Annotated in this window: 201 protein-coding genes, 1 tRNA gene and 29 pseudogenes (2 of these 231 only partly in view); 159 read left to right on the forward strand and 72 right to left on the reverse strand. The window is 39.3% G+C overall.

Annotated features, from left to right (window positions below; genetic code table 11):
- Nucleotides 1–155: the final stretch of an LpxL/LpxP family Kdo(2)-lipid IV(A) lauroyl/palmitoleoyl acyltransferase gene (lpxL, locus tag ACZ1G6_RS03795; protein ID WP_472618134.1), read on the forward strand. It extends 784 nt beyond the left edge of the window; only the last 155 of its 939 coding nucleotides appear in the window; its start codon lies beyond the left edge, outside the window; the stop codon is at nucleotides 153–155.
- Between the two features lie 32 nt (nucleotides 156–187).
- Nucleotides 188–814, forward strand: coding sequence for a TcpQ domain-containing protein (locus ACZ1G6_RS03800; RefSeq protein ID WP_472618135.1), 627 nt, complete (start codon nucleotides 188–190; stop codon nucleotides 812–814).
- Nucleotides 815–831: 17 nt separating this feature from the next.
- On the opposite strand, the gene glnE is transcribed toward ACZ1G6_RS03800, so the two are convergent.
- From glnE to ACZ1G6_RS03815, 3 genes are all read right to left on the reverse strand, one after another.
- Nucleotides 832–3,174: a bifunctional [glutamate--ammonia ligase]-adenylyl-L-tyrosine phosphorylase/[glutamate--ammonia-ligase] adenylyltransferase gene (gene glnE, locus ACZ1G6_RS03805; RefSeq protein ID WP_472618136.1), complete on the reverse strand. Its 2,343-nt coding sequence runs from the start codon at nucleotides 3,172–3,174 to the stop codon at nucleotides 832–834.
- Nucleotides 3,146–3,793: a hypothetical protein gene (locus tag ACZ1G6_RS03810; protein ID WP_472618137.1), complete on the reverse strand. Its 648-nt coding sequence runs from the start codon at nucleotides 3,791–3,793 to the stop codon at nucleotides 3,146–3,148. Before ACZ1G6_RS03810 ends, glnE begins: the two co-directional genes overlap by 29 nt.
- 177 nt (nucleotides 3,794–3,970) lie before the next feature.
- The gene (locus ACZ1G6_RS03815; protein ID WP_472618138.1) at nucleotides 3,971–4,306 is read right to left on the reverse strand and encodes a GIY-YIG nuclease family protein; all 336 of its coding nucleotides are present in this window, start codon (nucleotides 4,304–4,306) and stop codon (nucleotides 3,971–3,973) included.
- Between the two features lie 39 nt (nucleotides 4,307–4,345).
- Here ACZ1G6_RS03815 and hldE point away from each other — a divergent pair, with 39 nt between their 5' ends.
- Nucleotides 4,346–5,779 (forward strand): bifunctional D-glycero-beta-D-manno-heptose-7-phosphate kinase/D-glycero-beta-D-manno-heptose 1-phosphate adenylyltransferase HldE, encoded by a 1,434-nt coding sequence (gene hldE, locus ACZ1G6_RS03820; RefSeq protein ID WP_472618139.1) that lies wholly within the window; start codon nucleotides 4,346–4,348, stop codon nucleotides 5,777–5,779.
- 34 nt (nucleotides 5,780–5,813) lie between these two features.
- Nucleotides 5,814–6,879, forward strand: a pseudogene (locus tag ACZ1G6_RS03825) (XrtA/PEP-CTERM system-associated ATPase).
- A gap of 104 nt (nucleotides 6,880–6,983) precedes the next feature.
- On the opposite strand, the gene ACZ1G6_RS03830 reads toward ACZ1G6_RS03825, so the two are convergent.
- Nucleotides 6,984–8,579 (reverse strand): hypothetical protein, encoded by a 1,596-nt coding sequence (locus ACZ1G6_RS03830; protein WP_472618140.1) that lies wholly within the window; start codon nucleotides 8,577–8,579, stop codon nucleotides 6,984–6,986.
- A 231-nt stretch (nucleotides 8,580–8,810) separates the two neighbouring features.
- On the opposite strand from ACZ1G6_RS03830, the gene ACZ1G6_RS03835 reads away from it, so the two are divergent.
- Together ACZ1G6_RS03835 and ACZ1G6_RS03840 are read left to right on the forward strand one after the other, a co-directional pair.
- A complete protein-coding gene (locus tag ACZ1G6_RS03835) occupies nucleotides 8,811–10,223 on the forward strand; it encodes a TIGR03013 family XrtA/PEP-CTERM system glycosyltransferase (RefSeq protein ID WP_472618141.1) in 1,413 nt (470 codons plus the stop codon).
- Nucleotides 10,223–11,076 (forward strand): annotated as a pseudogene (locus ACZ1G6_RS03840) (XrtA system polysaccharide deacetylase). Before ACZ1G6_RS03835 ends, ACZ1G6_RS03840 begins: the two are co-directional and overlap by 1 nt.
- Here the strand turns inward: ACZ1G6_RS03840 and ACZ1G6_RS03845 are convergent.
- From ACZ1G6_RS03845 to tviB, 4 genes are read right to left on the reverse strand one after another with little or no spacing between them, the layout of a single operon-like run.
- On the reverse strand, nucleotides 11,073–12,248 hold the full coding sequence (locus ACZ1G6_RS03845; RefSeq protein ID WP_472618142.1) for a glycosyltransferase family 2 protein: 1,176 nt from the start codon (nucleotides 12,246–12,248) through the stop codon (nucleotides 11,073–11,075). The pseudogene ACZ1G6_RS03840 and the gene ACZ1G6_RS03845 sit on opposite strands and share 4 nt — an antisense overlap.
- A 9-nt stretch (nucleotides 12,249–12,257) precedes the next feature.
- Complete coding sequence (locus tag ACZ1G6_RS03850; protein ID WP_472618143.1) at nucleotides 12,258–13,229, reverse strand: exosortase/archaeosortase family protein; 972 nt, start codon at nucleotides 13,227–13,229, stop codon at nucleotides 12,258–12,260.
- Between the two features lie 9 nt (nucleotides 13,230–13,238).
- Nucleotides 13,239–14,267 carry an NAD-dependent epimerase/dehydratase family protein gene (locus ACZ1G6_RS03855; RefSeq protein WP_472618144.1) on the reverse strand — a complete coding sequence of 343 codons (1,029 nt, stop codon included), beginning with the start codon at nucleotides 14,265–14,267 and terminating at the stop codon, nucleotides 13,239–13,241.
- 3 nt (nucleotides 14,268–14,270) lie between these two features.
- Nucleotides 14,271–15,530: a Vi polysaccharide biosynthesis UDP-N-acetylglucosamine C-6 dehydrogenase TviB gene (gene tviB, locus ACZ1G6_RS03860; RefSeq protein ID WP_472618145.1), complete on the reverse strand. Its 1,260-nt coding sequence runs from the start codon at nucleotides 15,528–15,530 to the stop codon at nucleotides 14,271–14,273.
- A gap of 103 nt (nucleotides 15,531–15,633) precedes the next feature.
- Here tviB and ACZ1G6_RS03865 point away from each other — a divergent pair, with 103 nt between their 5' ends.
- Nucleotides 15,634–16,710, forward strand: coding sequence for a glycosyltransferase (locus ACZ1G6_RS03865; RefSeq protein WP_472618146.1), 1,077 nt, complete (start codon nucleotides 15,634–15,636; stop codon nucleotides 16,708–16,710).
- A gap of 11 nt (nucleotides 16,711–16,721) precedes the next feature.
- On the opposite strand, the gene ACZ1G6_RS03870 is transcribed toward ACZ1G6_RS03865, so the two are convergent.
- The 4 genes and pseudogenes from ACZ1G6_RS03870 to ACZ1G6_RS03885 all read right to left on the reverse strand — a co-directional run bounded on the left by ACZ1G6_RS03870 (nucleotide 16,722) and on the right by ACZ1G6_RS03885 (nucleotide 21,344).
- A complete protein-coding gene (locus ACZ1G6_RS03870) occupies nucleotides 16,722–18,032 on the reverse strand; it encodes an O-antigen ligase family protein (protein ID WP_472618147.1) in 1,311 nt (436 codons plus the stop codon).
- 88 nt (nucleotides 18,033–18,120) lie between these two features.
- Nucleotides 18,121–19,005: a polysaccharide deacetylase family protein gene (locus ACZ1G6_RS03875; RefSeq protein ID WP_472618148.1), complete on the reverse strand. Its 885-nt coding sequence runs from the start codon at nucleotides 19,003–19,005 to the stop codon at nucleotides 18,121–18,123.
- Nucleotides 19,002–20,120 carry a glycosyltransferase gene (locus ACZ1G6_RS03880; RefSeq protein ID WP_472618149.1) on the reverse strand — a complete coding sequence of 373 codons (1,119 nt, stop codon included), beginning with the start codon at nucleotides 20,118–20,120 and terminating at the stop codon, nucleotides 19,002–19,004. Before ACZ1G6_RS03880 ends, ACZ1G6_RS03875 begins: the two co-directional genes overlap by 4 nt.
- Nucleotides 20,121–20,226: 106 nt before the next feature.
- Nucleotides 20,227–21,344: pseudogene (locus ACZ1G6_RS03885) on the reverse strand (glycosyltransferase).
- 142 nt (nucleotides 21,345–21,486) lie between these two features.
- Here ACZ1G6_RS03885 and asnB point away from each other — a divergent pair.
- Nucleotides 21,487–23,433 carry an asparagine synthase (glutamine-hydrolyzing) gene (gene asnB, locus ACZ1G6_RS03890; protein WP_472618150.1) on the forward strand — a complete coding sequence of 649 codons (1,947 nt, stop codon included), beginning with the start codon at nucleotides 21,487–21,489 and terminating at the stop codon, nucleotides 23,431–23,433.
- The gene (locus ACZ1G6_RS03895; protein WP_472618151.1) at nucleotides 23,430–24,950 is read left to right on the forward strand and encodes an oligosaccharide flippase family protein; all 1,521 of its coding nucleotides are present in this window, start codon (nucleotides 23,430–23,432) and stop codon (nucleotides 24,948–24,950) included. Before asnB ends, ACZ1G6_RS03895 begins: the two co-directional genes overlap by 4 nt.
- Here ACZ1G6_RS03895 and ACZ1G6_RS03900 read toward each other — a convergent pair.
- Nucleotides 24,943–25,581, reverse strand: a complete 639-nt coding sequence (locus ACZ1G6_RS03900) for a glycosyltransferase (RefSeq protein ID WP_472618152.1) — start codon at nucleotides 25,579–25,581, stop codon at nucleotides 24,943–24,945. The genes ACZ1G6_RS03895 and ACZ1G6_RS03900 overlap by 8 nt on opposite strands.
- A gap of 540 nt (nucleotides 25,582–26,121) precedes the next feature.
- On the opposite strand from ACZ1G6_RS03900, the gene ACZ1G6_RS03905 reads away from it, so the two are divergent.
- The gene (locus ACZ1G6_RS03905) at nucleotides 26,122–27,255 is read left to right on the forward strand and encodes a GNAT family N-acetyltransferase (protein ID WP_472618153.1); all 1,134 of its coding nucleotides are present in this window, start codon (nucleotides 26,122–26,124) and stop codon (nucleotides 27,253–27,255) included.
- Between the two features lie 52 nt (nucleotides 27,256–27,307).
- Here ACZ1G6_RS03905 and ACZ1G6_RS03910 read toward each other — a convergent pair whose 3' ends face one another.
- The gene (locus ACZ1G6_RS03910) at nucleotides 27,308–30,880 is read right to left on the reverse strand and encodes a hypothetical protein (protein ID WP_472618154.1); all 3,573 of its coding nucleotides are present in this window, start codon (nucleotides 30,878–30,880) and stop codon (nucleotides 27,308–27,310) included.
- A 327-nt stretch (nucleotides 30,881–31,207) separates the two neighbouring features.
- Between ACZ1G6_RS03910 and ACZ1G6_RS03915 the strand changes: the two genes are divergently transcribed.
- From ACZ1G6_RS03915 to ACZ1G6_RS03925, 3 genes are read left to right on the forward strand one after another with little or no spacing between them, the layout of a single operon-like run.
- The gene (locus ACZ1G6_RS03915) at nucleotides 31,208–31,813 is read left to right on the forward strand and encodes a polysaccharide biosynthesis/export family protein (protein ID WP_472618155.1); all 606 of its coding nucleotides are present in this window, start codon (nucleotides 31,208–31,210) and stop codon (nucleotides 31,811–31,813) included.
- Between the two features lie 43 nt (nucleotides 31,814–31,856).
- Nucleotides 31,857–33,416: an XrtA system polysaccharide chain length determinant gene (locus ACZ1G6_RS03920; RefSeq protein WP_472618156.1), complete on the forward strand. Its 1,560-nt coding sequence runs from the start codon at nucleotides 31,857–31,859 to the stop codon at nucleotides 33,414–33,416.
- Nucleotides 33,413–34,396 (forward strand): polysaccharide biosynthesis tyrosine autokinase, encoded by a 984-nt coding sequence (locus ACZ1G6_RS03925; protein WP_472618157.1) that lies wholly within the window; start codon nucleotides 33,413–33,415, stop codon nucleotides 34,394–34,396. The genes ACZ1G6_RS03920 and ACZ1G6_RS03925 overlap by 4 nt, the downstream gene beginning before the upstream one ends.
- A gap of 8 nt (nucleotides 34,397–34,404) precedes the next feature.
- On the opposite strand, the pseudogene ACZ1G6_RS03930 reads toward ACZ1G6_RS03925, so the two are convergent.
- Both ACZ1G6_RS03930 and ACZ1G6_RS03935 read right to left on the reverse strand, forming a co-directional pair.
- Nucleotides 34,405–35,167: pseudogene (locus ACZ1G6_RS03930) on the reverse strand (S1 family peptidase).
- A 49-nt stretch (nucleotides 35,168–35,216) separates the two neighbouring features.
- Nucleotides 35,217–36,128, reverse strand: coding sequence for a VanZ family protein (locus ACZ1G6_RS03935; protein WP_472618158.1), 912 nt, complete (start codon nucleotides 36,126–36,128; stop codon nucleotides 35,217–35,219).
- 140 nt (nucleotides 36,129–36,268) lie between these two features.
- Between ACZ1G6_RS03935 and ACZ1G6_RS03940 the strand changes: the two genes are divergently transcribed.
- On the forward strand, nucleotides 36,269–37,405 hold the full coding sequence (locus ACZ1G6_RS03940; RefSeq protein WP_472618159.1) for a glycosyltransferase family 4 protein: 1,137 nt from the start codon (nucleotides 36,269–36,271) through the stop codon (nucleotides 37,403–37,405).
- Between the two features lie 2 nt (nucleotides 37,406–37,407).
- Entirely contained in the window at nucleotides 37,408–38,430 is a 1,023-nt protein-coding gene (locus ACZ1G6_RS03945; RefSeq protein WP_472618160.1) for a hypothetical protein, read from the forward strand.
- Between the two features lie 3 nt (nucleotides 38,431–38,433).
- On the opposite strand, the gene ACZ1G6_RS03950 is transcribed toward ACZ1G6_RS03945, so the two are convergent.
- From ACZ1G6_RS03950 to mutS, 8 genes are all read right to left on the reverse strand, one after another.
- A complete protein-coding gene (locus ACZ1G6_RS03950) occupies nucleotides 38,434–38,640 on the reverse strand; it encodes an HAD hydrolase-like protein (RefSeq protein ID WP_472618161.1) in 207 nt (68 codons plus the stop codon).
- Nucleotides 38,612–38,977, reverse strand: a complete 366-nt coding sequence (locus tag ACZ1G6_RS03955) for a D-glycero-alpha-D-manno-heptose-1,7-bisphosphate 7-phosphatase (protein WP_472618162.1) — start codon at nucleotides 38,975–38,977, stop codon at nucleotides 38,612–38,614. Before ACZ1G6_RS03955 ends, ACZ1G6_RS03950 begins: the two co-directional genes overlap by 29 nt.
- A 31-nt stretch (nucleotides 38,978–39,008) precedes the next feature.
- The gene (locus ACZ1G6_RS03960; RefSeq protein ID WP_472618919.1) at nucleotides 39,009–39,635 is read right to left on the reverse strand and encodes an ABC transporter ATP-binding protein; all 627 of its coding nucleotides are present in this window, start codon (nucleotides 39,633–39,635) and stop codon (nucleotides 39,009–39,011) included.
- On the reverse strand, nucleotides 39,529–40,683 hold the full coding sequence (locus tag ACZ1G6_RS03965; RefSeq protein ID WP_472618163.1) for an ABC transporter transmembrane domain-containing protein: 1,155 nt from the start codon (nucleotides 40,681–40,683) through the stop codon (nucleotides 39,529–39,531). Before ACZ1G6_RS03965 ends, ACZ1G6_RS03960 begins: the two co-directional genes overlap by 107 nt.
- 185 nt (nucleotides 40,684–40,868) lie before the next feature.
- The gene (locus ACZ1G6_RS03970) at nucleotides 40,869–41,501 is read right to left on the reverse strand and encodes a hypothetical protein (protein WP_472618164.1); all 633 of its coding nucleotides are present in this window, start codon (nucleotides 41,499–41,501) and stop codon (nucleotides 40,869–40,871) included.
- 31 nt (nucleotides 41,502–41,532) lie between these two features.
- Nucleotides 41,533–42,825 (reverse strand): phosphopyruvate hydratase, encoded by a 1,293-nt coding sequence (gene eno / locus ACZ1G6_RS03975; RefSeq protein ID WP_472618165.1) that lies wholly within the window; start codon nucleotides 42,823–42,825, stop codon nucleotides 41,533–41,535.
- Between the two features lie 47 nt (nucleotides 42,826–42,872).
- Complete coding sequence (locus ACZ1G6_RS03980) at nucleotides 42,873–44,504, reverse strand: CTP synthase (protein WP_472618166.1); 1,632 nt, start codon at nucleotides 44,502–44,504, stop codon at nucleotides 42,873–42,875.
- A gap of 192 nt (nucleotides 44,505–44,696) precedes the next feature.
- Nucleotides 44,697–47,318 carry a DNA mismatch repair protein MutS gene (mutS, locus tag ACZ1G6_RS03985; protein ID WP_472618167.1) on the reverse strand — a complete coding sequence of 874 codons (2,622 nt, stop codon included), beginning with the start codon at nucleotides 47,316–47,318 and terminating at the stop codon, nucleotides 44,697–44,699.
- Nucleotides 47,319–47,405: 87 nt separating this feature from the next.
- Here mutS and ACZ1G6_RS03990 point away from each other — a divergent pair, with 87 nt between their 5' ends.
- From ACZ1G6_RS03990 to ACZ1G6_RS04000, 3 genes are all read left to right on the forward strand, one after another.
- On the forward strand, nucleotides 47,406–47,921 hold the full coding sequence (locus tag ACZ1G6_RS03990) for a nicotinamide-nucleotide amidohydrolase family protein (protein ID WP_472618920.1): 516 nt from the start codon (nucleotides 47,406–47,408) through the stop codon (nucleotides 47,919–47,921).
- A gap of 332 nt (nucleotides 47,922–48,253) precedes the next feature.
- Nucleotides 48,254–49,285: a recombinase RecA gene (recA, locus tag ACZ1G6_RS03995; RefSeq protein ID WP_472618168.1), complete on the forward strand. Its 1,032-nt coding sequence runs from the start codon at nucleotides 48,254–48,256 to the stop codon at nucleotides 49,283–49,285.
- Nucleotides 49,286–49,614: 329 nt separating this feature from the next.
- Nucleotides 49,615–50,649 (forward strand): alpha-hydroxy acid oxidase, encoded by a 1,035-nt coding sequence (locus ACZ1G6_RS04000; protein ID WP_472618169.1) that lies wholly within the window; start codon nucleotides 49,615–49,617, stop codon nucleotides 50,647–50,649.
- 7 nt (nucleotides 50,650–50,656) lie between these two features.
- Here ACZ1G6_RS04000 and ACZ1G6_RS04005 read toward each other — a convergent pair whose 3' ends face one another.
- Nucleotides 50,657–50,974, reverse strand: coding sequence for an EscU/YscU/HrcU family type III secretion system export apparatus switch protein (locus ACZ1G6_RS04005; RefSeq protein WP_472618170.1), 318 nt, complete (start codon nucleotides 50,972–50,974; stop codon nucleotides 50,657–50,659).
- An 18-nt stretch (nucleotides 50,975–50,992) separates the two neighbouring features.
- Complete coding sequence (locus ACZ1G6_RS04010) at nucleotides 50,993–53,386, reverse strand: hypothetical protein (RefSeq protein ID WP_472618171.1); 2,394 nt, start codon at nucleotides 53,384–53,386, stop codon at nucleotides 50,993–50,995.
- 167 nt (nucleotides 53,387–53,553) lie between these two features.
- Between ACZ1G6_RS04010 and ccmA the strand changes: the two genes are divergently transcribed.
- The 10 genes and pseudogenes from ccmA to ACZ1G6_RS04060 all read left to right on the forward strand — a co-directional run bounded on the left by ccmA (nucleotide 53,554) and on the right by ACZ1G6_RS04060 (nucleotide 61,837).
- On the forward strand, nucleotides 53,554–54,255 hold the full coding sequence (gene ccmA / locus ACZ1G6_RS04015; protein WP_472618172.1) for a cytochrome c biogenesis heme-transporting ATPase CcmA: 702 nt from the start codon (nucleotides 53,554–53,556) through the stop codon (nucleotides 54,253–54,255).
- Nucleotides 54,249–54,926: a heme exporter protein CcmB gene (ccmB, locus tag ACZ1G6_RS04020; RefSeq protein ID WP_472618173.1), complete on the forward strand. Its 678-nt coding sequence runs from the start codon at nucleotides 54,249–54,251 to the stop codon at nucleotides 54,924–54,926. Before ccmA ends, ccmB begins: the two co-directional genes overlap by 7 nt.
- A pseudogene (ccmC, locus tag ACZ1G6_RS04025) lies at nucleotides 54,926–55,639 on the forward strand (heme ABC transporter permease CcmC); the annotation flags it as partial. The gene ccmB and the pseudogene ccmC, both read left to right, overlap by 1 nt.
- Before the next feature lie 147 nt (nucleotides 55,640–55,786).
- Nucleotides 55,787–55,969, forward strand: a complete 183-nt coding sequence (gene ccmD / locus ACZ1G6_RS04030; protein WP_472618921.1) for a heme exporter protein CcmD — start codon at nucleotides 55,787–55,789, stop codon at nucleotides 55,967–55,969.
- 19 nt (nucleotides 55,970–55,988) lie between these two features.
- The gene (ccmE, locus tag ACZ1G6_RS04035; protein ID WP_472618174.1) at nucleotides 55,989–56,459 is read left to right on the forward strand and encodes a cytochrome c maturation protein CcmE; all 471 of its coding nucleotides are present in this window, start codon (nucleotides 55,989–55,991) and stop codon (nucleotides 56,457–56,459) included.
- A pseudogene (locus ACZ1G6_RS04040) lies at nucleotides 56,459–58,481 on the forward strand (heme lyase CcmF/NrfE family subunit). Before ccmE ends, ACZ1G6_RS04040 begins: the two are co-directional and overlap by 1 nt.
- Nucleotides 58,482–59,132: a redoxin family protein gene (locus ACZ1G6_RS04045; RefSeq protein WP_472618175.1), complete on the forward strand. Its 651-nt coding sequence runs from the start codon at nucleotides 58,482–58,484 to the stop codon at nucleotides 59,130–59,132.
- Entirely contained in the window at nucleotides 59,125–59,655 is a 531-nt protein-coding gene (locus ACZ1G6_RS04050; RefSeq protein WP_472618176.1) for a cytochrome c-type biogenesis protein, read from the forward strand. The genes ACZ1G6_RS04045 and ACZ1G6_RS04050 overlap by 8 nt, the downstream gene beginning before the upstream one ends.
- Nucleotides 59,652–60,938 carry a c-type cytochrome biogenesis protein CcmI gene (gene ccmI, locus ACZ1G6_RS04055; protein ID WP_472618177.1) on the forward strand — a complete coding sequence of 429 codons (1,287 nt, stop codon included), beginning with the start codon at nucleotides 59,652–59,654 and terminating at the stop codon, nucleotides 60,936–60,938. Before ACZ1G6_RS04050 ends, ccmI begins: the two co-directional genes overlap by 4 nt.
- Nucleotides 60,935–61,837, forward strand: coding sequence for an MlaA family lipoprotein (locus tag ACZ1G6_RS04060; protein ID WP_472618178.1), 903 nt, complete (start codon nucleotides 60,935–60,937; stop codon nucleotides 61,835–61,837). The genes ccmI and ACZ1G6_RS04060 overlap by 4 nt, the downstream gene beginning before the upstream one ends.
- 58 nt (nucleotides 61,838–61,895) lie before the next feature.
- Here the strand turns inward: ACZ1G6_RS04060 and ACZ1G6_RS04065 are convergent, their stop codons facing one another.
- The 4 genes and pseudogenes from ACZ1G6_RS04065 to ACZ1G6_RS04080 form a co-directional block, all read right to left on the reverse strand.
- The gene (locus ACZ1G6_RS04065) at nucleotides 61,896–63,299 is read right to left on the reverse strand and encodes a mannose-1-phosphate guanylyltransferase/mannose-6-phosphate isomerase (RefSeq protein WP_472618922.1); all 1,404 of its coding nucleotides are present in this window, start codon (nucleotides 63,297–63,299) and stop codon (nucleotides 61,896–61,898) included.
- A 29-nt stretch (nucleotides 63,300–63,328) separates the two neighbouring features.
- Nucleotides 63,329–64,348: a UDP-glucose 4-epimerase GalE gene (gene galE / locus ACZ1G6_RS04070; protein WP_472618179.1), complete on the reverse strand. Its 1,020-nt coding sequence runs from the start codon at nucleotides 64,346–64,348 to the stop codon at nucleotides 63,329–63,331.
- Nucleotides 64,345–64,645: pseudogene (locus ACZ1G6_RS04075) on the reverse strand (DUF6170 family protein). Before ACZ1G6_RS04075 ends, galE begins: the two are co-directional and overlap by 4 nt.
- 226 nt (nucleotides 64,646–64,871) lie before the next feature.
- Entirely contained in the window at nucleotides 64,872–66,293 is a 1,422-nt protein-coding gene (locus ACZ1G6_RS04080) for a peptide MFS transporter (protein WP_472618180.1), read from the reverse strand.
- A gap of 219 nt (nucleotides 66,294–66,512) precedes the next feature.
- Between ACZ1G6_RS04080 and wecB the strand changes: the two genes are divergently transcribed.
- The 15 genes and pseudogenes from wecB to ACZ1G6_RS04155 all read left to right on the forward strand — a co-directional run bounded on the left by wecB (nucleotide 66,513) and on the right by ACZ1G6_RS04155 (nucleotide 81,558).
- A complete protein-coding gene (gene wecB, locus ACZ1G6_RS04085; protein WP_472618181.1) occupies nucleotides 66,513–67,640 on the forward strand; it encodes a non-hydrolyzing UDP-N-acetylglucosamine 2-epimerase in 1,128 nt (375 codons plus the stop codon).
- Nucleotides 67,640–68,906 (forward strand): annotated as a pseudogene (gene wecC, locus ACZ1G6_RS04090) (UDP-N-acetyl-D-mannosamine dehydrogenase). Before wecB ends, wecC begins: the two are co-directional and overlap by 1 nt.
- A gap of 16 nt (nucleotides 68,907–68,922) precedes the next feature.
- Entirely contained in the window at nucleotides 68,923–69,423 is a 501-nt protein-coding gene (locus tag ACZ1G6_RS04095; protein WP_472618182.1) for a polysaccharide biosynthesis/export family protein, read from the forward strand.
- Between the two features lie 25 nt (nucleotides 69,424–69,448).
- Nucleotides 69,449–69,817, forward strand: coding sequence for a polysaccharide biosynthesis/export family protein (locus ACZ1G6_RS04100; protein WP_472618183.1), 369 nt, complete (start codon nucleotides 69,449–69,451; stop codon nucleotides 69,815–69,817).
- Between the two features lie 66 nt (nucleotides 69,818–69,883).
- Nucleotides 69,884–71,521 carry an SLBB domain-containing protein gene (locus tag ACZ1G6_RS04105; RefSeq protein WP_472618184.1) on the forward strand — a complete coding sequence of 546 codons (1,638 nt, stop codon included), beginning with the start codon at nucleotides 69,884–69,886 and terminating at the stop codon, nucleotides 71,519–71,521.
- 55 nt (nucleotides 71,522–71,576) lie between these two features.
- Complete coding sequence (locus ACZ1G6_RS04110; protein WP_472618185.1) at nucleotides 71,577–71,912, forward strand: Wzz/FepE/Etk N-terminal domain-containing protein; 336 nt, start codon at nucleotides 71,577–71,579, stop codon at nucleotides 71,910–71,912.
- Nucleotides 71,913–71,937: 25 nt separating this feature from the next.
- Nucleotides 71,938–72,519, forward strand: a complete 582-nt coding sequence (locus ACZ1G6_RS04115) for a hypothetical protein (RefSeq protein WP_472618186.1) — start codon at nucleotides 71,938–71,940, stop codon at nucleotides 72,517–72,519.
- A 124-nt stretch (nucleotides 72,520–72,643) separates the two neighbouring features.
- Complete coding sequence (locus ACZ1G6_RS04120) at nucleotides 72,644–73,978, forward strand: oligosaccharide flippase family protein (protein ID WP_472618187.1); 1,335 nt, start codon at nucleotides 72,644–72,646, stop codon at nucleotides 73,976–73,978.
- 83 nt (nucleotides 73,979–74,061) lie between these two features.
- Nucleotides 74,062–74,952 (forward strand): glycosyltransferase family 2 protein, encoded by an 891-nt coding sequence (locus ACZ1G6_RS04125; protein ID WP_472618188.1) that lies wholly within the window; start codon nucleotides 74,062–74,064, stop codon nucleotides 74,950–74,952.
- Nucleotides 74,933–76,594, forward strand: coding sequence for a hypothetical protein (locus ACZ1G6_RS04130; RefSeq protein ID WP_472618189.1), 1,662 nt, complete (start codon nucleotides 74,933–74,935; stop codon nucleotides 76,592–76,594). Before ACZ1G6_RS04125 ends, ACZ1G6_RS04130 begins: the two co-directional genes overlap by 20 nt.
- Nucleotides 76,594–77,454: a nitroreductase family protein gene (locus tag ACZ1G6_RS04135; protein ID WP_472618190.1), complete on the forward strand. Its 861-nt coding sequence runs from the start codon at nucleotides 76,594–76,596 to the stop codon at nucleotides 77,452–77,454. The genes ACZ1G6_RS04130 and ACZ1G6_RS04135 overlap by 1 nt, the downstream gene beginning before the upstream one ends.
- Before the next feature lie 53 nt (nucleotides 77,455–77,507).
- Complete coding sequence (locus ACZ1G6_RS04140) at nucleotides 77,508–78,635, forward strand: glycosyltransferase family protein (RefSeq protein ID WP_472618191.1); 1,128 nt, start codon at nucleotides 77,508–77,510, stop codon at nucleotides 78,633–78,635.
- Between the two features lie 564 nt (nucleotides 78,636–79,199).
- Entirely contained in the window at nucleotides 79,200–79,697 is a 498-nt protein-coding gene (locus ACZ1G6_RS04145) for a hypothetical protein (RefSeq protein WP_472618192.1), read from the forward strand.
- A gap of 2 nt (nucleotides 79,698–79,699) precedes the next feature.
- Entirely contained in the window at nucleotides 79,700–80,809 is a 1,110-nt protein-coding gene (locus ACZ1G6_RS04150; protein WP_472618193.1) for an EpsG family protein, read from the forward strand.
- A gap of 14 nt (nucleotides 80,810–80,823) precedes the next feature.
- Entirely contained in the window at nucleotides 80,824–81,558 is a 735-nt protein-coding gene (locus tag ACZ1G6_RS04155) for a WecB/TagA/CpsF family glycosyltransferase (protein ID WP_472618194.1), read from the forward strand.
- Nucleotides 81,559–81,593: 35 nt separating this feature from the next.
- Here ACZ1G6_RS04155 and ACZ1G6_RS04160 read toward each other — a convergent pair whose 3' ends face one another.
- Together ACZ1G6_RS04160 and wecA are read right to left on the reverse strand one after the other, a co-directional pair.
- Nucleotides 81,594–82,592, reverse strand: a complete 999-nt coding sequence (locus ACZ1G6_RS04160) for a hypothetical protein (protein ID WP_472618195.1) — start codon at nucleotides 82,590–82,592, stop codon at nucleotides 81,594–81,596.
- A 281-nt stretch (nucleotides 82,593–82,873) separates the two neighbouring features.
- Nucleotides 82,874–83,842: a UDP-N-acetylglucosamine--undecaprenyl-phosphate N-acetylglucosaminephosphotransferase gene (wecA, locus tag ACZ1G6_RS04165; protein ID WP_472618196.1), complete on the reverse strand. Its 969-nt coding sequence runs from the start codon at nucleotides 83,840–83,842 to the stop codon at nucleotides 82,874–82,876.
- 370 nt (nucleotides 83,843–84,212) lie between these two features.
- Here wecA and ACZ1G6_RS04170 point away from each other — a divergent pair.
- Nucleotides 84,213–85,555: pseudogene (locus tag ACZ1G6_RS04170) on the forward strand (UDP-glucose dehydrogenase family protein).
- Between the two features lie 26 nt (nucleotides 85,556–85,581).
- Nucleotides 85,582–86,475: a UTP--glucose-1-phosphate uridylyltransferase GalU gene (gene galU, locus ACZ1G6_RS04175; protein WP_472618197.1), complete on the forward strand. Its 894-nt coding sequence runs from the start codon at nucleotides 85,582–85,584 to the stop codon at nucleotides 86,473–86,475.
- A 53-nt stretch (nucleotides 86,476–86,528) separates the two neighbouring features.
- Here the strand turns inward: galU and ACZ1G6_RS04180 are convergent, their stop codons facing one another.
- From ACZ1G6_RS04180 to queF, 7 genes and pseudogenes are all read right to left on the reverse strand, one after another.
- The gene (locus tag ACZ1G6_RS04180; protein ID WP_472618198.1) at nucleotides 86,529–86,900 is read right to left on the reverse strand and encodes a ComEA family DNA-binding protein; all 372 of its coding nucleotides are present in this window, start codon (nucleotides 86,898–86,900) and stop codon (nucleotides 86,529–86,531) included.
- Nucleotides 86,901–87,000: 100 nt separating this feature from the next.
- The gene (locus ACZ1G6_RS04185; protein WP_472618199.1) at nucleotides 87,001–88,005 is read right to left on the reverse strand and encodes an isocitrate dehydrogenase; all 1,005 of its coding nucleotides are present in this window, start codon (nucleotides 88,003–88,005) and stop codon (nucleotides 87,001–87,003) included.
- Between the two features lie 96 nt (nucleotides 88,006–88,101).
- Nucleotides 88,102–89,487, reverse strand: a pseudogene (gene ppnN, locus ACZ1G6_RS04190) (nucleotide 5'-monophosphate nucleosidase PpnN).
- Nucleotides 89,484–90,053: a GGDEF domain-containing protein gene (locus ACZ1G6_RS04195; protein WP_472618923.1), complete on the reverse strand. Its 570-nt coding sequence runs from the start codon at nucleotides 90,051–90,053 to the stop codon at nucleotides 89,484–89,486. The pseudogene ppnN and the gene ACZ1G6_RS04195 overlap by 4 nt, the downstream one beginning before the upstream one ends.
- A pseudogene (locus ACZ1G6_RS04200) lies at nucleotides 90,045–90,776 on the reverse strand (GGDEF domain-containing protein); the annotation flags it as partial. The pseudogene ACZ1G6_RS04200 and the gene ACZ1G6_RS04195, both read right to left, overlap by 9 nt.
- Nucleotides 90,777–90,894: 118 nt before the next feature.
- Nucleotides 90,895–91,044: a hypothetical protein gene (locus tag ACZ1G6_RS04205; RefSeq protein WP_472618200.1), complete on the reverse strand. Its 150-nt coding sequence runs from the start codon at nucleotides 91,042–91,044 to the stop codon at nucleotides 90,895–90,897.
- A gap of 28 nt (nucleotides 91,045–91,072) precedes the next feature.
- Nucleotides 91,073–91,882, reverse strand: a complete 810-nt coding sequence (queF, locus tag ACZ1G6_RS04210; protein ID WP_472618201.1) for an NADPH-dependent 7-cyano-7-deazaguanine reductase QueF — start codon at nucleotides 91,880–91,882, stop codon at nucleotides 91,073–91,075.
- A 158-nt stretch (nucleotides 91,883–92,040) separates the two neighbouring features.
- Between queF and syd the strand changes: the two genes are divergently transcribed.
- Nucleotides 92,041–92,622: a SecY-interacting protein gene (gene syd, locus ACZ1G6_RS04215; protein ID WP_472618202.1), complete on the forward strand. Its 582-nt coding sequence runs from the start codon at nucleotides 92,041–92,043 to the stop codon at nucleotides 92,620–92,622.
- A gap of 134 nt (nucleotides 92,623–92,756) precedes the next feature.
- Complete coding sequence (locus ACZ1G6_RS04220; RefSeq protein ID WP_472618203.1) at nucleotides 92,757–93,392, forward strand: GNAT family N-acetyltransferase; 636 nt, start codon at nucleotides 92,757–92,759, stop codon at nucleotides 93,390–93,392.
- 546 nt (nucleotides 93,393–93,938) lie between these two features.
- Here the strand turns inward: ACZ1G6_RS04220 and ACZ1G6_RS04225 are convergent.
- Genes ACZ1G6_RS04225 through ACZ1G6_RS04235 form a run of 3 tightly spaced genes read right to left on the reverse strand, consistent with a single transcriptional unit; the run spans nucleotide 93,939 to nucleotide 95,297 of the window.
- A complete protein-coding gene (locus tag ACZ1G6_RS04225) occupies nucleotides 93,939–94,241 on the reverse strand; it encodes a DUF3301 domain-containing protein (RefSeq protein ID WP_472618204.1) in 303 nt (100 codons plus the stop codon).
- 35 nt (nucleotides 94,242–94,276) lie between these two features.
- Entirely contained in the window at nucleotides 94,277–94,642 is a 366-nt protein-coding gene (locus ACZ1G6_RS04230) for a DUF3549 family protein (protein ID WP_472618205.1), read from the reverse strand.
- Entirely contained in the window at nucleotides 94,626–95,297 is a 672-nt protein-coding gene (locus ACZ1G6_RS04235) for a DUF3549 family protein (RefSeq protein WP_472618206.1), read from the reverse strand. The genes ACZ1G6_RS04230 and ACZ1G6_RS04235 overlap by 17 nt, the downstream gene beginning before the upstream one ends.
- 106 nt (nucleotides 95,298–95,403) lie before the next feature.
- Here ACZ1G6_RS04235 and ACZ1G6_RS04240 point away from each other — a divergent pair, with 106 nt between their 5' ends.
- Both ACZ1G6_RS04240 and ACZ1G6_RS04245 read left to right on the forward strand, forming a co-directional pair.
- The gene (locus ACZ1G6_RS04240) at nucleotides 95,404–96,123 is read left to right on the forward strand and encodes a pseudouridine synthase (RefSeq protein ID WP_472618207.1); all 720 of its coding nucleotides are present in this window, start codon (nucleotides 95,404–95,406) and stop codon (nucleotides 96,121–96,123) included.
- Nucleotides 96,124–96,227: 104 nt separating this feature from the next.
- The gene (locus ACZ1G6_RS04245) at nucleotides 96,228–96,680 is read left to right on the forward strand and encodes a flavodoxin (RefSeq protein WP_472618208.1); all 453 of its coding nucleotides are present in this window, start codon (nucleotides 96,228–96,230) and stop codon (nucleotides 96,678–96,680) included.
- A 22-nt stretch (nucleotides 96,681–96,702) separates the two neighbouring features.
- Here ACZ1G6_RS04245 and ACZ1G6_RS04250 read toward each other — a convergent pair whose 3' ends face one another.
- The 4 genes and pseudogenes from ACZ1G6_RS04250 to map form a co-directional block, all read right to left on the reverse strand.
- Nucleotides 96,703–97,170, reverse strand: a complete 468-nt coding sequence (locus ACZ1G6_RS04250) for an acyl-CoA thioesterase (RefSeq protein WP_472618209.1) — start codon at nucleotides 97,168–97,170, stop codon at nucleotides 96,703–96,705.
- A 14-nt stretch (nucleotides 97,171–97,184) separates the two neighbouring features.
- A pseudogene (gene dapD / locus ACZ1G6_RS04255) lies at nucleotides 97,185–98,019 on the reverse strand (2,3,4,5-tetrahydropyridine-2,6-dicarboxylate N-succinyltransferase).
- Nucleotides 98,016–100,623, reverse strand: a pseudogene (glnD, locus tag ACZ1G6_RS04260) ([protein-PII] uridylyltransferase). The pseudogenes dapD and glnD overlap by 4 nt, the downstream one beginning before the upstream one ends.
- Nucleotides 100,624–100,710: 87 nt before the next feature.
- The gene (gene map / locus ACZ1G6_RS04265) at nucleotides 100,711–101,502 is read right to left on the reverse strand and encodes a type I methionyl aminopeptidase (protein WP_472618210.1); all 792 of its coding nucleotides are present in this window, start codon (nucleotides 101,500–101,502) and stop codon (nucleotides 100,711–100,713) included.
- A gap of 332 nt (nucleotides 101,503–101,834) precedes the next feature.
- On the opposite strand from map, the gene ACZ1G6_RS04270 reads away from it, so the two are divergent.
- The 18 genes and pseudogenes from ACZ1G6_RS04270 to tilS all read left to right on the forward strand — a co-directional run bounded on the left by ACZ1G6_RS04270 (nucleotide 101,835) and on the right by tilS (nucleotide 123,160).
- A complete protein-coding gene (locus tag ACZ1G6_RS04270) occupies nucleotides 101,835–103,031 on the forward strand; it encodes an HDOD domain-containing protein (RefSeq protein ID WP_472618211.1) in 1,197 nt (398 codons plus the stop codon).
- A gap of 219 nt (nucleotides 103,032–103,250) precedes the next feature.
- The gene (gene rpsB / locus ACZ1G6_RS04275; protein ID WP_472618212.1) at nucleotides 103,251–103,976 is read left to right on the forward strand and encodes a 30S ribosomal protein S2; all 726 of its coding nucleotides are present in this window, start codon (nucleotides 103,251–103,253) and stop codon (nucleotides 103,974–103,976) included.
- A gap of 133 nt (nucleotides 103,977–104,109) precedes the next feature.
- Nucleotides 104,110–104,982: a translation elongation factor Ts gene (gene tsf, locus ACZ1G6_RS04280; RefSeq protein WP_472618213.1), complete on the forward strand. Its 873-nt coding sequence runs from the start codon at nucleotides 104,110–104,112 to the stop codon at nucleotides 104,980–104,982.
- Between the two features lie 118 nt (nucleotides 104,983–105,100).
- A complete protein-coding gene (pyrH, locus tag ACZ1G6_RS04285) occupies nucleotides 105,101–105,853 on the forward strand; it encodes a UMP kinase (protein ID WP_472618214.1) in 753 nt (250 codons plus the stop codon).
- A gap of 106 nt (nucleotides 105,854–105,959) precedes the next feature.
- Nucleotides 105,960–106,517 carry a ribosome recycling factor gene (gene frr, locus ACZ1G6_RS04290; protein ID WP_472618215.1) on the forward strand — a complete coding sequence of 186 codons (558 nt, stop codon included), beginning with the start codon at nucleotides 105,960–105,962 and terminating at the stop codon, nucleotides 106,515–106,517.
- 4 nt (nucleotides 106,518–106,521) lie between these two features.
- On the forward strand, nucleotides 106,522–107,304 hold the full coding sequence (gene uppS / locus ACZ1G6_RS04295) for a polyprenyl diphosphate synthase (protein ID WP_472618216.1): 783 nt from the start codon (nucleotides 106,522–106,524) through the stop codon (nucleotides 107,302–107,304).
- Nucleotides 107,298–108,161, forward strand: coding sequence for a phosphatidate cytidylyltransferase (locus ACZ1G6_RS04300; protein ID WP_472618217.1), 864 nt, complete (start codon nucleotides 107,298–107,300; stop codon nucleotides 108,159–108,161). Before uppS ends, ACZ1G6_RS04300 begins: the two co-directional genes overlap by 7 nt.
- A gap of 5 nt (nucleotides 108,162–108,166) precedes the next feature.
- Nucleotides 108,167–109,384 (forward strand): 1-deoxy-D-xylulose-5-phosphate reductoisomerase, encoded by a 1,218-nt coding sequence (gene ispC / locus ACZ1G6_RS04305; protein WP_472618218.1) that lies wholly within the window; start codon nucleotides 108,167–108,169, stop codon nucleotides 109,382–109,384.
- Nucleotides 109,381–110,760, forward strand: coding sequence for an RIP metalloprotease RseP (gene rseP / locus ACZ1G6_RS04310; RefSeq protein WP_472618219.1), 1,380 nt, complete (start codon nucleotides 109,381–109,383; stop codon nucleotides 110,758–110,760). The genes ispC and rseP overlap by 4 nt, the downstream gene beginning before the upstream one ends.
- A 42-nt stretch (nucleotides 110,761–110,802) precedes the next feature.
- Nucleotides 110,803–113,277, forward strand: coding sequence for an outer membrane protein assembly factor BamA (gene bamA / locus ACZ1G6_RS04315; RefSeq protein ID WP_472618220.1), 2,475 nt, complete (start codon nucleotides 110,803–110,805; stop codon nucleotides 113,275–113,277).
- Nucleotides 113,278–113,344: 67 nt separating this feature from the next.
- A complete protein-coding gene (locus ACZ1G6_RS04320) occupies nucleotides 113,345–113,860 on the forward strand; it encodes an OmpH/Skp family outer membrane protein (protein ID WP_472618221.1) in 516 nt (171 codons plus the stop codon).
- Nucleotides 113,861–114,067: 207 nt separating this feature from the next.
- Nucleotides 114,068–114,514, forward strand: a complete 447-nt coding sequence (fabZ, locus tag ACZ1G6_RS04325; RefSeq protein ID WP_472618222.1) for a 3-hydroxyacyl-ACP dehydratase FabZ — start codon at nucleotides 114,068–114,070, stop codon at nucleotides 114,512–114,514.
- Nucleotide 114,515: 1 nt separating this feature from the next.
- The gene (gene lpxA / locus ACZ1G6_RS04330; protein ID WP_472618223.1) at nucleotides 114,516–115,286 is read left to right on the forward strand and encodes an acyl-ACP--UDP-N-acetylglucosamine O-acyltransferase; all 771 of its coding nucleotides are present in this window, start codon (nucleotides 114,516–114,518) and stop codon (nucleotides 115,284–115,286) included.
- A 41-nt stretch (nucleotides 115,287–115,327) separates the two neighbouring features.
- A pseudogene (gene lpxB, locus ACZ1G6_RS04335) lies at nucleotides 115,328–116,477 on the forward strand (lipid-A-disaccharide synthase).
- Nucleotides 116,470–117,051 carry a ribonuclease HII gene (gene rnhB, locus ACZ1G6_RS04340; RefSeq protein ID WP_472618224.1) on the forward strand — a complete coding sequence of 194 codons (582 nt, stop codon included), beginning with the start codon at nucleotides 116,470–116,472 and terminating at the stop codon, nucleotides 117,049–117,051. The pseudogene lpxB and the gene rnhB overlap by 8 nt, the downstream one beginning before the upstream one ends.
- Nucleotides 117,052–117,183: 132 nt before the next feature.
- Nucleotides 117,184–120,663: pseudogene (gene dnaE / locus ACZ1G6_RS04345) on the forward strand (DNA polymerase III subunit alpha).
- A gap of 54 nt (nucleotides 120,664–120,717) precedes the next feature.
- Nucleotides 120,718–121,674: an acetyl-CoA carboxylase carboxyl transferase subunit alpha gene (gene accA, locus ACZ1G6_RS04350; protein ID WP_472618225.1), complete on the forward strand. Its 957-nt coding sequence runs from the start codon at nucleotides 120,718–120,720 to the stop codon at nucleotides 121,672–121,674.
- A 43-nt stretch (nucleotides 121,675–121,717) separates the two neighbouring features.
- Nucleotides 121,718–123,160, forward strand: a complete 1,443-nt coding sequence (tilS, locus tag ACZ1G6_RS04355) for a tRNA lysidine(34) synthetase TilS (protein ID WP_472618226.1) — start codon at nucleotides 121,718–121,720, stop codon at nucleotides 123,158–123,160.
- Here the strand turns inward: tilS and ACZ1G6_RS04360 are convergent, their stop codons facing one another.
- Entirely contained in the window at nucleotides 123,161–124,063 is a 903-nt protein-coding gene (locus tag ACZ1G6_RS04360; RefSeq protein WP_472618227.1) for a GGDEF domain-containing protein, read from the reverse strand.
- 255 nt (nucleotides 124,064–124,318) lie between these two features.
- Between ACZ1G6_RS04360 and ACZ1G6_RS04365 the strand changes: the two genes are divergently transcribed.
- A complete protein-coding gene (locus ACZ1G6_RS04365; RefSeq protein ID WP_472618228.1) occupies nucleotides 124,319–126,283 on the forward strand; it encodes a monovalent cation:proton antiporter family protein in 1,965 nt (654 codons plus the stop codon).
- Between the two features lie 118 nt (nucleotides 126,284–126,401).
- On the forward strand, nucleotides 126,402–127,319 hold the full coding sequence (locus ACZ1G6_RS04370) for a glycosyltransferase (RefSeq protein WP_472618229.1): 918 nt from the start codon (nucleotides 126,402–126,404) through the stop codon (nucleotides 127,317–127,319).
- Between the two features lie 22 nt (nucleotides 127,320–127,341).
- On the opposite strand, the gene ACZ1G6_RS04375 is transcribed toward ACZ1G6_RS04370, so the two are convergent.
- On the reverse strand, nucleotides 127,342–128,292 hold the full coding sequence (locus ACZ1G6_RS04375; RefSeq protein WP_472618230.1) for an integron integrase: 951 nt from the start codon (nucleotides 128,290–128,292) through the stop codon (nucleotides 127,342–127,344).
- 408 nt (nucleotides 128,293–128,700) lie between these two features.
- On the opposite strand from ACZ1G6_RS04375, the gene ACZ1G6_RS04380 reads away from it, so the two are divergent.
- The 9 genes and pseudogenes from ACZ1G6_RS04380 (at nucleotide 128,701) to ACZ1G6_RS04420 (ending at nucleotide 134,120) form a co-directional block, all read left to right on the forward strand.
- Entirely contained in the window at nucleotides 128,701–128,952 is a 252-nt protein-coding gene (locus ACZ1G6_RS04380) for a type II toxin-antitoxin system Phd/YefM family antitoxin (RefSeq protein ID WP_472618924.1), read from the forward strand.
- Nucleotides 128,942–129,229, forward strand: coding sequence for a type II toxin-antitoxin system RelE family toxin (locus ACZ1G6_RS04385; protein WP_472618231.1), 288 nt, complete (start codon nucleotides 128,942–128,944; stop codon nucleotides 129,227–129,229). Before ACZ1G6_RS04380 ends, ACZ1G6_RS04385 begins: the two co-directional genes overlap by 11 nt.
- A gap of 121 nt (nucleotides 129,230–129,350) precedes the next feature.
- A complete protein-coding gene (locus ACZ1G6_RS04390) occupies nucleotides 129,351–129,596 on the forward strand; it encodes a hypothetical protein (RefSeq protein ID WP_472618232.1) in 246 nt (81 codons plus the stop codon).
- Between the two features lie 85 nt (nucleotides 129,597–129,681).
- Nucleotides 129,682–129,978 carry a hypothetical protein gene (locus tag ACZ1G6_RS04395; RefSeq protein WP_472618233.1) on the forward strand — a complete coding sequence of 99 codons (297 nt, stop codon included), beginning with the start codon at nucleotides 129,682–129,684 and terminating at the stop codon, nucleotides 129,976–129,978.
- A gap of 82 nt (nucleotides 129,979–130,060) precedes the next feature.
- Nucleotides 130,061–131,251, forward strand: a pseudogene (locus ACZ1G6_RS04400) (IS3 family transposase).
- Between the two features lie 155 nt (nucleotides 131,252–131,406).
- Nucleotides 131,407–131,658: a type II toxin-antitoxin system Phd/YefM family antitoxin gene (locus ACZ1G6_RS04405; RefSeq protein ID WP_472618924.1), complete on the forward strand. Its 252-nt coding sequence runs from the start codon at nucleotides 131,407–131,409 to the stop codon at nucleotides 131,656–131,658.
- Nucleotides 131,648–131,935, forward strand: a complete 288-nt coding sequence (locus tag ACZ1G6_RS04410; protein ID WP_472618231.1) for a type II toxin-antitoxin system RelE family toxin — start codon at nucleotides 131,648–131,650, stop codon at nucleotides 131,933–131,935. The genes ACZ1G6_RS04405 and ACZ1G6_RS04410 overlap by 11 nt, the downstream gene beginning before the upstream one ends.
- Nucleotides 131,936–132,411: 476 nt before the next feature.
- Nucleotides 132,412–132,921 carry a hypothetical protein gene (locus ACZ1G6_RS04415; protein ID WP_472618234.1) on the forward strand — a complete coding sequence of 170 codons (510 nt, stop codon included), beginning with the start codon at nucleotides 132,412–132,414 and terminating at the stop codon, nucleotides 132,919–132,921.
- Between the two features lie 908 nt (nucleotides 132,922–133,829).
- Nucleotides 133,830–134,120 carry a hypothetical protein gene (locus ACZ1G6_RS04420; protein WP_472618235.1) on the forward strand — a complete coding sequence of 97 codons (291 nt, stop codon included), beginning with the start codon at nucleotides 133,830–133,832 and terminating at the stop codon, nucleotides 134,118–134,120.
- 67 nt (nucleotides 134,121–134,187) lie between these two features.
- On the opposite strand, the gene ACZ1G6_RS04425 is transcribed toward ACZ1G6_RS04420, so the two are convergent.
- Both ACZ1G6_RS04425 and ACZ1G6_RS04430 read right to left on the reverse strand, forming a co-directional pair.
- Nucleotides 134,188–134,448, reverse strand: a complete 261-nt coding sequence (locus tag ACZ1G6_RS04425) for a Txe/YoeB family addiction module toxin (RefSeq protein ID WP_472618236.1) — start codon at nucleotides 134,446–134,448, stop codon at nucleotides 134,188–134,190.
- Nucleotides 134,445–134,696 (reverse strand): type II toxin-antitoxin system Phd/YefM family antitoxin, encoded by a 252-nt coding sequence (locus ACZ1G6_RS04430; protein WP_472618237.1) that lies wholly within the window; start codon nucleotides 134,694–134,696, stop codon nucleotides 134,445–134,447. The genes ACZ1G6_RS04425 and ACZ1G6_RS04430 overlap by 4 nt, the downstream gene beginning before the upstream one ends.
- A gap of 151 nt (nucleotides 134,697–134,847) precedes the next feature.
- Here ACZ1G6_RS04430 and ACZ1G6_RS04435 point away from each other — a divergent pair, with 151 nt between their 5' ends.
- The 25 genes from ACZ1G6_RS04435 to ACZ1G6_RS04555 all read left to right on the forward strand — a co-directional run bounded on the left by ACZ1G6_RS04435 (nucleotide 134,848) and on the right by ACZ1G6_RS04555 (nucleotide 150,469).
- The gene (locus ACZ1G6_RS04435) at nucleotides 134,848–135,138 is read left to right on the forward strand and encodes a low molecular weight protein tyrosine phosphatase family protein (protein WP_472618238.1); all 291 of its coding nucleotides are present in this window, start codon (nucleotides 134,848–134,850) and stop codon (nucleotides 135,136–135,138) included.
- A gap of 546 nt (nucleotides 135,139–135,684) precedes the next feature.
- The gene (locus ACZ1G6_RS04440) at nucleotides 135,685–136,119 is read left to right on the forward strand and encodes a hypothetical protein (RefSeq protein ID WP_472618239.1); all 435 of its coding nucleotides are present in this window, start codon (nucleotides 135,685–135,687) and stop codon (nucleotides 136,117–136,119) included.
- A 101-nt stretch (nucleotides 136,120–136,220) separates the two neighbouring features.
- Entirely contained in the window at nucleotides 136,221–136,367 is a 147-nt protein-coding gene (locus tag ACZ1G6_RS04445) for a hypothetical protein (protein ID WP_472618240.1), read from the forward strand.
- A gap of 306 nt (nucleotides 136,368–136,673) precedes the next feature.
- Nucleotides 136,674–136,841 carry a hypothetical protein gene (locus ACZ1G6_RS04450; RefSeq protein ID WP_472618241.1) on the forward strand — a complete coding sequence of 56 codons (168 nt, stop codon included), beginning with the start codon at nucleotides 136,674–136,676 and terminating at the stop codon, nucleotides 136,839–136,841.
- A gap of 523 nt (nucleotides 136,842–137,364) precedes the next feature.
- Nucleotides 137,365–137,745, forward strand: coding sequence for a hypothetical protein (locus tag ACZ1G6_RS04455; protein ID WP_472618242.1), 381 nt, complete (start codon nucleotides 137,365–137,367; stop codon nucleotides 137,743–137,745).
- A gap of 87 nt (nucleotides 137,746–137,832) precedes the next feature.
- Nucleotides 137,833–138,189 (forward strand): hypothetical protein, encoded by a 357-nt coding sequence (locus ACZ1G6_RS04460; RefSeq protein ID WP_472618243.1) that lies wholly within the window; start codon nucleotides 137,833–137,835, stop codon nucleotides 138,187–138,189.
- Nucleotides 138,190–138,278: 89 nt separating this feature from the next.
- Nucleotides 138,279–138,596, forward strand: coding sequence for a hypothetical protein (locus ACZ1G6_RS04465; RefSeq protein WP_472618244.1), 318 nt, complete (start codon nucleotides 138,279–138,281; stop codon nucleotides 138,594–138,596).
- 594 nt (nucleotides 138,597–139,190) lie between these two features.
- Nucleotides 139,191–139,433, forward strand: coding sequence for a hypothetical protein (locus tag ACZ1G6_RS04470; RefSeq protein ID WP_472618245.1), 243 nt, complete (start codon nucleotides 139,191–139,193; stop codon nucleotides 139,431–139,433).
- An 88-nt stretch (nucleotides 139,434–139,521) separates the two neighbouring features.
- Nucleotides 139,522–139,887: a hypothetical protein gene (locus ACZ1G6_RS04475; protein ID WP_472618246.1), complete on the forward strand. Its 366-nt coding sequence runs from the start codon at nucleotides 139,522–139,524 to the stop codon at nucleotides 139,885–139,887.
- A gap of 453 nt (nucleotides 139,888–140,340) precedes the next feature.
- Nucleotides 140,341–140,637, forward strand: a complete 297-nt coding sequence (locus tag ACZ1G6_RS04480) for a hypothetical protein (protein ID WP_472618247.1) — start codon at nucleotides 140,341–140,343, stop codon at nucleotides 140,635–140,637.
- 85 nt (nucleotides 140,638–140,722) lie between these two features.
- Nucleotides 140,723–141,136: a hypothetical protein gene (locus tag ACZ1G6_RS04485; RefSeq protein WP_472617759.1), complete on the forward strand. Its 414-nt coding sequence runs from the start codon at nucleotides 140,723–140,725 to the stop codon at nucleotides 141,134–141,136.
- 144 nt (nucleotides 141,137–141,280) lie between these two features.
- Nucleotides 141,281–141,592 (forward strand): hypothetical protein, encoded by a 312-nt coding sequence (locus tag ACZ1G6_RS04490; protein WP_472618248.1) that lies wholly within the window; start codon nucleotides 141,281–141,283, stop codon nucleotides 141,590–141,592.
- A 141-nt stretch (nucleotides 141,593–141,733) separates the two neighbouring features.
- Nucleotides 141,734–142,042, forward strand: coding sequence for a hypothetical protein (locus tag ACZ1G6_RS04495; RefSeq protein ID WP_472618249.1), 309 nt, complete (start codon nucleotides 141,734–141,736; stop codon nucleotides 142,040–142,042).
- A gap of 84 nt (nucleotides 142,043–142,126) precedes the next feature.
- Complete coding sequence (locus tag ACZ1G6_RS04500; RefSeq protein WP_472618250.1) at nucleotides 142,127–142,459, forward strand: hypothetical protein; 333 nt, start codon at nucleotides 142,127–142,129, stop codon at nucleotides 142,457–142,459.
- A 113-nt stretch (nucleotides 142,460–142,572) separates the two neighbouring features.
- Complete coding sequence (locus tag ACZ1G6_RS04505) at nucleotides 142,573–143,025, forward strand: hypothetical protein (RefSeq protein WP_472618251.1); 453 nt, start codon at nucleotides 142,573–142,575, stop codon at nucleotides 143,023–143,025.
- 698 nt (nucleotides 143,026–143,723) lie between these two features.
- Entirely contained in the window at nucleotides 143,724–144,191 is a 468-nt protein-coding gene (locus ACZ1G6_RS04510) for a hypothetical protein (protein WP_472618252.1), read from the forward strand.
- Between the two features lie 838 nt (nucleotides 144,192–145,029).
- Nucleotides 145,030–145,416, forward strand: a complete 387-nt coding sequence (locus ACZ1G6_RS04515; RefSeq protein WP_472618253.1) for a DUF6174 domain-containing protein — start codon at nucleotides 145,030–145,032, stop codon at nucleotides 145,414–145,416.
- A 77-nt stretch (nucleotides 145,417–145,493) separates the two neighbouring features.
- A complete protein-coding gene (locus ACZ1G6_RS04520) occupies nucleotides 145,494–145,865 on the forward strand; it encodes a hypothetical protein (protein WP_472618254.1) in 372 nt (123 codons plus the stop codon).
- Nucleotides 145,866–146,211: 346 nt separating this feature from the next.
- The gene (locus ACZ1G6_RS04525) at nucleotides 146,212–146,610 is read left to right on the forward strand and encodes a hypothetical protein (RefSeq protein WP_472618255.1); all 399 of its coding nucleotides are present in this window, start codon (nucleotides 146,212–146,214) and stop codon (nucleotides 146,608–146,610) included.
- Between the two features lie 85 nt (nucleotides 146,611–146,695).
- Nucleotides 146,696–147,070 carry a hypothetical protein gene (locus tag ACZ1G6_RS04530; protein WP_472618256.1) on the forward strand — a complete coding sequence of 125 codons (375 nt, stop codon included), beginning with the start codon at nucleotides 146,696–146,698 and terminating at the stop codon, nucleotides 147,068–147,070.
- Nucleotides 147,071–147,175: 105 nt separating this feature from the next.
- Nucleotides 147,176–147,538, forward strand: a complete 363-nt coding sequence (locus ACZ1G6_RS04535; protein WP_472618257.1) for a hypothetical protein — start codon at nucleotides 147,176–147,178, stop codon at nucleotides 147,536–147,538.
- A gap of 662 nt (nucleotides 147,539–148,200) precedes the next feature.
- On the forward strand, nucleotides 148,201–148,599 hold the full coding sequence (locus ACZ1G6_RS04540) for a hypothetical protein (RefSeq protein WP_472618258.1): 399 nt from the start codon (nucleotides 148,201–148,203) through the stop codon (nucleotides 148,597–148,599).
- A 647-nt stretch (nucleotides 148,600–149,246) separates the two neighbouring features.
- Nucleotides 149,247–149,372 (forward strand): hypothetical protein, encoded by a 126-nt coding sequence (locus ACZ1G6_RS04545; protein WP_472618259.1) that lies wholly within the window; start codon nucleotides 149,247–149,249, stop codon nucleotides 149,370–149,372.
- Nucleotides 149,373–149,419: 47 nt separating this feature from the next.
- Entirely contained in the window at nucleotides 149,420–149,851 is a 432-nt protein-coding gene (locus ACZ1G6_RS04550; RefSeq protein WP_472618260.1) for a CopD family protein, read from the forward strand.
- A gap of 81 nt (nucleotides 149,852–149,932) precedes the next feature.
- Nucleotides 149,933–150,469 (forward strand): GNAT family N-acetyltransferase, encoded by a 537-nt coding sequence (locus ACZ1G6_RS04555; RefSeq protein WP_472618261.1) that lies wholly within the window; start codon nucleotides 149,933–149,935, stop codon nucleotides 150,467–150,469.
- Here ACZ1G6_RS04555 and ACZ1G6_RS04560 read toward each other — a convergent pair.
- Entirely contained in the window at nucleotides 150,466–150,705 is a 240-nt protein-coding gene (locus tag ACZ1G6_RS04560) for a hypothetical protein (protein WP_472618262.1), read from the reverse strand. The genes ACZ1G6_RS04555 and ACZ1G6_RS04560 overlap by 4 nt on opposite strands.
- Nucleotides 150,706–151,018: 313 nt before the next feature.
- Between ACZ1G6_RS04560 and tadA the strand changes: the two genes are divergently transcribed.
- Complete coding sequence (tadA, locus tag ACZ1G6_RS04565; protein WP_472618263.1) at nucleotides 151,019–151,531, forward strand: tRNA adenosine(34) deaminase TadA; 513 nt, start codon at nucleotides 151,019–151,021, stop codon at nucleotides 151,529–151,531.
- Between the two features lie 431 nt (nucleotides 151,532–151,962).
- On the opposite strand, the gene mltF is transcribed toward tadA, so the two are convergent.
- The gene (gene mltF / locus ACZ1G6_RS04570; RefSeq protein ID WP_472618264.1) at nucleotides 151,963–153,486 is read right to left on the reverse strand and encodes a membrane-bound lytic murein transglycosylase MltF; all 1,524 of its coding nucleotides are present in this window, start codon (nucleotides 153,484–153,486) and stop codon (nucleotides 151,963–151,965) included.
- A gap of 234 nt (nucleotides 153,487–153,720) precedes the next feature.
- On the opposite strand from mltF, the gene purL reads away from it, so the two are divergent.
- Nucleotides 153,721–157,617: a phosphoribosylformylglycinamidine synthase gene (purL, locus tag ACZ1G6_RS04575; protein ID WP_472618265.1), complete on the forward strand. Its 3,897-nt coding sequence runs from the start codon at nucleotides 153,721–153,723 to the stop codon at nucleotides 157,615–157,617.
- Here purL and smrA read toward each other — a convergent pair.
- Entirely contained in the window at nucleotides 157,614–158,198 is a 585-nt protein-coding gene (smrA, locus tag ACZ1G6_RS04580) for a DNA endonuclease SmrA (RefSeq protein ID WP_472618266.1), read from the reverse strand. The genes purL and smrA overlap by 4 nt on opposite strands.
- 132 nt (nucleotides 158,199–158,330) lie before the next feature.
- On the opposite strand from smrA, the gene ACZ1G6_RS04585 reads away from it, so the two are divergent.
- Nucleotides 158,331–158,876, forward strand: a complete 546-nt coding sequence (locus ACZ1G6_RS04585; RefSeq protein ID WP_472618267.1) for an AAA family ATPase — start codon at nucleotides 158,331–158,333, stop codon at nucleotides 158,874–158,876.
- 177 nt (nucleotides 158,877–159,053) lie between these two features.
- Here ACZ1G6_RS04585 and ACZ1G6_RS04590 read toward each other — a convergent pair whose 3' ends face one another.
- Nucleotides 159,054–161,123, reverse strand: coding sequence for a putative bifunctional diguanylate cyclase/phosphodiesterase (locus ACZ1G6_RS04590; RefSeq protein WP_472618268.1), 2,070 nt, complete (start codon nucleotides 161,121–161,123; stop codon nucleotides 159,054–159,056).
- A gap of 272 nt (nucleotides 161,124–161,395) precedes the next feature.
- Here ACZ1G6_RS04590 and ACZ1G6_RS04595 point away from each other — a divergent pair, with 272 nt between their 5' ends.
- On the forward strand, nucleotides 161,396–161,917 hold the full coding sequence (locus ACZ1G6_RS04595; RefSeq protein WP_472618269.1) for a prepilin-type N-terminal cleavage/methylation domain-containing protein: 522 nt from the start codon (nucleotides 161,396–161,398) through the stop codon (nucleotides 161,915–161,917).
- A gap of 308 nt (nucleotides 161,918–162,225) precedes the next feature.
- Here the strand turns inward: ACZ1G6_RS04595 and ACZ1G6_RS04600 are convergent, their stop codons facing one another.
- From ACZ1G6_RS04600 to tnpA, 4 genes are all read right to left on the reverse strand, one after another.
- Nucleotides 162,226–162,438, reverse strand: a complete 213-nt coding sequence (locus ACZ1G6_RS04600) for a hypothetical protein (protein ID WP_472618270.1) — start codon at nucleotides 162,436–162,438, stop codon at nucleotides 162,226–162,228.
- 219 nt (nucleotides 162,439–162,657) lie between these two features.
- The gene (gene tnpC, locus ACZ1G6_RS04605) at nucleotides 162,658–164,202 is read right to left on the reverse strand and encodes an IS66 family transposase (RefSeq protein WP_472617506.1); all 1,545 of its coding nucleotides are present in this window, start codon (nucleotides 164,200–164,202) and stop codon (nucleotides 162,658–162,660) included.
- Nucleotides 164,203–164,289: 87 nt separating this feature from the next.
- Complete coding sequence (gene tnpB, locus ACZ1G6_RS04610; RefSeq protein WP_472617505.1) at nucleotides 164,290–164,640, reverse strand: IS66 family insertion sequence element accessory protein TnpB; 351 nt, start codon at nucleotides 164,638–164,640, stop codon at nucleotides 164,290–164,292.
- Nucleotides 164,637–164,951, reverse strand: a complete 315-nt coding sequence (gene tnpA, locus ACZ1G6_RS04615) for an IS66 family insertion sequence element accessory protein TnpA (protein ID WP_472617504.1) — start codon at nucleotides 164,949–164,951, stop codon at nucleotides 164,637–164,639. The genes tnpB and tnpA overlap by 4 nt, the downstream gene beginning before the upstream one ends.
- A gap of 10 nt (nucleotides 164,952–164,961) precedes the next feature.
- Here tnpA and ACZ1G6_RS04620 point away from each other — a divergent pair, with 10 nt between their 5' ends.
- On the forward strand, nucleotides 164,962–165,120 hold the full coding sequence (locus ACZ1G6_RS04620; protein ID WP_472618271.1) for a hypothetical protein: 159 nt from the start codon (nucleotides 164,962–164,964) through the stop codon (nucleotides 165,118–165,120).
- 155 nt (nucleotides 165,121–165,275) lie between these two features.
- On the opposite strand, the gene ACZ1G6_RS04625 is transcribed toward ACZ1G6_RS04620, so the two are convergent.
- The 10 genes and pseudogenes from ACZ1G6_RS04625 to ACZ1G6_RS04670 form a co-directional block, all read right to left on the reverse strand.
- Nucleotides 165,276–167,888: an Ig-like domain-containing protein gene (locus tag ACZ1G6_RS04625; protein WP_472618272.1), complete on the reverse strand. Its 2,613-nt coding sequence runs from the start codon at nucleotides 167,886–167,888 to the stop codon at nucleotides 165,276–165,278.
- A 68-nt stretch (nucleotides 167,889–167,956) separates the two neighbouring features.
- On the reverse strand, nucleotides 167,957–168,697 hold the full coding sequence (locus ACZ1G6_RS04630; RefSeq protein ID WP_472618273.1) for a hypothetical protein: 741 nt from the start codon (nucleotides 168,695–168,697) through the stop codon (nucleotides 167,957–167,959).
- Nucleotides 168,698–168,746: 49 nt separating this feature from the next.
- Nucleotides 168,747–170,306 carry a hypothetical protein gene (locus ACZ1G6_RS04635; protein WP_472618274.1) on the reverse strand — a complete coding sequence of 520 codons (1,560 nt, stop codon included), beginning with the start codon at nucleotides 170,304–170,306 and terminating at the stop codon, nucleotides 168,747–168,749.
- A gap of 452 nt (nucleotides 170,307–170,758) precedes the next feature.
- On the reverse strand, nucleotides 170,759–171,280 hold the full coding sequence (locus ACZ1G6_RS04640) for a prepilin-type N-terminal cleavage/methylation domain-containing protein (RefSeq protein WP_472618275.1): 522 nt from the start codon (nucleotides 171,278–171,280) through the stop codon (nucleotides 170,759–170,761).
- A gap of 353 nt (nucleotides 171,281–171,633) precedes the next feature.
- Nucleotides 171,634–172,002 carry a hypothetical protein gene (locus ACZ1G6_RS04645; RefSeq protein ID WP_472618276.1) on the reverse strand — a complete coding sequence of 123 codons (369 nt, stop codon included), beginning with the start codon at nucleotides 172,000–172,002 and terminating at the stop codon, nucleotides 171,634–171,636.
- 267 nt (nucleotides 172,003–172,269) lie between these two features.
- A pseudogene (locus ACZ1G6_RS04650) lies at nucleotides 172,270–172,380 on the reverse strand (DUF3010 family protein); the annotation flags it as partial.
- A gap of 228 nt (nucleotides 172,381–172,608) precedes the next feature.
- A pseudogene (locus ACZ1G6_RS04655) lies at nucleotides 172,609–174,127 on the reverse strand (transposase).
- 345 nt (nucleotides 174,128–174,472) lie between these two features.
- The gene (locus ACZ1G6_RS04660; RefSeq protein WP_472618277.1) at nucleotides 174,473–176,008 is read right to left on the reverse strand and encodes an ISNCY family transposase; all 1,536 of its coding nucleotides are present in this window, start codon (nucleotides 176,006–176,008) and stop codon (nucleotides 174,473–174,475) included.
- A gap of 210 nt (nucleotides 176,009–176,218) precedes the next feature.
- Nucleotides 176,219–176,482: pseudogene (locus ACZ1G6_RS04665) on the reverse strand (transposase); the annotation flags it as partial.
- 197 nt (nucleotides 176,483–176,679) lie between these two features.
- Nucleotides 176,680–176,755: transfer RNA gene (locus ACZ1G6_RS04670), tRNA-Arg, on the reverse strand.
- 322 nt (nucleotides 176,756–177,077) lie between these two features.
- Between ACZ1G6_RS04670 and ACZ1G6_RS04675 the strand changes: the two genes are divergently transcribed.
- Nucleotides 177,078–177,962, forward strand: a complete 885-nt coding sequence (locus tag ACZ1G6_RS04675; RefSeq protein ID WP_472618278.1) for a DNA ligase — start codon at nucleotides 177,078–177,080, stop codon at nucleotides 177,960–177,962.
- Here ACZ1G6_RS04675 and ACZ1G6_RS04680 read toward each other — a convergent pair whose 3' ends face one another.
- Nucleotides 177,963–179,129, reverse strand: a complete 1,167-nt coding sequence (locus ACZ1G6_RS04680; protein ID WP_472618279.1) for a flagellar assembly protein T N-terminal domain-containing protein — start codon at nucleotides 179,127–179,129, stop codon at nucleotides 177,963–177,965.
- Between the two features lie 222 nt (nucleotides 179,130–179,351).
- On the opposite strand from ACZ1G6_RS04680, the gene ACZ1G6_RS04685 reads away from it, so the two are divergent.
- The gene (locus ACZ1G6_RS04685; RefSeq protein ID WP_472618280.1) at nucleotides 179,352–179,891 is read left to right on the forward strand and encodes an LPP20 family lipoprotein; all 540 of its coding nucleotides are present in this window, start codon (nucleotides 179,352–179,354) and stop codon (nucleotides 179,889–179,891) included.
- Between the two features lie 77 nt (nucleotides 179,892–179,968).
- Here ACZ1G6_RS04685 and flgN read toward each other — a convergent pair whose 3' ends face one another.
- The 3 genes from flgN to flgA all read right to left on the reverse strand — a co-directional run bounded on the left by flgN (nucleotide 179,969) and on the right by flgA (nucleotide 181,626).
- Complete coding sequence (gene flgN, locus ACZ1G6_RS04690) at nucleotides 179,969–180,400, reverse strand: flagellar export chaperone FlgN (protein WP_472618281.1); 432 nt, start codon at nucleotides 180,398–180,400, stop codon at nucleotides 179,969–179,971.
- A 6-nt stretch (nucleotides 180,401–180,406) separates the two neighbouring features.
- Nucleotides 180,407–180,745, reverse strand: coding sequence for a flagellar biosynthesis anti-sigma factor FlgM (gene flgM, locus ACZ1G6_RS04695; RefSeq protein ID WP_472618282.1), 339 nt, complete (start codon nucleotides 180,743–180,745; stop codon nucleotides 180,407–180,409).
- Nucleotides 180,746–180,906: 161 nt separating this feature from the next.
- Nucleotides 180,907–181,626 (reverse strand): flagellar basal body P-ring formation chaperone FlgA, encoded by a 720-nt coding sequence (flgA, locus tag ACZ1G6_RS04700; protein ID WP_472618283.1) that lies wholly within the window; start codon nucleotides 181,624–181,626, stop codon nucleotides 180,907–180,909.
- Nucleotides 181,627–181,777: 151 nt separating this feature from the next.
- Between flgA and ACZ1G6_RS04705 the strand changes: the two genes are divergently transcribed.
- The 49 genes and pseudogenes from ACZ1G6_RS04705 to flhF all read left to right on the forward strand — a co-directional run.
- Complete coding sequence (locus tag ACZ1G6_RS04705; protein ID WP_472618284.1) at nucleotides 181,778–182,713, forward strand: chemotaxis protein CheV; 936 nt, start codon at nucleotides 181,778–181,780, stop codon at nucleotides 182,711–182,713.
- Nucleotides 182,714–183,559, forward strand: a complete 846-nt coding sequence (locus tag ACZ1G6_RS04710) for a CheR family methyltransferase (protein WP_472618285.1) — start codon at nucleotides 182,714–182,716, stop codon at nucleotides 183,557–183,559.
- 158 nt (nucleotides 183,560–183,717) lie between these two features.
- Nucleotides 183,718–184,126: pseudogene (flgB, locus tag ACZ1G6_RS04715) on the forward strand (flagellar basal body rod protein FlgB).
- A 2-nt stretch (nucleotides 184,127–184,128) separates the two neighbouring features.
- A pseudogene (gene flgC, locus ACZ1G6_RS04720) lies at nucleotides 184,129–184,552 on the forward strand (flagellar basal body rod protein FlgC).
- A gap of 27 nt (nucleotides 184,553–184,579) precedes the next feature.
- Nucleotides 184,580–185,273 (forward strand): annotated as a pseudogene (gene flgD / locus ACZ1G6_RS04725) (flagellar hook assembly protein FlgD).
- Between the two features lie 9 nt (nucleotides 185,274–185,282).
- Nucleotides 185,283–186,671, forward strand: coding sequence for a flagellar hook protein FlgE (gene flgE / locus ACZ1G6_RS04730; RefSeq protein WP_472618286.1), 1,389 nt, complete (start codon nucleotides 185,283–185,285; stop codon nucleotides 186,669–186,671).
- A 231-nt stretch (nucleotides 186,672–186,902) separates the two neighbouring features.
- Nucleotides 186,903–187,646 (forward strand): flagellar basal-body rod protein FlgF, encoded by a 744-nt coding sequence (gene flgF, locus ACZ1G6_RS04735; RefSeq protein ID WP_472618287.1) that lies wholly within the window; start codon nucleotides 186,903–186,905, stop codon nucleotides 187,644–187,646.
- Nucleotides 187,647–187,738: 92 nt separating this feature from the next.
- Nucleotides 187,739–188,527: pseudogene (gene flgG, locus ACZ1G6_RS04740) on the forward strand (flagellar basal-body rod protein FlgG).
- Between the two features lie 28 nt (nucleotides 188,528–188,555).
- A complete protein-coding gene (gene flgH, locus ACZ1G6_RS04745; protein WP_472618288.1) occupies nucleotides 188,556–189,260 on the forward strand; it encodes a flagellar basal body L-ring protein FlgH in 705 nt (234 codons plus the stop codon).
- Complete coding sequence (locus tag ACZ1G6_RS04750; RefSeq protein ID WP_472618289.1) at nucleotides 189,257–190,390, forward strand: flagellar basal body P-ring protein FlgI; 1,134 nt, start codon at nucleotides 189,257–189,259, stop codon at nucleotides 190,388–190,390. The genes flgH and ACZ1G6_RS04750 overlap by 4 nt, the downstream gene beginning before the upstream one ends.
- A 25-nt stretch (nucleotides 190,391–190,415) precedes the next feature.
- Nucleotides 190,416–191,366 (forward strand): flagellar assembly peptidoglycan hydrolase FlgJ, encoded by a 951-nt coding sequence (gene flgJ / locus ACZ1G6_RS04755; RefSeq protein ID WP_472618290.1) that lies wholly within the window; start codon nucleotides 190,416–190,418, stop codon nucleotides 191,364–191,366.
- Complete coding sequence (gene flgK, locus ACZ1G6_RS04760; protein ID WP_472618291.1) at nucleotides 191,363–193,516, forward strand: flagellar hook-associated protein FlgK; 2,154 nt, start codon at nucleotides 191,363–191,365, stop codon at nucleotides 193,514–193,516. Before flgJ ends, flgK begins: the two co-directional genes overlap by 4 nt.
- Nucleotides 193,517–193,531: 15 nt before the next feature.
- A complete protein-coding gene (flgL, locus tag ACZ1G6_RS04765; RefSeq protein WP_472618292.1) occupies nucleotides 193,532–194,755 on the forward strand; it encodes a flagellar hook-associated protein FlgL in 1,224 nt (407 codons plus the stop codon).
- A 316-nt stretch (nucleotides 194,756–195,071) separates the two neighbouring features.
- On the forward strand, nucleotides 195,072–195,905 hold the full coding sequence (locus tag ACZ1G6_RS04770; protein WP_472618293.1) for a flagellin N-terminal helical domain-containing protein: 834 nt from the start codon (nucleotides 195,072–195,074) through the stop codon (nucleotides 195,903–195,905).
- A 704-nt stretch (nucleotides 195,906–196,609) separates the two neighbouring features.
- Nucleotides 196,610–197,441, forward strand: a pseudogene (locus ACZ1G6_RS04775) (flagellin N-terminal helical domain-containing protein).
- Between the two features lie 725 nt (nucleotides 197,442–198,166).
- A complete protein-coding gene (locus ACZ1G6_RS04780) occupies nucleotides 198,167–199,003 on the forward strand; it encodes a flagellin N-terminal helical domain-containing protein (RefSeq protein WP_472618294.1) in 837 nt (278 codons plus the stop codon).
- A 93-nt stretch (nucleotides 199,004–199,096) separates the two neighbouring features.
- Nucleotides 199,097–199,600: a flagellar protein FlaG gene (locus ACZ1G6_RS04785; protein ID WP_472618295.1), complete on the forward strand. Its 504-nt coding sequence runs from the start codon at nucleotides 199,097–199,099 to the stop codon at nucleotides 199,598–199,600.
- 16 nt (nucleotides 199,601–199,616) lie between these two features.
- Entirely contained in the window at nucleotides 199,617–201,071 is a 1,455-nt protein-coding gene (fliD, locus tag ACZ1G6_RS04790; protein ID WP_472618296.1) for a flagellar filament capping protein FliD, read from the forward strand.
- A gap of 4 nt (nucleotides 201,072–201,075) precedes the next feature.
- Nucleotides 201,076–201,498 (forward strand): flagellar export chaperone FliS, encoded by a 423-nt coding sequence (gene fliS / locus ACZ1G6_RS04795; RefSeq protein WP_472618297.1) that lies wholly within the window; start codon nucleotides 201,076–201,078, stop codon nucleotides 201,496–201,498.
- 32 nt (nucleotides 201,499–201,530) lie between these two features.
- Nucleotides 201,531–201,794 (forward strand): hypothetical protein, encoded by a 264-nt coding sequence (locus ACZ1G6_RS04800; protein ID WP_472618298.1) that lies wholly within the window; start codon nucleotides 201,531–201,533, stop codon nucleotides 201,792–201,794.
- A 52-nt stretch (nucleotides 201,795–201,846) separates the two neighbouring features.
- The gene (locus ACZ1G6_RS04805; RefSeq protein WP_472618299.1) at nucleotides 201,847–203,790 is read left to right on the forward strand and encodes a 6-hydroxymethylpterin diphosphokinase MptE-like protein; all 1,944 of its coding nucleotides are present in this window, start codon (nucleotides 201,847–201,849) and stop codon (nucleotides 203,788–203,790) included.
- 56 nt (nucleotides 203,791–203,846) lie between these two features.
- The gene (locus tag ACZ1G6_RS04810) at nucleotides 203,847–205,610 is read left to right on the forward strand and encodes a hypothetical protein (protein ID WP_472618300.1); all 1,764 of its coding nucleotides are present in this window, start codon (nucleotides 203,847–203,849) and stop codon (nucleotides 205,608–205,610) included.
- A gap of 86 nt (nucleotides 205,611–205,696) precedes the next feature.
- Nucleotides 205,697–206,692 (forward strand): UDP-N-acetylglucosamine 4,6-dehydratase (inverting), encoded by a 996-nt coding sequence (gene pseB / locus ACZ1G6_RS04815; protein WP_472618301.1) that lies wholly within the window; start codon nucleotides 205,697–205,699, stop codon nucleotides 206,690–206,692.
- Entirely contained in the window at nucleotides 206,689–207,834 is a 1,146-nt protein-coding gene (pseC, locus tag ACZ1G6_RS04820; RefSeq protein ID WP_472618302.1) for a UDP-4-amino-4,6-dideoxy-N-acetyl-beta-L-altrosamine transaminase, read from the forward strand. The genes pseB and pseC overlap by 4 nt, the downstream gene beginning before the upstream one ends.
- Before the next feature lie 2 nt (nucleotides 207,835–207,836).
- Nucleotides 207,837–208,523 (forward strand): pseudaminic acid cytidylyltransferase, encoded by a 687-nt coding sequence (pseF, locus tag ACZ1G6_RS04825; RefSeq protein WP_472618303.1) that lies wholly within the window; start codon nucleotides 207,837–207,839, stop codon nucleotides 208,521–208,523.
- A gap of 93 nt (nucleotides 208,524–208,616) precedes the next feature.
- Nucleotides 208,617–208,874, forward strand: a complete 258-nt coding sequence (locus ACZ1G6_RS04830; protein WP_472618304.1) for a pirin family protein — start codon at nucleotides 208,617–208,619, stop codon at nucleotides 208,872–208,874.
- Between the two features lie 10 nt (nucleotides 208,875–208,884).
- On the forward strand, nucleotides 208,885–209,355 hold the full coding sequence (locus ACZ1G6_RS04835; protein WP_472618305.1) for a pirin family protein: 471 nt from the start codon (nucleotides 208,885–208,887) through the stop codon (nucleotides 209,353–209,355).
- Between the two features lie 29 nt (nucleotides 209,356–209,384).
- Nucleotides 209,385–209,468 (forward strand): annotated as a pseudogene (locus tag ACZ1G6_RS04840) (hypothetical protein); the annotation flags it as partial.
- A 156-nt stretch (nucleotides 209,469–209,624) separates the two neighbouring features.
- A pseudogene (locus ACZ1G6_RS04845) lies at nucleotides 209,625–211,086 on the forward strand (sigma-54 dependent transcriptional regulator).
- 123 nt (nucleotides 211,087–211,209) lie between these two features.
- Complete coding sequence (locus ACZ1G6_RS04850; RefSeq protein ID WP_472618306.1) at nucleotides 211,210–212,355, forward strand: sensor histidine kinase; 1,146 nt, start codon at nucleotides 211,210–211,212, stop codon at nucleotides 212,353–212,355.
- On the forward strand, nucleotides 212,348–213,721 hold the full coding sequence (locus tag ACZ1G6_RS04855; RefSeq protein WP_472618307.1) for a sigma-54-dependent transcriptional regulator: 1,374 nt from the start codon (nucleotides 212,348–212,350) through the stop codon (nucleotides 213,719–213,721). Before ACZ1G6_RS04850 ends, ACZ1G6_RS04855 begins: the two co-directional genes overlap by 8 nt.
- A gap of 274 nt (nucleotides 213,722–213,995) precedes the next feature.
- Complete coding sequence (fliE, locus tag ACZ1G6_RS04860) at nucleotides 213,996–214,319, forward strand: flagellar hook-basal body complex protein FliE (protein WP_472618308.1); 324 nt, start codon at nucleotides 213,996–213,998, stop codon at nucleotides 214,317–214,319.
- A gap of 15 nt (nucleotides 214,320–214,334) precedes the next feature.
- Nucleotides 214,335–216,031 (forward strand): annotated as a pseudogene (gene fliF / locus ACZ1G6_RS04865) (flagellar basal-body MS-ring/collar protein FliF).
- Nucleotides 216,032–216,043: 12 nt separating this feature from the next.
- Nucleotides 216,044–217,081: a flagellar motor switch protein FliG gene (gene fliG / locus ACZ1G6_RS04870; RefSeq protein ID WP_472618309.1), complete on the forward strand. Its 1,038-nt coding sequence runs from the start codon at nucleotides 216,044–216,046 to the stop codon at nucleotides 217,079–217,081.
- Between the two features lie 2 nt (nucleotides 217,082–217,083).
- On the forward strand, nucleotides 217,084–217,872 hold the full coding sequence (gene fliH, locus ACZ1G6_RS04875; RefSeq protein WP_472618310.1) for a flagellar assembly protein FliH: 789 nt from the start codon (nucleotides 217,084–217,086) through the stop codon (nucleotides 217,870–217,872).
- Nucleotides 217,853–219,202: a flagellar protein export ATPase FliI gene (fliI, locus tag ACZ1G6_RS04880; RefSeq protein ID WP_472618311.1), complete on the forward strand. Its 1,350-nt coding sequence runs from the start codon at nucleotides 217,853–217,855 to the stop codon at nucleotides 219,200–219,202. The genes fliH and fliI overlap by 20 nt, the downstream gene beginning before the upstream one ends.
- Nucleotides 219,199–219,339 (forward strand): hypothetical protein, encoded by a 141-nt coding sequence (locus tag ACZ1G6_RS04885; protein ID WP_472618312.1) that lies wholly within the window; start codon nucleotides 219,199–219,201, stop codon nucleotides 219,337–219,339. The genes fliI and ACZ1G6_RS04885 overlap by 4 nt, the downstream gene beginning before the upstream one ends.
- A complete protein-coding gene (gene fliJ, locus ACZ1G6_RS04890; RefSeq protein ID WP_472618925.1) occupies nucleotides 219,291–219,644 on the forward strand; it encodes a flagellar export protein FliJ in 354 nt (117 codons plus the stop codon). Before ACZ1G6_RS04885 ends, fliJ begins: the two co-directional genes overlap by 49 nt.
- 170 nt (nucleotides 219,645–219,814) lie before the next feature.
- Nucleotides 219,815–221,992 carry a flagellar hook-length control protein FliK gene (locus tag ACZ1G6_RS04895; protein ID WP_472618313.1) on the forward strand — a complete coding sequence of 726 codons (2,178 nt, stop codon included), beginning with the start codon at nucleotides 219,815–219,817 and terminating at the stop codon, nucleotides 221,990–221,992.
- A 49-nt stretch (nucleotides 221,993–222,041) separates the two neighbouring features.
- A complete protein-coding gene (gene fliL, locus ACZ1G6_RS04900; RefSeq protein ID WP_472618314.1) occupies nucleotides 222,042–222,560 on the forward strand; it encodes a flagellar basal body-associated protein FliL in 519 nt (172 codons plus the stop codon).
- Between the two features lie 14 nt (nucleotides 222,561–222,574).
- Nucleotides 222,575–223,654 (forward strand): flagellar motor switch protein FliM, encoded by a 1,080-nt coding sequence (gene fliM / locus ACZ1G6_RS04905; protein WP_472618315.1) that lies wholly within the window; start codon nucleotides 222,575–222,577, stop codon nucleotides 223,652–223,654.
- 2 nt (nucleotides 223,655–223,656) lie between these two features.
- Nucleotides 223,657–224,094, forward strand: a complete 438-nt coding sequence (gene fliN / locus ACZ1G6_RS04910) for a flagellar motor switch protein FliN (RefSeq protein WP_472618316.1) — start codon at nucleotides 223,657–223,659, stop codon at nucleotides 224,092–224,094.
- A 22-nt stretch (nucleotides 224,095–224,116) separates the two neighbouring features.
- Nucleotides 224,117–224,569: a flagellar biosynthetic protein FliO gene (gene fliO, locus ACZ1G6_RS04915; protein ID WP_472618317.1), complete on the forward strand. Its 453-nt coding sequence runs from the start codon at nucleotides 224,117–224,119 to the stop codon at nucleotides 224,567–224,569.
- Nucleotides 224,562–225,296 (forward strand): annotated as a pseudogene (gene fliP / locus ACZ1G6_RS04920) (flagellar type III secretion system pore protein FliP); the annotation flags it as partial. The gene fliO and the pseudogene fliP, both read left to right, overlap by 8 nt.
- A 15-nt stretch (nucleotides 225,297–225,311) precedes the next feature.
- Complete coding sequence (gene fliQ / locus ACZ1G6_RS04925) at nucleotides 225,312–225,581, forward strand: flagellar biosynthesis protein FliQ (RefSeq protein ID WP_472618926.1); 270 nt, start codon at nucleotides 225,312–225,314, stop codon at nucleotides 225,579–225,581.
- A gap of 14 nt (nucleotides 225,582–225,595) precedes the next feature.
- Entirely contained in the window at nucleotides 225,596–226,372 is a 777-nt protein-coding gene (gene fliR, locus ACZ1G6_RS04930) for a flagellar biosynthetic protein FliR (protein ID WP_472618318.1), read from the forward strand.
- Nucleotides 226,373–226,379: 7 nt separating this feature from the next.
- On the forward strand, nucleotides 226,380–227,513 hold the full coding sequence (gene flhB / locus ACZ1G6_RS04935; protein WP_472618319.1) for a flagellar biosynthesis protein FlhB: 1,134 nt from the start codon (nucleotides 226,380–226,382) through the stop codon (nucleotides 227,511–227,513).
- Nucleotides 227,514–227,596: 83 nt separating this feature from the next.
- Nucleotides 227,597–229,698, forward strand: a pseudogene (gene flhA, locus ACZ1G6_RS04940) (flagellar biosynthesis protein FlhA).
- A 32-nt stretch (nucleotides 229,699–229,730) separates the two neighbouring features.
- On the forward strand, nucleotides 229,731–230,686 hold the 5' portion of the coding sequence (gene flhF, locus ACZ1G6_RS04945) for a flagellar biosynthesis protein FlhF (RefSeq protein WP_472618320.1). Its footprint extends 460 nt past the window's final position; the window shows 956 of its 1,416 coding nt (coding positions 1–956); its start codon is at nucleotides 229,731–229,733; its stop codon lies beyond the right edge, outside the window.

The following is a 230,686-nucleotide window of genomic DNA, read 5'->3' on the forward strand; positions in this document are numbered from 1 at the left end:
AATATTTAGCCGATAACGACTCTAAGGAAAGTTTACTGACAAAACTCAATGCTGATATTCTGGCCTTGATTTGTGAGCAACCTGAAAGCTATTTATGGATGCACAAAAGATTTAAGACTCGCCCACCTGAAGAGCCTGAATCGCTATATAAGTAGTCACACTAAAGTTTATCAACACATGGCGATTTATGGCTAAGCAAACAATGTTTAATTTTTGGATGAAACGATTTTTGGTCATTGTTGCCGTGATTGTCGCTGCTATTGCCTTTTTGTTATATGCGCCTGAGCCAACAGGAGAAGCAGCAAGTGGTGAAGCCCAGAATCAATCAATCGCTGAGAATATGAGTCGTTTTTACGCTGAGTTTAGAGATACCTCCCGAGACCCAATAAAGGAGCGTTATGGCGATGACGTAGTATTGCTAGACAAAGATGAACGCTCGCTAGAACAAATGGTCACAGATTCAAGCAAAGAGACATTTGCAAAGCTTGAAAACTGGCAAGGTAGCTTTAAACAAAGAGCCTTTGCAAAGGGAAACAGCATTATGCAAGAGTCTATACAGCACGCTGCACAAGAAGGCTTTGGCTTAATCTGGGATTTAGAGCAGGACTTTATTGTTAGAGGGCGTTTTGTCACCAATTCTACTTTGGTAGGAATGCTAGAAGAGCTATCAGGGGCACTAGATAGTAATTTTGATAAGCCGATTTCAGTATATTATTGCTATAAACACCGAGCATTGGTGCTAAGTGACCGAACCAGTAATTATATTGTTCAAAACTGTGAAAAAAGCGCTGGTAGTCCGCAGCAATTTAACTGATCTTTTATTCTATAAGCTTAGTCATCACTAAGTGTCTTTTTATAATGCTCAAATACTTCTTTCATCGCGTTTGTTATGGTGTCGCCTTTTCTCGAGAGTGATTTGTTTGCTAACTGCGCTCGATGGCCACTATGTCTGATAGTCAAGTAAGCTCGTTTTAACGATTGGCAAACTTCGTAATCAATTTTACCATGCTCACAAATGGCATCTAATAGCCGCAAATTATCAGACCACTTGCAAATGCCTGGATGTTCATGGGCAAGACTCAGCACCCAAAATTGCACCATAAATTCAATATCAACAATGCCACCTTCAGCTTGCTTGATATCAATAAGATGTTCGTCGTGTTTTAGCAAATGTTCCCGCATTTTGGTTCGCATATTTACAATATCTTGCTTAAGTTTATTTATGTCCCTCGACTTACATAGAACGGCTTGACGCTTCTGGGCAAATTCATCACAAATATCCGTATTTCCATAGACTGGTCGGCTTCTGACTAGGGCTTGATGCTCCCATGTCCACGCTTCGTTTATCTGATAGTCAAAAAAAGACGAAATATGGCTAACTAATAGACCAGAATTACCTGAAGGGCGCAGTCTTAGGTCTATTTCATATAACTCACCACTATATGTCTTTACGTTACATATATGTCTTATGCGCTGGGCGAGCTTTATGAAAAACTCCTGATTAGTAATTGATTTTCGTAGACCTGAACTTGTCATTTCATTTAAAGGGTATGCATGCAAAAAGACAAGATCAAGATCAGAGCCATAGCTAAGTTCAATGCCCCCAAATTTCCCATAGGCTATGATCGCAAACCCATTGACGCATTGTGCGTCAGTTGTGCAAAGATTTTCTGCATCATCACCAGTCCCCTTGTTTGGGTAACCATGCAAGTCCACCATTTGTTGATATGCAATTTCAACGACTTTATGCATGATGACTTGAGCTAACAGCGTCAGCTTGTCGCTTACTTGATTAATGATTAAGGTTCTGGAAATATCGGCAGCGGCAATGCGTAATTGGTTTGTGTGTTTAAACTCTCGAAGTTTTTCATATACCGCTTCAACATCATCCGGTTCAATTCTAAGCATTGCTTCACGCAGTTGAGCTTGACAATCTTGCTTCCAATTTACTAGTGAAACTTCGTTTCTATCAAGATATTGAGGATGCAATATTTCGTCTAAAAGAACAGGGTATTTTGCAATTTGAGCGCTTATCCATAAACTTTTTTTACAAAGTAGTAGCAGACGTTCTCTTACTTTTGTATTTTCGCACAATAAGTCGATATAAGTCACACGGCCTAATATTGTATGTAATATGCCAAATACGCCTTTAATTTCATCTTCGCTAAACGTCTTTGAATATATGGAAAACTCGCTAAGTAATAAAGGAATTAACTTGTCAATCGATTGCACGGAGCGTTGACTGGCTCTTGAATGTTGAGTTGCTTGTTTAAAATCATTGAGTTGTTGGTAAAGAAACATCGCGCTTTGAGGGGCAACCAAGTCGCTAGTTGTGTCAACAAATTCTTGTGGAGTAAATTCAAGTGTCCATAAGTCTTCAAAAATAGTCAAATCATCATTGCGACAAATATCAGGGGCATCTGCATCATTCACTACTTGTAAAAATCCCCCATGAATACGCTGCATTGCCATATCGATAAGCAAGCGATATTCTTGTTCAGTCGCGACGCCAAGCGCAATGCATAGCCTTGCTTTATCGTTGTTGTTTTCAGGCAATGTTTGGGTTTGCTCATCATTAATAGCTTGAAGAAATTGCTCACACTTGCGCAATACTAAATAGTCGCTTAGTAAGCGTTTATATTCTACTTCATTGATCAACTCCCAACGTCTTAATTGGACCAAGGTTTGCAGTGTTGATGGGCTTTGCAGTTCAGTTATACGCCCTGCATGAATAAGTTGAATGCTTTGTACTAAAAATTCCAACTCTCGGATGCCACCTTGGCCTAACTTAATATTATTGACGATTCTTTTGCGCTTAACTTCCTTTTCTATTAATCGCTTCATTCCTCTAATTGCATCAATGGTCGTGTAGTCAATGTACTTTCGATAAACAAACGGTTTTATTATCGCGCAAAGCTCACCGTTGTAGGGAGTATCATTTAAAATTCGCATTTTTTGCATGGCGAATCGTTCCCATTGTCTACCTTGCTCTTGATAATAAGTCTCAAAAGCAGAGAAAGGCATGACCAATGGGCCACTTTCACCATGAGGCCTCAGCCTCATATCCACTCTATATGCTCTTCCATGATGAGTTACTTTGTCTAATAGGCTAATAAAGGTTTGCGCCGCTTTAGTGAAAAAGGCCTTAGTGCTCAATTGATTTACGACCACCATAGGTGTCTCCCTGCCTTGGGTAAGTAAAAATCAAATCGATATCAGAAGAAAAATTAAGTTCTTGGCCACCTAGCTTACCCATACCAATAATGATAAGTGATTGATTATCCAAAGGCTTGCCGTACCTTTTAGCTAGATGGTGGTGAATAAAAAGATATGCCTGTCTGATGATTGCATTAGCAAGGTTGGAAGTCACCTTTAAGGATGTTTCTATTGTTTGTGTATGTGCAAAATCACGCCAAGCAATTTGCATCATTTTGATATGCCGGAATATACGAATGGCATCACTTGCTTGCTCTATAGTATTACAAGTCGCTAATTTACTTGATAGTTGATGCTCGAAATCAAAGATACTTTGTTTTTGAATACTACTTTTTTTGTGAAGACTAGGTAAAACCTCTACACATTGATCTGGATAATGTAAAAACGTACGAGAGATGAAAGTACTGCACCTAAATGCATGAAGGATTTCTTGTTGATATTGGACGATTAAGGCATGTTTTGTTGGTTCTCTTTTTAGCTTCTCAGATAATTCATCGAAGCTTAATTGAGCTTGGGATTGAAGGTCTTGTGTGCTTTCACCTTGCTCATTAGTATGATGTTTCATATCATTTTTCATATGGAGACCTTTTTGACGCAATAAAACATGACAATATTTTGTGACCATTAGCTGATAAGGTGCTTTTATTCCCCTACCTAAGTTTATAGTAAACTATTTCTATTTGACGCGTCAGCGAATTAACTTGCTTATTTTGTATCAATTGGCGTGGGCTATTAAATCGGTGAATGTTGCTCTTTAGTTACGCAATTCATCAGCTATCGAGCTAATATCTATTTTTTCATACTCAAAAGGGAGCGCACGTTTATTTTCTATAAACAAACGTTTATTGGCTCTTGTCTGCTTTTTCAGCCAGATTTCAGCTTTTAATGCTTGTGAATGATTGGCTAACTTAATTAAGCATTTTATAGTGAATGGTCCTTTGCCTTTTAAGGCTTTTGCAGATTTAGGTGAACCCGTTAAATGTTCAGCTATTCTTCTGCGCCAATCAGGACTAATTCCTGTGTACAAGTGCAGATATTTAGTTTCAATAATATACAAATACCAAGCTTGTGCTGATTTTTCTGTTGGCATTGTTATACTTACGTTCTTTACTAAAAAATGAAGAGTAGCATGTATCCCACCAAGTCGTTACCTGATTTTAGTCAGATTCGTATGCTTATTGTTGGTGACGTAATGCTTGATAGGTATTATCAAGGTTCTGCGAATAGAATATCGCCTGAAGCACCAGTTCCCGTGGTTAAAGTTGACACGTGTGATGATCGCTCTGGAGGCGCCGCAAATGTGGCAGTAAATGCGGCTGCGTTAGGAGCAAATGTTAGCATATTGGGTCTAATTGGTGATGATGATGCTGGCGCATCACTTCGCAAGGCATTATCGTCTCACAACATTCATCATCAATTGATTGTAAAAGATGGCCTTGAGACCACCACAAAACTGCGGGTTCTTAGTCGCAATCAGCAATTATTGAGATTGGATTTTGAGTCTTCATATTTCACGTCAGATAAAGCCGATTTAATTGAACGATACAAAGCGCTTATCAATGAGGTCGACCTTGTTGTTTTGTCAGATTATGCAAAGGGAACACTCTGTGAACCTCAAGTTTTTATCGACATTGCGAAGGCGCAAAATAAAACGGTAATTGTCGATCCTAAGACGAGTTCATTCGCCAATTATTCGGGTGCGAATATAATTACCCCTAATATGACAGAGTTTGAGCAGATACAAGGTAAATGTGAAAATGAGGCGCAAATTCAAGCAAGTGCGACGGCCTGTTGTGAGAAAAATGATATTGACTATATTTTGGTCACACGCGCAGAAAAAGGAATGTCTTTATTTTCAAAAGCAGGAAAAGCTTATCATTTGCCTGCTCTAGCAAGAGAGGTGTTTGATGTTACCGGAGCTGGAGATACGGTTGTCTCTACTTTGGCATGTTCCTTAGCCGCTGGCGCGAGTATTGAAAAGGCATGTACGCTTGCTAATCATGCCGCAGGACTTGTGGTTGCAAAGTTAGGGACCTCATCTGTTTCCCAGTCAGAACTTTCTTTTTCACTTAACAATGGTGAAGCGCTCAATGGCGGCGTTGTGGGGCAAGCAGAATTAAAATTTGCGCTTGCACAAGCAAAGGCAAAAGGCGAAACAATCGTCATGACAAACGGATGTTTCGATATTTTGCATCAAGGTCACTTAAGCTATTTAGAAGAAGCTGCAAAATTAGGAGACAGATTAGTAGTTGCCGTAAATTCTGATGCAAGCGTTGAAAAGTTAAAGGGCAATGGAAGACCAATCAATACTGTTGATGCCCGGATGGCTTTGCTTAGCGGCTTGTCTTGTGTGGACTGGGTAGTGGAATTCTTTGAAGATACACCACAGCGGCTTATAGCAAACATATTGCCAGACATTTTGGTAAAAGGTAAGGATTATAAAGTTGACGAAATTGCAGGCGCCAAAGAAGTGATAGAAAATGGTGGTCAAGTGAAAACTATATCTTTAGTCGAAGGTGTGTCTACTACAGCAATAATTTCGCAAATTATGGGTATAAAGTGATAAGATTGTTTAAAATCAAAAAGTAGATGAAAAAATGTACGAAAGTTATTACGGCTTAAATTCAAAGCCGTTTCAATTAACCCCTGATCCAGCTTTCTTTTATGCCAGTAAATTGCACAAGCGTGCTATGTCATATCTGCAGTATGGCTTATCTCAAGCTGAGGGATTTATTGTCATAACAGGTGATATTGGTACAGGTAAAACAACTATTGCTAATAGTCTTCTTGAGCAAGTCCAAGAAGATATTTATGCGGCTCAAATAGTTACACCTAAATTATCCCCCGACGAAATATTAAAGATGGTGGCATCTAAGTTTGGTTTAGATATTAGTAACAAAACTAAAACCGAGCTACTTGAAGCCTTACAAAATTTTTTGCAAAGTCTTGCAAGGACTGGAAAAAGGGCACTTTTACTGGTTGATGAAGCACAAAATTTACCCTTAGAAACGATAGAAGAACTTCGTATGTTGTCAAATTTTCAACATGCAGGAAAACCTTTGTTACAAAGCTTTTTGCTTGGCCAACCAGAACTTCAAGATATATTACGAGCACCAAATATGGAGCAGTTTAGGCAGCGTATTGTAGCTTCTTGTAATTTGGCTCCGCTTAACGCACAAGAATGTACTGATTACATTAAATATAGACTCCAACATGCAGGTGCTAAGAAACTAGATATATTTGATGAAGATGCCTTAAGCGCGATTCACACATTCACTCGTGGTGTTCCCAGAAAAATAAATACCTTAATGGATAGGGTAATGTTGTTTGGTTTTCTAGAAGAGCTTGAAATGTTTACATTGGAACAAGTCAGTGGTGTCATTGATGAAGTAAAGGATGAAATGTTTGAGCCTGACAAAAATCAAACGCAGAGCGTGACGCAAGCAATACAGTCTAATCAAGACCAAGCAGTTGCGTTGCTTACGCCAAGGTGGTAATGAATTACATAATGATTCGTCACATTACATTACAATGTTGGTTGAGTTAGTTGATGCGCTTGAGGGTGCTATGCACGATAAAGTGAAGTTGACTCAATATATTAATAAAATGCTAAAAGACAAATATCAAACCAACGTCCGTGTTAAAGATAGCGACAAAGAATAACCTTGGTTTATTCTTGTCGCCGGCCTCTTCCAGTATCAAAGAACTGATAATTAATACTCAGGCCCAAGCGATTATCGCTTAAAGCGCCTTGAACACCGTTAAAACTAAGGCAAGCCAAAACCTACTTCACCGTCTCGCTCTAGCCTTCTAATACTCAACGTCAGTGTAAAGTCGCGACCAAAGTTCTTGATATATTTAAGATCGGCTTGTTTGACGATAGCTTCATTTATCTCATCAATCAGGTTCTCTTTAATATCTCTGTATTCGAGTGATGCCACAAGTCTTGATGTTCTGCTTAATTCGTAGCTAATTTCGCCTTCAATCGCGCTTGTCTCCACTTGTCTTTCGATTTCAAGCGCGTCTGTATTTTGCCATAATAAGTTAACACGGCTGGTTGTTCGGCGTTTTTTAAGAATAAAACCTGAGCTTAATGATTTGCTGATGACAATGTTGTCATTAACTTGGGCAACCTGCTCTAACTTTGGACTAAGGGTTTGCCCCGGGCTTAATGGACTAGTAATTTCTGTTCTAAGGTCGCATGCAGAGACATCAGAAACACCGGGGTCACAGACATAAATGCCTGCTAATTCGTTAAATAAGCTAATTTGAGCGTTTGAATTAACTTCCTCGTTGTATCTTACAAAACTTGCTAGATCACGCGTTCTTTGATTCAAACTAAAACTGATGCTATCACCAAAAAATCGCCGGCTAAATGCTCCTGATACGTTTGTATATCGAGAGAAGTCCCATCCAAGTTCGGTACTTAAAAAGTTACCTTTTAAATCAACATTTTCGTCAGAACTTGATTCTCCGTCAGAGCTATTAATAAAAATGCTGATAAAACGGTTTGGGCTTTCTCGCCATATCAGGCCTAAGCCACCATAATAAAACTCTTGTGTTTGGTCGGCTAAATCGTTCTCGTTATCGACATCGTTTTGCTCATAAAAGCCTTGAATACCAAGCCCAAAAGAATCGTAGATTTGAATCTCGTCCAAGGCTGTAAAGTTTGAGTACGTAAAATCACCCTGAGCTTCTCTTTGCACTTGTTGCGTGTTAGCAGAGACTTCAAACGTATTACTTTTTATATTTGGACCACTCTCAAGATTAAACGCTGCCCCATAAGTTTCATTGTTTGCTAAATTGTTTGTATTAGCATTGAGGCTTTCATCTTCAAATGTGACTTTGTTTTTTGCATATTGAGTACTTAAAGACCAATTAACTAAAGGGTTGTTTTGACCAAAAAACGATAAGGTTGAGGTATGTTGCGATTGTTTAGCGATGTCATTTCGCGCAAGAAAATCGTTTGCTTCAAAGGTATCAGAAGCAACTCCTCTATAATTTTGTCGACCACTAACGCTAAGTAACACAAAATTGTCGATGATGCTTAGCGCGCCATCATAATCAAAATTGACAAAGTTTCGAGTTTCATTGAGCAATTCATTGTCTTCAAAACGGTCTATATGCGTGCCTTCAATATTTGTGAACAAACGCATTTTTCTGTTTTGTAGTTCAGCAATAATGTAAGGCTTAATAAGTGCAACATCGCTATCAAAGTCAGCTTCGTTTTCAGCAGTGGTAGATTGTGCAATTAAATTAGTATTGAGTCCGGTTTTTACCGAAAAATCACTTGATGAAACTGCGGCGCTCTGCAGTAATATTATGGGTAACAAAAATGAGGAAAAGGTAATAGACGCTTTCACAGTTATTCAATAGTTTCTTAGTTAATGTGCTAGTCTATCACTTTTAATTCAAAGCTCAAAAACTCTTCAAAATCACCCACTAGGATATTACTTGTTTAATCGCTGGAATGATTAATTTAATGAATTTACAACAAGAGTAGTTTACAATTCACGGCCAATTTGCGGTAGCTTCTGTTTGCGGAAGAGCTTCACGATAACTATATGTTTTTTATTCTTAGGGAATGAGTGTTAATGTCATCTAGCAACAAATTAAGTAAAAAACGCCCAATTATTATTGCTGGTCTAGAAGCCGTTTTTGTTTTTTATGCTTGTTATTTCGGCATAAAATTATTGGGGTTTACAGATTACTTTAGCGTGATAGTAGGCAGCACTTTGTCGGTAAACGTGGGCCTTTTTGTTGTTGTTTTTTTAATCACAAACTACTCTGTTGGTTTATATGAAAATAACTTAAGAGAGCCGTTTCGAGGAATTATTCGCCGAATTTTCGTGGGCGTAATTGTTAGTTCATTTATCATCATAATATTTACCAATACTTTGCTTACGTCCAAATTGATAGAACCTGCATACCACCTAGCGATGGCTAGTTGTGCATTAGTTGCATCTGTTAGCATTCGTTATGCATTTTTGCGGATTCGGTTTTTTGATTTTACAAAATCTAAAATTCTCGTCATCGGAGCAGGGGTTCGAGCCTCCATCATCGAAAAGCGGATGCGCAGAGATGTTGATAGAGCTGGATTTGAATTAGTAGGCTTTGTTCCTGTCATTGGTGATGCGCTAGAAAAAGGCGTTAAAAATGAATGTGTCATCGATATCAATATTGAAACAGACCTAAAAACTTACGTACTTGAAAATGGTATTGATGAAATTGTTGTGGCTAGCGATCAACGCAGAGGGTCTTTGCCTGTTCAAGATTTGTTTGATTTGCGTGTTTCTGGTGTTTTGATAACCGACTTACTTAACTTTTTGGAAAGGGAGCTATCGCTTCTTTTGGTTGATTTAATGTACCCTAGTTGGGTCATTTATTCTGATGGTTTTAACTCGCAGCGTTACCTTCGGCAAGCTTTAGACTACACGCTGAACATCATCGTAGCGTCGCTTATCTTTTTCTTTGTTTGGCCATTTATGCTTATTACTGCGATTATCATCTACTTTGACGATGGCAGAAGCACGGGCGCGAGTGTGTTTTACAAGCAGCAGCGCGTGGGGAAAAATGGCGTGCTTTTTGACATTATTAAATTTAGAAGTATGCGACCAGACGCTGAAAAAGATGGAGCAAAGTGGGCGAGTAAAAATGATGACAGAACAACGTCTATTGGTAACTTCATCCGCAAATACCGTGTTGATGAATTACCTCAGCTCTTTAATATTATGAAAGGCGAAATGTCATTCATTGGCCCTAGACCAGAGCGACCTGAATTTGTTGAAAAGCTGGCTGAAGAAATCCCTTATTTTAATGAGCGTCATAATGTCAAACCTGGTTTAGCCGGTTGGGCGCAGTTAAACTATCCCTATGGCGCGAGCGTTAAAGACAGTAAAGAAAAGTTAAATTTTGATTTATATTATGTAAAGCACCAAAGCTTGCTGTTGGATTTACTTATTTTAATTAGAACGGTCGAAGTTGTCATATTTGGTAAGGGACGATAATGAAAAATAAGCATGACCTATCCATGAATGTTATGACAGTCGATGTTGAAGATTATTTTCATGTGTCGGCGTTTGAAGACGTTATAAAACCGTCTCAATGGGGTGACATAAGGCCTAGAGTCGATAAAAACACCCATCGTTTATTAGATTTGTTTGATGAAAACGATGTTAAAGCTACGTTTTTTGTTTTAGGGTGGGTGGCGAATCGATTTCCTGAGCTTATTAAGCGAATGGCTGATGAAGGTCATGAAGTTGCTAGTCATGGTAGCAATCACAAACGAACAACTTTGATGACTCCTGATGATGTCCGAGAAGACATAAGGGTTAGCAAAGATATTTTAGAACAGGCTTCTGGTAAAAAAGTCATTGGTTATCGCGCGCCTAGTTTTTCGATTGATAAAACTAATGAGTGGGTCTTTCAATTACTGGTTGACCTAGGGTTTATTTACTCGTCGAGTACCTATCCGATCACACATGATTTATATGGTGTGCCCGAATGGCCCCGTTTCAAATACCAAAGACCAGAAGGGATTTGGGAAGTGCCAGTGTCAACGCTTAACAAAGGCGACAAAAATCAAGGTATCGGTGGCGGAGGATTCTTCCGTCTGTATCCATATTGGCTATCAAATTCAAGAATCCGATCATACCTAAAAGAGAATGATCAACCTTACAACTTCTACTTTCATCCTTGGGAAATTGACCCAGAACAACCTAGAGTTCAGGATGCGCCTTTTAAATCCAAGTTTAGGCATTATATTAATCTAGGCGTGATGGAAAAAAATTAATTAAGCTAATGAAAGACTATCAGTGGTCTTCAATGGCTGAGGTTTATGATTTTAAAGGGAAGGGCTAACCTTCTCTTGGTTTCCATATCGCAATTTTTTGCCCTTTTGAAAATAAGACAAAAGCTCTTAAACAAGTATAATTTAAAAGCGTTAAGTAGTAAGGCAGATAAAACACTACTTTGCTACTGACACCATTTTTAGCATTTACGTATCCAATAAACGCAAAGACATAAAAAAGTATTTGTAATACAAATAACACCAGAAAGCTTATGTGGCTAGGCACTAAAAGTATGTTCGTAATAAAAGCAAAGATTTGGGGAATGAAAGCTAAGTATCTTAGTAGCTTATGAGATAATAATTGAAAGCTGAACATTGGAAAAGCAAAAGGGTTTAGCAGACTTCGCATATCCCATAATGCCCACATTGCGCGTAAGTTAACTCGAATTCGCATCTTCAGTTCCTGCTCTGTACTTGTCAAAGCATCTTCAATCAGCAGCGCATTAGGAGCGTAAGTTACCGTAAATCCTTGTTTCACAACATGTAAAGGCTGAACAAAATCAGGTAGCTGATCATCCCTTAATTGGGTAAACAAAGACTTTCGCATAGCATCTATACCACCATCCACACCTACCACAGAAGCGAGTTTTCGTTCATGTTCTCTGAGAAAGTTTTCGTATTTCATGTATGCACTGCACCCAAGAGATGTTCCATCTCCAGATTGCGTTTGATACATCATTTTACCGGTTACAAATCCAACTTTAGAGTCTTCAAACACTTCTACTAAGCGCAGTAACGCATCATTATCAAAAATAGAATTAGCGTCACTAAATACTAATAACTCACCTTTTGCAATTTTAACAGCTTTGTTGACGCCTGCGGTCTTTCCCTTCCGTGGAACCTGCCTAATAAGGGTTAAAGGTACAGAAACTTGTGAGCTTAGCTGGTTGACTATATTATCGGTATCATCTTCTGACTCATCAGATACAACGATAATTTCCATTTTAGAAGAAGGATAGTGTTGTTCCACCTTGTTACGTATGGTTTTCTCGATTACATCTTGCTCATTAAAGGCAGGGATAATAATAGAGATTGAGGGTAAATCGTCAGTATTAGCAAGTGTATATTCTGAAATAGGATTAGGCTTTCCTACTGTCATCGATAATAAATATATAAATAAAGGGTAGCCTATATATATATAGAACAGTGTTGCCAGCGTAAAAAAGAATATATAAGTAATCATTTTATATCGTTAAATAAGGATCAAATTAGCGTAAAAGCTCAATGCACTCATAACTATGACAGGCAAGAAGACGATTATCAGTTTTTGTGGTGTGTAAATGTTATTCCCTTGAATGTTTTTTGCATTAATAACATTAACAGTACTATTTTCATTGATAGGAAATTTCAGCCATAACAAAGGAATCATAAATATAAAAAATACAATAAAACCAAAAGTCTCATGATCCTCCATTAGACTACTTTGCATCTGAGTTTCGCTTCCTATAACTACGAGTATTAGGATGCGAACCCAATTGGCAAACAATGACAAAATAAGGGCAGCAGAAATTACGATTAATATTCTTTTTATGCTTAATTTATCTAACACAGATATGATTATAGCTAAAGCAAGGCACATTGTGACGTAACGAACTCCAGAGCAAGTTTCCGCTATTTTAATTACGCCATATGGTAAGTAGATCATATCGTGTTCGATATAAGCTGTTAGGTTAATAAATTTCAAAGTAAACCCGACCACTATTGCGGCAATATCAACCAATATCGGCACGATATGGTCAAGGGTTGTAGTTGTAAACAGAAACAATAAAACAATTAACGCGACTAAAAACTGTTTTTGAATGACAAACAGACTTTGAATGCTTGCGTAAAATATCAAAATCATTAACCACTGCTCAAGCACTAAAATAGAGGCTTTATGTGCAATAAATCCTAACAAAACGGCTATCAAAAGCCCTATGGTGGGGTAAAGTGATATTGTTGTTCTTAGACTAAAAACTCCCATATTGATATAAAAGAGGTAGCCTATTCCTAACAACAATATCCAAGAGTGACCTTGATTTTCATTAAGTAAATTCCACTTTTGAAACATTACATTCGCTGTTTCAAAATTAGAACCTACTGCTACTGCAAAACACAAAATAACACAAAGAAACTTTGTAAATGACGACTCTTTATGTAAGTTAGCTTGAGTAGCATCAGTCATTGTATGCGTCTATTTTTGAATATCGTTTATATACCAACGCATAGCTTCTTCTATACCTTGTGATATTCGATGTGTAGGAGCATATGAAAGCAAGGATTGTGCTTTTGAAATATCAGCTTGAGAATGTCTGACATCACCGGCTCTGAATTCACGGTAGAGAGGTTTGGCGTCACTGGCTATGTTTTCTTTGTTTAACGCAGATTGGATAGCATTGTATAATTCGTTAAGCGTTGTTCTGTCACCCAACGCCACGTTAAATACTTCATTCTTACTAGTATCCTCAGCAAGAGCAGATAAAATATTGATTTGTACTACATTGGCGATGTAACAGAAGTCTCGGCTAGTTTCACCATCACCATTTATATAAACAGGTTCACCTTTGAGTAAAGCCGAAGTCCATTTAGGGATAACAGCGGCATATGCTCCATTTGGATCTTGTCTCTTCCCAAAAACGTTAAAATAGCGTAAACCGATTGCTTTAAAATTATAGGTGCGAGCGAAAACCTCTGCATATAGCTCATTGACATACTTGGTTACCGCATATGGAGATAACGGTTTACCTATATTATCTTCAACTTTTGGTAGGGCAGGGTGATCACCGTATGTAGAACTACTAGCAGCATAAACGAAACTTTTCACGTTCGCATCTTTTGCCGCCGTTAACATGTTCAAGAAGCCCGTAATATTTGCTGCATTTGTTGCAACTGGGTCATTAATTGAGCGCGGAACAGATCCTAAAGCCGCTTGATGTAAAACAAAATCGATACCTTTGGTGACATCATCACAAGTTTGCTTATTAGTGATATCACCCTCAACAAAGGTAAAGTTTTGCCACTGCGCTTTTGAAACACTCGTCTTTACTTCTTCAAGATTTTTGGCGTGACCAGTAGCAAAGTTATCAAGGCCAATAACGATTTGGTCGAGCTTTAATAATGTCTCCAGCAGATTTGAACCAATAAAGCCTGCCACACCAGTGATTAACCAACGTTGTGGGACTTTTTGTAAAACAGCTGTTACTTCTTGGAATTTACTCGTCATACCCTACAACCTTATGTCTGTATCGCTTTTATCAAAAATATATTTTAGGTCATACAAGACAGACTGTACTTTACAATATGATCTGATCGCATCTATCCCAAGTTCCTTGAATTCTTTATGTCCTACCGCTAAAACGATTGCGTCGTATTGATTCGCTTCCGGGTCAACTAAATCTAAATTGTATTCATGTTTAGCTTCTTGTTTATCACAACAAGGATCGGTGACATCCACTACAATTCCGTATTGCTCTAGTTCATTGACTACATCAACCACTTTAGTGTTGCGTAAGTCTGGACAATCTTCTTTAAAAGTAAGTCCCATCACTAGTACTCTTGCTCCCTTCACGGTAATTGATTTTGCTAACATTGCTTTAACAAGCTCTGAAGCTACAAAATTGCTCATACCATCGTTCAAACGTCGCCCTGCAAGCACAATTTCAGGGTGATACCCAAGAGTCTGGGCTTTGTGTGTAAGGTAATAAGGGTCTACGCCAATGCAGTGTCCGCCTACTAACCCTGGCCTAAATGGTAAGAAATTCCATTTAGTTCCAGCAGCTTCTAATACCTCTAGTGTATCAATTCCCATTCTTTTAAATATCATTGCTAATTCATTTATTAGCGCGATGTTCAAATCACGTTGTGTGTTTTCTATGACTTTAGCTGCCTCAGCAACCCGAATAGAGGAGGCTTTGTAGGTGCCGGCCGTAATGATGCTTGCGTAAAGATTATCAACTTTTTCTGCGATTTCGTCAGTGGAGCCTGAGGTCACCTTTAAGATATTGGGTAGTCGATGCGTCTTATCACCAGGGTTAATTCTTTCAGGCGAATATCCTGCGAAAAAATCTTTGTTAAATGTTAGGCCTGAATATTTTTCAAGTTGTGGTATGCACGTTTCTTCTGTTGCACCTGGATATACTGTCGATTCGTAAATAACAATATCATTCTTGCTAATGACGCCACCCAACATTTTACTGGCTGAAATAAGAGGGCTCAAGTCAGGCTGATTATGTTCATCAATTGGCGTGGGTACTGTTACTATATAAATATTACAATTGGCAATGTCTTGATTATTTGCAGTGAAAGTTAGGTTTACCGCTTCAGCCAATTCGTCTGAGCTAACTTCAAGGGTAGAGTCTTTACCACTCTCTAGTTCAGCTATTCTATCAGTATTAATATCAAACCCTATAGTATCTGTTTGCTTTCCGAACTCAACAGCCAAAGGCAATCCCACATAGCCTAAACCAATAACGCAAATGCGATCCATAATCTTTAAATTCCATAAATAAACTTTTATATAGTTTAAATGCTTTATATTCAGTATTCTATAGCTTAAGTAATAAAGTTTTAACTTTGTAAAAGGCATTACCTTGAGAATTCTTCATCTGATAGATTCAGGCGGACTTTACGGCGCAGAAAAGATGCTTGTGACTCTAGCAAGTTACCAGAAACAATACGGTGATGAGGTGTATGTTTTAAACTGCGCTCCTATTGGTGCTTCAGAGCAAGCCGTTGAAGAGGAAGCGAGACGTGCTGGTTTGAATGTACTTCGTTGGCGAATGAAACCAGGAATAAATTTAAAAGGGATGCGAGATATAATCCAGTGGGCAGAAGACCACAATATCCAAATCATGCATTCTCACGGCTACAAATTTAATATCTTACTTGCGCTATGTAAGAATCAATTAAAAAGCATTAAAACAGTTACTACGGTTCATGGGTTTTTGAATCCCCCAATATTAACTAAAAAATTCATCTATGAAATTGTAGATAAAATTTCTTGTATGTTTTTTGACAGCGTTTGTGTCTTAAATAAACAAACTAAAAATAGTTTTCCTTTTTATTTGTCCATGTGCAATACAAAGATAATCGCAAATGGCATTGAATCCAATAACTATGAGGGAATAGAAACTTCAAAAAGTCACCGTTTTTTATCGATTGGCCGTTTGAGCCCCGAAAAACAATTTAATCACCTCGTGAATGCTTTTGGGCGTTTTGAGGATTTGCGGTTAGATATTATGGGCGATGGAATATTAAAAGAAAGCCTGGAGCACGAAATTTGTAGTAAATCTTTGACAGAAAGAGTAATTTTGAAAGGATTTGTGGATAAGCCGTACCGTCTTTTTGATGACTACGATGCTTTGATTATTTCATCTTATACAGAGGGGTTGCCTATTGTTCTGCTAGAAGCAATGAGAGTTGGTTTGCCTATAATTTCAACTCCCGTAGGAGCAATTCCTGAAGTATTAGGTGAAGATTACCCCTTTTTGACCCAAGGTACTGACATACAAGCGATTACCGAAACGATAGGAAAGTTTGTAAGTACCTCGGACGAGGTGATAAATAAGATAAGCGGTATATTAATAGCTCGTTTTTCAAGAAGTTATACTGCGGAGAAAATGTTTAATAATTACAATAAGTTGTACACATCAATAGCGGTTCATTAAATAAAACCGTGCTAATTGAGTCTTCTGATTGCCTTTTTCCTAGCAAATCCCTTGTGGGCAGATTTTTTCTGAATCGTCGGGTTTTGCTCTGACGCAGATTCATTAGCGAAGATACTAGCACTAGCAAAAGCGAGCCCTCCCAAAAAGTACCAATAGAATTGAGACAATCCCCAGTAGTTGATGCTGTAAATCGCGTAAATCCAGAATAAGGTATTTAATGTTTTGTGGGTTCTTTGAGCATCTTCACTCTCCAACTGAGAAAAACTTTTAAGTTTTTTTCTCACAACAAAAATGTAGTACATAAATAGTCCAAAACCCACAAGACCTGTCTCTATAATAATCTCTGCGTACATATTGTGGCTGGCTTGCAATTTTCCGTAGTTGTGAAATTTCGCTTCAGAAGTTGTGCCTAGTCCGTGACCAAAAATTGGTTTTCTAAAACCAAGTTGAAATTCTTTTATCATCCCATTGATTCGACCTTCACGAGAACTGCTAAACTCAGACTCACCAAAGATTGAGGTATACCTTGCCTTCTGAGTGGCATCCATTTGTGACCAAAACCCAATCGCTGCAACACACGCTATAGCAATAACGACACTTTTATACTTTGACTTCCGAATAACAATCCAAGTCAATACAATTAAAACAACGAATGCACCTCTAGACATTGTTAAAACTAAAGCATACAAAAAAGCCCCTAATAAGGCTGTGATTAGCACTTTTTTAATGACAGAATCTTTTCTAAAATAAAAAAACAAAAATGTCATGGTGTAAACGATTACAAAGCCTAATTCATTAGGATTGATGACATCATATGGTGACCCAGCCAAGCGCCCATAAAACTCTCCACCACCCAGATATGTATCTCCTCCCCAATAGCCAGAAGTGACATTTAAATACAATGGTTCAAGCACTCTAAATATTTGAGTCAAAGAAAATACAATAATAGTGACATTTAGTTTGTGCTTCGTGTCTACTAAAGCAATCGTAAAAAAGAAAAATACACTGGCCTTTATCCATTCTGGAATATTGACTCTAAGTACACTTCCTGGGTATTCAACTAATGGTAGACTTAAGAGTATGTATGCGATGAAAATCCACAAAATGAATTTTCCTTCCGAACTTTCTTGGGTCAAGGATGGTTTTTTTGGGCTTGATAGGATCCCAATGATAACAAAAATTACTAGTAACAGAGTAGGGCGAATTACTCCAATTCCATCAATGCGACTAGATGAGCGCAAAAAAAACTCTAGAATAAATAACATAAAGAGCCAAAATGCTGCGCCAGTTTGTTTAGATTCGTTTTGTTGTGAAATATTCATCTAAAAATTGCATAGTGATTTTCGTAGTAAGAAATTTTCTAACCATTCCATACCGGTAATTACTTTAGAAAAGTGTAGTTTTTCTCCATCACCAGAAAATCGGCGCTATGGAAAAAGGTATTGTTAAATCGTGTTTATCAGAAAAAGCAGTAACACAAGCTTGGTAACCTGCGCTTGCGACTAATTCTTTTATCTCATTACTATAATCTGCAGGCGTTCCATTTGGATAACAAAAAGTTCTAGGCTGTCGCCCTAATTGGTCATTTATTCTTTTCAAAGATTCCTCGATTTCAAATTTAGCTTGATTTAAAGGCATTTTTGATAATGACGGATGGGTCATAGTATGAGAACCAATCTCAATGCCATTTTCTTGCATTTCTTTCAATTGCGCCCAATTGCAAGCTTCAAATTCATTAGGCGGTGATTGAGGAATTTCGATTTCCAAATACTCTGCCAGTGCATCGATAAACTCTAATTTTTCTCTATGCTCAATTGACAGGCAGTACTGGTTTAAATCTTTAAACTGCAAGTTAAGCGTTTTATTATTAAAGCTAAATGTGCTGGACTTATTTGACGTTGATTTTAGTATCCATTTTAACTTATCTGGCCATAGCCAGTCTTTTCCATCTATAAAGTCGCAAGTTACAAAGAAAGTTGCCGGCATATTTAGTTTTTTTAAAATCGGATATGCATATTTGTAAAAGTCTAAAAAACCGTCATCAATCGTGAGTACTATTGCATTTGCAGGTACTGATTTGTTGCGTATTGCAGTTGAAAGGTCTAACAAAGATAAAACATTGTAAGCATGTTTTAAGGTCTTCATTTGTTGTTCGAATTTGCGAATATCAACTTTTCCTTTCTCAGGTTCCCGACAAAAATTATGATACATTAGTATTTTAGGTTTGTTTCTTGTTAAGAACTTTGCCGTTAGTAACGCTAATTTGTTGCTAGTAAGAAATTTTTTAATGTTCATAGGCGTTGATGCTTAAAAGTGATTCCAAGAGTCGAAAGATCATTGACCGCGTCATCGACCTCAGTGCTCCAATGGCCTCTAAAAGGAACAAAATTAAAACTTTGTATATAAAACTCGTCGCAGTCTCGCTCCCACAACCTGTTATGTTTATGAGCTTCATATTTCAATAACTTATTTAGTCGTTTTACATTATCTTTACTATTAATGTTTTGTAGTGCCCACTCTCTTGGTTTTAAGCTATCGGATAAGTGCAAACATTCTTTTATTTGCAAGTCTAACGGAATGCTTGGGGTAAGAAGAAACCCTGTTTTAGGGTTAATGTAATTTTTCGTACCCACTACTGCGTCTTGGTATAAGCCAACGGCACAGTTGGCGAATAATGCTTCAGCTAATGAAACATATGAACCTTCACGCCCACTTAGGCCTAAAACAAGTTTTGCTCTGCATAGATGATCTATTACTACTTCATTGTCAGGCGCTTCCAATACTGTGAATCTATTTTCTACACCATAGGAAGCAGCTTCCTTTAACAAAACATCAAGTGTCCTATTGCCAAGAGGCCTTCCAATTAAAACAACATTTAGTGATTCTGGAAGGTTTTGTAATGCCTCAAACAAAAGGTAATGCCGTTTATATACAGAGAAATTAGCCACCATCAGGATATCGATATCTTTCAATTTGGGTTTAAACAAATCTCCGTTCACCCAACTAGAAGCATGGAATGGCAAAATTCGCTTTATCATCGTGTTAAACAGGCCATTAAAATAACATTGCTCGCTTGAAGGCATTAAGACCAAAGAGTCCGGGGCTCTTGACATAAAACGCAAAAGCTCTTTGCTAAAAAAAGGCTGCCATGTAGGTAGAAATAGAACATCGTATTTATCTAAAACGATATCGAGATTCTTGAATTTAGCAAGCTTGTCTAGTTCATGCTCAAACCCGATGATGATAATACCCTTTTCAACTACACTAGCATTGTCAAATCTGGGCGCTTTTATTACCGCACTTTTGCCTATATCTGCGTTGTCTTTTTGTGAGAACTTTGATACTAAATCGATTGCAGTCGAGATAACTTGGCTTTGCTTATTTCTTGCGCCTTCTGATTGTAGAAACAAAAAACAAGCCTTCAGTCTAATTTTATCTGAAAGCGGCATGTCAGCAACTATCGATAATAACATTGAAAAAAATCGCTTTGGCGTAGGAACTTCCTAATTTTGGGTATCATTTTTCGCTTCCCAGCAGCAGTTTTGAGTAAAGTGCATTGTGTTCGTTTAACATTGTTTTAATACCAAATTGTAGTCTCGATATGTGCGCGGCATTTTTCGAAAGCTTTTCTCTCAGTTTCTTATTGCGATATAGTTTTTCAAGCCTATCAGCTAAGCCATCCACATCACCAAATTCGTACAAAAACCCTGTTTCGTTATCAATAACGGCTTCAGGGTTCCCCCCACATTTGTGCAAACAACCGGAAGGCCGGCAAGCATATACTCAACAATTGCATTTGAAAACCCTTCTGACTCAGAGCAAAGAACGCCTACATCCATATCTTTAAGATTTTGATATAAAGATGAACTAGGCCCCTGAAAATGGAAAAGGTCTTCAACATCATTTTTCTTGACCAATGTTTGTAATTCAGCCGAATCGCCTGCGCCAAAATGATGGCATCTAATGGTAACATTTTTATTTTTTAATAGGGCGCACGCTGCAATTAAATCGTCAATTTTTTTAAGAGGTCTAATGTTAGCAACCAGCGCAACTCTTAATTCAAAGGGTGTGTTGACGGTCGTCGTGTTGCATGAAAAATCCCTTAAATAATGGGGATAAGCCTCTAGCTCATAACCGTTATAAATAGTAGTAATATGCGATAATGGTATTTTCTCTTTGTTATTTGTAATAACAGCAACTGCATCACTATTAACGATGACATGAGATAAAAAATATTTTGTTAACCTTAGACAAAACAAATATAAAGGAGTGTACCAATATCCCATATCTCTTCTTGATATAATGCTTTTAATCCCTACAGCTCTAAATATGGGCGGGCACAAGATAGAAGCGTCATTAAAAAATACGTGCGCTAACGTAAAACCTTGTTTCTTTAAGTATTTGGCTTGTTTAAAAAGAGCAATCCAGACAAAGGGATTTTTAATGCCTACCTTTCCTACCACCGAATATTTACAAGGAAACGCTCCGGTTTTTAAATATTCCGAATCTTTAAATACTAGCAAGTGGATTTGCCATTCTTTGTTATCTAAGTTTTTGACTAGTTTAAAAAGCTGGTTTTCGGTGCCTGCATTTGGATTTTCATAATAGTCAATGACAAACAATATTTTTTTCACTTGTTGATTTACTCTAAGTACGTTTTACAATCATCAGCCAACATAATAAACTCATTAGATAAATGATCCAGTCTCAATTTGTACTAAATAGAGTGTATAATGTGGGTCCTCTTCGCTATTACAAATTAAATGGAACAGTAACATGTGCGGTTTTGTAGGGGCAGTTAGCCCAAAGAAACGGATGTCTGAAGAGTCGTTATTGAAAATGACTAATGCTTTAGAACATCGTGGTCCTGACGACCATGGTATTTACATAGATGAAGGACGGCACCTGTTTTTTGGGCATAGACGGCTTGCTATTCAAGACCTATCTCCTTTAGGTCATCAGCCAATGAAATCTCATTCAGGCCGATACATCATTATATTTAATGGCGAGATTTATAATTTTAAGAATATACGCATTGTCTTGGAAAGTGATGGATTTCACTTTACTGGCGAGTCTGACACAGAGGTCTTACTTTGCGCATTTGATAAATGGGGAATCAAAGAAGCTGTCTCTCAATTTGATGGAATGTTTGCAATATCAGTTTACGACAAATCTGAAGGTTCACTTTGGCTGATTAGAGACAGGTTTGGCGAAAAACCACTGTATTATTCTGTTCAAGAGTCTGGCTTGTTTTTTGGTTCTGAATTACACGCTCTTAGGGCTAACCCAGATTTTAATAGAGAAATAGATCCAAGCAGTCTAGCGTTGTTTGTTCGTCATAATTTTATTCCAGCGCCATACTCGATTTACAAAAACGTCAGAAAGTTGATGCCTGCAAGTTTTATTAAATTTGATCTGTCAAATCTGCCGAGTCAATCAGATGATTGTATAGTCGAACCTTATTGGTCGATATTGCCTTCCAAATATCAAAACGACAACATCAACTTTGAACAAGCAGTTAGTAAAACTGATGAATTGCTAACCAAAAGTGTTGAGAAACAGATGATTTCGGATGCACCGCTTGGGGCTTTTTTGTCCGGAGGAATAGATTCCTCTACAACAACAGCAATTATGCAAAAAGTCTCTAATAAACCAATACAAACTTTCAGTATAGGATTTGAGGAAAAGGGTTTCAATGAAGCGGAACATGCAAAAGAAGTCGCTAAGCATTTAGGTACATCACATAACGAGTGTTATGTTTCGGCCAATGATGCTTTGAATCTTATTCCAAGTATTCCTGCTATTTATGATGAGCCTTTTGCAGATTCCTCTCAACTACCCACTTATTTGTTATGTAAGATGGCCAAACAAGATGTGACTGTTGCATTATCAGGAGATGGTGGGGATGAGTTGTTTTGCGGTTACTCTCGATATTGGCAATATGCGAATCGTTTTACACATTATTCAGCACCCAAAGCAATCAAAAGAAGAATCAAGCAATTGCCAACTAAACTAGTTATGCAAATGACTAGACTTGGCGTTCCAAAATTTAGAGCGTTTAGCGATGAATTAATGCATAGTAAAGTGCAACGTGAACGTAAACTTGCGTCTCAAGGGCCTTTACATTATCAAGATGCTGTAAGTTTAGTGCATGACCCAGAAAATTTTGTCAAAAATAGTATCCCTTTAAATTATGCACTCAATGACCCGCTGTTGTCTGCTGACACCCACGGCTTACATAAATCGATGATGTTACAAGACATACATTGGTACCTACCAGATGACATTTTAGTAAAGGTAGATAGAGCTGCGATGGCAAATAGCTTAGAAACAAGAGTACCAATGTTGGATCACCATTTTGCAGAATATGCTTTTTCACTCCCATTACACTTAAATTTAGGGGATGAATCAGGAAAACATGTGCTTAAGTCTGTTCTTGATAAATATGTCCCTAAGTCATTAGTAGATAGACCAAAAGTTGGATTTGCAATTCCTGTAAATAGTTGGTTGAGAGGAGAACTTTTAGATTGGGCTGAATCGTTATTACTTAAATCAAATCTGGAACAACAAGGTCTATTTAAGACCGAATTAATTCTTGAAATGTGGGAGTTACACAAGAAGGGAGTATATGATTTTGGTTCTCAGTTATGGGGGATTTTGATGTTCCAGCAATGGTACGCCAGTGTTGAGCTAGCACATATAAGTGATGAGAGAAGCTCTTGATCAAGCGCTTGGTACTTAACTCTGGTTCAAATTTAGCCACCATGATAGTTAAAATGGGGTTAATGTTTGTTATGACTCCGATTTTTATCAGTAATATGGGGAAGTACGATTACGGGTTGTGGCAAATAATTACTGCGATCATTGGTTATATGGGTATTCTTGATTTGGGCATTCGACCTGCAATTTCAAGATTCATTGCAACGTACCATTCAAAAAAAGAGCAACATAATGTGTTAGGTATTTTTAATACCGCATTCATTTTTTTGTTGATAATTGGACTATTATTAGCGGTCGTCTGTCTCATTATTGCTTTATACTTCCCTCACTGGTTGGCGGAAAATAGTCAATCTGATGCCACCGCTTATAAAGTACTTATGATAATCATAGGCACTCAACTTTTACTTTCTTTCCCGGGGTTTGTCGCCGAAAGCACGATGGAAGGCCTGCAAAAATATCATATTGCTAACACCATCGTTATAATAAATAGCTTAGTGAGTTCGATGATAATTTATTGGTTAATTAGCCCTAATAATGCAATCGTTTTACTTGCGTTGGTCAATACTATTGGTACGACTTTGAAGTTCCTTATTTTCTTTGTTTATTTGAGCAAAAAAGAGATAAATATCAAACTAAATGTATTAAGTTTCTCTTTCACTTATTTTAAAGATTTGTTTACCTTTGGTGCGAAAACTCTATTACAAGGTTTGTCAACACGTGCAGAAAAAGCAACCGATAGCATCGTTATTGGAGCGATCTTAGGTCCAGCATCCGTACCCTATTATACTATACCAGCTACGCTTTCAAGTTATTCAAAGGATATTGTGGTTAGAATCACACATGTGTTTATGCCCCTTTTCGCTGAGCTTCATGGCAAAGAAACGGCGACTGAATCGATAAAAATGACCTATATGGTGTCGAGTCGCATTATAGTAGCAATTGCTTTTTTGTTAAGTGTCGGTGTCTTAAGTTTGGGGAAAGATTTCATTATCTTATGGGTAGGTGAAGACTTGGTCGTTCATGCAGATTTTCTTATTCCAATACTAGTAGCATGCTCACTAATCCCAATGTTAGATCCTCTTTGTAGTAGATACTTGACATCCCAAAACAAGCATGGAATTTTCGCAAAATATGCACCTGTTTCTGCATCAATAAATGTAGGACTCACCATCGCTTTAACTCATAAATTTGGAGTGGTTGGTGCGGCGATTGCTACTCTTACCGTTGTTGGTTTCTTTCAATTAATATACACATATAAAGCTTTTTCGGAGCTAGGCATAACCAGCTTTAAATACTTTTATATTAGTATATTACCCTCTGTAGTTTCAGGAGGGATTATGTTCTTTCTTCTAAGCTGGATGCAAAGTGAAATTCATATTAATTCGTTTTTAACGCTAATTTTGATTGCTATCCTTGGCAGCGCTGCTTTTGTTTTAGTTTATTTTTTGTTTCCAGCTACAAGACTTGAAAGGAACTACTTGATTGCTTACGTTAACAAAAAGCTGGTTAGCTCTAACTAAGTGATTTTATCAGATCTACAATTTTGTCTCGAGAGTCTATTAGTTTTTGGTCATAAGCGTTTCGAAAACTTTCGAATTCAACAATAGGTTTTTTATCAAAAAAGTTTTGAATTTGCTTAGATATATTTTCAGGGTTGTTATCAACATAAATGGCAAGATCTAGAAAGACTTCCTTATTTACTGATGTGTCGCTTAGCAATAAGGGCGTACCAGCTGCAATTGCCTCATAAGCGCCGCAGACAAGACAGTCTTTTCTCTTTGTTAAGTCAACAACGAGTGAAGAGGTGAATACTTCACTTATATAGTCATCTTCTGATACAAAACCTAATAATCTGACATTACTGGATATATTGTTGAGCGTTGCTTGGGGATATTTTCTATAATTTCCGCTAAATTTAAATGTAATAGAAGGATTATTCTTAGCAACTTCAATATACTCTTCTATTGGTTCGTCTTCCGCCCATGAACATATAATTAGCACTTCATTTGGTGCTTTTTTCTTTTCACTAAATATTTTATCGTATTGTGGTAATGGGTCAGTACAAACGATGCTTTTGATGTTTTTGCTGGTGAGGTATTTTTTAAAGTAGAATTGGTCACAATTACGAACGAAACTTGTCGTAATATCCATAAATTAATTGTTTGGATGGCTTTGTATTTCCCTTCGGCTGGATATACACCGGCATTATGTGCATCAATAATAAAAATCTTTTTTGATAACCGTGAATATATTGCCGCAACAAAAGATAAAACAATAGAAGGGTTCTGGACAAAAAAAGTGTGGTAATCTGTTCGGAAAATAGTGAGGGTATCTTTTATACTCTTAAAGTAACGTATCAAGCGATTATTTTGATGGACTATTTCATGATAATCAGCTTCAAGTAAGACTGACATCGAACGATTTCTGGGTTGCTTTTCCCATGTAACCCATGCAGATTTAATTCTATTATTATTTGGCACGTTATCTTCTAGATCCATTTTCTTAGGTGAGTAGGGTGTTCTGAATAATTAAATTGTAATGTAGCGATTGTTTTGTAACTGTGTAACCTGTGGAGCATAGTTTATAGAATCTTAAAATATGCACAAACAAAAAATAGTCAAATTTGTTTTTTTGCATTTAGTCACATCGACGGTTTGCAAATAACATACCTAACAAAAGGCAAAGACTTTAATGGTCCCAAACATTCGAATAAATGTGATTAGTACTGAAAAAGAATTTTTCCACCTTAAAAATGAATGGAATAAACTTCTCCCGCTGACTTACGCAAATTCCTTATTCATGAGTTGGGCATGGCTTTACTCTTGGTGGATTCAATGGGGAGGTAAAAACGGACAAGAGTTGTATATTATTGTTGTATATAAATCAGAAAAACTAGTGGGGATTTTACCATTAATTAAAGAGAAGCGAACCAGAGTTCTTTTTGGCACCTTTGATAGATTCGTTTATTTAGGCAACCATTATGATAGTTTTCCTACAGTGCGTTCTGAATATCTCTCTCCGATTGTTAAAAAAGAAGATGTGGATGAGATTAATCAATTAATGATTGAGCATTTGCTGCTTACTTCAAATCTAAAGCAATTGACCATTTGCGATGAACTTAGAGCAACATTTAGTATCAATGAAAGTTTAAGTAAATTGACAAAGAGTTTAGGGTTAAAGCAGTTCATTTGGAAACAAGAAGATTCTTTTGTTATTAGAACTTCAAAATGTACTTTGGATTATAAAAAAAGTTTAGGAAGAAATACTCGCAAAAAATACTTTAATGACATTAAAAGGCTTAATGAGCTTAACTTGGAAGTAGATGATAGTGCAGTTAGTTTAGATGTGTTGTTTGATAAGCTTGAAGGGTTTCATGAATCAAGATGGGGTAAGCGAGTATTTGACACAAGAGTAAAGTCATTTTATGAACGGTATTTAGCATTAAGTCCTAATGTAGAAACAAAAACATTTTCTATAAACACCACTAACAAAGAAATAGTGTCTATTGTTTTTTGTCTTAAAGTAAACAAGACTCTTTATTATATACAATCTGGGTTTGCTTCACTTAAATTACCTATCGCATTAGGTAAATTAAATCTAGGGTATGCGATAGACTATGCTTTTTTAAACGAGGATGTCGAATGCATAAACCTACTAATAGGAGAAGGAAAATCTAGTAATTATAAAGCGCAAATTGCTAGTGAGACTGAAACCCTGTACACCCATAGTTATGGAAGAGGATTCAAAGAAACAAGTGCACTAGCATTTAAAACAAAATGGCAAGATCTAAAGAGCCTAGCAAGAGCACAAAAACCTATATCCTAACATTGTACTACTCAAGTGTTTCTGGTTGAGTAGCACAATGTAATCATCTTTTCTAGTCAAACTCTATTGATAGTGTACCCATTGTTGATGTCTCAAAACTATCCCCACCATTATTATCTGTGGGCGACAAAGAAACTTTATTTGGGCTTACATTAATAAAGTAAGGTTCTTGTTGAGCAAGGCCGATAAATAGAATACTTTCTAGATTTTCAGTATTTACATCTAATTCAATTGAAGACGGCATGTCATCAAAAGCCTTTGAAAATACAACTAGTTTGTTCGCAATTACTAATGCTCCTGCACTTTCAGTTGAAACGTTTACGGGATGTTTTAACTCACTATTTAATGCTTGGAGATTTAGGACATTCAGGAAATAGTCTTGCGTCAAATTTTCACCAGACGCTATATTTAAAGTATATCGTCCATATTCTTTTTCTCCTATATATCGGTCATTTTGCCCATCTGACTGAGGAGCAAAGGAATGCAAAGTGCCATCAGCCGCAACGGCATCAAAATAATGTAGCACACGAAGATCTAGATCACTGATATTCATATCGTCAGTGCTGATACTACTTATGTTAGTAAACCTTGTATCGGTGCTAATTAGTACTTTCTCTATTGCGAACCTCCAGAAATCCCAACCTTCTGGAAAGTCACCATATAGTGTATTTTCGTTGTTACCAGTGATTATAGCGGTAGCCCGACCTGCATTGTAAAATACTCTAGCCCCTTTGAATTCATCGATATCCCAGTTCTTACTGAGATCTTGTATCTCAGTATTACTTCCGCCCGTAGCGTTACCTCTTTCAACGGTAATATAGGTTCTTTCATCAAAGTTCAAAGTTTCACTTACATTGTTTTGGTCAATGGTATCACCCGTTATGGTGAGGGAGCCAACCAAGTCATCACCTTGCACGATAAATTCAACAGTGCGCCCTGTATCGAGATTTTTTATGTTAGATTCCTCAATCGTTTGCCCAGGTTGCAATGTGAGATCTTCAGCAAGGTAACTTGTTCCACCGCGTACTTCTATCACACTATTTGTCGGTAATAAGTTAGTGACATGGAGCTGTTGTTGGTTCCCTAGTGCCAGAAGGCTTTTACCGTTATTTGATACCTTGATACCCATTTGCTCGATATCTATATCTCCTGAGGTAAATTCAGGTTCATAAACAGTATGAATGTTCCATATCTTCTTATGCTCAGGATTAGCAACTTGTAGTCGGTCAAAGGTAATAAATGTTTCTGGTGGTATAAAAACAAACTCGCGATCAAAGTGCTCAAGCTTTTTCGTATAATTAAACTCGCCTTTTCCTCTGGTATATGTGTATTTGCCTTCTACATGCTCGTACCTAGTGATATCACCGGAGTTATAAAGCTTATCGACTTCATTAACAGAGTTTCTTCGTATACTTTGCCCACCGAGTCCTAGCACAGGCGTTTCAGCTATTTGACCGCCAAAATTATATTCGTTTGATAAACGGATGCCAGAATAAATATCACCTCTGTTGCCGATTTCATCAGTATCCAAGGACTCTAGTGGATCCAGGACTCGAACCGTATTTTTAGACAACGACATTCTAGAAAAAGTGTGGTGTCTTTCATTAATGTCACTAAATCTAAACCTAGCACCAGCATGAACAACTGCATCCTCTCCTCTAAAAAGTGTAAAGGAATTTATATCTTCATAACGTCTTGATATTCCTTCACCCGATAGAAATAATGCATATGCTGAATCTTCTTCGAAACTAGTTCTGATTGGAACTAATCCAGGACCTGAAAAATATCTAGAGGTTGGATTTTCACTTGGCTCAATCACTTGCACATCAACATCGTGAAAGTATGCTGTAAAACCTGCGTTTTTGATGATAAATTCGGCATCATCATTGACAAACAAGTCAATGGTTCTGTTGGCATAGTATTGCATACGACCATCTTTATATGTGTCCGCTGCAATTGGCGCCATATAGCGTTCCGGACCATCAATTCTGCTTGTTATCCATCGCCAAATTCTTGGTGCATTACCGTTGGGCATTAACATATTTTGATAGAACAACCCACGATATTTATCGTGTAAGAAATTATTTGCTATATCCTTGTCAAACAATTCCTGATATGCGCGGATCATAAGCATGGAAAAAGCCTCTTCTGATGTGTCATATCCAAAATTGTCATACATGCCACCAAAATCCCCTGGAAGCGCTGAATTATGGGTCATGTCTCCTGCAATTCGCCTTTCAAACTGTATAAACTCTCCATTAGGGTCTTCAATTTGTGACTGTAAAAAAACTAGTTGCTCAGTTGGAGAAAAAGAATACTTTGATTGGTTAGTCTGAACTTCATCTAATGTAAGTAGTTCATCCGCTGCGAGAAGCCCCGAGAGAAGTAGTAATTGATTTCTAAAAAAGGCACCATGATAGCTAAACCCGCTTGTCTCTACATCGCTATACCGAGCACTTGCTTGTTCGAGAACATTAAGCTTAGTAGTTTGTGGAATTTCATTCCATAGTAAATCCATACTCACAATGCTAGCGTTATCAAAGCGTCTTACCGTATTTCCTGATAACCATTCTAAATGATGTTCTAATCCGGCCAAATATGCATTTAAGTACAAGGTGTCGTTGCTTATTTTATATATTAACGCTAGATTCATTAAGCCCGCTTTTGATGGGTTGCCAATAAATTGGTCTTCACGAGCCACTATTTTGTCGTAAATAGTAGAAAAAGGTTCGGTGGCACTTTCGCCTGATAATTTTGATAGATAACTTTCAAGACGCGTAGGTGTAAATAAAATGCGAGGCCGTTCTGCGCTTATTTCAAGCCCATCAGCAATAACGATTGGGGGCACCACGCAGGTGTTGTTTTCCAACTCATAGCCATCGGCGCATTGTTGTAACTGACAAGGACCGACTTCAAAGCCTGAACCTTCAGCGTTACAAATGGACACCTGACTTGCAACTGTTGAATTAGGTATGTTTTGTGTGCACGAATCTACAACTACGTCGCCAGCCTCACAGACAGGTGCTAACACACAACTATTGTCTTCTATTATGTAACCAGCTTCACATTGCTGGACCGAGCAGGCACCGGTGTCAAAGCCTGTTCTTTGAGCATTACATACTGATACTGATTCAGCTAAAATTGCATTTGGTATTTGCGAGGTGCATATATTAGTTTGAGTGTCACCAGCATCGCATGCTGGCACTAATACGCATGCGTTGTCTTGCAACATATAGCCTGCTTCACACTGCTCCACAATACATGCACCTACTTCATAACGTGATCCATCAGATGTGCAGGTTGACGTTTGATTTGCCAGAATCGCGTTAGACACACTTGAAGTGCACGCGTTAACCTGGACATCGCCTGCTGGACAAAATGTGGGCTGAGGCGCAAAGCTAGGTTCAACTGGCGCAGGTGGCGGCGCTTCGGCTTCACCACTTGACCCACAGCCTACAAGTGTCAGTAAAGAAAATGCAATCAAAAGTGCTTTAGATGTCGTCAACATGTCAGTATACCTACTTAAAATATAGATGCCTTTAAACGCGAAGAAAGTCAAAATCTGCTTGATTAAATGGTGTTGACTAACAATTGTTACGCATGTTTTCTCATACGTTAATTTCATCATTAGTGCCTAAACATTACATATAGTTCATTAAAGCGATAACACCCAAAAGGCTTGATGTGATCACGCTAAACAGCCTAAAACTATCTTTCTTCATACAATCTAGTCTGATACACATGTAGAAAAGTTGAAACAAGGCCTTAAATACTTTGGTGTGGTTATAGATACCTTAAATTTTATTAAGGTTTTACAGCCTTGTAATTTAATACTTTAAGCGGTTGAAAAATAAGGACCATCTGTGCCCAAGAAAGCTAATTTGAGTCTTTCTTAACAGGGAGTATCTATGCTATTATTTAACTGGTTTTAGATTAAATAATAGAGTGAGAAATGGATATGCAGGCATTTACAAAAAGAGTTTTGTTACTCGTCATTTGTTTTTCCGCCTTAAGTGCTTGTGTTGGCAATAAGCTTCCTCCTGCGGCAATCAAAAATGTAGGCCATATCGACATTGATAGTTATGAGTATATTATTGGGCCTGACGATGTACTAAGTATCTTTGTGTGGCGTAATGAAGATTTAAGTGGGACCTTTGTAGTTCGCCCAGATGGTAAAATTTCGACAACCCTAATCGAAGATGTGCACGTTGCAGGTATGACGCCAGCTCAAGCATCAAGAGCTTTCGAAGAAGCCTTATCTACATTCTTGAAAGACCCAGTTGTGACCGTTTCTGTTAGTAACTTTAGAGGGCCTAGTTACGAACAAGTTAAAGTGGTGGGCAGCGCAGTCCCAAATCCAATAGGACTTAATTATAGAAAACATTTAACTCTTTTAGACGTGATGATTCAAGTGGGCGGTCTAAGTGAGTTTGCTGATGGCAATGATGCAGTATTAATGCGTGTTGTTAATGGCCAATACGTTGAGTATGAAATTAACCTTGATGACCTTTTGGATAAAGGGAATATGTTAGAAAATGTCGATATGTTACCTTGGTGACATTATTATCATCCCGGAAGTGTGGTTTTAAGGTAAATAGTTAATGGGTAATTTGACCGAAACCCTCGAAAATATTCTAAATATTATTCGAGGATTGTGGCTAAAAAAACGCTATGTAATTCTGTCTACTTGGTTGATTTGTCCAATTGCGTTTTTATTCATTTGGAATATGCCAAATATGTATAAGGCAGACGCGAGAGTATTTGTAGATACTAACACGCTTCTTCGTCCGACCCTTGAAGACATTGTTGTGCAAACTGATGTGGAGCAGCAAATAAACGTTATCGTTAGAACGCTTGAGTCAAGGCCAAATCTAGAGAAAATAGCACGTATGACAGATTTAGATTTGCGTGCCAATACTCCGCAAGAATTTGAAAATATCCTGAATGGTTTAGAAAGCGATATTAAAGTTAGCTCTGGCGGTAAAGAAAATATATTTTCTATTTCCTATACTAGCCAATCGCCAGAGTTATCACGTTCAGTTGTCCAGTCAGTGCTTGAAATATTTGTTGAAAACACCTTAGGCGAAAATAGACAAGATACGGATTCGGTAAGAACCTTCATTGACGAAAGAATTGACGAATACAAACTAAGGCTGGTTGAGTCCGAAGCCGCGTTAGCTAACTTTAAAAAGGTAAATTCTGAATTTATTTTTGTGAATGAAGGAGGAATCTATACTCGGCTTGACTTGTTAAAAGAAGAAATTGAGGAAATAGACCTAAACATTCAAGCTTTAGAACTACAATTACAAGAAAACACAGCTTTATTGGCTCGGGTAACTGAATCAGGGAATAAAACCGAGTTAACATCTAGATATGATGAAGAGTTAGATGAACTCAATTCACGTTTAAACACCCTCACGCTTACCTACACCGACAGACATCCAGAAGTGCGGCAACTAAGAAATCTAATACAATCTGTTGAGCAGCGACGTGATGAAGAGTTAGAAGAATTGAGTAAAGCTCAATCTCAAGGGCCTGCAATTTCAGCAAGTGAAGCGGTCGTAGAATTACAAAAAGAAATTGCGAATGCAAAGTCTAATCGTGACGGCTTAATCAGGCTTAAATCACTTCGTGAACAGAACTATGTTGACCTTGAGCAAAAGCTAAGTCGTATTCCTGAAGTCGAAGCGCAATTGACAGCACTTACTAGGGATTATGCCATTACGCAAGGTCAATATGAACAATTTTTAGAGCGCAAGGAAGCGGCAGATATTGCAAGAAAAGCAGACCTTAGTAATAGCGATATCCAATTTAAAGTTATTGAACCTCCATTATTACCACTGTCACCTACAGGGCCGATTCGTTTACTTTTTTATACCGCAGCTTTGCTTGCTAGCGTAGGTGCAGGTATTGCTTTTGCCTTTTTGATGAATATGATAAAGCCGGTGGTCCATAGCGGAGTAAAGTTGGCACAAATAACAGGAATCCCTGTTTTTGGCGTTGTAAGCGAAGTTGATATAAAAAGAGTCAAATCGAGACGGACTCGGAAAATGTTTGTGTTTTCTTTGTCATGTTTAATGATTCTGGCTTTATATGCGGCGTTCATGATAGATGAGCTAGGTATTTATACTTTGCCCATCAAAGAGGTGTTACCCCTATGAGTACTATAGAAAAGTCGATGCAAAAACTGGCGCAGGCTGCTCAAAAAGACCAGCCTAACACTGATGAACAGGGCGCTAGCACCGAAGATACGATAGAAAGAAGTATGAGTGAGCAAAGCTCATCGGATCAAGTCTCATCGAATCAAAGCCCTTTGGATCAAAGCCCCTTGGGTCAAAGCTCAACTGAACAAAAAGCCGCAGAACAAAGCTCTGACGTCAAAGAAACTGAAGAAACAGTAGAGCAAGCAAACGATACTAATCGAATCGATATTCACTCCTTTATGGCGTCTTTTCAGTGGCCTAGTGGCGAAGCAAAGTCTCATATATCTGAGCAATTTAGGCAGATCAAACGAAATGTGCTCAACAATATTTTTGGTCCCTTAGGCGAATTGCATGATAACGCAAATGTCATTGCTGTTACTAGTTGCCAGTCAGGGGATGGCAAAAGCTTTACTGCGATTAACTTAGCGCTTAGCATTGCCCACGAGCAAGATAAAACTGTGTTATTAGTTGACGGTGATATTTTGCGTCCTAGTATTCATGAAATGGTAAAATTCGACAATTCACTTGGGTTAACTGATTACCTCGATGGGAAAGTAGATAGTGTAAGTGACATTATCAAAAGTACGAGTATTGAAAAACTCAAAATTATTCCAGCTGGATCTGCCTATAATCTTACCTCAGAATTATTAGCCGGCAATAAAATGATTAAATTGATGAAAGAATTTGCAGAACGTTATGACGATCGCATTGTGATATTCGATACTCCTCCTCTTATTGGCGTAAACGAAACCAGTATTTTGCTTGATATGGTTGGACAAACATTGCTTGTTGTTAAAGAAGATGAAACGAGTTATCAAGATATTGCTGCAGGTGTTGCCTTAATACCTGAAAACATCATTGCAGGTTTCGTCATTAATCGCACGACAAAGCAAACAGAACAGTATGGATACAAATATAACTACGGAAACGCAAAGTAAGCTCTGGTCTACTGCTTAAGCTCAAGCGCTTCATAGATGTATTTGACCGGCACCGCATAGCTTATTCCCGTGGGTTTGCTAAGTGCTGATTCCATTGTCGAGCTTATCAAGCCCTTGTTTAAAATACCGATTACTTCGTTTGTCGTTCGGTCAATTATAGGGCTTCCACTATTACCGGGGTAAGCAGTTAAGTCCAATTGATACTGCATAATTGGTGTTTTCATTCTTTTTATCAATTCCACACTTAATGCATCTGCATTAGCAGCGGGGCGCGTATTAGGACTTAACGATGATACTATGCCTATTGTTGATGCAGGGTATAGACCAAAAACGCTACCTAATGGAAAACCAGTTGCATATATACTTGTGCCGATTGGAACATAGTCTTTTGATGCTAGAGTAAGGGGGTAGCTCAGTTGCAATTGTTAGAATCGCAATATCATGTACTGCAGACGTATAAACAATTTTAGCTTTATGTGACTGAACAGAAGGGCCATGTCCCGTGAGTACCACATAGTCCTCGACGATATTAGGATCTAGACGCTGCTTAACTACATGATAGTTCGTGACGATATGTTTGCCATCTTTGACTACAAAGCCTGTTGCTAAAAGTATGGGAGCGCTGTTTTTAATAGGCGCATGAATACCTATACCAACAATAGACTTGGACGAGTCGTTTATCATTTGCGGTAAGTCTTGCTGTATGCGCTCAGCAGCCCAAATTTGGCATGAGAATATCGCAAATAACGCAAATACTATGCTTAATTTCATGGTGATTTTCTTTTTGATAGTAAAAATTTATCAAGTACTATCGATTATGCTACCTCAAATAAATATCATCAATTAAAAAATACGGTGTTTCGTGCGGTAGAGTAGAGAATAGTCCAAGAGCCTGAATATTATTTAAGGGCATTTGCCGACTAACCGGTGCATTTACGATGTCCTTTAGCAGAACAGTTGTCTCGTTCCAACCTGCGTCAAGCCTTAAAATGCGATTGAATCTATCATCATAGCGCAAAATTTCATCATGTTTTTTATCGTGGATTCGTAAGGTTAAAGTGGATTTTTGTGGCACGTATATCATTACGACTAATTGGGAGTAAGCTCGCCAATCAGGCTCGATTGATTGCATGTTTATACCGCTGTATTGCTGTTTTGACACAATTTGGTGCCTAAGGCTATTATTGCCTTGAAATGCTAGATTAGTATCTACTTTTGAGTTTTCAGACCAGCGAAGTAGCTCGCTAGGATGTTCAAAGCTTGCGAGCACAGGGAATTGATGTTTTTGTAAAAGGTGATCGTAAAGAGTGATGTGAAACGAGAAGGCACTTAAGGAATAACAAATTACTACTACGCCCCAAGTAAATAGCTTTGATAAACCATAAACATAAGATTGGAACAACAAACTTCCGCTAATAATACCTAAGATGTTTTTGACAATATCAAAAACTGAAAAGCTTCTCTTATCAATAAATAATTGCGCAATCTCAGAACTAATAGCAAAAAATAACGCGACACACACAATGCTAACAAATCCCCATTTTTTTAAATTTTTTGTGGCAATTAAGCTAATAAACACGACGCAGGTAAATAAGAAGAAATGCGCAAGCTCCCAGAGCCCCTGAATTATGCGGTCTTTTCCAACACTAACATTGACCAATAGGGGTACAAGCAATACAAACAAGGTAAGAGTGATAAAAATAAAATAGTGTTTTTTACTAGTTAAAGTCAATGTAATTACTTCGATTGATAGTTATGTTTATTCACAAAATGATATGAATACCCTTTAAAATAAATGATAATACTCGGTAATAATAAAGCTTGGGTTGTTTTGATTACCTTTACTAAGCAAACATAATCACAAATCTCTTTATGAATAGCAAAAATAAACCAAAACCCTCGATTTTAGTTGTCACTCTTAATGCTGTTGGAGGGATACGAACATATTTACGCTACGTTTATAGTCAGGCTCATTTAGATGATGTTCGTAAACACCTGCTGATCCCGTTTGATAACAACCTAGGTTTATATGAGCCAGCGTTTGACAAAATAGAGTGCGTGAATCAAGAACACCAACAAAAGAACCCTAGATTTTGGTTGAGAGTGCTAAGCACGCTCATCTTCAATCGTCCTGAGATTGTTCATAGTCATGGCCTAAAAACGGCGGTCTCCCTAGCACCGCTTCTATTTCTGTTGCGTATAAAACATATTATTACACTACATGATGTTTTTGATGACTATTCATTTTCTGGTAAATTCGGTCAACTTAAAAACAAGCTAGTAAGTTTTACCTTTACATCCAGCCATGCTGTTAACCCTTGTGGACGAGATGTAGGCAGTAACTTACAAGCATATTTTCCTAATTTGCATCGTGACAAGATTCAAGTCATTCAAAATGGTATCAACACAAGTGAATTTAATATTGATACTCAACGAGATTTAAAATCAGAAATACCAGCGCAAAACCTTGGTTTGCTATTAGGGTTTTTTGGGCGTTTCATGCATCAAAAAGGCTTTGATCTGTTACGAAAAGCGATTAAAGCGCTACAAGATGAAGGGCTTGAAATAAACGTTGCATGCTTTGGATGGGGTGGGTTCATTCGTGAAGAGCAAGCTCTACTAAAAGAACAAGGCATTGAACATTTATTTCACTTTTTTGCTCACACTGATAAAGTCGCTCACGCGATGAAAGGGCTTGATGCTGTAGTCGTACCCAGTCGATGGGAAGCATGTCCATTGTTACCCATGGAGTCCTTTGTGGCTGGCGTTCCAATAATCGCATCGGATTGCATTGGTTTAAAAGATGTATGCGAAAACTCTCCAGCATTAATATTTTCTTCTAAATCCATCGAGGATTTAATGCTAAAAATCAAAGAATTATCTAATGATCTTGAGTATTTTCAAACACAAGCCGACGCATTTAGACAATCTGCAATCGAAAAGCATGATGTAAGCCATACAAGTAAGGCATTGTCGCAATTGTATGAACAAGCTTTTAAAAGGACTTGATTGTGCATTCTCAAACTAAATTTGATGTGATTTATCAAAAAGAGGTCATAAATGAAAGTTTGTTGTTGGAAGTAAAGGAGTTGTTTGTCAAACATGGACAAATAAAGGAATTCATCAAATATCAATTTTTTCCACTTCACGATGCCGGAGACCAAGCATTCGCTATTACCGCGCGCCTTGGCACTACTTTAATTGGCTACAATGGAACGATGCCAGTTCAGATTTGTGCGGGTCAAATAGAACATGAGGCTATTTGGAGCTGTGATTTCATTGTAGATAAACAATATCGTGACAAAGGGATAGGCAGTAAAGTAAAAGAACATTTAAAAAAGCACTTTGACATGCCCATAATGTCACTTGGAATTAGTGATGCTGCACAATTAGTGTTGAGTAAAAAAGGCTGGGGTATTTCAGAGCTTGCTTACAACTATTCATTCTCATGTCGTGTATATCCGCAGTCTTTTACATTACTGAAGTATTTGTGGGGAAGGGTAAAGCAAATCTTTGTCCAGCCACAAAAATTCAGGCAGTATAAAGCGCTCCAGTCTAATTATTTGGTCGAGCATGAGGATGTAGATAGATTATGGTCCAAGGTTGTACTCACAGACCAGATAATGATAAAACGCAATGCAGCATACTTAAACTGGCGATATCAACAAGATTATGAATTTTTATATGTTTATGATCAACATGACGAACTTTATGCAATTTTTGTATACCGTTTTCATCAAAAGACTATCAAAATTGTCGACGTTGTATTTGATTCAAGCAATGCTAATGCGCTTTCGTATGGACTTTGGTGTTTAAAAAATATTGCAATGCTAAAGGGGTTAAGTGCAATTAACTGCCAAAGCTATTATCCAATATTTACAAAAAGCCTAGAAAAATTTGGGTTTATAAAAGGTCGTTTTGGTTTAGCGTTTGCGCTAAATAAATCTGAGCTTGGATTCGACAAATGGGTTCTCATGGCGGGAGACTCTGATGGTGAGTTTATCTCTTTAGTCAATCAAAAGCGCGAGCTTTGAGGTTCAATCAACCGTTTGGACGAATTGAAGCTTGGGTAATACAAGATCGGCAAGTTCGATAGCCTCGTCATTTAATTTATGTCCACTTTCAAGCAAAACATTGGTTTGTACACCGGCGGCTCTACCTGCCTGAATGTCACTTAGTTTATCGCCAAACAAAATACTTTTGCTTAAATCTAGATTAAACTCCGCTTTTGCTTTTATGAGCATGCCAAGGCATCGGCTTGCGGCAATCACAAATACGCTTGTATTCTCCTTTGCCTTTAGTAGGGTGATGAGGGCAATAATACGTTTTTTGAATATTTATCCCTTCAGATTTAAAGTGCATAAGCATCCAATCATTTAGTATTTGGAACTGTGAATCTGTGTAGAGTCCTCGACCTATTCCAGATTGATTTGTCACGACAAAGAGCATATAACCCTTTGATTCAAACTGTCTACAAGCATCAAGCACTCCCTTTATCCAAACAAAGTCATCGACTCTATGAAGGTATGAGACTTCTTTGTTTATTACACCATCTCGATCTAGAAAAACAGCTTTGTTCACATTGCTCTCCTACGTTTACTGACCAAATCAGTTAGTCTACCAGTTGTAGGTCAACAAAGGTTTTATAGGTTGTGTTAGTAGTATACAAGTCCTTGTGCTTGCCACTGGCAATAATCTCACCTTCATCTAATACTAAAATAATATCAGCGTTGACCACTGTTGATAAACGATGCGCTATAATAAGCGTTGTTTTTTTGTTCATTAGAGTATCAAGCGCGTTTTTGACCATTTGTTCACTGCCCGCATCAAGAGAGCTTGTCGCTTCATCTAGCAAAAGAATAGGGCGAGAGCTAAGCATCGCTCTTGCAATTGAAATTCGCTGCTTTTGCCCTCCGCTTAACTTAACTCCTCGCTCACCTAGCTCACTATCATACTGCTGCGGAAGCTTTTGAATAAATTCATCTGCAAATGCCATTTTAGCAGCCTGTTCAATATCAGCTTTTGTCGCATCAGGTTCTGAAAATCCAATATTCTCGTATACTGACCCTGCAAATATCACTGCGTCTTGGGGGACAAGTGCAAATTGTTTGCGCAAGCAATCAAGTTTGATATCAATATGGTTTTGTCCAAATAAGCGTATTTTTCCTGAATGAATATCGTAAAAACGCTGCAGCAAGTGAAATAAGGTTGATTTGCCTGCACCACTGTGACCTACAATAGCGACGGTCTGTGCTTGTTCTACCGAAAAGCTGATAGTGTTGATAACATTCCTTGTGTCTGTCGTGTTGCCTTGACTGAGTATAAGAAAACCTTACGTTCTCAAATGAAATTGGCCGTTGTTGGGAAATATCATCTTGGTTGAGTGTATAGCTGCCATTATCAAATATAGTAGATGTCTCTTGCATTAATTCAACGATACGTTCTGAAGCACCCGCTGCCTTTTGAAGTTCGCCTATTACTTCGCTAATAGTTGCAATAGCACCTCCGGCTAAGACAGCGTAGAACACAAAAGCAGTAAGTTCTCCAGCAGTTATTTGTGCACTGATGACCATGTTTGCTCCCATGTAAGCCACCATGAATATGGCACAAAGACTAATTAACATTACAATCGATATCAGCAGTGCTCTGTAGTGTATTCTTTTTGATGCTTGAGAAACAACGGCATCCACGCGCTCAAAAAAATGGCCTGTGCTTCTGTGTTGATGATTGTAAGCTTGTAGCGTGTGAATTTCGTGTAAGCTTTCATCTACCATTGCACCAACTTTGGCGACTTTGTCTTGGCTAAGTTTACTATGTTGACGTACTTTATTGCCCAATATACGTATGGGTATTAGCATAAGTGGTACAGCAATAAATACTAATATTGTCAAATATATCGAGGTAATTGCCATTAAAATAAGTGCACCAATAAACATCACTGTCGAACGCAATGCCATTGACACACCAGTACCAACAACAGATTGAAGTAAAGTGGTATCGCTTGTGAATCGAGAGATTGTTTCTCCGGTGCGCGTATTTTCAAAAAATGAAGGGGGAAGTGTCAACAAGTGAGCAAAGAGAGATTTCCTAATATCTGCGCAGACTTTTTCGCCTAGCCACACCATAAAATAGAAGCGGAAATAGGTGGCAATGCTGCCAAAAACGACCACACCAATAACAACAAATAGAGCTTGCTGTAATGCCGCTTGATTGCTGGCGACAAATCCCTCATCAATTACAAATTTGACGCCTTGGCCAAGCAATAGCCAAGCCAGCGAGCTCATCATCAGCGCACTTAAGGCAATGAATACTTGTAATTTGTAAGGTGCTAAATGCTTAAATAGCCATATCAGTATTTGTTGGCTACTTTTTTGTTCTAGCGATTCAAGACTGGCGTTAGAGTGTGTTTTAATATTTCACCTCAGAAAATTATATGATGCTCCACATTCTAACGGATAATAACAAAAAGCGATTATTTAAATGTAGACCAATTGATTTCAGTAGATAGTAGCAACTCACGAAGTGATAATGCGCGGGGTATGGTCTTACCTTTTGGCGTCCACCGGTGTCCGCCGCATGCTGCAGCCATGATTGATTTAGTGGGTTTTAGCAAAAGATAAGTAGACTGCTTGGGAACAATATCAAAATATTCTCCACTTTTTGAAAACCAGCCAAATTTATTTAGATGTAAGCGGTCGGACTGCATCAGATCTATGCAGTCTAATTCAATGTGTTGTTCACCAAGGTGTTCAACGTATACTGGCACTACTTGACCTTGTCTTGCGCTTTTTGCATACCAAAGCAAAGTCTTGTCAGGATGTTGAGAACTTAAGGGGCATTTGATGCTTTGTTTAACTTGCCAACTGCCATTGTGGACATCTACGTCAATAGGAGCTTTGCCTTCTAGCAGGTATTTAGTTGCATTTTTAATATGGTGGGTTAAACCCTTGAGTTTGCGCTTGATAAGATCAGGGTCGGTAATCGAACTATTAGCCAGCGCAAGTAATTCACGCTCATAGAGCGCGTTGCTGAGTTCGGCAAAATTGGGATATTTTGTCGTTAGATAAAATATATCAGTTTGCTGCTTTGCATTGTTAGTTTGCAAAATGACTGACCCTAATCTTTATCAATGGATATTATTGTCCTTTTATTTCGCTACGCCCGTTATATGGTGCTTTTGTACCAAGATCACCTTCAATTCTTAGTAATTGATTATATTTGGCAACGCGGTCCGAGCGGCAAAGTGAACCTGTTTTTATTTGCCCAGCGGCTGTCCCTACTGCCAAATCTGCTATCGTCGCATCTTCTGTTTCACCACTTCTGTGAGAGATAACAGCAGTAAAACCAGCTTCTTTAGCCATTTTAATCGCATTTAATGTTTCTGTTAAACTACCGATTTGATTAAATTTAATTAAAATACTGTTACCCACACCGTTTTCAATGCCGCGCGAGAGTATTTTTGTATTCGTGACAAATAAATCATCGCCAACTAATTGTACTTTGTCACCTAAGATAGATGTAAGATATGCCCATCCATCCCAATCACTCTCATCAAGTCCATCTTCTATTGATATAATTGGGAATTTTTCACTCAAGCCCGCTAGATAGTCACTAAAGCCATTTGCATCAAATGAACGATTTTCACCACTTAATACGTATTGACCGTTTTTATAAAATTCTGACGCGGCGCAATCTAGTGCAAGCGTGATATCTTCATTCATTTTATAACCAGCATTGACGACAGCTGTTTCAATCACCGCTAGGGCCTCTGCATTAGAGCTTAAATCTGGCGCAAAACCACCTTCATCTCCAACAGCAGTATTAAGACCCTTAGCATTTAAAACCTTTTTAAGATGATGAAAGATTTCAGCACCCATTCGAAGGGCTTCACTGAATGATTTTGCACCAACAGGTTGAATCATAAACTCTTGAATATCAACATTGTTGTCTGCGTGCTCACCACCATTAATAATATTCATCATTGGCACTGGCATTGAGAATTGTCCGGGCGTGCCATTTATATCAGCTATATGCTCATACAATGGTTTCCCTAAACTGATGGCTTGTGCCTTTGCAACAGCAAGTGACACAGCCAATATTGCGTTAGCGCCTAAGTTTTCTTTATTTTCGGTGCCATCTAAATCAATCATTATTTGGTCAACTTGTGATTGATTATTGGCCTCTTCGCCTGATAATGCTGGCGCGATTTTGTCATTTATAGCGGCAACTGCTTTTAATACGCCCTTTCCAAGATAGCGGCTTGCGTCACCATCGCGTAACTCTAAGGCCTCTCTTGAACCAGTTGATGCACCCGATGGTGCAACTGCACGTCCCATGGCGCCACATGCTAAGTAAACATCGGCTTCTACAGTAGGGTTACCTCGAGAATCTAAAATTTCTCTTCCAACAATACGACTAATTTGAGACATGTATTTTCCTTTGTTTACGTGTTAATAAGTATGGCGAAACTGAATTACTAGTGATGTTGCTTTTTATACGTTCCTGCTGCGCTGACAAAGCCAGTAAATAATGGGTGTCCATCGCGAGGTGTTGAATTAAATTCTGGATGAAATTGACCAGCTATATAAAATGGGTGATCTTCTAATTCAATCACCTCTACTAAGCGCTTGTCAGTAGATAGCCCGCTAACTTTTAAGCCAGCCTTTTCAATTTCTGCTCTAAGATTATTATTGACTTCATAACGGTGTCTGTGTCGCTCATTTATTTGAGTACTATTATATGTCTGAGCTACCTGTGAACCTTCCACCAAATGGCATAATTGGCTTCCTAAACGCATAGTACCGCCTAAATCAGTTGAGCTATCACGGATTTCTTTTGCTCCATCGGCATCTAACCATTCCGTAATCAGACCAACAACTGGAAATGCTGTATTTGGATCAAACTCCGTACTGTTAGCATTTTCCATCCCGGCGACATTTCTTGCAAATTCAATATAGGCGACTTGCATTCCTAAGCAGATACCTAAATACGGCACGTCATTTTCACGTGCATATTTAGCTGCAGCAATCTTACCTTCTATGCCGCGTTCGCCAAATCCACCAGGTACCAATATCGCATCTAGATCTGCTAATATTTGAGCACCTTTTGACTCAATGTCTTGTGAGTCAACATGATGAATATTTACGGTGAGTCTATTTTTGAGTCCAGCATGTTTGAGGGCTTCATTTACTGATTTGTATGCATCTGGCAATTCCACATACTTACCGACCATACCAATATTGACTTCATCAGTAGGGTTTGATTCTGCGTAAAGCACCTGCTCCCACTCAGTTAGGTCGGCTTCTGGGCAATCAAAACCAAAACGTTTGACGACTAAATCATCCATACCTTGTGCTTTTAGAGCCGCTGGGATGCGATAAATACTATCGGCATCACGTAAAGAAATGACGGCTTTCTCATTTACGTTAGTAAACAACGCAATTTTACTTCTTTCATTAGGAGGTAAGGGGACTTCAGAACGACAAACCAATATATCTGGTTGAATACCGACGGAACGTAGTTCCTTAACAGAGTGCTGGGTTGGTTTTGTTTTTACTTCTCCAGACGCTGCTAAAAATGGAACTAAGGTCAAATGCATAAACATCGTATGATCGCGACCAATCTCGGTGCCTAATTGTCTTATTGCCTCAATAAATGGCTGTGACTCAATATCGCCAACAGTGCCACCGACTTCTACTATTGCCACTTGATGGCCTTGTGCGCCAGCAATGACGCGCCGCTTAATTTCATTGGTAATATGAGGAATAACTTGAATGGTTGCGCCAAGGTAATCTCCACGGCGTTCGCGCTTTATTACTTCTTCGTATACACGCCCGGTCGTAAAGTTATTACGTTTACTCATTCTGGTGCGAATAAATCGTTCATAATGGCCTAAGTCTAAGTCTGTCTCGGCGCCATCATCGGTTACAAACACCTCTCCATGTTGAATGGGGCTCATAGTGCCTGGGTCAACATTGATATATGGGTCAAGTTTTAGCATGGTCACATCTAGACCTCTAGCTTCAAGTATTGCAGCAAGTGATGCAGCTGCAATGCCTTTACCTAGCGATGAAACAACGCCACCGGTGACGAATATATAATTGGTCATCATAATCCTAACTATTGATAAATTGAGGGCGATGTTTGTAATTATTTACCAGCTAAGCCCTTTGCTTATTCATTATAAACACGGCAATAAAGGTAAATAGCGCAAATCGCAAATTCGTGTAGTGATATACACTGCTGTTGGAACGAAATTATACCTTTTTTTATAAGGCTGAGTAAATCTAAAATTAAGTGGTCAGCGCATATTACCAATTAATCGTTCTTTGATTTGATAAAGCATATTTTGTGCATCCCTTGGGCTTAAGCTATCAATATCAATTTGGTGAACATAAGTTTCTAGCCAATGAGGTTCATCCAGCGCAATAGTTAATTGTTCTTCTGTAGATTGTTGCGGCGCACAAGCTACATTAGTTGGTGGGTCTTTGGTATCGTTTGTTTGCGTGTATTCGAGTTGATTTAATTTGTGTTTTGCTTTGTTGAGTACTTCTTGCGGCAAACCTGCTAATTTGGCGACTTGAAGCCCAAAGCTACCATTGGCTGCCCCTTTTTCCACTCGATGCATAAACTTAATGTCATCATTATGTTCCAATGCCGTCAAATGGATATTTTCTACATTTGAATAGTTATCGGATAGTTCGGTTAATTCGGCGTAGTGTGTTGCAAAAAGGGTATAAGACTTTGTTTGCTCGACAAGGTGTTGTGCACAAGCCCAAGCTAACGACAAACCATCATAGGTGCTGGTGCCACGGCCTATTTCATCCATTAACACTAGGCTATTTTCAGTCGCGTTATGTAAAATATTAGCTGTCTCGGTCATCTCAACCATAAAGGTTGAACGGCCTGAAGCAAGATCATCAGCAGCGCCAATTCGGGTAAAAATTTGATCAATCCGTCCAATTTTTGCATTTGATGCCGGTACAAATGACCCTATGTATGTAAGGACCACGATGAGCGCCGTTTGTCGCATATAAGTCGACTTACCGCCCATATTAGGGCCAGTTATCATTAACATTTTATGTGCATCATCCATAAAAATTGGATTAGCAATAAAAGGAGTGTTCGATACTTGCTCTACAACGACATGCCTGCCATTGTCAAACTGTATGATATTATCGTCTACCAGTGTTGGTTGCTCAAAGTCAAATTCAAGTGCGCAAACGGCAAATGACAAAAGAACATCAATCTTTGCAAGTGTATTGGCACTTTTGATAAGCGCCTCTAGCTGTGGAATAAATGCATCAAACAATGCGTCATAAATCTTTTTTTCTAAGGCCAATGCACGACTTTGACTTGTCAGTACTTTATCTTCGTGAGCTTTTAGCTCAGGAATAATGAAGCGTTCATTGTTTTTTAGCGTCTGTCTGCGAATATAATCTTCTGGCACATCCTGACTACTTGCACGACTAACTTCAATATAGAAACCGTGTACTTTGTTGTAATTGACTTTTAAACTTGCAATACCCGTGCGTTCTCGCTCTCGGATTTCTAATTGGTGCAAATAGTCGCTTGCACCATCAGCTAAATCTCGTAGTTGGTCTAATTGAGTGTCAAATCCTGCTTTAATAACTCCACCGTCTCTAAGCACAACCGGAGGGTTATCAACGATCGCGTTGTTAAGTAGCTCGCAAAGGTCGGGAAACTGATTAATATCATTCTGATAAGCGTTAAATAGGCCTTCTTCTTTTTCTTCTAAAGTATCGCTATTTGATAATTGGGTTAAGAATGCATGAATTTGAGGCATAGCATTAAATGCTTGTGACAGCCTAGCAAAGTCTCTAGGTCTGGCGCTTCGTAATGATATTCGCGCATAGATCCTTTCGATATCACCAATTTGCTTTAACGCGGTTTGCACATCATCTATATCATTCGATAAAAAGGCATTAACCATTGTATGGCGCTTGGTTATTTCGATTTTGTCACTGCATGGTTTGTGTATGTAACGTTGCAACATACGCGAACCCATACTCGTAACGGTTTTATCAATAGTGGCAAATAAAGTATGCTCACGGCCGCCTGATAAATTATAAGTAAGTTCTAGATTTTGTTGTGTGGCGGCGTCCATCCCTAATGTATCTGTTACGGCATCTTGAGAAATTTTAGTAATATGAAATAAAGATGATTTTTGTGTTTCTTTTATATATTGCAAAGCGCAACCAGCGCTTTGAATTCCCACACTTTGACTATTAACACCAAACCCATCTAAACTTTTTGTACCAAAGTGTTCGTTTAACTTTGAAAGTGATGTTTGGTGATCAAAATCCCATAAAGGTCGTTTGCGCTTGCTGCCTATTTGCTTAAGCGCGTGCACAAATGTAAATCCTTCAGGATAAAGTACTTCAGTGGGTTTTGTGCTGGCTAGATAGGCAATCAATGCACTTTCAGTTCTACAATCAAAAATGGTAAATCGACCGGATGCTAGCTCGATATTAGCAATGCCGAAGGTGTCCTTTCGTTTAAAAATCGCACATAAAATTGATTCGCTTTGTTCGTCCAACAACGCTTCATCGGTAATCGTACCAGGCGTCAATGTGCGCATGACTTTTCTTTCTACCGGACCTTTAGAAGTAGCGGGGTCACCAACTTGTTCACATATCGCCACCGAAACGCCCATTTTTACAAGCTTAGCTAAGTAATTCTCTGCAGCGTGGTATGGCACACCTGCCATGGGAATAGGCTCACCACCAGATTTACCTCTTGCGGTGAGTGATATGTTCAGTAGCTCAGCCGCCTGTTTTGCATCGTCAAAAAACAACTCATAAAAATCGCCCATTCTATAAAATAGTAAGGTGTCTTGATGCTCAGCTTTGATTTTTAAATACTGTTGCATCATCGGGGTGTTTTGAGGCTTTTGTGGCATATTTTTTATGGGCCTTTAGCACTTGGGTTTTTATATTTATACAGGTATTCTAGGGCAAAAATAACGAACTAAAAAGCCTAAGCATTGATTAACTTATCAGAACATGAAAAAACTCGCCTTGCATCTGAATTGGGGCAAAACCTTTTAGTCAAAAAAGCAAGCGTAACAACTGCTGAGTCTTGCACCGGTGGTGGTGTGTCACATGCTATTACTGATATAGCAGGTAGTTCAGCTTGGTTTAATCAAGCTTATGTAACGTATTCAAATGATGCTAAACAGCGATTAGTAAATGTACAAAGTAGTACGCTAGATGCGCATGGTGCGGTCTCAAAGGAAGTTGTCAATGAAATGGCAGTTGGCGCAATGCTAGCCGCTGATGCGGATTATGCCGTCGCAATTAGTGGTATTGCTGGACCAGGTGGTGGTAGTCACGATAAACCAATTGGTTTAGTCTGGTTTGGGATATCGTCTTTGATGATACTGCCGCAGTCTAATGAACATATTTATTGTTTTAGCCGTGTTTTTTCTGGCAACAGAGCACAAATAAGAAATCAGGCCGTGATGGTAGCGCTTGAAAATCTAGTGCTTAGTACAGCTGTATAATGTTTAATTCTACGTACTATACGTCTGTTCATGTATGGGCATGCTAGATTGATATTACTTTTGGTTAGTTTCAAAAACTCCTAACGCAAAGTCTCACTACACTGAGTATTTTGCCCTACAAAAACAAAAGCTTATAAAAAACTTTAAGATTTAACTTGAAACTGTATGACTATACAGTATACTTGCGATATAAATGATTACATGCCTGTTTGGGTATGCATTATGATTAGACGCTCAAACATGTTAATAGTTAATCAAATCAGTATCTTGCTGTATTAAATATAATGAATAAGTCAATGCCATTTAGGCTAGCTAAATAAAGGATGTCTATTGTGAAAGATAATAAAAATCAAGCGCTAAACGCTGCCTTGTCTCAAATTGAAAAGCAGTTTGGTAAAGGTTCAATCATGAAGCTTGGCGAAAACAGAACGATGGATGTTGAAACCGTATCTACAGGTTCATTAGGTTTGGATATTGCCCTAGGTGCTGGTGGCCTTCCAATGGGCAGAATTGTCGAGATTTATGGTCCGGAATCATCTGGTAAAACAACCTTAACACTTGAAGTAATCGCAGCAGCACAGCGTGAAGGCAAGACTTGTGCTTTCGTCGATGCAGAACACGCACTTGACCCAATCTATGCCGAAAAATTGGGTGTAGATATTAATGAGCTGTTAGTGTCTCAACCCGATACAGGTGAACAGGCGCTAGAAATTTGCGATATGCTAACAAGATCAGGCGCTGTTGATGTAATAGTGGTGGATTCAGTCGCCGCCTTGACGCCAAAGGCAGAGATTGAAGGGGACATTGGGGATAGCCACGTTGGTTTGGCTGCTCGTATGATGTCACAAAGTATGCGTAAGCTTACTGGTAATTTGAAGCGTAGTAATACGATGATGATTTTTATCAACCAAATTCGTATGAAAATTGGTGTGATGTTCGGTAACCCAGAGACAACAACCGGTGGTAACGCATTGAAATTTTATGCGTCTGTGCGATTGGATATACGCCGTATTGGTGCCATTAAAGACGGTGACGAGGTTGTGGGTAACGAGACACGAGTTAAAGTCGTTAAAAATAAAATTGCGCCTCCATTTAAGCAAACTGAATTCCAAATTTTATATGGCCAAGGTATTAGCAAAGAAGCGGAGCTGATTGATTTAGGTGTCAAGCAAAAATATATCGAAAAAGCGGGTGCTTGGTATAGCTGCAATGGCGATAGAATTGGTCAAGGTAAAGCGAATGTTGTTAAATATTTGAAAGAAAATACTGCGCTTGCTAACGAGCTTGAGCAAAAGATAAGAGCTGATTTATTGTTAAGTAAAAGCTCAGCTGAGACCGAAACAGCAGAAAGCGAAACTGAATAGTTGTAGACCCTGCGCCTACTTTGCCCAAATAATTTATTGTTTGGGCTTTTTTATTTTTAGAATAAGATTTATGTCGCTCAAGACTTACACCACTTAAGCTTAGTGATACTAAAAGGTCATATCTAATCAATTTTGCATACCCTACACTGGTTTAATTACAAAACACCCTTTGCTAAGAAAGGGTATTTTTATTAAATAGTATTAAGGTGTATCGATATGCGTTTGTCACATTGTCATAATTTTCATGATTTTCGTACCCTAGCTAAAAAACGTCTACTATAGGTCCTATTTTTAATTACATTGATGGTGGCGCTGACGATGAAGTGACGATGCGCCGCAATGCATCCGCATTTGATCATTGCGATTTGTTACCAAACGTATTAACAGGCGTAAAAGACGTAGATTTATCAGTCACGGTAATGGGTCAAAAGCTCGATATGCCAGTTTATTGTTCCCCAACTGCTTTACAAAGACTTTTTCATCATCAAGGCGAAAGAGCTGTTGCTAAGGCTGCAGAGAAGTATGGCACTATGTTTGGTGTTTCATCACTTGGCACGGTAAGCCTTGAAGAAATAGCGAAGCAAGTATCAACGCCACAGGTATATCAGTTTTATTTTCACAAAGACCGTGGACTTAACGATATCATGATGCAAAGAGCCAAATCCTCGGGTATTCAAGTTATGATGTTAACCGTTGACTCGATTACTGGCGGAAATAGAGAAAGGGACTTACGCACAGGTTTTTCCATCCCCTTTCGCCTAACCTTAGGTGGGATGATACAGTTCGCGCTTAAACCCATGTGGGGCATTAATTATGTCACTCATGAGTCATTTAAATTACCTCAGTTAGATGGACACGTAGACATGGGAGGTGGAGCTAGTTCGATTGGAGATTATTTTACCAATATGCTTGACCCTTCGATGAACTGGGATGATGTTGCACAGATGGTGAAGAAATGGGACGGAGAGTTTTGCTTGAAAGGGATCATGAGTGTTGAAGATGCTAGAAGAGCAGTTGATATTGGCTGCACAGGTATTGTCATCTCTAACCACGGTGGCAGGCAATTAGATGGTTCTCGCAGCTCTTTTGACCAACTAGCGGAAATTGTAGATGCAGTAGGTGATAAAATCGATGTCTTGTTTGATAGTGGCGTGCAACGAGGGACTCATGTGATAAAGGCCTTATCGTTAGGCGCAAAAGCGGTCGGGATAGGTAAAGGTTATTTGTATCCGCTGGCTGCGGCGGGGCAAGTTGGCGTAGAGCGAGCATTAGGCTTGATGCATGCTGAACTGCAACGAGATATGAAACTAATGGGGAAAACGCGTATCAGTGAGTTGTCATCAAACAATTTACGATTTAGATAAAGCAGCTTTACTCAATAAAGTCGATTTTGGCATGCTTATTTTCCCAGTTTGGAGGAAATTTTCCTTGAAGTACGTATGAAAATGCGATTAATTCAGCAATAACATGGTAGAGCTGTTCGGGGATTTCTTGGCCTAAATCCAATTGGCTGAGCAGTTCACTAAGTGGCTCGTCTTGATGTATTAAAATGCCATGTGCTTTGGCTAAATTAATGATTTCATCCGCAAGTTCACCTTCTCCTTTTGCAACAATGGTTGGTGCCTTCTTTTGCATTGGCGCATTGCTGCTATTTAAAGTTCCTTGCGCTTGTTGATACTTTAACGCCAATGCTTTTTTTGCCGTTTATTAGACATATTCATGCACTACTTGAAAGTTATGTTTATGAAGTGTTTTGGGGATTTTCCCAACATGGCAACGATGAGTAACCATTAAGCCCTTATCTTCAAGTCGACTATTTAATAAAGGAATTAACTTTTCGGTTTTTTCTTTAAGTGTGATGTTTGATGCATATAAACGCAGATCTAGGACCTTATCTGTTAGTTTAATTTGAGCCAAGACATCACCCTGTTTACCTACTTCAAGTCGCATTTTTAATTGCCAACTCGTTTTTATGTCTTTTGTGTCTTGTTCAGATGGTGCTTGTTCTCGATTAATGACTATTTCAATATCGTTGTGTTGATGCGCAAATATATTAGGTAAGGTGTAATAAAAAGAATCTTGCCCTTGAATACTTCGCTCGATACCGGCAAGTTTATTGGTAGTGTGATTAGATAAGACACCACTAAGCGCTTTGATTAAATTTGTTTTGTTTTCTAGCTTACTTAAGTCCACAGGGGCTTTATTTTGACTGACTGTTTTATTATTTAACGGATGAGGCGCTTTATTGCTAAATATACCGCTAGCTAACGCAGTGAAAAGAGTAAGTTGTGCTGAAGAAGGTCTATTTAAGAGTGATGATTGTAAAATGCTTATCAATCCATCAATGAAACTTGTGTTGGGGTTAATCATCGAATGATTCCCTACACGATTGTCATTGGCAAAAATTGGTGCAGTAAACAGTGTTTTTATTTGAGCGGCATCGAGTGGCTGAGTTTGTTGGTTTGAACTGCTTGTGAGTTGTTGAATTTTTATTGCATCGTCGTTTAAATTTGTATTTATGTCGTTTGTATTTGTAGCGGGGGTAATTACAGAACTACTTAGCATCGACGTTAACGCTTTTATTTCATTTGGGCTTGTTTGCTGCTTTGCTTGAAGTGATTGATTTAGCTTTATCAATGCAGCTGATATGGGCTGAGTATTAGGCATTGTTTTACTGATAATATCGGCAACTTTGGCTTTAATTTCGATAACATCCCCAAGCGAGTGTCCAGTGGAATTCTTAGCAATAGCATCAGATTGCATGAGTGAATTAAGACGCTCAGCAATTATCCCAGTGGTATTTTTTAGTGATGTTTGCGCAGCAGAGTGTTTAGTAGCAATAAGAACCTTTTCTTCTAAGGGTTTATTATTAAGAAAATTCTCAGTAAATAATTCCTTCATTGATTGATTGGTATTTGTTTGCGAAGGACTTTGTAAAAGCGCGGATATATTGACTTGCACTAGATCGGGTTTCTTTATGATACTGAGTTCGGCCATGTTGCTACTAGCTTTGCTTTGCGTTAACGCAATTCTATTTGTATCACTACTTAGCAAATCACTTTTGGCTAATAGTGGTTTAATGGTTGCGCCCAGCGTCTTTAAGTTCTGTTCGTTTGGTGTGATGATTATGCCTGCATGCGCATGTTTAATTTTTGTCTCGATTAGCCCTGACACTAACAAATCATTAGTTAATGTTTTATTTTGACGCATAAACGCATTAATTTGTGCTTGAATATTGTTTAACACTTGTTTGCTTTGAGCATCTAGTGAAGCAATTGAAGGTGATGCCACCGTGACATTGTTAATCGGGTTTTGGCTATTATTTGCATTTATCACAACTTGGAGCTTTAGCCCTTTCATCATTGCATCAAATAGTTTTTTTGTACTTAGCGAATCATTGCGCGAATCGATAATGCGTTTTAGGTCAATGTTAAATGGCTTAGAAATTTTTTCACTTTTGCTTTGGGGCCCGTTTGGAGCGCTTTCAAGTTGTATTGTTAGCAAACTATTATCGTTTTGCTGGCCTCGTGCCAGCGCGTTTAACTTAAGTGCTGGTTGGCCGGATATCTGAGCAATATTAATTAAGGCATCGATTAATTGTTTTGTAGATGGGCTAGTTATATTTACCTGCGTTTGAGCCATGATGTTAATAGAGGCCTTTGTATAAACAAATTTGGGGACATCGGGCCATTGTTGGCTAAGGTTTTGGATTTGAGCTTGATTAAATGGCTTGGTCAAACCGTTTGTTTGTTTTTCTATTGCAAACATCGCTTTGTCATTTGTAATAGATACTAGCACTAGACGGTCACCCGCTTTTAGAGATGCTACCTCTTGCGGGTTTTGGCTCGTTTTATCAGTAACAAGAACGGCTGATTGATTAACTAAAAAACGCTGTTTTGAACGAGGCTCTTCAAGTAAAACACTTCCTCCTTTTGATGAAACGACCGATAAAACAAGGGGCTGATTTGCATTGTTTTGATTCGCTTTGTTTTGCTCAGCTTGTGAGTTGAGCGCTCGCGTTGGATCAGCCACTTTTGATAAGGGTTGTAAGGCACCGTTGGAAAGCGCGTTATTGACAGAGGTAGTATTTTGATAAGCCATAGTTTGTTATCGGTCATTTGTACTAAAAAGCGAGCAGTATTTGATGTGTCTCAATCAAACGGTTTTTTCGAATAATCTACATTCCTTATTTCATGGCAGACACAGTAATTAATGTGGTATTATTTTGCTGTAAATTCAATAAGCTAGTGTAGCTAAAAGGTAACACATTGATTGCTGATAAATCCCTCAAACAGCCTTTGACTAAGGCGAAAACTAATCAGACACCTCATGAGCATGAAGGTGCGGTTTTGTTGATTGAGCAGATTAAATGTGAAAAACAAGATAGAACCCTTTTTAGTGATGTCAGTTACAAACTTCACTCAGGTGAGCTCTTGTGGCTAAAGGGTGAAAATGGCTCTGGTAAAACAAGCCTCATTAATATACTTGTTGGCTTACATAAGCCTGCCGCCGGTAAAGTATGGGTAAATAATTACGATATTCATAAAGATATTAATCAAGCAGCCCAGGAGCTTATTTTTTGCGGCCATAGCTTAGGGTTTAGCGGATTATTGAGTCCTTTAGAGAATCTTCGGTTTTGGTGTGAATTACAGGGCGTAGATGTACAAGATTCAGATATCATTGACAGGCTTGATGCATTAGGGTTAGTCGGCTTAGAAGAGCTCCCGAGTAAGTTTTTGTCAGCAGGGCAAAAACGCAGAATTAGTTTAGCTAAACTATGGCTCAAAAATGATGCGAAACTTTGGGTGCTAGATGAGCCCTTTACTGCATTAGATGCAAATTTACTTGGTATGTTAGAAGCCCATATAGATAAATTCCTAAAAGCAGGTGGATCTGTCTTGATGACGTCTCATCAACAAGTGAATATCAACCACCCTCAACACATTCTAGAGCTTGAATACTCATGGTAAGCATCAACAGAGCATTATGGGCGGTGTTTAAAAGGGATCTGTCACTTGCTTATCGCCAACGCTCGGAACTGGCTCAACCCCTCATCTTTTTTGTCATGGTAATTAGCCTATTTCCATTAGCGATTGGACCAGCCCCTCAAACACTGCAATTGGTCAGTGGCGCGATTGTTTGGGTAGCTGCGATTTTATCGTTGTTAATGGGGCTTGAACGACTATTTAGAGATGATTTCAACGATGGAAGCCTTGAACAGATTATGCTGAGCGCAGTTCCTCTATACCTTGTTGTACTTATCAAAGTGTTTACTCACTGGTTTGTTAATATTATTCCACTTCTACTAATTTCACCCTTGCTTGCTTTGTTTTTAAATATGACTAGTGCGATGTATTGGGCATTACTACTGACACTTGTTATCGGAACACCAATCATTAGTTTAGTTGGTGCCATTGGTGTTGCGCTAACACTAAGTCTTCAGCGTTCAGGCGTTTTAGTGGCGCTTTTGCTTATTCCTTTGTTTATTCCGTTACTAATCTTTGCCACCTCGGTTGTTGATTCAGCGGCCATGAATTTACCTTTTGGCTTTCAGATTGGTATTATGCTGTCGTTGTTGTTGCTTGCGCTTGCATGTGCGCCAGGTGTTATCGCGTATTCTTTAAAAGTGAGTCAAAACTAATGTGGAAGTGGATTAATTCTTTTGCTCAACCTGAGAAAGCCTATGGAGCTTGTAATAGCTTATTACCATACTTTTCTTTAGTGTTAATAGTATGCCTGCCAGTTGGTATTGTTTGGGGGCTTGCATTCGCGCCTACAGATTATCAGCAATTTGATGTATATCGGATTATTTACATACATGTGCCCACCGCTACACTTAGCTTAACTGCTTATGTTTCAATGGCTGTAGCTGCATTTGTAGGGGTTGTTTGGCAGTGGCGAAGCGCTTTTATGGCGATGATTGCAATTGCACCCGTTGGGGCAGCTGTTGCTTTTTTGTCGCTTGTGACAGGTGCTGTTTGGGGTAAACCTACATGGGGTACCTATTGGATATGGGATGCCAGACTGACTTCACAGCTAATATTGCTGTTTTTGTATTTAGGCGTTATTGCATTGTATGTGTCGTTTGATGATAAGCAGCAAGGTGGTAAAGCATCTGCGATTATGGCCATGGTTGGCGTGGTGAATATCCCTATTATTAAATATTCCGTTGAATGGTGGAACACCCTACATCAAACGGCGTCTATAAGTAAGTTAGACAAACCGTCGATGCCTGCTGATATGTATATCCCTTTATTAATCGCAATGATCGGTATGGCGGGCTACATAGGTTGCGTTACCATTATTAGATTGAAGAACGAGTTACTCAAACGAGATGCACATCGCCCTTGGGTGGCCAGTACTCTTGAACGTGAACAAAATTCGCCTACTCAAGTTATTTCTAATGGGTGGAAGGTATTGATTGCTATCCTATTTGTCGCCGGCATGAGCTGGGCTGTGTCACAAGGATTTAAGTTTGATAATCTGCAAAGCTTCATAGATATGGGCGGCAGGGCATTTTTTGTATGGTTAAGTTATGCGATAAGTATGTTTGTGTTGCTTACTTTATTACTATTAAGCGTTATTGAACGAGGCGCAATTTTAAAAGCAGCGGCAAAACAAAAAGCACGTGCGCAACGTATATTAGAAGCAAGAGCTGCCAAAAAGGCACGTAAAAAAGAATAGTTAATATTTGAGAGTAGTTATGAATTCAAGAAGAAAACAAAGGTTATTCGCCGTTAGCAGCATTTTGATTTTGATATCAGCATCAATTGGTATCATGTTGTACAGTTTAGGCGACAACGTTGATGCATTTTATACGCCTTCTGAAATCGTAAATGGCAAGGATAAGACAGGTAAAATGCCCGTCTTAGGTCAGCGAATAAGAATAGGCGGGATGGTTGTCCCAGGCAGTGTAAAACGAGACAGTGATACACTTGCTGTGAGTTTTGATTTAGTCGATTTGGGGCCCGCGGTAACCGTACAATATCAAGGCATTTTGCCAGATCTATTTCGTGAAGGGCAGGGCATTGTCGCAACAGGCACATTAAACGATAGTCGCTTGATAGTGGCACACGAGGTGCTTGCCAAACATGATGAAGAATACATGCCACCAGAATTAGCTGAAAAGATGAAAGGTATTACCCATATTCCGCCTTCGGAGGCCACTTACTAATGATTCCAGAAATTGGTAATTTTACGCTTGTCGTTGCCTTAGTATTGTCAATATTACTTGCTGTTTATCCTTTGTGGGGTGCGCAAACCAACAATGATACGATGATGCGTATGGCAAGGCCGCTAACGATTGGCTTATTTGTGTTTACTCTAATTGCTTATGTTTGCTTAACCTATGCGTTTATGACGGATGACTTTAGCGTAAATTATGTGGCTCAAAACTCTAATAGTCAGTTGCCTTGGTATTATAAAGCCACTGCGGTTTGGGGCGGACATGAAGGTTCGTTTTTGTTGTGGGTGTTAATTTTTGCCGTTTGGACCTTGGCAGTAGCCTTGTTTTCAAAAGGTATCCCAGAAGTAATGGTGTCTAGGGTATTATCCGTGCTGGGAATGGTCAGCATTTCGTTTTATTTATTTATGCTAATAACATCAAACCCCTTTGATAGCATGTTACCGTTCTTTCCAGTAGATGGCCGAGACTTAAATCCTTTATTGCAAGATTTTGGCATGATAATTCATCCCCCAATGTTGTATATGGGCTATGTGGGCTTTTCGGTTGCCTTTGCTTTTGCCATTGCAGCGCTTATTGGTGGTCAACTCGATTCTACATGGGCCCGTTGGTCACGCCCTTGGACAATTGCTGCATGGGCGTTTTTAACCCTTGGCATTGCCTTGGGCAGTTGGTGGGCATATTACGAACTAGGCTGGGGTGGCTGGTGGTTTTGGGACCCAGTAGAAAATGCTTCATTTATGCCATGGTTAGTAGGTACTGCATTGATGCATAGCTTAGCGGTTACCGAAAAACGAAAAGTGTTTAAGTCTTGGACTGTTCTGCTAGCAATAGCTGCGTTTTCATTAAGCCTGTTAGGCACGTTTCTTGTGCGCTCCGGGGTGTTGGTGTCTGTTCATTCATTTGCAAGTGACCCTTCTCGCGGTTTGTTCATTCTTGGACTCTTAGTTGTCGTGATCGGAAGCTCGCTCCTGTTGTATGCAGTACGCGCAGCATCGCTAAAATCAATTGGTCGATACGACATATTCTCTCGTGAGATGATGTTGATGGGTAATAATGTACTGCTGGTTGCCGCGACAATAGTGGTGTTATTGGGCACTTTGTTTCCATTAATACACAAAGAAATTGGTTTGGGGACGATATCGATTGGGGCACCATTTTTTAATGAGATGTTTACCTTACTTATTGTACCGTTTGTATTTTTTATGGGCGTTGGTCCATTAACCCGCTGGAAAAAACAGCGTCCGCTTGACCTTCGAAATCAGCTTATATTTGCGTTTATTCTAGCAATGTCAGCAGGCGTATTAGTTAATTTTACGTATTCAGAGCAATCCTATATGGCATTACTTGGTCTGGTGATGAGTTTTTGGATTATCATTGCGTCAATTTTAGAAGTTAGACAACGGGTAAAATCGACTACCAGCGATGAACCAGTTCTACGCTCTTTAAGAAAACTGACAAGAAGTCATTGGGGAATGGTATTTGGTCATCTTGGCTTTGCTGTGACGCTCATTGGTATCACTTTAGTCAGTAATTACGAGCTTGAACGTGATGTTAAAATGGTACCAGGACAACGTATCACTATTGCCGATTACGAAGTACTCTATACTGGCAATAAAAAAATTGAAGGTCCAAACTATTTATCCGACAAGGGAGTGTTTGATGTCTTCAAAAATGGTGAATTAGTCAGTCATTTAGAGCCTGAGAAGCGTTTTTATACGGTTCAAAGGATGAGCATGACTGAAGCGGGTATACACACCACACTCACACGAGATTTATTCGTTGCGATGGGCGAGCCGCTTGATAACGATGCCTTGGGCAGTCAGATTGTATTATAAACCCTTTGTAGTATGGATTTGGGGCGGCGCATTTATCATGTGTTTTGGTGGAGTTTTGTCGATATCTGACAAGCGATATAGAATTAAGAAAATAGCTAAAGTCAAAAGTGTAATTACGCGTGAACCATCGCAGCTTGAGTTAAGCGCTACACAAAGCAAACAAGAGGCACGATAAATGGGCCGTTTAGCGACATACTTAATACCTCTGGTTTTGTTTCTGGTGATGTGTGTATTTCTATTTAAAGGTTTGTTTGCAGATCCTACGCAGCGAGAATCAGAAGTGCTTTCTGAGCCATTCCCTCAATTTTCTCTGCCGGACCTTGATGATGAATCTATTATTTATGATAACAATATATTTGAAGGGAAAGTGACACTCATAAATGTATGGGGTGTATGGTGCATTACATGCGCTATAGAACTCCCTTACCTAACGCAACTTTCAGATCAAGGTTTGCGTGTTGTGGGTTTATATTATGACCAAGACCTCGATCCAGAATTTGGTAGCAAGACACTTAACCGAGTGAGAAAAGAGGTGCGGGACACCACGTCGCGCTACGGTAATCCTTTTTCATTTAATATTTTTGATGTATATCGCAATACTGCACTTGATTTAGGAGTGACTGGCGCGCCAGAGACGTTTTTAGTTGACCAACAAGGTGTGATTAGAGTGCATCATTTAGGAGATGTAAATCCTAGGGTATGGCGAGCAAAGTTTGCACCCATTTTAGAGCAAATTGCACCAGACACTCATCTTAAAATCATGCAATTGAATGAGCAGCTATCGCCTCTTCAGGCATCTTTGCAAAATGGGGCACTTCATGAATAAAGTATTGGGAAAATATGTAGTAATAGGGTTGTTGTGCTTTGTTAGCCTTACATCATTTCCTTTACTGTCACAAAGCACTCAACAAGATGATCAAACTCAAGCGAGTCAAATATTGGAAAATAGTGATTTGCGTCAGTATGCTGAAAACTACGCTTTTGCAGACCCTAGTCAAAGAAAAGAATTCCTAGAGTTGACGGCTGTTTTGAGATGCCCTAAGTGCCAGAACCAAAATATCGCAGATTCTGACGCACCCATTGCCCATGATATGCGACGAAAAGTTTACGAATTAATGAACGAAGGCAAAGACAAACCTGAGGTTATTGATTGGATGAAGCAACGATATGGCGACTTTGTTTATTATCAACCGCCAGTAACAGCAGTGACGATATGGCTTTGGGTGCTTCCCATCGCATTTTCAATCATGATGGCTGTGTTTTTTATTCGTCGTCGCAAAATTGATCATCAAGATGATATTCAAGAGAAACTAGCCAAAGCAGAAGCTTTATTGAAGGAAAGCGAGTGATTTACTTTTATTTGTCGGCCATTGCAGTGGTTGTATTTGCATGTTTGTTTGTAGCTTATCCCTTGCTTAGAGCCAAAAAGCAGCAGCAGGTAATATTGTCTAATGCTAATGTTGTGAAGCAACGCATCGTCGAGCTTGAACGTGAAGTTGAAGAGGGGCTCATAAGTGAAGCTGACAAAGACAGTGCAATCACTGATTTAAAGTTAGCGTTGGTAGATGAAACGCCCCAAGAACAAGCAGAAGCAAAAACCGTCAATGTATCAACTCTTTTCATGCTAGGTTTACCTGACCTATTGATTGGTGTTTGGGTGTATTGGGATTCAAATCAGCTTGGTGGATTAATCGAATATAAACAATCGCTTAACGATGTTGCAAGTCTTCAAGCTAAGATGCAGGAATCAGGGACCCAAGATTTAACGCCCAATGATGTTGCGAAGTTGGCATTGTCCATACGTGCATCACTACGGTTTAATCCTGATGATATAGAAGGATGGAGTTATCTGGGCTTAGTTAGTACAGCAATTGGACGATTAGAAGAAGCCGCGGCTGCGTATGAAAAAGCCCTTGATTTAGCGCCTCAAGCGGACCAAATTCGCTTTAAATATTCTGAAACACTAATGCTAACAGGCACGGAAGATTCACTAAATAATGCAAAACGGCAACTAAATTATTTGATTGGCAAAAACCCAAGTAATCGAGATTATCGATTATTGCAAACAACTGTGGCCATACAAGTTGGTGATGCACAATTAGCTAAGACCCAGTTTGACTTGATAAAAGATCAAATTAATCCTAATAGTGATTTTTATCAGTCAATGGTAAATGGCTTAAGAGAGCTTGGCATTGAAGACTTACCTCAGATTAGTAGCGTTGAGAATAGTAATCAGTCTATCGATGTGAGCCCTGATAACCCTCAAGTTAATCGAGAAATATTAATTAACATTAATATTGATGATGAACTAAGATCTAAACTACCAGAATCTGCGTTTCTAATCGTCTTTGCACAAAGAGCTGATGGCAGCTCACGCGCGCCTTTGGCAGTGAAAAGAAGTCAAATGACCTCATTCCCTGTCCAAGTGATATTAAGTGACGATGATGCGATGATCCCTAATATGAACCTAAGTTCTGTAGATGCCGTTAACATACGTGCTCGGATTTCTATTGATGCAGACGTTAGCGCAAGCCTAGGTGACTTTGAAGGCAGCATAGAACAAGTCGATTTAAACGATACGACAGCGCTTAAAGAGGGCGTATTTATCAACATTAATAAGGAAATTAAGTGAAAAAACTAACACTTATTTTAGCGTTGAAACTTAGTTTTTTAAGTAGCGCTTTTGTGAACACCGAGCTCAAAGCTGCTGAATCTTCTTTTGATAAAGAACACTATTATGCGCAATTTTCGGCGTCAAGCGTACACAATAATAGTCGCACGCTCACATTTGTTAGTATGCAAGATAATAACATCGATGCTGTTGATGAAACTAACATAGATAAAACTAATGACGTAAGTGACCCGTTTGAATCCATTAATAGAGTGATGTGGACTTTTAACTACGATGTACTTGATAGATTTTTATTAAAACCAGTTACTAAAGGTTATATTGCAGTTACTCCACAGTTTATGCGCACAGGCTTGCTTAATGCTTCTGATAATATTGAGGAAGTGTCTAATTCTTTGAATAACCTTTTACAGGGGAAAGTCGAAGATAGTGTAATCAGTTTAAGCCGTTTTGCGCTAAATTCTACCGTTGGTATATTCGGGTTTTTTGATGTCGCCAATAGCATGGGACTAGAACGCAAGCCTGAAGACTTTGGACAGACTTTAGGCGTGTATTCAGTAGGTACAGGTCCTTACATTATGTTGCCAGCATTGGGGCCGTCTGATGTTAGAAGTTTCACAGGAAGAGTCGTGGATAATGTGATTTGGCCAAGCACTGTATTAGAAGACCCATATGTAATTGGCGCAGCAGTTATTTCTTTATTAGAGACACGTGCAACGCTTTTACAAACCGAAGAGACTTTAAATAGAGCCCTTGATCAATATTTGTTTGTTCGTGATGCCTATTTCCAACGATTGACCTTCGAGGTTAATGATGGGCAAATTGAGCAAAAAAGCGAAGAAGAACTTGAAGAAGAAACAGAAGATTTTTCCGATTTTGAAGATTTGTTAAACGGTATGTAGGTCCAGCATTCATTAACGATTATAAAGGCATGCCAAGCATGCCTTTTTTCTCGTGTTTTTACTTTGTCCTGCCGTAACGGTCACTAAATCGAACAATATCGTCCTCTCCCAAGTAGCCACCTGATTGCACTTCAATTAGTTCCAAAGGTACTTTACCGGGATTTTCAAGTGCATGAATTTCACCAATAGGAATATACACAGACTGATTCTCAGTGAGTAATTGTTCTTTTTCACCAATCGTAACGCTCGCGGTGCCTTTTACAACAATCCAATGCTCAGCTCGATGATGATGCATTTGAACTGAGAGCTTTTCGCCAGGTTTAACCATGATACGTTTTACTTGGTAGCGCTCACCATTATCGATGGAATCGTAACTACCCCATGGCCTAAATACCTCTCTATGAAACTCAAATTCACTTCGATGTTCTTTTTTCAATTGTGTAACAATGCTTTTTATATCTTGCACTTGATGTCTATTGGCAACTAACACAGCGTCTTTTGTTTCAACAACAACAAGGTCGTCCACGCCAACCAATGCAATGAGTCGCTCTTCACTATTGATATATGAATTGTTTACATTTTCAAGGATGACATCTCCTTTACTCACATTTCCTTGTTCGTCTTTGTTCTTTGCTGTATCCCATAAGGAGCTCCATGCACCAACATCATTCCAGCCTGCGTCAAGTGGCACCATACAAGCTTTATCAGTTTTCTCCATAACAGCATAATCAATACTATCATCAGGGCATTTGACAAAACTGTCTTTGTCAATTCTGATAAAATCCATGTCATGCTCAAGCGTGTTGATTGACGCGACGCATGCTTGATAAATCTCTGGACTATGACGCTCTAGTTCAGCTAAGTAGACGCTGGCCTTAAACATGAACATACCGCTGTTCCAATAATGTGATTTTCCAGCTATATATGTTTTAGCGGTCTCAAAATTAGGCTTTTCAACAAACTCCTCAACTAAAAAGCCATCATCAAGCGAGTCCCCCGATTTTATGTAACCATAGCCGGTATGTGGCTCAGTAGGAACGATACCAAATGTGACTAACTTACCTTTATTTGCTAAATCGCTTGCTTTATCGATAGCTTTTTCAAAAGCAGCATCATCTGCAATTAAGTGATCTGCCGCTAACACTAACATCAAAGGATCGCTTTGTTTTAATGCAGTTAAGGCAGCAATAGCAATTGCCGGCGCAGTATTACGACCTACCGGTTCAAGCAGTATGTTAGCACCGGAAACGTTTATTTCACGAAGCTGTTCTGCCGCCAAGAACCGATGCTCTTCATTGCAAATTAAAGTAGGGGAGCTGACCGAATGAGAAGGCAACCTGAGCAAGGTATCTTGCAACATAGTGTTATTTGATGTTAGGCGAAGAAACTGTTTAGGTAAGGCCGCTCTTGATTTTGGCCAAAGCCTACTACCAGTTCCGCCTGCGAGTATGACTGCTTGTATCATTAAATATTCATTCCGTGTTAAGTTAATTAAGTACCATAGCCGACTGGGTTTTGGCTTTGCCATCGCCAAGAATCTTTACACATGTCATCAAGATTTTTTGAAGCTTGCCAGCCAAGTTCATTTTTCGCTTTAGTTGGGTCAGCATAACAAGCTGCCACGTCACCATCTCTTCTTGGTGTGATTTTAAAAGGGATCTTCTGACCACTTGCATTTTCAAATGCTTTGACCATGTCTAACACGCTGTAGCCAACGCCAGTACCTAAGTTGCAGGTAAATAATCCTGCTTTATCTGCGATTTTGTTTAATGCTTTTAAATGTCCATCCGCTAAGTCTTCAACGTGTATATAATCCCTTACGCCAGTACCATCAGGTGTATCATAATCGTCACCAAATACACTCAAAAACTCTCTTCGTTTTGTGGCGACTTGCGTAATAAATGGCATTAAATTATTCGGGATACCATTGGGATCTTCTCCAATTTGACCGGAAATATGTGCGCCAACTGGGTTGAAATACCGCAGGATAACAACATTCCATTGTGGATCTGCTTTTTGCATGTCACTAAGCATATGCTCGACCATGAGTTTTGACATTCCGTAAGGGTTAGTTGGCGTGCCCGTTGGGAGCTTTTCATGCAAAGGCAACTGAGTTGGGTCACCATAAACTGTTGCAGATGAGCTAAACACGATGTTTTTAACACCATGTTCAGCCATGACTTTACAAAGGTTCAAAGTGCCATAAACGTTATTTTCATAATAATTAAGTGGCAATGCGACTGATTCACCAACGGCTTTTAATCCAGCAAAATGAATAACACAGTCAACTTCATGTTGAGTAAAAATAGTGTTAAGAATGTCAGGATCACGAATATCACCGGTGTATACAATAGGTGTTTTACCGGTTAACTGCGCGACACGTTTCAGGCTTTCTTTTGAAGAATTAGAAAAATTGTCTAATACAATAACGTTTGCATTATTGTTTAACAGTTGAACAGTGGTATGACTACCAATATATCCTGCGCCTCCGGTGACTAGTATTGTTTTCATGACTCTTCCGTTTTAGGGATTTTGATATATTTAGCACTTAGTGAATATTGTATGGGTTTGACTAAAATTGGGTAGAGCAAAAAGATTAGTGCGGCCCATATAAGTGAAGTCCAATCATTTGAAACTCTTAACAGTAATACAAATCCTAGGCACAATCACTAACAGCTTTAGAATATTAAGTAATGTTTTTTCGGGCACTGTCATACGCTTTGCTGCGTTTTCTAGTAATGCCATTCGCTCGGTTAAAGGCCTATCTACTAGCTCAGGAATTTTTTTGGTTGAAGTATAAATTTTCAAACTATGCCTTTAAAAATATTAATTTTTATCCAATGTTTAAATGGTATCAAATTTACAACAACAAGGAGAGTATTTATAAACATTAGCAAGCATAAAAAACGAACATTCTTATGTTCGTTTTTTATGTCAATCAAAGCTAATTGCTTATGATTCTTCTTTTTCAGCAAGCTTTTCCCACTTACCTGTTTTAATGGAAAGCAACAAGAGCACTATACCAATGGCGATACTAAAGTAAGTAATTTGAAGATATAGTCCAGAGCATTTGATCTATTTGTTCAGGGTCAAACTTACCTGCGAAGATACCAGCAATAATACTACCCATTGAATAAGTTAAAACAAACACTCCCATCATTTGTCCTGAAAAGCGTTTAGGCGAAAGTTTACTAACTGCGCTTAAGGCTACAGGGCTTAGCCATAACTCACCGACCGTATGTAAAAAGTATGTTGCTACTAGCCAGTATGGGGCTACTTTAAGACCACTAGCGGCCAATTGAGCAGCAAAAAACATAACGATAAAGCCGCTTGCCATTATTATTAAGCCTACCGCGCACTTAACGCTGTAGCTAGGTTCAATCATTCGCTTACCCAATGCCATCCACATATAGGCAAAGAATGGTGACAAAATAATAATGAAAATAGAATTTGCAGATTGAAACCAAGCTGGCGGAATTTCAAATGCTCCTACCATTCTTTGTGTGTAATCTTGGCCGAATAAATTGAGCGATGAACCTGCTTGTTCAAATCCTGCCCAAAAACAAGTCGAAGCCAAACATATCAAAAATAGGGCACCCATTCTTTTTTGTTCATCTGGACTGAGCTTGCCTCCAAAGAAAATGTATGCAAAGTACAGCAAAAATATTACTGTGATAGCAACAGCAACCTGTTTTGCAACAATAACAGGGTCAAAACCTAACAGGCCCGTGTAAACCATAGTTGTGACCAATGCCAAGGCAATAACAAAACCAATTATGGCTATATATGCTGTTTTTTGCGCTTGAGGAGATAAAGGCACCACAGGCTTGTCAGATACGCCCGCAATGTTATGGATGGTCAATTTGTATTGAATTAAACCGATTCCCATACCAACTGCAGCGGCGCCAAATGCCCAATGATAGCCCATGTTAACTTGTAAATAGCCACACACTCCGTATCCGATTAGTGACCCGATATTAATACCCATATAGTAGATGGTGTAGGCACTATCGCGTCTGGCATCTTTAGGTGAATAAAGTTCACCTACCATTGCACCAATATTAGGTTTCAATAAACCTGTTCCCAAGACAACGAATATTAAACCGATAAAAAATGTAGAATCTGACGGGATGGCCAAAATGATGTGACCAATCATGATGATAATACCACCATAAAATACTGCTTTTTGCCCGCCAATCAGCCTATCGGCTATCCAACCTCCAGGTAAACCGAAGAAATACACAGCACCGGTATAGAGGCCATAAATAGCTGATGCGGTAGCAACAGTTAGCCCTAGACCACCTTCCTCAAGTGCTAGTACCATAAATAGTACGAGTAATGCGCGCATGCCATAGTAGCTCATACGTTCCCACATTTCGGTGCCGGCAAGCGTTAATAAGCCCATTGGGTGACCAGCGAAGCGGGTGTCGTTTTGTGTGTTTGTTTGTGATGTCATTTATCAACCTTGATAACGTTTTATTGTTATTTTTATTAGTGAAATATCATTATGCAGTGATACTAGGAAAAGTTGCAAGCATGTAAATAGATCTAACGCACTGCGTGTTTTGAATAATAAACACATAATATGTGTATTTGTCAGTGACAAAAGTACGATATTTAAGTAGGATCTTCGTTCCTCAAACCTTATATTTTTTAATCGACAAGAGCATTATTAATGAAGAAAGTCCTTTGTGTGTTTGGCACTCGTCCAGAAGCTATCAAAATGGCACCTCTGGTGAAGACCCTTGAAAAAGACTCACGGTTCGATGCGAGAGTTTGCGTAACTGCACAACACAGAGAAATGTTGGATCAAGTACTTGAGCTTTTTGACATTACTCCAGATTATGATCTTGACTTGATGAAGCACAAACAAACATTAAATGATGTTACTGCACGCATTTTAACGCAAATGAAACCTGTTTTAACAGATTTTCAACCTGACGTGGTGCTTGTTCATGGTGATACTGCGACAACATTTGCAACAAGTTTAGCCGCTTATTACGAGCAAATTGAAGTGGGACATGTTGAAGCTGGTTTGCGAACAGGTAATATATATTCTCCATGGCCAGAAGAAGCTAATCGAAAATTAACAGGGGCTATTACCACCTATCATTTTGCTCCAACTGAAGATTCAGCTGCGAATCTAAAGAAGGAGAACTATTCACCACTAACGATCAGTATTACAGGCAACACGGTTATTGATGCCCTATTAATGGTAAGAGACAAATTAAAGTCTGATGATTCGATTATTATCAAAATGGCTGACAAATTTAACTTTTTGAATAAAGACAAAAAGCTGATTTTAGTCACCGGTCATAGAAGAGAAAATTTTGGCCAAGGGTTTGAAAACATATGTCAAGCTCTGGCGCGAACAGCAAAAGCTTCGCCTAACGTTGAAATTTTGTATCCAGTGCATCTAAACCCTGCGGTTCAAGAGCCAGTTAATCGACTCCTTGCAGGAATAGACAATATTAAGCTAATTGAACCTCAGCAGTATTTGGAATTTGTATATTTGATGGATAGGTCGACTATAATCCTAACAGATTCTGGCGGCATCCAAGAAGAGGCACCCTCTTTAGGAAAACCTGTTTTAGTCATGCGAGATACAACAGAAAGACCAGAAGCAGTAGCTGCAGGTACCGTTAAGTTAGTGGGTACTGATGTAGACAAAATATGTTCCGAATTAAATAGTCTTTTGAACGATGAGGACGCATATAAAGCGATGAGCTTTGCTCACAATCCGTATGGAGATGGAAATGCCTGTAAGCGAATTGCAGATAAATTGATAAAGGAAGCAAAATAATGGCATTTAAAACAATTTCAGTAATTGGTCTTGGCTACATTGGTTTACCAACCGCAGCCATGTTTGCTGCTCATGGTAAAAAGGTAATTGGCGTTGATGTTAATCAAAACGCTGTTGATACTATTAATCGTGGTGAAATTCATATTATAGAGCCTGATTTAGATGCGCTAGTTGCACAAGCTGTAGCGAAGGGCATGTTAAAAGCGGTCACAAGTCCAGAAAAAGCAGACGCATTTTTGATAGCAGTACCAACGCCTTTTGAAGATGATGTAGCTAACACTGTTCCAAAGCCAGATTTAAAATATATCAAAGCCGCATGTAATGCTATTGCGCCTGTCCTTGAAAAAGGAAACCTTGTTATTTTAGAATCTACATCACCTGTAGGCGCAACAGAGCAGGCTGCGCATTGGCTCGCAACTGCTAGGCCCGATTTGAGATTTCCTGAACAAAACAACGAAGAAGCCGATGTGTTTGTTGCGCATTGTCCAGAGCGTGTATTACCTGGGCATGTCGTTAGAGAGTTGATTGAAAATGATAGAGTTATAGGCGGAATAACATCTGAATGCTCGCAAAAAGCCGTAGAGCTTTATAATACGTTCGTCAAAGGCGAATGCGTAGTAACAAATGCGAGAACTGCCGAAATGGCAAAGTTGACAGAGAATGCATCAAGGGATGTTAGTATTGCTTTTGCAAATGAGCTATCACTGATATGCGATGAAACTAATATTGATGTGTGGGAACTAATCTCTTTAGCCAATAGACATCCAAGAGTAAATATTTTGCAACCTGTATCCTGGAGTTGGTGGTCATTGTATTGCTGTTGACCCTTGGTTTATAGTCAGCAGATCTCCGAACTCGGCAAGGCTTATCAAAACAGCTAGAGAAGTAAACGATGATAAGCCAGCCTGGGTGATTGAAAAAGTGAAACTTGCTGTTTCAGAGTTTCTAACCGCTAATAAAAGCAAATCTGTTTCTGACATAACTATTGCTTGCTACGGATTGGCGTTTAAACCTGATATCGATGATCTGCGTGAAAGCCCTGCGCTAGGTATTGCAAAAGAATTGACTTCTGTTTATGGAAGTTCATTGGTATGCGTTGAACCAAATATAGTTAAAGGTGATAACAAACACAGTATTAATTTAACTGCATTTGATGAAGCTTATAACAATGCAAATATTCACGTACTTTTAGTTGATCATAAAGAATTCAAAAAGTTCAATGCGCCTAAAGGGTTACTAGTTGATACCAAAGGCATTTGGACATAGAAGGTAATACTTATCCATGAAAATTTTTCTAACAGCAATTATGATTACCCTCGCAATGATTGGTCTTACTTCTACTGCAGTAAATGCTCAGTCTTTTGTGCCCTCTAGCCAACAAATCGAACAGTTTAAGAATCTCCCACGAGCTCAGCAAGAGCAGCTTGCGAGGCAAATGGGATTTGATTTGTCTTTGCTCAATAGTGATAACAGCATTCCAAACAAACCACAAAGCGGGCAATCAATTGACTTTATTGAGCGAGACTTTGAAAAAGATGAGCCAACAAAAAACATAGAAAGTTCTAATGTTAAAAATGATTCCCTTAAGCCTTTTGGTTACGATATTTTCCGAAACCGAAGTGCGCCATTAAAGCCAAACTCTTTGCTTCCTGCGCCTCCAAATTACATATTGGGGCCAGGGGATTCGATTAGGCTTCAACTATTTGGAAAAGAAACTGGAAGCTTTGAACTTACGATTAATAACCAAGGACGTTTAAACCTTCCTGACCTTAGGACCAATTAGTGTTGCAGGCGCTACATTCAATGAGTTGAAAGAGTTAGTAGCCTTAAAGTATAGCGAGCAAAAAATAGGAGTAACGCCGTTTATATCGATGGTTGATTTGCGGACTATTCAAATTTTTCTTGCTGGTGAAGTGTTTAGTCCAGGGCCTTTAGTCCTCTCTAGTTTGTCGACAATAACGACAGCACTAATAAACAGTGGTGGTGTAACAGAGTTAGGTTCTTTAAGAAATATTAGTATAAAGAGAAATGGAGAAACGATAGCAGTTTTTGATTTATATGACCTGATAGTGTTCGGTGACACATCAAATGATGTTGCTCTGGAGCAGGGCGATGTTTTGTTTGTTCCGTCCGTTCAAAAACTCGTATCAATAAGCGGCGAGATTCGCAGACCATGAATATATGAATTAAAACCAAATGAAAATATAGCTAAACTTTTTGAATTTTCTGGAGGCTTTCTCCCTATGGCAAATAGAACGAAGATTCAACTGATAAGTAATGTTCTAGGTCAAGGTTTGCAAATACAAAATATTTCTAGTGAAAGCCCCTCTAATTTGAAGCGTTCGTTAAACGACGGTGATTTCATAAATGTTTTTAAAAATGAAACGGAATTTAATAATGCCATTTTAGTGAAAGGTGCGATCGACCTTCCTCCCATCATTTCAGGGAGTAATACTTTTTTATCACAATTGGTTAATTTACGAACTGTGTTGTCAAATACAGACTTGTACTATGCATTAATCGCAAGAAAAGGATTACTTGACAAAACAACAACGATAATTCAATACAGGCCAAAAGACGTAATCGATGGTAATTTCAACCTCGAATTAGAAGCGTTTGATGAACTATTCTTTTTTAGCAAGTTTTCAACTTCTTTTGCCTCAAAAGCTGAACTAAACATAGTCCAAAGTGACATTAAAACAGTCACGAATGAACTAAATAATGAATCAGTCGGTTTAATAAATCAAACTGAAGTAAGTAAATTCACGACAAGTGCTTTAAACACGGAAACATCAAAAGACTTCTCTAGAGATAAGCTCTTAGCTCCCCTAATTGTTAAATTGAAAAGTGAATCAAGTAATAATCAAAAAGTACAACTAGCAGAGATCTCTGGTCAGGTTAAATATCCTGGTAAATACCCAATTAGCAATGATTTTACTCTCATAAAATTGCTTGAAGCTTCCGGTGGCTTGACAGAGGCTGCGTACCTCGAGAAGGCTGAGCTTTCAAGGAGTACAATTGTAGAGGGGAAAGCTTTTGTGACACATAAGCCACTCTCGCTATTGGATGAATTATCTCTTTTAGAGTCTGAACAAACTACTATTATTTCGAAAGATGTACTTAACATTTTGCGAACTCCTTTATGGCTTGAAAACAATACAATAGAATTGAAAGGCGAATTTGTTTTTCCTGGAAAATATCAAGTGAAGCAAGGAGAATCGCTTTCAAATGTAATCAAACGAGCAGGTGGCTTTACGAAAAATGCGACAATCAATGCAGCTGTGTTTAGTCGTGTAGAATTAAAGAATAAAGAAAGAGATAATATAGATAAGGCTATTGAGGATTTGCGTCAGCAAATTGCTAACAATAATTTGAGTAATAGTCAGTTTTCTCGTCCAATTGATTATCAAAATGCTTCAACAATTTTGAATGATCTGACTAATGTCAATCCTATAGGTCGCATGGTGATAGATCTTGATAGGCTATTGGTTGATAAAAAATATGATTTATTGGTCAAAGATGGTGATGTTTTATCGGTACCAAATATAACTTCGGCTGTATCTGTTATTGGCGAGGTATTTGTGCCTACAACACTTGTGTTTAACTCTGATCTTAGTATAGAAGAGTATATTGAGAGTGCTGGCGGGGCTCGAGAGTATGCGGATTTCTCGAAAGTTTATATTGTTAGGGCTAATGGTTTAGTTGTAACGCCAACAAGTGATTTTTGGTTTGGTTCAGCTGACAATCAGTTGATTCGTCCTGGCGATACTATCGTTGTTCCAAGAGATGTGACTAACTATGACAATATTTCTTTGTGGCAGGGCGCCACACAGATTATCTATCAAACGGCAGTCGCTTTTGCCGCCATTGGAAGCTTATAATGACCAATTTAATGCGACATATTTTAAAAATTAAAATTGATTGGAGTACTGATCAATGTCATTTGTGAAACAAGACGATCATGTTGAGAGTGAGTTTGATTTGTTTTCTATCATCGTTGTTTTGTGGAAAAGGAAGGTACTCATTGTAATATTCGCGGTTTTGTCAAGTGCAGCAGCAGTGATGTTTGCATTAACGTTAGATAACATATATAGAGCGTCCGCGTTGTTGAATCCGGTAAAGCAAGAACAAGACTCATTAAGTGGATTGGCTAACCAATTTGGAGGGTTAGCTAGCCTTAGCAGGTGTCTCTATCTCCAATGGCACTGGAAGCGATGTCGTTGTTGCTATCGAGGTAATAAAATCAAGAGCGTTTTTTCGCGAATTCGCTGAAAAATATGACATTTTAGTCCCATTAATGGCATCAAAGGGTTGGGATCCAGTCTCTGGAAAACTCGCAATAGATCCACAAATATATGATGTGGCGACACTAAGTTGGACACGCAAAGTTGCACCCCCTCGCAATATAATTCCGACATATCAAGAGGCTCACAGAGTGTTTTTGAGCATGCTTACAGTGAGTGTAAATGAAGACAACGGTATGGTGTCACTTGCGATTGAACATAAATCGCCAGTTGTCGCAAAAGAATGGGTGGAACTGTTGGTTTACGAGATTAACCACAAATATAGAAAACGTGATATTGATAACGCTAATGAATCAATTTCTTTTCTTGAGGAGCAACTAAAGCAAACAAATATCAATGGAATGAGGCTTAAATTTTTTGACATGATACAGGCTCAAATGGAAAAGTTGGTTTTGGCAAATGCTAGCAGTGAATACTTATTTACAGTAATTGATCCCCCCGTCGTATCTGAAGTCAAAGAACGCCCTAATCGTGCTCTAATTTGTATTGTGTTGGCGTTCTTAGGCACCACAATAGGTTGTTTCGTCGCTTTATTTTATGAATTTGTTTTTCCTCGCAAAAATAACCTCAAATGACCGCTTTATAACGATAGATAGAATATGTTCAAAGACCAACAACATCACGCGTTAAAACATTACAAAATTCAACGAGAGTATTGAGTTAATGCTTTATAATTCAATAGACTAGCATGAGAATTTTATGTTACTAAAAGTGATAACACACGGTAGTGGATATTTCCTTGTAAGTCTTATGACAAAGGCCGTAGGGTTCATGTTGCTGCCTGTGATTACAAGATATTTAACGCTTGAGGAATACGGTCTATATTCCAATTTACATTCCTTGATAAATGTTTTATACCTTTTTGCTACTTTAGGCTTTGACGCCGCATATGCTAGGTTTGTTTATGACCATAATAGAAGTTTTAAGCAATTAAGAGTGTTTGTTTCTTCAATGTTTATGCTTTTTTTCTTATGGGCTATTGTGTTTTTCCCAATTTCATACGTAATCGTTGGTTTTAGTCTGAAAGCATGGGATTCGGAAGTAATTGCTTTAAGTTTAGTGATTCCCCTTATCGTGATAATGCAACAAATGGCGGTTCTTGGTATTTCACTTCTAAAATCAAAGCACGAAACTAATATAGTTCTTTCAATCACTACTACTGTATTTATCGTCAATCAAAGCTTGATGTTGTTTTTGTTGATAGTAAAAGATATTGGAGTCGCTAGTCTTTTTTGGGGCTCGTTTTTGGCTAATTTAATTTCTCTTTGCATATACATTTACATATTGGTGTCAAGAGGCTTGTTAACGTTTGGGGTGCTTTCAAAAAGAACGTTTAAAAAGACCTATAGATATGCATTTGGCTATGTACCGGTTTCACTTAGCAGTTGGGTTTTCACCTTAAGTGATCGTTATTTTATTACCTTTTTCTTATCATTGTCCTTAGCAGGGAAGTACGCCATGTTTGTACAATTTGTAATGATCGTACAAATACTTATGCAAGCTATAGACACTGCATTTGCACCCATATTTATGAAATTGATGAGAGTTCAAAATAGCGACATGGTAATTATCTTGAGAAATTATTTTTATATTATCTTTAGCTTCATGATTTTCATTGCATCAAGTATCGCAATATTTTTGCCGTTTGTGATTGATTTTGTGTTTCCTGCCGAATACCAAGGAGACTATCTTGTATTGAAGGTGTTATGCGCAGGGATTGTGTTTATCAGTTTACGAAAGCTCTATATTAGCGTTTTAGTTTTTTATAAAAAATCTTTATGGATTAGTGCTAGCGGATACTTGCCTGCGATAGCTAATGTTGGTTTAAATATAGTTGTTATTCCCAAATATGGGATTCTGGGGGCTGCATTATCTACACTTTTTTGCTATGCATTGTATGCAAGCATTGTAGTTTTAATGAGTCGAAAACTTCTAGTCATTCCTTTTAATATAATTAGATTATTTATTGTTATTGTTATTTCGATTATGTTTGTAGTAGTAAATACTTATCTAGAAAGCTTTTTTATGCCATGATTACATTGCTAATATACTCAATAATTTTGATTCTACTGTTAAAAAGTTCTGCAATTACATTAATGAAGGATGTTGAGTAAAGTATGTTATTTAATAAAAAATTAGCAAATGGTATATCGGTACTGTTAGCAGCTCAAAATGAAGAAAAGGTCATAAAAACAAGCGTTTTATCTTTGCTTAAGTTTGCAGATGAAATCATTATAGTAACTAATGGTAGTACTGATAACACTATTGATATTTGTTCTTCATTGCAGGAGCAATTTCCCGGCAAAGTGAAATTTTTCAATAAGCCAGAGCTTAAAGACTTGTATCATAACCGTGCGTTTGCTCTACAACAAGCTAAGTACAAATGGATAGCGAAATTTGATGCCGATTTTGTGTTGTATGAAGAAAGCGACGGAAAATATTCAAGCTTAAATTTACGAAACGAAATTTTGAATACGAAAGGCTTCTGGCCAACTTGTTTTATACTAAAATTAGTTAATATTTATCGGTCTATAAATCAATGTGGAATTGATAATGAAAAACGAGGATACGGAAAAGATGGAAAACTCAATGGCCATTACGTTCCACCTGTCTATACAAAAATGGCTAAAATATTTCTCAATACAAGGTTATTAAAATTCAAAAAAATTGGAAGGTGGGAGCATATTCCGTTTGCTCGTTTCTACCGAAGGAAAAGAATTAAATTACCTGCAATTTTTCATTTGACACTGAAATCCAATAAAAACTTATTCGTTAGGTCAGAGCGTACGAATTGGCGTGAGCTTGCTGACTTTGATAAATATCCCACCCTAACAGATTACATTGAGTCATTTGTTTTACCAATTAAATATAAAGTATCATTAGAAGAGGCGATTTCGAAATACGTTGCTTCTGAGATAGAACCATATTTACAAACCTACGAACCAGAGAAGTACGTTCCGTATCCTAATAGAATCAAGAAGTTAATTCATGAACGATACTTTGATTAAGCAAAGGAATTGGATTGCAGGGTGCATCGATAAAGATGGTGCAATGATTGACCCTATGCTGAAAAGCCCTCTAGACTTTCAGTATCACTATGTTTCCTTCGTTTTATCAGCGGTATTGCTTAATGATGATAAGGACTTATCAAAAGTACTGGATTACTATTTGGCAATTGACGAAGAAAAGAAGCGACCGTCAATTGAGTTTAATACAACACTATTGTTGTTGGCCATTAGTTTAGACAAGCACAATCTGTTAGCTAGTTATAGAAGTGACTTACTAAAAACGATAAACCATTCAAGTCTTTGCAGTTTAGAAAAGAAGAATAATAACTTTAGAGTACTTCGTATATTAGGAATGACTATAGACAATAAGTTAAGAGGTACTGTTAGTTTATCATCATTAGAGAGTGAATTAGTCTGGCTCAAACAGCTTCAATTTGATGATGGCTTCTTTCCAGATTCAAATAATGTTTATGATTTTTATAGGAATCAGGGGGTATGTCATTTAACTTATCATGCAAAAATCACAATGTGCGTTGGCATGATTTTTGAGCTAACAAAAGACTTGGAGTTAAAACGTATATTTTTGAAAGCGTTGCGAGTGCACTTGGAAATAGGAATAACGAATAGCTATCTTTTTTACGGAAGGAGTACCAATGCAATATTTGGTCACTCCTGTCTTATTTACTCCCTCAGGCTGGCGTTTAAATTAACTAATTTAGACTACTACGATGTACTTGCGAACGACCTATCTGCATTTGTATTGTCTTTTCAAAAAGAAAATGGACAGATAAGTATTAACCTTAATCATGATACAGCTTCTAGACCTGACTACGATTCTTACATGTATGATTTGGTTTACAATACCTATGCTAATGCGATATTTATATTATCCGATAAAATTAGCAAGTCAGTTATATCAGGTCATATCTATAAAAAAGATGAGAAAAGTGTTGGGCAATTGAAAGTCTATCAAAACAGCGGTTTTGTCGTAGTTGAGAAAAACAGGTATAAGATATGTTTCAATTTTAAGGGGAATCAAGATTCATTCAAGCATCGTTTTGATCCACGAGTCAGTCCATTTTCATTTTTATATTACTTCAACAAAAAAAGAAATTGCCATGAACTACCTGCTGTCAGCTATAACCCACAAGGTGTTTTAAGTTTAGTCGAACGGATGTTTTTTAGGAAAAAACTTTCTTCCATATTTTATCGGTTGATACATAAAAAATATATTCCGATATTGTCAGGAAATACATTCTTTTGCTCATTTAAAAAGGAACGGTTTTATCCATTTAAATGCGTCAGATGCATACACATAGGTAATACACTAATAACAAAATTTGAAATGAGGCCACTTATTGCAGCTAAGAAAGATTCAATCGTTCGTTATTGCGTTGTTTCTATGCAATTTGATGAAAATATTAAGGTGAAAATCTATTTATATGAACCTGTAACTAAAATTGTCTATTCAGAAAGATGCTCACTGAGTAATAAAATGGAAATGAGCTTTTGTTCTAACGTTGACTCAGTAAAGTCATTGTTTTTAGGCACTAGTAAAGATAACACAAAAGTAAATTTTTACTCTTTTAAAAATAAGAGTAAATTAGAAATAAATATTAACACGGATATTGGCGGTTATTGATGCAATATAAATTAAAAATGATTTACAGAACTGTTAGAAGGTTTGTAAGAAGATTATCTTTCAGAAAAGCTCGTTTTATTTGGAACGATTTAGAACTTAATGTTAATAAATTTGATGATGATATGTTACTGATTCAGTTAGGGTATTATGGACATCACACAGAAAAAGCACTTAAGCATCACAATCGCGGAACTAGAGGAAGTTTTAAACGCAAAAAGCTCGGGATGTTAGTTGATGAAGTGAAACTTCGTCAAATAGATGAGCCATCAATGATTAAGTGGGCTGAGCATCTTATGGATTATTTTGACTCTGGTAAGGGCTTGTATGTTGAACCTGTCGAGGACGTTTCAGAAGAGCTGAATAAAAAACAGATCCTAGATTTTATTTCTAAGAGAACAACAACCCGATTTTGGTTACCTAAAGAAATCCCCAATGAAATCTTAAAGGATATCCTTCGCGTCGCAATGAGCTCTTCGCTTTCCTGCAATAGGCAAAGCATTAAATTTGCGATAAAAAGAAATGACGTAGAATCTATGGTGTTAGGCGATAGTAATAATAATAGTATGTTTAGTAAAGCACCCATAACGCTCTATATTGCTGATGACGGTCGATTTTTTCCTGAAAACTATGGAAATGCTTTAGATGTGGGAGGTGTATGTACCTTAATACTGCTAGCTGCGAGTGCATATGGAATAAGTGGAAGTTGGATTTACTATAGTGAATCATACGAACAAAAGCGGACTAAAAAAGAATTAGGCTTGGGTCAACATATGTATATTTATTCAGCTATGACTCTAGGTTATCCCGCAGATAAGCAAGAGAAGCCACCTCGAATGTCGATAGAGCGCTTCATAGCATGAAATTGTTTTATCTGACAAGGTCGATGTATCCGTTTCAAAAGGGCGGTGGACCTATGATGAGAGCTGCTGGTGTCAAATATCTTAGGGACATAGGCCTTTCAGTTACAGTAGTAATGCCAAACTTTAATAGTGAAGATCTTATTGTTAGAGATGATTTGATTATGGTTCCTTTTAAACTTGCTCAACACAATAGATTACGCTCCTTGTTACAACGAGTTGGTCTACTAGAGGATGCTTTAGATGGATGGGTGAAGGCTACATTAGGAGTATTAGATAGGAAAGTAGCCTCTTCAGATCTATGTTTTTCTTCAACTGGCGGAGATTTAGCGTCGTTGAAGCTTGGCATGCTATTAAAGCAAAGAAAAAAATGCAAGTTTGTTATAAATTACAGAGACCCGGTGGACGGTACTAGTGTTTTTGGAGTGAAGAAAGACATTTTACACATCGGTAGGGACAAGCTAGAAGCGAAGGTTTTAGATTACGTTGATTGGGTCATAACAAGCAGTAGAACTAATCTAGAAAATTTATTAGAAAAACACACAAAATTACAAGATAAGATTAGCAACATTCCCTTTGGGTATATAAATGATATTCCATCTGCCAAATTCAATTCTCAGCGATATCGACAAGAGTTCACGGTAACTTATAGCGGCAGTATGCTCTCTAAGGTCCAGGAACCTGAGATGATTTTGAAAATAGTAGAGCAACTTAGAGATGTTTCATTTTTGTTTATTGGTAATCACAAAGTGAATGCAAGGTTGACAAATAATAAGTCTTCCAATGTGAAACTGGTAGATAATTTACCACACTCAGAATTCCTTGATTTCATGTTGTCTCGAACACATGTAGGCTTTTTGTCTTTAGGTTCTCAATATTATGCAGCCTGCGTTCCGTCAAAGCTTTACGAGTATATTAATCTTGAAATACCTATAATCGCTATCCTTCCTGAGGGAGATGCTATGAATATAATTAATGACAATGGATACGGCTTAGCGGTCAAGCCCGGAGATGAGGAAAAATTAATCTCTTACATCAAATTCTTGAAAATTGAAAAAAACTATCTTGCAATAAAAACTAAGATTCAAGATGACAAGAAGTTTTGGTCAATGGAAGAACAAACGAAAAAAATAGCTAATACAATCAACAAAATTACTCTTGATGATTCGGGTGAAGTGTCGTGAATATTTTATATGTGACTGATAATTTAGTCAGTAGCAGTGTCTTTAGAAGTCAAGTACATAATATTTGCAGTAAACATGCGGAAACAAACAATGTACACTTACTAGCGTTTTGCAAATCTACTGATATGAAATATGTTAATGGTGCAGAATATAAACTAACAAAAGTATTACGTCCCCCTCTGTTTGTGCTTCCCTTAGTAAACACTATTTGTTCACTTTTTTTAAGCATAGGGAGTTAATTGAGTGGGCAGATGTTATCCATTGTCGCGGGCATGGCCCCAGTTTAGTGATATTGAACATATTAAAACGGTACAATATAAAAAAACCACTGATTGCTGATATTAGGGGAGCTGTTCAAGAAGAGGTTGCAAAAGATAACAGCTCGATAATATTGAATTATATAGCCAAGAAAATTGAGCAAATTGAAAAAAGAATACTATCTCAGGTGGATTATATATTTTTCGTTAGCGCGAATATGGAACGTTTTTTTCAACCAAGCACTCTCTTACTTTTAATAACTACTCGATTTTTCCTACAGTAGTAAACGAAAACTATTTTTACACAATGCCAAACGAACGTAAACGTATCCGGGATGAATTAAAGATAGACGAAAAGTTTGTTTACGTTTACTCAGGTGGCAATGATTATTGGCAAAATACAGAGACGATTCTATCGGACTTTAAGCGTGCATCTGCCAACAATAAAAGTATTCACTTAATGCTATTAGTTTTAAATATGCCTGCGTTTTATGAAGAACTTGAACGTCTTAGTATTGAGAAATCAACTGTCACGTTACTTTCTTTACCATATGAAGAAGTGGGAAAGTATCTAAATGCGGCAGATATGGGAGTTATCGTTCGCGATGACAGTATTGTTAATAAAGTCGCTTCACCTACTAAAGTAAATGAGTATTTCGCTTGTGGACTCAAAATATTAGGCAACTCAGCATTTTTTGATGATGTAAACTACGTTTGCACTAAGTATACTAGTGATAATTATATGCCTTTAGATAGCGTTATAGAGGAGCAACAAAAAATTTATGCAAAATTGAGCGAAAAATAAACGTGAATGTTACCTATTGGATTGCGTTCTATACCGTTTTTATATGTATTGTATTTTTGTTACTAAGACTCAAACCAATTACTGTACATAATAACGAGCAAAGAAGAAGCCCAGATCTTGATATTGGGCTATTATTTTCATGTATTATGTTTGTTCTATTATGCGCAACAAGAAGCCCAGAATTAGGCTCTGATTATAAAACATATGTAGAATTATTCAAATATTCACAAGAATCTAAGAGTATTGATAGTCTATTATTTGCCCGAGGTTATTTACTGGGGCATTTCATTAAAGTTAGTGCCTCTCTGGGGCTGCCTTACTATTTGTTTTTCGGTTTAATAGGCGGAATAATTTTTTATATATTTTGCAAGTCGGCTTCAGAGTTTCGTAAATTCTATTCAATAATGTTTTTAATTTTTGCTTTTGATGGTTTCTTGTTATGGTCACAAAGTGGAATACGTCAAGCAATTACCATAGTTGTTTTTTTATATAGTATTAAGTTTATTATTTCAAGAAATCTTGTTGGGTACTTCTTTTGCATTGCAATATCTTTAGGCTTCCATATCTCAGCTCTCTTACTATTTCCACTTTACTTCGTTTCGTATATTAAGTTTAATAGAAATGTAGCAATTGCTCTAATGTTATTGTCACTACTCGGTATCTTTCAAAATCTAATATTAACCTTTATTACGTCACTTATCGACGTGATTTTCTCGTTTATTCCTTTATTAAAAGTTTATGGACATTATGCGGATATTGAGAGACTCCTCATAGGCTCTGGCAACGTTAGTTCTGGTCTGGGGTTCTATTTTAGAGTCATTGTAAGTGTATTTATTGCAGCGTTTTCCGTATCTATAATTAAGAAATACCCCAGAGCGGAGGTATATTTTGTACTTTATTTTATTGGTTTCATAATATCTTTAAACTTTCCTACATCAGAAATAATACTTAGATTTACACTTTACTTTAAGCTGATTCTTCCAATTTTGGTTTGCTTCGCTTTTTATAGTTTTCGTAATAGCTTCAATAAACTTTTAGTTACCGCATTTCTGTTAGTTTATTATTTAATATTTCTCACACAAGTTAGTTCACTACATGCAAATTATTATTAAAGGATTTCAATGCAATGCTTGTATATAAGAAAATTGATCAAAAAGTAAAAGACTTAGCACATTTCCGAGAGTTTTTATTATCGTCAAAAACGTCAAAAACGTCAAAAGCGTCAGTTACTTTCTTAAATCCTTATTCTTACAACTACTTTTTACAGCATCCTGAATCGATTGATAAATTTGATTATTTTTACTTAGATGGCGCCTCTTTGGTCACAGTCTTCAACATATTTAATAAAGAAAAAGTAGATAGAGTAAGTTTTGATTTTTCTTCTATTGCCGACGAATTTTTTAAGTATTGTCTTAAGCATAATTTGAAAATTGGACTCGTCGGAGCTACTGAAGATGAAAGTATTGTCGCCACAGAGCGCTTAGCTACTCGTTACAAAGGCTTAGATATAGTTTTGCGTAGAAATGGTTTTTTTAATGATGACCAAGATGTCATTGATCTGGAGTCTAATATAAAAAATATAGATGTGGTCATCTTGGGTTTAGGCACACCGATGCAAGAAAGGCTGGCGCAAAGGCTAAACAAAACTAAAAATAAGATAGTAATTACCTGTGGAGGATTTCTAACTCAAACGTCTATTAAAGAAGATTATTATTGGCCAATAATAAAGGTAACAGGTCTAAGATGGCTGCAAAGAGCTCTAATGCATAAACACGTAAGAAACAGGTTACTGAAGGATTACCCCAAGTTTTTCTATCGTTACATAGTTTCTTATCTGTCAAACAAAGTACAGAGCTATTAAGGTAAACTAATAACGAGTACCATTTAATTTATGTACTAACTGGAGATGGAAACTATTTTTGGTGGCTTTTTAAACCAATCATTGATAGATATTCGCTTTAAGTCTGTTTCTTTAATTATTAGTAATTGAGTATTCAGGTTTTCTGTAGGTGTGAGATCTGGACACGAATAGGTTAATTCTGGTACGTTTTTTATGTTTGAGTAGTAAAGAACTGGATCAAAATCAATGACTTTTACGCTTAATGCCTTAGGTATAGAATTGTGATTATCACAGTATATGTCACTGCCAACAAATATTGCTGACTTGAATCTGGATAGTAGCTCTAATTCGTCGATTCCTAGTCTAGACACATTAGTGCTTTGATTTAACAAGCTTTTAGTTCTTTGCTTAAGCAGTTTCCAACCAATCTTAATCATTAGATAGGCAGCGGACCTCCTCTGTGCGCCTAAATTTTTACATGCGAGCTCATATTCGGGATAGTTGCGGTGAACACCTTTAGCGTGCCAAATTACCGAGGATTTGTTAAAATACGAGTCGTTAAATTTATCGTTTAGTGGTTTGAATTTTAAGTTTGGATGATTCTCATTGATTAACAGCCAAATTAACTCTTGATCAATACCTGTGAGAGCCGTACCCAACTCATTGTAAGACATTGGGTTTAGTTTATTGTCTAGGTGATTAATTATTCTATCCTTAAATTCCGTAAAAAAGTGTCTTGTTCTTACATTATTTGTAAACGCAACCACTCCACTATTTGCCCTAGCACCATAGATACTTCCAAGTGGTCCTTTAAAGTCTAGATAAGGCCTGTACCTGAACAGAATATCTATATCCCTAAGTTCATTAACTAATTCAATTAATGAACTCCTCACAATAATATCTCCATCAAGGTAAATAAAATACTCATCAAACTCTTCCATTAATGTCGGAATAGGCAACGCCATGAACGCAAAATATATACCTTTTGAATCAGATGCTTTTTGCGTCATATGTCGGATAATTACTTTGTTATGCCAAGGTTTTAATTTCGACATCGTATTTACCTATTCCATTAATTATCACAACGCATAATCGTTCATTTGGCATGTGCTTCTGAAGTGACCGAACCATATATTGAGTGACATTTAATAGATAGTCGCTTTCGTCGCAAACAGTGAAGATCATTTTATACTCCCATCAATATCTTAATAAAACCAACGGTTGGTGCTATTGCAAGATTACAAGAATATCACCCTTTAAGGTTTAATTTGCATTTTTGTACGATTTACAAGACTGGTAGTACTTTATGTATACAGTTATGTGGTTTGTGCTGGATTTATCTTTTGTTTCTGTGAGGCCAATTCAGCAGTAGTGCTAAAGAGTATGAAATAAAACAAATAATAAACCCTAAAAACATTATATATTCAGGTATTGATAATATTTCACCAATAATGCCAATCGCCGCAAATATACTAGCTACTGAGCATATTAATATAAGCGTTTGAGTGTTTGTTAATCCTAGTCGTTGACATATATGATGCAGGTGGTCTCTGTCCGGCTTAAAGGGAGAGCGGCCTTTTTTTATCCTACGGTACATAATCGCCATCATGTCCATTAGTGGTAGCGCGATTAGCCATAAACCTGTTACTGGACGCATCATCTGAGTGTGATGTGATTGACTGCTGACCAAGAGAAGCCATATAACAGTAAATCCAATTAGCATACTCCCAGCATCACCCATAAACACCCTTCGCTGACGACCAAATGCACCTAAGTTCAGTAAAACGTAGGGTATAATTGAGACAACTAGGATAACGCATAAGTAAGCTAAATCAAGCTGACCACTCATAAACAATAAAGTACCAATACCCAAAAATGTTACTATGGATAAACCGCCTAGTAGTCCGTCAATGCCGTCTACCATATTAAACGCATTTATTGCTCCCAAAACTCCTAATACGGTAATTATTGGTCCAAGCATACCCAGCTGAATCTCTCCCCCTCCTAAAATATTCCCTATGGTCGTTAATTCTATTTCGGTGAAGTAAATCATGGCACATGTTAGAAGGGTCTGAACGATTAATCTGATTTTAAAATTGATGTCATATTTGTCATCGAGCGCGCCGATTAATGTTAATATTGCGGCACAAATTAAGAACAAAGTGCTGTGAGGTAATACTTGTGGATTGTTGTATATATATTGAAAAACGGTGACAAATACGGCTATCCCTCCTACTAAAGGTACAACACCATCGTGTTGTTTTCTTAGCGTTGGAGTATCGACTAGGCCTACTGTTTTTGCCACTTTACGAAGAAAAAATAGCGAAGCGAAAGAGAAAAAAACACAAATGCGAGTTCTACCATTAGATTCAATCCTTGAGTCAATGAAACATCCAATATGTTGATTGTATTAGTTTGCAAAAGTTGTTTCCATCTAGACCAATTAGTACCTATTGAACTTCGAAGAAATAGGCTTGCTAATACTTAACAAACTAAAGTATAGCATAAACTCATTATGAAAAAACAAAAGATACTTTCGATGTTGTAAAACAAAAAGTAATTTTTGTTTATAGCGCTTAAGCAAATCCTTTAAATATAAAGCTTACTTTTTTAAATTATTTAATTACAATAATGAAATAGATTTAAGAACTAGTTTGTGAGTTCAAGGAACATAAATGAAAGTTACCGTATTCGGCATAGGCTACGTAGGTCTAGTTCAAGCCGCTGTTCTCGCTGAAGTTGGCCATGACGTAGTGTGCGTTGATGTTGACCAAGCCAAAGTTGACAATTTAGAAAAAGGGATCATTCCTATCTATGAGCCTGACCTTACGCCACTAGTTACCTCAAATTTTGAACAAGGTAGAGTCAAGTTTACAACGGATGCTAGGCAAGGCGTTTTGCATGGTGATGTTATCTTTATTGCTGTAGGCACACCGCCTGATGAAGATGGTTCAGCCGACTTAAAATATGTACTTGCAGTTGCAAAAACTATCGCAACGCATATGCAAAGTCATAAAATAATCATCAACAAATCCACTGTTCCTGTTGGTACAGCTGATAAAGTCACTAGTAAAGTCAAGGATGTCTTAGGCGGCTTGACCAAAGACTTAAGCTTTGATGTTGTGTCTAACCCAGAATTCTTAAAAGAAGGAGCTGCCGTTAATGACTGCATGCGTCCAGATAGAATTATTATTGGAACAACCAGTCAAGGTGCTGAAAAAAGCTAAGAGAGCTCTACGCGCCATTTAATCGAAACCATGACAAAATCATCGTTATGGATGTTCGAAGTGCTGAGCTAACAAAATATGCGGCTAATTGCATGCTTGCTACCAAAATTAGCTTTATGAATGAAATGGCTAACCTAGCAGAACAGTTTGGGGCAGATATTGAGAATGTGCGTAAAGGCATTGGTAGTGACCCTAGAATAGGATATCAATTTATCTATCCTGGCTGTGGTTACGGCGGCTCGTGCTTCCCCAAAGATGTGCAAGCGCTTATTCGTAGTGCAACATCTATTGGTTATGATTCAAAAATATTGCAAGCTGTTGAAGCGGTCAACTATCGTCAAAAGGAAAAGTTATTCGATTATTTGATGCGTCATTATGACGGCAACTTATCGGGTAAAACTATTGCTTTGTGGGGGCTGTCATTTAAGCCTAATACTGATGACATGCGCGAGGCGTCTTCACGTGTGTTAATGGAGAAATTATGGGAGCAGGGCGCGAGCGTCCAAGCCTTTGACCCAGAAGCAATGGAAGAAACTCAGCGCATATATGGCGCGCGCGCAGACTTAAGCCTAATGGGGACTAAAGAAAGCGCCCTTAATAATGCTGATTGTTTGGTAATTTGTACCGAGTGGCAAGTGTTTAAAGCACCTGATTTTGACTTAATTAAATCATCTTTAAATGATCCGGTAATTTTTGATGGTCGAAATTTGTATGAGCCAGAAACGATGTCGGAATACGGATTGCATTACTACGGTATTGGACGAGGTAACTCTGTGTTACCAGCGCGATAAAATACTAGTTTAGATAAAGGAAAGTTATGAGTCAGGTTAAAAAAGCTGTCATTCCCGTCGCTGGCTTAGGGACAAGAATGTTACCGGCTACAAAGGCAATTCCAAAGGAAATGCTACCGGTGGTCGACAAACCGCTTATTCAATATGTAGTGAATGAATGCGTACAAGCAGGTCTTAAAGAGATTATTTTGGTAACGCATGCGAGTAAAAATAGCATTGAAAACCATTTTGACACTTCGTTTGAGCTTGAAGCAACGCTTGAAAAGCGTGTGAAAAGACAATTGCTCGAAGCTGTTCAAAAAATATGTCCAAAGGACGTAACTATTATGCATGTGCGTCAAGGTGTAGCCAATGGACTTGGTCATGCGATCATGTGCGCGCTTCCTTTGGTTGGAGATAGTCCTTTTGCCGTTGTATTACCAGATGTGATTATTGATGATAGTAGTTCGAACCCCAAAAAGGATAACTTAGCTGATATGGTCGCTAAGTTTAATACCAGTAGGGTTAGCCAAGTTATGGTTGAAAGCGTCGCGAAAGAAGATGTATCTAAATTTGGAATAGCTGACTTAGAGGGCAAAGCGATACTTCCTGGCGAATCAGCGAAAATTCACAAAATGGTTGAAAAGCCGGATCTTGAAGATGCACCATCAGACTTAGCGGTAGTGGGTCGTTATGTATTATCAGAAAAAATATGGGATTTGTTGGCAAAGACACCTCCAGGCGCTGGCGGTGAAATCCAGTTAACAGACGCCATTGATAGCTTGATGGAGCATGAGCAAGTTGATGCATATTATATGATGGGCAAAAGCCATGATTGCGGTAGTAAGCTAGGTTATATGAAAGCTAACCTTGAATACGCCATGCGTCATCCAGAATTAGGCGAGGAATTTACTCAATTTGTAAAAGCCCTAACGAAATAAGCGATGAATCATGTTTTAAAAAAATGGCAGGCCAATGGCTTGCCATTTTTGCATTAGTTTACAGTTAACATGTGTTCGACTTTTACTAATATTTTACTGCCAATCCCTTTAACATTAACAAGCTCTTCTACTGACGCGAAACGACCATTTAAGTCTCTGTAGTCAATTATAGACTGCGCTTTTTTAGGTCCAATTCCTTTTAAAACCGATAGTTGCTCAAGCGTTGCTGTGTTGATGTTAATTTTGTCTGCCGCAAATTGTTCATCAGTCATATCAGCCTCTGCTAACAAAGTATTTATCTGCACTTGATGATTGCTTAATTCAGTGTTTGTGAAAGTATGAGCGTTTGCGTAGGTAAATAACAATGTAATTAGGGCTGCAAAGGTAAACTTGCGAATATTATTGAAAGTTTTTAGTGTATTCATAGTATGTCCTTAAAAAAATAGATGCATGTGCTTTATTGCACATGCATCTATAATATTTATGACTTACTATTTTGGACACTTGTCTCTTAGGCTAGTTTTTCTATAAACGTTCTAGCACTGCTTGCGTGAAGTCAGTTGTTCCGTGCTCACCGCCAAGGTCACGCGTCGTGCGATCGCCTGTTTCAATTACGTCTTTAAGTGCATTGCGGATTTTGTTCGCTTTATCACTCATCTCTAAATATTCAAGCATTTGAATAGAGGCTAAAATAACAGATGTTGGATTAGCTAGGTTCTTACCTGCAATATCTGGGGCTGAACCATGTACTGCTTCAAAAATAGCACAGTCTTCACCAATATTAGCACCCGGTGCCATGCCTAAACCACCAACTAGTCCTGCGCACAAGTCTGAAAGAATATCACCAAATAGGTTGGTAGTGACAATGACATCAAATTGATGAGGATTCATAACAAGCTGCATACAGCAATTGTCTACAATCATCTCGGTAGATTCAATATCAGGATAACGCTGTGCTACTTCTCTTGCGACTTTTAAGAATAAGCCCGATGTTGATTTTAATATATTCGCTTTGTGAACAGCTGTTACTTTCTTGCGGCCTTCTCGGCGAGCCAATTCATAAGCAAACACCACGATTTTTTCTGCGCCATCGCGAGTGATTTTACTCATTGCTTCAGCTTCAGTTCCATCAGGTGAAACCACTTGTCCAAGACCTGAATACATGCCTTGTGTATTTTCACGAACGGTAATGATGTCGATATCTTCGTATCTTGCTTTGGTGCCGTTAAAAGACATAACTGGTCTTAAATTCGCATACAACTTAAATTGCTTTCTCAAGCTAACATTAATCGATGTAAAACCTTCACCCACAGGCGTAGTAAGAGGGCCTTTTAGTGCCACTTTGTTCTTAGCGATCATATCTTTTGTTTCTTCTGGCAATAGCTCACCGTGATTTTCAAGTGCCATTAATCCAGCGTCAGCATAATCGTATTCAAAGTCACAACCGACTTTATCAAGAATTTGAATAGCTGAATCGATAATATCTGGACCAATACCATCGCCACGAATTACCGTAATGCGTTGTGTCATGTTATTTCCTGTGTTCATTTTACAAGTAGTTAATAGCGCGAGATTTTACATTATTGTCGCCATCAGAGGTAGCCCTAATACCGACCTTCAGATATTTTATTGTGTCAAAACTTGATAACAAGGCGTGTATTTACTACTCTGGTAACTTCATTCTTCCTTGTTCGACAAATGACGTTAATAATGCATCCATTTTATGCATTAGGGTAGCATCACCGCTTATAGTAAAGGGTCCTTTGGCTTTGATTAAGGCAACACCGTCAGCCTTTACGTTACCGGCAACGACACCAGAGAAACATTTGCGCAAGTTTGCTGCTAATGAAGGCGTTGATTGATTAAGACTAAGGTCTAAGGCCGCCATGCTCTCATGGCTTGGTTCAAAAGGAGTCTGGAAATCTGCTGGAATATGTAGCGTCCAATTGAAATTATATGAGTCGCCTTTACTTTTACGGGAGCTAAGCAAGGAAACTTGAGCATCAGATATTGCATTTGCTACCTCATCAGCTTCACCAACGATGATAGTATATTTGCTTTGTGCTTCTGGTCCAAGGGTACTGCCAATGAAAGTATCAATAGCGTCAAAATAAGCTTTACGACTTTTAGGGCCTGTTAGTATAAGCGGAATTTCTTGATCTTTGTTGGCATCATCTAGCAGTAAGCCTAATAGGTAGAGCAATTCTTCTGCTGTGCCTGTGCCCTCCAGGAAGATGACGATTCCATGACTTATTCTTACAAACGCTTCAAGTCGTTTTTCGATATCAGGCATTATAATTAGTTCATTTACAATAGCGTTGGGCGGCTCAGCTGCAATGATACTTGGCTCAGTAATACCTAAGTAACGGCCCGTTTTGATGCGCTGCTTAGCATGTCCTATAGCAGCTCCTTTCATCGGTCCTTTCATTGCGCCTGTAGTCCACAACCTGTGCAAATGTTAAAGCCTCGTAAACCTAATTCGTAACCAACCGCTTTTGTATATTTGTATTCCTCTTGCACAATGGAATGACCACCCCAACAAACGACCATATTAGCCGGTTCCGCGTTGCCTAGCGCATTTGCATGACGCAGCATATCAAAAACAACATGAGTGGTGACATTAGATTCAAGAGGCGTGTGGACACGCAGTTTATTTGAATCAAACTGAGCATTATGTTTGCTGCTCATGTATAACATGTCTCTCAATACAGTAAATAAATGTTCGTGTACTCCTTTTATCAATACACCATTTACAAATGCACTTTGAGGCGGATTCACAAGCTCTATTTTGACGCCGCGCTCTTTTCTAACCAGTCGTACTTCAAAGTCTTTGTATTGTTCAAATAGTAAATGAGAATCATCTTGCTCAACGCCTGCGTTTAGCACCGCTAGACAACAGTTACGGAAGACTTGATACAAATCATCTGTTGTTGATTTTTCTAGTAAATTCATTTCTAGCTGTGATAGTTGCGACATCCATCCAACGGGATTAAGTTGAAAAGTGTTGGTCATTCTGATTCCTTAAATTTAATTTGGTTTCTTCCATCGTTTTTGGCTTCATACAAAAGGGTGTCAGCCTCTTCAAATATTTCATTCAATGAATGTTGGGGGTCAAAACGGGCAACCCCTGCACTTACTGTGACGCTTACTCGTTGGCCTTTGAACATAAAAGGTAATTTTTCTATTTGCTGTCTTAATTTGTCGAGTTTTTTAGCACAATCATTCTTTTGTTCGTCTTCAAGAATAACAACAAACTCTTCGCCGCCCCATCGCGCCAAAAAGTCATTGGCAGCCAAGTTTTTGCGTATATGTGATGCGATCACTTGAAGTGTTTTGTCTCCGATGGAGTGTCCGTATTTGTCATTAATTTGTTTGAAATGGTCAACATCAATAATACCAAGAAATGTTTTCTTCCCAGCAGTAGACAATCGACTATGTTCCAAAGGCCCTTTTTCCTCATAGGCCATTCGGTTAGGAAGCTTGGTTAAAGGGTCAGTCATATTGTCTAAGCGCTGTTTAACTAACTTCTGCTTATACACTTGCGCTTGTTTCTCAAGCTGATCTAACTTCTTTTGCATGGTACTTAACAAGGCAATCATTTTTTCTTGTTCTTGGAAGTCTTGATCTTGATTACGTTGCAAGGAGTTCTGCAACTTTGCCAAATAGATGCTGGTGTTTTCCTTTAAATCTTCTATTTTGTCACTTTGCAACAATGCTGATTCCATTTCGGATATTTGTTCTTTAACTTCAATGTTTTGTTGTTGCCTGATATCTATACGTTGCTGTGTTTTACTGATTGTCGTTTTAATACCTTGGCCAATTTTGGACAACGATTTATGAATATTGTTAATAAGCTTTGTTGCAGCACTTGCCTCGGTGATAACCTCTTTTATGACAAAACGAATCATAACTAAGCAACATTCTAAAAGTTCTTTATGGTCGATGCCTTTTGAGAGTTTATTGTTAATCTCAAGTAAAACTGCATCATGCTCATTAAGCTTGTAATAAGGGGCAATTAACTCTTTTAATTCTTGAGTTATTTTTTCGTGTAGTTGCTTTTGAGCTTGTTCATCATCTTTGTTGACCATATGCACATTGTTATTAAGCGCTTTTTTAAAAAGGTTTAATGCTTTTTCGAATTGGTCAACTGGGGATTCATTAGATGAGATATTTTTCGTGTTTTGCTCACTATCTTCACTATTTTTGCTGCTTAATGCTGAAATAAATTGTTTAATTTCGGTTTTTACGGCGGTATCAACGACGTCTAAATCGCTTATATGACGAAGCGACTGTTGTATTTGTTGAAGTGTATTCGCTTTTTTTGTCTAAGAAGCTTTGATTCTTGCTTTAGCTTGGCGTTCAAACCAGAGCTAAGTTCAGCCGCTTTGTCGTAGTCGGGCTTGCCGGATAAGAGTTGTTTTATTTCTTGAAACTCTTTATCGATAGGCGGAGCAATACCATAAAAAAATCTGCAAGTGAACTGATAAAAATACTAAGCTTATCGAGTTGTTGCTTGGCGATCATCAATTTTTGTTTAGGTGTTTTATCGCTATCACTGCTTGAATTCATAATTTATCACATTGGGTTAAATGGGTATTTATTGACGAGCAAGCCTTATGTTTTTATAAGGAGCCTCAAAATTAGATCTAAATGGATTAATATCTAAACCACCTCTGCGAGTATAACGAGCATACACGGTTAGTTTTTCAGGTTTGCAATATTGCATTAAATCAAAAAATATTCTTTCGACGCATTGCTCGTGAAATTCATTATGCTGTCTAAACGAAATAATATATTTAAGCAGGCTTTCATGATTGATTTTGCTGCCTTGATACTTAATCAATACACTGCCCCAATCCGGTTGGTTGGTAATTAAACAGTTGGATTTTAGTAAATGACTGACTAGTGTTTCTTCAACTATTTGAGAGCTAGTTTGTAATCGCTCAGGTGTGATATCAAAACTGTCTATTTCGACGTCAAGACCATCAATTAATGTGCCTTGTAAATCACCAATTATCTGTTTTGAAAACTGTGTGCTTGAAATTAAATTTAGCGACACGTTTGCTCCTGCGATTTTGGATAGGTCTTGTGTCATTTTATCTAGCAATATTGCTTGGCTTTCAAATTTACTTTGATTAAAGCTATTTAAATATAGTTTGAATGATTTGGACTCAATTAAATTAGGAGACTCAATCGGGACTGTGCACTCTACAATAGCGACCACAGGCTTTCCTTTTGGTGTAAGCCAACTAACTTCATACGCGTTCCAAATGTCAACACCAGTAAATGGTAGGACCTTAGGTAGGCATATTTGCTCACGGCTAAGTGAGCGCGGTACAGCTTGCAATAGCGTCGGGTCATACTTGTCTGAGTATTGTGTAATTTTACCTAATACTAAATCTTCCAATGGTTATCCTTTCTAGTTCAAGATCATTAACTACATAAGTCTATTATTTAGCCTTACCAATATAGATACAGGCTATTGATGTATTTGTATTAGACTAAATCGTTGAAATAGCCTAATTTACTTATCGTTAAGCACAATTATACCAAGAAGGACAGCACTTGACTCAATTCAATCAACGCTTCGAACAACATTTTGATTCGCTTATTACAGAGTATATCGACCAATCTACCCAAGACAATAAGGGTCTTATTACACTTTATGACCAAGACTGGGATTCTCCTTGTTATAAATTAGGTGATAAGTCAGCTTCTTTTGAAGAAGAAGTTGAATGGGCGCCTTACTTGCGAAAGGACAAATCTAACTTAACTAATCTTGAAAGCGGATTGGAAATATCAATTCCGCAAGATGTGCACGCCTACTTTTGTCGATATTTCTCCTTAGATATAAATGCTAATGCGAAACAAGGTCCCGTAACGCTATTACAAGCGTGGAATGAACAAGACTTTGATCGCATGCAAAAGAACTTGATTGCGCATGTATTAATGAAACGGAGGTTAAAGCAAGCTGATACTTTATTTTTTGCATTAACGGACAATGACGACTTGGTCTTATCAATATTGCTTGAAACGGGTGAAATTGTATTGGAAAAAGTAGGTAAAGAGCCTCATGAAACTATCGCGCCAAATATGGCAAGCTTTATTGAGCAATTAAGTCCTGTCCCTTGTTTTGTTTGCTTGTAGTTTGTGATTATTTAATTTGTAAAATATTTGTAAACAAAGAGTAAATTCGTCTACACTATTAGCTGTAGATTAATAGCGATATAAAAAAATAAATACCTCCAGATAAATCAGGGCTTTATTTTTCAAGGGATTATATGCCATCAGTAGAATACCAACCACAAATTCAAAATGTAACGGCTGCATATTTAGGCGCTGACGACTTAAAGGTAGCCGGTTCAATCTTGTATAATGCTTATTTTGACGATCCTTTATTTGTTGACATATTTGATGCTAACAAAGAGGGTTATGAAGCCAGGCTACGCAGTGCAATCCGAGAAGAAATAAATACGTATTACGATTCTGATCAATCACTTATTGGCTTATATGAAAATGAACGATTATTAGCGGTTAGCTGTTTGACGAAGCCGGAAACTGCCTTTGGCGCAGGTAAATTTTGGCACTGGCGTTTAAAAATGTTACTTACTGCAGGATATTTTGGCACCAAGCAAATGATAGCTAAAGAGGAAAAGGTGAGAGAAAAAATTCCAGCTGAGAATTATCACATGCTCTCGCTTATTGGGGTCCACCCTGATCATCAAGATATTGGATTAGGGCACATTTTGATGAGCGCTATTTTAGGTATGCTTATAGAAGATCCTACTTCTGAGGGAATAGGAGTGCTCGTTACACTGCCTAAATGTTTGTCTTTTTTCCACGATGGTGATTTTGAATTAATAGAAGAAATCAAAGTGGGAAGTATTTCCGGTAAGGTGATGTTCCGTCCAAAATAAAGATGCTTGGTATCGCTATGCACTGTGTAAGAGATTTCGTACATTTGTGTATGGTGATAGCGTAAATGTATGTCTTGTTTTTTATTTTAAAATACCATAAATCTAATAAATTCAATTGTTTATAGTTTTTCTCTTTTCCTTTCTATTGGTAAATTCGTACTTTCATTAAAAAAAGTTAACTTTTAGCTTGGGGCACATTGTATTCTATACGTGTTGATTCGATGCACAGGAAGAGCTAGATCGACATGGTCATGGAAGCGAGCTCATGGAAGGCTCACAATGGAATTTAGTCTAGGAAAGACTGCAAGGATGTATGAGGATAAGCCTTAAGGATGAGGATTACCAAGTCAATATGGAATACTTGGTCAAGGAACAAAGGAAAGGGACCTGCACAGGATGTGTTGCCTGCTTAGGATTGAGTGGGAGTAAAAAGGAAAGGGGTGTAATGGATTTTACTTGGATGTTGTAGTAGCAATGGAACGCTGAGATGGATTTCAAAATTCTTTTTTGGCAGGTCTTTATGACCTGCCATTTTTATTTGTTTCTTTATATTCTATAAGCGGGTAAATCTATTCCGATTAAATGTTTACCGTGACATGTAAGCGTGCCACTGTAGGCCGTTTCGCCGTCACTGCTAAATTCTAAGGTATACTGAAGATACCAATCAAACTTTCCTCTATGAGCTTTAAAACGCGTTGATTGTCGTGCCAATGTAATATATTGCAGTTGATTTTTAGCGCAATGCGCGCGAGCTTGCGCTACTGCATATTCAGCAATTCCTCTTAAGCGCCAGAATTGAATTGCCAGCATGATAATAATCAGTATTAGTACAAGACTTGCTAAATCCACAGTATTTTACCTTTGTTGAGGGAATTGCTTATACGCTATGTGTTTTGAAACAAGCTTCCAATCGCTTTTGCGAGCGTTTCAGTCCTTTGGGTTGTTCGTATAAAAGACAACATATGGTCTCTCATGATCGGTATTTTAACCAAGTCTGCATATAAACCTCTAAAGAGTTCGAATTTATCGTCAATTAATGCCACTTTGTTCATAAGTGCCAAAAGACTATGGTTTGACAATAGAAGTGGCCAAAACCTACCTGTAATGACAACCGCTGTCTCAATATCTATCTGATTATCACTATTAATTAGTGCTTGTATATATGCTTTGCTACTTGGCGATATTTTTCCGCTAAGCGATCGAAGTAATAAAGGACTTAGTGTCGAAAAAGCCTTAGCTTTTATGCACATCAATTATTTTTTCATTTAAGTCTGACATAAGCGCACATGACTCTAAGCTAGATAATACACAGTTAAGAACTTGTGTAGGATAGAGCTCAAAGTGTTGTGTTATTGTATCTTGGGAATCGGTTTGAGTAATTACATAATCCGATATCTCTTGAAGGCTTAAGTTTTGCCACTCACTGATAGCAGGTGCATTCATATATGCTATGACGCGACTTAAATCGCTACCACTTAGTCCTACTGCCTTTTTGATGTGTGCATTACAATCAGCCATTTGCTGTTGACTTGGTTGAAATACATATGGGTTTTCAGGAAGTTGCGCATTTTCGTTTGTCGTATGCTGGAGCTGATTGCCAAGGGCGGTGACAACAATTTCTAAAAACTGATTTCGAGATGCCTGTACAAGCAAACCTTTTTCGTCTACCGGTAGCTTTATATACCAAATGTAGTGCTCACGGCTGAGTTTTTCATTCCAAAATGCAATGCAAAACCAAGCGTGAGACTGACGGGGGTATGAACATGGGACTTGTTGATTTTCACATTCAAAGAACAACTGATTACTGATGGGCCTGATGCCTCTGCCAAGATCAAACACAGTATATTGAGTATGTGCTTGGAGTAAAAATTCACTCAGCGTATTAATGCCTTTTTCTGCGTTCATTCTAGTAAAACCTAAATCCTTTATGTGTATGTGATTAGTATTTGATAGACTACTTGTAATTGTAGCGTTGAACCCACCATAAACCCACTTTTTAGTAGATAAATTTATGACTTTACAGGTCTTGTACCAAGATGACGATTACATTGCTGTTCATAAGCCTTCAGGTTTACTTGTGCATCGTAGTGCAATTGATAAATACGAGACCCAATTTTTGTTACAGACGCTTCGTGATCAAATTAACAAAAGGGTTTATCCTGTTCATCGATTGGACAAGCCTACATCGGGGATTATTGTTTTGGCACTCAACAAAGATGCGGCACGTGCTTTGACAAAAAGCTTTGAATTAAAAACGGTCAATAAAACATATCATGCCTTAGTAAGAGGGTATCTTGACGATCAATTGATAGACTATGCCCTCAAAGAAAAACACGACAAAATGACAGACCAGCTTGCATCAAACGACAAGCTTGCTCAAAGTGCGGTTACAGAAGTGGTTCATGTTGCAAGCGCAGAACTTCCTTATCCTGTTGGCCGGTATAAGTCGGGTCGTTTTAGCATTGTAAAATTATTACCAAAAACAGGCCGTAAACACCAACTGCGTCGACATATGGCCCACATAAGGCATCCAATAATAGGCGATACCAGCCACGGAGATGGTCGACAAAATAGATATGCCCAAGAACATCTGCAGGTGAACCGACTTGCCTTGGTCGCCACTGGGATATCCTTCGTGCATCCAATTAAAAATCATATAGTTGAGCTATCTACACAGGTCGATAGCGACTTACAGTATGCTTGGTCCATGATTGATGCCACAGGCACTTAAGAATAAAACTTTTACCATAAATTTAGTGTATAAAAGATTGAAATTAGCAGACTTGTCTCAATATTGAAGATAAGCAAAATCGCGTTGATTAAAAGAGGAATGTTATGAGTAGTATTAGTATCTTTGCTGGCTCAGTATATGGCAATGCACAGCACGTTGCAGAAGAAGTAGAAACAATGCTTGCAAGTGAAGGTATCGACAGTGAAGTGTTCAGTGATCCTGAGCTATCTGATTTTGAAAGTGCAGACGCTGTATTAGTGATTAGCTCGACCACAGGTCAAGGTGATATTCCTCCTAACTTAGAACTTTTCTTTAGTGATTTAAATGACCAATTTCCAATGATGAACCAAAAGCCATTTGCAGTTGCGGCCTTAGGTGATTCTAGCTACGGTGACAGCTACTGTGGCGGTGGCAAGCAGTTTTTTGAATTATTGACACAACTTCAAGGTAACGCGGTTGCTGATATGTTTGAGGTAGACGCGATAGAGACCCTAGCGCCAGAAGAAGAAGTAGTACCATGGGTAAAAAGCATCGCTAGAAAACTTCTTGGTGAGTAATAGCATTACTAGTCATTAGCTATTAGCCAGCCTGATTGACCGTAATATCGAATTCACGAGCAAAATTTTCATGTAATAGCGTTGGAATCGGGGCTTTAGTGTAGGTTTTGCTATCAACTACTACATAACTTGTTGTGATACTTGCTATGGGCTCCAACTCTCCATCGGGCTTAAGTCGGCTACAGGTAGTCTTTAAGGTAAAGGATGTGTTTCCAATATGAGAAGTACTGACATTTAAGTTTAACACCTCATCAAACTTAGCAGATGCTTGCCAATCAATGTGTAAACTAATAACTTGATTATCAAATCCTTGGTCAAGCAAATGTTGGTGATCTCCTATTAGTGCTCGAATATACTCAGTAGCACCAATATCTGCATAATCAGCATATCTTGCATTAAATACAACTTGTTGCGCATCACATTCGGCATAACGCACGCGGATGCGTACGTTTACCTCATTTTTAAATGTGTTGTTATTTTGCTTATCCATGAGAGAGATACGCTTTATTGGGCACTTCTTAAAATTTCATTTATACCCACTTTTGCTTTTGTTTTGGCATCTACGCGTTTTACAATAATAGCGGCATACAAGTTATATTTGCCATCTTTACTAGGTAAGTTACCTGAGCACAACTACTGCGCCTGCTGGCACTCTCCCGTAATGAACTTCGCCTGTCTCTCTGTCATATATTCGAGTGCTTTGCCCAATGTATACTCCCATTGAGATCACTGCACCTTCTTCCACAATGACACCTTCGACAATTTCAGAGCGCGCCCCGATAAAACAATTATCTTCAATAATGGTAGGGTTTGCTTGCAAAGGTTCAAGTACGCCCCCGATGCCCACGCCGCCAGAAAGGTGAACATTCTTTCCTATTTGAGCGCATGAACCAACTGTTGCCCATGTATCTACCATCGTGCCTTCATCTACATAAGCGCCAATATTTACGTATGAAGGCATGACAACTACATTCTTACCAATAAAACTACCTGTTCTTACCGCTGCCGGTGGAACAATTCGCATGCCTTCTTTTGCAAATCGTGCTTGCGTATAACCATCAAATTTTAAAGGGACTTTGTCGTAAAACGTAGATTCAGCGCCATTTATTAAGACATTGTCATTTAGTTTAAAAAATAACAGGACGGCTTTCTTTAACCATTGATTTACCTGCCATTGGCCATTTATTTTTTCAGCAACCCTTGCTTCTCCATTGTTTAACAACGCGAGCGCTTGATTTACAGCTTCATGTATTTCGCTTGGTGCTGTTGCTGCAGTGTAAGTGTCACGAGTATCAAAGGCGTTTTCTATAATTTGCGATAGTTTTTGTAAATTGCTCATATTGCGGTATTCACTTCCGGTTGGTCTATTTTTAATTTAATTTGTTTACGTATGTGCACTTGCTGCTCTTGCGTTAGGGCTTTGCCTTCGTTGTTACACACAATAAAAACATCCTCTGCACGCTCACCAATAGTGGCAATTTTAGCCATTTTCAGGGTTAACTCTAAATCAACGAAGAGATGTCCTATACGAGCCAACAGTCCAGGGGCATCGAGCGCTTCAAGCTCGATAAGCGTTGAGTCTGATTGGCTTGAATAAAACCTTACTTTCGTCGGCACATCCAGTTGCTTCATGCGTCTTGACATTTTTCGAGAATTCGCATGTGAACGACCAGTTTTTGTCAGCTGTGTATGTACAGCATTCACTAAGTTTTTGATTCTGGTTTCATCTTCTATTCGTTTACTTTCATGATCTAAAATAATCATGCTGTCAAATACTAAGCCTTGCGATGTTATTGCAATTTGCGCATCATGAATAGAGCATTTTCTGCTATCTAATACCGAAGCGATTTGCGCAAAAAGGGCTGGACGGTCCAAACAATAAATCAACAACTCTGTCCCAGCTTTTGATGTTTCATTGGATGCAGAAACTAGTATTTGTGAGTCTTTTAGTTCACCTGCTTCAATAATTGTTTGCGTATGCCATGCAATTTGCTTGGGAGAGAAACGCGCAAAATAATCTGCATTCATACTGTCCCAAAACTCACTATAGGTAGGAAATACAATACCTCGCTCATTGAGCATCTCTTGTGCTTTTGATTTATAGTCACTAATACGTTCGTTCAAGGTCATTTGGCATTGCAAACCATTATCTAGCGCTTTTTGCGTTAATAGATATAACTCACGTAGCAAGGATGCCTTCCAGTCATTCCATAAACTATGATTGGTGGCTCTTATATCGGCTAAGGTCAGTGCATATAGCAAATCAAGATGCTGTTGGGTTTTAACGGTAGACGCAAACTCTTTGATTACTTCAGGATCATAAATATCTCTTCTTTGCGCAACTACCGACATCAATAAATGATGCCTAACCAGCCATGCAATGGTAGACGCATCTTGTGCAGGAATACCATGGTCTTCGCAAAAATCTGCGACATCTTTTTCACCTAATATTGAATGATCGCCGTTTCTGCCTTTAGCGATATCATGAAAGATGGCCGCGATGAATAAAAGCTCAGGTTTAACTAGATTTGTAACAATACGAGATGAACGCGGAAACTCCTTAGTTTGAGTAAAGTAGCGCCTGACGTGTTTGACCAGTCGGTGAGTGTGCTCATCAACTGTGTAGGCGTGAAATAAATCAAACTGCATCATCCCAACAATCTTGTCCCACTCAGGTAAATAAGACTGTAAAATTCCATGTCGATGCATCACATCCCATGCTAAATCAAAAAACTCAGGTTTTGATACCAAGGCTACAAAGTACGTCCTGCATTCAGGTATCTGTCGGTAGTATGCAGATTGAAACTCTCTTCGTGCGTTTCGTAATTGTCTTATACAATCAGCGTCCAATGCTTTGACTTGTGTGTTTTGCGAGATAAGATCTAAAAAGCGTAAAATATCTAACGGTGATGCAAAACTGTTTTCCTTGCGAGGAGAAATATATCCGTCTCGTACGCAAAAATTTTCGTTGAGAACTATCTGCGATTTAATTTTTTCGTTTAGTATGTCTTGTCTAAAACGAAGCATCAACATACTGTTAAGCTCGCTGACTCTGCGGACAATACGAAACAAGTGTTTCATCATTTTCTCAACGCCCGGTTTTCCGTCACCAAAACCCAGCATTCTTGCAACATCAGGCTGATAATCAAAAAGTAAACGGTTTTCGCTACGCTGAGCAACAAGATGGAGCGCAAATCTGATTTGCCATAAGTTTGACCGACACTCAATAAGCTCAGCATGCTCAAGTTCAGTGAAGTAGCCATGCCCAATTAGTGTTAAACCGTCATATTCTTGGAAATGCTTTTTAGCCACCCATCCAATGTTTTGGATATCACGCAAACACCCTGGATTTTCTTTAATGTTAGGCTCAAGGTTGTATGAAGTATCATTGAACTTATGGTGACGGCTTTGCTGCTCGTCCAATTTTGCCAAAAAGAAGTCTTTGCTTGACCAAACTTTTGGATGAGCAACTTTATCCATTAATTTATCAAAGGTAGTTTGAGAGCCACACAGAAGACGGGCTTCGACCAAGTTGGTGGCAATAGTAATGTCATCTTTGACCAACGATAAGGTCTCAGAAATTGTTCTAACAGCTTGGCCAATCTCAAGTTTGACATCCCATAGGAATGTAATGAATCTTGATATTTTCTCTTGCACTTTAGGGCTAAGCTTTTTGTCACTTAAAATCAATAAATCAATATCAGAGTATGGCTGCATTTGACCGCGCCCATAGCCGCCCACAGCCACAAGGCTTAAGTTTTTAATTGTATCAAGTGATTCTAGTTGCTAAGGCCCTACACAACAGAGCATCGGTAAAGCGCGAGCGTTCTGTGACAAGCTCATCTACATGTACTTGGTTAAAATGAGAAGCTAACCAAGTTGATGACGCGGCAACGCTGCGTTTAAACGATGCAATATCATTTAAGTTAGCGATGTCGTTCATCTGCTCGATGATTAAATCTAAGTTTGAAGTCACGTACTCTCCTTTGTTGGATCCTGCGACAAAATACGCGCTTTCGTGATTTATTGGCTAATGATTGATGATTCTTGGCAAATCTTCTTCATCGCGATGAGTTAATACTTCTACTCCGGTTTCAGTGACCAAAAGAGTATGCTCCCATTGTGCACTTAGGCTGCGGTCTTTCGTTACAACCGTCCATTGGTCAGGCAGAATCTTTGAGTAGCGTTTGCCTGCATTAATCATTGGCTCAATGGTAAAGCACATACCGGCCACGAGTGTTTCACCTGTATTAGGTAATCCATAGTGAACAACTTGAGGGTCTTCGTGAAAAACTGCACCAATGCCATGTCCGCAATATTCTTGTACTACCGAATAATTGTGTTTGTGGGCGTGTGTTTCAATCACATGGCCTATATCCCCTAACCTTGCGCCAGGTTTGACAAGTTCAATGCCTTTATACAGACATTCTTGGGTTATACGAATAAGGCGCTCAGCCAATATACTAGGTTTGCCTACAACAAACATTTTGGATGTATCGCCGTGGTAGCCATCTTTTATTACGGTTACGTCGATGTTAACAATGTCACCATCTTTTAGTTTTTTGTCGCCAGGAATACCATGGCAAATCACGTGATTGACAGATGTACAAATAGATTTTGGAAAAGGTGGTCTTCCGTAATTAAGCGGCGCAGGAATTCCGCCTTGCACGTCAACAATGTAGTCATGACATAACTGATTAAGATGATCAGTTGTTACACCTTTTTTGACGTGTTGACCTATCATCAACAATACTTCGGATGCCAATTTACCGGCAACACGCATTTTTTCAATTTCATCAGGTGTTTTAATCGTAACAGCCAATATCTTCTACCTCTTAATTTTTTGTCATCTTTAAATATTTAACGAAACATCCGATTTGCATGTAAAAGTTAAGTCAATGATATATATCACACAAATGAATTTCGTGAAGCTGCCGATAAGTATATCACAAGGCTTAATGCAATCTATACTCTCAAAGGTTTTTACTGGCTAGTTAGTATGTTCATCAGTAATAAATCCTTGTGCAAAATGATTGTTTTAAAAGCTTTAATGAATTTTGATTATTCTTAACTACAATAAGTATGAGTGTGCATACCTGTTTTTATAGTGGTAAGGGTATATTTACGGCGAACTAGGGTGAAAAGGTACAAAACGTGAGAGCTGACTTTATAATTTTACTAGTGATTTTGCTAATAGCACTTGGCTTTGTATGGCTGATAATAAAGGCAAAAAGGGCTCGTTTGGCACAAGCTCAAGCTAATGCAGCGGCAAGAACGGCAGCTGATAAGCTTAGAATGAAAGAAGCACTCAAAAATGCGCCTAACGTTGAGTCACAGGATTCGCAAGATAACACAGTCCAAGAATCGCCTAAAAAAATTGAACCACGAGAAGTGCCGACAGAAGACTTTCTATCATTCACCTTAGTAAATGAGGCTGATGAAGAAACGCTGTCGCTTATAAAAAAGCATTTCCAAACATTGCGCAAACCTCATCCATTGTTAGCAGCATTAACAACCAATATAACAGATACCAAAAAGCTGTATAACCTTATAAAAACTGACCCTGAGTTAGTTGCAAAAGTTATTAACGTTGCAAATTCGCCATTATTTGGATTGTCAAAACCAATTACAAACGTGAACCATGCCGTGGTTTATCTCGGGGTTTTACAAGTTAAAAACATCGCGACCCATTTTGCCTTGCAAGAGAGTGTATCTTTTGAAAATGAAGAGCAACAAAAGGCTTATCAGAAAATTTGGTCAGCCAGTTTTATTGCATCATCTATAGCCGCTTTATTTGCCAAAGAACTAAGGTTTGATAACGTTGCAGAGCTTTCTACGCGTTGCCAGTTGAGTTACTTGGGCGACATTACGATGTTATTTTCAGGTGATGATGGTAATTTTGCCGATTATTATTTAGGCGAACATTCAACCCTAAGTCGATTAACTAAAATACAAACCTTAATCGGCGTAAGCCCAGCATACGTAGGTAAAATGCTGGCGCAAAGATGGAATTTACCGCGAGAAATAGCTGACGGTATTGCGTTAAATTTGGCTCCATTTACCGATTCATTAATGGATCTTGAAGTAGACGACAAGCTGAAACAGGAATGCTTGCTGTGTTATGCAGCGTGTCGTTTAGCAGAAACTATCGTTTACGACGATTATTTAGAGGCGCTCCAATGTCAATCATTCGCATTTGACGACATTGGTTTGCTATCGTTTTATCATTTTGAAAAACAATTAGCCCAAGCTGACCTTACCGCGTTGTCTAGTTTGTTTAGCAATCATGGCGTTAAGTCTAAGTTGCTCAATTTGATGCAAGAAGTCAGAACCAGTCTGCAAAGCGCATAAGCTTAAAACCCATATTAAATGCTTAATTTTCTTGCCTAGCCAGCTTGGCTATGGTATAAAGCGCGCGCTGTTTTCGATTGACAACATTTTTTGTTTTATCGAGCAGTGAATATTTTAAAATTCACACACATTTCGTCACTGTTTTCGGGGTGTCTGCCTAGGTAGATCGGAAATAGGGGAATGTGGAGGCTTAACCCCCAAAATTTGGAAATTATTAACATGGCAAACGTATCAATGCGTGACATGCTTCACGCCGGTGTTCACTTTGGTCACCAAACTCGCTACTGGAACCCAAAAATGGCTCAATTCATTTTTGGCGCACGTAACAAAGTTCATATCATCAACCTAGAAAAAACGGTTCCTTTATTCAACGAAGCACTTAGCTTTTTAGGCAGCGTTTCTGCTCGCAAAGGCAAAGTATTATTTGTAGGTACAAAACGTGCAGCTGGTGAAGCTGTTAAAGAAGCTGCATTAAAATGTGGTCAGTACTACGTCAATAAACGTTGGTTAGGTGGAATGTTGACTAACTGGAAAACAGTACGTCAATCAATTAACCGTTTAAAAGAACTAGAAGCGCAAAGCGCAGATGGTACTTTTGACAAACTTACTAAAAAAGAAGTGTTGTTATTACAACGTGAAATGACAAAACTTGAAAACAGCCTTGGCGGTATTAAAGACATGGGCGGCTTGCCAGATGTCATTTTTGTTATCGATGCAGATCATGAGCACATTGCAATCACAGAAGCGCGCAACTTGGGCATCCCTGTTGTTGGTGTAGTAGATACAAACTCAAATCCTGACGGCGTCGATTATATTATCCCAGGTAATGATGATGCGATCAGAGCTATTCAGCTTTACACAAACGCAGCTGCAGATTCAATTATGCAAGGTCGCAATCAAGATGCACCTGCTGCAGCAGACGAGTTCGTTGTAGACGGCGAGTAAGTAGTCAAGCAACACGTTTTATTAAAGGAGACATTAGTCTCCTTTTTTCAACAAAAATATTAACGAATATTATACTAATAAGTATTAAAGGTAGCCCAAAACTATTTTTAATCTTTAAATTGAGGATACGAAGATGGCAGTGACAGCAGCACTGGTAAAAGAATTACGTGAGCGCACAGGCGCGGGCATGTTAGATTGTAAGAAAGCCTTAGTAGAAACTGATGGTGATATTGAATTAGCCATTGAAAATATGCGTAAGTCTGGTCAAGCGAAAGCCGCTAAAAAAGCAGGCCGTATTGCAGCTGAAGGTGTAATTCTAACGAAAGTTGCTGGTAATAAAGCAACGATGATAGAAATTAACTGCGAAACTGATTTTGTCGCACGTGATGAAGGTTTCTTAAGCTTTGGTAACAGCGTATTGGCACTTGCATCTGAACAAGGTCTGAATGACATTGATGCACTAAACGCAGCTGAATTAAATGGCGAAGCAGTATCAACTGTTCGCGAAAACTTAGTTAGCAAAATTGGCGAAAACATCTCTCCAAGACGTGTTATTAATGTTGAAGGTGACAACCTTGGTGCATATGTGCACGGTGGACGTATTGGTGTAATCGCGATATTAACTGGCGGTGACGAAGAGTTAGCGAAAGACATTGCAATGCATGTCGCTGCTGCAAGCCCACAGTTTGTTAAGCCAAGTGATGTGCCAGCTGAAGTAGTTGAAAAAGAAAAATCTATCCAAGTTGAAATTGCTATCCAATCAGGTAAGCCTGCAGAAATAGCGGAAAAAATGGTAATGGGTAGAATGAAGAAGTTTACTGGTGAAATTAGTTTGACTGGCCAAGCGTTCATCAAAGATCCTTCAACAACTGTAGCTGATTTGCTGAAAAGTAAAGGTGCTGATGTTGTTAACTTCGTGCGTTTTGAAGTAGGTGAAGGTATCGAAAAGAAAACCGAAGATTTTGCCGCTGAAGTTGCAGCTCAAATGGAAGCAGCCAAGCAATAATATTAATCGCTAAATGCAATTCTTTCTTTTGCAAAAGCCAGCGATAATATACACTATATAGCACCTCAAAAGAGGTGCTTTTTTATGCCTCAATATAAATATAAGGAAGACTTCAATCATGAGTGTTACACCTAAGCCTGCATACCGTCGTTTGTTACTTAAGTTAAGTGGCGAAGCCTTAATGGGAGACGAGAATTTTGGTATCGATGCAAAAGTGCTCGATAGAATGGCACAGGAGATAAAAGAGCTTGTAGAGCTGGGGATTGAAGTCGGTTTAGTTATCGGTGGTGGAAATTTGTTCAGAGGTGAAGGACTTGCAAAAGCAGGCATGAACCGTGTTGTGGGCGATCACATGGGCATGTTAGCTACTGTTATGAATGGCTTAGCTATGCGCGACGCGCTTCATAGGGCGTTTGTTAACGCGCGTTTGATGTCAGCGATTCCATTAAATGGAGTATGTGATTCATATAATTGGGCTGATGCCATCAGTATGTTAAAATCAGGCAAAGTGGTGATTTTTGCAGCGGGAACAGGGAATCCATTTTTTACAACCGATTCAGCAGCCTGTTTACGAGGCATTGAAATTGAAGCTGATGTTGTATTAAAAGCCACGAAAGTCGATGGCGTATATGATAGTGACCCAGTTAACAATCCAGATGCTGTATTATTACCTCATTTGACGTATGACGAAGTCTTAGAAAAAGAATTAAAAGTGATGGATTTAGCGGCGTTTACCTTAGCGCGCGACCATAGCATCCCGATTCGTGTATTTAATATGAACAAACCAGGATGCCTAAAATCAGTTGTTCTAGGTGAAGCAGAAGGTACGCTGATATATCATCATGCTCCAAAGGTAAGGTCAGCTGATTAAAATTTGCGACAAAAAACATATAATAATAGCACTATAACAAAGCGGCTTGCTTGAGCATTGATATATCACTTGTAGGGTATAGCCAGCAGATATACAAGGAATCATAATGATTGATGAAATTGAATTAGACGCGCAACAACGCATGGAAAAAAGTGTTGCGGCCTTAAAAAGTCAACTTGCTAAAATCAGAACAGGCCGCGCGCATCCTAGCCTTCTTGATAGCATCATGGTGCCTTACTATGGAACTGATACACCACTTAAGCAAGTAGCGAATATTGTTGCAGAAGACAGCAGAACACTTGCACTTTCAGTATTTGACAAAAGTGCCATTCAAGCGGTGGAAAAGGCGATCATGCAATCAGATTTGGGTCTAAACCCTATGAGTGCTGGGGCGTCTATTCGTATCCCTTTACCTCCGCTAACAGAAGAGCGAAGAAAAGACTTAATCAAAGTTGTTCGTTCAGAAGCTGAGCAAGGTCGTGTTGCGGTTAGAAACATACGACGGGATGCTAACCAAGACTTCAAAGATTTATTAAAAGAAAAAGAAATTAGTGAAGATGAGAAGCGTGCAGGCGAAGAGAATATTCAAAGCTTAACCAATGACTTTATAAAAGTGGTTGATAATATGCTAGCGGATAAAGAAAAAGAGCTTATGGAAGTGTAGGCTTTTGAATTCAAACGAGCGGCAGCAGACCATCAAGGTTGATGCTGACAAAATTCCTCAACACGTTGCTATCATTATGGATGGCAACGGTCGCTGGGCTCAGCAAAGAGGTAAACTTAGAACATTCGGCCATAAAGCCGGTGTTGAGGCCGTTCGTGCATCGGTTAAAACAGCGCGAAAGTTAGGTATTAAGTCTTTAACGCTATTTGCATTTAGCAGTGAAAATTGGCAACGCCCCAAAGCTGAGGTCAGTGTGCTAATGCAGTTATTTACCATGGTACTTAAATCAGAAGTTAAAAAGCTTAATAAAAATGGCATACGCCTTAAGGTTATTGGCGATATCTCAGCCTTTGAAGAAAGCTTACGCAAAAAAATTACACATGCTGAAGAGCTTACAGCTCACAATACTCAGATGGTACTTAACATTGCGGCTAATTACGGTGGTCGATGGGATATTGTCAATGCAAGTAAGGCAATAGCAGAGCAAGTACAAAATAATAAATTAGCATTAGATGATGTCAACGAAGCGTTATTTGATAGATTTGTAAGCACGTCTTCATTGCCAGAGCTAGACCTGCTCATCCGCACTGGTGGCGATCACCGAGTGAGTAATTTTCTGCTATGGCAGTGTGCCTATGCTGAGTTTTACTTTACTGATATCTTATGGCCAGATTTTGACGAACAAGAATTTCATATGGCAGTCAATGATTTTGCCAGCCGACAAAGGCGATTCGGATTAACCGGCGCCCAAATAATGACCGAAGATGTCGAGGGTAAGTCATGTTAAAACAACGTATTATAACGGCACTTATTTTAGCGCCTCTAGCACTGGTAGCTATTTTGTTCTTACCTATTGAAGGGTTCAAGTATGTTGTTGCTGGCATCATGTTGCTAGGGGCATATGAATGGGCAAACATGTCAGGGATAACGGCCCGAGTATTTAAAGGTTGGTTCACGCTTTTTATTGGTTTATTACTTGCACTTATTATTTGGATGATTGACGCACAAAGTATATGGGTGCAAGGCGAGTTGAATGGAGTTTACTTTACTATTCTTACGATCGCTGTCATCTGGTGGATAGTCTCTTTAGGGATGATTATCGCCTATCCCAAATACAGTGGTGTTTGGAAAAACAGTAGAGGTATCCGAGCTGCATTTGGCGTGCTCACCCTAGTACCTACGTGGGTTGCGATTGTGAGCCTACGCACTAGTCTTTACGATATAGATTCATTTTACGGCGCGTCTTTACTATTTTATGTATTGGGTATTGTATGGGCTGCTGACATTGGTGCGTTTTTTGTTGGCGTGAAGTTTGGTAAGCATAAACTGCGTCCCAATGTTTCACCGGGTAAAACGCTTGAGGGCTTATTTGGGGGAGTAATGGCATCTTTAGCGATTATTGCTTTTGCTGCCCTACATTATCAAGTTGACCCTTCCAGAATATGGCTACATCTAATTATAGGTGGCGTTACGGTTGGGGTGTCGGCACTAGGTGACTTGAACGAGAGTATGTTCAAACGCTGCGCGGGTATTAAAGATAGTGGTAAAATTTTACCTGGTCATGGTGGAGTGATGGACAGAATTGATAGCCTAACGGCTGCATTTCCTGTGTTTGCATTTTGTTATGTTGTTTGGATGGCATAATATCCATGAATGGTAAGCAAGCTTTAAACCTTAGTATTTTAGGCTCAACTGGTTCTATTGGGACTAGTACGTTAAATGTTGTATCTAAGCACCTCGACAAATTCTCAGTATTTGCCTTGTCAGGAAAAACACAACTTACTGCACTTGCTAATCAAGTTATTGAATTTTCACCTCGCTATGCAGTTGTCACTGACGATGCTAATGCTAAACGCTTGCAAAATATGTTAGACGAAAGAAAACCTGACAATCAAACGACAATTTTGATTGGTGAGGATGCGCTTATTGATATTTGTAGTGATGTTGATGTAGATATTGTTATGTCGGCAATAGTAGGTGCTGCAGGCCTATTGCCGACGATCGCCGCTGTGAAAAGCTCAAAGCGTGTTTTATTAGCCAATAAAGAAGCATTGGTGATGTCAGGTGAGCTCTTTATGGACGCGGTAAAAGAACATAGCTGTGAGCTTATTCCCATTGACTCAGAACACAATGCGATTTTTCAGTGTTTACCTAGTAACTATCAATATGGACAAAAAGAGTCTAGCGGCATATCCCATCTATTGCTTACCGGCAGTGGTGGCCCTTTTCTTGAAAAACCATTAGAGGAATTTGCTAGCATCACACCTGAACAAGCATGTCTTCATCCTAACTGGAGTATGGGACAAAAAATCTCTGTTGATTCCGCTTCAATGATGAACAAAGGCTTAGAATTTATCGAAGCAAAGTGGTTATTTGGCGTTAGTGAGTCTGACATAGAGGTTGTAATTCACCCTCAAAGTACCATTCATTCTATGGTGCAATATAATGATGGCTCTGTTATCGCACAAATGGGGAATCCAGACATGCGAACACCTATTGCACATGGCCTTGCATATCCTGATCGCATTACCTCAGGCGTAGCGCCCCTCAATTTTTCGCAATTAAACTCGTTTACCTTTGATAAACCATGTCCACAGCGCTTTCCTAATCTTTATTTAGCGATTCAAGCAAGTAAATCTGGACAGGCAGCAACTACCTGTTTAAATGCCGCAAATGAAATTGCGGTGGATGCTTTTTTAAAAGATAAAATATTGTTTAATCAAATTAATGCGCTCAATGATGCATGTTTACAAACAATAGACTCTCCAACGCTTGGTTCTATTGAAGACATTGTTGAATACGATCAACAATGCCGCTCACTTGCTATCGATTTAGTCGACGACTTTAGAAACAAGGCTGTATCATGACCGGTATCTTATGGAATGTGGTGTCGTTTATTTTTGCACTAGGCATATTAGTGGCGGTGCATGAGTGGGGGCATTACTACGTTGCGAAACTGTGTAAAGTTAAAATATTACGCTTCTCTATTGGTTTTGGGAAACCTTTATACAAGCGTATTACATCAAGTGGAATGGAGTTTGTTATTGCAGCGGTGCCATTGGGCGGTTATGTCAGGATGCTTGATGGACGAATTGATCAAATTGGTACTGACGATCTAGATGTAGCATTTGATCAAAAACCTATATCACAAAGAATGGCGATTGTTGCTGCAGGTCCAATTGTTAATTTTATTTTTGCTATTTTTGCATTAACAGCCATCGGTATGATTGGTACCCAAAGCCCAAAGCCTATTGTTGGTGAAGTTATTGCCCAAAGTTTTGCAGAAAATGCTGGTTTACAAAACAAAGATTTAATTGTTGCTGTGGGTAATACACCGGTAGAAAACTGGCAAGATGTCAGTATTGAAATGGTTAGATATAGTGGTGATGACCAAATGATGGTGACAGTCATACAAGATAATGGTGTCACAATTCAAAAAACATTTACGTTAGATGGTTGGATGTTAGATCCTGACTCGAGTGATGTTTTTGGTGATCTTGGCTTCACTCCATTTGTTCCACAGCAAACTAAAACACTTGCCTATATCGAGCCAAAAGGCCCCGCAGACCTTGCTGGTCTTAAAGTAGGTGATGAAATAATTAAATTAGATGGAACTCCAAAGGTAAATTGGAGACAAATAGTCCAGTACATTGAACAACGTCCTGACCAATCACTTGAGATAGAGATTGATAGAGACGGTACGATACTAACCGTTGATGTATTACTTTCCAGCAGACAGATAAGTGCTGATAATAGTGCTTATACGGCAGATTTGAGTCGTAAAGGATATTTAGGGGTCGTCACAAACCGTGAGGCGTGGCCATCTTCTTATATTGTAGAGACTCGTTTAGGCCCTGTGGATGCGCTTTGGGAAGGAGTAGCAGATACTTGGCGGTTAATAACAGTAACATTAGAAATGTTAGGAAAACTGTTTACAGGTGATTTATCAGTAAAGAGTTTAAGTGGGCCAATTTCTATTGCGCAAGGTGCAGGAGCACATGCAAGTTATGGATATGTGGCTTTTCTAGGATTTTTAGCGCTTATTAGTGTAAATCTTGGTATCATTAATCTTTTACCATTACCCATCTTAGACGGTGGTCATTTATTATACTTTACCGTCGAATGGATAACTGGCAAGCCTGTGTCAGAGGCTGTGCAAGAAGTAGGGTTTAAAATTGGTGGTGTAGTGTTGTTTGCTGTAATGGCAACGGCCATATTTAACGACATCTTACGCAATACATAATAAAAATTGCTGACAAGAAATAGCTTGGAACCAAAATAGTTGATGAAGTGTAAAAATTTAGTACTAGCAGCCGTTTTACTTGCGTGCTCATCATATTCATTTTCACAAACTGCATATGATTTTGTGGTAGAAGATATTCGTGTAGAAGGTTTGCAAAGGGTCGCATTAGGTGCCGCGCTGACGTATTTACCTGTTCAGCGAGGCGATGCGCTTAACCAATTTAGGGTGACCCAATTGATTCGCTCGTTATATTCGTCGACACATTTTGAAAATGTCGAGATATACAGAGACGGCAATGTGTTAGTTGTCAGGGTAGTTGAACGTCCAACTATCAGTAACATTGTTTTTGAAGGTAACGATGATATTAAAGACGAACAACTTCAAGAAAGCTTAGATAACTCTAATATTCGTATCGGCGAACCGCTCGACAGAACAGTTATCACATCAATTGAAAACGGTTTAAAAGATTTCTTTTATAGTATTGGTAAGTATAACGCTGATGTAACGGCGATTATTACACCTCTTCCGCGTAATCGTGTTGACCTAAAACTTCAGTTTGAAGAAGGCGATGCCGCCAAAATTAAACAAATCAACGTTGTTGGCAATGACATTTTTGAGGATGCTGAGTTGTTTGACCAAATGGAATTGAAGTTTAATACTCCTTGGTGGGACTTTTTATCTGAAACCCGTTATCAACAGCAGACTTTGTCAGGCGATATGGAAAATATCGAAAGTTATTACAAAGATAGAGGATATTTGCAGTTTTCGATTGATTCTACTCAGGTATCTATGTCGCCTGAGAAAGATGGAATCTATGTCACTCTTAATGTTGATGAGGGCGAACAATACAATATATCGGGTGTTGAATTAAGCGGCGACCTTCTTGGTTTTGAAGATTTTATTATGCAAGTACAACCTTTGAAAGAGGGTGATTTGTACAATCAGGCTGAAGTCACGTATACCGAGGAGTTTATTGCTAATTATCTGGGGCGTTTTGGTTATGCTTATCCAACCGTTACCACTATTCCTGATATCAACGAAGAAGACAAAACCGTTTCATTAACCTTGTCAGTTGACCCTGGCAAGCGTATCTATGTGAGACGTATATCATTCACCGGCAATACTATTACTTCTGATGATGTATTAAGACAAAACGTTGTTCAGATGGAAGGTAGTTGGTTAACTGACCAGAGTCTACAAACATCCAAAGCACAACTGTCTCGACTTACTTATTTAGATGAAGTTGAATTTGAAACGATACGGATACCGGGTGAAGAAGATAAGGTTGATGTTGAGTTTACGATGAACGAGCAACCGGCTGGTTCATTTAATGCGGGTATCGGCTATGGTGACGCGACTAAGTTGAGTCTCCAATTAGGTATTCAGCAAGACAATTTCTTGGGGACAGGTAAACGAGTTGGAGCAAATATCTCAACTGTTTCGTATCAAAAAAGTGCTCAAATTACCTATTTAGACCCTTACTTCACTATTGATGGTATTAGCCTTGGTGGCAGTCTAGGTTATAGTGAATTTGACGGCGGTGATTTTGGTGTTATTCAATATAACAGTAAACGTTGGTCTGTTGGTGCTAATATAGGCTACCCCATAAATGAGGTAAACCGAATTAGTTTCGGTTTGACTTACTCAGATGTTGAATTGAGTGATGATAATACCAATTACGAACAAACTGAGCGCTTTTATAACCAATTTTCAGACATTACTGACCCAGATGCGCCTATCAATTATGACAGTTTGCTGGCGTCTGTTACGTGGACTCGAAATACTTTAAACCGTGGTTTATTCCCAACATCAGGGTCAAGTCAACGTGCATCTTTGAGCATTACAACGCCCAATTCAGACGTTAATTATTTTAAATTTGTTGCAGATAATAAATGGTACTTCCCTTTAACCAGAAGTCAACGTTGGTCTGTTTTGGCTAGACTTCGCTTCGGTTATGGTAACGGGTATGGCTCAGAAAACGGTATTGAACAAATTTTGCCATTTACAGAGAACTTTACTGCTGGTGGTGCTGATACTTTGCGTGGTTTTGAAAACAATACCGTAGGTCCTAGAGGTGTGATTAGAAGTCCGCGTACTTTGCTTACCACTCCAAGCGGTGTGCCAATCATACAAAACCCTGCAAACGATACACTATTTTTATCGCAACGAAGCCTTGGTGGTAATGCAATGGCGATTGGTGGTGTTGAGCTAATTGTTCCTACGCCGTTTGTCGAAGAGGATTTTGACAACTCAGTGCGAACAAGTTTGTTTTACGACATTGGTAATGTCTGGGATACAGAATTCAATTTTGATGCTTATAGAGACTTACAGATAGATAGCAGGAGTGATGCACTAGCTGATTACAGTGATTGGAAACAGTATAGAGCGTCAGCTGGGCTATCCGTGCAGTGGATTTCTCCGATGGGGCCAATGGTCTTTAGTTTCTCACGAGTGTTAAAAGAACGTGAAGGTGATGATGCAAGATTCTTCACTTTCAATATTGGATCGACCTTCTAAGCAAGGTATAATTATTATAATAATCAAAAACTGTTTTGTATTAACAAAACACAATAGGAGTTTTACATTGAAAAGTTTTATTAAAGGTATGTCGCTAGTTGTGTTATTTGTAGCTGCTACCGTTGCAAGTGCCGCTAACGCAGCGCAAAAGGTGGGTGTGGTAGATGTTCAACAAGTACTTGCTGGTCTTCCACAAGTTGCCGCTATCGAAACACAGATGCAAGCTGAATTTGCTGATCAAATTCAAGAAGTAACACGTTTACGAAATGACGGTAACTTCTTGTTAGAAAAGCTTCAGCGTGAAGAAGCCACGATGAGTGAAACTCAGATTCAAGAGCTTCAGCAGCAAATTCAAGATGTAAGTGCACAGTTACAAGAAAAAGGTGCGCCACTTCAGCAAAATATGCAACGTAGAACGCAAGAAGAACGCAATAAACTGCTTGGTTTGATTAAGCAAGCAATTGACGCAATTTCTGCGCAGGAAAACTACGATATTGTTGTAAATGCTACAGCAGTGCCATTTACAAAACCTGAGTTTGATATTACTCAAAAAGTACTAGATCAGGTAAGTAAAGCGAACTAATCGCTAATTATCGGTAAAAAAGTAAAATAATCAGGCCAACATATGTTGGTCTGATTTGTTTTAGGGCCAATAACAAGTACCTTAGACGCCTAGAAAAGAATAAGTCTGTCTGGTAGTTTTATCTGTGAAAGCTCAAGCTCACTGAAAAGTTGTCAATGCATTAAGACAGACATACAATAAGAATCGCCACTGATACTAGGAGTTATTTTGGCAAACTCAATCAATACCATTGAAATCAAAGAGATAATGGCATTATTGCCGCATCGTTATCCATTTTTACTTGTTGACCGCGTAACCCACTATGAGTTGGGCCAATCTATTAAAGGCTACAAAAATATTACGTTTAATGAACCTTGTTTTACAGGCCATTTTCCAGGCGAGCCTATTTTTCCAGGTGTATTGTTATTAGAAGCCCTTGCGCAATTAGCAGGTTTATTAGGGTTTAAAACCCAAGCTGATACTGATAAGTTATATTTATTCGCAGGAATTGATAAAGCGAGATTTAAAGCACCAGTTGTCCCTGGTGATAGGCTCGATATGGATGTTCAACTGATTAAGGAACGCCGTGGGATATGGAAGTTTTCAGGTGTTGCAAGCGTAGACGGAAAAGAAGTGTGTATTGCTGAGTTCATGTGTGCCATGAGAGATTTTTAATATGATTCATCCTTCATCTATCGTATCAGATAAAGCTATTATTGCTAATGACGTAGAGATCGGCCCCTTTTGTATTGTTGAGGACAACGTTGAGATTGGTGAAGGGACCGTACTGAAAAATCATGTTGTTGTGCGTAAAAATACTAAAATAGGACAACGAAATATCTTTTTCCAATTTTGCTCGGTGGGTGAGGATTGCCAAGATAAAAAGTATGCTGGCGAGGATACTTATCTTGAGATAGGCGATGACAATGTGTTTAGAGAATCATGTACTTTGCATCGAGGAACGACTCAAGATCAAAGCATAACCAAAATTGGTAGCCGTAATTTGTGCATGGTAAATACACACATTGCGCATGATTGCCTGATTGGAGATGATAATATACTAGCAAATAATGCAACCTTAGCTGGGCACGTTCATGTTGGCGATTTTGTGATACTGGGCGGTATGACGGCAGTGCATCAGTTTTGTCACATTGGTTCTCATGCAATGTCAGGTGGTGGCTCGGTAATACTGCGAGACATACCGCCTTATGTTATGTTCAGCGGCAGTAAACATATTCCTCAGGGTATCAATAGTGAAGGGCTCAAGCGCAGAGGATTTAGCGCCCAAAGCATTAAAGTCGTCAAACAAGCATATCGGACGCTTTATCGTAAAGGCTTATCTTTTGAAGAAGCTGTAGATGTTATTACCGAAGACGCTAAACATCACCCTGAATTAGTTGTTATGGCAAAATTTTTAGCTAGTAATCAGCGCGGCATTGCTAGATAGCGCATACGGCTTATTCGTCCAAAGAAAAAAAGGCTATAAACATGTCACATGCACCTCGTATTGGATTAGTGGTTGGTGAGACTTCTGGTGCGATCATTGCGTTGGGTATGATAAAAGAAATTCTTAAGACTCATCCTGATGCGATTATTGAAGGTATCGGTTCTAAAGACTTATCTGATGTAGGCATGAACTGTTTGTTCGATATGAACGAACTGTCTGTCATGGGGCTATTTGAAGTACTAAAGCATTTACCTCGTCTTTTGCACATCAGAAAAAGCATTGTTAATCACTTTATACAAAACCCCTGACATTTTTATAGGTGTTGATGCGCCAGATTTTAATTTGCGCGTAGAAGCTCAACTAAAAGGTGCAGGCATCACAACCGTACATTACGTTAGTCCAACAGTTTGGGCATGGCGTGAAGGGCGAATACACAAAATTGCTAAAGCATGTAATTTAGTATTAGGTGTTTTTCCTTTCGAAGAAAAGATATATCAAAAGTACAAGGTTCCTTTTAAATTTGTGGGCCACACAATGGCAGATACCATACCTTTAAAAGTAGACCAACAGGATGCAAAAGATGCAATTGGCGTGAGTCAAGATACTTCGTTTATTGCCATTTTACCGGGGTCGCGAGCGCGCGAGGTCGAAACTTTACTACCAGTATTTATGCAAAGCTTTGCTTTGATCAAGAAAAAACACCCGGATATTCAAGCAATTATTCCAGCGGTGAATGAGCATAGAGAATCACAAATAAAATCCATTTTGGAAGAGCTAGACATACAAGAGGCATGCATAGTGACTCGCAACCCAGCAAGGGATGTCATGATTGCCAGTGAAGTTGTGCTATTGGCTTCCGGAACAGCCGCTCTTGAAGCTATGTTATGTAAGCGCGCAATGGTTGTTGCTTATACAATGCCCTGGTTAACGTATAAAATGATGCAGCGTATGTATTTGCAAGATTATTTTTCTTTGCCCAATATATTAGCTAATGAGCGTTTGGTACCAGAATTTTTACAAGATGACGTTAATGCTCAAAATTTAGCTGATAATTTACTAAACGTATGGCAGTCAGATAATAAAGAGATTGTCAGCACCTTTGCTACCCTTCATCAATCGTTGGCTTTAAATGCAGACAAACAGTCAGCGTTGGCGGTGCTAGATTTGATACAGGCAAACACTAATGAGTGATACGCTAATCGTTGCTGGTGTAGATGAAGTGGGAAGAGGACCGTTGGCAGGAGATGTGGTTACAGCGGCCGTTATTCTGCCTAAAGACCATACTATTGTAGGCTTAGCCGATTCAAAAAAACTAAGCGAGAAAAAACGTAAAAGCTTATTTGAGGAAATCTGTGAGCAATCGCTTTGTTGGGCCATTGGCCGAGCGAGTCCTCGGGAAATTGATGAGTTAAATATCTTACACGCCACTATGCTTGCGATGACAAGAGCGGTTGAAGGTTTAAAGGTACAACCAGAATTTGTTAGGGTAGATGGCAATCGACTACCAAACTGGCGGTACAAGGCCGAAGCGATAGTTAAAGGCGATAGCCTTTTTGAGGAGATATCCGCGGCATCTATATTAGCCAAAGTGATTCGTGATAACGAGATGGATTTACTGCACCAACAGCATCCAGAGTATGGCTTTGATAAGCATAAAGGCTACCCAACTAAAGCCCATCTAGCAGCACTAGAAGCATACGGCCCACTGCCTGAGTATCGATATAGCTTTAAACCTGTAAAAGCCTTATTGTCATCGCCAAATTAATAGGCGTAATTTAATAAAAAGATACAATTTTCACCAAAACTAGATAACAAGTTTTTCGATAAAGCGGTAGAATAATCAAATTGTTTTGATGGAGTAAAGAAACACGTGTCAGCAGAATTCGTTCACCTTCGCATGCATTCAGACTATTCAATGAATGATGGTCTAAATAAAGTAAAACCTATTCTAAGCGCTTGCAAGGATATGGGGTTCAATGCGTTAGCGCTCACTGATGCGATGAATTTATGCGGTTTAGTTAAATTCTATTCAGCTGCACCTAGCCATGGAATTAAGCCAATTATCGGCTGCGATATTTGGATGCAAAGTGACTTTTTGGATGGCCAGTTTGTTCAAATAGGGTTACTAGCGATAAATGAGCTAGGTTATAAGAACATTACCAATATTATTTCAAAGGCTTATCTTCAAGGTCACATTCAGCATAAACCTGTTGTTAATCAATCTGTTTTGCAAGACCATAATGAAGGCATTATTGTTCTATCTGGTGCGCTTGAAGGCGATTTGGGCAAAGCAATTAATGCTAATAAGCCTGCCATCATTCAACAAGTAATTGAGTTTTATCAAACTTACTTTGCAGACCGTTATTATATCGAACTGCAACGCACTGGACATCATGGCCAAAACGATTATATCGAGCACGCGGTTGAGCTAGCAGCTAAAAATGACCTACCAGTGGTCGCAACTAACAATGTCCGCTTTTTAAACGAAGAAGACTTCGAAGCGCATGAAGTGCGAGTTTGCATAAGTGAAGGGTATACGCTTGATGATAATCGACGCGAGAAGCGCTACACCTCACAGCAATATTTGCGAAGCGCAGAGCAAATGTGTGAATTGTTTGCTGATATCCCTTCTGCGATTGAAAATACAATAGAGATCGCTAAACGTTGCAATGTCAAAGTGACATTAAACGAATATTTCCTGCCTAATTTTCCCACAGGCGATATGACAACCGAAGAATTTCTAGTCAAGCAATCACAACTAGGATTAGAGCGACGTTTAAAACAAATTTTTCCAGATGAGCAAGAGCGTGTAGCAAAGCGCGTGCAATACGATGAAAGACTAGCGGTAGAGCTGGAAGTGATAAATGATATGGGATTTACAGGCTATTTTTTGATAGTCATGGAGTTTATCCAATGGAGTAAAGACAACAATATACCAGTGGGGCTATGGTCGTGGCTCGGGTGCAGGGTCCTTGGTTGCTTACGCTTTAGATATTACTGACCTTGACCCACTAGAGTTTGATTTGCTATTTGAGCGATTCTTAAATCCAGAGCGGGTATCGATGCCTGACTTTGATATTGATTTTTGCATGGACAGGCGAGATGAGGTTATTGATCATGTCGCAGAAATTTATGGCCGAGACGCTGTATCACAAATCATTACATTTGGTACATTGGCTGCAAAAGCTGTTATTCGAGACGTAGGCAGAGTGATGGGGCATCCTTATGGCTTTGTCGATAGAATTTCTAAAATGGTACCTATAGTGACTCTGGTATGACGCTTGAGAAGGCATTTCAGGTCGAACCTAGATTACAAGAAATCTATGATCAAGATGAAGAGGTTGCCGAACTGATTGATATGGCGCGTATTTTAGAAGGCGTTACTCGTAATGCCGGTAAACACGCAGGAGGGGTTGTAATTTCGCCCACAACCATCACTGATTTTGCGCCATTATATTGTGATGATGTAGGTGCAAATCCAGTCACGCAATTTGATAAAAATGACGTTGAGACCGCAGGCTTAGTTAAGTTTGACTTTTTGGGACTGCGCACATTGACCATTATCCAATGGGCAGTGGATATGATCAAAGACGTACAAGGTATCGACATAGATATCACCAGCATTCCCTTAGAAGATAAAAAGGCCTTTAGTTACCTCAAAAAAGCGAAAACTACCGCAGTATTTCAACTCGAATCTAGAGGTATGAAAGACCTAATTAATCGGCTACAACCCGATGTGTTTGAAGAGATTATCGCGTTGGTTGCCCTATTTAGACCAGGGCCATTGCAGTCAGGAATGGTCGATAATTTTATTGACAGAAAACACGGCCGCGAGGAGGTGTCTTACCCAGATGCAACATATCAACATGAGTGCTTAAAAGAAATTCTTGAGCCGACTTATGGCATTATTTTGTATCAAGAACAGGTTATGCAAATCGCGCAAGTCATGTCCGGATACTCACTGGGCGGAGCTGATTTGTTGCGTCGAGCGATGGGGAAGAAGAAGTTAGAAGAGATGGAAAAGCAACGCGAGAGTTTTAAAACCGGCGCTGTTGATAATAACATCGACCCTGAACTTGCAATGAAAATCTTTGATTTGGTTGAAAAATTTGCAGGTTATGGATTCAACAAGTCTCACTCAGCAGCCTATGCCTTAGTTTCGTATCAAACACTATGGCTAAAAGTCCACTATCCTGCCGAATTTATGGCTGCCGTGCTATCTGCTGATATGGATAACACAGACAAGATCGTGACCTTGATTGACGAATGCAACAATATGGGTCTAACGGTTTTACCGCCTGATTTAAATGCAGGCCAATATAAATTTACTGTGAACAGTGAAGGCCAGATTGTTTATGGTATTGGCGCTGTCAAAGGTGTAGGAGAAGGCCCTGTTGAAGCAATTATTGATGCGCGCCAAAACCAAGGTTTGTTTGATGATTTATTTGATTTTTGTGCCAAGGTAGACTTGAAAAAAATCAATAAACGCGTGCTTGAAAAGCTTGTGTATTCAGGTGCGATGGATCAACTTAGTCCGCATCGTGACAAACTAGGTCAAGAGCCGTTAGGCCCTTATAGAGCCGTATTGTTTGCAAGTCTAAAAGATGCTTTGGATTCAGCTTCACAAAATGCCAAAGCAGCCGCGGCAGGCCAAGGTGACTTGTTTGGCATGGAAGATTTTACGCAAGCACAAGCTCAACATAGTTTTACTCAGGTGCCGCCATGGACCGAGAAAGTTTGGCTAAATGGTGAAAAGGAAACCTTGGGCTTGTATTTGACAGGCCACCCAATGACACAATATAAAAATGAGTGCAAACACTATATTGATTGTGAAATTAAAAACCTAGTACCACAAAAACGTGATAATCATACGAGTACCGCTGGCTTAATTTACGCGCTGCGAGTGTTAACTAATAAGCAAGGAAAGCGTTGGGCACTGGTAACGCTAGATGATAAATCTGCAAGAATGGAAATGCGCGTTGGGCCTGATGCATTTGAACGCTTCGAAGATCAATTATCAGTAGATAATCTTGTGTGGATTAAGGGACAGGTCAGCTTTGATAGGTACACCGAAGGCACTACAATGAGCATCTTAGAAGTGATGTCTATTGATGATGCACGAAATCGTTTTGCTAAAATGTTGAGAATTAACTTATCAACGTCTCAATGCAAACTATCAACAGTATCGAAACTACAAGATGTATTACGCAATTATAAGGGTGGAACATGTCCAATCCATATATTTGTCGAGCATCCAGATGCTGAACTAGAATTGAAAACAAGTGTCTCATGGTTTGTTAATGTAGATGATGATCTTGTCGCGCAACTTAGGCATCAACTTGGCGCAGACAATGTAAATGTGCTATTTAATACCTAGCGCAACATATAAATAAAATATAATCAAAATATAATAAAGACGGATAATATCAATATGGGCTTACAATTTCTTGATTTCGAGCAACCAATTGCCGAGTTAGAAGCCAAGATAGAAGAATTGAAGATTGTTAATCAAGGTGGTGACTTTGATGTAGGGATTGAAGAGGAAATCAGCAAATTACGTGAGAAAAACGCTGATCGCACTCGGAAAATTTTTGAGGGTTTAGGAGCTTGGCAAATATCTCAAGTTGCTCGCCACCCAATGAGGCCATATACTCAAGACTACATTGACAATATGCTCACTGATTTCGATGAATTAGCGGGCGATAGAGCTTATGCGGATGATAAAGCGATAATAGGTGGTTTAGCGAAACTTGATGGTACGCCAGTAATGATAATTGGGCATCAAAAAGGAAGGGATACTTCTGAGAAGATTAAACGTAATTTTGGTATGCCAAAACCCGAAGGGTATCGCAAAGCGCTGAGACTTATGCGAATGGCAGAGCGTTTCAATTTGCCCATTATCACTTTTATCGATACTCCGGGTGCTTACCCAGGTGTCGGTGCAGAGGAGCGTGGCCAAAGTGAAGCAATTGCCATGAATTTAAAAGTGATGGCGATGCTAAAAGTGCCGATCATTTGCACTGTAATAGGTGAAGGCGGTAGTGGTGGAGCTCTTGCTATTGGAGTGGGCGACCGTGTTAACATGCTTCAGTATTCAACCTATTCAGTTATTTCACCTGAAGGATGCGCTTCTATTTTATGGAAAAGTGCAGACAAGGCGCCTATTGCAGCAGAAGCTATGGGCGTGACAGCTCCTCAAATAAAAGACTTAGGGTTAATTAATAATATTATTGATGAGCCTTTAGGCGGAGCACATCGTGATCATAAGGGTATGGCTGCAAACCTTAAAGCAACTATTAAGCAACAATTAGCGCAGTTACAATCGCTTAATCAACAAACACTGATGCAAGAACGTTACGAGCGTTTAATGTCGTTTGGTTACTGCTAAGGTATCGCGTAAACAGGCTTAATGACTCGCAGATGAGAATTATATGTCGTTGTTGATGAGTAACTTTAGCAATACGTTTTGCCAGACGCTCGAACGGCATATTTTCAAGCTTACAAACGCAGATACTTTTAAAATTGATAAGCAAGAAAATACTCACGCTAAAGTCGACTCAAATCGTTTATTTGTTGCCCTGAGCGGCGGCATAGACTCCATTGTTCTACTCCATTTGGCACATCAGTTTGTTCAAGGTATTAATCGCTCACGCGTTAGTACTGACAAGCAAGCTTTTTTCTTACAAGCTATTCATGTTAATCACGGCTTAAGTGGGAATTCACCAATATGGTCAAACTTCTGTCAAGAAGTATGTGATGCATTGGGTATTGATTTAATAATCGAAACACTTGAGATTAATAGAAAACCACGAGAAAGCTTAGAGGCAGTCGCTCGCGATTTACGCTATAAAGCCCTCGCTAAGCATGCGAAATCAGGCATTGTTTTGCTTGGGCAGCATCAAGATGACCAAGCCGAAACGTTTTTGCTGCAATTGCTTAGAGGCTCAGGCATAAAAGGACTTAGCTCAATGGCTGAGTATTCGCGCGGCGACCAAAGTAATTTTCCTAATATTAGCCGCCCGCTATTAGATTGCTTGAAAACAGACATAAACAAATATGCAAAGTCATTTGATTTACAGTGGGTGGAAGACGAATCGAATCAAGATCAAGGATTTGATCGAAATTATATTCGCCAATCTCTTATGCCGGTATTAATTCAACGTTGGCCTCAAGCAAGCAAAACAATCTCTAGAAGCGCTTCACATTGCGCGCAAGCTCAAACTAGTCTAGACGAATATATGTCTATTTTGGCAAAGGAACTGATACAAAATAAAACCTTAAAGTTGCTTGAGTTTTGTTCACAAAGCGATGCAACACAACAGTCATTTTTACGATATTGGATACATTTAAATACTAACTTTTACCCATCTGCACAACAAATTGAGCAGGTGTTAGCGCTTATTTCAAACCATCATGTTTCCAATCCATCGCCGCATATTGTGTTTAAAGATTATGTTATCGAGAAATATCAGCAATGTGTACATATTTTGCCGGATTTTGATGCGAATCAAGAGTTTCATTTGGCCCTTGATAAGGAATTAGCACTTGAGATCGAGGGAGTGGGTCGCTTAGTGCAAAGTGAAGGCAATCAGCAATCACCATTACAATTGGAAGTACCAAATGCAGATTTTTGTATAAGATTTGCGAGGATGAATGAAAAGGCTAAATTTGAGCACAAAAGACCCTCAAAAGCATTAAAAGTATGGTTTCAAGAATGGGGTTTTTCATCTTTACACCGAAAGCAAATTCCTTTGTTATACAAAGATGAACAGTTATGGGCTGTTTTGTTGCCCAATAAAATATGGCTAAATTTAAGTATTGCCTCGAAAAGTGACTCACTGTGCATTAGTTTGCAATGGCAATCATCTTTTTAACTATGCTGCAATAAAGGTATCCTTGCCGGCTTCTTTTGCTTTTAACAGCGCAGCGTCGGCTCTGTCAAATAAGCTCTGACCATTATCGCTTTGAATAAATGATGTTGCACCAACGCTACTTGAAACGTGGTGTTGAATGAACAAGGGATCCTTTGCGATGCTTTCACTTATGCGCTGAGCTACTTGTTCATTTGCTGCGGGATTGCTATCTATCAATAAACAACAAAATTCATCGCCACCAAATCTAAATGCGTGATCGGAATCACGTAGACAATTTGTGAGTATATTCGAAAACGCGACTAGCACTTGGTCGCCTTCAAGATGACCAAACTTATCATTTACCGCTTTAAAATTGTCTAGGTCAAACACTAAAAGACCAAAACTTTCCTTGTTTCTTTTGCTGATGCTGATTAGCTTGTTTAACGACTCCTCATAATGAGCCCTATTACCAAGCCCTGTGAGCATGTCTTTTGTCGCTAATTGGCTAATACGATAATACTCAAGAGCGTGTTTTAAGCTCATCGCGAAGATGCTATGCATTTCTGAAAGTAATTTACGTTGAACGGGCGTTAATACTCGTGAAAAACAATAAGCAAGCTGCGCATGCTGAGGAGTGCCAAAAGGTTGACCGTAGTAAATGGCGATTTTCATTATTCTAGCGTTGTTTCTAGATTTCCCTGTTTTTAGCACGCGGTCTGAAAACGATAGCTTTAAAGAGGTGCAGGGAAGTTTGCCACTTAAAATAGTAAAATAATCTTCAGTTAGACTTTCTAAATCTATAGAGGACAACATGGTTCGCATAATTAAAGCGGATTCTGACATTGTTAAAACAGGTGTTTCGGCAATGCTCTCGCCTAATATAACCCTATTGTCTTGCTCTTTAGATATTGTACTAATGTCCATCTACTACTCCAGTCTACGTTGATGAATAATGCTTAAAACATTCATATATGAGCGAGTTAAATAGTCTGTTCAAATCCTGCTTTAAGCGCTATGCTTTATTAAGTACAGCAAGTTTGACAACATTTAACAAACGACAGACTTTTGTCGTTTTTAATCATATCAAGCGTTTTATTAGCTTGTGTATTTAGACTTAGCAAAATGTATACCATTGCTTGGTCTTTATGCATTTCATGTCATTAATAAAGGGAAATTTGCTTGGATCATACTTTTGTTAGCATTATTAGTTTAATGGCGATAGCGGTAATAATGGTATGGCTATTCAAGCGCATCAATTTACCGCCCATTTTGGCATATCTTGTGGCAGGCGTTATTACTGGGCCAGAGTTGCTGAAACTGTTTACTAATCCCGATGATATGCACCTTGCTGCTGAAATTGGGATTGTGTTTTTGCTTTTTACTCTAGGTTTAGAATTTAGTTTGGCGAGAATGTTTGCAATGCGCAAACTTGTGTTTGGCCTAGGATCAGGGCAAATGATCCTGACCACTTTACTTTTTGCCGGGTTTGCTATGTTAGTGGGGCAAACATTTACCGCAGCGGTAATAGTCGGTGCTAGTATTGCGCTATCCTCTACCGCTATTGTAATAAAGACCATTGATGATCAAGGCAAACTCAACACTCAACGTTCTCAATTAGCGGTTAGCGTATTACTGTTTCAAGATTTAGCGGTAGTGCCGCTACTGATCATTATTCCCTTACTATCAGCCGATACCGAACAATCTTTTGCCTTAGCAATTGGTTTAGCTATGCTTAAAGGCTTTGTTGCGGTTGTGCTATTGCTTTCTATCGGCAAATGGTTGCTGCCTCGTATATTTAATGAAATTGCAAAAACGCGTACTGATGAGTTGTTTGTGCTAAGTACCATTCTTATCGCATTGCTCGCTGCAGGCGCTACCTATTCTTTAGGTTTGTCGATGGCTCTTGGAGCATTCTTAGCGGGAATGATGCTCAGTGAATCTCAATATAGACATCAGTTAGAAGCCGATATTAGGCCATTTCGAGATATTTTAATGGGGCTGTTTTTTATTACAGTGGGTATGAAGCTCGAGCTTTCGGTTTTTGTCACGGACTTACACTTTATTATTTTATTACTTTTACTTTTGGTTTGCTGTAAAGCTGCAATGGTAAGACTTGCTGCTTATATAACGCAGTCAGATTCGCAGGATGCTTGGGCTGCAGGAATAAAGTTGTCACAAATGGGCGAATTTAGCTTTGTCATTATTGCTCTTGCACTTAGTAACGGTTTAATCAGTCCTCAAATTTCATCATTGTTAGTAAGTGTGGGCTTACTTAGTATGGCCTTAACCCCCTTGTTAATAAATAAATCTGGTGCTATTGCAACAAAGCTATCGGGTAATAATTTGCATCAGGCTCTTGAAGAAGAAAGACAGCAAACCAGTATGCAACAACATGTAGTAATACTAGGGTTTGGCAGAGTAGGGCAATCAATCGCGCGAATGCTCAAATTAGAGGGTTTGTCGTATGTTGTTGTTGATAGCGACCCAATACGAGTAAAAGAAAGTTTGTTGGCGGGAGAGTCAATAATTTATGGTGATGTTGCACAAAAAGATATATTAAAACTTGCCAATATTCATACAGCTAAGCTTGCCATTATTACTTTTGATGTGCACTCAAAAGCGTTGAAAGTATTAAATACTATTAAAACGGTCAACCCTGATGTGTCTGTATTGGTAAGAACGCGCAAAGACTACGAAATGCAAGATTTATACGATGCAGGCGCTTTACAAGTGGTTCCTGAAATTCAAGAAGGTAGCCTAATGCTTATTTCGCAAGTATTACATTATTCGGGCATACCTATGTCAAGGATACTTAAGCGAATAAGAGCAGAACGCAAAGAAGGTTATCAACACATGCATGGGTTTTATCCTGGTGAAACTACCGAGATTACATATGAAACCGGAGATAAGCTTGAATTTATGCATGCAATCGTTATCTCTGAGAATGCATACGCCGTGGGTAAATCCTTAGATAGCTTAGATATTGCTAGGCGACGAGTAAAAGTAATTGCCATTAGACGAGATGGAGTAGAATTAGCAAATCCTGATACAAGCTTTACTATTGCCCATCGTGATGTCATTGTTATTTCGGGAAAACCAAGACGTGTTGAGCGCATTGAAAAATACATGTTAGACGGTGGTTAGTGCTGTATTTATAAACAAATTTGGCGATTCCTAAAGACAAACAACAGTCTTTGTTGAATAGCACAATAATGTAGTTTACTCTTGATGATTATTGTTTAATCAAGGTCAAGTTGCCACCATGCATGCTACTACCACCAATGGTTTGGTGTCTGTTTTAATTCCCTTTTACAATCGGGCCGAGTATATCGAAGAGACTCTAGCATCGGTTTATCATCAAACTTATCAGAATTTTGAAATTATTGTTGTTGATGATGGTTCACGAGATGGTGGATATGAGCTACTTAAAAATCATGCTAAGCAACGAAAGATTACTCTACTTCATCATGAAAATAGGATAAATAAAGGTCAATCTGCAGCCTTAAACTTGGCTTTGGCCCATGCAAAAGGTGAGTTCATTGCGATTTTGGATAGTGATGATGTATTTGAACCAGATAAACTAAGCTTGCAAGTCGATTATTTAAATAAGCACTCGGATATTGGTTTGGTATATGGTTCGGGTGTTGCAATGTCGGCAAGTGGCGAATATCTGTATGACATAGAAGGTAAATTTGAGAATGATCCTAGCGACCCCAATGAAGTGTTGTTAGACTGCTATTTTCATTTGCCAGTTAACTCGTTGGTACGAAAAATATGTTATGACAAGGCCGGGAACTTTAATGAAGACTACAGAGCCGCTCAAGATCATGATATGTTAGTCAGGTTATGTGAAGTCACTAATATTGGCAATATTTCCGATAAGGTATTTAAATATCGACGTCACGCCAATTCAATTAGCGCACAAAATAAATTTACCCGATGGCAAACTGGTGTGTCAATTGTTGCATCTGCAGCGCAACGATTTCCATATAAAAAAGCAACCATAAGAAAACGCATTGCCCTAATACATTTTAGGCTTGCACAGTGCTACCTTGCTAGTGAGTCTAAAGGGCGCTATTTACAAGCGTTTGGACACTTATTATTGGCTGGGTTAAAGGATCCGGTGCGAGCTTTAACTATGCTGTTGACAAACTCGAAGCGATTGAGGCAAAGCGAATAAACAACTCCAAAGTGTATGATGATTAATAGTCAATAGGGCTTCTGGTACCAGCAAACTTAGTGCCTACAACATGTGTATAGATATCGGTTGTTCTTATATCACTGTGTCCTAGCAGTTCTTGCAGTGTTCTGATATCGGTGCCACTTAGTAGCAATAAAGTAGCAAAGGTATGACGAAAAGTATGCGCAGTCACCCGTTTGTTGATTCCACTGCTGATAAGCGCTTCTCGCAAGTGTTTACGAAAGGATGTCTCGTGTAAATGGTGTCGACAAATATAACCATCGATAGGATGACGGCACTTTACACTTGATGGGAACACATATTGCCACCCTGCATCATAAGCAGCCTGTTTATATTTTTTTAATAAGCTAGTGGGTAAAGATGTTAAGCCATAACCTTCACTTAAATCGTGTTTATGTACATGTAAACTATGCTTCATTTGTTGCTTAAGTCCGGATACTAGTTTGTCTGGTAAAATAGTATATCTATCTTTATTTCCCTTTCCCTTAAATACAAAAACGGTGTTGTTAGTAAAATTTATATCTTTGATACGTAATTTAAGTGCTTCATTGATGCGCAAACCTGAACCATATAATAATCCACAAATTAAAGAATACTTTGGGGATAACAAGCTTAAAATTAGTCGGGCTTCATCCGCGGTGATGACCGTTGGCAACCTTTTGGGTTTGCGAGAGAACCCATATTTTAACTCACTGATATCAATATCAATCACGTTTTTATACAAAAAAATAAGCGCACATAAAGCTTGAGTTTGCGTGGAAGAGCTTACTTTTCTCTCGTTAGCCAGGTAGCTTAAAAAGTGCTCTACTTCAAGGTTACCCATCGTTTGAGGATGCTTAAAATTGTGAAAACGGATAAATCTTTTGACCCATGCTAGATAGGCTTTTTCAGTTTTAAGGCTTAGTCTCCTTACTCGGATTTCGGCGCGAGTTTGCTCTAGTAATTCAGACATAAATTCCTTTTTATGAGTCGTAAAATCAAATAGGTATAATGGCGATAGCGAAAATTTGTGCATTTCGTATCGCTAAGCACATACATAACACGCATCTGGTTTAATACAGAGCACCTGCAATTGTTATTCTTGAGAGCTTTTTAAATATAATAGGCAAACCAATACATCACGCTAAGTCATTAGTATCGGAAACCACAAACAAGAAAGTAACGCAAAGACAGCTAGACTTAGCCAAGCCCCTGATATATTGTAAAAAGAATACAAAAATTTCTCATTATCGAAAACTGTCCAAAAGGACTTATTCGGCAGTGTAGATAATAAGGTTGTTATCCTCCAATAGATAAATTTGATTTGGCTCTTAATTTAGGTCTATAATTGGCTCCTTATTTATTATTGGGTCAAATTAACATGCGTCAAGTATTAGCTGATTGCTCTGCAAGTATCTCAGAGCTAAAGAAAAACCCTAGTGCATTACTGAACGAAGCAGATGGTTCAACTATAGCTATATTAAATCACAATAAGCCGGCAGCCTATTTAGTTCCTGCTGAAACCTATGAACAATTGATGGACCTCTTAGATGATTATGAGTTGTCAAAGGTCGTAGAAAGCAGACGACATGAAATGGCTGATGCCATTGAAGTAAAACTAGATGACTTATAAGCTAAAGTTTCTTCCCTCAGCTTTGAAGGAATGGAAAAAGTTAGGTCATCCTATCAAGATCCAATTTCAGAAAAAATTAGCTGAGAGGATTCAAAGTCCGCACATAGCTGCAGATAAATTGAAAGGCTACAAATCAGTTTACAAGATAAAGTTAAGAACTGCGGGGTATCGTTTGGCTTATGAGGTTATTGACCAAGAGGTTGTTATTTTTGTGCTAGCTGTAGGTAAGAGAGATAAAGATGCAATTTATAAGAAATTGGCGAAACGCACGGATTAATTGGAGGATAACAAAAAGTTGAAGACGGACATAAATCAAAGAGCAGATTTCTGCCGCTTAACTAGGTGTTATATGTCATTTAGAGGATGAATAGCGTCTTTAAAAAGGAGAAGTATTTAAAATGGAAACTAATTTAGGAATGTTATCTTCATATGCATCAACTTGGGGGTTGCTAGGGCTAATTGGCACCGTTATTGTTCACTTAGCATTCAGTGCGGCTGTTTTTAATGACGCAAAGAGGTTGCAGGCAAGTAATGTCACCTTAATGTTTGTTGGTCCTGTAATTTGGACCGTATCGGTTCTAGTTGGAGGAGTTTTTGTGGCGATTGGATATTGGTTAGTTCATCATTCGGCATTGAGTAAGTGACTAGCAACATGACATATAACAAAAATTTTGAAGCGGACACTGCCAAGAGCAGGCAGCGCCGCTTAAAATGGTGTTATGTGTCTATATGAGTAAGTCTAGTGATTTAGTTGTTAGATTAGAGGAAGCCGCCAAAATCGTCAGATTGGGTGGTGATGTGCATTCAGATTACTTTGATAATTCAGACCAATTCGCAACAGAAATAGAATATTTGGCATTGTTGGTATCACAATCTGGCTTGAATCCGTTAAAGATTATTCGAGCGCAGTTTGCAAGGAAGAAGGCTAAATATACGTGGGCAAGTCCGTCATTTGATTTGGATGATTATTTGGCAGGCCATCCAGATTCTATAGAAATAGGGAACGCAATTTATGACATGTTGTAGTTTCACACATAACAAAAACATCAAGACGGATTTTGTAGTTCCCCCGTTTTAGTGGACACCTCCAACTAACTGGAGATGGCCAATGCCAAAATATACACAACCTAGAAAAACATGGAAATATTCAGCAGACTTCAAAGTCAAAGCGGTAAAACTTAGCCTTCAAGAAGGGATCCAGAGTAAGCAGGTCGCTGAAGCGCTTGATATTCACCCACTTATGCTTTCACGCTGGCGAAAATGGTATCGAGAGGGCAAGATAGAGTCTGATCCACAAGGGAGAGTCTCGGTGACTAAAAGTAAAAAAACACCTTCACGGAAAGAGCTGACAGAATTGGCAAAACTGCAAAAGGAAAACCAAAAGCTAAAGCAGGAGAATGATCTACTAAAAAAGTGGCAACGGTATCTTGCGGAGCAGCATCAGAACGATTTGGATTCATCCAAAGATACCGACACTTAGGCGTGAAAGCTCTTTGTAAGTGGTTAAACGTGTCAAGAAGCGGATACTACAATTGGTGCACGCGAGACGAATCAAATAGGAGCAAATCGGATAAGGAGCTATTGATGAAAATCACAGAGATTTATCAAAAGAGCCAAGGACGATATGGTAGTCCAAGGGTCTTCAACGTGCTCAAAAGACAAGGGCTTGATGTGGGGAAAAAACGCATAGCGAGACTGATGAAAGCATCTGGTTTAGTGGGTCGTTGTGCAAGAGTATGCCCGCGAAAGCCTGTCCTTAAACGCTTTCAACGAAGTGGTGATAATTTGCTTCTGAAGTTGAATAAACCCACGGGGGTTGACCAAGTGTGGGTAGGTGACATAACTTATTTAAAAGTGAACGGGGCCTTAGCAATATTTGGCTACCATAATGGACGTATACTCCCGACGAATATTGAGTTGGTCTTTATCAAAAGACCGCAAAGCTTGCTTAACAGTTGCGGTTCTCAGAAATGCTGTGAAGAAACGGAAAATATCAGATACATTAATTTTTCATTCAGATCGTGGCATTGAATATCTAGGATATGAATTTAGGGATGAACTGAAAAAGCATGGTATTAAGCAAAGCTTTAATCGAGCTGGGCACTGCACAGATAATGCGTTTATGGAATCGTTTTACCATTCTCTGAAAGGAGAGTTGATAAGGAAAGCCCGCTATAAGTCTGTTAAAGAGCTTCGTAATGCTTTGAAGGGGTACATTAATGGATTCTATAATCGAGTGAGGTTACACTCGAGTCTGGGCTATTTATCGCCCCTAGAATATGAGCGAACAATAGGATGAAAAATAAGGTGTCCTTTAAATCGGGTCAAGATCATTTTGTGGGAAAGCACCACAAAACCGCTTATGTAAGGTGTTATCCTCCAATAGATAAATTTGATTTGGCTCTTAATTTAGGTCTATAATTGGCTCCTTATTTATTATTGGGTCAAATTAACATGCGTCAAGTATTAGCTGATTGCTCTGCAAGTATCTCAGAGCTAAAGAAAAACCCTAGTGCATTACTGAACGAAGCAGATGGTTCAACTATAGCTATATTAAATCACAATAAGCCGGCAGCCTATTTAGTTCCTGCTGAAACCTATGAACAATTGATGGACCTCTTAGATGATTATGAGTTGTCAAAGGTCGTAGAAAGCAGACGACATGAAATGGCTGATGCCATTGAAGTAAAACTAGATGACTTATAAGCTAAAATTTCTTCCCTCAGCTTTGAAGGAATGGAAAAAGTTAGGTCATCCTATCAAGATCCAATTTCAGAAAAAATTAGCTGAGAGGATTCAAAGTCCGCACATAGCTGCAGATAAATTGAAAGGCTACAAATCAGTTTACAAGATAAAGTTAAGAACTGCGGGGTATCGTTTGGCTTATGAGGTTATTGACCAAGAGGTTGTTATTTTTGTGCTAGCTGTAGGTAAGAGAGATAAAGATGCAATTTATAAGAAATTGGCGAAACGCACGGATTAATTGGAGGATAACAAAAAGTTGAAGACGGACATAAATCAAAGAGCAGATTTCTGCCGCTTAACTAGGTGTTATATTTCACGGGAAAGTTAAGTGCTTTTTATTGTAATAGCAATTGGAATGATTCTTTATGTATTCAGTTGCATCTGGATCGTTCGATTACATTTAAAGCTTAGGCTTAAGGCAAAAGGTCAGTTGGTTTTTGAATACATGGTCTGGTTCGCCTTTATTATTATTTACTTGCCTTTTTCTTTTTTCTTTCCAGCTTGGTTAACTGAGTATTTTGCGGTTTGGGAGCGGACTTCTAATACAACAATGCTAACGTTGCTTTTAGGCTTATTTGTTTCAATCACATGTTTATTTAAGTATGGTAGGGTAAGTGAAATATAACAAAAACATGAAGACGGATTTGTCAGAAAAGCGCTGCCAAACCGCTTATGTAAGGTGTTATCTATGAAGCTTTTAACACTTTTTTTACAATGGCTTTAGTCGGTTGCGTATCAAATACTGTAGAAGAAAGAAAAGACCTTTGTAATTTTAGTAGTCTGGATGAATTGACTGGTACTTACGTTAACTTGGGAAACGGTAAACTCAATGGTCGAGATGTATATTTATCTGAAATATTATGGTCGCTTTCTAAAAGTAATTTTGAATTTTCTGATCGCGAAATCAGAAGTGTAACAATCAAGTATTTGGACAATGAATTATTAGCCTCAGCTAAGTCTATTGAAGGCAGGTTGAGTACAATAAATTTTACTAAAATAACAAAGTTTGGGGGTAACGTGATCAGCCTCTACGACAATACTGACTTTCTCCCAGATCCCTCCGGTAGCGTCGTGGTTGGGCCTCAAAACATTCAAATTAATTTTAATAAAGATTGCATGGGCAACTTGCTTATTCATAAAAGCGAAAAGGTAACGGGGTTAATATTCTTGTTAATTCCAGTCAAGTCTGAGCTAAATGAATATATAAGCTTCAAGCGAATATAGGTATACTGAATATGGGAGAAATAGATAACAAAAGAATGAAGACGGATTTGTCAGAAAAGCGCTGCCAAACCGCTTATTCAAGGTGTTATCCTCAATGGTGAATTGATGAGCGGTGGAGTATTTGTTATTACAGTATTAGGAATGTGTTTTTTCTCATTTCTAATACAACTCTTTTATATTGGGTCACTGGCGGACTACGTAGATTCAATATTTGGTTACATTGTCGGAGTGCTGATATTGCCGATAATACTAGCCCAGAGTACCATCTTGTATTTTCTTATTAATTACCACTCAAAATTTGACTAGTTCTCAAAGAAAGCATTTGTTTTTATGGCCAACAGCGTTTGTTGTGATTCTTATTTCATACTTTTATTGGGTGTTGCAATACGGGGCTCATTGATGCAAATTGAGGATAACAAAAATTTTGAAGCGGACACTGCCAAGAACGGGCAGCGCCGCTTAAAATGGTGTTATACACTTCGATGAATATCAAATATTGGTCATGCATTAGAAAACTTTGCCTATGTTATTTTGCGTTCGTGGCTTTTCTATTGGTCTGTGATATTTTAGTTTTTACACTTGTCGAGTATGGCGGGAAGCCATCTCATTTTGTTGGTTGTTATGCCACAGATGCTTTATTGGTGGGCTTTGAATGCCATGGATTCAGTGGGGCAGAAATAGTTTCGTTTGGACTAAATTATCCCTTGTATCATTTATACATGCCTATTTTCGCGCTATGGAACCCACTGGTTATTTTTTTAGCATTTGTAATGTATGCACCAGTAATTATCTTTGTAATCTCTCAAAAAAAGGTTGATTTGGCACGTGTATAACAAAGCATTGAAGCGGACAAAAATAAAGAGCAATTTTCGCCGCTTAATGCGGTGTTATATGCCGAGGTTAATTTGATGTTTAAAGAGCCATGGGTTGAGATAAATGAATATCCGCAGAAACATGGCGTGGCTCTATTGTCTGAATTAAAAAAGGAGTTGTCGGATAGTCATAATCTATTTCAGGTAGATTTGATTGTACTGGCAAAGTGTGAAGCCAATGACGATGTTCTTTTCACTGATGGCAAGAGTTTTTATATTGTTCATTTAACTTGGAGCGGAAAGACAGAAAAAAATGGATTTCCTCGAACTACTGAATTTAAGTCGGAACCCGAGTTATTGTGTTATCTCGAGAGTGTGGCAGACTAATGGCATATAACAAAAATTTTGAAGACGGATGTTCGCGAAGAGCGCGCGCCCACCGCTTAAAATGGTGTTATTTGCCATAGTGATATTTGAGCTGTGCAAGCAATATCGAATCATCCTTAACCTTGTAGACCATTCGGTGTTCATCATTAATTCGACGAGACCAGTAACCTGCAAGTCCATGTTTTAGAGGTTCTGGTTTTCCGATTCCTTCGTAAGGAGTTCTTGTGACGTCTTTTATTAGTGCATTTATTCGTTTTAATATTTTTTTATCTGTATTTTGCCAATACAAATAGTCGCTCCATGCGGTAGATGAAAAGATAAGCTTCACTCACTAAGTTCCTTTTCTGTGCCACTTCCACTCTCTAGCTCGGCGATTGACTCCAACAGTTTTCTAGCATTTTCGGGTGATCTTAGTAGGTAAGTTGTTTCTTCCATGGCCTGATAATCTTCTAACGACATCATGACGACAGATGGTTGTGTTTTTCTAGTAATTATTACTGGAGCATGGTCATTACATACTTGCTCCATTGTGCTTGCAAGTTTAGCCCTTGCTGCTGTATAACTTATAGCGTCCATCACTCTTCTCTGGTACAGTTAGTTGTACATAGTATAACGGCAAATAACAAAAACTTGAAGCGGACAAAAATAAAAAGCAATTTTCACCGCTTAAGTTGGTGTTAGATTTAGGGAAGATATGAAGCTCTTATTTGTATGTAGTGAAAATCGATTGCGTAGTCCTACTGGAGAAGAGGTATTTTCGGCCTATCCAAACGTTCAAGCTATTGGGTGCGGGACAAATAAAGATGCAGAAACGACTATATCTGGCGATTTGATTGAATGGGCAGACGTGGTGTTGGTGATGGAAAAATCACACAAGAATAAGGTTTCAAAGAAATTCAAAGATCTGTTAAAAAGTAAGCGTTTAGTATGTTTAGACATTCCAGACAATTTTGAACGAATGCAACCTGAATTAGTTCGACTGCTAGAAAATAAGGTACCGAAACATGTGCGGTTGTAGCAAATCTAACAAAAATTTTGAAGACGGATGTTCGCGAAGAGCGCGCGCCCACCGCTTAAAATGGTGTTAGGCAGCCTAAAGGATAGATTGATTGTTTGATTTCATATACGCATATTTTTTCTTTTTCTTAGGTTATCCAGTTGTTTTAGGCTCGATGGTATTAAATGATCCTCTCGGTTTTATCTTTTGGTTAATTGTCGCAGTTTTGTTTATTTGGATATTATTACGTAAGCAAAAATATGTAGTTTTAAAATTATTTACAAGTGTATGGATAATGCCCGGAACAATTGTTTGCGGGGCGGCGGGCTTAGCACCTTGGATAATGACAACTACTTGGTCATTGAATGATAGTGGCTGTGCTAACGCTCTGTCTCTGAGCATTACTTTAATATTTAATCTAGCGATAGTGTTTGGTGTGTCGAAGTTGTATACATCATTCAAACTGCGGAGGCGGCATGCCTAACAAAAAATTTGAAGACGGACAAAATACAAGAGCGATATTTCGCCGCTTAAATTGGTGTTATGCACCTGAAAGGAAATTGTAAAATGGGAATTGATTTTCAAAATAAGCCAGTTGCTGACCAATTATCATCTGCGTTCATTGGCGTTGTGTTCGTGTTGCTGGCAATTTCAATCATTGGTTATGGTGCTGCCGTCGCAATACCAAAAAATATCCTAACTCCTTTGCACGAGTTTTCGCCAACACTGGCCTTTTTTTTGGTGGATTTCGTCACCATCGGAATACCGCTTGCCGTAATATTTTATTTGGTTGCGTTGATCGCGAGACGATTTGTAGGCACTAACAAATATTACATGTTGGCTGCACCGTTTGTGATTTTCATGGTGTACGGGCTTATCGCCAATGTAATATCTAATAGTACGGTCTTCTTTTATTCAGTTATTACGGTTGCAAAAATATTGCCAGTTCTATTATGTGTTGTTTTATTAAGTAGGTCTGGGAAAAGTGAGATCGGTGCATAACAAAGCATTAAAGCGGACAAAAATAAAGAGCGATTTTCGCCGCTTAATGCGGTGTTAGTTGCATTGTCTTCTGATCAATTAGTCGAAGGTTTCGCAACGGTTTGCATACCGACATGTTAAACGAGGATGTTGAGTCAGTTAGCCGGCTAGGATTTTCTGACAAAACTATTTTTCACGCATTAGCATGCAGAATTGATATGGTAAATGACTTTTCATGGTATGTTGTTGATATGAGCAAGGTTGTTTGAGCATAAGGTAAAGCTCAAATTTAAGTGATATATTGATGTTTGGGCTGTTCACCGACATCCACCACCGAGCACAAAGAGTTGTTTTAGGAGTAAGGATGCTACCCATAAGAAAACAGGTTAAATTAGCAACTAACAAAAACTTAAAGTACGTTCCCTTCGGTCACCGGATGACGCTAGCGCGCCACCGCTTAAGTTGGTGTTATGCATCAATGCAGAGTAAATAGAATGAGCATGGTTTGGGCTACAATTTGTGTTTTGTTTTCTTTAAACATTGTAGTTTCGGTGTTTCTTATCAAAAGAGATGATTTGGATAATGAACAGAAGATTATACAAGTGCTTATTGTTTGGTTGATACCATTTATTGGTGCGCTTGGAATTTGGATTTTTAATCGTAGTCAGGATGATAATGATAAACCTAGTAGCGGCTCGTTTGGCGGCGGCTCTGGCGGGGGAATTTCAGGAGGTATTCAATAATATGAAAGTAAATATCTTCGATATAATATCGTTTTTATTGAGAAGTCATCTCATTTTTCAGGTGCATAACAAAAGCTTGAAGAGGATAAAAATGAAGAGCGATTTTTACCGCTTAAGCTGGTGTTATAACTACTAGGTGAGTACATTGAAGAAATTGGCTGTAATCGCACTTGTTTGCTTTTTGTTGATAAGCACCTTTTTTCGTTTATCGAACTTTCCTATTCGGTGCGGAGGTACAATGGTAACTTCTGTTTGCTCGGAAATGGAATTGGAATTTATGGGGTTTTATTATAAACCCTACGAATCTATCTCTATCAGTTTTGTGGACAATGATTTCGTGGGAGCAGTTCTAATTTTTACTACACTTCTGGCAAGTATCTTTATCTTCGGGTTTTATAAAGTTGGTAGAAAACTAGTGAGGTTTAAATGTGAAAAGTAGTTATAACAAAAAAATTCAAGCGGACACTGCCAAGAGCGGGCAGCGCCGCTTAATTTGGTGTTAGACATACCTTGGGAGATTTAGTTGAAAACAAGGATATTGATTGTCGTTTTAGCTTTGTTTTATAGTGCTAAGTTGCTTGCATGTTCAGTACCTATTCAAGGTGAATCATACAATAAGCTAATCGAAGTATCGTGGACAAAAGAACAAGGGACATATTATATAGCTTTTCCAAGTGAGGCTGATGGCCAAAAGTTTGATAATGTCACTCTAGGCATTCTCGGTGAAAATGATGACTTCGCATCAACTTCTGCACCGTTAGAAACTTACTCGAAAAATGGGAAGCTAGTGACTTATATTAGGGCTTTTGATGGTCTGAAAACTAGCTTAACTGTATCTGTTTGGTGGCAAGGTGACGGTGACCTTTGTCCAATTATCGGTACTAAAAAAATTGAGAAAAGGTAAGGTATGTCTAACAAAAAATTTGAAGTCGGACAAAATACAAGAGCGGTATTTCGCCGCTTAAATTGGTGTTATCTTTAAGGAGGCACTTTGGGCGTACAGTACATATTAGTAAATGAGTCTAAAAAGGAACTTATATCCTTTAAACACTTGGATGGGTCTAAAAAAAGAGAGCTTGCCGGCAATGCAGCCCAGTCGTCTATTGTCACATGGTATTTATTGCAAAATACAGGTGATAACATTCAATTTGTAACAGATACACATGATGATTGGCCGTTTACAGGTAGTTCTAGACAAGATCTTAATCTGTATCTGGATAAGACTGAGGGAATAATAGAAGATTTGATTGTTAATGAAGTTCTAGGTGATTTTGGTAAATCTTATGTGGACGAGGACGACCCCGAAAATATTTATGTTAGAGATATTAGAAATGTCTGGTGTAAGTAAAGATAACAAACGCTTGAAGCGGACAAAAATAAAGAGCAATTTTCGCCGCTTAAGCGGGTGTTATTTGCCAAAGGAAAATCGATAATACGATGCACAGAATTAGCATAGATACAGCGAAAATTATTCTGGAAGCGCTTGCGACACATGGCGGTAAAGGCTGTGGCATTATCTCTTTATCCTTGGAAACTGGTATCAGTAAATCAAAGATACGGTCATTTTTAAAATCCAATAAGGAATTTGCGACAGCGGTCTATGGGCAAAGTAAATTTAAATTAAATAAACTCGGGGCGCAAAGAGGTTCAGTTGAAGAGATGCTTAACGTCATGCGGCAGCGCAAACGTCAGGCTATTGCTATGAATTGGATTGCTGTTCTAATCTTTATTTTAGTTTTTTATCGAATTTATTAATCTAGTTATGGGTGGTTAAATTTAGATGGCAAATAACAAACGATTGAAGACGGATAAAAACAAGAGCGGTTTTTACCGCTTAATCGGGTGTTATGTGTCGATGATGATAAACGATGTTTCAACGTAAATGCCCAAAATGTGAGAACCATACTTTAGATATTCCATTAGTAATGGACTGGTATGTTTGCAAAAGTTGTTCAGCTGTTTTCACATTATCTGATAGAAGCAAACGACTTTATCGATTGATATTTGGTGTTGTTAGTTTTCTTATTTGCATTGGCATACTCAATTTATTTTTTTCTGGTTATATTTCGATATTCAGCTATATGACTTTAATTTATTTCGTATTGCCAATGATTTTCGCGATTGTTTTTAAGCTATATTGTATGTATTTTAGTCACTTAGAGAATCCGATGTTAACGAGGACTAAATGACACATAACAAAAGCTTGAAGAGGATAAAAATGAAGAGCGATTTTTACCGCTTAAGCTGGTGTTATATTTACTAGCCATGAGTGAAGCAAAAGGCTGGATTTTCGATTCAAGCGGGAAGCGAGTTGCATTTTCGAAATTCGGGGTGCTTTGGGACTTGCAGATGAAGTGTAGATACGGCTCTTTTCATGAATACCAGATATTTGATAATCAAGATGAAGTAGTAGCTTTCGCCGATGAGAATTCAGTTAGTTCAGTCGATGGAAAATTAATTGGAAAATTTAAGAAATCTTCAACGGATGATAGATACGACTTAATAGTGAATGAAGTGACGGTCGGTAGTTGTATCAATCGAAGTGGTCTAGCTGCTGCCGCGATATTTTTAATTGATTGGGGTGCGCTGTGAGTCGTAAACATAACAAAAAATTTGAAGCGGACATTGCCAAGAGCGGGCAACGCCGCTTAAATTGGTGTTATGCATCTAAGGGGACTATTTGAAATTTTCTATTGCGACTTTTCTAAGTCTTATGGCCTTTAACGCATTGAGTGATTCTGTAGAAATGATTCCTGTCTCTTATCAAGGAGTCTGGGATGTTTCTCAAGATGCGTGTACGGATAGATTCAGCGACATGAGACTTACGATTAATCCAACTACAATTGAGTATTGGGAGTCGAGTGGTGAATTGGTTGGCATTATAGAATCTAAACATATTTCACTAGTCGCAAAGTTCAAAATGATGGGCGAAGGTGAGATTTGGGAAAGTATAATTACTTATTTTATTGATAATGATAAACAAACTCTTGTGCAAGCTTTTGATAACGGGATTAGAGTCACGAGGGTTCGTTGCATCGATGCATAACAAAACGTTGAAGACGGATAAAAACAAGAGCGGTTTTTACCGCTTAACGTGGTGTTAGTTGCATTGTCTTCTGATCAATTAGTCGAAGGTTTAGCAACGGTTTGCATACCGACATGTTAAACGAGGATGTTTAGCCAGTTAGCTTGATAAGCTATTTTGACAAAACTATTTTTCACACAAAAGCATGCAGAATTGATATGGCAAATGACTTTTCATGGTATGTTGTTGATATGAGCAAGGTTGTTTGAGCATAAGGTAAAGCTCAAATTTAAGTGATATATTGATGTTTGGGCTGTTCACCGACATCCACCACCGAGCACAAAGAGTTGTTTTAGGAGTAAGGATGCTACCCATAAGAAAGTGGATTAAATTAGCAACTAACAAAAACTTAAAGTACGTTCCCTTCGGTCACCGGATGACGCTAACGCGCCACCGCTTAAGTTGGTGTTATGTGTGACGCAGATGACAAAAGTAAGAGGTAATTTATTAGTATTCCCTAGTTTTGGGATACTGATTAGTTTTTTCCCTTTAGTCATTACTATTCCGTTTGAAGCTGCTTTTGGTCATGGAACTCATTTATCACTTGGTGATTTATTTGTGATGTGCGTTCCCATAATCTCGATGAGCTATGCTTATATTGTTGCTTTCTACATGGTATTAAAGGAGCAATTTAAAACAATGGCTATTTTACTTTTACTAGGAACAATTCAAACAGCTTTGTCTATTATGGAATGGGGGATAATAGGTTGATTTCACATAACAAACGCTTCAAGCGGACAAAAATAAAGAGCAATTTTCGCCGCTTAAGCGGGTGTTATACATCAAAGGCAAAACATTGAGGTTAATTTTAGCGATTCTTCTACTTTGCGTCTTCGAGTCGCATGCTTGCTCGATTGAAGCTGCAGAGGACTTTAAACCTTTTGCAATAGAAGTATCGAGTATTGATGGATTAGTCGAAATGAAAGTACTCTTTCCGATTAATGATAAATCAGCTTCTCCCAAGTATTTGGGTAGTTTAGCACTGCACGTACCAAGTAAATTGACAGTTGATCTAAGCTTCACTTTATCTGATTCTTACATGGGTTACTATTTGGCAGAGGTCTCAATTAACGAATCTCTATTAAGTGAGGCTAGACTAGTCGGTTCATACAATTTTAGTGATATTGAAGGCAATAGTATGAGTCTTTGTGCAAATTGGAAATCATTCTCTGTGATCAAATTGTTGGCAACAGAGGTCATTGATGTATAACAAAAAAATTGAAGCGGACATTGCCAAGAGCGGGCAACGCCGCTTAATTTGGTGTTATGTTTCAAGGAAGGTACAGTGGATTTGAATCAATTCCAATATGCGTTCATCGGTGTGATGTTCTGTATAGTGAGTGTATGGGCTACAATGTTCTTAGGCACTAATGAACCTGGCGTTAAAATCGATGTTCCAACAGACATTGACGTGGTATGTTCATGCGATAACTCACCGCTCTTCTTAAAACTAGACTCAAGCGGGTTAATTAGACACAAAAATCAGATAGTTTCCATAGAAGAAATCATACATACGGTAACAATATTGCGAAATAATGGTTGGTTCTATTCGGTACATATCTTTGCCAGTCCAGATACTGTCCATAATGATGTAGTTGGTTTATCGAATAGAATTCAAAGGCAATTTCCGAATATGAACGTAGTCTGGCGGGTTGATGAAACATAACAAAAGGTTGAAGAGGATAAAAATGAAGAGCGATTTTTACCGCTTAAGCTGGTGTTAAATATACTCATGCGAAGCCCGTTTAAGCGATTAGATAAAGCCCTCCGGCAAAATCATAAGGATTACTCGGAGCCAAGTAAATATGTGAATTTTTATGAAATGCTAGCATTCTTATTAGTAGTTCCGAGTATGTTAGTGCTGCAAGTTGGCTTCGTTCTAGTAGCTAGTAATATTTGGATATCATCACAAATTTCTCGTAATAGATTTGTGTTATCTTTTATAAGTATTGTTATTATCAATGTTGTTCTTATGCCATCAGTTTATTTTGCCTTATTAGGTTCAACAGTAGAGCTAAATATTTCCGTTTTATCGCTGGCGTTTATAATGGTAAGTTTGACGGGGATGGGTATTAAGGCATTGTTTTATCAGAAGCGGGTGGTTGATGGTGCGTAATTCTAACAAAACGGTGAAGAAGGATTCGTTAGAAAAGCGCTAGTAAACCGCTTATCGAAGTTGTTATGTTGCTCTAGGAGAATTATGGATAATTTCGAAAACGTAATTCTTTGGGTTGTATTTAGCTGGATAGTTGTAAGCTCATTCCTGTTTTCCGCGCTCGAAGACCGAATTGTAAAAAAGCTCAAATTAACGCTTGGAGATAATGCTCAAACAATAGGTAAAAACACTTTTTCTAACCCATTGCAAAACTTTAAAAACGTAATTTTCTTTTTTAAATATAAAGATAGTGCTAGTGATACAGATGAGACAAGAAAGCTTATTTGGAAAGGAAAAATTCTCAATACCGTATTCTTTGGTCAATTTATCATTGTTGGTGTTTTTATGATTAACTACTTTGAAAGATTAGGGATTTAGGTGGAGCATTGTTTCTCTTCAAACTAGCACAGCAACATAACAAAAACATAAACCGGATATTGCCAAGAGCGGGCTGCGCCGCTTAAAATCGTGTTATATGCCTTTGGAGAATAATGAAGCAATTAATAATTACAGCGGATCTTGATGATTGTTCAGTAGGTTTAACATGTAAGGCACACCTAAACGATTTCTCTGGATTTGGAGAGGCATGGTTTAATTTAGATGACGTTACTGCTTTTTGTATCAAACTAAAGCAACTTGCCTCAAAAAGGACTGGTTCGGTTGAATTGGTTGGCTCTCAATCCAAAACTGATGGTAGCGAATATCTAGAAACCTTTTCAATTCGGTGTTATGCACTTACAGCTTCTAAATTAAATGGAATCATTGGTATTCATGTCACACTGGCAGATTACCCGTATACTGACTGCCGTAAAAATGAGATACGTAAACTCTCTGGTGAATTACAAATAAGAAGCCATAAGATAGATGAGCTCTCTGTTAGCCTCGCAAGGCTTATAAGTAACAATCAAAGTGAGGCAGTTTTGGATGGTGACGCAGGCTTATAACAAAGCAAATCAAGTCGGATGCGGTTTAACAATGGTCGTTGTCTTAACGTTTTTTGCGCGCCGCTTAATTTGGCGTTATGAGTGCTGATTTGTGTTTGGGGTGCTTTAGGTGTTTTGCTATTCGTTATCGGCAGTATGAACGTTGATGCATTCCTAGAATCTCAATTCAAGAATTACCATGATGACTGGGTCATTGCTGGGCGCAGTAGAGGGTTTACCTTTAACCGCCATAAGGCAGCAGTACATTTATTAAGCGGATAACTGTTATATAGGATAAAGATATGCCTTATTGGGTTGGCAAGGACCCTAGGGCAAAACTACTAATAAATAGACTAATATTAATTAACCGGATTTGGTCAGTGTTTATTGTCGCTACATTTCCAGTAGTGATTGTTTCAATTTACCTATCTTAAAAAGCTCGTTCTTTCAAGAGTCACTCTAATCTTCCTATCAGAGACGCTTTTTCGGTTTCGCGGGCGCATAATGTTTGTTCCCCGCTGGCAAACCTCAGTTGTAGTATCAGGTTGAATCGAGTATTGTTTTAGCAAAATGGATAACGCAGACAGACATGGATTGTTTAATCAAAACCGCGATAGAGTCAAGCAACATAACAAACGCATCATTGCCCTCGCTGCGCTCGCTCGGAAGTCTTTCCGTGCCGTTGCGTGCAGAGCCTCCGGTTATGCGGGGTGTTATATATGTTTAATGTAAATAGCTCTGATGGGCTTACTTCACTGTCTATTCAGAGATTAAAAGTTAAAGATTTCATTGTTGGTTACTTGAACATTCTTGCAATGAATTTCATTATCTTTGCCGCGGCGAGTGTGGTTGATTCGATAGATTTTAAGGTGTTACTCATTATTTTTTTCATCTCACCATTGCTGCCGCCAATTTATTCATTGTTAAAGCCCAAGCCAAACGAGCATAGTGTCGCGTATTTGGGCGATGGCTCACTTTATCTATTGGGCTACGATTTCAAAAAGGATAGTGTTGAATGGATGACATATTACGCAGCTGATGATAAGAAACATATTCTCGGAGTAAAGTTAGTTGGGTACGAGCTCCTTGAGGTGCAACTTACACGACCGGACTTTATTAAAGAGATGAGGCTTTTTAAATTCATCACAAAGAACTTCGTTCCTGTAAAAATAGTGGATGTAATGTAGTAAAAGTATATTTAAATTATCAACAACTCGTTCTCTCAAAAGTCACTCTTATCTTCCTGTCAGATACTTTTTTCGGGTTCGTGAGCGTATAAGGTTTGATTCTCGCTGTCATACTTTAGTTGTTTTCTCACCGCAAAACGAGTATTGTTTTACCAAAATGCTTAACGCAAGGATACATGGGATGTTTTATCGAAACCTGAAGCAGTATAACAATCGCATCAACGCACTGCCTTTAGTCGAGGGGACAATTTTACGTGCGGCCTTCGATTCGCTCAATGTGCCGACCCATAAACTTGCCTGTTATGCGGGGGGTATATTGCGCGGAGGTTGTTTTGAGGATAGTTTGTTTTGCTTTGTTAATAGTATTTGCGTCAGAGTCAAATGCAACAGCTTTTTCGCTCGGAGATGGTAATTATTGGAAGAATGTTTGTGCTGGAGCCCACGACGAGTTAGATGAAAAAGGAGCTATTGCATCATGCATAACTCTAGTTTTAGGTCATAGTATTGGCTCTTACCATCAGGCAATATCGAGTAAGTCCAAGCTCGCTCACTGCACCTCATTGAACCCTAAGGCTCTTCCAAGAGAATTCATATCGTTTATAGAATCCGATGCGAAATATGACCAAATGGACATCGTTGATGTTCTCTATCAATTCACAGTAAAGCGGGATAGGAAAGACTGTGAAATATAACAAAAAAATTGAAGCGGACATTGGTAAGTGCGGCCAGCACCGCTTAAATTAGTGTTAGATTTCTAGAGGTGTTATTGGACTCACGTAATCCTATTACAATTGCAGCAATTGTCATCCTTACCATTTTCCTATTGGGAGCATGGGTTATGTCTTATTTGGATGAAAGCAACCAGGTTAAACTTTCAGAGTTGGCGTTGAATAAAGAATTGTGGGAGAAAACGCAGCCAGTATCGTATCACTATATAAGTACTTATGGCTGCATGATGCTATTTTCATATAAGATTGAACATGAAAAAGGTCGTGATTTTGAGTTTCCAATTGGGCAAACACCTGCAAACGAATCGTTAAAAATTGACGATGTTTTTGTGCAGGTAGAAAAAGCGATTAGGCTTTCACATAGTGCAGAAGTTAAATATCACCCATACTTTGGCTTCCCTGAATTAATCGATGTGGATTGGGATAAGGATATTATTGATGACGAATGCTTTTATAAGATTAGCGAATTCGAGGTTTATGCTGCAACCGAAATTTAACAAATGGATTAGGACGGACGTAATACAAGGTCGATATTCTGCCGCCTATCTAGGTTTTATTTGCTATGGAGAATAGGATGTTTGGAAATAGGTTAACTAGAACAATACTGTTAATCGTGGCTGTGGTGATTATATCATTTTATAAAGTAGGCATGCCTAACATTAATGTCGTGAACAGCTCTGGGTCACAAATAAAAGAAGTGATGTTGAAATTGGATGATGAAAAGGCGAATACTTGGTCACTGAAAGATGGAGAAGAAAGCTATTTCAGATTCATGCCATTTCATCGAGAAGCCGTGGTGCAGTACTTTATTACCTTTGACAATGGCAACTCCATGGTTGGTAAGTGTAATAGTACGAATTTGTTTGAACTAGGTAACACGACTATATTCTTTATAAGCAAAGATAAGGTTATTTTGCATGATGGGGAATCGAAAGTTTGTGGATGAAATGACAAAAGCTTAAAGAGGATAAAAACACCAAAAGATATAAAGGTTGGTGATTTATTTGTAAAAGCTTCAGATTCAGAGCTTTGCCAAATAAACAATAAGGAAGTAAAGTGCATAGAGTAGCACCTAGCAAAACAAATGAAGAAGGGCGCGGTTTAACTCGGTTGTTGTATCGGCTGTGGCAAGCCCACCGCTTAATTCGGTGTTATATACAAAAGATGGAGTGAGGATGTTTTCTACGTTTCTGAAAAAAGAACCGCGAAACTTATATGTTGGGACTCTCGCAGTCGCTCCCGACGATAACCTTGCTAGCATAGAGTCCTTCTTTTCGTTTGGTTTTTCGGACTTGGATGATTCTATAAGGAATCAGCTCAGTAGCATCTTTGCACTCCAAAAATTCTCAGAAGTTACTGAACCAAGCACGAGTGATTTGATTTTAGACGTCATCGTTGTCGGCAACAGAGGCGGTGACATGTTTACCTTAAACTTTGATGGTTTTGGTTTACCCTTGTTCTGGCGACCCAAGATAAAATTGGTTTCTCGTATCTATAACGCAAAATCAAATAAGACCTTAAAAGTGTTTAGAGTTTCTGAGTCTGTAACATGGCGAGAGTATTTGAATAGATTATTAAGCTTTAGAGGGATTTTCCGTTTTGGTCCATTGTTCTCTGGAGAGGATATGGAAATTATACTCGGTAGGGCAAGCATAAATCTTCTCGAGCAGGTTAAGAAATGGATGATCTAGTGTATATAGAATATAGCAAGGAAATTCAAGCGGGCATTGCCAAGCGCGAGGAACGGCCGCTTAATTTGGTGTTAGGCATACAATTATGATTCGCTTTTTATTTTTATTTCTTTGCTGCATGAATTCCGCAAGTGTATGCATGTTTCCCGAAAAGAGTGCGGAATATGATAACTTAGTTTCAATCTCCTATGATCAGAAGCTGGACGGTTACCATATAGAAATTGAAAAAGACTTAAGTAAGAAAGAATTTCGCAGCGTAGAATTGATTATCGAACAGGCTCATGGTAACTATTCATTTTTACACACCGTGCTGGAAACAGAACAAAGCGATGAAAAATATACTGCGTTTGTCAGATATGACATGCAATCAAAGTTGGAAATGAAAATCATTGTCAACTGGAAGCAATCTGATGGTTTATGCCCGACAACATCAATCAGTAAGATTGGGGAGGGTACCTAACAAGATGATAGAGATCATTACGGCTCTAAGAGTCTTCATAGGACGACCTGCGCTTCACGCGACTTGCCTCTCGTTAAGGCTTTATATGTTAAAGAGTGCGAGCATTTGAAGAAATTTCAAGATTGGAGCGCTGAGGCTAATCAAAGATGGATAGACGCAGCCAATACATTTGGCTCACAACTTATTTTAAATGCTAGAGATGATCAGATTTCGAAGCTTCCAGATATGTTGACCGAAAGTGAAAGAGCAGTTGCAATTGATTCTATAGAGAAAACTCTTTATGCCGTAATGATGATGTTTGATGGAGTATCTGATTTAGAGGTAGATTCAGGTCATTTAGCACAATATGTATTGATTCAACGTATATTCAACGAGAAGTCTGAAGTAGTGTCTGAAGTTGAATTAGCACCAAATGGCGATGGATTGTGTATGGGGTTCCAAGGTTGGAAAAATCATGAGTTTGATTAGGTGGAAGTTTATGGCTCGGCCATTTAACAAAAAAATTCAAGCGGACACTGCCAAATTGGACAGAATCGAACAACACGATGAGTACTAGCATAATACAAAAGCAATGTTCCGCCGCTTATCTAACGTGTTATGGTCTGCCCTTATGAATTATAAGGTGTTATCGTATGTTTAACTATTACGGATTGAAGGGGCCATCTGCAAAGGCATTTTTGACGAGCCCTCAGCATCTTCGAGACTTGAAAGGCCTTATTTTCTTTCTAGGTATGCCTATAGTTTTAGCTGTATTTGTAATCACGGGATCAAATGGCTATAGAGGCTTGACCGAGGAAGTCGCTATTTTAATTTTGTACATGGCCATTTTATTTCTATTTGCATGTTTTGCGGAAGAGTACACAAAGTTCTCCCTATATGTTGTTATCTTTGTATCGGTTTTGGGAGTTTTCGGTGGTTTTCTTTATTCGATTTTGAGCTATGTATATCAGGACAATATCATGTCGATGATTATATTAGGGGGATTACTAAGCTTATATTCTATTGCCATTATCTTAATGTGTCTAAGGAGTTTTAAATGTCATTCGCATTTAACAAAAGCTTGAGACGGGCATTGCTAAGAGCCGGCAACGATGCTCACATTTGTGCTATGAAGCAATGCAAGGCGAATTATGACGAATGACAATAAAAAACTGTTTAAATTCTTTTTGTACTTAAGTGGTGCTATCGTTTTTTTGATAGTTGGTTTTTTTAAAAACGCCGAAAGAGAAGCCAAACTAAGCGAGTACTTTGACGAGGCTTTGTTTAACATTGAGGGCGTTTCAACAGTACTAATTCACTTTGAAAATAAAGAGGATAGTGTTTCTATAAAGTTTGATTCCAGTGGCCTTCCAAATCCTGCTGTGAGTTATAAACCTTATATTTTGGCTTATATCTGTGCCGACCCTTTTTTCAAAGAGCAATTACTATCGGGTAAGCATATCAATTTCGATATGTCAGCATCAGATCGAGATGTTGGCACGTTTGTCAATATGAGAATAGACTCACGACGTTGTCAAAATGATGCATAACAAAAATTATGGTGCCTAATTGATAGAGCTTTATTGCAATAATCGGGAGGTATAAGCCAATAATTGGGTACTTTCAACTCAGTAAGTATAAGGATATTAAAAATGATACAAATAGGAATAACCGCTTTTTTGGTTTGGGCTCTTTTTAAGCTTTTAGACAAAGAAGGCTACATAGATGGATTTACTTCTTTTGCCTTCGTTATAATTCCAGCCGTAATCATGTGGTTTGTATCAATAGTAATCATATCGTTGGAATGGAAAACCTGGATTATCTATTTTTTCGAAACAAGTTATTTTTTTGTTCCCTTGCTGATGTTAAAAGCAATGACTGAGTATAAGTGGCCGAGGGTCATTGGATATTCAGCCGCGGTGTTTGCAGTTAATATAATGACCTAGGTTTCTTTTTATGTCGCACTCTCGGCTTCAAGTTTATAAAGATATATTCCTCTTAGATAAGCCTTATGTGGCAACTTAATTAGTTAACTTTGATATTTTTTAACGTTTTAATATGTATTTGAATCTAACTTTAATAATCGGTTTTACCGAAAATTCGTTAGCTAAGCAATAACATGAAGATAATACTTATTCGGGCGCGGTATTATGCCGTTTAAATCAACTTTTCATCAGCATTAGGATTTAGGCATTTTATGGATAGTATACTTTTACCCGTTTTCGCTCATTTGTCTTGGTGTGTTATTCTTTATATTGCACTTACGATTGCTCGAGCCCCTTCTATTTGGGGAGTATTTATTATTGAAACCATCCGCATATAACGAAGTACTCAGCGCATTCACTTTATTTACTTTATTAAGCCTTACAGATGAAGGAGAGAATTATTTATTTTACTATTAAGACTGCTCATCTATTATTTGCAATAGGCTGGTTGGCATGCGTTTTTGTATTACCAAGAGTTATTTTACATTGGAAAATAGCGTTTGATTCAGGAAAAGAAACCGAAAGCTTAGCGCTACTATCGTTGAAGTTGTTTCGTTTTGGGCTTTTGATGTTTGCATTGGCATTAGTATTTGGTTTATGGCTATTATTGGGTTTTGGAATTAATGGTGCTTGGCTTGATATGAAACTTCTATTTGTTGGGCTATTGTTTATTTATTTTGGGGTGTCAGGTTGGTTTATGTATCAAGGGATGAAATCACAACGTTTCATTAATAACGTAGCGATGAGGTTTTTTAATGAGTTTTCTTTGTTGTTTGTCATTCCCATCATATATTTAGCACTTTCGAAAGGTGCATAACATTTCAGTTCTACACACATTGCAAAGGCTTCACTTAGTCAAACTAAGCTAAGGCTATATACATTTAAGGTTGAATGCATAATGCATCAAAACTCTACTCTACAGCTCATTACGCCTGATATCAGCTACGAATCAAGCTACCGAGAATACATAAAAGAGCTTGGCGACGAAGAACGTTATCCTTACCCAATGGATCTTGAATATGGTGACTTTGAAATGTTAATCAATACTTTACATGATTATTCAAAGGGCCTTGGATTACCTGAATGGCTGGTACCTAATAGCACATATTGGTTAATTGAAAACAATGAGATAGTGGCATGCTCTCATCTTCGTCATTATTTAAACGAGTCTTTATCTCATGCAGGAGGGCATATCGGCTTAGGTGTGCGACCAGCTTATCGAGGAAAAGGCTTAAGCACATACCTATTGCAATTGACCTTGAATGAAGCATGTAGAATTGGGATCCAACCAGCGCATGTGCACTGCCACAAGGAGAATCTTGCATCAGTGAACATGATTAAGTCAGTAGGAGGGACTTTGCACTCTAGTGTAGTGTTAGCAACGGGAGAGTCGATACTGCGCTACCATTGCAATACAAGCTCAAACAAATGTTAGCTTTTTAACGATTCAAACTCTCGATTGAGTTGGTACTTTTCGTCAGTTACTATTTTTTCAAGCACGTGAACACGTTCGGCCATTTGCGCGAGTTCATGTCGCATTTGTTCATGTTCTTCTTCCATTTGCTGAATTACGGCTTTGTTTTTCTTACCACTTGTGCCGCTTCCTTGGGTACTGATCTTGATGATTGAATAAGCGATAATCCCTACGATTGCTACTGCGGTCATGTCCATAATGTTCTCCCTTGTCGAAGGTATACTTCCTTCAAATTAACGTTATTATTTTTATTTGCTCAAAATATCAATAATGACATGCAAATAAAAGCTGATTTTACTTACTAGACTCAATTAGTGCTTAGTGCGTCTTATTGAATACTGAGTATTAATATAATTAAAGATTAGCAAAATGACTGCCAATTATTAAGTTATTGAAATATATAGCTTAAATTATAAAAGCGGATTTAAAATGATTAAATGAATTAAATATTCACTAATTATTCGTGAATATTGCTAAAATCCTAAACAATCACAAAAGTGTGCACTGAATATGAAACAAGCAAATATACAAGACCATGAGCATTTTATGGCTTTGGCTATAGAGCAAGCAAAAATCGCTGAATCAATTGACGAAGTGCCAGTAGGTGCGGTGCTCGTGTTAGACAATAAAGTAATAGGGCGCGGGTATAATCAACAAATTACGCAAACAGACCCTAGTTTGCACGCTGAAGTGATTGCGATCCGAGAAGCCGCTAAAGCGATAAGTAACTATCGTCTATTAAATACGACTTTGTATGTCACACTTGAACCTTGTGCGATGTGTGCAGGGCTAATCGTTCATAGCCGAATAGCCCATGTAGTCTTTGCAACAAAGGATTATAAAACAGGGGCATGCGGCAGCATCGCTAACATTGTTGAACACGACAAACTAAACCACAAAGCGATTGTTACATCAGGTATCTGTCAACAAGAATGCAGTGCGATGTTATCAAGCTTTTTTCAGCCAAAAGGGCAAAGAAAAAGGCAGCAAAAAGGACCGCCGCTAAACAGCCCGATTGATTAATTGAACATGTATTAATAGCAATGCAAATGGATTGTTTAGCAAGCTTCCTGCAATGATTCATTCAGCTCTAAACTGGCAAACTGTTTTCTTCTAAGCAAAACACGTTGATGTAACTTTTTTAGTAAAACTCTACGTTGGTTATTATTTTTTAGCCGTCTTGTGCGGCTAGCACTATTGGTTTTTCTCATTAATTTCTCCTTTATCGGTCCTGTGTTCTTTCACTCCCCAAAAATATTCTTTTCTCGTTTAGGGAAGGACCATTTATTACTTCGTTATTTGGTGCGGGTTAGTTTTTGTTTGGTTCTACATTCTTCGCACTTAGGTGTACATTAAGCAACAAACACACCACTTTTATTACACTTAGATGTAGTTTTTTTGACAAAATTCAATATTAGGTACAAATATTTTAGAAATGTGATTATTGGAAAAGGTTAGTCGTCTGTTTGTTCAGACGTTTGTGTTGCATTTTCGGTAGGTACACTCAATTCAATTTGGTTTTGATCGTCTTGTTCATTTACATCGTTTTGCACATCGTTTTCTTCTAGCCACAATAGACTATCATAATATCGACGAATATTATCTACATATTTTACAGCCTCGTTACCTCGTGCATAACCAAAGCGTGTATTTTTATAGTATTTCTTTTGCCTTAATAGGGGCAGATGTTTTTTTACATCAATCCAAAGATCAGGGTTGTAGCCTTGTTGCTCGGTTATCTTGCGCGCATCATGCAAATGCCCCAATCCAATATTATAAGCAGCTAGCGCCATCCATTTACGGTCAGGCTCTTGGATACGTGCCGGAATTCTGCTTAGCAGGCTTGCATAATACTGAGCACCGCCACTAATACTTTGTTCTGGGTCCGTTCTATCTGTGACATTCATGTCTTTTGCAGTTGCTCGTGTCAACATCATCAAACCTCTAACGCCGGTATGTGATACTGCATCAGGTTCCCAGTGGCTTTCTTGATAAGCCATTGCGGCAACAAAACGCCAATCAATGTCTCCTGAGTGGATTTCAAACATCTCTTTGTACTCGGGGAGTTTGTTTTTGACCGCACGCATAAAAGCTCGGGTATCGACAAAATCAAAGCTTCTAACATGACCAAAATATTTATCTTCTAGTACTGCTAATTGGCCGCTTGTTTGTAATTGCCCAAAATATTCAAGCATTGCGGCTCTAACAGAGTCATCGGTACTTTTGTTTAGCATCCATCCTAAATCAAGTGCTTCGGTAACCGAAAAGCCAATGCCTAGATTTGGAAAACGACGCCTTGCTACAGCAAGGACGTTTGAATCGGCAATGGTGTAATCAAGTTCCCCTAGGGCGACAAGCTCTAGTAGTTCTTCAATGTCTTTGTCGGCGGTTTCTTGCCACACTAGGTTTTGGTCGTTCTCTAATTTAGATTGTAATGGCTCACGATATATATCATTGGCAATTATGGTTAGGTTACCTTCGATATCATCGATACTGCGGGGCCGGTCTCGACCTTTTTGATACACTAATTCAAAATTAAGCGTTTGGTAACTTGGGCCAAATTTATATGCCTGTTTTCTGGCATCGGTCATGGTAATATTTGCCGCAAGCAAGTCAACTTGGTTTTGCTGTAATTGTTCAATCAATTCTGCGTAAGAGTAATATGGGTAAACTTCTAACCTAACGCCCAAATAGTCTGCAAAACCTAGGGCAAGTTCATATTCAAAACCTTCTTGCGTTATTGGGCCATTAAAATACGTTGTACGGCCATAGATTGATCCTACTTTCAGCACACCTTCGTCCATGATACGAGTAAGTTCGTTGCTTTGAGAATGTGGCTGACATGCACTTAAGGTTAATACCGTGACCACAAGCGACAACATACCCAAGACACACCGGCGCAAGCTATTCTCACTATTTAAGTGAACGCCGAGTATGGCGAAGCGCTTGTTTTGATGGAGGCTTTGTTTGCTTGTCATTTGTCTTGATTTACCCAGTGTCTTGCAAATTTCACATTGATTGTGCCTAATCCAAAACAAATGCGCTACATTTATAGTGAAAAATATTCTGTAATTAATTCATTTAGTCGGGTTTTTACTCTTACTTAAGCACGCTAATTCCACTATACTCGCACTTGTTTTTTTGGCGTTGTTTTGCGTCAAATAATAACCTTCAGCGCTTTATCTTTAACATTATACTGGTGGAACATGCTCATGCTCACAATGTTAGGCTCTTCAATGCTTACTTCTTTTACCAAACGACAACTACTCACTCAAATAAATGAGTTAGGAATAGCAGTTGAAGACCTTTCGGCAAATTATGTTCACTTTATTGATACAACAGCAACATTAACATCTGCTCATGAGGCGACCTTAGCAAGTTTATTGACTTACGGACCTAAGTCAGAAAATGCGCTTGTTGATGGGACTCAAATGGTTGTGACGCCTCGTGCTGGTACAATATCTCCTTGGTCAAGTAAAGCGACCGATATTGCCCACAATTGTGGACTAAACGACATAGTACGTATTGAAAGAGGCGTGCTGTATTCTTTTTCAGGACTCGCTGCCAAAGATAAAGGCGCAGTAGCAGGTATTATCCACGATAGAATGACGCAAATGGTCTTAGAAAACCTTGAACAAGCAAGCGTCTTATTTGAGCATCATGATGCAAAACCATTATTGTCGGTCAATATTCTTGAGCAAGGAAAAGCAGCACTTGAAATGGCAAACAAAGATTTAGGTCTAGCACTTGCTGATGATGAAATAGACTATTTAGTAAGCGCTTTTAAAGACCTTGGGCGTAACCCCAATGACATCGAATTATATATGTTTGCGCAAGCTAATTCAGAACATTGCCGCCATAAAATATTTAATGCAGATTGGACGATAGATGGCGAAGCGCAATCTAAATCATTATTTAAAATGATCAAGAATACCTTTGAACAGACGCCTGAGTTTGTCTCGTCAGCTTATAAAGATAACGCAGCGGTAATGGACGGGTTTGCTGCAGGACGGTTTTATCCAAATGCACTTAGCAATGTATATGAATATCATCATGAAGATATTGATGTACTTATGAAAGTTGAAACACATAACCACCCAACCGCAATATCTCCATTTCCCGGTGCGGCGACAGGCTCAGGTGGTGAGATTCGAGACGAAGGCGCAACTGGCCGCGGTTCAAAGCCTAAAGCAGGGTTGGTAGGCTTTAGCGTGTCTAATCTAAATATTCCTCATTTAGCTCAACCTTGGGAACAGGCTTATGGAAAGCCTTCGCGCATAGTAGATGCACTAAATATCATGACCGAAGGACCGCTAGGCGCAGCCGCGTTTAATAACGAATTTGGTCGTCCTAATATTTTGGGTTATTTTAGAACCTATGAAAACAAGGTTAACAGTTTCAATGGCGAGGAAGTGCGCGGGTATCATAAGCCCATTATGCTTGCCGGAGGACTAGGCAATATCAAACGCCAGCACATTGAAAAAGGTGAAATTACCGTTGGTGCTAAATTAATCGCGTTGGGTGGACCAGCAATGAATATTGGTTTGGGCGGCGGAGCTGCCTCATCAGTAGCGTCTGGAGAGTCTAATCAAGATCTCGATTTTGCATCAGTTCAACGTGAAAACCCAGAAATGGAACGTCGTTGCCAAGAAGTGATTGATAAGTGTTGGCAACTTGGCGATAAAAACCCTATTCAATTTATTCATGATGTAGGTGCTGGTGGCTTATCTAATGCGTTTCCTGAACTTGTAAATGATGCACAGCGTGGCGGTGTATTTGAATTGCGAGACGTACCATGTGATGAGACGGGGATGTCGCCTTTAGAAATTTGGTGTAATGAGTCGCAAGAGCGTTACGTAATGTCGGTATCGCCTGAGAACCTAGCCTTGTTTTCACAAATATGTGAACGAGAAAGAGCGCCTTTTAGCGTTGTAGGGGAAGCGACAAAAGAACAACATTTAACACTAAGTGATAAAAAGTTTGGTAACAAACCAATTGATATGCCCTTAGATGTGTTGCTTGGTAAGCCACCTAAAATGCATCGTGAAGTGCAAAGCCAACAAGCAAAAGGCGATGACTTTGACGGACAAAATATCGACTTGGCAGACGCCGCATCAAGACTGTTGCATTTGCCTACCATTGCAGATAAAACCTTTTTAATCACAATTGGGGATCGAAGCGTGACCGGCATGGTTGCTCGAGACCAATTTGTTGGACCATGGCAAGTGCCTGTATCAAATGTGGCGGTAACTACCTCGGCATTTGATACCTATCACGGTGAAGCTATGGCAATGGGTGAGCGCACGCCTGTTGCATTAATCAATTATGGCGCAGCTGCGCGTTTAGCGGTGGCTGAAACCCTTACCAATATTGCCAGCGCCGATATTGGTGATTTAAAACGTATAAAATTATCTGCTAACTGGATGGCTGCAGCTAACCACCCAGGTGAGGATGCTGGCCTATATGAAGCGGTTAAAGCTGTAGGTGAAGAGCTTTGCCCCGCCTTGGGACTTGCGATACCAGTAGGTAAAGATTCGATGTCTATGAAAACTGCATGGCAAGAATCAAATAATGATGGTGAGATGATAGATAAAGCAGTGACATCACCATTATCATTGGTAATTACCGGCTTTGGTGCAGTTAACGATGTAAGAAATACGCTTACACCAGAACTAAAAGCAGATGCTCATGATAGTCTTTTACTTATTGATTTAAGTAAAGGAAAGCAGCGTTTAGGTGGCTCATGTTTAGCCCAAGTATACAATGCCTTAGGCTTCGAAACGCCAGATGTTGATAGCCCTTCTTCTTTAAAAGCGTTCTTCAATACTATTCAAAAGATGAATAGAAAAAAGCTGCTTAGCGCATATCATGATAAAAGTGACGGCGGTTTGTTTACTACGCTTGTTGAAATGGCGTTTGCAGGTAACAAAGGGCTTGATATTCAAGTAGGAGCATTAGGTAGTCATTATGCTAAGTCTTTGTTTAACGAAGAGTTAGGTGCAGTGATTCAAGTAAAGTCGGGACATCTTGATGAAGTTGAACAGATGCTTAAAGAAGCCGGCTTGTATGATAATACCCACCATATTGCGACAGTAAAGGATAAAGACGATATCAGCATATATGCTGATGACACCTTAATATTGCAAAATACACGTACTGAGTATCGCAAAATGTGGTCTGCGACCAGTTTTGCAATGCAAACGCGTCGAGATAACCCCAGTAGTGCAGCTCAAGAGCACGCACTGCGTGCTGATAGCCAAAACCCAGGCTTGCACAGCAATCTATCATTTGATGTAAAAGAAGATATTGCAGCGCCATATATTAATACTGGTGTACGACCCCCATTGGCTATTTTAAGAGAGCAAGGTGTCAATTCACACGTTGAAATGGCAGCAGCATTTTCAAGAGCTGGCTTTGATTGTGTTGATGTTCATATGAGTGATTTATTTAGCCAGCGACAAAGCTTAGACCAATTTACAGGCCTAGTTGTGTGTGGCGGATTTTCGTATGGTGATGTATTAGGAGCAGGCGAAGGGTGGGCAAAATCTGTACTTTATAATGATTATATGAAAGCAATGTTTGCACGTTTCTTTGAAGATCAAAGCACCTTTTCTTTGGGAGTGTGTAATGGCTGCCAAATGCTTTCAAATCTTAAATCTATTATTCCTAGTGCTGAGCACTGGCCTCATTTTGTAAACAACCTTTCAGCAAGGTTTGAAGCAAGAACGGCAATGGTTGAAGTGCAACACTCAAAGTCAGTATTATTGACTGGCATGGCTGGCTCTAGAATGCCAATTGCGGTTTCTCATGGCGAGGGACGTGCTGAATTTTCGCAAGATACTCAGCAATCAAGTTTGTTTCAACACAAGCAAGTGTCGATGCAATATGTGGATAACTACGGCAATATCACACACGATTATCCTAGTAATCCTAATGGCTCACCCCAAGGAATCACTGGATTGTGTTCACAAGATGGACGTTCAACTATTATGATGCCTCATCCTGAACGTGTGTTTAGAAGTGTCAATAATTCATGGCAAGATGAGAGCTGGGGTGAAGATAGCCCATGGATGAGAATGTTCAGAAATGCTCGACAGTTTATTGCTTAGTATCTTTTTTGGTGTATTTCTCGATTAATTTGCTTCTGGTTAGGGTGCTTTTTTAGCAAAACATAAACACTTGCAAGCCCGCCGTGCTGTTTTAGCGCGGTATGAAAAGCAATAACGGCGTCAATCTCGGTTAACCAGCGATTGACGTAACTTTTTACAAGGCCAGGGAAGGGTTTTGATTTTAAGCCCAAGCCATGATCAATCAATAGCGTTCTTACGCCACGCTCGTGACATTCCATAATCGTGTTAAACAGCGTCAAGCGGACATCGTCAAACTTCATTCCTTTAAGGCTTAAACGTGATTCGATATCATATTTACCCAGTCTCAAATTTTTAAAAACGCCTTCTTGTACGCCATCTTGTTTGTAAGCCAGATAATCATAAGGGTCTACTTCTTGAACACCTTCTACACTCAAACCATTGTCATCTAGCAGGACTTGCTTCTCTAGCGCTTCACGTTTAAGACGTTGACTTAAGGTTTCGCTATTTTTACTTGAGGCAACTGCTTTGTTGATGGGCTTTAAAGGAGTCACATCCGCCATTTCATTCAAAAATGATTGGTCATTATTTTCAATAGTCATGTCTACTCCTTTTGCTTGTGTTCATTGCTATTATACACCTTCGTTATGACTTATTGATCACTGCTGTAACATTTGAGGGCATTAAAAAGCTCTGTTAGGATGGTTTTATTGTATTTTTTATAAGGGAAAAAGATGCCGTATCCAGACTATGCGAAATATTTTAGTGAGCACCATGTTGGTCCTTTTCACGCGGTTAGACTTTTAACTCTCCCTACCAAACCCACACGTGATGTAAATATCAGTGATAGCCAACAGCAAACGCTTAAAGACATCATATTGGCTGGTGAACGTGGACAAAATAGAATCCTTGCATTGCATGATAATGCGACTGCTGAGCGCGCGTTAATCGTAAATGCTATCGCTTATAAATTAGCAAAGCCCGTTTGTTTTGTTTCAGCTAAACAATTTGTTTTAGACTATACCCAGTCAACACAAAAAAATATCTCGAATCTGTTGGCGCGAGGTGAAACCAGTAAATGGGTATTCGTTATAGAGGATGCGGATTTATTATTTGACTACCAATATGCAGGGCAAGACGAGAAAGACTTAACTGAGCAAGCATATTCTTATTTGCTTAAACTGATGTCCTTATACCTAGGATTAATTGTGTTGTCATTAAACACACAAGCGTGTCTAGAAAAAGCGCGCTATGCCGTGGTAACCTTGACGCAAAACTAGTGTCGTTTTTGTTGCTTCCATGTGCCTCCATACTGATATGAGGGGCTCATAGCTTTTGCTTTTTGCTGGCATGTTTTACATAAAAATAGCCAAGTATTACTTAGCTTTATTCTAAATAAAACATCGTTAATTTGGCTACATTCATCGCACGATTTGTCTTTTTTATTACGTGATTGTTTACCCATCAGGCTTGTCGATACTCTTACACCATTTTTGTAGCGCATAGTTTGACATCGGCTTTGCAAAAAAGTAACCCTGTATGTATCGAATACCCAGAGTTCGAAGGATAGAAAGCTCTTTTTCGGTTTCTATACCTTCAGCAACTGTTGATGCATTAAATTCATCTGCAATCAATTTAGTGGCTGAAATAATCGTTTGGTCGCTCTTACTAAGACCTTTTAACAAGGTTCGGTCCATTTTGATCACATCAAATGACATCAACTGTAGTTGGCTTAATGATGAATAGCCTGTCCCAAAATCATCGACTGAAATATGCACGCCGAGCTTTGCAATATACTCTAATTTTTTTGTTACTTCAGAGCAGCGTTCTAACATCACACTTTCGGTAATTTCAATATGTAATCGATTCGCTGGTAAATTACTTTGTTGCAGAGCATCTTCTAAAATGCTGATAAAAGCATCATCTAGCAATTGTACAGCTGAAACGTTGACTGACACTGATTCGTGTGTGGCAAACTCCCATTCACAAGCATATTGACAAGCCGTTTTAATGACCCAAGCGCCAACCTGCTGGATATGTCCTGCTTTTTCTGCAATTGGAATAAACTCATTAGGGGGAATAACCTTGCCGTTATGATTCCATCTTAATAAGGCTTCAAATGCCCAAGGCGTATTGTTGTGAATGTCCATAATTGGCTGAAAAACTAATGAAAATTCATTTTCAATTAATGCGTTTTTTAAGCCATCACGTATAACTTGGTCTTGTTGAAATTCTTCAAATAGGCCTTTAGAGAAAAAGACTGCGTTACCATTGTTAATTTTTTTGTGGTGATACATGGCGATATCAGCAAATTGAACCAAGTCACTGGGTTGTCTACTGTTATCAGGATAGATGGCAACACCTATGCTTGCTCCTAAGCTGACATTGTTTGAGGCAATTAAAATTGGCTGATTAATGTCAAACTGAATGCTTGCAATCATCTTATTTAGGCTTGCCATATCTTCAAAGCGGTGAAGAAATAAAAACTCATCTCCTCCCCACCGGCAAAGCATGCAAGCTGATTGTAGCTCTTTTTCATCGGATTGGCCTTTACGCTCAATATTTTCTAGTCTCATTGCAACTTCTGCAAGCACAGCGTCGCCTACTTTGTGTCCAAAGCCATCATTAACATCTTTAAAGCCATTTAGGTCAATAAACAGCAAGGCATATTGGCTTTGTTCATTGTTAACACTATTGAGCAATTCGCTTAATCGAGTAGTAAATGCGGCACGATTAGTTAAATTTGTTAAAGCATCAACGTTGGAAAGGCGGTAAATTTCATCGGTTCTTCTTTTCACCTCAGATTGAAGTTCATGCGCGTAATTATCTAGTTTATTGTTGGCTTTTTTTAAAGCGTCATTGCTTTGTTCTGTTAATAATTTTTCATTCTCCATTTCTTTTAACATTTGTGTCTTTTCAGCCTCTAGGCTTAATAGGTTGGTAATAAAATGACCCATTGTTTTAGCCGAAGTAAACATGACTCCCCAAAACACAAACCCCAAAAATGAAATGTAAGAAAAGTATTCAACAGTACTGCTAAAGCCAACAATAGCAAAAGGTATCAATAAGCATGTCACATAGAAGCGAGATAGTATTGTTGATGCCGCTAAAATAGTCACTGCGCCACCTGCTAGTGCCGATAAGATAATTGCTGAAATAGCAATCTCATAGCTTCCCATGGTGGGCACCAGCAATACACTGTAGGTCGCCCAAATAAGGCTATTAGTAATGATCCCCGCCGTAAAACGCCATTTAGCAAAGTCGAGCTGAAGTGAGTTGTTTTTAAGTGCCCGTTTAGTCAATATATTGTCAATAAGGCGCAGTGTATGGGAGATGGTTAAAGCAATAAATATAGCGGTTTTGATATGTTGGTTTGAAGGCGTATCAAAACCAAAGCATAGAATGAGCATACATACATAGGTAACCAATAGGCCACTTACAGCATTGTTATATAACAATCGCAAGCGCTCTTTAGTGTCGCGGTGATTAACGTTAAATAAATCTACATGTTGTTTGTTTGATTCCACACCACTTCCGGTCTTACATTAAGTTTTTTTTAATCATGAGTAAATATCGGCCATAAGAGTGTTTTTTTAAGATTTAATTAGCCGTTCGCGCAATGTGTATGCAAAGAACTTGAGCATTGCTAACTATTTGTCTGGCAAAAACTGACCAAATTTCCATTTTGAGTGCTCCAAACTCGGAATTTACATAAACATACATAGGTATGTTCTGTATTAATCAATTGATGGTTACCAGGTGGTAACATTCAAACGTCATTGATAAATGTCGGGTACCAATGAAACAAGTCAAGCTTAACCGTACAAGGGGCTTCACCCTGATTGAGATTATTATTGTAATTGTACTTCTTGGTATACTATCAGTGACGGCTGCCCCAAGATTTATTAATGTTTCCGATAATGCAAACGTATCTGTTGTCGAGGCGGTAGGCGGAGCGTTTGAGTCCGCTATTAAGCTAGCACACTACAAATGGCAATCGACAGGTGGTTCAGGCCCAATAGATAATTTGGACGTTTATGGAACGGGTGAAAATACGCTAGATATCAATGTAAACGGATGGCCTGCTCAATCTTTTGTCCCTTTCGAATCAAATCCTCAATTAAATAACACTAATGACTGTATCAGTGTTTGGGAGGCAGTTTTAGACGATAACTCTCCTACGGTTAGCACTTCTACTAGTACGGATTTTCAAGTCACCTATTCAAGTAATACTTGCACATACGTAATGGTTGACCAACCCGAACTATCTATATTTTATGACTCAAACACAGGTGAAGTTACAATAGATCGTACGATTTAGGAATGGAATTTGTTGCTAAAAGAACTGACTAATTGGCCGGCCCTGAGGGACTCGAACCCCCATTTGAACCTTAGGAGTTCATAACCTTCTAGATGGTGAGTAAAGTTCTTAATCGGGCTTCTTCTGCATCCCCTGACTTTACTGGCGTGGAGAAGATATCAAATCATTTAACGATTAATAACGATTAAGTTACTCAAGATTTGGTCACAATTTTGGGCACAAATTGTCACAAAACTTTTGGGTTAAATTCACCCACTCAATAGGTTTGTTAATGCCCCAGCGGGTTAAACTCCCCCAGTATCGACAGTTTAATGATGTTTCTGTGGGTGATTCTCACCCACAGAAACATCCAAACAAAGTGCATAAACTGATTCAACGTTGGATTGCCTAACGTACTCCTTAATGTAGAATAAATCATTGCGGTCGTCCCAAGTTGAAGGATCGAGCAAAGCAAGCTCTTTGCTGTATAGATAGTCTATTAAATATGGGATTTCGGTGTATCTGCGAAGTAAAGTTTCCATCAGAATCTCGAGTTTAGGAGGGGACATAACGCAATACTAACGAACCATCTTGCGAAGCTCTGTTTAGTATTTTGTCATACAATTGTTTAATAAGCATCAATAATGAATCGCTCCATTGATGCCACTCCTCCGCTGCGTCTTAACCATGCATAAAGAGGTACTCGTCCTAAATATAGGCTTGTTGCATTAAATTTTGTATCGTTACACTGTAACCGTCGCCTAAAGACCGTCACCTAACTTCACATTCCAAGGCAGTAATTGCTCGATGTTAGGCTCAGGTTGCGTAAAGGCTTCGAGTAAATGGGTGATATAATCGTAAGGCACAAGCCCATTGGCTTTTGCGCTCTCTACCATTGAATAAAGTATCGCACTGGCCTTAGCACCCTTTGCAGTTTGTGAGAACAGCCATGCCTTCCTGCCATTCACGAAGGGTTTTATTGAGCGCTCTGCGCGATTATTGTCTATGCTGAGCCGTCCATCTAATGTATAACGTTCAAGCTTTTCCCATTGATTTAGACAGTATTGAATGGCATCACTTAGGTCGGTTAGCCCTAACACTTGGCTTTTGGATTGAATGAGCCACGTTTTAAATTCATCAAGCAATGGCAGGCTTTGCTCTTGGCGAATGCGGTAACGCTCATCGATAGTTTTATCTTTAATGAGGGTTTCTACTCGATATAGCTTTTTAATGTGGTTAATGGCCCAATTGATTTTGCCACTTTTGTTCTTGCCCATGGCTTTTTGCGCATCAGTGAACTTGCGCCTAGCATGTGCCCAGCAGCCAACAATGGTCGCTTGTGTTTTATGATAGCTAGGGTAGCCGTCGGCATGCATGTAACCATTGTAACCGTCTAAGTAGTCCACTATCACTTGGCCGCCTCGGCCACTGTTATAATCAAACAGCACGATATTGGGAATATCGCTGTCCACTATTCTACCGGCAGGCGAATCTGCCCCGCAGCCATATAACCACATGTAGGATTTTGCCTTATTGTCGCCCACGACTTTCACGGTAGTGTCATCACTAAAGATGACCGGTTGCTCCAGTAATATTTGCCGCATCATGTCGTATAAGATTTCGAAGATATTGCCACTTTTTATCATCCACTTTGACATGGTTTGCCGACACAGCTCAATGCCGTATTGCGCAAACATGCTCTCTAACCGATAAAGCGGCAAGCCATATTGATATTTGCTGGTAATGATTTGGGATATTAAGCTAGGCGTGGCGTAGCCCTTGGGAATAATGCTTGGCGGCACAGGGGTTTGTTTAATACGATTGTGAGTCCCTTGCTGCTCGCAGGCTTTGCAAGCATATTTCGGTCTCACATTCACAATCACTTTTATTTGGGCGGGGATAAACTCAATCTTCTCGTTCGTGTCTTCGCCAATTTGATGCAGCGGATGCTCACAGCAGTCGCAGAACTTATCTTCATCGGCGATATCATGGATAACGCGCTCACGAGGAATATCATCGGCTATCTTCTCAGCCCGCTTTTTACGGCGAGTGTAAGTGATAGTTTCGCTAGCATCGGCCTCAGCTTTGTCTGCTTGCTCAACAATCTCTTCCGCTTCGTTAAATAGCTCACCTTGCCCACCGAATGTATCACTGCTTTTGCCAAAGCGTTTTTGCTGGGCTAAGCGAAACATCTCGGTTAAACGCTGGTTCTTCGCGTTTAATGCTTGGTTTTGCTCGCGCAACTTAAGCACCATCTCTTGCAAGGCGGCAACGTCAGTCGGCAGTGTGCTCTGGGCTTTTTTCATGCCCTATATTTTACCTCAATGCTCTCCTAAATAGCTGATTTTATGTAGATTAAATCGTGATCAATAAGTTGTTTTTATGATCATACGTTATAAGCCCATGGACGTGTAATGAAGCGTGCTGTGCCCAATAACATCATAGCCACCTAACAGCCAAGTGAGCTGTTGTTCGCTTAATCTGAGGTGACTCATGTCGCTTAATTTAGGCCACTTAAATCGATTTTTTTGCAGCACTTTATACCACATGGCAAAGCCCGTTTTATCCCAATAGACGATTTTGAGTTTGTCTTGTTTTTTATTGCAAAAGATAAACATTGCATCGTCAAATGGAGACAACTCAAGCTCACATTCGATGATCACTAACAGGCCGTTGATGCTTTTGCGGAAATCCACGAAACGGGTGTGCAGATAAATATCGTTAGGCTCGACAAACATCTTCATGAGGCAAGGCCTTTAATGACATCCGTTAACCACTCTGGCTCTGGCGAATGCAGCACGTTAATCACCACACCTTGATAGTGCAGACTTAGTTGCGGCGAGAGTGCAGTCAACTCTGTCTTATCTTTACTCACTTTTACCCATGCCTTAGGATTGGGTTTGGGCCACGGCTTTAAGATGTCGCTTTTTCTGGCGTAAAACGTTTGCAGATGGATTTTATGCTTGGCGCAATATTCAGGTGCTGTTAAGCCACTGGCCTTTTGGGCTTCTAACGTAGCTTTCCATTCTTCTTTGGTTCGGCGTTTTCTGGGCATAGTGTCCTCGATGAGTTATCAAAGAGAACATTATGCGATGCTAAATCACTTGGCAGTAGACGGGGGTTGGGCTACGGTTACCGCCATTCGATTATGTAATGCACTTGCTAGCGCAAATCGCCACTCAAGACAAAGACGTCGAGCAACTGCTACCATGGCGGTTTGTTAAAGACTAGATGGGATTACGAGACTCTCACACTCAAAATCGACACTAATTGACTAGAAATGCTGAGCCGAGCTGCCCTGAAACCGCAAACAATATCGGCAATATATAAGACAACTCAAGACCCTTTTTCGAATGTTATCGAACAAAAAGCACTTTGATTAAACCCTCCTCAAAAAAGGAGTAGACCTCCTCAGTAGCATCATACTGAGCAAGAATAAGAATACTGCTAATGACAATGATCCTCCACTAGCTCCTTCCGATGTCTGATTATTGCCTGAATTGTTGGCTCGAGGATTAACCGTTATTGTGATCGTCGCTTCACTCTCACTTCCTGCACTATCAGCAATTGTGTATTTTATAGATTCAGTACCATTAAAGCTCGAACTAGGAGTATAACTAATTCGATCACCATTTACCGATACAACCCCTGAACCATCATAGATAATGCTTGAAATGGTCAAAGTGTCTCCATCAATATCTTCGTCATTAACCAATACATCTATAGAAACTGCATTTGCTCCTTGCATGACTGTTAAACTATCATCTCTGGCGGTAGGAACATCATTAATAGGGTTTATGTTCACAGTAAAAACAAAATTATTGCTGAAAGATTCTCCATCGTTGACGCGTAAATTTACATTAAGCTCACCATTAAAATTTTCCGTTGGTGTAATACTAGCGCCATCAAATGTGTAGTCACGGCCTTGCTCAATAACAAGAGACATCTCTGCTGGGTTGCTATCATCATCAAGCACATTTAAATACGACATTAAAATAGCCAAACTTGTGTCTTCGTCCATGCTTAGACTATTTTGTCCCAAAATAACTGGCGGGTCATTGACAGCACTAACGTTGACATCGAATACAAATAAGCCACTACTGGATTCACCATCATAGACGCGTAAATTCACCTTAAGTAATCCATTAAAGTTACTTACTGGTGTGATATTCGTGCCATCAGTGGTGTAGTTATTGCCTTGACTGATAATAACTGTAAGTTCATCTTGAGTATTATCGTTGTCAAACACACGTAAATCCGACACAGAAATAGAAGCACTCGTATCTTCGTTCATACTAAAACTATTTTGTCCCAAGATAACTGGCGGGGCATTGATAGCATTAACGTTGACATCGAATACAAATGGGTTACTACTAGATTCACCATCATAGACGCTTAAATTCACCTTAAGTAATCCATTAAAATCGCTTACAGGTGTGATATTCATGCCATCGGTGGTGTAGTTGTTTCCCTGACCGATAATCACTGTTAGTTCATCTTGGGTGTTATCGATGTCAAGCACATGTAAATCCGTCACAGAAATTGATGCGCTAGTACCTTCATTCATGCTAAAGCTATTTTGTTCCACAATAACCGGTGGATCATTCACAGCATCGACATTGACGATTAACACAAACGGCTCACTGACCGCTTCACCATCATTGACATTGATATTGACGTTTAGCAAACCATTAAAGTTGTTTGTGGGTGAGATGTTCACGCCATCAGTGGTGTAGTTATTGCCTTGACTGATAATAACTGTAAGTTCATCTTGGGAATTATCTTCATCGATTACATTCACATCCGACACATCAACAGGTGCAATTGTGTCTTCGTTAATACTCAAATAATTTTGTCCCACAATGACCGGTGCATCATTCACGGCATTCACATCGACGATAAACACAAACGGCTCACTGGTGGCTTCACCATCATTGACATTGATATTGACGCTAAGCGCACCATTAAAGTCGACTGTGGGCGTTATAGTATTGCCATCAAATGTATAGTTTTCACCATGCGTGACAATAAGAGTCAACTGGTCTTGAGGGGTATCTTCATCAACTACATTCACATCGGACACACTAATCGATGCACTTGTATCTTCATTTATACTAAAATTATTTTGTCCCACAATGACCGGTGGATCATTCACGGCAGTCACATTAACGTTCAACTCAAAAGTATTACTATCTAACTCACCATCATTCACTTGAACTGGCACTTCTAAAGTACCAAAAAAATCCTCTATCGGAGTTATTGTTGTACCATTTACTGTAAAGTTAGCACCGGCGAGCACCCTTAATGTAAAGTCATTTGGAAAATTACTATCATCATCGGTCACGGCAATGTCATTCAGCGATAAGGTCAAAGACTCATCTTCTGTTACAACTAATTGATTAATTTGCTCTGTGATGACCGGCATCACATTTTCAAAAGCGGCTAAAAGCCATTCATCGATTGGCTGATTAACTGCAATGGTTGTAGTGTCTGGACTTGCTACTAACCAGTTTGCGGGAATATTCCCATTGACAAATGGCCTAGGTTGCATGGGTTGACGGCGCGGATCTTGAGCAGCGTTTAGTCCATCCGAATGTGGTTCTAATGCATTTATTGCTAATCCCTGAAAGCTATCTGCACTGTGGCAAGCGAGACAGAATTGGTTAGTGGATGAATCTGGGCGTGGTGCATTGTGATACAGTGGACCTTCCGGGAACAAGACAGATTCACGAATGCTAGTGACAGACGTCGGAATATTCCCCAAGTGCGCTGCATAATCTCTCGTATAGTCATGGTGAACGGCATAGCGTTGATAAGCCGTCTCACCAGCGCCTGTCAACAATGAACTAATGGCATCGTGTGATGACCGAGGATACGAATTAGCTAAATTGCGTAAGCGTGTAGGAACGTCTTCATCATCGATGTTAAAGCCAACTAATGTGCCGTTAGCTAGGTTAGCCACTACTTCGGGATCAAAAGTTTGTGCAAACACACGGAACTCATCTACCCAACCACGAAAGCCATCAGATGAAGCTCCTATATTTAGTGTACCGTATTCTTCTAACTGGAATAGCGAGGTCGTACCACCCTGCCATAGGTGTCCAATAAGAAACCATTAATATAAAGCTGAACTCGGTTACCACCGTTATACACTTGTAAAGCGACATGTCCCCATCCCCGTAGAGGTAATTCGATACCCATAGGTAAGGATACTGTATGAACATTATTGTCCTTGAAGTAGATAACTTCATCGCGACCGCGTAAGCGCAATTCGCTGCCATCGGGAAAAGATAAAACGGTGCGGGTATTATCATCATCAAACCTACTGTCTAGGTAGATACCGTAGTACCAATCACTCGCACTTAATGACTGAGGCTGACCGCCAGGAATGACATAGCTGATACCTTCATCACCGTCCAGCCATAAACCCTTTCCAACGATCCCCCCTAAAGCCACAGGTTCGACACGAATATTATTATTAGCACCAAATGTCGTTGCGTTGCGTGGGATAGCCCATCGTGTAGGTAGTGCAGTACCTGAGTTTTCGAATATTACGCGAGTTGGATCTAGAGCACCATTAGCCCCGCCAAAATAACCGTCATGATACAACATATCCTGATTTGGGCTTACCTCAAAAACAGCCTCACCTGTTGGTTCATTGGCTGCAAAATAAGAAGTAGCTGCATTCATATGACTCACAATAAAGCTATCAAGATTTAGGTAATCATCGAATGCAAATTCGTCAGTCGCTGTACCACTGCTAATAAACCACACAACATCTCTTGGGGTTACGGGTTTCACATTTGGGTCGTAATTGAAGATTTGTTCCATCGATTCAAAAAACGTTGTGTTACCTTAGTGCGCCCCAAGGATGAGTATATCGGTCATTATCTCTACCTGCAGCAATACGTATGTTTCCACTTTCGCTCGCACCGCCAGTGCCTGTGCCGTCTTCATAGAGGTCAATCAACATATGTGCCGAATCACGCACATGTAAACCAAAATCAATGTTGTTCACCATATTGTCAATGGTCACAATTTTGCCTTGAGTCCACAAGCCAACTACGACACTGCCTTTCGTATCGGTTGAGTGATCGATATTGCTGACGCTGTGATCAAAAATACCAGTAAAGTCTGATACTCCTGGCACGTTAGTAACTGGATAGCGAGTAGAGCTATTATCGCTGTTGTTAGAGCGTAATCTTTCACCAAGCGTAGTGTAGACGATATTGTCGCCTTGACGGTCTATCCACGGATAGGTCGCCTTAGTGTCGTTACCATGAGGTATTATGTCACCGAACGCATCTCGCATTGGGTAAACAGCAAAACCATATTTATGCGTAACACCATCATCGAGTTTTAAATTAGGATCGATATGCGCATAGGTGATTGGATGCACTTCTTCAAATAAAGGCTGTTCATTAGGATGACTAGAACGGGATATCGCTTCAGAGTGACTACGATAAGAGTACACAGTATTTTGATATGACGTTAACGATGTGTCTTGATGATTAAAATCACGTGTATCAATACGCATAACCAACAATTGCTTATCCTCAGTTAGTCTTGGTTCAAATACTTGTGACGCAGCAAAAGGAGTGCCTATTTGGGGTGAACCTCTAAAAACTCGAGTAATTCTAGCGTTTGATGTTTTAGGAGCAGTCACTTCTATCGTAACTGGAGTATAGAAAGGTACCTTGTGATCATTATCATTGTAATTTGCAAAAGTAAGTACAATCATATCGTAATAGTCACGATCGGTGACTTGACCTTCTACCCACTCGTATGGGTGGTTGGGATCACCAGCATACGGATTAGACTTCGGTGAGTTCGGGTCGTCGTAAAAAGTTAAATGGGTGACCGCGTTACCAATAACACCAGGAATTTCTGTGTCAATGTAGTCATTACGGCCTCCAATGCTCATTGAGCCACCTTCGTCAAAGTTACCCATTGGGCCACGAGGAGAAATCAACGCTGCTCTTTCAAGTTCACCTAAATCGTGAAAGTGACTATTGAGAGATTCAGGCCTCAACAAGAAAACGCGCGTTTCAGTATTCGTGAAACGCTTAGGTGGCATTGCAAGACGTCCATCATCCGATGTGTGCATGGCCGGTATGTAGGGTGCTGTGAAATTACCTTCGTAAGTGGCATTAGCTCTGTCAGCTACCGAGAAATGTCTGGCCCCTTCTACGGTATGAACGGGGCGATTGATTGATGGTATTTCCGGTTCTTGTGAATAGGCAGGAGAAACGCCTCCCAAAAATATTATATACAACGCACAAACTTTGACGAGTAAATGGTTTTTAAAAAACTTTTTAAACCGTCTGTTGTTCCTTCTGTCGTTTCCTGATTTAAAACCATACTTGTTTTGGACTTTTTGTTTACCCGAAACATCGATTATTCCTAACATACAAGTTTTCCTTATAATACAGCAGACTCATACCAAATAACTAAGAACTAGAATGTTATCGCATAAACAATGGCAAGCCAATAAATATAAAGTTATGTAAAATCATTAATACGTATTAGAAACGAGAGTACTGTTCCTCATTTACCCAAAGGAGAGCTAAATCAGAGTTAACTGCTCTGCACGAACCAAAGACTAGTCTGGTTGTGGCAGGTCTCGCTTGTTTTGTTAATGACACGTAAACTGAGAGGTTCTATTACTCGTGATGTAAAAGTTATATATGAGTCGCTAATTGAATGGATAGAAGCCTCTTCTAATCCTCGGAAAATATCGTAAAGTAGCGAGAAATCCTTCGCAATAACACCTAAATGTTCTACAGAGTTATCGATGATATGTTTACGAGATGCGTATTTTTCTATTAGGTAAATAAAGCAGGATTGCTTAAAGCCAATCTATCAACATTCGGAAGTATCGGAAAAAATAGTAGGTGATTCACCGTTTTCGGGGTTGATATAATATACAATGCACAAATCCGAAATAGAATAACCGTTGGGCACGACAACGGACACTCGACCACCGATGTTATTTACACCATTAACGTCGGGCTGATTGCCTCTGCCGCACCAATCTCTTTGACAGACTGTTGAGTTGTCCGGTAAAAAAGGCGCATTATCAAGATTTAGAAGATAACGGACAGTATATCCCCATTGGGCTTCGGGATAGCCATAAACAATATTTACGTTTTGACCGCCTATATCAATCGCCGTGAATGCTTGTCTATCAAGTCCTTGTGCTCTGGCTTTCATATTCACCAATTTCACAGAAGACTTTAACGCTCCTTCCATTGTTTCAACTGTTGCTATCACTGCATCCGTCCTTAAATCAATAAATCGAGGCGCAACCGTCACTGCTAAGATCCCAAGAATCACGATGACAATAATTAGTTCTACGAGGGTGAACCCTTTTGCGTACTTCATACTTTTCGACCTTGCAAATGAACCTTCAACGCGTCAATAACCTCAATCGTTTTTCATCATAATCTGGTTGTTGCAATTTTAGGTATGCGTTTAGATTACTTTGTATAAAAATTCTTAATTTTTAACAACTTAATGAGTTCTGAAATTTCGGTGAAAAAATAAAATTCCTCTCACATCATGTCAGTTTACGAAAGGTATGCTTTAAACGAACCGTCACGTTCTTTGGAAAACGAAATCTCAGAGAAATGAATTGCTTTAAACCATGAAATGTTATGGGTCCAACTTAAAAATCACAACTGCACCACTAAACAGCTATCAAACAGAATTGTTACCAAACAGAATTGTTACGTGTCTTAAGTTTTTCTGTGCTCTAAAGGGAGATATGATTCACGAATTTTGATTTCTCCACAGGCTTTTGATAAAGACACGCTTTTTGGCTTGGTGGCATTCTCAAGCATAGCTATCAATGTTAGTTGACACAGCAAAGTCGAAATGATACCAACAACAATAGCCGTGCGGTGCGCAAAAATTGTTGCAGTTATAATTACACAGATACCAAGAATGGAGGCAATCACGACGAGTTTCACCACATCAGTAGTTATATAACCAAACTCAAAAAGCCCAAAAAGAAACAGCGTAGCCACACTGAAAAATAAGGCGCTCAAAACACCGATAATCCGAAGCACTATTTTAGTTTTCAATTGATGAATACCCGTGTTCATAGGTACATAGACTCTCTAAGATATCGTTCTATGTGCTCGTTCAATGTAACCTTACCCTATCGCAATTTGCTCAAATTCGTCTTATTTCTCGCAATTATAACACCCAGTGATCATAAGGTTCTGAGTTTTTTTACGGATCCTTCATTTACGCAGACACGTTATCTAAAATTTTGAAGCTGATTATATTTTGTCACTGTCTGGACCAGTTTACTCTATCGTCACGCTTCCGCTATACACGAGGACGAGCGAGTATAAGTAAAACAAACACTATTTACTACCCTTCATGAGCCCGCCACCTGAAAACTTACCTGAAAGGGGCCGTTCTTTAATGACTAACATATTGACTTTGTAATCAGCCATCAACTTGACGAAGCTGCTTTGAAAATATTGAGTATAAGTAAAACAAACACTATTTACTACCCTTCATGACAGCTGGCTCTGGGGCTTGTTTCATGCGTTACAGATTCAAAAACAGCCGGCATTTACCGAGTAAGTGTAGTCAAGATAATAAAATAGGCTGGCCATTAGGATCGAAAACTTATTTGTGATGCAAGGAAGGTAGTGCCTCAACAAGTTAATGTTCAAGCTATGTTGATGGTGGGGCGATTAAGCTCCAAAGTCAAAATCGCGCTGAATGACGAAATCATCAAGCAGCGTTGGTTGCACTGAATCATTTTGTGGTGGTGCTCTGCTTGAGTTGGCGGTAATCGGTGAATCTTGTTTATCCAAATGCGTTAATATCTTTTGGATGACGGCAGGCCTGAGCGGTCACCGGCTGTAATGCATGCGATTATTTTTACATTCGTCTTTTTGCACGCTTCGCAAACGGTAATATCGATATAGAAAACTCGCTTTCACGCGCCGGCTACGGGCTTTGTGCCGGTAACCGGATGACCACGACATACTGCGGGCATGGTATGGTTTATCTGAATCTTTCAAACGCTCAACTAAACGAGGACTATTCTTGCCGCGTTGTGAAGCAGTCACTTCGGCTCGTACATTAGCATTGGGGCAAATACCCCATAAAACCTTGTGAGGTTTAGTCTAGGAGGCGGGACGAGTGCCGCGAGCTTGGCAATAAAGTCTAGCGGCTCGAAGAACACATGTGTAGTACCGTCATTGTATGGGGTCTTGAGTTCATATCTGATGTTGCCAGTAAAGGTTAGGCTTAAGCGTTTTTCACTCAACGCTGGTCTTGAGATGTATCTACAAAGACACTCTAGTTTATCGCCTTGAAAGGTATCGGCGAAAACCCCCGCATGTAGGCTAAATCCAGCTATCTTCGCCAGTTGACCATAGTTTTCCAAATCTCTGGCAGGCATTGCTTGTAAGCTGAATACTTTTTTACCTGCATCTGAGCCTACTGCTATCCGGTAGCTGACTGATTAATCCCGAATGGGCTGCTTGAAGTGGTAGTAAGCTATCTTCATCATCCATCGGCAATTCTAGATAGGTATTCTCTGTATCGCGTTGGATGAGACCTGTTTTTTCTGGAAATGAATATTGAGATTGAGTGCACTACCAAAGCGCTGAATGTAAGTCACCGCACCTGTGTTAGCCTGCTTTTTTAAACAGCCTGCTCGGTGGATAATATCTGTCGCAATAGCGCGATGAATGATTTGCATAACTTTGCTAAGCTCTTTTGGATACCGAGCGAGTAATAAACGCGGAGGGATGGGTAAACTCAACACCCATTGACGAACTGGGTAGCCCTGTAGCACATCATCAACAAGTAATTTTGCACTTTCAGCCATGCGTCTTGCACCGCAACTCGGGCACAAAATCGTTGGGAACGATTTTGAACAACCGAAGGTTGGCCCGAAGGGTGTAGGACAGGACGTCCGGAGTAAAATCCCCTACGTTTACAACTAAACACGACTAGCTTTTCGTGTTTGCAATCGTCACAGACTACACGAAGAAATCCATTTTCAAGACGACCACACTTAAGAAACTCTTCAAACTCTTTTTCCACATGCCGAGGTAGTGACTTTCCTTGATGCGAAATGTGCTCTATAAAGTCTGGGTAGTATTGCTCAACCAATTGATAAAGCAATGTATGCTCTGGTCGGTGACGTTTATAGGTATAAGAGTGATTCTCTAGCAATGGCGTCCTTGCCAATAATATTTTTGTTTATTGTGCTGGTAGTGTTAACGTTCAGCTACTGGATTTAGTATTTGAATTTGAATACCGTTCAGCTTCCGCAATGCGAACAAAGCGGTAGCTTAGTTTATCGTTTCTGCTTCATCTCTTTTTTCCTACATGTCGAGCCAAGTCGAAACTTTCGATCAAACGTGCCCGATCAGATATGAGCTACTAAAGTTTAGGATGTTAACACCAAGGGACTTTGTCGTGCTTTAATTACCAAGCGATTCTGTCGTAATCGCTAATTACCAAGGGATTATGTCGGTCTAATTACCGAGCGACTTTGTCGTAACAAGCATATCAGCCAGTTGATAAACTGGCTATAGTTTATGCCGATTCTTGGATGAGCTGTGATCTTTTGACCCTCAGAGCTGTGGTATTCATATCATTTCTTAACCACATGCTGCGCACGCCATTTGGGCTAACATCAATGCCTAATGCTCCAGTTAGCTTCATCGCAACCTTCTGCTGACCCAGGTGAGGATGCTCAATAGAGAACTCGATTACTGCTTTCTCGATTACTGCTTTCTCGATTTCCATATCTAAACAGTTTTTGTGCCGTATGTTAGGCGTCTCTTGACGTTTTAAGGCATCAGGCCCGCCTTGCTTAACGAGTTTTAAATGACGGTAGATGGTGTCCCGCGACACGCCACTTTGTCGCGATGCTTTAGAGACGTTACCGAGCTTCTCGACCAAGGCGAGCACCTCTAATTTCTTTTGGATCTCTAAATCTTCACTTGCCATCTTACTAGGCTCATTAACTTCAGATATAGCCAATTTTCTCCCAGCGAAGTGCGCTGTGAAGCCTTTTGTGCTGGTGTTTCTAATTTCGATTTTCTGATTCGCAATGGAATGTTTAAGTGGCGAATCAATCAAATAGAACTTATTGCCATAACTAAAGGTGTGATCATTGCGGATTTTGCGATGGTCTTTGATCACGCAGATATCATCAAGGTTAATGTGTTTTGATAGCGGAGTAAATTCAGGTGTTTGTTTTGATTTAACTTGGACTTTCGATTGCCAGAACTGCGGAATAAACACATGTTTGAGATAGGCGTTGGCGGCAGCAATATCGTTGATATTATTTAGCCTAAGCTCAGGCACTAAGCGGTCTTGGAAGGTGTCGAAGGCGCGTTCAACGCGGCCTTCACCTTGCGGTGAATTAGCAAAGATAATTTCAACGCCCAGCTCTTCGCAAGCTCGCTGCATTTGGGAGAAAGTACAACGCTTAGGCCCACCGAAGATACCGGCCCTGTCCACATAAAGCGTTTTGAATACACCTTTCGTTTCGATACAGTCTCGCATCGCTTTTAAGCAACCCATGGTAGTTTCAGAGGGAAAGAACTCCGCGTAGACTTCACTGGTGGCATCATCAATCATCGCGATTAAGCAGTGCTTCTTATTCCCAAACCAGCGATGCGGGCTACCGTCCATTTGCATCATTAAGCCTGGAGCTTCCATACGCTCCCTGCGTTTACAAGCGACACCACGTCGACGTTTAGCGCGCTTCACATGATGAATGTCATGTGCCCAACCACGCAGTGTCTCTCGCTTCACGACAATATGTTCATCGGTTTCTAGCTTTTCAGCAAGATGGAGCAAATTCAAATCAAAATATTTTTCTTTGATTAAGGCCTGCACGGCTTTTTTAATTAAAACAGGTGTTTTATTGGGTGGCGACTTTCCACAATTGCCATGAACAATAAATTGAATACCGACTTGCTGATATCGTTTCACATAGCGTTCAATGGAGCGGCGAGACTTACTGAGTAACTTAGCGGCGTTGGCAGTTGTTATTCTGCCTTCGACGACTTTAGCAATAATATCAACGGTGAGTTGAGCTTTAGAATCCATCACGATCATCCTCAACATGCCTCAAATATTCAAAAAAAAGAACATTACCAGACATGTAAAAAAGTGACCGACAGTTTCCCTTGGTAATTAGCGATTACGACAGAATCGCTTGGTAATTAAAGCACGACAAAGTCCCTTGGTGTTAACAACATTAGGTATAAAAATCTCGCTTTCGTCAACTAATTTAGGCTGGTAGTAATAAGTGCACTGGCTTTATAGCTTTTTTTCAACAATGTCCTTCAGCGCCATGTTCTGCAAGCTGACATCAGCAAACATCTTCTTTAGCTTCGCGTTCTCAGCCTCAAGCTCACGCATTTTGGTTAAGTCGGACGCTTCCATGCCACCATACTTAGATTTCCAGTTATAGTAAGTGCTTTGACCCACGCCATGCAATCGGCATAAATCAGGAACTGTCATCGCCCCAGACTCACCTTCTTTCAAAATACTGATTATCTGACTTTCGCTAAATCGTGTTTTTTTCATCTTCGGTCTCCATTAGGTTTACTGTAAATGGAAAACTCTATCTTAGCTATTCTGATTTAAGGGGAGGGTTACAATTTTAGTTCGGCGCCGAGAGTTTAATTTTTGAAAGCTTTTCTTATTATGGTCACAAGACGGTCACGAGCCAGAAAGAAACGTCAAAACGGTCACAAAATCTCAAGTCGAAACCGCATAAAAAATGGCCACCCCTACAGGACTTGAACCTGTATCAAAGACTTAGGAGGGATCCGTTCTATCCTGTTGAACTAAGGGCCGAAAATCGTTTTGAATGATTGTGTTACATTAGTTTGCGTCAAAATTTCTGCTAATTCAAGTTAATCGTAAGTCCTTGTTTTCTGGTAAACATCAACTTACCTGCAAACTTGATAACACTAATGTAATTACCTGTACAATGTATTTGAATCCTGTCTATGCTGTTGAGCGCTATAGCTGTTTTAAATTATTATGAATGTGGTGACGCTGTTTAATAGTCTGTCCTTAATTTACGATGTTTCTGGGTGACTTTTAAAAGCGTGTTACGTTAATAAAAGAACAAATAATCAGCATGTTGATTAATAATGATCACAAGGAGTGTGACATGATGCATCATTTAAAACGGTTGCTTGTGTTAGCGGTAATATTTGGATTTCCATATTGTGCTATTGCTCATCAAGACGAAAGTAAACACAAAGAACTCCAGGTCCAATTAGCATCGCTTTATCAAGGACAAAATCCAAGCGAATACTTAGTGAGTGAAAAGTATGATGGTATCCGAGCAATATGGATAAATGGGCAATTGCAAACACGCCAAGGTAAGCCAATACACGCGCCACAATGGTTTACGCGGGGTTTTCCAAATGTATGGCTAGACGGGGAGCTTTGGTATGGGCATCAAAAATTTGAATATGTGTTATCGACCGTCAGTAAAGTCAAACCCAAGGATGAGCAATGGAGGAATATAGTCTATAAAGTGTTTGATGCTCCGGATGAACATGCGGACTTTGAAACTCGGGTTGAACGTTACAAAACACTTATTAAGCAAACAGATATCCCATATCTTCATGCGGTAGAGCAGTTGTCTATCCGCACAAAAGACGAACTTTTTGCACAATTGCAACGCAGTGTTTCAAATGGGGCTGAAGGGTTAATGCTTCACAAGAAAAGTGCAAAATTTCAGTCTGGGCGTAACCTTAATTTGCTCAAGCTAAAGCCATATATGGACGCAGAAGCGATTGTTATTGCTCAACACAAAGGCAAGGGAAAATATAAGAATAAAATGGGATCTTTACAGGTTTTGCATACCAATAAAAATGGTAAATTTGTTACGTTTAAGATAGGCAGCGGTTTCACCGATGCCCAAAGGGAAAAACCACCAAGCTTATATTCAATAGTAACGTTTAAATATCACGGATACACACATCATGGTGTTCCTAAATTTACACGTTATTTGCGACAATATACGCCTATTTATACCTCACCCTAATTATTGGCGAGCTACAAAGTCATTTGCTTGCACGCTATTGCCTAACAGTGAGCCATCTACTGGAGCGACGGTGGCTGTTGTATCATAAACGTTGCGAACAATCAGTGTGGTAGGGTGTAGCATAAATTGTTGATAAGACTGACCAAAGGGGTCGATAACTTCTTTGATATTAAACAGGGTTAATTGATCACCATTTTTGACATTATGTGAGCTTCCCAAATTAATTTGTAGTTGATTATTTGCCACAGCTAATACTCTGCCCATAGTCGGTTCACACACCGCAAACTCTTCTAAGTCAGTAATGGCTTTTTGCATAAGTCGTTGTGCATTTTTCCCATACTGACTGCGCCAAAAGCTTTCACTTTTGACGTCAACTGATTCGTGATATTCGTATTCCCAAGGCGTTACACTAGTGTACGATTGTGTATATACATTTTCGCCGTTAGCACCATTTAGTAACTCAATGGTGAAATCAAAACTGCGAACGCTTTGCGCTTTTTTAAAAGGGTTAAATCCTTTGGATGTAAAGCGCTCAACGCTAATATCGTCAATAACGACACTTAACACATATTGAGTATCTGTTTTTCGAGCTAAAAATTGTGCTTGCTCATGAATTGCCGCTTGTTGCCATTTAAATACATATGGCTCTATATCGCTAATATGCATGCTTGAACTTATTTGTTTCATGATGTCGCTAAATTTTAACGCGCTTGCATGCCCAAAGGATTGAATTTGCCCATCTGATGCTTGCGCGGGAAAACGAATTGGAAAATAAGTGCTTGATAGCCGTTTGGTATAATCTGCTGCACTGCATTTGGCATCTTGGGCAAAAATATCAGCTCTGATTTGGACAGTAACAATGCCGTCTTGATATACTTCATCAATCAATTCGATTGTATTTACTTCTCCTGTTGCCCTAATTTCTAAATGATCATCCATTAATAGACCGTTAGTCATTTGTTGCACGCTTTTAACGGACGCGCCGGCAAACAGCAGGGCTTGCTTAATCGCTTCTTCGGTAGCTTGCTCTCTTGCGGCTTGTTGATCGCCATTAATGACGACTGCTTGACCTGTCGCAGAAAACCAAGCCGCCATGCTCGGATTTGCGTAGAGCACAAATAAAACAAACACCAGTAACAGTGATTTAAATTGGGCGAAAAAGCGCATATTAGCTCCTAATAAGCAGCAACAAAAAGTGATGGCAGCTTTTTGTTTAAAATCAAATTTAATCTTATCCATTCTTATCCGTTTTAATTCAATATTTATGCCAAACTACCTTTAAGTGCATTGTTTATGTATATAACAAACAGCAAAACGGCATGGGCTTTGCTAATGATTTTTATATAGTAAAACATGAGAGCACCATTGTGTCTTGAGGAAATAAATACCATGTCAACCAACGCTAAAGAAACTAAGCAAGAAAGGCCCAATAGGGTAGAGCATTTATCTTTATTAGGTGTCCCTAAAAACATCTTACTAAAAGCGACATTTGTTGCGCTTAGTTTAAGTTTGGTAGGGTGTGATAGCTTGTATACCAAACATGTTGAATGGGAAACTATTGAGCCTGAGAGTTATCCGGTTTTACATGCAGTAGGATATGCGCCAATAGATGCGCAACTTGCCCAAGATGATTCGTCAAAACGCTTAATGGCAATAAAAGCGTCAAAATTGGATGCATACCGAGAACTAGCTGAACAAGTATATGGTCAAAAAATTGATGGTGAACAACAATTAGCGAATTTAATTCTAACAGACAATCAACTAAGAACATCTGTAGAAGGTGTTATAAGAGGCGCTCGTGTCGTTAAATCGTATGCAGTTGGTGATGACACTTATGCAACAGAGCTAGAACTTGATATGCAGAAGGTTCATGACTTATATTTGTCTATTGCCAAGCCCAAGCGAATTCGCAAAGTCAGTTATTATTAATCGCTGTGGCCTTATGTGATGCACAAAAAAAGGTGTTCTTAAGAACACCTTTTTTGTTGGGTAATTTGGGATTATTGCTAGGCGCTTACGCCCTTTGAAGAGCCGTCACCTGTTGGGCGACCAGAGCGGTCATAAGTCATTGACTCTTTGGCTCTAAGTTCCATCATTAGGTTTCGTAGGTGAACTAGCCTCAATTGGCCTTGCTCAACAGATTTAGCGTTTATCTGCGTTAAGTATTTGCATTCAAACAGTACGTTTTTGCACTTTTGTAATAATGCTTCACATGCTTCGGGTACACCAGAAGACGCATCTGCACGTTTGTACAAGGTATCAACAGCAGAGTCTTGCGATTCGATACTATCTAATATCGTTTGTTTGTCGTGTAGAAGCTGCATGAGTTTCTCTGGCTCTCTTGAAGAAATCAGATGTAACTCTTGTTCAAGCAGGGATTTCAACTGTGTGAGTTGGTCAAGCTGCTTTGAAATGGCATTTTCTAAACTATTAGACATGTGCTGTTACGCCTTAACACCTAAAATTTGAGATTCAAGAACAGCGATCTTCTTAGCAAGCATTTCAGGATTCACTTTATACTCACCGTCAGCAATTGCTTTTTTAAGTCGCTCTACTTTCTCTTGGTTCACCGGAGCGTCTGCGCCTTTTTTCTGGACATTTGCTAACTGCTGAGCAGATTGCGTTAATGAAACAGAATCTTGACGAGCAGGTGCGCCTGCTTGACTCGCTACATTGGCTTGTTGTGCCGATGCGCCAGACTGCGATTGCACTTGTTGTTGCTGAGCCGATTTGCTCGCGTCAATTGGTGCTTTATTTGCGTTGTTTATGTTGTTAATAGCCATAAATTCCTACCACTAAAATTACCTCTAAATCATGTATCGACCAAATATCATCTTTCTTTAGGTCTATATGACAATATTTTGTCATTGATTTGTATATCAAACGATTTTGCCCTTGATGTTTCATTGTGAAGCAACGTTCATACCAAAAACGTTGCAAACGTCTATATTTTAATTTGCACCTCTGAAGTGCTGTGGACTTGTGCGTATATTCTTTTATCGGACGACAAGTTTCTCACTTGAATTGTATCGCCTAACACGCCATCCTCTTCAGCCACGCCATATACTTTCAGCGAAAGACCAGCACTTACCGCCGCAATGGTTACTCTATCACCTTTACAAATATAGCATAGCATGGCGTTATTGATTATGCCTCCTGCTCGCATACGTCGCTTAAGTCTGGCGCCGGTGACTTCTTCAATCAACATAAAGGTACTACCTCGTAAACGGCTCTTATCTACTTCTATAATTGAAACATTACTTTTGTTAAGTAAAGTACCGGGACTTAAGTTTTCATTAACCACAACGACTTGCTGAATCACAGAGACACTAGCATGGGTAAACAAATACCATGAAGTATCTGGACAACTTACTTTAACGGTAAGATTGCTTTGTTTAGTGTTAAGACCATTTGCCTCATATAAATAAGGGCTAGGGCAGGCTTCGATGTGTATTCTTGTATCTATATCCCTTACATTTATTCTGACCTCATCATCGCTTGTGAAGGATAGTTGCTCGAACAAATATGCTTGTACCTCGTTTTGTATTTCTTGGGCGCTAGGATTCATTAAAGCGAGCGCGGGAAAATTTGGAAAACTAATCATAAAACATACTAAGGCTAAGCAAGTTTTAGCCGATACTAACTTATATTCATGGATACGCATCACGTCACACCTTTGAGTTATTTATAACGGTGGTGATTAACAAGCATTGTCATCATGCAGTGTCATTAGTTTGGCACTAGTGACCGATGAGCGCGTCAGGTTAATCAGATGAGTGTGTATACGCAACTATCATGCCTAATTGGGGGTTTATATGTCAGGTATTTTAGATTCAGTCAATCAACGTACGCAGTTGGTCGGTCAAAACCGTTTAGAGCTATTGCTGTTTAGACTGAATTCGCGTCAGCGTTTCGGTATTAACGTATTTAAAGTACGAGAGGTACTGCAGTGTCCGCCTCTTACGTCGATTCCGAAACTAAATGCTTTAGTCCGAGGAGTTGCACATATACGTGGGCAAACTATATCTGTTATTGATTTGTCAATGGCTACAGGCGGAACGCCGATTGAAGATGTATCGTCAGGCTTTATTATCATTGCTGAATACAATAGAAGTGTACAAGGCTTTTTAGTCGGTTCTGTAGAAAGAATTATCAATACCAACTGGGACGCTATTATGCCTCCTCCGAAGGGAGCGGGAAAAGCGAGTTATTTAACTGCGGTCACAGAAGTTGAAGATGAGCTCATCGAAATTTTGGATGTAGAAAAAATATTAAACGAGATATCTCCACTTAATACAGATGTTAGTAAAGAAATCACTGACAATGTTGATATTGGTGGGAATGAAGAAAAAATTATCTTCATTGCAGATGATTCTGCAGTGGCTCGAAATCAGGTTAAAAAAGCGTTATCAACCCTTGGACTTGAGATTGAAATGGCCAAAAATGGATTAGAGGCGCTTAATCGCTTAAAAGAAATTGCGGCTGAAACGGGTGATGTAACTGATCGCGTAGGACTGATTGTATCTGATATCGAAATGCCTGAAATGGATGGATATACCTTAACCGCAGAAATCAAAAACACCCCAGAGCTTGCTCGTTTGCAGGTGATTTTGCATACATCATTAAGTGGTGTGTTCAATCAGGCAATGGTATCAAAAGTAGGCGCAGATGATTTTATTGCTAAATTTCACCCCGATGAATTAGCTGGCGCAGTACAAAAATGGTTACTTACTGATTTAGCCGATAAATAGATGCAGTCTACTAGTCACTATGTATTAAGCGAAGGCATGTATCATCGCTTTTCAGCCTTTCTAGAGTCAAAGGTCGGCATTGTTTTAGGTAACAGTCGTCAATATTTGGTCAAAAGTCGATTGTCGAGTATTTCTCGAGACAACAATTATGAAATATTTGATACCTTTGTTGAGTACATTATTAGCCAGAAAGACAAAGCACTGACTAAACAGTGTCTTGAATTAATGACGACCAACGAAACATTTTGGTTTAGAGATGAATATCCATTTACTTTACTTCACTCCACTATATTGCCACAGCTAGATAAAGAGCTTAAAGGTAAAAAACTTAGGATATGGTCTAGCGCCTGCGCTTCAGGTCAGGAAGCCTATTCGATCGCAATGTCGATATCAGACTATATGGAACATCATAAAGGGGCATTTGCTGCAGGTGTTGAAGTTGTGGCGACTGACTACTCATCAAAAATGTTAGCCCAAGCACAAAAGTCAGAGTATGACGAGCTTGCATTGTCACGCGGATTGTCAAGCGCCAAGCGACAAAAGTATTTCGAACCTTGCGGCAAAAACAAAATGAGAGTGAAACAAGCTATTAGTTCAATGGTCACCTTCAAGCCAATAAACTTAATCAGTGATAGTTTCCGTTTTGGCGAGTTTAGCATTATATTTTGTAGAAATGTTTTGATTTACTTTGACGGCAAACAAAAATCTGATGTGCTAACAAAAATTGCCGCTTGCCTCCCTAAAGGCGGTCATTTATTTTTAGGAGCTGCTGAATCAATCAGCGGTGTTGAAGCACAATTTAATATGCATACAAAAGACCGAGGTCTTTATTATACAAGGCGCTAGCTTGCGTTTTCCTCAAGCCTAAACTTCTTCTTTAGCTTTAATTTACTCGTTACAATTTTCTTGGCATAGCATTTGCTCTATATCCAGCACATGGCAATTAAACCTGTTTGTTTGCCGGATTTTGTGATCACCAGAATCAAAAAGAGAGTGAAAAGCGCATGGCTATAAGTTTAGACAGATTGATGAATGTTCATTACGACGCATTAAAAGTACGTGGACAACGAATGGAAGTAATTGCAGGTAATCTCGCAAATGCGAATACGCCTTAGTTACAAAGCAAGAGATATCGATTTTCAAAAGGCGATGCAGTCGGCGCAATCGGGCTCATCTGGCGGTTCTTCTTTGATGCGCACCCATGACAACCATATGAAAGGTCAATCTAACATGCGAGCTGAAACAGAATTTAGAATACCTAATCAACCAGATACAGGTGATGGTAATACGGTTGATGCGCAAGTTGAACGAAATGCGTTTTTGGATACAGGCATGCGATATGAGGCAGGATTAATGCTGCTAAACGATAAATTTAAGGGAATGAAAAAAGCCCTTAGCAGCGGAGGACAATAGTTATGAGCTTATTTAATATCATGAATATTTCAAGCACTGGCATGTCAGCTGAAACGGTTCGATTAAACACAACCGCGAGTAATATAGCTAATGCTAATACGGTCGGCAGTAGCTATGGCGAGACCTATAAAGCACGACACCCTGTATTTGCAGCTGCATTAGACAAAGCATCTAACGACCGCACTGATGGCGTTGGCGTCAACGTTCTTGGCGTGGTAGAGAGCACAAAACCGCTGCAAATTGAATATGCGCCAAGGTAATCCTATGGCAGATGAAAATGGCTACATATATAAGCCAAACGTCAATATCGTTGAAGAAATGGCAAATATGCTATCTGCTTCTAAGGGCTACGAAACAAACGTACAAGTAGCTGACACCACCAAAAGAATTTTCAGAAGAGTGATGCAACTAGGTCAAGGCCAATAGGCTCGGGTTTAAGTTGAGGATAATATTATGAATTTACAACCGCAAAATGGCTTAAATCCAGATTTATTCTGGAATCAAGAAGAGCCAGTACCTGTGTCTGACGGCACAGAGCAAACACTTAAGCAAGAAGACTTCTTTGCTTTATTAACAGAGCAGTTGGCCAATCAAGATCCCACAAAGCCTGTTGATAACGACCAATTAGTTGCACAGATGACATCTTTTACGACAGCTGATGGGATAAGTCAGTTGAATGAAAAGTTTGAAAGCTTTGCATCATCAATGACCAGTAATCAAGCGCTGCAAGCGTCAAGCCTTATCGGCCAGTCAGTATTGGTATCAGGTAACGTTGGCTATATGGCGGGTGAAGGAGATGGTCTTACGGGGGTTGTGATTAATGAACAAACGTCACAAAACACCCAAATTACGATTCAAAACCCTAGTGGCGAAGTAGTTAGAACAATTGATATTGGCACGCAAGCAGCGGGTAACATTCAGTTCCGCTGGGATGGCACAGACAACGCCGGCAATAAAATGCCACCTAGGTGATTATGCGGTAACCGTGCAAGGTAATGTGTTTGGCGAAGAAACCGCGTTACCAACAGCCATCAATCGTCATGTAGATAGTGTTTCTTTATCAGGCTCTGGTGGTGGTGTTGTACTTAATTTAGATGGTGATGTCAGTATTCGATTAGATGACGTCATTCAGATCGGAAATTCATAGGAGTAAAATATGTCTTTTAATATTGCATTAAGCGGTGTTTCAGCCTCGCAGAAAGATTTGGATACCACAGCAAATAATATTGCGAACGTAAATACTGTTGGTTTTAAAGAATCTAGAGCAGAGTTTGGTGATGTTTATGCAGCCTCACTACTAGCTTCCGGCAGAACAAAAGTGGGTGATGGCGTACTAACACAAGAAGTATCACAGCAGTTTTCTCAAGGTAGCTTATCATTTACTAGTAACGCATTAGACTTGGCGATTACCGGAAATGGATTTTTTGCCACTGTCCCTGAAATTACATCGCGAGACTTTTCGTTTACCCGAGCAGGACAGTTCAAACTTGATTCTGATAATTTTGTTGTCAATTCAAATGGTGACAATTTGTTAGGTTTCCCAGTTAATCCAGATGGTACCTCAGCTTCAGTTGCCTTAAGTACAACAGTCCCTGTTCGTATTCCTGATTCATCAGGTTCACCGCAAAAAACGACAGAAGTTGATGTACGATTTAACTTACCAGCGGGTGACTCTGGTCTTAATGCGGCTGATTTTAATCCAACAGATCCCTTAACTTATAATGCAGCAACGTCTGTGACAATTTATGACTCCTTAGGTGATAGTCATGTTATGACCTATTTTTTCATTAAAGATAATGATCCTGCTGCGGTAAATGAATGGTATGTGGCTACATCGGTTGATGATGTGTTGGTTAATATGGCAAATTCGGATGGTACGATTACCGATGACCCTAACGCTGCAACCAATAGTGTGGGCACAAATTCTGGCTTTGGTGTGACGGCTGCAAAAATTCAATTTAGTGATGGCGGAGATTTTATAGGCATTGAGTCAGCTGATGGCTTACCTCAATTAAATTCTAAAATCCAAACCGGCCCATTGGGCGAAACAGTGTTGTCAAACGGTTCTGATGCTACTCAACAAATAACCATTGATTTCAACCTTGATCCAAATGGCGCAAACCCAAATGAGCCCACTCAATTCGCTTCGGCGTTTGAAGTAACATCTTTGGAGCAAGATGGTTTGCCGGTGGGGCGACTAACCGGTATTGATATTTCACCAGATGGCTTAGTTAGAGCAACCTTTTCTAATGGTACGTCTGAACCGATAGTAAGAGTGGCATTAGCTAGGTTTTCAAATGAACAAGGTTTAACTCAGCAAAGCTCAACCCAATGGAAAGAAAGTATTTTGTCGGGCGAAGCGCTAGCAGGTGAAGCAACAACAGGTACGTTTGGTGACATAAATTCGTCAGCGCTTGAACAAGCTAATGTAAATTTAACGACAGAGCTTATCGATATGATCATCGCACAGCGTAATTTCCAGGCAAACTCCAGAGCACTTGAAGTCAATAACCAGCTTAACCAGACTATCTTGAATATACGATAGTCAAATAAACTGATACGGACATAATTTGCCGCCTAAATTGGCCATGTTTTACCTCTTTAGGTGGCAAGTTTTAAAACTTAAATATCATTTAAATACAATAACTTAACCAATATAAATTCATTTCCTTTTATTCCAAGCACCTCTCATTTTTGTTGGCATATAATTTGCTCTACTAAGCACTAGTAGATGTAACATTATCAAATACTCTGTGAATAGAGTTAAGGCTAACAAGTGGACAAGTTTCTTTATATTGCAGCAAGCGGTGCTAAACAAGATTTATTAGCCACTGGTGTGCGTGCCAATAATTTAGCCAATGCCCAAACAAATGGGTTTAAAGCGCAATTAGAGCAGGCAAGAGCAATGCCTGCCTTTGGCGAAGGCCTCCCTTCACGGGTATTTAGCATGACCGAAAGCCCGTCTAATAATTATGATGGTGGCGCCATGATTACAACTGATCGAGCCCTTGATGTCGCCGTTCAAGGTGATGGCTGGTTTAGTGTACAAACACCACAAGGTGAAGAGGCCTACACAAGAGCAGGCGGGTTCACAATGAGCAGTGATGGCGCTTTGCTTGACCCAAAAGGTAATTTAGTGATGGGTGAAAATGGGCCTATTTTCTTGCCAGTACCGGTGAATAACATCACGTTTGCAGGCGATGGCAGCATATCAGCACGTTTGCAAGGTGCGCCAGAAAATGCACTTGAAGAAGTGGGTAGACTAAAAATGGTCAATCCTCCTATCGACAATATGCAAAGACGTACCGACGGTTTGTTTGAGCTAAAAGACCAATCAATAGCGGATCAAGATATTACCGTTCAGGTTCGTTCTGGCATGTTAGAGGGGTCAAATGTGAACGCAATAGATGAAATGGTCAATATGATTAGCTTGCAAAGGCATTATGAGATGCAGGTAAAACTAATGAAGAAGGCTGACGAACTAGCCATGCGCGGCAACATGCTATTGCGCATCATTTAATATAAGAATTTATTTGTTTATCAAAAGTTAAGTATTTGCGACGCACTTGTTTAGCATGATGATAAATACACACGAGTAATGAGGATTTAATTATGCATCCAGCACTTTGGATAAGTAAAACCGGTTTAGATGCGGCGCAAACAGATGTCTCTGTTGTGTCTAACAACCTAGCAAACGCAAGTACTGTAGGCTTTAAAAAAGACCGAGCTGTATTTGAGGACTTGTTGTATCAAAACATTAATCAACCAGGTGGTCGTTCATCAGCAGACACCGAGTTACCATCTGGATTAATGTTAGGTGCAGGCTCTAAAGTGGTAGCAACGCAAAAAACACATTCTCAAGGTAACTTACTGACGACAGAAAACCCCTTAGATATGTCAATTCAAGGCAGGGGATTTTTTGAGATTCAAATGCCCGATGGAAGCGCTTCGTATACCAGAAATGGTCAATTTACGCTAAACGACTAGGGACAAATGGTAACACCAGGCGCAGGATTTATCCTACAACCACCCATTACATTGCCAGTAGATGCCCAACAAGTCACTATTTCACAAGATGGTGAAGTGGCTGCCCAATTGGCAGGGCAGGCAGAGCCTCAGTTGGTAGGCCAAATCAATACGGTTGATTTTATTAATCCCGTCGGTTTGCAACCCATTGGACAAAATTTATATGTTGAAACAGCAGTCTCTGGTGCCCCTCAGCAAGGTGTTCCTGGACTTGAAGGACTAGGCACTATCTCGCAAGGAAGCCTTGAGACCTCTAATGTGAATGTTACAGAAGAGCTTGTTAACCTGATTGAAAGTCAGCGCTTGTATGAAATGAACTCAAAAGTCATTTCTTCAGTTGACCAGATGTTAGGACAAGTTATTCAGCAGTTATAAATCGAGAATTAGTATGAAAAGCGTAATAATGTCCAGTTTATTTAAAAAGGTATTTATAGTCGTTGTATGTTGCACACTGATTGTCTTGACGTCAGGTTGCAAAAGCACTGGCCCTGAATCTGTTCAAGCCAACGACCCTTTCTATGCGCCTAGTATTCCTGTGTTGAGTAAAGAACAAATTGCAGGAAGCGGCAGTTTGTTTAACGCATCTTTAGCGAACAGTCTATATTCTGATATCACAGCAAGACGAGTTGGTGACATTATCACAGTTACGCTCCAAGAAAATACTAATGCAACAAAAAGCGCAGGTACAGTAACTAGCAAAGAATCAACCGCAAATTTAAACCCAATTGTCGGTTTAGGTGGGAATCCTGTTCGTATTGGCAATGAAACAATACAAATGGGAGTGGATGCCAGTAATGAGTTTACGGGAGACGCCCAAGCCAGCCAAAGTAACAGCCTCCAAGGTAATATTTCAGTGACTGTCGTGGAAGTGCTACCCAATAAAAATCTCATTATACGAGGCGAAAAATGGTTAACCTTAAACAATGGTGATGAATACATCAGGCTAACTGGTGTCATCAGGCCTGCTGATGTCTCTCCTTTAAACGAGATCCAATCCAACAAAATAGCAAACGCTCGTATTCAATATAGCGGTACAGGCACGTTTGCCCGTGCGCAAGAAAAAGGCTGGTTGACTCAGTTCTTTTCATCAACGTGGTGGCCACTATGAGTAAAATTATGTTTAAGACCTTTTTGCTTAGCCTATTGCTAGGTGGTTTACTTAGCGTTCCTAGTCAATTAACAGCTGAACAACGGATTAAGGATTTAGCTAAAATTCAGGGGGTTAGGTCAAATCAACTGGTAGGATATGGCCTTGTTGTAGGTTTACCTGGTACTGGCGAACGTTCACCTTTTACTGAGCAATCGTTTAGAACCATGTTAAATAACTTTGGTATCAGTTTAGGTACTGATGTTCGCCCGCAAATAAAAAATGTTGCAGCAGTAGCGATACATGCTGAGTTGCCGGCCTTTGCAAAGCCTGGTCAAACAATTGACGTAACGGTATCGTCAATTGGCGAAGCTAGCAGTTTACAAGGTGGCACGTTGTTACAGACTTTTCTTCGTGGCTTAGACGGTGAAGTGTATGCAGTTGCACAAGGTAGTTTAGTAGTATCTGGTTTTGGCGCCCAAGGTAATGACGGTTCAAGAATTGTTAGCAATACGCCAACGGTCGGAACAATCGCAAACGGCGCAATGGTTGAGCGTTCAGTGCCAAATGGTCTGATGAATAATGATTATCTAACGCTTAATCTTAATCAGCCCGATTTCTCAACCGCTAAAGCGCTTGCTGACAAAATAAATGAAAGACTAGGTGCCGATCCACAAAATGGCTATTTCATTGCTACGCCCATAGATGCAGCCTCTGTTCGAGTAGCAGCTCCGCGTGACGTGGGCCAACGCGTTGGCTTTTTGGCGACTATTGAAAACTTTACTTTCACACCTGCAACATCGCCCGCTCGTGTCGTAATTAATAGTCGAACGGGCACAATTGTTATTGGGCAAGATGTCAAACTTCTGCCAGCAGCAATTACTCATGGAGGCTTAACGGTCACCATTTCAGAAGATAACCAAGTTATTCAACCTAACCCATTAGCAAACGGCGATACTGTTATAGTGGGCCAATCCATTGTAGATGTAGATCTTGCTGATAGCCGAATGTTTAAATTTGAGCTAGGTGTGACCTTGGATGATTTAGTTAGAGCGGTAAATCAAATTGGCGCTGCGCCAGGCGATCTTATGGCAATACTTGAAGCCTTGCGCCAAGCAGGAGCTTTGCAAGGTGAACTTATTGTTATTTAAATATTGATAAGCTAAGGGGTTGTCAGTGGATTTAACATCAGCGAGTAAAACTCAACTTGAAATGACTCGTTCAGTGCATGATTTGAGTAGCATCAACTCACTTAGAGAAGCAGCTCAATCAGGTGATGAAGGTGCTTTAGAAGAGGCTGCTAAACAGTTTGAAGCGATTTTTGTGCAAATGCTGCTTAAGTCCATGCGCAAAGCACAAGAAGCTATCGCTGATAAAGACAGTCCTTTTAACTCAGACCAAGTGAAATATTATCGCAATATGCATGATCAGCAGCTTGCAACCGATATGTCTACAAATGGCAGTATTGGTTTAGCTGAAGTGATAATGCAGCAATTTGGTACTAATAATGGTGTGTTACCCGCCAGCGCTGTGCGCAGTGATGGTGATTTGTCCAGCCTTAATCGAGATAGAGTATTAAGGCAACAAAGTGCTGAAAACGATTTACTTGGCCCGATAAAAACTGATGCTTTACACAAACAAAAATTGCCTGCTTTTGATAGCCCTAAAGACTTTGTTGAATATTTATATCCACAAGCTGTGGACGCAGCCAAAAGACTCAACATAGCCCCTAAAGCCCTGATTGCACAAGCGGCACTTGAGACAGGTTGGGGAAAACACGTCATTCACCAAAGTAACGGCCAAAATAGTCATAATCTGTTTGGTATCAAAGCAGATAGTCGTTGGAATGGTGATAAAGCTGTTGTCGATACCCTAGAGTACGTTGATAACTTACCGCAAAAACAACAAGCTAGTTTTAGAAGTTACGCTGATTTTGGTAGTGCATTAAACGACTACGTCACCTTTATTCAAGACAACCCTAGGTACCATAAAGCGATTGATAAGACGCAAACGCCACAAGCATACTTTAGCGAACTGCAGGCAGCGGGTTATGCAACTGACCCCAATTATGCAGACAAAGTTATGTCTGTTTATAACGGAGATTTGTTAAATGAGTTATTACCATGATTAGAAATGCTGATCTCTTTACCATGGCAACATCCGGTATTAATGCCAGTAATAAGCTATTGGCCACAACCAGTAACAATATCGCTAACGTCAATACACAAGGTTACGTCCGGGAACGCACAGAGTTTGGCGCTCGTGTTGGTGGCGGCGTTGATTTTGGCTTCACGGATAGAATTATTGATGTATTTGCACAAAACCAATTAAGACGAGACACCAGCGTAGTGGGTGAAACGCAAGCTTACTTGGAGCGAGTGCAAAGCCTAGACAATGTTTTAGCATCAGAAGCTAATAGTATTGCCGCATCGATGACTCGATTTTTTGCGGCTGTTCAAACTGCAACAGACGACCCTACCAATATGCCTTCTAGAGATGCAGTGATTGGTCAGGCTCAAAGTATGCTAACGCGTATTAATGAGCTAGGAAACTTCATGCAGGTAAAAGAGCAAGAGACTGAGCTTCAAATTCAAGATTCGGTTGCAACCGCAAATGCACTCATCGAACAAATTGGTAATCTAAACGAATCAATCAATGTGTTAAGGGGGTCTTCTACTGTCGATACTCCTTCTCAATTACTCAACCAACGGGACCAAGCGATTCTTGAGCTATCTGAGTTAGTTGCTATTGAGGTTCGGCAAAGCTCAAATGGTCCTAGTGGTGACCAAAGCTTGGTGGTCAATCTTAAAAGCGGTGAGTCTTTGGTACTAGCTGATGGAACGTTTAATGCCTTTGCAAAGGGCGGAGAGCCTGACTACACCACAACTGAACTAAAACTAACCACCACCTATGCGCCACCAAAAGAAAATACAACGCTAAACATTCGTGAACAAGACTTAGGAGGCGCACTTGGTGGCGTTTATGCATATCGAGAACAGGTCTTAGAGCCCGCTCAACGCGATTTGGGCCGTTTGGCGACAACACTTGCCGACGCTGTTAATACACAAAATCGTCAAGGAATGGACTTAGACCAACAGTTAGGCCGCGATATATTTAGTGTGTCAGAATTCCGCGCCATTAATTACCCTGAAAATGCTGACTTATCGCTTGGTATCAGTGGAAGGCTTATTCCAGGGCAAAGCGCACAGCTTACTAATAATGATTATACCGTTACAGTACTAACTGCGCCCGCAGGCACACCTGCTAGTTTCGATGTTGAAGTCGCTGCAATTAAAAATAACGGGCAAGCACAATTAGATTCACAAAATAACCCGATTACTCAAATCATTACAGTGACAGCGCAAGAAGGTACTTATAATGCAACCATTGGTGGTATTGAGCTAGAGTTTGATGATGGTAATCGCTATTCAGTTGGGGATGCATTTTTAATACAACCTACACGCTTAGCTGCTTCAAATTTGACCATGGCAACAACCCGCTCTGAGGATCTAGCATTTGCTAAACCGCTTAGAATCATCCAAAACACTGGCAATTTAGGTGACGCACAAGTTATCAATACCAGCATATCAAACTCGATTGTCGATTTAAGTTTTACTGATCAAAATGCATCAGCATTTACTGATAACTTTACATTACAAGATGCAAGCAACTCGCCATCTCCTATTTTTGGGGCACCTTCAAAAATTATCTTCACCGGGCAAGATGCGTTTGATGTGCTTGATAGTGATGATCAAATTATTGCATCAGTTTCGGGGGCCAGTGACCTTAACAACTTACTTGCTCAAGCAAAAGATGCAGGGGTTCCCGCTTGGCCTGCTGAGTTTGCAGCTTTGAACGATTACCCCGGATATGACTTATCGCTACAAGGTGTGCCGGTTGCCGGTGATGAATTTACATTGCAATACAATACCAACGGATTTAGCGATAATCGCAATGCTCTTGATTTGGCAAAATTGCAACAACTCGATTTAGTGAGTCAAAGCAATGGGCAGCTAGCAAGAAAGGCAACATTTAATGAAGCATACGCGACAATTGTCGGGCAAGTTGGCTCAGCGGCAGCCACTGCAAAAATTAACCTAGAGGCAGCAAATGTAATGCAAGTTCAATCACAGCAATGGTTTGAATCAACCTCAGGCGTTAGCTTAGATGAAGAAGCTGCAAACTTAATACAATTTCAACAATCATACGCGGCAGCCGCGCGAATATTGAGCACTGCTCAACAGATGTTTGACACAATATTACAGGTCGCTAGATAAGTGTAGGTATACAGCATGAGAATTACGACGAATTTAATTTACGACCAAAACTTAAGAGCGATTAATACCAATCAAGGCAGTCTGTCTGATATCCAAACACAGCTTGCCAGTGGTAAACGAATCATAAGGCCAAGTGATGATCCAGTTGGGACGACCCAAATCATCAGGTTGACTGAAGAGTTGGATAAAATAGAACAATTTAAGCGCAACAATGATCTTGTGACTAACGCATTAGAACTTCAAGAGACCTCACTTAGAAGTATTAATGATGTGGCAAATAGAGCTCGACAACTTACAATACAAGCAGGTAATGGGATATTATCTGGTCCTGATAAAGCTGCAATAGGGGCTGAAATAGAGCAATTAAGAAATCAAGTTGTCGATTTAATGAATACCCAAAATGCAAGCGGCGAATACATTTTCGCAGGCTATCAGTCATCTACGCAAGCTTTTGAATTCAATCCAACCGCTAACGAAGACCGCATCAGATTTGTGGGAGATGATGGCGTTAACAATATACAATTGTCTGACAGTGTTGATATTCAAAGTTCAACATCAGGCAAAACGCTCTTTGAAGATGTCAAAGCACGACTAAACTTTACACTTTCTAATACCTCGACAGTACAAGTCAATGATTACCTTATTCGAAACCAAGGTACATTTGACAAATTTCATAATGAAAACTTTGATCCCGTAAATGCTGCTAATAATCAATACGAGTTTGCCGTTATTGCTGGTGATCAAATACAAGTCACTAATTTAGGAACGGGCACTATAGTTGCGACTAAAGCATTTGAAAGTGGTCAACTTTTTGCGTTTCAAGGGATTGAACTTAATATAGAAGGGGCACCAGGTGATAGTATTCAGCTTGACTTGAATCGCCCTGAGAAAACAAATATTGCAGAAACCCTGCACAATTTATTTTTGACGTTAAATGATACTACACTATCACAAGCGCAGTATTCTTCTGCCTTGGACGACGCTATTGTTGGCATTGACAATGGCTTAGATAAAATGGCCAGAGAAAACTCGTCCATTGGGGCGCGTTTAAATATTGCTGAGTCAGTGCGCAATTCGCAGCTTGATTCAGAAGTATCGATTGCGCTTGCGCGCTCTACTATCGAAGATATTGACTTTGCAAAGGCTTCTACTGAATTTGCAAAACAAGAAGCTGCGCTAGAAGCCGCTTTTGCGTCCTTTCCTAGAATAGCCAATTTGTCACTTTTTAACTTTATTTGATGTTTATCACTATTTTTTTAAAATAAATTTATTTTTTAAAAAATGGTCAATAAATCCCCTAAAGATCCATTCTTACTCATTATTTTTTGTGTTCATTTTTTAAGGGCGGCAATTTTTTGCCGTTTTTTGCCTCCTATTAAGACTTTTTTTCTAAATTAGATTAAAGAGAATTTTTGATTTGACGATAACCATTTACGAGAGAGCCAGTACATGTGCATTTAATTGAATAAATGTCATGTTCTACATATGAAACTAAATCACCGGAGTAAAGTCCGGCCTGCCAGCAAGTGCTGGACTGAGAGTGTAGGAGAGACTTATGTCTATGTTCGTAAATACTAACGTATCGTCATTAAACGCGCAGCGTCAGTTATTCAATTCAAGTAATTCTTTAAATACGTCTTTTGAGCGTTTATCTTCTGGTTTCAGAATTAACCGCGCTTCTGATGATGCAGCTGGACTGCAAATCACCGACCGTATGACCAACCAAATTAACGGCTTGAATCAAGCAGTTAATAACGCTAATGATGCTATCTCTTTAACACAGACAGCAGAAGGTGCGCTAGGTGAAACGACTAATGCCTTACAACGTATTCGTCAGTTAGCCGTACAGTCACAAAACGGTATTAATTCGCAAGCGGACCGTGATGCACTTCAAAAAGAAGTATCAGCCTTAAAAACTGAAATCACTCGTATCGCAACGGATACTCAATTTAACAAACAAGATATTCTTACGGGTGGTTTCTCGTCAGTATTCTTGGTAGGTGCAAACAGTGGCCAGACTATTTCTGTCAACTTAAGCGCACCTCCAGGTCTGACAGGTTTCTCAGCCGGTGGTTTATCGATTTCTGCTTTGTCAGTGTCATCTGTAGGTGGCGCATCAGCCGCATTAGATACATTAGACACGGCGATATCAGCAATTGGTTCAGCACGTGCCGATTTAGGTGCATTGACCAATCGTTTCCAGTCTACGATTAGGAATTTATCGAATGTTGTTGAAAACATGTCAGCAGCTCGTTCACAGATTCTTGATACAGACTTTGCGAAGGAAACAGCGAACTTGACCCGTAATCAGATTATACAGCAGGCAAGTACGTCAATATTATCTCAGTCTAATCAGAGACCACAGGCAGCTTTACAGCTTCTTGGGTAATTAGTTAGACGCTTTGAGACCCTACTGTTTGGGGAGTGAAGCTAGGAGGTAGTATCTGTTTTTATAAGCCAAACAGCTAGAGAGTCCGCTCACTCTCAAAATATTAGAGCGACTGGCTGCGGCTTTGCCTTACCGACTATTCCCTTCTTTTTCAAGAAACTTTAGTTTAATGCTAAAGGTTTTTTCGTGTCTGTCCGATAAGTTATTTAAGCAGGGCATAAGCACGACAATATTTACTTTCTAAAAACAAATACAGCAGTATTGAAATGCAAGTAATTATTTAATGCAGACCCTATATAAATTCACAACACAATAATAATAAATGTGAATTAACAGTTTCTCAGAATCATTTTTTGATGGTAATGACAGTAGTGATGTTCACTGCTGATTGGAAAAGTGTGTCTGAATAAATATTTAACATGAAAAGCTGAACTGCCGACTGACAGGAATGATGCCAAGGAGGTAGTGAGAGGTATGAGGTCTGGACCATCATACCTGTCTGTCAGCAAAGAGCTCACGCTCTATACAGCTTACATGCTTCAATTCTCGGTGAGAGAGTTGAAAACGAATCAGTCCCTAATTCTATGGGTTGATAAGCATATAGCGTGCCAATTTAAGAAATCCCTAGATAAGCTAGGGCCATTAAAAACCGTAGTCGACAACAATAATTACAATCGGCTTTTTAAAATCGTTAGGAGATAAACATGTCTTTATTTGTAAATACTAATATTTCGTCTTTAAGTGCAAGACGTTATTTAACCGATACGCAAACTAATCTAAGTACCGCTTTTGAACGTCTTTCTTCTGGATTACGCATCAACAGCGCCAAAGATGATGCTGCAGGCCTTCAGATATCTGACCGCATGACATCCCAAATTATGGGCCTAGATCAAGCGGTAAGAAATGCAAATGATGGGATTTCACTATCACAAACCATTGAGGGCGCTTTGCAGGAGACGACAAATGCATTACAGCGAATCAGAGTACTATCTATTCAATCTCAAAACGGGATTAACAATGCCGAAGATAGAAATGCATTGCAAAAAGAAGTAAGTGCGCTGAAGTTAGAAATGAGCAGAATTGCGACCACTACTCAGTTTGGGGGCGTTGATGTACTAACCGGCGGATTTTCTTCACGCTTCTTAGTTGGTGCGAATTCAGGCCAATCAATCAGTGTAAATGTCTCGCGAGTAGATGGGTTTGGTACATCGGGATTATTTGGTGCGTTTAATTTATCGGTCTCGACACCGGCCGCAGCATCAGCCGCTTTATCTGCAATTGACGCGGCACTTGAGCTTGTTAATGGTAAACGAGCTGATTTAGGCGCGATACAAAATCGCTTTCAATCAACGATTCGAAACCTATCTAATGTTTCGGAAAACGTCTCTGCGGCAAGAAGTCGTATAAAAGACACAGATTTTGCCACGGAAACGGCAAACTTGACCCGCCTTCAGATCATACAGCAGGCGAGTACCACTATTTTGTCCTAAGGCAAATCAGCGTCCACAAGCCGCGTTAAGTTTGTTACAGGGATAATAGAACTAGGTTTTTTTAAAACAAAAATCGACTAAAACGATACTAGAAATACGTTTAATAACAATATATACAAGATCACGAGTGCTTGAGAGGCCCTCTCACTTGCCATGGAAGGCATATTCTTTATGTAGTGTAAGTAAAGAAGGTTTGAGATAGTGATTAATAAATATTAGAGGTAAAACGTCGACTAACAAGACTGAGAGTGTAGAAGTGTGGTTGAGAGGCCAGTACTTACATGTTCTACAATCCTGCCAGTCGACTAAAACTTTGCTCCAACTCCTAACGTGAGCAAGTTGGCTGGGCCGCCCCATGGCTCAGCCTTTTTTCTTAACGGTCTTTTACCTTACTTAACAACCATAACAAAGCATGCTTTGTGCCAACTTTATTGATTAACTGTTTAATTAAATAAACTCAAATTCAGCTTTTCATTTCATAAACTCCCCATTTTTCATTATTTTCTTAATATTATTAGAATATAAATCAATTAATATTCAATGGCTTAAATATTAATTCCAATATATTGTAAAAAATTTTGAAATTAAGCCTAAAGAAATTTATGTATAGGTCGATACCTTTAGTTGAGGGGTAATGCAGCTAAAGATTGCATTACTAAATATGAGGTTGTTATTCCAAGCGTAGTGAACTTGGCATAGCATGATTCGAAACGAGTAGTAGGCTTGTGCTGATCCTTGATCGCAAGTGCCGACGTCGTTTTGGGAGGTATAATGTCAATTTTCGTAAATACAAATGTTTCGGCGCTAAATGCACAGCGTCAATTATTCGACTCTTCAAATGCATTAAACAAATCCTTTGAACGTCTATCTTCAGGCTATCGCATTAATTCGGCTGCTGATGATGCAGCAGGACTACAGATATCTGAAAGGCTGACATCGCAAATAGAAGGAATCGGTCAGGCAGTTCGAAATGCTAATGACGCCATTTCGTTAACTCAAACCGCAGAAGGCGCATTAGGTGAAACAACTAACGCACTTCAGCGCATTCGTCAGCTCGCTATTCAATCCCAAAACGGCATTAACTCCGCGTCAGATAGAAACGCGCTGAACTCTGAGGTAAGTGCCCTTAAAAACGAAATATCTCGAATTGCAACTGATACTACTTACAACGGCCAAGAGCTGTTTGACGGTGGCTTCTCGGCTAGCTTTCTTGTTGGCGCGAACAGCGGCCAGACAATTTCGGTTAATTTAAGCGCAGGTAGTATTGACACCGCAGGCTTTAGTGCTACTGGACTGGGTTTAGCAGCATTGACTGTTTCAACAGCTGGTGGTGCTTCTGCCGCCATAGACACGATTGATTCTGCCTTATCTGCAATTGGTGGCGTAAGAGCAGACCTTGGTGCAGAAGAAAATAGATTTCAATCTTCGATTCGAAATTTAAGTAACGTAAATGAAAATTTATCTGCAGCACGTTCGCGTATTTTAGACACAGACTTTGCCGCAGAGACTGCAAATTTGACGAAAAACCAGATTTTGCAACAGGCATCGATTGCAATCTTGAGTCAAGCGTCAAACAGACCTCAAACTGCATTGTCACTGCTTGGGTAAACCTATTTAAGATTACGAAAGTTGCGTTGAACGGGCGAGACATCGGTTGTTTAGATGTCTTCGCTCCTCCCTTCTTTTATCTAGGAGTTATTTATGGATGTTGTCAACACTAAGATTAGTCAAAACGTTGGGCGTGAAGCCGCATCAATGCTAAATGACAAAAGTTTTGTTAGTAGCAACTTAGTAGGCTATGGGACAGGTGTTAGCCAGTTTACAAAGAGTGAAAATACGAACCCAATTGTCCAGACTAAAAATGCTGAGCGCTCTGTTGCAAGCAATCCGCAGCAGCAAGAAATAAGCGGCAAAAAGGATAAAGAAAATCAAGAAAAAGCCGATAAGTTACTGAGAGAGGAAAATGTTAGCTTCACAAATTCATTAAATAATATTAGTGAACAACTTGAAACAAATGGCACAAAACTTTCATTCAAAGTGGATGATAGTGCACAGCAAGCAGTTGTAATTGTAAGCGACAAAGAAAGCGGCAATGTTATCAGGCAAATTCCTTCCGAGGAAGTACTAGAGTTTGCCGCTCGCGTTAGAGAATTAGAAGCCGATTCAACATCAACAAAAGGAGTGGTGTTCAATCAGCAAGCTTAAAATGAGGTAGGTTTCAATGAGTATTTCGTCATTAGGAGTGGGTTCAGGTTTAGACCTTGAAGCACTAGTATCACAGTTGCTCGAAGCAGAGCGTGGTCCTAAAAATGCGCGATTAGAAGCTAGAGAAGAAAGATTAAGCTCTGAAATATCCGCTGTGGGACAAGTGAAATCAAAACTCAGCGAATTTGAAGATAGCCTTAAAGAGCTACAGACTGATGGCAATTTGAGTGGACGAGAGCCAACTATCGAAAACCCCTCTGAAGATTCTGACCCACTTGATGTCAATCCTACGAACGCGGCCTTGCCAGGCACATATGAAATTGCAGTTTCGCAGCTCGCCAAAGGCAGCCGTATTGAAACTGCGGCAGCAGTTGATGGCGGATTTAATAGCAATGATGATGTGGTATTGACAAGCGGCGCTTCAAATATGACGTTTAAAATTGATAGTACAGGCGATCAATTTACGATTAATATCACGGCTGGAACCACGCTTGCACAGCTTCGTGAACAAATCAATGATGATGAAAACAACTTTGGTGTGACCGCTAATATTATCAATACAGGAACCGCAGATGGGGGAGCACGTCTTGTTTTCTCTTCGGATGTTACTGGTCTAGGTAATGACTTACAAATAGTCAATGATGATGATAATACCGAGTTAACGCGTCTTACTACCGAGACATCCTCAGGTGCTAATAGTGGGCTTAGTATTGCTCCTGAGAATATTGCGCGAAACGCGATTGCCAACATTGATGGTATTGAAGTGCAAAGCGAATCCAATAAATTTGAAAATACAATTCAAAGCGTCAGGTTTGACGTAAAAGAACTATCTGAAAAAGATGCTAACGGCGACTTCATTGCTTCTCGTGTAGTAATTGGTTTTGACGCAGAGAATTTGGAAGAAAAGATCAATGAATTTGTTGATAAGTTTAACGAATTGTCAGATGAGCTAAATAGATTAACACGCTTTGGTGAATCTGATCTTGAAGATGATGGTCCATTATCCGGAGATGCTACGGTTAGAGGAATCGAATCTGGTCTTGCCAGCATACTGGGAAGCAACGTAAGTGACTCAATTATTGGCAGTTTATTTTCACTCGGGATAGAGCTGACAAATGATGGCAAGCTAGAAATTAGTAGTACGGATTTTGGTTTAGGGTCTGGGTCAGACCGATTAGAAAATGCCTTGAATGACAATTTTGATGATATCGATACTCTATTCAACGCTGATAACGGCATCGTTTCTCGCTTACTTGAATTTACCGAACAATATACATCTTCGTCAGGTATTTTATCAAACCGTGAGCAATCAATAGAAGGTCAGCAAGATATTTTAAATACTGACAGAGAGCGCTTTGAGCTTCGCATGATTAGTTTTGAAGATACTTTGCGTTCAAGATATTTAAGCTTAGACAGCACCGTTGCAAGGTTACAACAAACCGGCAGCGCTCTATTTGCAGCATTAGGATAATCTCATGTCATTAAAAGCGATTAACGCATACAAAAAAGACAATTTGAAACACGACGTCGCAACAGCCGACCCTCATCGTCTTACTCTTATGTTAATGCAGGGCGCGTTGGATAAACTAGCCTATGCAAAAGGCGCCATTAGCCGAGGTGACTTGAAAGGTCGCTCAGATAACGTTTCAAAAGCGACGGCAATTTTCATTAACCTTAAAGATACTCTTGATATTGAGGTAGGTGGTGAAATGGCGCAAAACCTAGATAGTCTTTATGAGTATATTATTAATCAATTAACAAGCATTGATGCGGACAACGGCGTTGGCCTAATTGATGAAGTCATTGCGTTGTTTTCTCCCATTAAAGACGCTTGGGCAAGCATACCCGAACAAGCCAAACAAGAAGCGTATGAGCGTTCGCAAGCTAGTAATGTATAAATTTTTGAATCACTTGAAGGCATCAAACAAACATGGACGCTAAGCATTTAGATCATGCCTATGCGCCTGAATCATTGAAAAAACTCAATCGTATACTTGTTAAAGAACTGACTAATCCAGACACTACAGACGAAATAATTGATCAAATCATCCATAAAAGAGCGGACTTGGTAGAATCCTTGCTTACAGAATTAGACATCGATAACGTGCGTTTATTTGCTCAACATGAGAAAGCGACGAATGATGCTTTAATGGCCCTTTTTAAAGAGAAAAAAAGCATATTCAAACAGCGCTGACTAGTGCAAATAAGGCAACAAAGGCTATTAAAAAATACCACCAAGTCTAATTATGCATAATGATATTCGCTTACATCTGCACGCTGATGAAAATATTCAGCAGCAGATTGAAAAAGATGCGGCACTAAAGATAAACAAACTAATTGAATCTAACGTAAAAGCATTTCAACAATATATGCCTTCGATAGGCAAAGTGTTGCATGATATTCCAGCGCAGCAGATCAGCATTTTTATCGACAAATACGGACAAAGTAACTTAGTCGAGATCGCCACGGGTAAAACCCTATATCCCGTCCACATTGACGAAAAAATAGCGCGTCAAATTGATAATTTTTCTTTTTACAGTGCGTTAATGACACTTGATGACAATGCGAAAGTGAGCAGTCCTTTTGATCTTAAAGGGAAGTGTTTTGACGATCTCTCGAAATATTCAAATCTTGTATCTACTGAAGTTGCCAACAAAAAAGTGGATACCTTAGTATGTATGGGTTTAGGTAAAGCTACTTATCTTCCCTCATTGTTAGAAAAAGTATCGGCAAGCAACCTTGTCATATACGAACCCTCTTGGGAAATACTAAGGTGTAGTTTAAGTCTTTTTGATTGGCATTCGTTCTTTGAACATGCTCAAAAACATCAGATTCGCTTATTCGTTCAAGTTGGCAACACATTGCAAAACGTACATAGCGAAATCGGTGAATTACACCAACATATTGGTGCTAGATGTTTTCTATTTTACCAACACCTGCATATTCAAACGATGACGAATATAGTGCAACATGTCCGTCAAGGCCAATGGCATGAAAATATTCATCAATCCTTACCTGCCTCAGTTGATAGCAAAGCCACCCCAGAATTTATGCAACATGCTGTTTTGTCATTCAATACGATTGATGAAAAGGCATGGTCCTCACTTAGCCAAACAATAGATACTGAAAATTCACGTAAAGCAAAGTTACGATTTTTAAGTAATTTAGAAGTATTTAAGGTTAATTTCCCAGAAGTTCATGAGTTTTATTTGAATTATACACCTCAGTCTTGGGAGCCATTAGTGCAAGAAAAAGGCGGCACAAGTATCAATCTTTTTCACCAAGCCAGTGCAAGCTTTTTTGCAGGTCATGATGTTGAATATGAGGCAAACGCTTATGCAGAGCATTTTGCAACTTATCCTAATATTGACGGTTTATCGTTTGGCTATTCTGCAGATAAGCTTAAGCATTATGTTCATAATACCTTTATACGACAAGCAGATATGCTATTGCGCGGCAACGAAGAAGAAAAAGCGCATTTGCCAGATATGCTAAAAGTATTACTTGTGATGGGCTTAGGTAATGGCTATATGCTTGAGAGTCTTATCAAACATCATGACGTTAGAAATTTAATTGTTTGTGAGCCGAACCCAGATTACTTCTATGCGTCATTATATGCTATCGATTGGGCAAGTATAATAGAGGATGCAATTGCATTAGATAAAAAGATATACCTCAATATAGGCGAATCTAGTACGGTGTTGTTTCGTGATATTTCGCGACAGTTTGCTGCAATAGGCAACCATTTGTTGAACGAAACCTACATAATGCAAGCTTACGATAACCCCGTTTTAAAACAAACGATTATGGAAGTCAGGCAGCAGTTGATTGTTATATTTTCAATGAGTGAAAATTTTGATCATGTGCTATATGGCATGTCGCATTCTGCTCGTTTGTTTGCAGATAAGGTGCCTTTGTTAAAATACAAACCAGCTGCGACAATAAACAAGAAAGACAAGCAAACACCTGTGTTCATTGTCGGCAATGGGCCTTCTTTAGATGAACAAATTGACATCATAAAGACCTACCGCGATCAAATAATAGTGGTGAGTTGTGGCACAGCCTTGCAGGCTTTATATCGGCATAAGATAACACCTGATTTTCATGGTGAAGTAGAGCAATGTAGGGCTAATTTTGATTGGGCCTTGCGGATAAACGACCGAGCGTACCTAAAAAAATCACACTGTTGAGTATAAATGGCGTGCACCCCGATACTTATAAGCTGTACAAGAATGTATTGGTATCAATGAAATCTGGTGAATCTTCTACTCAAGCCATTATCGCTACGCTTGGTGAAACAATAGTAGAAGTACTACAGGCCGCTTATCCAACGGTGACAAACATGGCCTTAAACACAATTACCAGTTTAGGTTTTGAGCAAATTTACCTAGTTGGTGTGGACTTAGGATTTGTTGATCAGCAAAAGCATCACAGTCAGTTTTCGGGCTATTATGAAAACGGAAAGCAAATTTATGATTATGAGAAAGCGCATGACCCAAATACTAGATTAAAAGGCAACAAGCGAGAATGGGTGTTTACTAAAGCCGAGTTTAATATTTCTAGGATCATGATTGAACAACTACTATCAGATGTTGCCGTAGATTTCCCGCGCATTGAAGTGTTCAATATGTCTGATGGTGTTTTTATAGAAGGGACACTTCCTTTAGATAAAGATGATGTACTAATCATTAGCCAAGCTGCAGACAAAGCAAATAGTATTGACGCTATTTTTAATAGTTTTGCAGTTATCGATATTGATTTGCAAAGTAAGTTGCGTACGTCATTTGATCACCAAAAAAGCCATGAGCAGTTAATATCACTTATGCACTTTTGCGATACTGAGATTATAAAGGTGAGTGACGCACATCGCTTAGTCGACGACTTAAGTCGACTTGTCAGAGACCATGAAACTCGTTATGGCTCATTGTTTACTAATTATTTTGGCAATAGCATTAATTATTTATGTGCAGTGTTAAACAAAGCTTCAATGCAAACAAATAAGGAAAATGCTCTACGTGATCTTAATTACCTGCTAGAGCTTTGGCGTGACATGCTTAAAGATGCTAAATCGCTGCTATTAGCACAGTATGATATTTTAGATACCGCCGAAGCGTTTAGTCAAAAACGAGAAGCCCTCATGATGCCGTCCCGTTCCAAGGTTAAATATTTTGCTTTTTCTAAGCAGCAACGATCATTGGCTGATAAATTTTGTGCGCTTCAATCTCAGCTTGAACCTGTTGATAGTGTATGGCCGTTCAATAAACAAGAGCTGCTTGATAATCAGGTCAAATACCTAGCATTTGATATGACCGCTAATAATAACGATCACAGCACATCAAAAGATGGGCTCATGCAGAATTTATTAGCACTAAAGCACACCTTAAGTGCTGAGCTGCATGCACATAAAAACGTCTATGTGAGCTTTATTGTTGATAGTGATGCTGCTTATCACCTTGTTCACCGCTTTGTATCTGAAGATATTGATATTAGCGGCGTTAAGCAATATGTTTGTGTGCTTTATTGCCCTCCCATTTGGGATAATATGGATCATAAATCTCGTCGGCTTGCGCAAGATGGTAAACAAGCTTATGTAAGCGCAGAAACATTTTTTTCGCATGTTTTATGCCGAAGTCAAGATGCAAATCAATTTGCATCTATATGGGTCAAACCTCAATTCAATAGAAATGGCTTGATTTGTGCATCTTCCTCATTAAGTACATTAGATGACGACAGTAATACATCATTTAATGATTTAATTGAGCATATGCAAACAAAGATGAGTGTCAAAGATAATGAATATATTTGTGTTTCGACACAGTATGTTCATCAACACAAGTCAATGTTTGCTGATAAGCATCATTATATGTTCAAGCACTATGCGGCAATCGCGCGAGAATTATCATTAGACATTTCGCGGGATAAAACGGTATTAGATAGCTTTGATAATCGCGGCTTGCTTTTACATCGTCCACCTAAAGCATTCGAAATGCTGGGGGCATGGCACGATTAAGCGTTGTTAGCCAGACACTATCTCTCGTCAGTATTTTATTGCATCTATAGCCACTAGTGACAGTTTTGTTAATTAGGAGTTAAGCTTTGTTTGACAACAAAAGTATTTTAATCACAGGCGGTACAGGCTCATTTGGAAAGTGTTTTATTCGTTATATCCTTGCGAATTATAAGCCTAGTCGTTTAATTGTTTTTTCAAGAGATGAGTTAAAGCAGTTTGAAATGCAACAAGAGTTTAATCACAAATCCATGCGATATTTCATTGGTGATGTGCGTGATAGACAAAGGCTTATTGGCGCCACAAAAAAAGTGGATTTTGTTGTACATGCGGCAGCGCTTAAACAAGTCCCTGCGGCAGAATATAATCCAAATGAGTGTATTAAAACCAATATCAATGGTGCCCAAAACGTAATTGACGCTTGCATTGAAAACGGTGTCGATCGCGTTATCGCTTTGTCGACGGACAAAGCGGCGAACCCTGTCAATTTATATGGGGCGACAAAACTTGCCTCTGATAAACTGTTTGTTGCTGCAAATAACATTGCAGGTGCTGATGGGCCTCGTTTTGCAGTCGTAAGATACGGAAATGTCGTCGGTTCAAGAGGTTCAGTCGTACCGTTTTATCGGAACCTTTTAAACCAAGGTGTTAAAAAATTACCCGTCACTCACCAAGAAATGACACGCTTTTGGATAACCTTGGATGAAGGTGTCTCGTTTGTGATAAAGAATTTTAAACGCATGCAAGGTGGCGAAATTTTTATTCCTAAAATCCCTTCTATTGGTATTTTAGATCTTGTTGAGTCAATGAGTGGTACACGAGAACATGAGTTAATTGGTATTCGTCCTGGTGAAAAATTACATGAAATCATGGTGCCTGAAGAAATGGCGCATCATAGCATTGAATTTGATGATCACTTTGTTATCACTCCAGCAATTACCTTTTTTGAAGAATCGGTGAATTACTTTACCAATAAAATTGGGGAGAAAGGTACAGCGGTAGCCGAAAAATTCGAGTATCATTCTGGCACTAACCCTCATTTTTTAAGTGTAAGTGAGTTAAAAGATTTGGATAAAAACGTATGATCCCATACGGTAAACATAATATCGTACAACAAGACATTGACGCGGTTGTTGATGTGCTTGAAAACCATTTTTTGACACAAGGCAACAAAACACCTGAATTTGAGCGAGCCCTTTGCCAATACACTGGCGCTAAATACTGTACAGCAGTAAATTCTGCGACCTCTGGCTTGCATGTGGCTTGTCTCGCCTTGGGAATAAGCCAAGGTGATACCGTATGGACATCACCTAATTCATTTGTTGCCTCTAGCAACTGCGCTTTATATTGCGGTGCAAGTGTCGACTTTGTTGATATCGACCCTCAAACAGGGAATATGTGTCTTGATACTTTACAAGATAAATTAAGCCATGCTAGCCGTGCAGGTACATTGCCAAAAGCAATCGTAGTGGTTCACTTTGCTGGTATAAGCTGTGACATGAAAACAATCCATGCTTTGTGTCAAGCGCATCAAATTGCCATCATTGAAGATGCCGCGCATGGTTTAGGTGGCCAATTTAATGGCAAGCCAATTGGTTCATGTGAGTATTCTGATATTGCTGTCCTGAGCTTCCACCCAGTTAAATCAATTACAAGTGCCGAAGGTGGTGCATTGTTATGCAACAATGCATCTTTGGCTGCTGAAATTATGTTATTTGCTAAACATGGTATTACCAAAGAAGCGTCTAAAATGAAGGGTGATATACATGGTCCTTGGTACTATCAGCAACAGGCATTAGGCTACAATTACCGATTGAGTGATTTACATGCAGCGCTTGGTATTTCACAATTATCACGTGTTGATCATTTTATTGAAAAACGTCGCAGTATAGTTGCACGTTATTTTGAATGCTTAAGTGACTTACCTTTACAATTACCGCCTCGGGATGCGCTAAATGATGCGAGTTGGCACTTATTTATGATCAATCTTCAAGGGCATGATAGAAAAACAGTTTTTAAACAACTACTGCAATCTGGCATTGCGGTAAACGTACATTATATTCCTATTCACCTGCACCCATATTATCAGTCGCTAGGGTTTAAAGTAGGACAGTTTGAACATGCAGAAGGCTACTATAACAGTGCAATTACCTTACCCTTGTATGTTGATTTGAGTCATGACCAACAACAAAAGGTAATTGATAGCCTTATACAGATATTGGCATAATCATGAATGTAGCAATAATTCCAGCGCGTGGCGGCAGCAAGCGAATCCCCGACAAAAACATCAAAGATTTTTGTGGAAAACCATTGATAGTCTATTCGATTGAGCTTGCTATCGCTTCGGCTTTATTTGAACACGTAGTGGTATCAACCGATTGCCCCAATATTGCAAAGCTTGCAGAAAAACATGGTGCCAGTGTCCCATTTATCCGAGACCCTAACTTATCTGATGATTTTACTGGAACTCGCGCTGTTACAGAGCATGCGATTCAAACGCTTGCGTCCCAAGGTATCGATGCTGACAATTACTGTTGTATTTACGCCACAGCCCCTTTTTTGCAAGCAAAGTATTTACAAGAGGGCTTGAACGTTCTTGAGCAACAAGCCGATAAAGCCTTTGCATTTTCCATCACTACGTTTGCTTTTCCTATTCAACGAGCGGTTTATCATGACGAACGCGGAATTGTGCCTGTCGCCCCTGAGTTTACTCAAACAAGATCGCAAGATTTACCCGAGGTATACCATGACGCAGGGCAGTTCTATTGGGGAAGAACAACAGATTATTTAAGCGACAAAGCGCTATACTCATCGCATGCTACGGGAATCCATATTCCGCGTCATTTGGTGCAGGATATTGACACCCCTGAAGACTGGGAGCGCGCCCAGCTGATGTATCAAGCATATCTGCGTTAGCACTGTGAGTGTGATAGGTTGTCAGCGATGCTTGCATTATCTATTTGATATATAATACTGTAATGTAAACATCACTTACAAAGAAGCATATCAATGCCTTTGCATCTTAGCGCAAAAGAACATGATCTTGGCGGTTTAGTCGTCAAACGAGTATTACCTCATATCCAAAAAAAGATGGTCGGCCCTTTTATTTTTTTCGACCACATGGGTCCGACTGATTTTAAAGCTGGAACAGGCATAAATGTAAGGCCTCATCCTCATATTGGTTTATCAACGTTAACGTACTTGTTTAAAGGCAGTATTTTACATAGGGATTCATTGGGAAATCATTTAGAAATTTTTCCTAGCTGATGTAAATTGGATGACTGCCGGAAAAGGCATTGTCCACTCTGAACGGGAAACATTTGAAGTGAGGGCTAATCCTCATCATATTGATGGTTTGCAATGCTGGGTAGCCTTACCAGAGCATGCCACTGAGTTATCGCCAAGTTTTCAACATGTCAAAAAATCAGCACTTCCTCATATTATTCATGAAGGGGTGATGATGCGATTAATCATCGGTGAAGCCTTTGGCCACAGCTCGCCTGTAAAAACGTATTCGCCTATGTTTTATGTCGATATTGCAGCGTGTGAAGCAAGCAAAGTTGAGCGGCCAAATCCAAAGCAAGAATGCGCAGCTTATGTAATAGAGGGACAGATTAATATCTCTGGCCAGTCATATAGCAAAGGACAATTTGTGTTGTTTGAAGAGCAAGATTTGCATTTGACGGTAGAGCATTCAGGTCGATTTATTCTATTGGGCGGCGAATCATTTAGTCAGCCCCCCATTTAAAATGGAATTTTGTTGCCTATTCTCGTGAGCGACTCAACCAAGCTATTGAGGATTGGCGCGAACAAAAATTCCCTCAGATACCAGATGATAATAACGAATATATTCCTTATTAATCGTGTTACAAGTGACGATTTGTGAGTGTTTAAGCACTTTTCGCGCCTAGAAATCATTTTATTGGTGTCAAATATCGTACTTTTGTATAGAATCTGATTATGTCTACAAAGCTTACGCTTTGGCCATTGAAGTTAATATAATAATAACGGGGCAATATGAGCGATATTCTTATTGTAAGTGATAATCAGACTCGACAAGAACAGTTGCAATTAATTCTGACGTTTGTTGGTGAGAATGTTCGAGGATGTGATTATGCAAGTTGCATAAAATCAATTGAAGCAAGTAACGATTGGTTGGCGATTTTCATCGATGGTGAAATGCCTGAAATCGCTGAAGATGTCATTGAAAAATTTCCAGATAGCCCGTTTGTGAATATTGGCTTTCAACTTAGTGGGGAGCGAGAGTTTAAGAACTTGATGGGTTCTCTTTATGAGCCTATTACATATCCCAGCTTGACTGAATTACTGAAAAAAAGTAACGATTATCATAAAGCGAACCGTCCTTTGTCCTCCTTAGTGTCGGGTAAAACGAAACTCTTTAGAAGCTTAGTAGGAAACAGTCGTGGCATTACCGAGGTGCGTGAACTGATTGAGCAAGTCGCACCCGTTGAGGCTAATGTACTGATTCTTGGTGAATCAGGCACAGGTAAAGAAGTTGTCGCACGTAACATTCACTATATGTCAAAGCGTCAAAAAGGCCCATTTGTGCCCGTGAATTGCGGTGCTATACCTTGGCGATTTACTTGAAAGTGAGCTGTTTGGTCATGAGAAAGGCGCGTTTACCGGCGCTATTAGCGCGCGCAAAGGGCGCTTTGAATTAGCTGAAGGTGGCACACTATTTTTAGATGAAATAGGTGATATGCCACTACAGATGCAAGTAAAACTATTACGAGTCTTGCAAGAACGTATTTTTGAGCGTGTAGGGGGAGCTAAAACGCTTAAATGTGACGTAAGAATCATTGCCGCTACTCACCGAAATTTAGAAGATATGATAGCGGAAGGGAAGTTTAGAGAGGATTTGTTTTATCGCTTAAACGTTTTCCCAATTGAAACACCAGCCTTAAGAGAGCGTGCTCAAGATATTCCTTTATTACTACAAGAGCTTGTTACACGCCTTGAAAAAAACAATCAAGCAGTTGTCACTTTTACCCAAAACGCAATGGCTTCGCTAATGCGTCACGCATGGCCTGGTAATGTACGAGAGTTATCAAACCTCGTTGAACGTTTGTCGATTTTACATCCATCGCTTGTCGTTGATGTGAATAATTTACCTCATAAATATCAATTTGATGAAGTTGGCTTGCCAGCGATGGAAAGTACACCGAGTGAGCAGCAAGAGCGCGATGCAATAAACGCTATGTTTAAATTTGAAAACGCGAAAGTGCCAGTGGTGAGTGATAGTGAAATTGCGCCTCCTGAAGCTAGCTTGCCACTGGACGGTGTCAATTTAAAAGAATATCTATCTGATTTAGAAATTAATTTGATTAAGCAAGCACTTGACCAACAAGATTGGGTTGTTGCTAGAGCGGCCGATCAATTAGGCATGCGCAGAACCACTTTAGTGGAGAAAATGCGCAAATATGAAATTGCTAGAGAGGAAAAAGTCGGTAGTCAATAAAATACCGAGCTAGTCATAATTTTGACTCCTTTAAAATCAAGTAAGCTATTGATTTTGTTATAATAAATGTTGGCATATCCCATGCATTAGTGTGACTAATAATCACTTTTTATTTGTATGGATATGCTAGCAAGCACACAAGAACAAACAAAAACTCTTGAGCGTGAAGTCACCACGCCAAACCTTAGTGCACATGCACTTAATCATAGCGACAGTCGTTTATCTCATCTATTGTCCGTAATGCCTGCAGGTGTATTAGTAATTAGTCAATCGGGTCAAGTTACCTTGGCGAATCAACAGGCAGTTGCATTATTAGGTGAGCCATTAGTAGGCCAATTATGGCGAGACGTAATTGCACGATCATTTGCGCCAAAAGCAGACGATGGGCATGAAGTTTCAATGCGCGACGGAAAACGCGTTAAGATTGATATCTCTCCTTTAAAGCAAGAAAAGGGACAATTGATTGTAGTAACAGATCTTACTCAAACCCGCCAATTACAAAGTACTCTAGGTCATATGCAACGTTTATCGTCACTTGGAAAAATGGTGGCATCATTGGCTCATCAAGTTCGTACGCCCTTATCATCTGCTTTACTATACGCTGAAAACCTAAAATCCATGTCCTTGCAAAGCAATGTTGCCAATCAGTTTACTGAAAAGCTCACCTATCGACTCAAAGAACTAGAGTCCCAAGTGAATGATATGTTGTTGTTTGCAAAAAGTTCCGATAAGCAAATAGTGGGGCAATTAAACCCACTGGACATTGCTAAACAAGCAATACTGCAAGTTGAACCACAAATTAAGCAGCATCATATTGAACTGTCCTTAGATGTTTCAAAAGCATCACATAGCATGCGTATCATTGGAAATGAAACAGCCATTGTCGGAGCCCTGAGCAATCTTATATGCAATGCGATGCATGCCTTAGCTGATAAGCAAGCATCCAATTGCAGTCCAAAGATAGTATTAAGTGTCTGCGCTAGCAGCTACGTGGATACCGAGCGTCAAGACAATACACATTATTGTGTATTTAGCGTCAATGACAATGGCAAAGGCATTAATGAAGAACACATTCCAAAACTGTTCGAACCTTTTTTCACAACAAAATCACAGGGTACGGGCTTAGGATTAGCGGTTGTTAATACTGTTGCTAAGTCACACAAAGGTTTTGCGCGGTGTCAAAATTTGGCAAGCGGCGGAGCACAATTCCAATTATATATTCCCCTAATATCTACTTCTCAAAATAGTTCAGGAGCACATAATGAGTAAAACTAAAATCCTAATCGTTGAAGACGACCATGGCTTGAGAGAGGCCTTAGTAGATACATTGTTGCTAGGCGGTTATCAGGTGACGCCAGTGGATTCTGCTGAATCTGCAATGGTAAAGCTATCAGAAACAAATTTTGATTTGGTCGTTAGTGATATACAAATGCAAGGGATGAATGGCTTAAGCTTACTTAAGAGTGTCAAAAATAAATATCCTAATTTACCCTTTGTATTAATGACGGCATATGCCAACGTTAATGATGCCATTCAAGCAATGAGAGATGGCGCAACTGACTATTTATCAAAACCATTTGCCCCACAAGTATTACTAAATTTACTAGGGCGATATGCACCGTCACAAAAAGTAGAATCAAAAACACCAATTGTTGGCGATGAATCGAGCCAAAATTTACTTAACTTAGCGCGTAAAGTCGCTCAATCAGATGCGACTGTTATGGTATTAGGACCAAGTGGTTCAGGTAAAGAAGTGTTGTCACGATACATACACGATCAGTCTTCACGTTGTGAAGCTCCTTTTGTTGCTATTAACTGTGCAGCTATTCCTGAGAACATGTTGGAAGCAACTTTATTTGGATACGAGAAAGGTGCGTTTACAGGTGCGATTCAGGCTTGCCCAGGAAAGTTTGAGCAAGCTCAGCAAGGAACGATATTGCTAGACGAAATCACAGAAATGGATTTGGCACTGCAAGCCAAACTTTTGCGTGTATTACAAGAGCGTGAAGTCGAGCGCTTAGGTGCAAGAAAAACTATTTCACTTGATGTAAGAGTGATTGCAACAAGTAATCGTGACCTTAAAGAGGCCGTTGCTTTAGGTAAGTTTCGAGAAGACTTATATTATCGACTCAATGTGTTCCCAATTACATGGTTACCGCTTCACGCGAGAAAAGGCGATATTGAGCCTCTTGCCAATCATTTACTTGCACGTCACTGTGCACAAAATAACGTAATAATCCCTCGTTTTTCGCCTGGAGCGATGTTGAAACTATGCAACCATTCTTGGCCGGGTAATGTGCGCGAGCTAGAAAATGTGGTGCAAAGGGCTTTGATATTATCCAATGCTGATTTGATCGAATGTGACGATTTGCTAATTGAGCCAGAGTCGCATCAAATTTTTGACTCTGTACACCACAATTTTGACAATAAATTAGTTAAAGATAGTGATTATGATGTCGATAAAAAATTACTAGGGTCAGAATTGAAGCTTCAAGAGCATCAAATTATTTTAGATGCTCTTCATACGTTTAATGGGAAACGTAAGGATGTAGCTGAGAAACTAGGCATTAGCCCTAGGACCTTAAGATATAAATTAGCTAAAATGCGCGAAAGTGGCATAGAACTTCCATGTTGAAAACCATTAAAGCGAAATTTTACACACTGTAAAGTAAGTTTGTAACAGTTATAGAGAACCCTCCCGTTTTTTGTAAGCAGTCGACAGGATGTCATCCCTATTACCGCCCACCTTTTGGGCGGTTTTTTTTGCCTTAAATTCTTGATGGCTAGTTGTTGCCTATATAGCGGTATAATTTGCCGTTTTTCAACACCTTGGCATTTTCTTTGCTTAGTAGTCAATATCGCTAATTAAACGCGTATTTTTCAAAAATATGACAGCTGAGGTAATCCAAATGGATATAAAAGCTAACGCTCTTTATCAAGAAATGCAGGCAATGACCGCCCAACTTGGGACAACTCAAAATGCCACTCGAATGGAAAAGAGCCCAGCAGCTGGGCAGTTTTCTGAGATGTTATCAAGCGCATTAGACACAGTAAACGGACTTCAAAAAGAATCCCGTGGATTACAAACCCGATTCGATATGGGTGATCCTGACTTAAGTCTAGTTGATGTCATGGTAGCAAAAGAGAAATCTGGCGTTGCCTTTGAAGCAACCGTCCAAGTGCGCAATAAGTTATTAGAAGCATACAAAACCATAATGAACATGCCGGTTTAATAGGAAGTAATAACGATGGCTGAAGCTGCAAGTACTGAAATCGCAATAAGTGAACAACATGACTCTGGTGAAGGTGGTGAGTCATCTCGCACCGCAGTGCTTGATACACTTACAAGTACCGAGACTATCAGACAAGTAACAATGATAGTGACCTTGGTAATTTGTATTGCCATTGCCATATTTATTTTCATTTGGTCAAAAGAGCCTGCCTTTAGACCCTTGGCCAGTATGCCGCATGAAGAAATGATTGAAACACTTGATTACCTTGATCAAAATCAAATTGAATACAAGATTGAGGGAACGACAATATTTGTCCTAGATGCACAGTTTAAAGATGTCAAAATGGGCATGGTAAGGCAAGGTATTAGTCATGATGACAGCGCAGGTACTGATATTATCATGCAGGATATGGGTTTTGGTGTCAGTCAGCGCGTTGAGAAAGAGCGCCTAAAACATGCCCGTGAGCAATTACTGGCAAGAACAATAGAAGATATCAATGCCGTAGGTAAGGCTCGTGTTCTTTTGGCCATCCCTAAAGAAAATGTATTTTCTAGGCGCGAGAGCAAAGCTAGTGCAACTGTGGTTGTGACCGCGCGCAATGGAACTTTCTTATCAGGTGAAGAAGTTGATTCCATCGTTGATATTGTGGCTTCAGCTGTCCAAGGCATCGACCCAAGTAGAGTAACTGTTTCTGACAATAATGGTCGACTGTTGAGTTCAGGTTCGCAAGACTCGATAAGCTCAAGAGCAAGAAAAGAATATGAAATTGAAAAAAAGCGTGAGGCACAATACATAGATAAAATTGACTCAATCTTAATACCAGTATTAGGTTTGGGAAACTATACTGCACAAGTAGATGTTAGTATGGACTTTACGTCTGTAGAGCAAACGCAGCGGCGCTTTAATCCTGATTTACCCGCGGTCCGAAGTGAAATGATATCAGAGCAAAATTCAGTGGGAGCGATTGTCGCGGGTATTCCCGGTGCATTAACCAACCAACCGCCAACGGATTCGAACATCCCTGAAAATGCTGTTGGTGACGGAGCTTCTCAACCTGTACCTATGGTACTCGCAGTAAAGAATCTACCCGTAACTTTGAGCTTGACACAACCATCAGCCACACCAAACAACAAACCGGTGTCATTAGAAGACTCAGTGTCTCGGTAGCTGTTGATCACCTTACATCCACAAACGCACAAGGTGAAACCGAAACAACAGGACTAAGCCAAGAAGAAATTCTTAATATTAGACGTTTATTACAAGGTGGGGTTGGTTTTGATGTCACCCGTGGAGATTCACTTGAAGTAGTCAGTATTCCTTTTAATCGTATCGATTTAGGGCCAGTTCAAGCGGAAAATTTTTGGGAACAACAATGGTTTATGCCCATATTTAAGCTTTTAATGGGGGCAACAGTCATTATTGTACTTATTTTAGCTGTTGTGCGTCCTATGCTGAAAAAATTAGTATTCCCGGAAAATGACGTATTAACGCATGAGCTTGAAGATACTGATTTAGATTTAGGTGATGAAACCATTAATGTTTTAAGTGATGATTTTGATGAATCAAAAGTTGGATTTTCATCCGATGGGTCACTTATGTTACCTAATTTACATGGTGATGAAGATGTACTTAAAGCGGTTAGGGCACTTGTTGCTAATGAACCAGAGCTATCTGCGCAAGTGGTGCGTGGCTGGTTATTAGAAGACGAATAAAGGAACACTGTTATGGCCGAGCAAAACACTACTGAAATAGTTGAATATGATGTTTCAAAACTTGATGGCATCGAAAAAGCATCCATATTGTTGTTAAGTCTTTCAGAAGATGATGCGGCACAAATCTTAAAATTCATGGAGCCAAAACAAGTACAAATATTGGGTAGTGCGATGGCTGCTATGGATGATATGACACAAAACAAAATATCTGCAGTTCATAAGCACTTCATTGACGAAATTCAGAATTATTCGACCATTGGCTTCAAGAGTGAAGATTTTGTTAAGCGAGCATTAATCGCTGCACTTGGTGAAGATAAAGCTGCTCATTTACTTGATCAAATAATGGCAGGCTCTGGCGCGAAAGGTCTTGAGTCTTTGAAATGGATGGACTCCAAACAAGTCGCCAACATTATCCGTAATGAACATCCACAGATTCAAACCATTGTTATGTCATATTTAGAGCCAGAACAGTCAGCCGAAATTTTGGCACAATTCCCTGAAAAAGTGAGATTAGACTTGTTGATGAGGGTTGCTAACTTAGAAGAAGTACAGCCGGCAGCTTTACAAGAGCTCAATGAAATCATGGAGAAACAATTTGCAGGTCAAGCAGGCGCGCAAGCAGCGAAAATGGGCGGCTTGAAGTCAGCAGCAAATATAATGAATTATCTTGATACGAGTATTGAAGGTCAGCTTATGGAAGCAATCCGTGAACAAGATGAAGAAATGAGTCAGCAGATACAAGACTTAATGTTTGTATTTGATAATCTTATTGATGTTGATGACCGTGGCATTCAAGCGATATTGCGCGAAGTTCAGCAAGAAACGTTAATGCGAGCAATCAAAGGGTGTGATGATGACCTGAAATCAAAGATTACTGGCAATATGTCTAAACGTGCTGCAGAAATGCTATTGGATGATCTAGAAGCGATGGGGCCAGTACGATTAAGCGAAGTTGAAACTGCTCAAAAAGAGATACTATCTATCGCAAGACGCTTAGCTGATGCTGGAGAAGTTATGCTAGGTGGCGGAGGCTCTGAAGAGTTTGTATAAACATGAGTAGCGCAGACCATGATGAACTTCAATCGGCAAAGCCTTGGGATTTACCCAATGTTGATGACCACATTGACGCCCACGAATTATCGACAAACGCGCTAAACAGACCTAAGCGTCAATGGAAGTATGAAGCGCCAGAAGAAGACGAAGAAGAATTAAAACCACTCACTGCACAAGATATTGAATCTATTCGCCAAGATGCACATCAAGAAGGAATGAAAAGTGGTCATCAAGAAGGCGTTGAGGCTGGGCAAAAGGAAGGCTATGACAAGGGTTATGAAGAAGGAATTGCCAAAGGTAAACTTGAAGGCCAGCAGATAGCCAAAAAAGAGGCACATGCTATATTCGCTGAGCAAACTTCTAAAATTGATCGTTTATTAAGCTCACTTGAACAGCCTATCGCTCAAGTTAATCAAGAGGTCAAAAAAGAGCTTCTTATTTTAGCAACAACATTGGCTAAGGCAATTGTTAAAGTTGAAACAAAAACTGATCATGATGCCATTTTGAATGCAATTGAAGAAGGCGTCAAAGTGTTACCCATTGGTGAAAGTGAATACCAAATTAGTATCAATGAAGCAGATTTAGCGTTGGTTAAAGAGCACTTTTCGGATGAATATATTCAAAAACAAAAATGGGTATTTATTGCCAATGAGAGTGTCGAGCAAGGTGGGTGTAAAATACATACAACAAGTAATGCCGTTGATGTGTCTATTGAAAAACGAAGCGAGCAGGTGATAGCCCAGTTATTGCTTGAACAAGGTATAGCCGATGACCCTAGAACTAGCTGAAAGTATTAAGCAGATTACTCAAAGTGTTTCGAGTCCAAGTGCAATCGGTGCGGGAAAACTAGTACGAGGTGTAGGGTTAACGCTTGAAGCGATTGGTTGCCAGATACCAATTGGCGCTAGGGCGCTTGTTCAAACTAAACAAGGACGAGTCGAAGCTGAAGTCGTTGGTTTTTCAGGCGAACTTACCTACCTAATGCCATCTGAATCAATCAAGGGAATTGTGCCAGGATCACTTGTTGAGCCTTTAGCAACAGATGCCGGATTGGCCGTTGGCGATGCTTTATTGGGACGTGTAATTGACGCAAATGGCAAAGCGCTTGATACAAAAGGACCGATTGTTACTGACAGCCGATGCTCTACTAATCCCCCTCCCATTAATCCTCTTACGCGAAAACCAGTTAAAGAGCCATTAGATGTTGGCGTTAGAGCCATAAATGCGATGATAACGGTTGGTAAAGGTCAACGAATGGGACTATTTGCTGGCAGTGGCGTAGGTAAAAGTGTCCTGATGGGGATGATGACTCGTGGCACGGTTGCGGATGTTGTGGTCGTTGGTCTAATTGGTGAGCGAGGTAGAGAGGTTAAAGAATTTATTGATGATATATTGAGTCCGCAAGAACGAGAAAAAGCAGTTGTTATTGCAGCTCCTGCAGATACCTCACCATTAATGAGATTAAAGGGTTGCGAGACGGCTGTTACCGTTGCTGAATATTTTAGAGATAAAGGTAAAAACGTCTTGTTACTAATTGACTCATTGACACGCTATGCAATGGCGCAACGTGAAATTGCGCTAGCAGTAGGGGAACCCCCAGCAACAAAAGGATATCCACCATCGGTATTTGCTAAACTACCTGCTTTAGTTGAAAGAGCAGGAAACGGTAGTGTCCATCAAGGTTCAATCACTGCATTTTATACTGTATTAACCGAAGGCGATGATTTACAAGACCCGATAGCGGATGCTGCGCGCGCCATCCTAGATGGGCATGTGGTATTGTCAAGACAACTAGCTGATGCCGGTCATTACCCTGCGATTGATATAGAAGCGTCTATTTCTCGGGTTATGCCGCAAGTGGTAGCTGCTGAGCATGAGCAACAGGCGCGCAGTATCAAGCGTGTTTATTCGACCTACCAACAAAATAAAGATCTTATTAATATTGGTGCTTATGTAAAAGGAAGCGATGCGCAAATTGACTTGTCTATCGCCGCAGCGCCTGCGATCAACGCGTTCTTGCAACAATCAACACAACAAATTATACCGATGGCGCAGACACTAGAATCCGTTGTTCAGTTAGCCTCTGGAATTAATGCCGCTGGCGGTGGCGCTGCATGAGTAGCCTAAAGCAGTTAATGTTAGTGGCAGAAGTAGAAGAAAAAAACAGAAAAATTGCGCAGTTAATTATCAACGTGCCAATGCTCATCTGCAAGCATGTCAACTCAAGCTATCTAATATCGAGCAGTATCGCTTAGACTACTTACATGGCATTAAAAGCAAGGCTCAACAGGGGGTCAAAGCGCATTCAATGAGTCAGCACCATCAATTTGTGGGCAAGCTAGACAAAGCGTGTGAACAGCAAATTCAGGTAATTAACAATGCAGTGCTAGTATGTGCTCAACGTAAACAGCAATGGCTTAATCAACAAAAAAAACACAAAGCAATTATGCACCTCATTGAAATAAAGCAAAAATATGCTGCCAATGTTGAAGCAAAACTTGAGCAAAAACTGTTTGATGAAATCGCAATTCAAGGCGTCTTTCATAAGTCTCATTATTAAGATTTTTACTTCGCCGCTATCGCAATGCCAAATAATAACATTTTCTAAAATGCGTTAATGTGAACTTGGTACACATCATGCAAATACTCCCTATAGTTTAGCAAGAAATTTGATTTTAGAGTTTATAAAACAATAACTTATCGAATTTATTAAAATAGGATTATAGGTCTATGATGCAACAAGTTGCCTCTTCAAACAACGATTCTGGCTCGTCATTGCCGCTTGATATTGCCACTACTGAACAACAGGCTATTACACAACAGAGCACAAATAATGGCACGAGAAAAAGCAGTTTCGATATTGAAATGCAAAAAAGCCAGCAAGCGATAACGGCAAGGTCGTCTAGTGATACCAAAGCGCCTAAATCCGACCGCAGTGAATCACTTAATTCACAAACCCAATTAAATGCACCAACGCAAGATAATAATCAAGCCGCTACAAAAGAAGCATCAGGTTCACTAGCGGTGAATAAACAAACACAAGACAAAGACAAGGCTAACAATAGCCCTGATATTATTGATACTGCAGATCAAACAGATGAACGCGCTGTGCTGACACAAAAAGCAGATTCGACGCCTGTCGAGCCAGAAGTAGAGCGCCTTGGTGATAATAATGAAAATGTGACACAGCCAAATTTTGATTATGTTGGACTAGTCAATCAAATTGCAAAATTTACTGGCAACGATATTGATGTTGACACAAACGGTGAGAATGAGCTTAGTGAATTATTAAATGCTGATGTCACTATATTAAATGAATCAATTATTTCAGTGCCTGACAAACAAGTAGATGTATTGATTCCAACTGAGCTTAGCGGGATTGATAAATTAACCCAAGCGTTTATAGACACTAGTACAAATATCGATGATATCGGCTCAGACCCATGGTTGAATGTTAGTTTAACAAAGCAAGATATTGTTGATTTGGCGGCGATTCAAAAACTACAAGCTACAGACTTGACGAGTCTAAGTGATTCTGAACGTACCACACTATCTGCTATTGCGGATAAATTACTGACTCAGCTTCCTTCAACGGATACCAATAGCACTGACGCAAATGACGCAGCTTCACTTGTTGATGATAAAACATTGCTTATGCAGCTTTTAAGTCAACAAAACAATAAAGATACTAAAGTCTTGGGGCAAAATAAGCCATTGCCACAATCTGAAGTTGATAAGTCGTTGTTGGTCGGGGCAAACGATTTACTTAGCAATAAAAAGAGCTTAAGTACAAAACTAACAAGTATCGATACACAAGCACTGACTGTTGATAATGACTTACTTGTGGAGCAAAACAAAAAAGAACAAGTGCTGGGTCCATTAACACTGAAAAATGACATTTTAAGTGAGGCTATTCAAAGCGCCACAGAACAACAAATAAATCCAGATAAACGCAAAACAATCACAACTGGAACGCTTGATAAATCGGTCATGTTCAATCTTGCACAGTTAGATGAAAAAAATGCAGAACAAGCACTCATCAATCTTACGAGTAAAGTGACAGCTGTTGTTTCTCAAATAGAAACGGCCGGCAAAGGCAGTGAATTTATTGCAGCTTTACAAAGTGGCGTAAAAGAATTTAAGCAACAGCTTTTGCAAGGAAGAGAGCCAGGTATTGATCTGAAGGCTTTAATTAGCGATGCATTAGACGCCACAAATGTGTCACTTGATGCTAGCAAGCAAAATAAAATTGACGGTATTACAGGGCATTTGAATACCATGTTAAATCTTGCAAATGGGGTAAATTCAGCAGCCCAAAGTCAATCTAACATGGGCCTTGATAGTGATATCGATAAAGACATTGCCCTGCAAGGGATAGACGGTACAAAACTTGCTGTTAGCCAGCAAAGTGCGCAAATTAGTAAGCTTGAAACACAAGCTAATATAGACCGAGCAGTTAATATTTTGAAAGCCGAAGGTCAACAGCAGCTAGCAGAAAAAATAAGATGGCAAGTCAGTGCCCGTAATCCTAGTGCGGAAATTAGACTTGATCCGCCTGATCTTGGTGGTATGCAAATTAAAGTAAATTTAAACGGTGATTCTGCACAAGTGGCATTTAATGTGCAATCGTCAACTGCAAAAGATGCACTTGATGCAGCTATTCCTGAGTTACGTGAATTACTGAACGACCAAGGGATTGAGCTAGGCGAATCTAGTGTTCGACAAGATAGTGGACAGCAAGAGCAAAATAGTGACGGCTTTGCTCATGATAATAACGATGGGCATCGTGAACGTAATGTACTTGAACCTTTAGTAGGAGACGATGGTTTCACCCAAGAAACAACGGGTCCTATTATCGAGCAAAGTATCATTGGTGGTAGTTTAGGCGGCGTTGACTTTTACGCTTAAGTCATCCTGCTAATAGTGTATTAATTATTTATCGTTAAAGGGTAATAAAATGGCTGAAGAAGAGTTAACAGGCGAACAAGGCGGAAAAAAGAAATCAAAGTTGATGCTAATTATCATCATAGTGGTCGTGCTTTTGCTTGTTGGTGGTGGTGCTGCTTATTATTTTTTGTTTATGGGGACGCCAGATGAAACGCAAGGCGCTCAAGGCGCTACGCAAAGCGCAGCAGAAGTGGTCGGTAATTCAGAGGGTGAAGCGGTGTATGTAGCTATGCCCAGACCTTTTCAGTTTAATGCGCTAGGAGTCGCACGCGAAAGATTGGTTCAAATTGAAGTTCAATTGATGGTTCGCGGACAAGAAAACGAAGAAAAAGCAAAACGTCATATTCCCATGATTGAGGGTAATTTACTGACTGTATTTAGTGCATCCAACGCAGATGATTTGGTCACAGATGTTGGCAAAGTAGAGCTACGAGAAAAAGCAACTGCGCAAGTTAGGCAGGTGATGCTTGATCTTGAAAAAGCACCAGTAATCGAACAAGTGCTGTTCACTGGTTTTGTAATTCAATAGTAAAGGGCAATTAAGTGAGCGATTTATTATCACAAGATGAAATTGATGCGCTTTTACATGGCGTAGACGATGTTGTAGAAGAAGAAGTTGAGGAAATTGAACAAGATGGTTCAGCCTTAGAATATGACTTCTCTTCGCAGGATCGGATTGTCCGCGGACGTATGCCCACATTGGAAATTGTTAATGAACGATTCGCTCGACATATGAGAGTTAGTCTTTTTAACATGATGAGGCGTTCGGCTGAAGTATCTATAAATGGTATTCAGATGATTAAGTTTGGGGAGTATATCCATACTTTATTTGTGCCAACGAGTTTAAACATGGTGAGATTTCGTCCACTTAAAGGCACCGGCTTAATTACCATGGAAGCAAGACTTGTTTTTATTATGGTAGATAACTTTTTTGGCGGCGATGGTCGGTATCACGCAAAAATTGAAGGAAGAGAGTTCACACCAACTGAACGTCGTATTATACAAATGTTGTTAAAGTTGATTTTTGAAGATTACAAGGAAGCATGGGCGCCCGTAATGGATGTGTCATTTGAGTATCTTGATTCTGAAGTCAATCCTGCGATGGCAAATATCGTCAGCCCTACAGAAGTGGTAGTTATCAGTTCGTTTCATATTGAATTAGATGGTGGTGGTGGTGATTTTCATATTTCCTTGCCTTACTCGATGCTAGAGCCCATAAGAGAAATGCTAGATGCTGGTGTACAAAACGATAAAGAAGATACCGATTTTAGATGGAGCAAAGCCCTACGCGACGAAATTATGGACGTCAAAGTAGAAATGACGACGCATTTTCTTGATGTAGATATCTCACTAGAAAAGCTAATGGATTTAAAAGATGGCGATATCTTACCCATTAGAATGCCTGATGTGATTACAGTATCGGTTGAAGAATTACCGACATTTAGAGCCAAACTGGGTCAATCACGAGACAATGTTGCATTAAAAATCACTGATAAAATACCTAGACCTAGCTCAGTTAAATCTGAACTTCAGTCATTCACAAAAGGTGGCAAGGTTATTGATAGTGATTCAGAACTACAAGTCTTAGAAGAAGACTTACTACAAATTTTACAACGGAGATAGCCATGAGCGAAGACAATGATAATTTAGACGATTGGGAAGCAGCCATGGCGGAACAATCAGAGGCCGAAGCATCTGGTGATAACGATGAAGCATTTGATCCCGATGACATAGTGGCTGATGCACAAGCGCAAACTGCAGGATTAGATGAATTAAGCGAAGACCCTGTTGTGTCTGAAGAAGGTCAAAAGTTAGACACAATATTAGATATACCTGTCACTATTTCAATGGAAGTAGGACGAACCAATATTAGTATTAGAAATTTATTACAATTAAATCAAGGATCTGTAGTCGAATTAGACCGAGTTGCCGGTGAACCATTAGATGTTTTGGTAAATGGCACGTTGATTGCTCATGGAGAAGTAGTAGTCATCAACGATAAATTTGGTATTCGGTTAACGGATGTTATTAGTCAAGTCGAAAGAATTAAAAAACTTAAGTAATGAACACGCGCTAAGTCCATGCTTGGCGCGCCTTTCCCCTTTTATACTGCTGCTATTTAGCACTTCAAGTAAAGCCACCACTGACTCGAGTGCTTTGCAATCAAACTCAAGCTTATTGACGATTTTTATGTCATTGATGTTGGTGATCGTCATTATTTTTGCGCTCGCTTTCATTATGCGTCGATTTAATGTCGCTCAAGCTGGCAATGGTCAAATGAAAGTAGTTGCAAGCATGATGGCAGGCGCTAAAGAAAAAATAATGGTGATAGAGGTCGGGGATGAACAACATCTCATTGGCGTTACTGCACATAACATCAATCACCTTTCTACTCTTACGAACCCAATTAATAAACACAGTAATGCTGGTTCCTTAGATGGCAGTCAACATGGTCAGATGGGCTTTCAACAAAAACTTGTGCAAGCGATGGCACAATCAATCACCGGTAAAAAAGGGCAGGGGAAAAAAGATGTTTAAATGGATATTAACGCTTAGTCTACTGTTGCTTGGTTGCGATGCATTTGCTCAACAATCAGGTATAGAAGCGGTGACAGTAAGTACTAATCCGGATGGTTCGCAAGAATATTCAATGACCTTGCAAGCTTTATTTATTATGACCGCGCTCAGTTTGATACCCGCTGCGGTGATGATGATGACATCATTTACACGTATAATTGTGGTTTTATCGATATTACGTCAAGCAATTGGTTTGCAGCAATCCCCCTCTAACCAAATACTCATTGGTGTTAGTTTATTCTTGTCGATGTTCATTATGGCACCGGTATTTGAAGAGGTTAACGAACAAGCTCTACAACCATACTTAAACGAAGAGATGACCTCTTTGCAAGCCTTTGAAAAAGCCAAAGCGCCAATGAGAGCCTTTATGCTAAGTCAAACTCGTATGACTGATTTAGAAACGTTTGTCAGAATCGGAGGCTATGAAGACCAGATTTCGTCACCTGAAGAGGTTCCCTTGACTGTTTTAATTCCAGCCTTTGTCACAAGTGAATTAAAAACGGCGTTTCAAATAGGATTTATGTTGTTCATTCCCTTTCTAATTTTAGATTTAGTGGTGGCGTCTGTTTTAATGGCAATGGGTATGATGATGTTGTCTCCAATGATTGTTTCTTTGCCCTTCAAGTTAATGCTTTTTGTGCTAGTAGATGGCTGGAATTTAATATTCGGTACACTTGCCACTAGCTTTGGGATGGGGTCTAACATGTCCCCTGAAGCATTTGTTGAAATTTTGCGTGATGCGATGTTTATAATCATTTTGATCGTAACAGCGATTATTCTGCCAGGTTTATTGATAGGCTTGGTTGTAGCCGTTTTTCAAGCGGCAACATCGATTAATGAACAAACAATGAGCTTTTTACCACGTTTAATTGTTACTTTACTTGCGATGGCTTGGCTGGGCAGTTGGATGGTAAAAACGATCATGGATTTTACCTTTGAACTGGTTTACAGCATTCCTAGTGTTGTTGGGTAAAGTGATCACTTAGCGTGGATATACTAAGCTCAACTATCATCGATTTTATTGGCGACTATATGCTTGCGTTTATGCGTTTTAGTGGCATGTTTATCGCGATGGTGGGCATTAGTGCACAAACAATCCCACCTCCTATACGTAATTTACTAGCGATATTACTTACCGGCATGATCGTTCCAATGATACCCCCAGTACCCTTGCAAGACCTGATTTCTTTAGGTGCGATGATTGAAGTTATTAAACAATTAATTGTGGGCTTAGCCATTGGGTTTATTTCGATGATGGTAGTAAACACCTTTGTGCTGGCAGGGCAAATTATTGCTATGCAAACAGGTTTGGGTTTTGCCTCGATTGTAGATCCCATTAATGGTATCAACGTCCCGGCGGTCGGGCAATTTTACCTTATTTTAGCCACCTTACTATTTTGGACCTTTGATGGTCATTTGTTCATGATTGAAATGATAGTGGTCAGCTTTGACGCCTTTCCTATTAGTGGCCCATGGTGGACCGGCGAACAGTTTAAAGAAATTGCTCATTGGGCTGGCTGGATGTTTGTATCAGCAGTGACTATAGCCTTAGCGCCGATAGTTAGCTTATTAATTGTAAATTTGGCATTCGGTGTAATGACTAAAGCATCACCTCAACTAAATATTTTTAGTATCGGTTTTTCTATTGCTCAAATAATGGGCCTTACCATCATTTGGTTAACTTTGACTAACCAAGCCCTTCATTTTGAAACTCAATGGATAAGAGCACAAGAATTGATGTGTAGTCTTGTGAATAGTTGCTGAGGAAATTATGGCTGAAAAAGATGATTCGTTTGAAAAAACCGAAGAACCCACCCCCAAAAAGCTCGAAGACGCGCGAAAGAAAGGTCAAATAGCGCGATCTAAAGAGCTTGCCACAACCTTAGTCTTAATCGCCAGTGCAATAGGCATGATCACAGTAGGGCATTACATTGCTAGTGCAATGTTTGCGATTACGCAGCGCTCTTTCATGTTATCAAGAGATGAAACTTTTGATATCAAACATATGTTTCAAATATTAGAAATGTCAGTTACTAAAAGTGCATGGCCTTTGATTATGTTTATGATTATTGCAATGATTGGGGGAGTCTATGGCAGTATCGCTATGGGAGGATATAACTTTACTTGGACTTCCGCTGCTCCAAAAGCAAATCGTTTAAGTCCAATTCAAGGCTTTAAAAGGATTCTAGGGACAGAAGCATTAGTTGAATTACTAAAAGCTATTGGCAAAGTACTAATCATTTCTGCAATGGCATATTTTGCGCTTATTTTGTTTAAAGACGAAGCTCTTCATTTAGATGTAGAACTCTACCCTTTGAATATTTTTCACGCTTTAGATATGTTGAAATGGGCATTTTTATTACTGTGTGTTGGCATGGTTCCTATTGCTCTTATGGATGTACCCTATCAAAATCACAAGCATCATGAAGAAATGAAAATGACGATGCAAGAGGTCAAGGATGAACGCAAAAATGCTGAAGGTGATCCTATGACAAAAGGGCGCATTAGACGTATTCAGTATCAAGCTTCGGCAAATCGCATGATGCAAGAAGTACCTAATGCAGATGTGATCGTCACAAACCCGACACATTTTTCTGTCGCCATTAAATATGATCAAAATGGTAATCAAGCACCAGTCATGATTGCTAAAGGTTTAGATGAGCTTGCAATGCATATTCGTAAAATCGGTGGCGCTCACGGCGTGCCAATTATCGAGTCGCCTGCCTTGGCAAGAGCGATTTATTATTCTACAGAAGTTGATCATGAAGTCCCTGAAAAACTCTTTATGGCAGTAGCTCAAGTGCTTGCATATGTTTACCAGCTTAAAACATATAAAGCTGGTAAAGGCCAACGTCCTAAAGCACTTAAAAAGAATCTTCCAATTCCTCCTGAGTTGCGTCGATAAAAACTTAGTCTCTTTGATGTAATGTTGGCACGGGAGTTGTAATAGACCCTATTAGATTGAATTAGCTGTCAAAAAAGTGTTCTATGCAATTTGCCCAAGTATTTCAAAGAGTCAACAAAGATCAATTAAAAAATATTGGTTCTGGTTTAGGTGCTCCTATTATCGTGTTGGCGTTAATGGGTATGGTGATATTACCTATGCCACCTGTGCTCTTAGATACTCTATTTAGCTTCAATATCGCCTTGTCTTTGGTCATTATATTAGTGTGTGTTTTTACTGGCCGGCCAATTGATTTTGGTATTTTTCCACTTGTACTGCTGGTAGCAACCGTTTTGCGCTTAGCACTTAATGTTGCATCAACCCGAGTTGTATTACTTGAAGGCCATGAAGGTGGCGACGCAGCCGGAAAAGTCATTCAAGCCTTTGGTGAAGTTGTCATTGGTGGCAACTATGTAGTAGGTGTTGTTGTATTTGCCATTTTATTGATTATCAATTTCAAAGTTGTCACAGCAGGTGCAGGACGTATTTCAGAGGTCAACGCTAGGTTTACGCTTGACGCTATGCCTATGGTAAGCAAATGGCCATTGATGCTGATTTGAACGCAGGTTATATCGACCAAGACCAAGCGCGTAAAAGAAGAGAAGAAATAACGGCGGAGGCAGATTTTTATGGCTCAATGGATGGCGCTTCAAAGTTTGTAAAAGGTGATGCAATAGCCGGCCTATTTATTATGCTAATTAATATTGTTGGTGGCTTGTTTATTGGCATGTTTCAGCATGGATTAAGTTTTAATAATGCCATGGAAGTTTATACCGTTTTAACTATAGGTGATGGCTTAGTTGCACAAATTCCCTCCTTACTCTTATCGGTAGCCACCGCAATTATAGTAACGCGTGAAAATGACTCTCAAATAATGGGCGATGAGATCAAAGAGCAACTTGCCAATCGCCAAGCATTATACATTACCGCTGTGATTTTATTTATTATGGGCATAGTCCCTGGTATGCCTCATTTTGCATTTTTAATGTTTTCAGCGATTGTCGGTGGATATGCATTTTACCGAGACTATGCAAAAAAACAGCAGGAAAAAGAAGCGGCAAAAATTGACGCGCTTCCTGACAATACTAACCCATTAAGTGAAGTAAAAGAGCTGAGTTGGGATGACGTTCAGCAAGTCGATATTATTGGCTTAGAGGTTGGTTACCGCCTAATTCCTTTGGTAGACAAATCGCAAGGTGGAGAGCTATTAACCCGTATCAAAGGCGTGCGGAAAAAGTTATCGCAAGAACTTGGATTTTTAGTGCCACCTGTGCACATAAGAGATAATTTAGACTTCGCACCTACGGCCTATAGTATTTCTATGCTTGGCGTGACAGTTGGAGAGTCTCAAGTCTTACATGATTGCGAACTGGCTATTAATCCAGGTCAAGTATTTGGCACACTAGAAGGAACGCAAGTCAAAGATCCAGCCTTTGGATTAGATGCTATTTGGATTAAACCGTCTCAGCGCGAACATGCACAAACACTAGGGTATACAGTCGTTGATGCAGCAACTGTCGTTGCGACTCATTTAAGCCAGCTTTTATCTCAAAATGCATATCAGTTGTTGGGGCATGAAGAAGTCCAACAGTTGCTTGATATTCTTGAAAAGACCCATCCTAAATTAGTTGAAGGCTTAGTACCGGACGTATTGTCTTTATCGACAGTAGTAAAAGTACTGCAAACTTTACTAAATGAAGGTGTACCTATTCGAGATATGCGCACTATAGTGCAAACCCTTTCTGACTATGGTCCTAAAAGCACCGACCCAGATGTGTTGGTTTCAGCCTTAAGAATTGCACTTAAGAAACTGATTGTACAAGAAATAGCCAATGGCGCTGAAGAAGTACCGGTAATCACTTTAGCCCCTGATTTGGAACAGATGTTGCATAAGTCACTTCAAGCGGGTGGCGAAGATGGAGCTGGTATAGAGCCGGGCCTTGCTGAAAAGCTTCAGCAGTCTTTGTCACAAGCAAATGAACAACAAGAGTTAGCTGGCGAACCAGCGGTATTACTAACATCAGGTATGCTTCGGCCTGTACTATCAAAATTTTTGAAGCAAGCAGTATCAGGTTTACATGTATTGTCTTACCAAGAGATACCTGATGATAAACAAATAAAAATCGTATCTTCTGTCGGTCAATAATCTGACATCAATAAGATACTTTCGAGGATAGAATGAAGATAAGACGTTTTTTTGGCAAAGATATGCGCGAAGCACTTAAACAAGTGAAAGACGAATTAGGCGGTGATGCAGTCATTATGTCGAACAAAAAAAGCGCCGACGGCGTTGAGTTAGTGGTTGCCATTGACCCGTTTCACATGCCATTGCAGCAGGCAAAGACCGAAGCTGTGGTTGAATCGGCGTTTGAACAACCAAGTAAACCAACACCTAGTCTTAGCGAGATTATAGGCGACAGTGGTCCTGATAGTTTACAAGCGTTGCTAGAAAAACAACATTCTAAAACAAACAATGAATCATCACCAAATGCCGTTAATGAACAAGATAGAAAAGACGCATTACACTACTCGCAGCATCCTCAGTATGGCGCTGCACCAGAGCCTAGAGCCGATGAAAGAATTTTTCGCTCTCCTGCGTTTGTCGAAACCAAAGAGCAAGTGGATCAGCCAACCCAAGCCGATGGTATTCAGCCACCACCAAGCGTATTAGAACCGTCTCAAATAGACAATATCAAAGCGGAATTAGAATCGATCAAAAATGTCTTGAAGTACCAAGTGGCAGAATTGTCTGATGAGCGCAAAAAACGTCATAACCCAGTTCATAGTTTTCTCCATAAGCAAATTATTAAAATGGGCATTAGCCCTTTATTAGCGAAGCAGTTTGTTGAGTTTTTACCTCATCAAGTAGATGAAAAGAAAGGCTGGAAATACATTTTAAACTTGTTGTCCAATCGTCTACATGTAGGGGGCAACGATATTTTAAATCAAACGGGTGTTGTTGCATTAGTCGGACCAACAGGGACCGGTAAAACAACAACACTTGCCAAATTAGCGGCAAAATATGCCCAAAAATATGGACCTGAACAAGTAGCATTAGTCACTATCGATACCTATCGTATAGCCGCATATGAGCAATTAGCCACTTATGGCAAGATCATAGGGTGTGCAGTAAA

The sequence above is a fragment of the Glaciecola sp. HA4-3 genome (assembly GCF_055693685.1).

Bases quoted from the DNA above. Each gene is read 5' to 3' on its own strand.
- rseP (WP_472618219.1), top strand. From the start codon at position 109,381: ATGACCGGTATCTTATGGAATGTGGTGTCGTTTATTTTTGCACTAGGC.
- ACZ1G6_RS03980 (WP_472618166.1), bottom strand. From the start codon at position 44,504: ATGACCAATTATATATTCGTCACCGGTGGCGTTGTTTCATCGCTAGGT.
- flgK (WP_472618291.1), top strand. From the start codon at position 191,363: ATGATTAGAAATGCTGATCTCTTTACCATGGCAACATCCGGTATTAAT.
- glnE (WP_472618136.1), bottom strand. From the start codon at position 3,174: ATGGTGGTCGTAAATCAATTGAGCACTAAGGCCTTTTTCACTAAAGCG.
- ACZ1G6_RS04110 (WP_472618185.1), top strand. From the start codon at position 71,577: ATGTCATTTGTGAAACAAGACGATCATGTTGAGAGTGAGTTTGATTTG.
- ACZ1G6_RS03800 (WP_472618135.1), top strand. From the start codon at position 188: ATGGCTAAGCAAACAATGTTTAATTTTTGGATGAAACGATTTTTGGTC.
- ACZ1G6_RS04750 (WP_472618289.1), top strand. From the start codon at position 189,257: ATGAGTAAAATTATGTTTAAGACCTTTTTGCTTAGCCTATTGCTAGGT.
- ACZ1G6_RS03835 (WP_472618141.1), top strand. From the start codon at position 8,811: ATGTCATCTAGCAACAAATTAAGTAAAAAACGCCCAATTATTATTGCT.
- rpsB (WP_472618212.1), top strand. From the start codon at position 103,251: ATGGCAAACGTATCAATGCGTGACATGCTTCACGCCGGTGTTCACTTT.
- ACZ1G6_RS04180 (WP_472618198.1), bottom strand. From the start codon at position 86,900: ATGAATACACTAAAAACTTTCAATAATATTCGCAAGTTTACCTTTGCA.
- smrA (WP_472618266.1), bottom strand. From the start codon at position 158,198: ATGACTATTGAAAATAATGACCAATCATTTTTGAATGAAATGGCGGAT.
- tadA (WP_472618263.1), top strand. From the start codon at position 151,019: ATGAAACAAGCAAATATACAAGACCATGAGCATTTTATGGCTTTGGCT.
- ACZ1G6_RS04080 (WP_472618180.1), bottom strand. From the start codon at position 66,293: ATGACATCACAAACAAACACACAAAACGACACCCGCTTCGCTGGTCAC.
- pseF (WP_472618303.1), top strand. From the start codon at position 207,837: ATGAATGTAGCAATAATTCCAGCGCGTGGCGGCAGCAAGCGAATCCCC.
- ACZ1G6_RS04470 (WP_472618245.1), top strand. From the start codon at position 139,191: ATGAAGTGTAGATACGGCTCTTTTCATGAATACCAGATATTTGATAAT.
- rnhB (WP_472618224.1), top strand. From the start codon at position 116,470: ATGAGTGATACGCTAATCGTTGCTGGTGTAGATGAAGTGGGAAGAGGA.
- tnpB (WP_472617505.1), bottom strand. From the start codon at position 164,640: ATGAAGATGTTTGTCGAGCCTAACGATATTTATCTGCACACCCGTTTC.
- ACZ1G6_RS04050 (WP_472618176.1), top strand. From the start codon at position 59,125: ATGAATAAAGTATTGGGAAAATATGTAGTAATAGGGTTGTTGTGCTTT.
- ACZ1G6_RS04545 (WP_472618259.1), top strand. From the start codon at position 149,247: ATGGATAGTATACTTTTACCCGTTTTCGCTCATTTGTCTTGGTGTGTT.
- ACZ1G6_RS04375 (WP_472618230.1), bottom strand. From the start codon at position 128,292: ATGTCTGAATTACTAGAGCAAACTCGCGCCGAAATCCGAGTAAGGAGA.
- ACZ1G6_RS04160 (WP_472618195.1), bottom strand. From the start codon at position 82,592: ATGTCGAAATTAAAACCTTGGCATAACAAAGTAATTATCCGACATATG.
- ccmB (WP_472618173.1), top strand. From the start codon at position 54,249: ATGGTAAGCATCAACAGAGCATTATGGGCGGTGTTTAAAAGGGATCTG.
- fliN (WP_472618316.1), top strand. From the start codon at position 223,657: ATGAGCGAAGACAATGATAATTTAGACGATTGGGAAGCAGCCATGGCG.
- ACZ1G6_RS04780 (WP_472618294.1), top strand. From the start codon at position 198,167: ATGTCAATTTTCGTAAATACAAATGTTTCGGCGCTAAATGCACAGCGT.
- ACZ1G6_RS04135 (WP_472618190.1), top strand. From the start codon at position 76,594: ATGCAATATAAATTAAAAATGATTTACAGAACTGTTAGAAGGTTTGTA.
- ACZ1G6_RS04555 (WP_472618261.1), top strand. From the start codon at position 149,933: ATGCATCAAAACTCTACTCTACAGCTCATTACGCCTGATATCAGCTAC.
- fliH (WP_472618310.1), top strand. From the start codon at position 217,084: ATGAGTAGCGCAGACCATGATGAACTTCAATCGGCAAAGCCTTGGGAT.
- ACZ1G6_RS04515 (WP_472618253.1), top strand. From the start codon at position 145,030: ATGTCTTATTTGGATGAAAGCAACCAGGTTAAACTTTCAGAGTTGGCG.
- fliI (WP_472618311.1), top strand. From the start codon at position 217,853: ATGACCCTAGAACTAGCTGAAAGTATTAAGCAGATTACTCAAAGTGTT.
- ACZ1G6_RS04235 (WP_472618206.1), bottom strand. From the start codon at position 95,297: ATGAACGCAGAAAAAGGCATTAATACGCTGAGTGAATTTTTACTCCAA.
- fliL (WP_472618314.1), top strand. From the start codon at position 222,042: ATGGCTGAAGAAGAGTTAACAGGCGAACAAGGCGGAAAAAAGAAATCA.
- ACZ1G6_RS04800 (WP_472618298.1), top strand. From the start codon at position 201,531: ATGGACGCTAAGCATTTAGATCATGCCTATGCGCCTGAATCATTGAAA.
- ACZ1G6_RS04810 (WP_472618300.1), top strand. From the start codon at position 203,847: ATGAAATCTGGTGAATCTTCTACTCAAGCCATTATCGCTACGCTTGGT.
- ACZ1G6_RS03900 (WP_472618152.1), bottom strand. From the start codon at position 25,581: ATGGATATTACGACAAGTTTCGTTCGTAATTGTGACCAATTCTACTTT.
- tilS (WP_472618226.1), top strand. From the start codon at position 121,718: ATGTCGTTGTTGATGAGTAACTTTAGCAATACGTTTTGCCAGACGCTC.
- ACZ1G6_RS04250 (WP_472618209.1), bottom strand. From the start codon at position 97,170: ATGGATAAGCAAAATAACAACACATTTAAAAATGAGGTAAACGTACGC.
- asnB (WP_472618150.1), top strand. From the start codon at position 21,487: ATGTGCGGTTTTGTAGGGGCAGTTAGCCCAAAGAAACGGATGTCTGAA.
- flgN (WP_472618281.1), bottom strand. From the start codon at position 180,400: ATGTCTAATAGTTTAGAAAATGCCATTTCAAAGCAGCTTGACCAACTC.
- wecB (WP_472618181.1), top strand. From the start codon at position 66,513: ATGAAGAAAGTCCTTTGTGTGTTTGGCACTCGTCCAGAAGCTATCAAA.
- ACZ1G6_RS04770 (WP_472618293.1), top strand. From the start codon at position 195,072: ATGTCTATGTTCGTAAATACTAACGTATCGTCATTAAACGCGCAGCGT.
- ACZ1G6_RS04645 (WP_472618276.1), bottom strand. From the start codon at position 172,002: ATGAACACGGGTATTCATCAATTGAAAACTAAAATAGTGCTTCGGATT.
- flhB (WP_472618319.1), top strand. From the start codon at position 226,380: ATGGCTGAAAAAGATGATTCGTTTGAAAAAACCGAAGAACCCACCCCC.
- mutS (WP_472618167.1), bottom strand. From the start codon at position 47,318: ATGCCACAAAAGCCTCAAAACACCCCGATGATGCAACAGTATTTAAAA.
- ACZ1G6_RS03810 (WP_472618137.1), bottom strand. From the start codon at position 3,793: ATGAAAAATGATATGAAACATCATACTAATGAGCAAGGTGAAAGCACA.
- ACZ1G6_RS03915 (WP_472618155.1), top strand. From the start codon at position 31,208: ATGGATATGCAGGCATTTACAAAAAGAGTTTTGTTACTCGTCATTTGT.
- ACZ1G6_RS04415 (WP_472618234.1), top strand. From the start codon at position 132,412: ATGGCTTTAGTCGGTTGCGTATCAAATACTGTAGAAGAAAGAAAAGAC.
- ACZ1G6_RS03905 (WP_472618153.1), top strand. From the start codon at position 26,122: ATGGTCCCAAACATTCGAATAAATGTGATTAGTACTGAAAAAGAATTT.
- ACZ1G6_RS04465 (WP_472618244.1), top strand. From the start codon at position 138,279: ATGCACAGAATTAGCATAGATACAGCGAAAATTATTCTGGAAGCGCTT.
- ACZ1G6_RS04585 (WP_472618267.1), top strand. From the start codon at position 158,331: ATGCCGTATCCAGACTATGCGAAATATTTTAGTGAGCACCATGTTGGT.
- pyrH (WP_472618214.1), top strand. From the start codon at position 105,101: ATGAGTGTTACACCTAAGCCTGCATACCGTCGTTTGTTACTTAAGTTA.
- ACZ1G6_RS04140 (WP_472618191.1), top strand. From the start codon at position 77,508: ATGATGAGAGCTGCTGGTGTCAAATATCTTAGGGACATAGGCCTTTCA.
- ACZ1G6_RS04155 (WP_472618194.1), top strand. From the start codon at position 80,824: ATGCTTGTATATAAGAAAATTGATCAAAAAGTAAAAGACTTAGCACAT.
- ACZ1G6_RS04205 (WP_472618200.1), bottom strand. From the start codon at position 91,044: ATGAATTCAAGCAGTGATAGCGATAAAACACCTAAACAAAAATTGATG.
- fliG (WP_472618309.1), top strand. From the start codon at position 216,044: ATGGCCGAGCAAAACACTACTGAAATAGTTGAATATGATGTTTCAAAA.
- ACZ1G6_RS04830 (WP_472618304.1), top strand. From the start codon at position 208,617: ATGCCTTTGCATCTTAGCGCAAAAGAACATGATCTTGGCGGTTTAGTC.
- ACZ1G6_RS04640 (WP_472618275.1), bottom strand. From the start codon at position 171,280: ATGAAGTACGCAAAAGGGTTCACCCTCGTAGAACTAATTATTGTCATC.
- ACZ1G6_RS04895 (WP_472618313.1), top strand. From the start codon at position 219,815: ATGATGCAACAAGTTGCCTCTTCAAACAACGATTCTGGCTCGTCATTG.
- ACZ1G6_RS04115 (WP_472618186.1), top strand. From the start codon at position 71,938: ATGGCATCAAAGGGTTGGGATCCAGTCTCTGGAAAACTCGCAATAGAT.
- ACZ1G6_RS04595 (WP_472618269.1), top strand. From the start codon at position 161,396: ATGAAACAAGTCAAGCTTAACCGTACAAGGGGCTTCACCCTGATTGAG.
- ACZ1G6_RS04360 (WP_472618227.1), bottom strand. From the start codon at position 124,063: ATGGACATTAGTACAATATCTAAAGAGCAAGACAATAGGGTTATATTA.
- ACZ1G6_RS03925 (WP_472618157.1), top strand. From the start codon at position 33,413: ATGAGTACTATAGAAAAGTCGATGCAAAAACTGGCGCAGGCTGCTCAA.
- ACZ1G6_RS04125 (WP_472618188.1), top strand. From the start codon at position 74,062: ATGTTATTTAATAAAAAATTAGCAAATGGTATATCGGTACTGTTAGCA.
- ACZ1G6_RS04220 (WP_472618203.1), top strand. From the start codon at position 92,757: ATGCCATCAGTAGAATACCAACCACAAATTCAAAATGTAACGGCTGCA.
- ACZ1G6_RS04530 (WP_472618256.1), top strand. From the start codon at position 146,696: ATGATTCGCTTTTTATTTTTATTTCTTTGCTGCATGAATTCCGCAAGT.
- ACZ1G6_RS04095 (WP_472618182.1), top strand. From the start codon at position 68,923: ATGAAAATTTTTCTAACAGCAATTATGATTACCCTCGCAATGATTGGT.
- ccmE (WP_472618174.1), top strand. From the start codon at position 55,989: ATGAATTCAAGAAGAAAACAAAGGTTATTCGCCGTTAGCAGCATTTTG.
- lpxA (WP_472618223.1), top strand. From the start codon at position 114,516: ATGATTCATCCTTCATCTATCGTATCAGATAAAGCTATTATTGCTAAT.
- ACZ1G6_RS04850 (WP_472618306.1), top strand. From the start codon at position 211,210: ATGCTAGCAAGCACACAAGAACAAACAAAAACTCTTGAGCGTGAAGTC.
- ACZ1G6_RS04130 (WP_472618189.1), top strand. From the start codon at position 74,933: ATGAACGATACTTTGATTAAGCAAAGGAATTGGATTGCAGGGTGCATC.
- ispC (WP_472618218.1), top strand. From the start codon at position 108,167: ATGAATGGTAAGCAAGCTTTAAACCTTAGTATTTTAGGCTCAACTGGT.
- flgL (WP_472618292.1), top strand. From the start codon at position 193,532: ATGAGAATTACGACGAATTTAATTTACGACCAAAACTTAAGAGCGATT.
- flgH (WP_472618288.1), top strand. From the start codon at position 188,556: ATGTCCAGTTTATTTAAAAAGGTATTTATAGTCGTTGTATGTTGCACA.
- ccmD (WP_472618921.1), top strand. From the start codon at position 55,787: ATGGGCGGCAGGGCATTTTTTGTATGGTTAAGTTATGCGATAAGTATG.
- accA (WP_472618225.1), top strand. From the start codon at position 120,718: ATGGGCTTACAATTTCTTGATTTCGAGCAACCAATTGCCGAGTTAGAA.
- ACZ1G6_RS04410 (WP_472618231.1), top strand. From the start codon at position 131,648: ATGACTTATAAGCTAAAATTTCTTCCCTCAGCTTTGAAGGAATGGAAA.
- ACZ1G6_RS04785 (WP_472618295.1), top strand. From the start codon at position 199,097: ATGGATGTTGTCAACACTAAGATTAGTCAAAACGTTGGGCGTGAAGCC.
- ACZ1G6_RS03850 (WP_472618143.1), bottom strand. From the start codon at position 13,229: ATGACTGATGCTACTCAAGCTAACTTACATAAAGAGTCGTCATTTACA.
- ACZ1G6_RS03965 (WP_472618163.1), bottom strand. From the start codon at position 40,683: ATGATGAGCTCGCTGGCTTGGCTATTGCTTGGCCAAGGCGTCAAATTT.
- tviB (WP_472618145.1), bottom strand. From the start codon at position 15,530: ATGGATCGCATTTGCGTTATTGGTTTAGGCTATGTGGGATTGCCTTTG.
- ACZ1G6_RS03855 (WP_472618144.1), bottom strand. From the start codon at position 14,267: ATGACGAGTAAATTCCAAGAAGTAACAGCTGTTTTACAAAAAGTCCCA.
- ACZ1G6_RS03845 (WP_472618142.1), bottom strand. From the start codon at position 12,248: ATGATTACTTATATATTCTTTTTTACGCTGGCAACACTGTTCTATATA.
- flgE (WP_472618286.1), top strand. From the start codon at position 185,283: ATGTCTTTTAATATTGCATTAAGCGGTGTTTCAGCCTCGCAGAAAGAT.
- ACZ1G6_RS04520 (WP_472618254.1), top strand. From the start codon at position 145,494: ATGTTTGGAAATAGGTTAACTAGAACAATACTGTTAATCGTGGCTGTG.
- ACZ1G6_RS04380 (WP_472618924.1), top strand. From the start codon at position 128,701: ATGCGTCAAGTATTAGCTGATTGCTCTGCAAGTATCTCAGAGCTAAAG.
- fliS (WP_472618297.1), top strand. From the start codon at position 201,076: ATGTCATTAAAAGCGATTAACGCATACAAAAAAGACAATTTGAAACAC.
- ACZ1G6_RS04370 (WP_472618229.1), top strand. From the start codon at position 126,402: ATGCATGCTACTACCACCAATGGTTTGGTGTCTGTTTTAATTCCCTTT.
- galE (WP_472618179.1), bottom strand. From the start codon at position 64,348: ATGAAAACAATACTAGTCACCGGAGGCGCAGGATATATTGGTAGTCAT.
- fliQ (WP_472618926.1), top strand. From the start codon at position 225,312: ATGTCCCCTGAAGCATTTGTTGAAATTTTGCGTGATGCGATGTTTATA.
- ACZ1G6_RS04885 (WP_472618312.1), top strand. From the start codon at position 219,199: ATGAGTAGCCTAAAGCAGTTAATGTTAGTGGCAGAAGTAGAAGAAAAA.
- ACZ1G6_RS04195 (WP_472618923.1), bottom strand. From the start codon at position 90,053: ATGCAAAAGAAGTTAGATCAGCTTGAGAAACAAGCGCAAGTGTATAAG.
- ACZ1G6_RS04245 (WP_472618208.1), top strand. From the start codon at position 96,228: ATGAGTAGTATTAGTATCTTTGCTGGCTCAGTATATGGCAATGCACAG.
- ACZ1G6_RS04710 (WP_472618285.1), top strand. From the start codon at position 182,714: ATGCAGTCTACTAGTCACTATGTATTAAGCGAAGGCATGTATCATCGC.
- ACZ1G6_RS04000 (WP_472618169.1), top strand. From the start codon at position 49,615: ATGCGCCGCAATGCATCCGCATTTGATCATTGCGATTTGTTACCAAAC.
- ACZ1G6_RS04680 (WP_472618279.1), bottom strand. From the start codon at position 179,129: ATGCGCTTTTTCGCCCAATTTAAATCACTGTTACTGGTGTTTGTTTTA.
- ACZ1G6_RS04500 (WP_472618250.1), top strand. From the start codon at position 142,127: ATGGATAATTTCGAAAACGTAATTCTTTGGGTTGTATTTAGCTGGATA.
- flgM (WP_472618282.1), bottom strand. From the start codon at position 180,745: ATGGCTATTAACAACATAAACAACGCAAATAAAGCACCAATTGACGCG.
- hldE (WP_472618139.1), top strand. From the start codon at position 4,346: ATGTATCCCACCAAGTCGTTACCTGATTTTAGTCAGATTCGTATGCTT.
- purL (WP_472618265.1), top strand. From the start codon at position 153,721: ATGCTCACAATGTTAGGCTCTTCAATGCTTACTTCTTTTACCAAACGA.
- bamA (WP_472618220.1), top strand. From the start codon at position 110,803: ATGAAGTGTAAAAATTTAGTACTAGCAGCCGTTTTACTTGCGTGCTCA.
- ACZ1G6_RS04395 (WP_472618233.1), top strand. From the start codon at position 129,682: ATGAGTAAGTCTAGTGATTTAGTTGTTAGATTAGAGGAAGCCGCCAAA.
- ACZ1G6_RS03920 (WP_472618156.1), top strand. From the start codon at position 31,857: ATGGGTAATTTGACCGAAACCCTCGAAAATATTCTAAATATTATTCGA.
- ACZ1G6_RS04145 (WP_472618192.1), top strand. From the start codon at position 79,200: ATGCCAAACGAACGTAAACGTATCCGGGATGAATTAAAGATAGACGAA.
- ACZ1G6_RS04385 (WP_472618231.1), top strand. From the start codon at position 128,942: ATGACTTATAAGCTAAAGTTTCTTCCCTCAGCTTTGAAGGAATGGAAA.
- galU (WP_472618197.1), top strand. From the start codon at position 85,582: ATGAGTCAGGTTAAAAAAGCTGTCATTCCCGTCGCTGGCTTAGGGACA.
- ACZ1G6_RS04185 (WP_472618199.1), bottom strand. From the start codon at position 88,005: ATGACACAACGCATTACGGTAATTCGTGGCGATGGTATTGGTCCAGAT.
- ACZ1G6_RS04300 (WP_472618217.1), top strand. From the start codon at position 107,298: ATGTTAAAACAACGTATTATAACGGCACTTATTTTAGCGCCTCTAGCA.
- ACZ1G6_RS04600 (WP_472618270.1), bottom strand. From the start codon at position 162,438: ATGGAAACTTTACTTCGCAGATACACCGAAATCCCATATTTAATAGAC.
- ACZ1G6_RS04660 (WP_472618277.1), bottom strand. From the start codon at position 176,008: ATGATCGTGATGGATTCTAAAGCTCAACTCACCGTTGATATTATTGCT.
- ACZ1G6_RS04550 (WP_472618260.1), top strand. From the start codon at position 149,420: ATGAAGGAGAGAATTATTTATTTTACTATTAAGACTGCTCATCTATTA.
- ACZ1G6_RS04120 (WP_472618187.1), top strand. From the start codon at position 72,644: ATGTTACTAAAAGTGATAACACACGGTAGTGGATATTTCCTTGTAAGT.
- ACZ1G6_RS04635 (WP_472618274.1), bottom strand. From the start codon at position 170,306: ATGTTAGGAATAATCGATGTTTCGGGTAAACAAAAAGTCCAAAACAAG.
- ACZ1G6_RS03940 (WP_472618159.1), top strand. From the start codon at position 36,269: ATGAATAGCAAAAATAAACCAAAACCCTCGATTTTAGTTGTCACTCTT.
- tsf (WP_472618213.1), top strand. From the start codon at position 104,110: ATGGCAGTGACAGCAGCACTGGTAAAAGAATTACGTGAGCGCACAGGC.
- ACZ1G6_RS04855 (WP_472618307.1), top strand. From the start codon at position 212,348: ATGAGTAAAACTAAAATCCTAATCGTTGAAGACGACCATGGCTTGAGA.
- ACZ1G6_RS03910 (WP_472618154.1), bottom strand. From the start codon at position 30,880: ATGAAATTAACGTATGAGAAAACATGCGTAACAATTGTTAGTCAACAC.
- ACZ1G6_RS03815 (WP_472618138.1), bottom strand. From the start codon at position 4,306: ATGCCAACAGAAAAATCAGCACAAGCTTGGTATTTGTATATTATTGAA.
- flgA (WP_472618283.1), bottom strand. From the start codon at position 181,626: ATGCGTATCCATGAATATAAGTTAGTATCGGCTAAAACTTGCTTAGCC.
- ACZ1G6_RS04835 (WP_472618305.1), top strand. From the start codon at position 208,885: ATGACTGCCGGAAAAGGCATTGTCCACTCTGAACGGGAAACATTTGAA.
- ACZ1G6_RS04620 (WP_472618271.1), top strand. From the start codon at position 164,962: ATGAGTTATCAAAGAGAACATTATGCGATGCTAAATCACTTGGCAGTA.
- mltF (WP_472618264.1), bottom strand. From the start codon at position 153,486: ATGACAAGCAAACAAAGCCTCCATCAAAACAAGCGCTTCGCCATACTC.
- eno (WP_472618165.1), bottom strand. From the start codon at position 42,825: ATGTCTCAAATTAGTCGTATTGTTGGAAGAGAAATTTTAGATTCTCGA.
- ACZ1G6_RS04230 (WP_472618205.1), bottom strand. From the start codon at position 94,642: ATGTGCATAAAAGCTAAGGCTTTTTCGACACTAAGTCCTTTATTACTT.
- ACZ1G6_RS04405 (WP_472618924.1), top strand. From the start codon at position 131,407: ATGCGTCAAGTATTAGCTGATTGCTCTGCAAGTATCTCAGAGCTAAAG.
- ACZ1G6_RS03870 (WP_472618147.1), bottom strand. From the start codon at position 18,032: ATGAATATTTCACAACAAAACGAATCTAAACAAACTGGCGCAGCATTT.
- ACZ1G6_RS04510 (WP_472618252.1), top strand. From the start codon at position 143,724: ATGTTTAATGTAAATAGCTCTGATGGGCTTACTTCACTGTCTATTCAG.
- fliE (WP_472618308.1), top strand. From the start codon at position 213,996: ATGGATATAAAAGCTAACGCTCTTTATCAAGAAATGCAGGCAATGACC.
- ACZ1G6_RS04440 (WP_472618239.1), top strand. From the start codon at position 135,685: ATGGGAATTGATTTTCAAAATAAGCCAGTTGCTGACCAATTATCATCT.
- ACZ1G6_RS04560 (WP_472618262.1), bottom strand. From the start codon at position 150,705: ATGGACATGACCGCAGTAGCAATCGTAGGGATTATCGCTTATTCAATC.
- ACZ1G6_RS04390 (WP_472618232.1), top strand. From the start codon at position 129,351: ATGGAAACTAATTTAGGAATGTTATCTTCATATGCATCAACTTGGGGG.
- ACZ1G6_RS04420 (WP_472618235.1), top strand. From the start codon at position 133,830: ATGTTTAAAGAGCCATGGGTTGAGATAAATGAATATCCGCAGAAACAT.
- frr (WP_472618215.1), top strand. From the start codon at position 105,960: ATGATTGATGAAATTGAATTAGACGCGCAACAACGCATGGAAAAAAGT.
- ACZ1G6_RS04430 (WP_472618237.1), bottom strand. From the start codon at position 134,696: ATGGACGCTATAAGTTATACAGCAGCAAGGGCTAAACTTGCAAGCACA.
- ACZ1G6_RS04045 (WP_472618175.1), top strand. From the start codon at position 58,482: ATGGGCCGTTTAGCGACATACTTAATACCTCTGGTTTTGTTTCTGGTG.
- ACZ1G6_RS04105 (WP_472618184.1), top strand. From the start codon at position 69,884: ATGGCAAATAGAACGAAGATTCAACTGATAAGTAATGTTCTAGGTCAA.
- ACZ1G6_RS04805 (WP_472618299.1), top strand. From the start codon at position 201,847: ATGCATAATGATATTCGCTTACATCTGCACGCTGATGAAAATATTCAG.
- ACZ1G6_RS04705 (WP_472618284.1), top strand. From the start codon at position 181,778: ATGTCAGGTATTTTAGATTCAGTCAATCAACGTACGCAGTTGGTCGGT.
- fliD (WP_472618296.1), top strand. From the start codon at position 199,617: ATGAGTATTTCGTCATTAGGAGTGGGTTCAGGTTTAGACCTTGAAGCA.
- ACZ1G6_RS04010 (WP_472618171.1), bottom strand. From the start codon at position 53,386: ATGGCTTATCAAAATACTACCTCTGTCAATAACGCGCTTTCCAACGGT.
- ACZ1G6_RS03950 (WP_472618161.1), bottom strand. From the start codon at position 38,640: ATGCTCATAAAAGCAAAAGCGGAGTTTAATCTAGATTTAAGCAAAAGT.
- tnpC (WP_472617506.1), bottom strand. From the start codon at position 164,202: ATGAAAAAAGCCCAGAGCACACTGCCGACTGACGTTGCCGCCTTGCAA.
- pseC (WP_472618302.1), top strand. From the start codon at position 206,689: ATGATCCCATACGGTAAACATAATATCGTACAACAAGACATTGACGCG.
- ACZ1G6_RS03875 (WP_472618148.1), bottom strand. From the start codon at position 19,005: ATGAACATTAAAAAATTTCTTACTAGCAACAAATTAGCGTTACTAACG.
- ACZ1G6_RS04540 (WP_472618258.1), top strand. From the start codon at position 148,201: ATGACGAATGACAATAAAAAACTGTTTAAATTCTTTTTGTACTTAAGT.
- ACZ1G6_RS04685 (WP_472618280.1), top strand. From the start codon at position 179,352: ATGTCAACCAACGCTAAAGAAACTAAGCAAGAAAGGCCCAATAGGGTA.
- tnpA (WP_472617504.1), bottom strand. From the start codon at position 164,951: ATGCCCAGAAAACGCCGAACCAAAGAAGAATGGAAAGCTACGTTAGAA.
- ACZ1G6_RS04490 (WP_472618248.1), top strand. From the start codon at position 141,281: ATGTTCTTAGGCACTAATGAACCTGGCGTTAAAATCGATGTTCCAACA.
- ACZ1G6_RS04240 (WP_472618207.1), top strand. From the start codon at position 95,404: ATGACTTTACAGGTCTTGTACCAAGATGACGATTACATTGCTGTTCAT.
- ACZ1G6_RS04675 (WP_472618278.1), top strand. From the start codon at position 177,078: ATGATGCATCATTTAAAACGGTTGCTTGTGTTAGCGGTAATATTTGGA.
- ACZ1G6_RS04505 (WP_472618251.1), top strand. From the start codon at position 142,573: ATGAAGCAATTAATAATTACAGCGGATCTTGATGATTGTTCAGTAGGT.